The sequence below is a fragment of the Pseudomonas sp. NFX15 genome (genome assembly GCF_049132105.1).
Lineage (GTDB): Bacteria > Pseudomonadota > Gammaproteobacteria > Pseudomonadales > Pseudomonadaceae > Aquipseudomonas.
Genome location: NZ_JAFMPV010000001.1, coordinates 1 through 230,686 on the forward strand (window position 1 = coordinate 1; position 230,686 = coordinate 230,686).

At 58.2% G+C, this 230,686-nt stretch carries 177 protein-coding genes and 15 pseudogenes; 103 read left to right on the forward strand and 89 right to left on the reverse strand.

Annotated elements, in window-relative coordinates; translation table 11 throughout:
• A pseudogene (locus tag J1D76_RS00005) lies at window positions 1–344 on the forward strand (aldehyde dehydrogenase (NADP(+))); the annotation flags it as partial.
• Window positions 345–465: 121 nt separating this feature from the next.
• On the opposite strand, the gene J1D76_RS00010 reads toward J1D76_RS00005, so the two are convergent.
• Window positions 466–882 (reverse strand): winged helix-turn-helix transcriptional regulator, encoded by a 417-nt coding sequence (locus tag J1D76_RS00010; RefSeq protein ID WP_421136423.1) that lies wholly within the window; start codon window positions 880–882, stop codon window positions 466–468.
• Between the two features lie 185 nt (window positions 883–1,067).
• Here J1D76_RS00010 and J1D76_RS00015 point away from each other — a divergent pair, with 185 nt between their 5' ends.
• A complete protein-coding gene (locus J1D76_RS00015; protein ID WP_421136424.1) occupies window positions 1,068–2,075 on the forward strand; it encodes a zinc-dependent alcohol dehydrogenase family protein in 1,008 nt (335 codons plus the stop codon).
• Window positions 2,076–2,421: 346 nt separating this feature from the next.
• On the opposite strand, the gene lpdA is transcribed toward J1D76_RS00015, so the two are convergent.
• The 5 genes from lpdA to J1D76_RS00040 form a co-directional block, all read right to left on the reverse strand.
• Window positions 2,422–4,218 (reverse strand): dihydrolipoyl dehydrogenase, encoded by a 1,797-nt coding sequence (gene lpdA, locus J1D76_RS00020; RefSeq protein WP_421136425.1) that lies wholly within the window; start codon window positions 4,216–4,218, stop codon window positions 2,422–2,424.
• 11 nt (window positions 4,219–4,229) lie between these two features.
• The gene (aceF, locus tag J1D76_RS00025; RefSeq protein WP_421136426.1) at window positions 4,230–5,543 is read right to left on the reverse strand and encodes a dihydrolipoyllysine-residue acetyltransferase; all 1,314 of its coding nucleotides are present in this window, start codon (window positions 5,541–5,543) and stop codon (window positions 4,230–4,232) included.
• A gap of 85 nt (window positions 5,544–5,628) precedes the next feature.
• Window positions 5,629–8,319 (reverse strand): alpha-ketoglutarate dehydrogenase, encoded by a 2,691-nt coding sequence (gene mdeB, locus J1D76_RS00030; protein WP_421136427.1) that lies wholly within the window; start codon window positions 8,317–8,319, stop codon window positions 5,629–5,631.
• 705 nt (window positions 8,320–9,024) lie between these two features.
• The gene (locus J1D76_RS00035) at window positions 9,025–10,065 is read right to left on the reverse strand and encodes a D-cysteine desulfhydrase family protein (protein ID WP_421136428.1); all 1,041 of its coding nucleotides are present in this window, start codon (window positions 10,063–10,065) and stop codon (window positions 9,025–9,027) included.
• 146 nt (window positions 10,066–10,211) lie between these two features.
• The gene (locus tag J1D76_RS00040; protein ID WP_421136786.1) at window positions 10,212–10,685 is read right to left on the reverse strand and encodes an Lrp/AsnC family transcriptional regulator; all 474 of its coding nucleotides are present in this window, start codon (window positions 10,683–10,685) and stop codon (window positions 10,212–10,214) included.
• A gap of 680 nt (window positions 10,686–11,365) precedes the next feature.
• Here J1D76_RS00040 and J1D76_RS00045 point away from each other — a divergent pair.
• A complete protein-coding gene (locus tag J1D76_RS00045; protein ID WP_421136429.1) occupies window positions 11,366–12,262 on the forward strand; it encodes a LysR substrate-binding domain-containing protein in 897 nt (298 codons plus the stop codon).
• A 217-nt stretch (window positions 12,263–12,479) separates the two neighbouring features.
• On the opposite strand, the gene J1D76_RS00050 is transcribed toward J1D76_RS00045, so the two are convergent.
• Window positions 12,480–13,391 (reverse strand): LysR family transcriptional regulator, encoded by a 912-nt coding sequence (locus J1D76_RS00050; RefSeq protein WP_421136430.1) that lies wholly within the window; start codon window positions 13,389–13,391, stop codon window positions 12,480–12,482.
• Window positions 13,392–13,516: 125 nt separating this feature from the next.
• Between J1D76_RS00050 and J1D76_RS00055 the strand changes: the two genes are divergently transcribed.
• Complete coding sequence (locus J1D76_RS00055; RefSeq protein WP_421136431.1) at window positions 13,517–14,824, forward strand: MFS transporter; 1,308 nt, start codon at window positions 13,517–13,519, stop codon at window positions 14,822–14,824.
• 27 nt (window positions 14,825–14,851) lie between these two features.
• Window positions 14,852–16,342: a M81 family metallopeptidase gene (locus tag J1D76_RS00060; RefSeq protein ID WP_421136432.1), complete on the forward strand. Its 1,491-nt coding sequence runs from the start codon at window positions 14,852–14,854 to the stop codon at window positions 16,340–16,342.
• A gap of 155 nt (window positions 16,343–16,497) precedes the next feature.
• On the opposite strand, the gene J1D76_RS00065 is transcribed toward J1D76_RS00060, so the two are convergent.
• The gene (locus J1D76_RS00065; protein ID WP_421136433.1) at window positions 16,498–17,553 is read right to left on the reverse strand and encodes an alpha/beta fold hydrolase; all 1,056 of its coding nucleotides are present in this window, start codon (window positions 17,551–17,553) and stop codon (window positions 16,498–16,500) included.
• 971 nt (window positions 17,554–18,524) lie between these two features.
• On the opposite strand from J1D76_RS00065, the pseudogene J1D76_RS00070 reads away from it, so the two are divergent.
• The 3 genes and pseudogenes from J1D76_RS00070 to J1D76_RS00080 form a co-directional block, all read left to right on the forward strand.
• Window positions 18,525–18,884 (forward strand): annotated as a pseudogene (locus tag J1D76_RS00070) (DNA/RNA non-specific endonuclease); the annotation flags it as partial.
• A 27-nt stretch (window positions 18,885–18,911) separates the two neighbouring features.
• Entirely contained in the window at window positions 18,912–19,934 is a 1,023-nt protein-coding gene (locus J1D76_RS00075) for a hypothetical protein (protein ID WP_421136434.1), read from the forward strand.
• Window positions 19,877–21,274 (forward strand): VPA1269 family protein, encoded by a 1,398-nt coding sequence (locus J1D76_RS00080; protein ID WP_421136435.1) that lies wholly within the window; start codon window positions 19,877–19,879, stop codon window positions 21,272–21,274. Before J1D76_RS00075 ends, J1D76_RS00080 begins: the two co-directional genes overlap by 58 nt.
• Here J1D76_RS00080 and J1D76_RS00085 read toward each other — a convergent pair.
• Complete coding sequence (locus J1D76_RS00085) at window positions 21,199–22,080, reverse strand: tyrosine-type recombinase/integrase (protein WP_421136436.1); 882 nt, start codon at window positions 22,078–22,080, stop codon at window positions 21,199–21,201. The two genes, J1D76_RS00080 and J1D76_RS00085, sit on opposite strands and share 76 nt — an antisense overlap.
• On the opposite strand from J1D76_RS00085, the gene J1D76_RS00090 reads away from it, so the two are divergent.
• The gene (locus J1D76_RS00090) at window positions 22,058–22,552 is read left to right on the forward strand and encodes a hypothetical protein (RefSeq protein WP_421136437.1); all 495 of its coding nucleotides are present in this window, start codon (window positions 22,058–22,060) and stop codon (window positions 22,550–22,552) included. The genes J1D76_RS00085 and J1D76_RS00090 overlap by 23 nt on opposite strands.
• A gap of 5 nt (window positions 22,553–22,557) precedes the next feature.
• The gene (gmtX, locus tag J1D76_RS00095) at window positions 22,558–23,241 is read left to right on the forward strand and encodes a gamma-mobile-trio protein GmtX (RefSeq protein WP_421136438.1); all 684 of its coding nucleotides are present in this window, start codon (window positions 22,558–22,560) and stop codon (window positions 23,239–23,241) included.
• A 337-nt stretch (window positions 23,242–23,578) separates the two neighbouring features.
• Here the strand turns inward: gmtX and J1D76_RS00100 are convergent, their stop codons facing one another.
• Window positions 23,579–24,049: a hypothetical protein gene (locus J1D76_RS00100; RefSeq protein ID WP_421136439.1), complete on the reverse strand. Its 471-nt coding sequence runs from the start codon at window positions 24,047–24,049 to the stop codon at window positions 23,579–23,581.
• Window positions 24,050–24,289: 240 nt separating this feature from the next.
• Window positions 24,290–25,387 (reverse strand): helix-turn-helix transcriptional regulator, encoded by a 1,098-nt coding sequence (locus J1D76_RS00105; protein ID WP_421136440.1) that lies wholly within the window; start codon window positions 25,385–25,387, stop codon window positions 24,290–24,292.
• Between the two features lie 131 nt (window positions 25,388–25,518).
• Between J1D76_RS00105 and J1D76_RS00110 the strand changes: the two genes are divergently transcribed.
• From J1D76_RS00110 to J1D76_RS00125, 4 genes are all read left to right on the forward strand, one after another.
• On the forward strand, window positions 25,519–25,884 hold the full coding sequence (locus tag J1D76_RS00110) for a hypothetical protein (protein ID WP_421136441.1): 366 nt from the start codon (window positions 25,519–25,521) through the stop codon (window positions 25,882–25,884).
• Between the two features lie 65 nt (window positions 25,885–25,949).
• Window positions 25,950–26,495, forward strand: coding sequence for a hypothetical protein (locus tag J1D76_RS00115; protein ID WP_421136442.1), 546 nt, complete (start codon window positions 25,950–25,952; stop codon window positions 26,493–26,495).
• A 186-nt stretch (window positions 26,496–26,681) separates the two neighbouring features.
• Entirely contained in the window at window positions 26,682–27,140 is a 459-nt protein-coding gene (locus tag J1D76_RS00120) for a hypothetical protein (RefSeq protein WP_421136443.1), read from the forward strand.
• A 470-nt stretch (window positions 27,141–27,610) separates the two neighbouring features.
• Window positions 27,611–28,462 (forward strand): hypothetical protein, encoded by an 852-nt coding sequence (locus tag J1D76_RS00125; protein WP_421136444.1) that lies wholly within the window; start codon window positions 27,611–27,613, stop codon window positions 28,460–28,462.
• A 225-nt stretch (window positions 28,463–28,687) separates the two neighbouring features.
• Here J1D76_RS00125 and J1D76_RS00130 read toward each other — a convergent pair whose 3' ends face one another.
• On the reverse strand, window positions 28,688–28,897 hold the full coding sequence (locus J1D76_RS00130) for a hypothetical protein (protein WP_421136445.1): 210 nt from the start codon (window positions 28,895–28,897) through the stop codon (window positions 28,688–28,690).
• A 1,293-nt stretch (window positions 28,898–30,190) separates the two neighbouring features.
• Here J1D76_RS00130 and J1D76_RS00135 point away from each other — a divergent pair.
• Window positions 30,191–31,195: a hypothetical protein gene (locus J1D76_RS00135; protein ID WP_421136446.1), complete on the forward strand. Its 1,005-nt coding sequence runs from the start codon at window positions 30,191–30,193 to the stop codon at window positions 31,193–31,195.
• Between the two features lie 246 nt (window positions 31,196–31,441).
• Here J1D76_RS00135 and J1D76_RS00140 read toward each other — a convergent pair whose 3' ends face one another.
• From J1D76_RS00140 to J1D76_RS00150, 3 genes are all read right to left on the reverse strand, one after another.
• Window positions 31,442–32,815, reverse strand: a complete 1,374-nt coding sequence (locus tag J1D76_RS00140) for a transposase (RefSeq protein WP_421136447.1) — start codon at window positions 32,813–32,815, stop codon at window positions 31,442–31,444.
• Window positions 32,816–33,041: 226 nt separating this feature from the next.
• Window positions 33,042–33,797 (reverse strand): hypothetical protein, encoded by a 756-nt coding sequence (locus tag J1D76_RS00145; RefSeq protein ID WP_421136448.1) that lies wholly within the window; start codon window positions 33,795–33,797, stop codon window positions 33,042–33,044.
• 577 nt (window positions 33,798–34,374) lie between these two features.
• Entirely contained in the window at window positions 34,375–38,421 is a 4,047-nt protein-coding gene (locus J1D76_RS00150; RefSeq protein ID WP_421136449.1) for an NACHT domain-containing protein, read from the reverse strand.
• A gap of 688 nt (window positions 38,422–39,109) precedes the next feature.
• Between J1D76_RS00150 and J1D76_RS00155 the strand changes: the two are divergent.
• Window positions 39,110–39,511, forward strand: a pseudogene (locus J1D76_RS00155) (DNA/RNA non-specific endonuclease); the annotation flags it as partial.
• 152 nt (window positions 39,512–39,663) lie between these two features.
• Here J1D76_RS00155 and J1D76_RS00160 read toward each other — a convergent pair.
• On the reverse strand, window positions 39,664–41,247 hold the full coding sequence (locus tag J1D76_RS00160; protein WP_421136450.1) for an ATP-binding protein: 1,584 nt from the start codon (window positions 41,245–41,247) through the stop codon (window positions 39,664–39,666).
• Between the two features lie 183 nt (window positions 41,248–41,430).
• Between J1D76_RS00160 and J1D76_RS00165 the strand changes: the two genes are divergently transcribed.
• From J1D76_RS00165 to J1D76_RS00175, 3 genes are all read left to right on the forward strand, one after another.
• A complete protein-coding gene (locus J1D76_RS00165) occupies window positions 41,431–42,084 on the forward strand; it encodes a response regulator (RefSeq protein WP_421136451.1) in 654 nt (217 codons plus the stop codon).
• 187 nt (window positions 42,085–42,271) lie between these two features.
• Window positions 42,272–42,898, forward strand: a complete 627-nt coding sequence (locus tag J1D76_RS00170) for a LysE family translocator (protein ID WP_421136452.1) — start codon at window positions 42,272–42,274, stop codon at window positions 42,896–42,898.
• A gap of 237 nt (window positions 42,899–43,135) precedes the next feature.
• On the forward strand, window positions 43,136–43,675 hold the full coding sequence (locus J1D76_RS00175; RefSeq protein WP_421136453.1) for a hypothetical protein: 540 nt from the start codon (window positions 43,136–43,138) through the stop codon (window positions 43,673–43,675).
• A 266-nt stretch (window positions 43,676–43,941) separates the two neighbouring features.
• Here J1D76_RS00175 and J1D76_RS00180 read toward each other — a convergent pair whose 3' ends face one another.
• The 4 genes from J1D76_RS00180 to J1D76_RS00195 form a co-directional block, all read right to left on the reverse strand.
• A complete protein-coding gene (locus J1D76_RS00180) occupies window positions 43,942–45,189 on the reverse strand; it encodes an OprD family porin (RefSeq protein WP_421136454.1) in 1,248 nt (415 codons plus the stop codon).
• 121 nt (window positions 45,190–45,310) lie between these two features.
• Entirely contained in the window at window positions 45,311–46,024 is a 714-nt protein-coding gene (locus tag J1D76_RS00185; RefSeq protein ID WP_421136455.1) for a sulfite exporter TauE/SafE family protein, read from the reverse strand.
• 23 nt (window positions 46,025–46,047) lie between these two features.
• Entirely contained in the window at window positions 46,048–47,445 is a 1,398-nt protein-coding gene (locus J1D76_RS00190) for an amidohydrolase family protein (RefSeq protein WP_421136456.1), read from the reverse strand.
• Window positions 47,446–47,454: 9 nt separating this feature from the next.
• A complete protein-coding gene (locus J1D76_RS00195) occupies window positions 47,455–48,816 on the reverse strand; it encodes a uracil-xanthine permease family protein (RefSeq protein WP_421136457.1) in 1,362 nt (453 codons plus the stop codon).
• A 191-nt stretch (window positions 48,817–49,007) separates the two neighbouring features.
• Here J1D76_RS00195 and J1D76_RS00200 point away from each other — a divergent pair, with 191 nt between their 5' ends.
• Together J1D76_RS00200 and J1D76_RS00205 are read left to right on the forward strand one after the other, a co-directional pair.
• The gene (locus J1D76_RS00200) at window positions 49,008–50,117 is read left to right on the forward strand and encodes a substrate-binding domain-containing protein (RefSeq protein WP_421136458.1); all 1,110 of its coding nucleotides are present in this window, start codon (window positions 49,008–49,010) and stop codon (window positions 50,115–50,117) included.
• Between the two features lie 569 nt (window positions 50,118–50,686).
• Window positions 50,687–51,104, forward strand: a pseudogene (locus J1D76_RS00205) (glycine zipper domain-containing protein).
• Between the two features lie 174 nt (window positions 51,105–51,278).
• On the opposite strand, the pseudogene J1D76_RS00210 reads toward J1D76_RS00205, so the two are convergent.
• The 3 genes and pseudogenes from J1D76_RS00210 to J1D76_RS00220 form a co-directional block, all read right to left on the reverse strand.
• Window positions 51,279–52,253 (reverse strand): annotated as a pseudogene (locus J1D76_RS00210) (methyl-accepting chemotaxis protein); the annotation flags it as partial.
• Window positions 52,254–52,541: 288 nt separating this feature from the next.
• Window positions 52,542–52,844, reverse strand: a pseudogene (locus J1D76_RS00215) (PAS domain-containing protein); the annotation flags it as partial.
• Between the two features lie 176 nt (window positions 52,845–53,020).
• Window positions 53,021–54,364 (reverse strand): MFS transporter, encoded by a 1,344-nt coding sequence (locus tag J1D76_RS00220; protein ID WP_421136459.1) that lies wholly within the window; start codon window positions 54,362–54,364, stop codon window positions 53,021–53,023.
• A gap of 196 nt (window positions 54,365–54,560) precedes the next feature.
• On the opposite strand from J1D76_RS00220, the gene J1D76_RS00225 reads away from it, so the two are divergent.
• Both J1D76_RS00225 and J1D76_RS00230 read left to right on the forward strand, forming a co-directional pair.
• On the forward strand, window positions 54,561–54,722 hold the full coding sequence (locus tag J1D76_RS00225; protein ID WP_421136460.1) for a DUF2986 domain-containing protein: 162 nt from the start codon (window positions 54,561–54,563) through the stop codon (window positions 54,720–54,722).
• A 172-nt stretch (window positions 54,723–54,894) separates the two neighbouring features.
• A complete protein-coding gene (locus tag J1D76_RS00230; RefSeq protein ID WP_421136461.1) occupies window positions 54,895–55,830 on the forward strand; it encodes a LysR family transcriptional regulator in 936 nt (311 codons plus the stop codon).
• On the opposite strand, the gene J1D76_RS00235 is transcribed toward J1D76_RS00230, so the two are convergent.
• Window positions 55,815–56,261 (reverse strand): GlcG/HbpS family heme-binding protein, encoded by a 447-nt coding sequence (locus J1D76_RS00235; RefSeq protein WP_421136462.1) that lies wholly within the window; start codon window positions 56,259–56,261, stop codon window positions 55,815–55,817. The two genes, J1D76_RS00230 and J1D76_RS00235, sit on opposite strands and share 16 nt — an antisense overlap.
• Before the next feature lie 11 nt (window positions 56,262–56,272).
• Window positions 56,273–57,622, reverse strand: coding sequence for an amidohydrolase family protein (locus tag J1D76_RS00240; protein ID WP_421136463.1), 1,350 nt, complete (start codon window positions 57,620–57,622; stop codon window positions 56,273–56,275).
• A gap of 260 nt (window positions 57,623–57,882) precedes the next feature.
• Here J1D76_RS00240 and J1D76_RS00245 point away from each other — a divergent pair, with 260 nt between their 5' ends.
• Entirely contained in the window at window positions 57,883–58,269 is a 387-nt protein-coding gene (locus J1D76_RS00245) for a nuclear transport factor 2 family protein (protein ID WP_421136464.1), read from the forward strand.
• Between the two features lie 275 nt (window positions 58,270–58,544).
• Here J1D76_RS00245 and J1D76_RS00250 read toward each other — a convergent pair whose 3' ends face one another.
• Window positions 58,545–59,702, reverse strand: a complete 1,158-nt coding sequence (locus J1D76_RS00250) for an alpha/beta hydrolase family protein (protein ID WP_421136465.1) — start codon at window positions 59,700–59,702, stop codon at window positions 58,545–58,547.
• 59 nt (window positions 59,703–59,761) lie between these two features.
• Window positions 59,762–60,724 carry a LysR family transcriptional regulator gene (locus tag J1D76_RS00255; protein ID WP_421136466.1) on the reverse strand — a complete coding sequence of 321 codons (963 nt, stop codon included), beginning with the start codon at window positions 60,722–60,724 and terminating at the stop codon, window positions 59,762–59,764.
• A gap of 301 nt (window positions 60,725–61,025) precedes the next feature.
• Here J1D76_RS00255 and J1D76_RS00260 point away from each other — a divergent pair, with 301 nt between their 5' ends.
• The 17 genes from J1D76_RS00260 (at window position 61,026) to J1D76_RS00340 (ending at window position 79,567) form a co-directional block, all read left to right on the forward strand.
• Window positions 61,026–61,967 (forward strand): VOC family protein, encoded by a 942-nt coding sequence (locus J1D76_RS00260; RefSeq protein WP_421136467.1) that lies wholly within the window; start codon window positions 61,026–61,028, stop codon window positions 61,965–61,967.
• Window positions 61,964–62,365, forward strand: a complete 402-nt coding sequence (locus tag J1D76_RS00265; RefSeq protein WP_421136468.1) for a Rieske (2Fe-2S) protein — start codon at window positions 61,964–61,966, stop codon at window positions 62,363–62,365. Before J1D76_RS00260 ends, J1D76_RS00265 begins: the two co-directional genes overlap by 4 nt.
• Before the next feature lie 87 nt (window positions 62,366–62,452).
• Window positions 62,453–63,577: an FAD-dependent oxidoreductase gene (locus tag J1D76_RS00270; RefSeq protein WP_421136469.1), complete on the forward strand. Its 1,125-nt coding sequence runs from the start codon at window positions 62,453–62,455 to the stop codon at window positions 63,575–63,577.
• A 57-nt stretch (window positions 63,578–63,634) separates the two neighbouring features.
• On the forward strand, window positions 63,635–65,332 hold the full coding sequence (locus tag J1D76_RS00275) for a DUF1302 domain-containing protein (RefSeq protein ID WP_421136470.1): 1,698 nt from the start codon (window positions 63,635–63,637) through the stop codon (window positions 65,330–65,332).
• Window positions 65,333–65,344: 12 nt separating this feature from the next.
• Entirely contained in the window at window positions 65,345–66,733 is a 1,389-nt protein-coding gene (locus J1D76_RS00280; protein ID WP_421136471.1) for a DUF1329 domain-containing protein, read from the forward strand.
• Between the two features lie 61 nt (window positions 66,734–66,794).
• On the forward strand, window positions 66,795–67,901 hold the full coding sequence (locus tag J1D76_RS00285) for a WD40/YVTN/BNR-like repeat-containing protein (protein ID WP_421136472.1): 1,107 nt from the start codon (window positions 66,795–66,797) through the stop codon (window positions 67,899–67,901).
• A 4-nt stretch (window positions 67,902–67,905) separates the two neighbouring features.
• Entirely contained in the window at window positions 67,906–70,377 is a 2,472-nt protein-coding gene (locus tag J1D76_RS00290) for an efflux RND transporter permease subunit (RefSeq protein WP_421136473.1), read from the forward strand.
• A complete protein-coding gene (locus tag J1D76_RS00295) occupies window positions 70,367–71,614 on the forward strand; it encodes an MFS transporter (protein WP_421136474.1) in 1,248 nt (415 codons plus the stop codon). Before J1D76_RS00290 ends, J1D76_RS00295 begins: the two co-directional genes overlap by 11 nt.
• Window positions 71,615–72,196 (forward strand): cupin domain-containing protein, encoded by a 582-nt coding sequence (locus J1D76_RS00300; protein WP_421136475.1) that lies wholly within the window; start codon window positions 71,615–71,617, stop codon window positions 72,194–72,196.
• Entirely contained in the window at window positions 72,193–73,176 is a 984-nt protein-coding gene (locus J1D76_RS00305; RefSeq protein WP_421136476.1) for a fumarylacetoacetate hydrolase family protein, read from the forward strand. The genes J1D76_RS00300 and J1D76_RS00305 overlap by 4 nt, the downstream gene beginning before the upstream one ends.
• Before the next feature lie 10 nt (window positions 73,177–73,186).
• Window positions 73,187–74,191 carry an NAD-dependent epimerase/dehydratase family protein gene (locus J1D76_RS00310; RefSeq protein WP_421136477.1) on the forward strand — a complete coding sequence of 335 codons (1,005 nt, stop codon included), beginning with the start codon at window positions 73,187–73,189 and terminating at the stop codon, window positions 74,189–74,191.
• A complete protein-coding gene (locus tag J1D76_RS00315; protein WP_421136478.1) occupies window positions 74,169–74,963 on the forward strand; it encodes a cyclase family protein in 795 nt (264 codons plus the stop codon). The genes J1D76_RS00310 and J1D76_RS00315 overlap by 23 nt, the downstream gene beginning before the upstream one ends.
• 59 nt (window positions 74,964–75,022) lie before the next feature.
• Entirely contained in the window at window positions 75,023–76,666 is a 1,644-nt protein-coding gene (locus tag J1D76_RS00320) for an arylsulfatase (protein ID WP_421136479.1), read from the forward strand.
• 107 nt (window positions 76,667–76,773) lie between these two features.
• Window positions 76,774–76,989 (forward strand): hypothetical protein, encoded by a 216-nt coding sequence (locus J1D76_RS00325; RefSeq protein ID WP_421136480.1) that lies wholly within the window; start codon window positions 76,774–76,776, stop codon window positions 76,987–76,989.
• A gap of 171 nt (window positions 76,990–77,160) precedes the next feature.
• A complete protein-coding gene (locus J1D76_RS00330; RefSeq protein WP_421136481.1) occupies window positions 77,161–78,189 on the forward strand; it encodes an acyl-CoA dehydrogenase in 1,029 nt (342 codons plus the stop codon).
• A gap of 8 nt (window positions 78,190–78,197) precedes the next feature.
• Entirely contained in the window at window positions 78,198–78,959 is a 762-nt protein-coding gene (locus J1D76_RS00335) for a PIG-L deacetylase family protein (protein WP_421136482.1), read from the forward strand.
• A complete protein-coding gene (locus J1D76_RS00340; protein WP_421136483.1) occupies window positions 78,956–79,567 on the forward strand; it encodes an SAM-dependent methyltransferase in 612 nt (203 codons plus the stop codon). Before J1D76_RS00335 ends, J1D76_RS00340 begins: the two co-directional genes overlap by 4 nt.
• On the opposite strand, the gene J1D76_RS00345 is transcribed toward J1D76_RS00340, so the two are convergent.
• The 4 genes from J1D76_RS00345 to J1D76_RS00360 form a co-directional block, all read right to left on the reverse strand.
• Window positions 79,556–80,206, reverse strand: a complete 651-nt coding sequence (locus J1D76_RS00345) for a glycosyltransferase (protein WP_421136484.1) — start codon at window positions 80,204–80,206, stop codon at window positions 79,556–79,558. The two genes, J1D76_RS00340 and J1D76_RS00345, sit on opposite strands and share 12 nt — an antisense overlap.
• 84 nt (window positions 80,207–80,290) lie before the next feature.
• Entirely contained in the window at window positions 80,291–81,370 is a 1,080-nt protein-coding gene (locus J1D76_RS00350; RefSeq protein WP_421136485.1) for an AraC family transcriptional regulator, read from the reverse strand.
• Window positions 81,371–81,713: 343 nt separating this feature from the next.
• Window positions 81,714–82,751: an AraC family transcriptional regulator gene (locus J1D76_RS00355; RefSeq protein ID WP_421136486.1), complete on the reverse strand. Its 1,038-nt coding sequence runs from the start codon at window positions 82,749–82,751 to the stop codon at window positions 81,714–81,716.
• Window positions 82,752–82,858: 107 nt separating this feature from the next.
• Window positions 82,859–84,181: a DUF1329 domain-containing protein gene (locus J1D76_RS00360; RefSeq protein WP_421136487.1), complete on the reverse strand. Its 1,323-nt coding sequence runs from the start codon at window positions 84,179–84,181 to the stop codon at window positions 82,859–82,861.
• Between the two features lie 467 nt (window positions 84,182–84,648).
• On the opposite strand from J1D76_RS00360, the gene J1D76_RS00365 reads away from it, so the two are divergent.
• Window positions 84,649–87,546, forward strand: coding sequence for an EAL domain-containing protein (locus J1D76_RS00365; protein WP_421136488.1), 2,898 nt, complete (start codon window positions 84,649–84,651; stop codon window positions 87,544–87,546).
• Between the two features lie 337 nt (window positions 87,547–87,883).
• Complete coding sequence (locus J1D76_RS00370) at window positions 87,884–88,792, forward strand: LysR substrate-binding domain-containing protein (protein ID WP_421136489.1); 909 nt, start codon at window positions 87,884–87,886, stop codon at window positions 88,790–88,792.
• Between the two features lie 99 nt (window positions 88,793–88,891).
• Here J1D76_RS00370 and J1D76_RS00375 read toward each other — a convergent pair whose 3' ends face one another.
• Window positions 88,892–90,586 (reverse strand): BCCT family transporter, encoded by a 1,695-nt coding sequence (locus tag J1D76_RS00375; protein WP_421136490.1) that lies wholly within the window; start codon window positions 90,584–90,586, stop codon window positions 88,892–88,894.
• A 406-nt stretch (window positions 90,587–90,992) separates the two neighbouring features.
• Here J1D76_RS00375 and J1D76_RS00380 point away from each other — a divergent pair, with 406 nt between their 5' ends.
• From J1D76_RS00380 to J1D76_RS00410, 7 genes and pseudogenes are all read left to right on the forward strand, one after another.
• A complete protein-coding gene (locus tag J1D76_RS00380; protein WP_421136491.1) occupies window positions 90,993–92,183 on the forward strand; it encodes an aromatic ring-hydroxylating oxygenase subunit alpha in 1,191 nt (396 codons plus the stop codon).
• A gap of 10 nt (window positions 92,184–92,193) precedes the next feature.
• The gene (locus J1D76_RS00385) at window positions 92,194–93,639 is read left to right on the forward strand and encodes an aldehyde dehydrogenase family protein (RefSeq protein WP_421136492.1); all 1,446 of its coding nucleotides are present in this window, start codon (window positions 92,194–92,196) and stop codon (window positions 93,637–93,639) included.
• 12 nt (window positions 93,640–93,651) lie between these two features.
• A pseudogene (locus tag J1D76_RS00390) lies at window positions 93,652–93,813 on the forward strand (rubredoxin); the annotation flags it as partial.
• Entirely contained in the window at window positions 93,802–95,037 is a 1,236-nt protein-coding gene (locus J1D76_RS00395) for an FAD-dependent oxidoreductase (protein WP_421136787.1), read from the forward strand. The pseudogene J1D76_RS00390 and the gene J1D76_RS00395, both read left to right, overlap by 12 nt.
• A gap of 10 nt (window positions 95,038–95,047) precedes the next feature.
• Entirely contained in the window at window positions 95,048–96,376 is a 1,329-nt protein-coding gene (locus tag J1D76_RS00400) for an NAD(P)/FAD-dependent oxidoreductase (protein ID WP_421136493.1), read from the forward strand.
• Complete coding sequence (locus J1D76_RS00405; protein WP_421136494.1) at window positions 96,373–96,744, forward strand: ethanolamine utilization protein EutQ; 372 nt, start codon at window positions 96,373–96,375, stop codon at window positions 96,742–96,744. Before J1D76_RS00400 ends, J1D76_RS00405 begins: the two co-directional genes overlap by 4 nt.
• A gap of 15 nt (window positions 96,745–96,759) precedes the next feature.
• Window positions 96,760–97,917, forward strand: coding sequence for an MFS transporter (locus J1D76_RS00410; RefSeq protein WP_421136495.1), 1,158 nt, complete (start codon window positions 96,760–96,762; stop codon window positions 97,915–97,917).
• Between the two features lie 40 nt (window positions 97,918–97,957).
• On the opposite strand, the gene J1D76_RS00415 is transcribed toward J1D76_RS00410, so the two are convergent.
• Window positions 97,958–98,851, reverse strand: coding sequence for a LysR substrate-binding domain-containing protein (locus J1D76_RS00415; RefSeq protein ID WP_421136496.1), 894 nt, complete (start codon window positions 98,849–98,851; stop codon window positions 97,958–97,960).
• A gap of 94 nt (window positions 98,852–98,945) precedes the next feature.
• Here J1D76_RS00415 and J1D76_RS00420 point away from each other — a divergent pair, with 94 nt between their 5' ends.
• Window positions 98,946–100,121: an MFS transporter gene (locus J1D76_RS00420; protein WP_421136497.1), complete on the forward strand. Its 1,176-nt coding sequence runs from the start codon at window positions 98,946–98,948 to the stop codon at window positions 100,119–100,121.
• A gap of 114 nt (window positions 100,122–100,235) precedes the next feature.
• Here the strand turns inward: J1D76_RS00420 and J1D76_RS00425 are convergent, their stop codons facing one another.
• Window positions 100,236–100,643 carry a hypothetical protein gene (locus J1D76_RS00425; RefSeq protein WP_421136498.1) on the reverse strand — a complete coding sequence of 136 codons (408 nt, stop codon included), beginning with the start codon at window positions 100,641–100,643 and terminating at the stop codon, window positions 100,236–100,238.
• A 121-nt stretch (window positions 100,644–100,764) separates the two neighbouring features.
• Complete coding sequence (locus tag J1D76_RS00430; RefSeq protein ID WP_421136499.1) at window positions 100,765–101,676, reverse strand: LysR family transcriptional regulator; 912 nt, start codon at window positions 101,674–101,676, stop codon at window positions 100,765–100,767.
• Between the two features lie 124 nt (window positions 101,677–101,800).
• On the opposite strand from J1D76_RS00430, the gene J1D76_RS00435 reads away from it, so the two are divergent.
• Window positions 101,801–103,231 (forward strand): aldehyde dehydrogenase family protein, encoded by a 1,431-nt coding sequence (locus J1D76_RS00435; protein ID WP_421136500.1) that lies wholly within the window; start codon window positions 101,801–101,803, stop codon window positions 103,229–103,231.
• A 51-nt stretch (window positions 103,232–103,282) separates the two neighbouring features.
• Here the strand turns inward: J1D76_RS00435 and J1D76_RS00440 are convergent, their stop codons facing one another.
• Window positions 103,283–104,941: an arylsulfatase gene (locus J1D76_RS00440; protein WP_421136501.1), complete on the reverse strand. Its 1,659-nt coding sequence runs from the start codon at window positions 104,939–104,941 to the stop codon at window positions 103,283–103,285.
• Between the two features lie 334 nt (window positions 104,942–105,275).
• Here J1D76_RS00440 and J1D76_RS00445 point away from each other — a divergent pair, with 334 nt between their 5' ends.
• Complete coding sequence (locus tag J1D76_RS00445; protein ID WP_421136502.1) at window positions 105,276–105,509, forward strand: hypothetical protein; 234 nt, start codon at window positions 105,276–105,278, stop codon at window positions 105,507–105,509.
• Between the two features lie 5 nt (window positions 105,510–105,514).
• Here J1D76_RS00445 and J1D76_RS00450 read toward each other — a convergent pair whose 3' ends face one another.
• On the reverse strand, window positions 105,515–105,859 hold the full coding sequence (locus J1D76_RS00450) for a hypothetical protein (protein WP_421136503.1): 345 nt from the start codon (window positions 105,857–105,859) through the stop codon (window positions 105,515–105,517).
• 232 nt (window positions 105,860–106,091) lie between these two features.
• On the opposite strand from J1D76_RS00450, the gene J1D76_RS00455 reads away from it, so the two are divergent.
• Window positions 106,092–106,673, forward strand: a complete 582-nt coding sequence (locus tag J1D76_RS00455) for an eCIS core domain-containing protein (protein ID WP_421136504.1) — start codon at window positions 106,092–106,094, stop codon at window positions 106,671–106,673.
• On the opposite strand, the gene J1D76_RS00460 is transcribed toward J1D76_RS00455, so the two are convergent.
• The 3 genes from J1D76_RS00460 to J1D76_RS00470 all read right to left on the reverse strand — a co-directional run bounded on the left by J1D76_RS00460 (window position 106,663) and on the right by J1D76_RS00470 (window position 111,946).
• Window positions 106,663–107,445: an autotransporter domain-containing protein gene (locus J1D76_RS00460; RefSeq protein WP_421136505.1), complete on the reverse strand. Its 783-nt coding sequence runs from the start codon at window positions 107,443–107,445 to the stop codon at window positions 106,663–106,665. The two genes, J1D76_RS00455 and J1D76_RS00460, sit on opposite strands and share 11 nt — an antisense overlap.
• Complete coding sequence (locus J1D76_RS00465; RefSeq protein ID WP_421136506.1) at window positions 107,417–110,518, reverse strand: autotransporter outer membrane beta-barrel domain-containing protein; 3,102 nt, start codon at window positions 110,516–110,518, stop codon at window positions 107,417–107,419. Before J1D76_RS00465 ends, J1D76_RS00460 begins: the two co-directional genes overlap by 29 nt.
• Window positions 110,519–110,689: 171 nt before the next feature.
• On the reverse strand, window positions 110,690–111,946 hold the full coding sequence (locus tag J1D76_RS00470) for an MFS transporter (protein WP_421136507.1): 1,257 nt from the start codon (window positions 111,944–111,946) through the stop codon (window positions 110,690–110,692).
• A 109-nt stretch (window positions 111,947–112,055) separates the two neighbouring features.
• On the opposite strand from J1D76_RS00470, the gene J1D76_RS00475 reads away from it, so the two are divergent.
• On the forward strand, window positions 112,056–112,514 hold the full coding sequence (locus J1D76_RS00475) for a winged helix-turn-helix transcriptional regulator (protein WP_421136508.1): 459 nt from the start codon (window positions 112,056–112,058) through the stop codon (window positions 112,512–112,514).
• A gap of 176 nt (window positions 112,515–112,690) precedes the next feature.
• Here the strand turns inward: J1D76_RS00475 and J1D76_RS00480 are convergent, their stop codons facing one another.
• Window positions 112,691–113,146: a glycine zipper 2TM domain-containing protein gene (locus J1D76_RS00480; protein ID WP_421136509.1), complete on the reverse strand. Its 456-nt coding sequence runs from the start codon at window positions 113,144–113,146 to the stop codon at window positions 112,691–112,693.
• A gap of 191 nt (window positions 113,147–113,337) precedes the next feature.
• Between J1D76_RS00480 and J1D76_RS00485 the strand changes: the two genes are divergently transcribed.
• Window positions 113,338–113,490 (forward strand): hypothetical protein, encoded by a 153-nt coding sequence (locus J1D76_RS00485; RefSeq protein WP_421136510.1) that lies wholly within the window; start codon window positions 113,338–113,340, stop codon window positions 113,488–113,490.
• 11 nt (window positions 113,491–113,501) lie between these two features.
• Here J1D76_RS00485 and tspO read toward each other — a convergent pair whose 3' ends face one another.
• Window positions 113,502–113,942 (reverse strand): tryptophan-rich sensory protein TspO, encoded by a 441-nt coding sequence (gene tspO / locus J1D76_RS00490; protein WP_421136511.1) that lies wholly within the window; start codon window positions 113,940–113,942, stop codon window positions 113,502–113,504.
• A gap of 123 nt (window positions 113,943–114,065) precedes the next feature.
• Here tspO and J1D76_RS00495 point away from each other — a divergent pair, with 123 nt between their 5' ends.
• On the forward strand, window positions 114,066–114,689 hold the full coding sequence (locus J1D76_RS00495) for a dTMP kinase (RefSeq protein ID WP_421136512.1): 624 nt from the start codon (window positions 114,066–114,068) through the stop codon (window positions 114,687–114,689).
• Here the strand turns inward: J1D76_RS00495 and J1D76_RS00500 are convergent.
• The 3 genes and pseudogenes from J1D76_RS00500 to J1D76_RS00510 all read right to left on the reverse strand — a co-directional run.
• Window positions 114,659–114,775 (reverse strand): annotated as a pseudogene (locus tag J1D76_RS00500) (NAD(P)H:quinone oxidoreductase); the annotation flags it as partial. The gene J1D76_RS00495 and the pseudogene J1D76_RS00500 sit on opposite strands and share 31 nt — an antisense overlap.
• A 126-nt stretch (window positions 114,776–114,901) precedes the next feature.
• Window positions 114,902–115,804: a LysR family transcriptional regulator gene (locus J1D76_RS00505; protein WP_421136788.1), complete on the reverse strand. Its 903-nt coding sequence runs from the start codon at window positions 115,802–115,804 to the stop codon at window positions 114,902–114,904.
• Window positions 115,805–115,863: 59 nt separating this feature from the next.
• Window positions 115,864–115,971: pseudogene (locus J1D76_RS00510) on the reverse strand (AraC family transcriptional regulator CmrA); the annotation flags it as partial.
• 286 nt (window positions 115,972–116,257) lie between these two features.
• Between J1D76_RS00510 and J1D76_RS00515 the strand changes: the two are divergent.
• From J1D76_RS00515 to J1D76_RS00525, 3 genes are all read left to right on the forward strand, one after another.
• A complete protein-coding gene (locus J1D76_RS00515) occupies window positions 116,258–116,578 on the forward strand; it encodes an ester cyclase (protein ID WP_421136513.1) in 321 nt (106 codons plus the stop codon).
• Between the two features lie 255 nt (window positions 116,579–116,833).
• Window positions 116,834–117,265 carry a DoxX family protein gene (locus tag J1D76_RS00520; RefSeq protein ID WP_421136514.1) on the forward strand — a complete coding sequence of 144 codons (432 nt, stop codon included), beginning with the start codon at window positions 116,834–116,836 and terminating at the stop codon, window positions 117,263–117,265.
• Between the two features lie 74 nt (window positions 117,266–117,339).
• On the forward strand, window positions 117,340–118,263 hold the full coding sequence (locus tag J1D76_RS00525) for an NADP-dependent oxidoreductase (RefSeq protein ID WP_421136789.1): 924 nt from the start codon (window positions 117,340–117,342) through the stop codon (window positions 118,261–118,263).
• Between the two features lie 373 nt (window positions 118,264–118,636).
• On the opposite strand, the gene J1D76_RS00530 is transcribed toward J1D76_RS00525, so the two are convergent.
• The 9 genes from J1D76_RS00530 to J1D76_RS00570 all read right to left on the reverse strand — a co-directional run bounded on the left by J1D76_RS00530 (window position 118,637) and on the right by J1D76_RS00570 (window position 129,097).
• The gene (locus J1D76_RS00530) at window positions 118,637–120,223 is read right to left on the reverse strand and encodes an arylsulfatase (RefSeq protein WP_421136515.1); all 1,587 of its coding nucleotides are present in this window, start codon (window positions 120,221–120,223) and stop codon (window positions 118,637–118,639) included.
• A 260-nt stretch (window positions 120,224–120,483) separates the two neighbouring features.
• Window positions 120,484–121,116, reverse strand: coding sequence for an SDR family NAD(P)-dependent oxidoreductase (locus J1D76_RS00535; protein WP_419710470.1), 633 nt, complete (start codon window positions 121,114–121,116; stop codon window positions 120,484–120,486).
• On the reverse strand, window positions 121,113–121,760 hold the full coding sequence (locus J1D76_RS00540; RefSeq protein ID WP_419710471.1) for a TetR/AcrR family transcriptional regulator: 648 nt from the start codon (window positions 121,758–121,760) through the stop codon (window positions 121,113–121,115). Before J1D76_RS00540 ends, J1D76_RS00535 begins: the two co-directional genes overlap by 4 nt.
• Window positions 121,761–121,878: 118 nt before the next feature.
• Complete coding sequence (locus tag J1D76_RS00545; RefSeq protein WP_419710472.1) at window positions 121,879–122,703, reverse strand: SDR family NAD(P)-dependent oxidoreductase; 825 nt, start codon at window positions 122,701–122,703, stop codon at window positions 121,879–121,881.
• Window positions 122,704–122,733: 30 nt separating this feature from the next.
• Complete coding sequence (locus tag J1D76_RS00550; RefSeq protein ID WP_419710473.1) at window positions 122,734–123,150, reverse strand: MaoC family dehydratase; 417 nt, start codon at window positions 123,148–123,150, stop codon at window positions 122,734–122,736.
• 14 nt (window positions 123,151–123,164) lie between these two features.
• Window positions 123,165–123,605 carry a MaoC family dehydratase N-terminal domain-containing protein gene (locus tag J1D76_RS00555; RefSeq protein ID WP_421136516.1) on the reverse strand — a complete coding sequence of 147 codons (441 nt, stop codon included), beginning with the start codon at window positions 123,603–123,605 and terminating at the stop codon, window positions 123,165–123,167.
• A gap of 29 nt (window positions 123,606–123,634) precedes the next feature.
• A complete protein-coding gene (locus J1D76_RS00560) occupies window positions 123,635–124,819 on the reverse strand; it encodes a lipid-transfer protein (RefSeq protein WP_421136517.1) in 1,185 nt (394 codons plus the stop codon).
• Between the two features lie 28 nt (window positions 124,820–124,847).
• Window positions 124,848–125,948, reverse strand: coding sequence for an acyl-CoA dehydrogenase family protein (locus tag J1D76_RS00565; protein ID WP_421136790.1), 1,101 nt, complete (start codon window positions 125,946–125,948; stop codon window positions 124,848–124,850).
• Window positions 125,949–126,280: 332 nt separating this feature from the next.
• Window positions 126,281–129,097 carry a LuxR C-terminal-related transcriptional regulator gene (locus tag J1D76_RS00570; RefSeq protein ID WP_421136518.1) on the reverse strand — a complete coding sequence of 939 codons (2,817 nt, stop codon included), beginning with the start codon at window positions 129,095–129,097 and terminating at the stop codon, window positions 126,281–126,283.
• Between the two features lie 196 nt (window positions 129,098–129,293).
• On the opposite strand from J1D76_RS00570, the gene J1D76_RS00575 reads away from it, so the two are divergent.
• The 19 genes from J1D76_RS00575 (at window position 129,294) to J1D76_RS00665 (ending at window position 155,482) form a co-directional block, all read left to right on the forward strand.
• Complete coding sequence (locus J1D76_RS00575; RefSeq protein WP_421136519.1) at window positions 129,294–130,448, forward strand: CaiB/BaiF CoA transferase family protein; 1,155 nt, start codon at window positions 129,294–129,296, stop codon at window positions 130,446–130,448.
• Window positions 130,449–130,481: 33 nt separating this feature from the next.
• Window positions 130,482–131,285, forward strand: coding sequence for an enoyl-CoA hydratase/isomerase family protein (locus tag J1D76_RS00580; RefSeq protein WP_421136520.1), 804 nt, complete (start codon window positions 130,482–130,484; stop codon window positions 131,283–131,285).
• A 60-nt stretch (window positions 131,286–131,345) separates the two neighbouring features.
• Window positions 131,346–132,902 (forward strand): acyl-CoA synthetase, encoded by a 1,557-nt coding sequence (locus J1D76_RS00585; RefSeq protein ID WP_421136521.1) that lies wholly within the window; start codon window positions 131,346–131,348, stop codon window positions 132,900–132,902.
• On the forward strand, window positions 132,902–133,336 hold the full coding sequence (locus J1D76_RS00590) for a PaaI family thioesterase (protein ID WP_421136522.1): 435 nt from the start codon (window positions 132,902–132,904) through the stop codon (window positions 133,334–133,336). Before J1D76_RS00585 ends, J1D76_RS00590 begins: the two co-directional genes overlap by 1 nt.
• Window positions 133,327–134,850, forward strand: a complete 1,524-nt coding sequence (locus J1D76_RS00595; RefSeq protein ID WP_419710481.1) for an acyl-CoA synthetase — start codon at window positions 133,327–133,329, stop codon at window positions 134,848–134,850. Before J1D76_RS00590 ends, J1D76_RS00595 begins: the two co-directional genes overlap by 10 nt.
• A gap of 232 nt (window positions 134,851–135,082) precedes the next feature.
• Window positions 135,083–136,222 carry an acyl-CoA dehydrogenase family protein gene (locus tag J1D76_RS00600; protein ID WP_419713041.1) on the forward strand — a complete coding sequence of 380 codons (1,140 nt, stop codon included), beginning with the start codon at window positions 135,083–135,085 and terminating at the stop codon, window positions 136,220–136,222.
• A 30-nt stretch (window positions 136,223–136,252) separates the two neighbouring features.
• The gene (locus J1D76_RS00605) at window positions 136,253–137,461 is read left to right on the forward strand and encodes a lipid-transfer protein (RefSeq protein WP_421136523.1); all 1,209 of its coding nucleotides are present in this window, start codon (window positions 136,253–136,255) and stop codon (window positions 137,459–137,461) included.
• On the forward strand, window positions 137,458–138,615 hold the full coding sequence (locus J1D76_RS00610; protein ID WP_421136524.1) for an acyl-CoA dehydrogenase family protein: 1,158 nt from the start codon (window positions 137,458–137,460) through the stop codon (window positions 138,613–138,615). Before J1D76_RS00605 ends, J1D76_RS00610 begins: the two co-directional genes overlap by 4 nt.
• Window positions 138,616–138,637: 22 nt before the next feature.
• Entirely contained in the window at window positions 138,638–139,639 is a 1,002-nt protein-coding gene (locus J1D76_RS00615; protein WP_421136525.1) for an acyl-CoA dehydrogenase family protein, read from the forward strand.
• Window positions 139,640–139,650: 11 nt separating this feature from the next.
• Entirely contained in the window at window positions 139,651–140,439 is a 789-nt protein-coding gene (locus tag J1D76_RS00620; protein ID WP_421136526.1) for a crotonase/enoyl-CoA hydratase family protein, read from the forward strand.
• A gap of 168 nt (window positions 140,440–140,607) precedes the next feature.
• The gene (locus J1D76_RS00625) at window positions 140,608–142,440 is read left to right on the forward strand and encodes a DUF1302 domain-containing protein (RefSeq protein WP_419710486.1); all 1,833 of its coding nucleotides are present in this window, start codon (window positions 140,608–140,610) and stop codon (window positions 142,438–142,440) included.
• Between the two features lie 26 nt (window positions 142,441–142,466).
• Entirely contained in the window at window positions 142,467–143,834 is a 1,368-nt protein-coding gene (locus J1D76_RS00630; RefSeq protein WP_421136527.1) for a DUF1329 domain-containing protein, read from the forward strand.
• A gap of 135 nt (window positions 143,835–143,969) precedes the next feature.
• Window positions 143,970–146,126, forward strand: a complete 2,157-nt coding sequence (locus tag J1D76_RS00635; protein ID WP_421136528.1) for a LuxR C-terminal-related transcriptional regulator — start codon at window positions 143,970–143,972, stop codon at window positions 146,124–146,126.
• A gap of 133 nt (window positions 146,127–146,259) precedes the next feature.
• Window positions 146,260–147,612, forward strand: a complete 1,353-nt coding sequence (locus tag J1D76_RS00640) for a coniferyl aldehyde dehydrogenase (RefSeq protein WP_419710489.1) — start codon at window positions 146,260–146,262, stop codon at window positions 147,610–147,612.
• Window positions 147,613–147,640: 28 nt separating this feature from the next.
• A complete protein-coding gene (locus tag J1D76_RS00645) occupies window positions 147,641–148,726 on the forward strand; it encodes a Zn-dependent alcohol dehydrogenase (RefSeq protein WP_247254938.1) in 1,086 nt (361 codons plus the stop codon).
• A gap of 103 nt (window positions 148,727–148,829) precedes the next feature.
• On the forward strand, window positions 148,830–150,023 hold the full coding sequence (locus J1D76_RS00650; protein ID WP_421136529.1) for an acyl-CoA dehydrogenase family protein: 1,194 nt from the start codon (window positions 148,830–148,832) through the stop codon (window positions 150,021–150,023).
• A gap of 10 nt (window positions 150,024–150,033) precedes the next feature.
• Window positions 150,034–151,176 (forward strand): acyl-CoA dehydrogenase family protein, encoded by a 1,143-nt coding sequence (locus J1D76_RS00655; RefSeq protein WP_421136530.1) that lies wholly within the window; start codon window positions 150,034–150,036, stop codon window positions 151,174–151,176.
• 2,508 nt (window positions 151,177–153,684) lie between these two features.
• Complete coding sequence (locus tag J1D76_RS00660; protein WP_421136531.1) at window positions 153,685–154,017, forward strand: hypothetical protein; 333 nt, start codon at window positions 153,685–153,687, stop codon at window positions 154,015–154,017.
• A gap of 166 nt (window positions 154,018–154,183) precedes the next feature.
• A complete protein-coding gene (locus J1D76_RS00665; RefSeq protein WP_421136532.1) occupies window positions 154,184–155,482 on the forward strand; it encodes a tyrosine-type recombinase/integrase in 1,299 nt (432 codons plus the stop codon).
• 218 nt (window positions 155,483–155,700) lie between these two features.
• On the opposite strand, the pseudogene J1D76_RS00670 reads toward J1D76_RS00665, so the two are convergent.
• The 5 genes and pseudogenes from J1D76_RS00670 to J1D76_RS00690 all read right to left on the reverse strand — a co-directional run bounded on the left by J1D76_RS00670 (window position 155,701) and on the right by J1D76_RS00690 (window position 159,788).
• A pseudogene (locus J1D76_RS00670) lies at window positions 155,701–156,906 on the reverse strand (ISL3 family transposase).
• 15 nt (window positions 156,907–156,921) lie between these two features.
• Entirely contained in the window at window positions 156,922–157,161 is a 240-nt protein-coding gene (locus tag J1D76_RS00675) for a hypothetical protein (RefSeq protein ID WP_421136533.1), read from the reverse strand.
• 130 nt (window positions 157,162–157,291) lie between these two features.
• Window positions 157,292–158,257 (reverse strand): inositol monophosphatase family protein, encoded by a 966-nt coding sequence (locus tag J1D76_RS00680; RefSeq protein WP_421136534.1) that lies wholly within the window; start codon window positions 158,255–158,257, stop codon window positions 157,292–157,294.
• Window positions 158,258–158,473: 216 nt separating this feature from the next.
• A pseudogene (locus J1D76_RS00685) lies at window positions 158,474–158,731 on the reverse strand (inositol monophosphatase); the annotation flags it as partial.
• 529 nt (window positions 158,732–159,260) lie between these two features.
• Window positions 159,261–159,788: a hypothetical protein gene (locus J1D76_RS00690; protein WP_421136535.1), complete on the reverse strand. Its 528-nt coding sequence runs from the start codon at window positions 159,786–159,788 to the stop codon at window positions 159,261–159,263.
• Window positions 159,789–159,872: 84 nt separating this feature from the next.
• On the opposite strand from J1D76_RS00690, the gene J1D76_RS00695 reads away from it, so the two are divergent.
• On the forward strand, window positions 159,873–160,157 hold the full coding sequence (locus tag J1D76_RS00695) for a helix-turn-helix domain-containing protein (protein ID WP_421136536.1): 285 nt from the start codon (window positions 159,873–159,875) through the stop codon (window positions 160,155–160,157).
• Window positions 160,158–160,424: 267 nt separating this feature from the next.
• On the opposite strand, the gene J1D76_RS00700 is transcribed toward J1D76_RS00695, so the two are convergent.
• Complete coding sequence (locus J1D76_RS00700; RefSeq protein WP_421136537.1) at window positions 160,425–160,874, reverse strand: antitoxin Xre/MbcA/ParS toxin-binding domain-containing protein; 450 nt, start codon at window positions 160,872–160,874, stop codon at window positions 160,425–160,427.
• A 1,213-nt stretch (window positions 160,875–162,087) separates the two neighbouring features.
• Window positions 162,088–163,375: pseudogene (locus tag J1D76_RS00705) on the reverse strand (IS1182 family transposase); the annotation flags it as partial.
• A gap of 851 nt (window positions 163,376–164,226) precedes the next feature.
• Between J1D76_RS00705 and J1D76_RS00710 the strand changes: the two are divergent.
• The gene (locus J1D76_RS00710; protein WP_421136538.1) at window positions 164,227–168,369 is read left to right on the forward strand and encodes an autotransporter outer membrane beta-barrel domain-containing protein; all 4,143 of its coding nucleotides are present in this window, start codon (window positions 164,227–164,229) and stop codon (window positions 168,367–168,369) included.
• Window positions 168,370–168,529: 160 nt separating this feature from the next.
• Here J1D76_RS00710 and J1D76_RS00715 read toward each other — a convergent pair.
• Window positions 168,530–169,393 (reverse strand): annotated as a pseudogene (locus J1D76_RS00715) (MBL fold metallo-hydrolase).
• Between J1D76_RS00715 and J1D76_RS00720 the strand changes: the two are divergent.
• Window positions 169,380–170,042 carry a ShlB/FhaC/HecB family hemolysin secretion/activation protein gene (locus tag J1D76_RS00720; protein ID WP_421136539.1) on the forward strand — a complete coding sequence of 221 codons (663 nt, stop codon included), beginning with the start codon at window positions 169,380–169,382 and terminating at the stop codon, window positions 170,040–170,042. The pseudogene J1D76_RS00715 and the gene J1D76_RS00720 sit on opposite strands and share 14 nt — an antisense overlap.
• Before the next feature lie 607 nt (window positions 170,043–170,649).
• Here the strand turns inward: J1D76_RS00720 and J1D76_RS00725 are convergent.
• The 4 genes from J1D76_RS00725 to J1D76_RS00740 all read right to left on the reverse strand — a co-directional run bounded on the left by J1D76_RS00725 (window position 170,650) and on the right by J1D76_RS00740 (window position 175,289).
• Window positions 170,650–171,759 carry a CaiB/BaiF CoA transferase family protein gene (locus tag J1D76_RS00725; RefSeq protein WP_421136540.1) on the reverse strand — a complete coding sequence of 370 codons (1,110 nt, stop codon included), beginning with the start codon at window positions 171,757–171,759 and terminating at the stop codon, window positions 170,650–170,652.
• A gap of 98 nt (window positions 171,760–171,857) precedes the next feature.
• On the reverse strand, window positions 171,858–172,943 hold the full coding sequence (locus tag J1D76_RS00730; protein ID WP_421136541.1) for a Zn-dependent alcohol dehydrogenase: 1,086 nt from the start codon (window positions 172,941–172,943) through the stop codon (window positions 171,858–171,860).
• Window positions 172,944–173,028: 85 nt separating this feature from the next.
• Window positions 173,029–174,150, reverse strand: a complete 1,122-nt coding sequence (locus tag J1D76_RS00735) for an acyl-CoA dehydrogenase family protein (protein WP_421136542.1) — start codon at window positions 174,148–174,150, stop codon at window positions 173,029–173,031.
• Window positions 174,147–175,289, reverse strand: a complete 1,143-nt coding sequence (locus tag J1D76_RS00740) for an acyl-CoA dehydrogenase family protein (protein WP_421136543.1) — start codon at window positions 175,287–175,289, stop codon at window positions 174,147–174,149. The genes J1D76_RS00735 and J1D76_RS00740 overlap by 4 nt, the downstream gene beginning before the upstream one ends.
• Window positions 175,290–175,431: 142 nt before the next feature.
• Here J1D76_RS00740 and J1D76_RS00745 point away from each other — a divergent pair, with 142 nt between their 5' ends.
• Both J1D76_RS00745 and J1D76_RS00750 read left to right on the forward strand, forming a co-directional pair.
• A complete protein-coding gene (locus tag J1D76_RS00745) occupies window positions 175,432–176,220 on the forward strand; it encodes an enoyl-CoA hydratase/isomerase family protein (protein WP_421136544.1) in 789 nt (262 codons plus the stop codon).
• A 10-nt stretch (window positions 176,221–176,230) separates the two neighbouring features.
• Window positions 176,231–176,878 (forward strand): TetR/AcrR family transcriptional regulator, encoded by a 648-nt coding sequence (locus J1D76_RS00750; protein WP_421136545.1) that lies wholly within the window; start codon window positions 176,231–176,233, stop codon window positions 176,876–176,878.
• A gap of 57 nt (window positions 176,879–176,935) precedes the next feature.
• Here J1D76_RS00750 and J1D76_RS00755 read toward each other — a convergent pair whose 3' ends face one another.
• Entirely contained in the window at window positions 176,936–178,348 is a 1,413-nt protein-coding gene (locus J1D76_RS00755) for a coniferyl aldehyde dehydrogenase (RefSeq protein WP_421136546.1), read from the reverse strand.
• Window positions 178,349–178,425: 77 nt separating this feature from the next.
• The gene (locus tag J1D76_RS00760) at window positions 178,426–180,141 is read right to left on the reverse strand and encodes a hypothetical protein (RefSeq protein WP_421136547.1); all 1,716 of its coding nucleotides are present in this window, start codon (window positions 180,139–180,141) and stop codon (window positions 178,426–178,428) included.
• A 293-nt stretch (window positions 180,142–180,434) separates the two neighbouring features.
• Between J1D76_RS00760 and J1D76_RS00765 the strand changes: the two genes are divergently transcribed.
• From J1D76_RS00765 to J1D76_RS00790, 6 genes are all read left to right on the forward strand, one after another.
• A complete protein-coding gene (locus J1D76_RS00765; RefSeq protein WP_421136548.1) occupies window positions 180,435–181,574 on the forward strand; it encodes an acyl-CoA dehydrogenase family protein in 1,140 nt (379 codons plus the stop codon).
• Between the two features lie 30 nt (window positions 181,575–181,604).
• Window positions 181,605–182,792 carry a lipid-transfer protein gene (locus tag J1D76_RS00770; protein ID WP_421136549.1) on the forward strand — a complete coding sequence of 396 codons (1,188 nt, stop codon included), beginning with the start codon at window positions 181,605–181,607 and terminating at the stop codon, window positions 182,790–182,792.
• A 53-nt stretch (window positions 182,793–182,845) separates the two neighbouring features.
• Window positions 182,846–183,283 carry a MaoC family dehydratase N-terminal domain-containing protein gene (locus J1D76_RS00775; RefSeq protein ID WP_421136550.1) on the forward strand — a complete coding sequence of 146 codons (438 nt, stop codon included), beginning with the start codon at window positions 182,846–182,848 and terminating at the stop codon, window positions 183,281–183,283.
• Window positions 183,284–183,292: 9 nt separating this feature from the next.
• Window positions 183,293–183,709 carry a MaoC family dehydratase gene (locus tag J1D76_RS00780; protein ID WP_421136551.1) on the forward strand — a complete coding sequence of 139 codons (417 nt, stop codon included), beginning with the start codon at window positions 183,293–183,295 and terminating at the stop codon, window positions 183,707–183,709.
• 33 nt (window positions 183,710–183,742) lie between these two features.
• Window positions 183,743–184,573 carry an SDR family NAD(P)-dependent oxidoreductase gene (locus J1D76_RS00785; protein ID WP_421136552.1) on the forward strand — a complete coding sequence of 277 codons (831 nt, stop codon included), beginning with the start codon at window positions 183,743–183,745 and terminating at the stop codon, window positions 184,571–184,573.
• 183 nt (window positions 184,574–184,756) lie between these two features.
• Window positions 184,757–186,325, forward strand: coding sequence for a long-chain-fatty-acid--CoA ligase (locus tag J1D76_RS00790; RefSeq protein WP_421136553.1), 1,569 nt, complete (start codon window positions 184,757–184,759; stop codon window positions 186,323–186,325).
• 448 nt (window positions 186,326–186,773) lie between these two features.
• On the opposite strand, the gene J1D76_RS00795 is transcribed toward J1D76_RS00790, so the two are convergent.
• From J1D76_RS00795 to J1D76_RS00820, 6 genes are all read right to left on the reverse strand, one after another.
• Window positions 186,774–189,203, reverse strand: coding sequence for an efflux RND transporter permease subunit (locus tag J1D76_RS00795; RefSeq protein ID WP_421136791.1), 2,430 nt, complete (start codon window positions 189,201–189,203; stop codon window positions 186,774–186,776).
• Window positions 189,204–189,221: 18 nt separating this feature from the next.
• Window positions 189,222–190,307, reverse strand: coding sequence for a WD40/YVTN/BNR-like repeat-containing protein (locus J1D76_RS00800; RefSeq protein WP_421136554.1), 1,086 nt, complete (start codon window positions 190,305–190,307; stop codon window positions 189,222–189,224).
• A gap of 72 nt (window positions 190,308–190,379) precedes the next feature.
• Window positions 190,380–191,744: a DUF1329 domain-containing protein gene (locus J1D76_RS00805; protein WP_421136555.1), complete on the reverse strand. Its 1,365-nt coding sequence runs from the start codon at window positions 191,742–191,744 to the stop codon at window positions 190,380–190,382.
• Window positions 191,745–191,775: 31 nt separating this feature from the next.
• Window positions 191,776–193,605 (reverse strand): DUF1302 domain-containing protein, encoded by a 1,830-nt coding sequence (locus J1D76_RS00810; protein WP_421136556.1) that lies wholly within the window; start codon window positions 193,603–193,605, stop codon window positions 191,776–191,778.
• A gap of 222 nt (window positions 193,606–193,827) precedes the next feature.
• Window positions 193,828–196,560: a LuxR C-terminal-related transcriptional regulator gene (locus tag J1D76_RS00815; protein ID WP_421136557.1), complete on the reverse strand. Its 2,733-nt coding sequence runs from the start codon at window positions 196,558–196,560 to the stop codon at window positions 193,828–193,830.
• 126 nt (window positions 196,561–196,686) lie between these two features.
• On the reverse strand, window positions 196,687–197,880 hold the full coding sequence (locus tag J1D76_RS00820) for a lipid-transfer protein (protein ID WP_421136558.1): 1,194 nt from the start codon (window positions 197,878–197,880) through the stop codon (window positions 196,687–196,689).
• A gap of 680 nt (window positions 197,881–198,560) precedes the next feature.
• Between J1D76_RS00820 and J1D76_RS00825 the strand changes: the two genes are divergently transcribed.
• Complete coding sequence (locus J1D76_RS00825; RefSeq protein ID WP_421136559.1) at window positions 198,561–200,948, forward strand: LuxR C-terminal-related transcriptional regulator; 2,388 nt, start codon at window positions 198,561–198,563, stop codon at window positions 200,946–200,948.
• A gap of 71 nt (window positions 200,949–201,019) precedes the next feature.
• On the opposite strand, the gene J1D76_RS00830 is transcribed toward J1D76_RS00825, so the two are convergent.
• The 5 genes and pseudogenes from J1D76_RS00830 to J1D76_RS00850 all read right to left on the reverse strand — a co-directional run.
• Window positions 201,020–201,883 (reverse strand): MBL fold metallo-hydrolase, encoded by an 864-nt coding sequence (locus J1D76_RS00830; protein ID WP_421136560.1) that lies wholly within the window; start codon window positions 201,881–201,883, stop codon window positions 201,020–201,022.
• A gap of 90 nt (window positions 201,884–201,973) precedes the next feature.
• Window positions 201,974–203,116, reverse strand: coding sequence for an acyl-CoA dehydrogenase family protein (locus J1D76_RS00835; RefSeq protein ID WP_421136561.1), 1,143 nt, complete (start codon window positions 203,114–203,116; stop codon window positions 201,974–201,976).
• 12 nt (window positions 203,117–203,128) lie between these two features.
• Window positions 203,129–204,322 carry an acyl-CoA dehydrogenase family protein gene (locus J1D76_RS00840; protein WP_421136562.1) on the reverse strand — a complete coding sequence of 398 codons (1,194 nt, stop codon included), beginning with the start codon at window positions 204,320–204,322 and terminating at the stop codon, window positions 203,129–203,131.
• A gap of 123 nt (window positions 204,323–204,445) precedes the next feature.
• A complete protein-coding gene (locus J1D76_RS00845) occupies window positions 204,446–205,576 on the reverse strand; it encodes a CaiB/BaiF CoA transferase family protein (RefSeq protein ID WP_421136563.1) in 1,131 nt (376 codons plus the stop codon).
• A 359-nt stretch (window positions 205,577–205,935) separates the two neighbouring features.
• Window positions 205,936–206,277, reverse strand: a pseudogene (locus J1D76_RS00850) (IS66 family transposase zinc-finger binding domain-containing protein); the annotation flags it as partial.
• Window positions 206,278–206,529: 252 nt separating this feature from the next.
• Between J1D76_RS00850 and J1D76_RS00855 the strand changes: the two are divergent.
• Together J1D76_RS00855 and J1D76_RS00860 are read left to right on the forward strand one after the other, a co-directional pair.
• Window positions 206,530–206,739 (forward strand): hypothetical protein, encoded by a 210-nt coding sequence (locus J1D76_RS00855; RefSeq protein WP_421136564.1) that lies wholly within the window; start codon window positions 206,530–206,532, stop codon window positions 206,737–206,739.
• A 423-nt stretch (window positions 206,740–207,162) separates the two neighbouring features.
• Window positions 207,163–210,768: an autotransporter outer membrane beta-barrel domain-containing protein gene (locus J1D76_RS00860; protein WP_421136565.1), complete on the forward strand. Its 3,606-nt coding sequence runs from the start codon at window positions 207,163–207,165 to the stop codon at window positions 210,766–210,768.
• A 259-nt stretch (window positions 210,769–211,027) separates the two neighbouring features.
• Here J1D76_RS00860 and J1D76_RS00865 read toward each other — a convergent pair whose 3' ends face one another.
• From J1D76_RS00865 to J1D76_RS00875, 3 genes are read right to left on the reverse strand one after another with little or no spacing between them, the layout of a single operon-like run.
• Window positions 211,028–211,933: a plasmid partitioning protein RepB C-terminal domain-containing protein gene (locus tag J1D76_RS00865; RefSeq protein ID WP_421136566.1), complete on the reverse strand. Its 906-nt coding sequence runs from the start codon at window positions 211,931–211,933 to the stop codon at window positions 211,028–211,030.
• Complete coding sequence (locus tag J1D76_RS00870) at window positions 211,933–212,844, reverse strand: ParB/RepB/Spo0J family partition protein (protein WP_421136567.1); 912 nt, start codon at window positions 212,842–212,844, stop codon at window positions 211,933–211,935. The genes J1D76_RS00865 and J1D76_RS00870 overlap by 1 nt, the downstream gene beginning before the upstream one ends.
• A complete protein-coding gene (locus J1D76_RS00875; RefSeq protein ID WP_421136568.1) occupies window positions 212,841–214,406 on the reverse strand; it encodes a recombinase family protein in 1,566 nt (521 codons plus the stop codon). The genes J1D76_RS00870 and J1D76_RS00875 overlap by 4 nt, the downstream gene beginning before the upstream one ends.
• Before the next feature lie 111 nt (window positions 214,407–214,517).
• Here J1D76_RS00875 and J1D76_RS00880 point away from each other — a divergent pair, with 111 nt between their 5' ends.
• Window positions 214,518–214,862 (forward strand): hypothetical protein, encoded by a 345-nt coding sequence (locus tag J1D76_RS00880; RefSeq protein ID WP_421136569.1) that lies wholly within the window; start codon window positions 214,518–214,520, stop codon window positions 214,860–214,862.
• Between the two features lie 377 nt (window positions 214,863–215,239).
• On the opposite strand, the gene J1D76_RS00885 is transcribed toward J1D76_RS00880, so the two are convergent.
• Window positions 215,240–215,602, reverse strand: a complete 363-nt coding sequence (locus tag J1D76_RS00885) for an AbrB/MazE/SpoVT family DNA-binding domain-containing protein (protein ID WP_421136570.1) — start codon at window positions 215,600–215,602, stop codon at window positions 215,240–215,242.
• Window positions 215,603–215,682: 80 nt separating this feature from the next.
• Between J1D76_RS00885 and J1D76_RS00890 the strand changes: the two genes are divergently transcribed.
• Both J1D76_RS00890 and J1D76_RS00895 read left to right on the forward strand, forming a co-directional pair.
• Complete coding sequence (locus tag J1D76_RS00890; RefSeq protein ID WP_421136571.1) at window positions 215,683–215,922, forward strand: DUF1652 domain-containing protein; 240 nt, start codon at window positions 215,683–215,685, stop codon at window positions 215,920–215,922.
• A 427-nt stretch (window positions 215,923–216,349) separates the two neighbouring features.
• A complete protein-coding gene (locus tag J1D76_RS00895; protein ID WP_421136572.1) occupies window positions 216,350–216,595 on the forward strand; it encodes a hypothetical protein in 246 nt (81 codons plus the stop codon).
• A 100-nt stretch (window positions 216,596–216,695) separates the two neighbouring features.
• Here J1D76_RS00895 and J1D76_RS00900 read toward each other — a convergent pair whose 3' ends face one another.
• Together J1D76_RS00900 and J1D76_RS00905 are read right to left on the reverse strand one after the other, a co-directional pair.
• On the reverse strand, window positions 216,696–217,559 hold the full coding sequence (locus tag J1D76_RS00900) for a TauD/TfdA dioxygenase family protein (RefSeq protein WP_421136573.1): 864 nt from the start codon (window positions 217,557–217,559) through the stop codon (window positions 216,696–216,698).
• A gap of 249 nt (window positions 217,560–217,808) precedes the next feature.
• Window positions 217,809–218,027 (reverse strand): annotated as a pseudogene (locus J1D76_RS00905) (AraC family transcriptional regulator ligand-binding domain-containing protein); the annotation flags it as partial.
• A gap of 360 nt (window positions 218,028–218,387) precedes the next feature.
• On the opposite strand from J1D76_RS00905, the gene J1D76_RS00910 reads away from it, so the two are divergent.
• Window positions 218,388–219,431, forward strand: a complete 1,044-nt coding sequence (locus J1D76_RS00910) for an alpha/beta hydrolase (protein WP_421136574.1) — start codon at window positions 218,388–218,390, stop codon at window positions 219,429–219,431.
• Between the two features lie 200 nt (window positions 219,432–219,631).
• Here J1D76_RS00910 and J1D76_RS00915 read toward each other — a convergent pair whose 3' ends face one another.
• The 4 genes from J1D76_RS00915 to J1D76_RS00930 form a co-directional block, all read right to left on the reverse strand.
• Window positions 219,632–221,161 (reverse strand): 3-(methylthio)propionyl-CoA ligase, encoded by a 1,530-nt coding sequence (locus tag J1D76_RS00915; protein ID WP_421136575.1) that lies wholly within the window; start codon window positions 221,159–221,161, stop codon window positions 219,632–219,634.
• A 182-nt stretch (window positions 221,162–221,343) separates the two neighbouring features.
• Window positions 221,344–221,823 carry a 2,4'-dihydroxyacetophenone dioxygenase family protein gene (locus J1D76_RS00920; protein WP_421136576.1) on the reverse strand — a complete coding sequence of 160 codons (480 nt, stop codon included), beginning with the start codon at window positions 221,821–221,823 and terminating at the stop codon, window positions 221,344–221,346.
• 106 nt (window positions 221,824–221,929) lie between these two features.
• Window positions 221,930–222,802 (reverse strand): TauD/TfdA dioxygenase family protein, encoded by an 873-nt coding sequence (locus J1D76_RS00925; protein ID WP_421136792.1) that lies wholly within the window; start codon window positions 222,800–222,802, stop codon window positions 221,930–221,932.
• Between the two features lie 623 nt (window positions 222,803–223,425).
• Window positions 223,426–224,202: a DNA-binding transcriptional regulator gene (locus J1D76_RS00930; RefSeq protein WP_421136577.1), complete on the reverse strand. Its 777-nt coding sequence runs from the start codon at window positions 224,200–224,202 to the stop codon at window positions 223,426–223,428.
• 134 nt (window positions 224,203–224,336) lie between these two features.
• Here J1D76_RS00930 and J1D76_RS00935 point away from each other — a divergent pair, with 134 nt between their 5' ends.
• Genes J1D76_RS00935 through dmpG form a run of 6 tightly spaced genes read left to right on the forward strand, consistent with a single transcriptional unit; the run spans window position 224,337 to window position 230,644 of the window.
• Window positions 224,337–225,995: a bifunctional 3-(3-hydroxy-phenyl)propionate/3-hydroxycinnamic acid hydroxylase gene (locus J1D76_RS00935; protein WP_421136578.1), complete on the forward strand. Its 1,659-nt coding sequence runs from the start codon at window positions 224,337–224,339 to the stop codon at window positions 225,993–225,995.
• A gap of 1 nt (window position 225,996) precedes the next feature.
• Window positions 225,997–226,950, forward strand: a complete 954-nt coding sequence (mhpB, locus tag J1D76_RS00940; RefSeq protein ID WP_421136579.1) for a 3-carboxyethylcatechol 2,3-dioxygenase — start codon at window positions 225,997–225,999, stop codon at window positions 226,948–226,950.
• 17 nt (window positions 226,951–226,967) lie between these two features.
• Window positions 226,968–227,837 carry an alpha/beta fold hydrolase gene (locus J1D76_RS00945; protein ID WP_421136580.1) on the forward strand — a complete coding sequence of 290 codons (870 nt, stop codon included), beginning with the start codon at window positions 226,968–226,970 and terminating at the stop codon, window positions 227,835–227,837.
• 14 nt (window positions 227,838–227,851) lie between these two features.
• On the forward strand, window positions 227,852–228,646 hold the full coding sequence (gene mhpD, locus J1D76_RS00950; protein ID WP_223506446.1) for a 2-keto-4-pentenoate hydratase: 795 nt from the start codon (window positions 227,852–227,854) through the stop codon (window positions 228,644–228,646).
• Between the two features lie 32 nt (window positions 228,647–228,678).
• Window positions 228,679–229,614, forward strand: a complete 936-nt coding sequence (locus J1D76_RS00955) for an acetaldehyde dehydrogenase (acetylating) (protein ID WP_077431641.1) — start codon at window positions 228,679–228,681, stop codon at window positions 229,612–229,614.
• A gap of 10 nt (window positions 229,615–229,624) precedes the next feature.
• Window positions 229,625–230,644, forward strand: a complete 1,020-nt coding sequence (gene dmpG, locus J1D76_RS00960) for a 4-hydroxy-2-oxovalerate aldolase (protein ID WP_077431640.1) — start codon at window positions 229,625–229,627, stop codon at window positions 230,642–230,644.
• Window positions 230,645–230,686 lie beyond the last annotated feature (42 nt).

Below are 230,686 nucleotides of genomic sequence, written 5' to 3' on the forward strand. Positions count from 1 at the left end.
TCGCCAAGCAGTTTCGTGGGCAGCTTTCCGCGACGATGCAGATCGATCAACCCGATCACGCACTTGCTGCGCGACTGTTGCCCATTCTGGAGCGTCGCACGGGCCGCATCGTCGTCAATGCGTTCGCGCATCCGCAAGAAGTGTCGTATGCGTCGATTCATGGCGGACCGTTTCCTGCGACGTCTGATAGCCGCTTCACGTCAGTTGGCATGACGGCAATCGAGCGATTCCTGCGGCCTGTTTGCTACCAGGGCTTTCCGGACGACCTGCTACCCGAAGCGTTGAAGCATGACAATCCGGCGGGCATTTGGCGTCTGACTGATGGCGAGTTATCGAGCGTTTGAGGCAAGCGAGCAATCACTTCGCGACGCGCGTGACTCAAGTGCGCGCGTCGTATCGCTTGCAATGAAGGTGGGAAAGAGGCCGCTGTCCTGAATCTGCATCGAAGCTTTATCGGGGGCTTTCTCAAACGGTTGGCTCGCTGACGTTTGTACGACGCCGGCGTGTCGCGGTTATTTTCGACACTGCCTCCTCGGCCGGTGGGATGTCTTTTACTTGGCGCGCCTGGTATGTCTCGCCCCATTCTCTGAGATTAATCAGCAGCGGCGCGAGCGAGGTGCCGAACGGCGTAAGTTCGTACTCTACCTTCGGTGGGACTTGAGGATAGACATGGCGCGCAATGATTCCATCCGCCTCCAGTTCACGCAGCTGCAGCGTCAACATGCGCTGCGTTGCATTCGGGACGAGTCGTGAGAGTTCCATGAACCGCTTTTTCTCACGCAGCAGATGAAAGAGGATTACCGCCTTCCACAAGCCTCCGATAACGGAGAGCGTAACTTCGACAGCGCACCCGCTCTTGCTGTCCAGACGTTTCGGTCGCATTGCACTTATACCTACATTATTGATAGTACCGGTGATAATTGTACCTTCTTGTGATAATCGATGCATATCCGGAAAATCACGCCGTGCTCGCTGACCTTCCGCGACCACGCGCGCGATCGTCTTCTCGACGCCGAAGCCACATCACGCATCGTGCGTCCATCAATTGACTAGCAGGAGTTGTTTCGATGAAAGCCATTACCTTGCGCCAGCCCGCCGGACTGGCAAACCTCGTACTCGCGGATCTTGCCGATCCTGGTGTGCCAGCGGCAGGCGAAATTCGCGTGCGCATCCACGCGAGTTCGCTCAACGCCCATGACCTGGGTGTCGTCATTGGACGCTTGCGCACCGACGACGGTCGCATTCCGATGTCGGATGGCGCGGGTATCGTCGAGGCGATCGGCGACGGCGTGACCGAATTCGCGGTTGGCGACGCAGTCGTATCGACGTTCTTTCCATATTGGCTCGACGGTGGCCCGACACTCGCCGATTTTTCGACGACACCGGGTGACGGCATCGATGGATACGCTCGCGAATCCGTCGTTCGTCCCGCGCAATGGTTCACGCATGCTCCGCGAGGCTTCAGCCATGCAGAAGCAGCGACGTTGACAACTGCTGGGCTGACTGCGTGGCGTGGGTTAGTTGTCGACTACGCGCTGAAGGCAGGTGACACCGTGCTCGTTCAAGGCACGGGTGGTGTCTCGATCTTCGCGCTGCAGTTCGCGAAGCAGATGGGGGCAACGGTGATCGCGACGTCGTCGTCTGACGAGAAACTGGAAAAGGCCCTCGCGCTCGGTGCCGATCACCTGATCAACTACAAACGCGATACTGACTGGGCTTCTAAGGTACTCGAGATCACGAACGGTCGCGGTGTCGATAACATTATCGAAGTGGGCGGTCCGGACACACTTGGCCAGTCGATCCGTGCTTGCCGCATCGGTGGCCACATCGCACTGATCGGCGTATTGACCGGGATTGCTGGGCAGGTGCCGACGGGTGAATTGATGCGTCGTCAGCAGCGGCTGCAAGGGCTGATTGTAGGCAGCCGCAGGAACCAGATCGACATGATCCGCGCCATCGAAGCAAACGGCATCAAGCCTGTAATCGACTCTACGTTTGCACTTGAGGAAATTGCTGACGCGTTCCGTCACCAAGCAGCAGGCAAGCATTTCGGCAAGGTTTGTTTGTCGGTCTGAAGGGAAAGGCGTAACCCGCTTTTTTAAAGCGAACTCAATCAGTGCTGAAGCCATCCATCAGTCAACCATGGTGGGAGCCATAGTTCCACTCCAGGTCACAGTCCTGCCCAGAGCCAGGCTTCTGCAAGCCTCTGAGCAGGCGCGACCTTCGTCCACCGCGAGAGTGCGCTGAAGAATGACTTATGAGGCTCGTTGATCGAAGGCGAGAGATGTTGCTCAGAATGTGCATTGGACACCTGTGCCTAAGCGGGAAAATGAAAGCCGCGCGGTCCCACCGAGCGGCTGATAAAACATTCAATGGAAGAGGTTCGATGATCTGTCTCCCACTCTGGCAGCAGGAGGCAGGTCAAAGGATCCTTACCTGATGTCTTCGTGTAGTCGTAGGCAAGTCGGTGCAACTGCCTTGGGCGACTTCCGCCGCCATCCCCACGGTCTCACCCAGTGTTGGATGGGGGTGGATGGTCTTGCCGATATCCACGGCATCGGCGCCCATTTCGATGGCCAGGCAAACCTCACTGATCAGATCGCCGGCACCGGTGCCAACGATGCCGCCGCCGACCACCCGGTGGGTGTCCGCATCGAACAACAGCTTGGTGAAGCCCTCATCGCGCCCGTTGGCAATCGCACGACCTGAAGCGGCCCACGGAAACACTGCCGATTCGACTTTGATGCCTTTGTCTTTTGCTTCTTGCTGAGTCAGACCCGCCCAGGCCACTTCCGGATTGGTGTAGGCAACCCCCGGAATCTGCAAGGCATCAAAACGACTGCGTGCCAGTTCAGGATTATCAAACGCCTCGCCTGCCGCCACTTCAGCGGCGACGTGCCCTTCGTGGACGGCCTTGTGCGCGAGCATGGGCTGGCCAACGATGTCGCCGATCGCGAAAATGTGCGGCACGTTGGTGCGCATCTGCTTGTCCACGGAGATGAATCCGCGCTCACTCACCTCGATACCCGCATTGTCGGCATCGATTTGGTCGCCATTGGGTTTGCGGCCGACAGCGACCAATACCAGGTCATAGCATTGCGGCTCGGTGGGTGCCTTTTCACCCTCGAATGTCATCCAGATACCTTGCTCGCTGGCCTCGGCTTTCACCGTGCGAGTGTTCAACATCACCTGGTCGAACCGGTGGCTGTTGTGCTTTTCCCAGACCTTTACCAGGTCGCGATCGGGCCCTTGCATCAAGCCGTCCTGCATCTCGACCACATCGATGCGCGCGCCGAGGGCCGAATAGACCGTGGCCATTTCCAGCCCAATGATTCCGCCGCCCACCACCAGCATGCGTTTGGGTACAGCCTTTAGTTCCAGGGCCCCGGTGGAGTCGACGATGCGCGGGTCCTTCGGCATGAACGGCAGCTTGACCGCCTGGCTGCCGGCGGCGATCACGCATTGCTTGAAGCGAATGACCTGTTTTTCGCCTGTCGGTTGTCGGCCTGAACCCGAGCAGTGTGCGACTTCGATATGGTGCGCATCAAGGAAGCGACCGACGCCACGCACGACCTCTACTTTGCGACTCTTGGCCATCCCGGCGAGACCGGTCGTCAGTTTGTTGACCACCGATTTCTTGTGCCCGCGCAGCTTGTCGATGTCCACATGGCCGGCACCGAAGTCGACCCCCAGTGCCGCCAGATGCGGGACTTGCTCCATCACCGAGGCGATATGCAACAACGCTTTGGAGGGGATGCAGCCAACGTTCAGGCACACGCCGCCAAGGGACGCATAGCGCTCTACCACGATGGTTTTCTGGCCCAGATCGGCCGAGCGAAAGGCGGCGGAGTAACCGCCAGGGCCACCTCCCAACACCAGAACGTCGCACTCAAGGTCAGCGCTGCGAGCACCGGTTGAAGACACTGCTGACCCAGGTGTTGGAACAGGGGCAGATGACAAAGGCCGGGGCGCCGTGTCATTGGACTCCAGCGTCAACAGTACCGCGCCTTCACCGACTTTCTCGCCGACCTTGACCCGCACTTCCTTGACCACGCCCGCCGCTGAAGAAGGCACATCCATCGTCGCCTTGTCCGATTCCAGCGTGCAGATGGCGTCATCGACCGCCACCACATCACCCACCTTGACCAGTATTTCAATCACCGGCATGGCAGCAGCATCGCCGATGCCTGGCATCTTCACTTCAATAACCTGACTCATGGGCTGCCCCCTCAAAGAGTGATCCGACGGAAATCAGCCAACAGAGCCGCCAGATGCTGGAGGAAACGGGCGGCCGCCGCACCATCCACGACGCGGTGATCCCATGACAGGGCCAGGGGCAGAATCAGTCGTGGAGCAAATCCTTTGCCATCCCACACCGGCCGGGTTTGCGCACGGGTAACGCCGAGGATCGCCACCTCCGGCGCATTGATGATCGGGGTAAAACCGGTCCCGCCTATGCCGCCCAGGCTTGAAACGGTGAAGGTGCCACCGGTCATGTCGGCGGGGCCCAACTTGCCGTCCCGGGCCTTGCGCGCCAACTCACCACATTCCGTGGCGATCTGGCCGATGCCTTTTTGATCGGCATCGCGAATGACGGGAACCACTAATCCATTCGGTGTGTCAGCCGCAAAACCGATGTGGTAGTACTGCTTAAGGATCAAGATCGGCTCGCCGTCTTCGTTGCCCAACGAACTGTTGAACTGCGGGAAGGCCTTCAGGGTCGCGACCGCGGCCTTGATCAAGAACGCCAGCATCGTGTACTTGGTCGCGTCCTTGCCGCCTTCTGTGTTGAGCTGCACGCGAAACGCTTCAAGCCCGGTGATGTCGGCTTCTTCGTTGTTGGTGACGTGGGGAATCATCACCCAGTTGCGAGAGAGGTTGGCGCCGGAAATTTTCTTGATACGCGACAGTGCGACCTTCTCGACATTGCCGAACTTGCTGAAATCAACGTCCGGCCAAGGCAGCAAATTAAGCCCGCCTACCTGGTCGGCGTGAGGCGCGGATCTGTTAAGACGAACCAGGGCGTCCTTAACGAAGCGTTCGACATCTTCACGAAGAATGCGCCCACCTTTACCAGTAGCCGCCACTTTCGTGACGTCCACACCCAATTTTCGGGCATAACTGCGAATTGAAGGACTGGCGTGTGGTTTCGCGTCGGGTGTATTCACCGTTGGCGCTGGTGCAATAGCTGGCACAGGTACAACTGGCGTCGATACTAAGGGTGCAGGCGCAGGTGAACTCTTTACCGCATCAGCCACCGAGGTCCCATTCACTGCGCTGACAGCGGCAGGCGCTTGATCGACGGCCATCTGCAACGTGAGGATGGAGCTGCCTCTGGAAACTCGATCCCCTTCCTTGATGGTCACCGACACAACAACACCTGCGCCAGGGCTCGGGACATCCATCGATGCCTTATCCGACTCCAAGGTCAGCAAGGGGTCATCAAACGCCACTTTATCGCCCGGCTTGACCAACACTTCGATCACCGGGAGGTCTTTGAAGTCCCCGATGTCAGGGACATGAATCTCTCTGATTTCACTCATGACTTACCGTCGCCCAGAAATAGATCCATTGCGGGTTCACGCAACGGAGGGGGCGCTCATCGAGCGCCTGCGAAGAGAAAACCGGTCAGCACGTCCACGGCGCCGGGCGATCACCTTTCAGGTCGTAGCGCTCGATGGCTTCGGCCAACACTTGACGCGGCAGCTTGCCGTCACGCACCAAACCGTCCAGTGCGGCCAGCACCACCTGGTGACGATCCACTTCAAAGAAGCTGCGCAAGGCGGCGCGGGTGTCGCTGCGGCCAAAGCCGTCGGTACCCAGTGCAATGAAGCGGGCATCCACGTAGCTAGCGATGAGTTGCGGCCAGGCGCGAACGTAGTCGGAGGCGACAATCACCGGTGCATCGCCGGCAAGGGAGGCGCACAGATGGCTGACTTGCTCAGGCTGGGTAGGGTTCAGACGATTGCGTCGCTCCACTTCCCGCGCTTCGCGAGCGAGTTCACTGAAACTGGTGATGCTCCACACCTCGCTCGATACCTGCCAGTCAGCCGCCAGCAACTCGGACGCCGCGATCACTTCGCGCAGGATGGTGCCGGAACCCAGCAACCTCACCGAGCCACGCGACGGCGGTGCATCCGTCACGGCATAGCGATACATGCCGCGAATGATTTGGTCTTCAACGCCGGACGGCAACGAGGGCTGGGCGTAGTTCTCGTTCATAACCGTGATGTAGTAGAACTCATCGACATCGCGCTCCATCATCTGGCGCATGCCATGGTCGACGATCACCGCGAGTTCGCCCGCGAAAGCAGGGTCATAGGCACGGCAGTTGGGAACGGTGGCCGCCACCACATGGCTGCTGCCATCCTGGTGCTGCAGCCCTTCACCACCCAAGGTCGTACGCCCGGCGGTGGCGCCCAGCAAGAAGCCACGGGCACGCTGGTCTGCCGAGGCCCAAATCAGATCGCCGACACGCTGAAAACCGAACATCGAGTAATAGATGTAGAACGGCAGCATCGGTTTACCGTGGGCGCTGTAAGAGGTGGCAGCAGCCACCCACGAAGACAATGCACCTGCTTCCGTGATGCCTTCTTCCAGCAGCTGGCCGTCACGGGCTTCGCGGTAATACAGCATGGAACCGGCATCTTCCGGTTCGTAAAGCTGCCCCAGCGGCGAGTAGATACCGATCTGACGGAACAGGTTGGCCATACCGAATGTGCGCGCTTCGTCCGCGACGATAGGTACGACGCGAGGCCCCAGTTCCTTATCCTTGAGCAAACCGCCGAGCATCCGCACCACCGCCATGGTGGTGGACATTTCTTTGCCGTCGGCCTCGAAGGCGAAACGCGCGTAATCCGCCAGGGCGGGTATGGCAACGTGTTCCTTACCCTTCTGCCGCGCCGGCATGTAGCCACCCAACGCAGTCCTGCGTTCGCGCAGATAACGCATTTCCTGGCTGTCTTCGGCCGGGCGATAGAAGCGCAATTGCGCCACATCGTCGTCCGACAGCGGCAGTGCAAAGCGATCGCGGAACGCCTTGAGTGCGTCGATATCCAGCTTCTTGGCCTGGTGCGAGGTCATGCGCGACTCGCCGGCACCGCCCATGCCGTAGCCTTTCTTGGTTTTGGCCAGGATGACGGTCGGCCGCCCCTTGTGCGCCTTGGCAGCGGCAAACGCGGCATGCAGCTTGCGGAAATCGTGGCCGCCGCGCTTCAGGGCATCGATCTCGGCATCGGACATGTGCGAGACCAGTTCCTTGACCTCTGGATCCTGCTGGAAGAAGTGCAGCAAGTTGTAGGCGCCGTCCTTCGAGCCGAGGGTCTGGTACTGGCCATCGACGGTCTGGGCGAAGCGTTGCAATAGAGCGTTGTTGGTGTCACGTGAAAACAGCGGGTCCCAGTCCGATCCCCAGATAACCTTGATCACATTCCAGCCGGCACCGGTAAACAGTGCCTCCAGCTCTTGAATGACCTGGCCGTTGCCACGTACCGGCCCGTCCAGACGCTGCAAGTTGCAATTGACGATAAAGGTCAGATTGTCGAGCTTTTCCCGTGCTGCGAGGGTCAGGCCTGCAATCGATTCAGGCTCATCCATCTCACCGTCACCGAATACCCCCCAAACATGACGGTCGGCGGTTTCGGCCAGATTTCGATGTTCGAGGTAGCGCATGTAACGCGCTTGATAGACTGCACTGATCGGGCCAATGCCCATCGAGCCGGTGGGGAACTGCCAGAAGTCCGGCATCAACCACGGGTGCGGGTAGGAACTCAGCCCATTGCCCGCGACTTCCTGGCGGTAGTTGGCCAGTTGCTCTTCGGACAGCCGTCCCTCAAGGAACGCACGGGCGTAGACGCCCGGTGCCGAATGCGGCTGGTAAAACACCAGGTCGCCGCCGTGATGTTCATCACGGGCACGGAAGAAATGGTTAAAACCGACTTCGAAGATTTCGGCGGCAGAGGCATAACTGGCGATATGTCCGCCCAGATCCCCGTACGCCTGGTTTGCGCGCACCACCATGGCCAATGCATTCCAGCGAATGATCGACGAGATCCGTTCCTCGACAGCAAGGTTCCCTGGGTAGGGACCCTGCCGTTCAATCGCAATTGTGTTGCGATAAGCCGAGTAAGGGTGCACATGCGAGGTGATGCCAAGTGCTCTTGCGTGCTGCTCTAACTGTTTGAGCAGGAACTGGCCGCGCTCGGAACCGCCATCGCGCACGACAGCCTCCAGCGACTCCAGCCACTCCTGCGTTTCATCTCGGTCAATATCCATCGACGCCATTGAACCGGCTATAGAATATTCGTTAGTCGAACCCATATATGCCTCCTCACTTATAGTAATAGCTTAGCGATTAACTAACAGAGTTTGATTTCGTACTAAGCAGCATTTATTGGGTAATTTGGGTGTGTCGTGCGTGGTAATAAAAAACAACATTATAAAAATACTGCGAATTAATCATTGGCCAATAGATTTGGTATTCAAGGAGAGCTCTAGATTAATGCTCGACAGCACCTAAGGTTGAGCTCGTATCCAGCGTCCATTTATCACCAACTCTTTGCTCTAAAAAGTGAGAGCAATACAAAAAAACAGGCCTCATCAGTCGTGCTTAGCTCTGCTCGATACTTGTTGCACTTGCAGCGTACCGGGACGGACCTCAGTTCGAGTGGCTGGTGACCCGACTTGGCCATCGACCACTCGCAGCTTGGAGTTGAAACTCAACAGGCCGTTATCACCTGCATTGAAAGACAAAGCCACCGGGTCAATCCCCAGCAAATATCATGGTGCCGAACAGGAAAGATCTCCGGCCTCATAATGTTTTTCGTTACGTCGAATTACTTTTTTATGAGGCAATCAAAAGTAACGGATGAGAGATGGCTGGAACATGCATCTAGCGTTGGTGCATTCCTTGAAGGTGATGCCGGAATGATGATAGAGCGCAGCCAATGGCACCGAATTTCGAGGTGATGCCTTGCCCGCAAAGCCACCGGGCTAAATTCTCACTCGCAGGTCAATGGCATCTGCTCAATGAGAAATCTCTGCGAAGGTTTCCCTATAGGCGTAAAGGCCGGGTACACCGCCCGTCATGATGAAGAGCACGTTATCGCCGGAGCTATAGCGTCCTTGTCGAAGATCGGCCAGCAGCCCGGCGAAGGCTTTGCCCGAGTACACCGGATCGAGAAGCAATCCTTCACAGCGGGCCATCAGCCGCACCGCTTCAAGCATGGCTTGCGTAGGCAGTCCGTAACCTTTGCCCAATTGGCTGCCATCGACATTGATTGCATCTGCTTGGAGCTTGATCGAACTGCCCAACAGTGCCAGCGTGTCCTGCGTCAACTGCAGAGTCCTGGCTGCGGAGGATTCCTGATCGGCCAAGACAGACCAAGACTTGACGGTCGAAGCGCTACGTCCTAGCACTTCAAACCCGGCGGCGAGCCCGGCATGAGTACCGGCACTGCCGTTTGGGACAACGACCTGGGAGAATTGCACGCCAAGTTCTGCCTCTTGATGCACGATTTCTGTTGCACAACTCGTGTAACCAAGGCTTCCAAACGGTGTAGACCCTCCCGTCGGTATGACCATTACCTTGTGCCCAGTCGCGCGCAGTTGCGTTGCCCGAATCTCGGCCATCGCTAGGGAATCAGCGCCCTTGTCCAGTATTTTCGGTTTGGCACCAAAGAGTTGATCCAGCAGCACATTACCGTTGAGTTCGTAATCCATGTCCGCCTTTGGCACAGATCGGGTCAGAAACAATTCGCAGGTTAAGCCGAGTCGAGCACAGACCGCAGCGGTCAATCGAGCGTGGTTGGATTGAATACCACCTACAGTAATGATGGTGTCGATGCCGTTTTTCAGGGCTGCGCCAATGTGAAATTCAAGCTTGCGTAGCTTGTTCCCACCACCTCCGATGAGCATGTGATCATCGCGTTTGAGATAGATATTAACGCCTAGGTCTGGCAAACCCAATTGCTGCTCAACACGTTCGGCGCGTTGGATTTGGGTGGTGCCTTGTAACAGCTCGGCTCGACCGAAGGCATTCAGCGTCTTGTCCAGTTCGGTATGCATGTGATGAGATCTCGTCGCTAACATTTATTCAAAATTAATATATGGATAACGTCGCGGGCGATAAACGCACTAAAAGTTAGTACTTGTGGAACCTGAGGTTAGTAATCAGTGTTATGTGTGTAATTTCATGATGAATACGGAGTCCGTCAGTTGTCTTTTCTCAAAGGCAGGGCTGTTTTGTAACGCACCTGTTTTAAACAAAGGCTAGAACGAATTTTCTCCACTTCCGGCATCGGTGACAGGCGTTCGATGATGAAATTTTCGAGTGCTTGCATGTCGGGCATGACCACTCGAATCAAGTAGTCGGCATCACCTGTCATCAAATAGCACTCCATTACCTCGTCACACTCGCAGACCTTTCGCTCAAAATTCTGCAGTGATTCACGTCCTTGCTGCTTCAAACTGATGGAAATAAAAACGTTGAGGCGTAGTCCCAGATGCTCTGGTTCCAGTAGCGCCACGTACTCGCGGATGCATCCCGAGGCTTCTAGCGCCTTGACGCGGGTAAGGCAGGGGGATGGCGAGAGATTAACGCGTTTGGCCAACTCAACATTAGACAAGCTGCTATCCCTTTGCAGTTCTCTGAGGATCTTCAAGTCGGTGCTGTCGAAGTTCATTATTCTTTTACTTTAATGGTCTGAGGAATTTTATGCCGCCGTGTGCGGAATTTAGTGTGAAAATCAGTCAAAAAAACTGCTTTTCTAGGCATAGACTAATAAAAAAGCTTGGGGGTGCCAATGAGCTCTTCTGGTGATTCTAATCCCGTGGCTAAAACCATTTCGCATCGCCTAGTAGATAACGGTGAGTTACAGGCGGCGTGGAATACAGGTCACTTGTCGCCGATAAGAGCCCGCGAAGGGCCAGCTTGCTGATCGACATGTTGGCCGATATACCCCGTGCGCCAGCGATTGCCTGGCCGCTTTGGCGTAAAACCAGCATCTCGGTCTAACATCCGACGCGGCTCCCGGATGACCTTGCCACCAAAAAGCGCCTGGCTTTGATGATGCGCTCTGGCCATAGTGGTGCGAGTCAATCGGGCTTATGGCAAATTCGGTGGTTATATCTCCATGTACTGAAGTGCGACGGCCCCATCCGAAATGGGTTTCAATTACGTCTTCCGCGCTCGCGGTGATAATTTCGACAGTGATCTGGTGTCTAATCGCTCAAAATGACACTGGTATGAATCATCTTTCTGCATATGGCATCGTGAGCTAGATACAAAGCGAATTTCCTTGTGTCGGGTCAGGGGCAGGGTTTTTGCGTTTTTCAGCATGGTTTACAAGGCGAGAAGGCATTTTTAATGAGCAAGCTAAGGCAAATGGAAGTATTTGTAGCCGTTGTGGAGGCCGGCAGTTTCGCCGATGCGGCTGTACAGTTGGACATGTCAGCGGTGATGGTGGGGCGGCACATTCAAAGCCTTGAAACGGCGTTAAATACCAAGCTGATTCAAAGGACCACTCGCCGACATTCTGTTACGGGTGAGGGCCGACTTTTTTACGAAGAGTCAAAAATAGCACTTGAGCAGGTTGAGTACGCCTACAGAAGGGTAGAAGCATCCACTGGCAAACCAAGCGGGCTGCTGCGTGTGACGGCGCCGATGACATTGGGGGGATCGTTGGTAGGCCCACTAGTCGCCGAGTTCATGCTGCTTTACCCGGATGTGCAGATAGAGTTGATCTTGAGTAACGAGGTGGTGGATCTGTACGAAAGCACCTTTGATCTGGGTTTTAGGATATCAGAGCTTATTGAAGTCAATCTTGTTTCAAAACCGTTGCCGCCGTATCGGATGGTGATATGTGCGGCGCCAAAATATCTGGAAGTGTGGCAGGAACCGCAAACTCCGGAAGAACTTTATAAACACAGAATTTTGACTCATACATCTTGGAATAATCGATTTGCCTGGCCCTTAAAGCACGGTAATAAAGAAGTGCCATGGCCGGAGAGAGCGGTACTGAAAAGCAATGACGGCCAGGTTCTTCTTGAAGCCGCTATTGCCGGCGGTGGGATATTGATGCAACCGGATTTTCTGGTGGCCGCGGCACTGTCAAAAGGTGAGCTGGTGGCGATTATGAGCTCTTATGTGCCGGCACCAAAGCCTGTTCAGATGGTATATCTTCGGTCAAAGAAGTCATTGCCAAAGTTGAACGATTTTGTCACGTTTATAATGGAGCGACTTGGCATGACTGGGGTTGACTGAGGCCGTTTACAATCGGCCCTAGTCTCAAGTGCTCAAATCTTGTTAGACGTAATGCTGGGAGGAATCGGTGCTTCGAACATAACTTTTTTGAAAATTTGAACTGATACTATCCATCGAAACAACCACCTTGCTGCGGTTTGCTAGTAGCTATAGGGGCGACGGCAAAGCTAGCTTCCAAACCGTTCAAAGAAGAAACGGTCGAATCGATGAGCGATTCTTATTTATTAAATATAAATATTCGATTTTCGATCCACTTTAATAGTTCTTCAGTACCAGCAGATTGGGGTTTTTTAAGTTTAACCAAAAGTCGAGCATACACATTCTGGAATAGTGGGTGATCGATTGACCGAGTCACCATGTCTCCGCCGACCATATCGTTAAATGCAGAGAATTCGCTCATCATCGTTACCGCGTCGCCGCCCATTACGAAGCGTCGGAGGGCTGTGAGGGAGTTCGTTACCATGGCCGGCCGAATGGATAGGTTTTCTGTATGTAATACGAGCTGAATAATTTTCCCTAACCCGTATTCAGTCGGCATCACAGCTAATGGATGACGCAGTATCTCCTGGAGAGTCAAAGGCTCACTTAGCCGCGTAAGAGGATGGTCGGATCGCATCAGTAAGCGAACAGGTTGCAGCGATGATGCGCGGTATGTGACTTCAGGATGTGCGGGCGGATTGTACGCCAGGCCAAAACTGGCGGCGCTCTGAGCAACCTCTTCCAGTACGCTGTTGACGGGAAGCACGTCCAGGCTAATACGAATGCCAGGATATGTACCAGTGAATTCCCTCAGAACATTGTGGATCAGCAAGTCGATAAATCCCTCGCTGGTAACTATACGGATTTCGCCCTCCCTTAACCCTTTTAGTCCTCGCAAGCGGTCTTCAAGGTGCTCTTGTTGGGCTTGGCACCCACGCCAGAACTCCAAAAGAAGGTGGGCTGCTTCGGTAGGAACTACGCCACGTGCTTGCCTTTCGAACAATACAGCTTCTACTTCTTCTTCCAGCAGTTGAATTTGTCGGGTGATGACCGAAGGTGCGGTGTTCAAATTCTCGGCTGCCCCGCGAATGGATCCGCTGGTAAGCACCTCATAAAAATATCTCATGCGGCGTTGATTTAGATCTCTCACAAAAACCTACCCATGTAACCATCGTTGCTCTCAGGGCAACGATACCATGGAAAAGTTGCTCTTGCTCGCTTGGTGTTTCCGCAAGAGTATCCATCGGAAAATAAAAATGTATAGCGGAGGGCAGTATGCGTAGGAGCATCGATCCATCGAGCGAGCTTTCAGTCATTTATCGGAAGATAAACTGGCGGTTATTACCTTTTTTGATTTTGTGTTACTTCGTGGCGTACTTGGATCGAGTAAATGTGGGTTTTGCCAAGCTTCAGATGCAAAGAGATCTGAATTTATCTGATGCTGCTTATGGACTTGGTGCAGGAATTTTTTTCGTAGGCTACGCCTTGTTCGAAACGCCGAGTAATTTACTACTACCCAAGATCGGAGCGCGGAAGACGCTCAGCCGGGTAATGATCTTATGGGGCATTACATCTGCATGCATGGTGTTCGTCGAAAACGAGAGATCATTTTACGTACTGCGGTTCTTCCTCGGAGTCTTTGAGGCCGGTTTCGCTCCGGGAATGGTTTTTTACCTTACCTATTGGTACGGGAGCGAACGATTGGGTCAAGTGATGGCAGTAGTTATGCTTGCGGCCCCACTGGGTGGAATGTTCGGGGCACCTTTGTCTGCGTGGCTAATGACAACTTTCGCAGGAGTTAATGGCTTAACGGGTTGGCAGTGGATGTTTTTTCTTGAGGCAATACCTGCAATACTGTTGGGTTTTATAGCGCTAAAAATTATAAATGATAAGCCCGCAACGGCGCCTTGGCTGAGTGCGAGGGAAAAACATGTACTGGACTTGCATATTGGTGTTGGACGAGGAAAGCACCATTCGTTTAAACACGTATTAAAGGACCCACGTGTTTATCTAATGGCTGCTGGATATTTTTGTTTGATCTGCGGCATATATTCAGTGAGCTTTTGGCTGCCTTCCATTCTTCAAGATGCTGGAGTTCAAGGCACCATGCAGATCGGCTGGTACTCAGCAATCCCATACATTGGTGCGATGGCGGGGATGCTGATCTTTGGGCGTACGTCCGATCGTTTCTATGAGCGGCGTTGGCACACAGCCGTTCCAGCATTATTAGGGGCGATTTGTTTAATTGGGTCAGTGATCTACAAGGGGGACTTTGCTTTATCGCTAGCTTTGTTAACTCTTTCAACGACCATGATGTGGGCCGCATATTCAGTGTTCTGGGCAATCCCTTCGCAATATTTGAAAGGTGACGCTGCCGCTGGTGGGATTGCGATTATTAACACGATAGGACTGACGGGCGGATTTATCAGTCCTACGTTGATTGGTTGCGCTAAAGCAGCCACCGGCAATTCTGATTCAGGTCTTCTGTTCATAGCTGCAACTCTTTTGGTTGGTGCTTTTACACTTGCTGCCAATAGACCTGAACCTGCTCAGCAAAGAGAAAACACCACGCAACCTATCTAATAATATCTACGAGGCGTCTTTACTTTCATGAAATACCGAATTTTAATCGCTGGTTTTCAGCATGAGACAAACACATTTGCGCCCTCCAAGGCTGAATACGAAAACTTCGTCAGAGGTGAAGGTTTTCCTCAAATGGTAAGAGGCATTGACATATTGAAACTACGGGATATTAATATCCCGGCGGGAGGATTTCTAATTGAGGCCGACCGGCTGGGTTATGAAGTTGTTCCGGTAATTTGGGCTGGGGCCAGCCCATCTGCTCATGTGACTCAAGAAACATACGATCGCATTACCGATGAAATTATAAATGCAGCGGCATGCGAAAAGATAGACGGCATATATCTAGACCTACATGGCGCGATGGTTGCCGAGCATACGGACGACGGTGAGGGTACGCTCTTGGATCGGCTACGTGCTGTTGTAGGCCAAGATATTCCGATAGTCGCTTCTTTAGATTTGCATGCCAATGTCACAGAGTTGATGCTGAAGCATGCGGATGCGATGGTTGCATTTCGGACTTATCCCCACGTGGATATGGCTGATACTGGAGCGCGAGCTGCGAAATTGCTTGATTTGCGACTGCGGTCGGGAAGGCTGCATTGCGAAAGTCTACGGCTCCCTTTCCTCATTCCTGTAAATGGGATGTGTACGCTTTTGGATCCGGCACGAAGACTCTACGATCATTTAGAACATCTTGAGTCCGAAGGCGTTTCGTTGTCGTTTACTCCAGGCTTTCCAGCAGCTGATTTCGAGGAATGTGGGCCAGTCATCTGGGGCTATGGACTGGATAGGCAAGTTTTGAAGCAAGCAGTATCAGTCCTTTATAAAAAGGTAGTTAGCGAGGAAGAACAGTGGGAGGTGCCTCTTCTACCCCCGGACGAAGCAGTGCTCCGAGCTATGGCATTAGCAGAGTCCGCTCTGCGTCCAATCATCATTGCAGATACCCAAGATAACCCCGGGGCGGGCGGGGACTCGAACACTACTGGAATGCTGAAAGCACTTTTAAGGCACGGTGCTCATAACGCCGCAATGGGATTGCTTTACGATCCAGCTGCAGTTCAGTCAGCCATTGCAGCAGGATTGGGCAGCTTCATCGAGATATCTCTAGGAGGGCAGTCAGGTGTGCCGGGCGATAGCCCCTTGCATGGTCGCTTTGAAGTTATGCACCTATCCAATGGGCGTTGTCGTTTCGCAGGTCCCATGATGAATGGCATGGAGGTTGATGTGGGGGCTGTTGCATGCTTAAAAATTGGGGATGTAAAGATTGCAGTAAGTTCTAGTAAATGCCAGATGTTGGACAGAAATTTGTATCGGATGGCAGGTATAGAGCCTGAGCAAATGAGTGTGTTGGTTAACAAAAGCTCCGTTCATTTTCGGGCTGATTTCGAGCCGATTGCCGAGCACATACTTGTTGCCAAAGCGCCTGGACCCATGACCGCAGATCCGGCAGACATCCCGTGGAAAAGGCTTCGTGAGGGTATCAGATTAAAACCCAACGGCCCTTCATTCCGTAGCTGAATAGGGCGAGCTGGCGGAGAGCTGGTCGCTGGAATGGCGCTATCCACCCGAGTAATCACGTGCACCTTGGATAGGAGCGGGCTCCATTCGACTGAATAGCCGTTATAAAACCATTGGCGAAGCAGCCTGCTGACTCGCCAATGGTGTTCCGGCACTCAAAGCTGATCTGCATCAATCACAGCCTGGGCGAACGCTTGCGGAGCTTCCTGTGGCAGGTTATGGCCGACGCCGCCACTGATAAGCCGGTACTGGTATTTGCCAGTGAAACGCTTGGCGTAATCCTCAGAGGCAGGGTGCGGTGCGCCGTTGGCATCACCTTCAAGGGTGATAGTTGGCACGCTAATGGAAGGTGCCGTGGCCAACTTCTGCTCCAGCGCTTCGTATCGGCTCTCTCCTTGCACCAAGCCCAGGCGCCAGCGATAGTTGAACACGGTAATGTCGACATGGTCAGGGTTGTCCAGAGCCTTGGCGCTGCGGTCGAATGTGGCGTCATCGAACGCCCATTTCGGTGAGGCCGATTGCCAGATCAACTTGGCGAAGTCATGGGTGTTTTTCTCGTACCCGGCGCGGCCACGGTCAGTGGCGAAGTAAAACTGATACCACCATTGCAGTTCAGCATTGGGTGGCAGCGGATTTTTACCGGCCGCTTGGTTCCCGATCAGGTAGCCGCTGACTGAGACCAATGCCTTGACCCTCTCAGGCCACAGTGCTGAAACGATGTCGGCCGAACGTGCGCCCCAGTCATAGCCACCGAGCACCGCTTGTTTGATGTTCAACGCATCCATGAAGTCGATGACATCACTGGCTAGCGCAGCAGGTTGGCCATTGCGAACGGTCTTCTCGGAAAGAAAATGGGTATCGCCATAGCCGCGCGCATAAGGCATCAGCACCCGATAGCCTTTGGCGGCAAGCAATGGCGCGACTTCATCATAGCTATGAATGTCGTACGGCCAGCCGTGCAGAAGAATCACCACCGGCCCGTTGGTCGGCCCGGTTTCAGCGTACGCCACATCCAGCAGCCCGGCGTTGACATGCTTCAGAGGGCCGAACGCGGAGGGTGCCGCATAAGTGGGGCCAGGCCTGCTCGTGGCTGGCTGCGCGGTTGTGGTCGTTTGCGCATGGGCTGCGCCAAGTAAGCCAAACAGCGTAACCGCGAGGATCGACGAACCGGCCAAGTGGCGGGCTTTGTTGTGCTGCAGTGCCATCTTCATGGTGATGTCTCCGTTGCAAGACATTGGCCAAGGCTTTAGCGATCCCTTCAAATGTTGCATGCTTTAGAACGCGACAACGTATCTGGCCTGTCGAAGGGAAGAACGGGTTCAGCCAATGTTCGGGGCTTTTAGACACACTGGAATACATAATGGATCAAAGGGATCACAGCGGGAAGACGTTGAGCTTCTTTATGAGACGGGTCAACGAGTAGAGACAGCTTTTTGGCAAAAAACAGTCAGTCACGACTGCCGTGGAGAGTTCCCGCTACCTGCGGTAGCAAGACAGTGCAAGCTCTCGATCGAATCTTAATCGCGAGTAGGTTGAGGCTGTTGAAGAACCGTCGAGCGTCTTCCTCATTGCGTGTCCCTGCAGTGAGAAAGCGTGCAGCCTCACCTACAAAATTGCCTACGAGCTATTTCGCCGCACCGACAAAGGTAATGTTGAAGCTATTACCGATGCGCATCGGGCGGCTGATGAGCTCTGGGAGCTTGTAGAGGCAAAGCAACAATGGCGGCAACTTCAAACAGTCTTGAGAGCCAGCATCGATCAGGTTGTTGACGCCGGCGCCGAATTGACCCAGTGGCCGAGATGTCACTGACCCAGTCTGCTTCCTTGAAAAACACTGCCTGTAAAGAGTTGTGTCGATTTAAAGGTGGGGCAGTCTTGCGTTGGCACGGGGTCAATTCGGCGTCAGCGCCAACAGGTTGGCGACCCATACCGGCCGGTCGTAGTTATTTCGAAATGAGCTGGTAGGACGCTTCGGACAGTAAGCAGGCTTGTGTGTGGGATCGGTCAGTTGACCCCAGTAGGCTGCTGCCTTCTGGCAGGCGCGTATTTGGTCGCGGTAGACATCGTCTTGTCGTGGAACGGCGAGGGGATGTCCAGTTAGAAGCGAAATTAATGGACACGGTACTGATGGGCTGTAACCCCTGATTTACCTGGGTTTAACGTGTCCATTTGTCCATTGATGTCACTACTACAATCATTCGCGCTCTCCAATATGGTGCCGCAGGACCCTTCGTCCAACAGAAAAACGTGGAATAAGGCTGAGCAGGACACTCGCAAGTACGCGCTCCGCGCTTCGGGCAATGTGTTCGTGTTCTCCGGTCCCATTTTTGACGAAGGTCACGAGACCGTTGGGAAGAACAACGTCTGGAAGCCCACACGCCTCTTCAAGCTTGTTTATGACGAAGCGACGGGGCGCGCCTGGGCTTTCGTGTTGCCTAACGCAGAATCCCCCCTGACTCGCCCCATGGATTACGCCACCTTCGTTAAGATGACTGGCATGCGGCTACTTGAGGGCCAACGCGTTACCGGCTCAATTTCATAGCAGGTCAAAGAGGATGTTGTCTCCCTGATGATTTATACGGAAACGGTCCTGGTTCAAGACAAGATTCGTGCTTTCGCGCCCACGGTGCTTCTTATCGTGGGCGTTTCTCCGCTTGAGCATCTGCTTGAGTTCTTCCGGGAGAAGCTAGTTTCCCTGTCCATGGAACGCACCTACGCCCAAGCGACGGGGCGGTTCATTGAATGGCTGTCCGTGCGCGCCCATGAGTTCACGGACGCCCCCAAGCGCAGCCTGTTGTACACGGCGTTTCTCCATGACCTGCGGTTCGGCACCTACCAAACGGGCGTCGGTGCCTACGGGCTTAACTGGACAGCGACTTCACAGCAAAATGCCAAGCGCCTTACCCGAGCCTTGTTGGAGTTCAGTGATTGGCTGAATCAGCGCCATGGGGCCACGATGCTGAATCCGATTCATCACCAAGCCTCCCCGGCGGACCAGCTTATTTTCTGGCGCAAGTGGAACAAGCAGAAGGCGGCCTCGCTCCTCGCGCATACGAAGCGTCGTACTCGGGCGGAGGAATCTTCTCTCCGGGGGCGACAAGTGCGATTGCCCCGAGACCGCAATGGCTTTTTGGCAGAAGCCAAGGCCTTCCCGGCGGAGCGTCTCGATGACTTGATATGGCAAGGGTTTATCAACCCAGGTCGGAAAGCGGAAACGCGCCCCTGGGTGAAGTACAACCTACGCGACATACTGATTACGCTTCTCTGTACGTATGGAGGTTGTCGGCCTTCGGAGCCTCTGCACCTATGGGTTGATGACGTATACATCGATCCGGATGACCCCTCGATTGCGCTTGTGCTGGTCCATGAGCCCACGGATGGGCTAGTGGATTATATCGACCCGATAACCGGCAGTAAGCGCAAGACCAATCGAGCCGATTTTCTTCAGCGTTTTTGTGGCGGCAGAAAGCCCCTCACGCAGGAAACAGGCCGCCGCCATTCCGGGTGGAAAGGGTGCTTGCTGAGCCGTTCAACATGCCTACCATCCAAATATCAAATGCTGGATTCGGCAGCGCACCCCCGGCGTATCTGACAACAGTTCATTCATATTTAAGCCGCGACCTTGAAAGCAAAGGCGCCAATTTTGGGGACATTACAAAGTTTCGGTTCCTGTTGGACAACCTGCTTAGCCGGTGTGGAGTCGAAGATATTGGCGACATTACCCCCGAAACCTTTCAGCTTACGGTTGAGCGCAGTCGATTGGGTAAGCTGCACTCCGTAGCGATACAGCCTGTCCTGGGCATGCTGCGTGAGCAATATCCTGATGTGGCCATCAACTGGACTCCCGACGATTTTGGCTTCTTCAAGAACAAGATGGGCCATCTGGCTCGGGACGACAACTTCAACTGGCTGCTTGCCAAAGAGCCTGAAATGGCCGATTGGGTCCGGCTGGCCATTGAGCACCTAGAAGCGAACCCGACCAACTTCAAGAAGCGCAAGTCGTCGGTCAACAACTTCTTGAAGCATCACCACGAACATCCGGATTTGCCTCGAAACCCCGCCGCTTACTTTGACATCCGCCGTAGGCCCACTGAGCTTTATGTGGTGCCTGGCAAGAAGGGCCGGCAAACCATGGCGGTCCTTCATGAATTTCACAATGAGGTGCTGTTTAAGGTCTGTGCCCAGCCCAATGATAATGAGGACCCTATCCTGAGGCCGGGCTTTGCGAGCCCCTTGCCCAAAGGCACCTATAAGAACGTGAATCAAGGGGAGACTCATCGGGAAGCCATGCCTACGCGGCTCATTAGTCTTGCCAAGCATATCTTGACCGAAAACGACTTTGCCTGGGCGAAGGAGGCTGGACGAATCAAGGATACTTTCCGGTGGCTTAACCCGGTAACGGGGCAATACGAGACCGTCTGGAGCCCGGTTCGCGCATACACGCTTCTTATCAAGCTTCTGCTGCCGGCACGGACTTATCAGGTGCGCATGCTGGACAGTGGAGAGGGCGATACCTATCGCTACGGCAAGGATGGCCTTTGGGACACGAACCTAGGGCTTCACCATCCCAAAGCCGGTGGCGAGCCCGTAGAGCGCGGGGTATTCAGAAAATACAAGCGAAAAGATGGAACCGATGGCTCCGTCTTTTACTTCAACACGAACAAGACCGGTGATGCCGACAAGGAGGTCAAGGGCTACGTGATGCCCTGGGAGAAGCATGATGCGCTGACCCTTTTGTCTGAGTTTCGGGACTGGCAGGAAAAATACAATCCCGTAAAGGGACCCACCCCTTGGACCGACATCCTCGAGCTCAAAAAGGTCAAGCACGTGGAGGACCTGGAGAAGATGGGCGCGAATTACTTCCTGTTCCGGGACCCTGCGAACCAAAGCGCATACGCGGCTTGTAGGCTTAAGGCGATTTCGTCCACCTGAGCCGTAGAGGACTCAAAGGCGGTCTCTGCAATCTCCAGCTCGCGTTGTTTATGGAAGGGGGCGCCACCACTCAAGGCGTCAGCGTGAGCATCCGATAAGGAATCAAACCGTTCCTGGGCTTTCTCGAAGGTGAGCGATGCCTTCTTCAGCCGATACGACAAGTCATTGACGTGGGCCTCCAGTCCAAATAGGAAGGCCGGGCCTGTCATGAAAAACCGGCACCGTGCACAATTAGACGCACCCCCAGGCACCGCCTGAAAGCGGGTGACATTGCTGGTGAGGTCTTGGACCACCAAACCTTCGTGGCAGCGCTTGGCCGCGACAGGGCAAATGCCATGGTCCATCACCAATAGGCCTACCCCTGTGCCGCTGCTTGCCGCATCGAGCGCGGAGGGATGCCGGTAGACCACCGCCTGCTCCAGTTCCTGACGGCTAGCAGACTTGATGAAGCCCGCCATTTCAGCTTGGGATTTGCGTTGCCGCTCCAGGAGCGCCTCGTCCATGCGAAGCGTCAAAGTTTCCACGTGGAGCTTGGTGTAGTAGAGGGTCATGAGCACCGTCGCATGTCCCACAATCTTCATCAGGTACTCGGGCGGCACGCCCTCCTCGTACATGGCCGTAATAAGGGAGACCCGAAGGCTATGGAGGTCAAAGGTGGCTGTGGAGGGTTGGCCCGTTTTCTTATCCCGGGTCAGCACCAAGCGTATGGGGTCGCCGTTGCTCAAAGTTTCCCCGACATCGGCCAGCCGGCGTTCCATCTCGTCCATCAGCTTGAGCCACAGATTGCGGATACGCACGTCGGTCACGGGCAAGTCGGGCCGGGTTACCGAGCAGTGCATCCGCATTGCAGCCCAAGATAAGGGTGATGGTTTGGCCCTGGTCGCGGCGGGTGGCACTGGTCAGCTTGAAGGGGTCTTGTCGGAAGGCCATGAGTTCGAGCAACTGAATCGAATCTGCGTTAATGCCACCCTTTACGACGGGCTGAACATAGATTGGCGGCAACCCAACCTGGAGCGCGCTCGCCTGTTTGACCGAATGCTGCGAAATTCTGGCCATGAGCCCCGGTTTTCCTTGCTGGATGATGAAGACGCCTTGCACGCGGCCAATGCCATGGGGCAATTCCTCTATGCTCGGCTGGAGGCCAACACAGTGCATGCCTTGGTAGATGGGCGAACGACTTTGCGCGCCGTGGGGCTGGACAAGGCATTCGCTACCCAATTGGACTTCATGAAGCCCAAGACCTTGGGCTTTGCGCAATCGGCAAATTTGTTGGAGTAAATATGATGAGCAACGGCCTCCCTCTCACTGCCCCGGATATTCTGAAGGACGCGCGACAGCTATATCAGGCCCATCGGGCTGCCGCCATCAAGTCCTCGAAGGTTGAGAACCTTGATAAAGTCTGGGAGGCGCTGAACGCGATACTGGACGATGGCGACCGCGACTATTCGCTGGCCGAAGTGGGTCGGCGCCTGGAGTCCATCGGCGGGCCCAAGACGCAAAGCCTGCGCAATACCCAAGGCGCGTACTACCGGGAAATCATCACGGCCTTTGCCAGTGCCGTCAGCGGCTCCACCCGATATGTGGCCAAGAGCAAGTCAAACGTCGAACAGGCCCTGGAGCTGATAACCGACCCCAGCATCCGAGCAACCCTCCGGGTCGCACTGGACGAGGCCAAGCGGCTCAAGGTGACCAACGACAACCTTCACGCGGCCTTTAAGGGGCTTCAGGTCGGAGCTTCTATTACGCCGACATCGCCCGAGGCCCCCGCTGCCTTACCCGCTCCAGTCGCGGCATCTCCCGAATTGTCTCCCCGCCTGCGAAATGCGCTTAGCAAAGGTATTGACCCTTCCCGCTTGGCACAACAAGGCCTCAGCATCACGGATGATGGTGGTATTCAAAATGAACATGGAGACAAGGTGTTCCCGCCTGCCTTTGTGCTTGCCATTCAAGCAATTCTGCAAAGCTAGGTGCGTAATTGCACTGACTTGACCACTCATTTGCATTGCCACTGACAAGCCAATTGCATCCGTGCTGAGCAACCGTTTGCATTCGACTTGATCAGCACTCACCGTACTGACGACGGGCAGAGAACTGCGGGTTTCAGCCCTTCGCGACAGGCAGAAATCGGCCACTTGCAGACCTCCTCGAAGGACGGATTTTGGAGGACGGCGAAACCAGGGGCGATCAGTAGTGGTGATTCTACACCCTTCAGTATCGCCACTTTCCGAACGAAAACGCCCTGTTTTGTTTGTACGGGCGTTTATTTCCGTTTCTGGAAGCTATCGAAACGCTTAGAGAGCGGGATCAAGAATGCTGACGTGCTCGACCTTCAAGCAAGCTTCGCCCTAGAGAAAAGAACCAGCACTGTATCAACAACAAGAATCCCCCGAAGATAAAAACGCTCACCTTCGATAACTCAAATGTTTCCGGTTCATACCACCGCCAAAGTACCGGGATAGCAAGTAAAACCCCGGTCAACACACGCCACAGAGCGTGGAGTGCTGTCCCGGCTTCTGTGCAGGTGGTGCGCCAGAAAGCAGAACGAGCTTTCATCCGATCGGTTTTCTTCCAAACAAAGCGGTCAAAGAGAACTGCTATGGGATAAGACAAGGTTAAATAGAACAGATACCAGAGTACATTATCAGGCGGCAACTGAGCCTTAACTGAAGTGTCTAGCATCTCAACTCCACCTGACCAGAAGGCGATGAAGGTAGGAATGCTTCCCAATGCAAAAGCAATGCAAAGCTCTTGAAACAGCCTCTTGCGCTTATTCATATATTCATAGCCACCTTAAAGTCGTTTTACAGCGTCATAATAGCGTCATTAGGCCACTATCGACCAGCGACCTGAGTCTGATTGCCCCCGCTCATGATGCAGCTGCAGTGCTCTAATCGGCGTCTATAAATAATGGCATCTGTGATGCTTTGAGCATTTGTGTCCAGCGTTTCCAAGGCCGTCATTGACCGAATTTTGCCCGTCACGATTGGTAGAAATCGACTAGTGCTGGTCCCGTTTTTAGCTTCGAGACACTGCTTCTCCTTTTTTGTACGTCTCCAGCGCAGCGATTAGCATCTCGTGGATATGCTCCCTGAGAGTAATGGGCTCCAATACTTCAATATCTGCAGCGTTCGCCAAAAGAAAGAGTCGCAGACCCTGTGTGTCGCGTGTTGTACAAGTCAGCAACCACTTGTTTCCGAATGGCTCCAGCTTTTGGTCTTTTTCGAGCGGGTTTTCAGTAAGCCGGGTGTGCAGGTTGGGGCTTAAACAAAGACGCGTTAACTGGGGAGGCGTGTACACACTCACAAGGTCTCTCTGCGCTTCATCTGAGTGAACATCGTAGCCCTCAGGATCATTGATATCCCTCTTGCCAGGCTCGACCTTTGTGATTCGATGAAGCATGAGTGCACAGAGTTTATTGGGCCCATTGCTGCTGTATTTACCTCGAGGCAATTCAGCGTCGGGCTCTTTACCCAGCCATTTCTCTTCAACGACATAGGCGGAGAGGTAAATATTGGAATCTTGATGGGACAATCCCAGAGGCTTGAGTTGGTAGATGCACTCCACTCCGTCGGCATCGCGAGGAAGGTACCCAACCTCCAGGGGTGAATCCTGCCTGATAGCCGTCTGCAGGCGCTTGAGATGTTCGGGGTTGTGCTTTCCAGGCAGCAGTACCGTAAATCGAGTCCCGGAGGTAATACGCTTATTGTAATCGAGCTTTCGAATACAGCCGTCTTGCATGACCAGTTCAGCGTAGTCCCGCAGGCCCTTTAGCTGAGCAGTCGCTGACTGCAGGCCAAAACGCTCTGCGTGCTGGAAGATCGCAGTGAGGGACATTGCGTCTTCAGGTGATAGGACTAGCGAGTGGCTTCGACCAACCGCTTTCCAGGTCAACTCTCTCCTGTCCTCCTCCGATTCTTGAGATACGACGTAGTCAAGCTCTTCTAGAACCTTCAAGTCCCTGAGGGTGGTTTTTTCGTGATGGTTAACACCACCATAACTGTTATCTGAAACCCAGCTTGCCAGGATCGCGTGAACATCTGCGGTTTTGATGGGTTTACCTTCTGCGTGAAGGATTTGTCGCAAGTAATCACGGCGGTGAGCACGATTTATCATCTTTTTTCACTGGTTGGGCGATTAGGGACAAGAAGTGTCCCTATTTGACTGCATGATGTTTCACATTGGCAAGGCAATCACGTTGATCACGGCTAACCCCAAGCGCGGGGCAGGCGGATGAAGGAGGCCTCATGAGCGACATCGAGATGTTGGAAGCGCTAGTGTTTCAGGCTGCGGCCGGGGGAATCAGCGCTGTTGATCTGCGCCGTCGGGTAATGCAGGAAGGGGAACAACTAAGTGAGGTCGAATTTCAGTCGATCATTCTGGGGTTACAGGAGGAAGACCGCCTGTGTGGCCAAGAGGTCGACGGTCAGTGGATTTACACCTCGATCGACAAGAACGATCCTACCTACACCCCTCTAGAGTACAGCCTACAGTTTGCCGAACAGATTATCGCGGCGTCGTGTGGGGAGTTCAGAGAGATCGACGTGGATGAAATGATCAGCCAGCTTGATGAAATGATTGCGCAAGCGCGATCGCGCAAAGACAAAAAATAAAAGCCTACGACTGGGCAATGTAACCAACCTCAGCACTCGCTACTCAACTTTAAGGAAGTAAATCCATGATTACCGATGTGACTTCGGCCATTTTCAAAGCCAAGCCAGGCCTACAAAAATATTTGGCACTGATGGATCAGGTGGAAAAGGTGAATGTCTCCACCGATGTGGCGTTTCAGCGAGCCTATAACGGGTTTTATCGAGTCCAGCGTCGGACGGCATCCTGGTATTCCACTTATTACAACCTCATGGAGGAATTGAAAGGTTCGAAGCCCACCTTTGGCAACGTACTAGACCGAGTGTACGAAGTCACTGGGCGTTACGAACCATCGTTTTCCAGTAAACTGGTCGCCACGCTATGTGCTGACAAACCTGTGTGGGACCAGCATGTCCTTAAAAACATCGGTGAGAAGGCACCAAGCTACACCTCTAAAAACAAGATTAGCGAAGCCAAACTCCGCTATGCGGACATCGAAAATTGGTACAATAAATATCTCACGTCCGATAAAGGGGTCAATTGGATCGAGCAATTTAACAAGCTGATTCCCGAGCACGACAAGCTTACCGATCTGAAAAAAGTGGATTTGATACTCTGGCAGACGCGCGATTAACGGTTTGATTGTTGACGTAGCAAGAAGGGTTGCGTCTGAACTGCAATTGGTCGAACTTCCTGCCCCCTAAATTCCGGTGTGGCACCAGGGGCAGGATCGATGCTGAGTAATGGACGTGACTGTAGAATTACCGCCTGAGGCTTGGCGTCTACAGATGAAGCGGGCTTAGTCGGGATGATTAGGGAGGTGGCAGAAGACTACGCCTTTAGTTATCTCGACCTGCAGATGAGTAAGCAAAAGCTAAATTTCACGTCAGAATCCGCTACCCGAAAAGTGTTGCGATCGCTGATCGAGGTCTTGTCTCTGGCGGATGTATGCGCTATCGGCAGGCAGGCGGCCAGAGACTGCGGAAAGGCTTACGAAGAAAAAATTGCGACCAGCCGCAAACATGCGGCGAATATGTTACCCGGCAAGATAACTAGGATCGCTGAATTGCGATCAAGTAAAGCCGATCTTTGGAAAGTTGAAAGGGCACTTAATCGGGTCTCACGCATTGAGCGAGTCTTGCACGATCTGCTCTTCGGCGGCCACGACACTATTTTCAACTGGCCGCAGGATCACTACTACGCGGAAGTCATCCTGCCGCGACTTCAAGGTGGCCGCGTCGTATCCCCGAGCAAGGTTCCGTACAAATCACCGAGGTAAATCGTCTGCGCTAAAAGTTGAGACCGTTGATCTTGAAGGTTCAGAACAAGGCTAGGTAGGCACACCTGTCGAGCGGATTACTGAATTACCTCCGCTTTTGAAGACTCTTCGAATGACCGCTTGTGGCCGATTCTGTTGAAAAAGTCGGCCATGGTTTCCTCGGCAGAAAAATACGCGTGCGATATTGAAATCTTTACTTTGAGCAGAGGAGTCGGTGCTCAGATTTCGCGTAACGACGTGCAAAAAAGACGTTTTCAACGTTCAGTACGGGGGCAGCCTGGAAAAACCGACTTTTTCAACAGAATCGGCCGATTTCTGCCTGTCGCGATGGGCTGAACACGACCTAAAGCAGCCGGTCAGCACCGGCAAAAAACGGCCTAAAGCTGCCGTCAGCCCCGCTGAAATCTAAAAGTAGCTCTAAATTTGCGGGACTAAACAAGCCTGCTCCCCGCTTTCTGAAGGAATAAAAATTGTTACGATTAAAATACAAAGCTAAATATTCTACAAATTACATTTTAATTATCGACGCTTTGTCCGATGGCGAGTTGCAAAATGGAAAAAGACTTGACGAAGATCTGCATGACCTTTTTGTAGCCAGAAACGAACAGTTTCCACGCCGTTGTATAAAAGTTTCAGATATCTCTGCCTTTAGAACTATCTTTGAAGGTCTGGAGAAAATGTGCCAATACGGCACCCAGCCCTTGATACATGTTGAAGCTCATGGAGACAAAATTAAAGGATTGAAGATAGGGAGAGACTACCTGCCATGGAGCGAGCTTATCAAGCTTGTCACTCCGCTTAATATACTGACAAAAAACAACTGTGGACTTGTACTGGCAAGTTGCTTTGGGGCTGAAATATCTAAATTTTTGCAAATAAATAAACCATGCCCATTTAATTTTGTTATTGCTCCGAGCACGAAGAAAGAAGCTGGGGAGCTTAGAGATAAAATGACCCTATTCTACAAAGAGCTTCTGTCTTCCGGAAGTTTTAATTTAGCGCTCGTACACATTGGAGAGAACTTTGTTTTTTTTGATTCGAGCAAATATTTCATTGAGGACGCCTTGATTTACTTTGCTGGTCAGTTAGTGTTAGTGGGGAAGCCTGCAAAAGCGTTAAGAGAGAAAATACTTAGCGATGTAAAACGCGAGATTGGCAATGCCGAAATTGATATAAAGTTATTGCGAGATGAAGTCAAAAAATTAATCGCCAGTCCTGAAGATATATACACCTACCACGCGGAAATTTTCTTACATGGAAATATTCCTATGCCGTATAGGGATTTTGAAAGTCTTTTGAGTGCAGCCAAACCACTGAAATAGCTTTCCGGGCGAGATCTACACCCCGCTAAAAACTTGGGCTGAGCAGGCTTTCAGTAACGTGAATTACTGGAGCCGAGCAGAATAAGGGGGGGGTCTTGCTGGATTCGAACACTTGTAAATCTCATGACTGGATTGCGAAAGGCTTTTTTCAGCATTCGATAAAAGCGAATTCGCGGCTTTAGCACTCGAGCCTTGGGCGGACATTCAGATGTCCGCTTTTGGCTGTCATTCCGGCGTCATCATCACCGCGAGCGTCAATTTGATGAACTCTTCGTTTTTGTCGATCGCTTCCAGGGCGCCGCGAACGTTGCCGGCGACGTCGGATGAGCCACGCTGCTCAACCCAGAGAGCCAGCTCCATGATGGCTGCTTCCAGGGCAATCTGATTTTCATTGAGCCTGTACAGCAATGAAGGGAGCAGGTCTGAGTTTGGCATGGCGTATCCTCCTTTGAGGAGGCAAGCGTATCAGCGGTCCATCATGAGGGGAATGGCGCTGCGATCGGCAGGACGCCTGGAAGGGCTGTCCCATCCTTCGTGGAAAAGTTACTCCAGTAATGGGTAATGTTTTACTCATCCCGGCCCGTTCAAATCCCATATCTATTAGCCAGAGCAAGACTCGGCCGAAGCCCTCGCCGCTTTCAATCAACCCTCGAGCGCTGGCCATCCTAAACGGCTCCCACCAACTTTATTCGTTATCGACACCTGGGCGTGTTTGACTTGGCGCGCGCAGTCGTCCCCCCGCCACGCCTGCGGGCCAAATGTGTCGTTTTTTCTGCACCCCTGCACCCAGTTCAAGCCGGTCCAGCCTGGGGCTGTGTGCGCGAATGTGGGGCGGAAAAAGCCTGCGAATCCCTGCGAGGGTGGGGCAATTCTGAGAGGTGGCTCGGGAAAAGGGTTAGTTTTTGAAAATGGGGGGAGAGGTGCTCTGCAGGTCCTGTGTTTGCTGGGCTTGAGTCCTAACTTTTGGGGGGTTAGTTATGGTTAGATTTAAGGTTGGCAGTTCGTAAGCTGATGATTTATAAGGTTATTATTTACTGATTTTTAACAGGTTAGGAAATTACCTCTCATAACCCTAAAGCTAACCACCTTGATCTGGTCAGTCGTCCATCCCATTGCTTCTGGCCGGAAAGCCGCCGGCCTTAAGTCGCTCTACCGGAAACATGCCTGAAATTGAGAAGGGGACTTCGCCGGACGATTGAGGGGCGCGCCGTACTACCAACAAAACGCCGTAGCGAACCAATGTGGAGGTGGAGCTTCCTAAGCAGTGATGGCAAAATGAAACCATATGCTCATCACCATGAATCGATTGGATTGTTGCATCGTTACACGGCAATGCCGAATGCTGGCAAAACGAATGTTGGAAGAGAGAGTTGGATGGGATTCTTAATGTTTTGCTGGTTAATGCTCGGAGTTGTGTGTGCTCTGATTGCTGCTGCAAAAGGACGTAGCGGATTGGGTTGGTTCATCCTCGGGTGCCTTTTTGGACCCTTGGCCTTGCTGTTCGCAGCGGTTATGTCACCAGATAAAACCCGAGAAGAAAGCTTCTTGAGGGCCTGTCCATATTGTGCGGAGAAGGTGCAGATGGAAGCCGTCTTATGCAAGCATTGCCAGCAATCATTAGAGAAAGCTAAACCCCGCAATGCAGATGCGTGGAGACAAAACTAGATCGGTAAGCGGCGCAAAGGACCCATTACTATTCGCCATTGCCAATACTCAAGGAATGCAAGGATGAAGGCTGCTCTCTGGTACTACATGCGGGGTCTCGCCTCTGGCATGGTTATCGCTGGCGTGCTGGCGGGGTGTAGCACTGGTGGTGCTCGCGATGAAAGCGGCCAACCTTTCGAGGATGTTTTCGGGGCTTTCACGAAGGGCGAGATCCGCTTGCATTGCGAACTTAGTTGCTCCGGATCGAAAGGAACGAAAAGTAAGCGATGGACCGCGCTATACAAACAACAGGCTTGGCGCGAGCTCGCCATTGAAGTGGCAGAACTTAATTTCGCAAGCGATCATGAGTACTTTTATCTGGCACGCTCAGCCGAGGGCCTGGGTTTTAACCAAGCGGCGCAGACCTATTACCTACTCGCAAAAAACGCCGCTCACAAATGTGAGAGCTACACCTGTAAGGATGTAGACGTGGCAGAGGAGGTCGATCGTGGCCTGGACCGCGTCGACGCCGCTATTGAATCGCATACCTTGATTGCTTTGCCTGCGATTGAACCGACCAGCACAACATCGCCTTCGACTACTCCCACAAGCAGCGCATTACCGTCGCCCAACTCCGGTCTTGGTGGCCGCACTGAGGAACAAGTGACCGTTACTTACATGAATGACACGGGTGATACGGTCTACAACCTTGATTATCACTTCAAGTCGGATCACAAAGGTGATGCGGGCGGCGGCGTACTGTCGCTCGCTGCGGCGGGTCAGCCGGGCAACATGGGGTATGGTTTGTTGGTGCAGATAGGTTATGTCTCAAGCCAAAGCTACAAGTACAGCACCGCGCGGGATGATTCGGGCAAGTTGCTGGAATATTCGCCATTTGTTGACGAGGTAATTTCCTGCAAAGGCTCTAAGTGCGTGCGAAACGAAACAGCGCGAATCCCATTGCCGCGCTCTTACCTCGAAGCGCGTGCGACGACGGGCCTGAAGATTCATTTGAAGGGCAAGGGCGGGGCGCAAGCCATCGAAGTCCCAGCGTCAGTTGTCACTCAATTCCTAGGCTCGGTACCGTAATAGCGCCAATCGCACGGTGGGAGGCTTCCACCCCCTTCGAGGCTGCTGTTGCCGTGAACTGCATTCCGCTAAGGGCAGCTAATGGCCGATTCTGTTGAAAAAGTCGGATTTTCAGATCGCCTGAACTCAGGCACGACTACCACTGGAGAACCTACTCACCACATTGAGTGGTTTTTCGGCCCTTCATTGAGCTTTGCAGCTCGGTTATTGGGTTGGATTGAGGGTTTTTGCTTCGTGCAGGCGCACCTATCCCGTGGCAGGTGGCCCTTGAGATGTAAATTTGGCCAGTCGTCGCAGGTTCTGCACCGCAGCGGCCAGCGTGAATTCATCGGTTGCGCCGCTCATGCCGCGTAGTCGCAAGCGATCCAGTTTCAGGATGCGCTTGAGGTGGGCAAACAACATTTCGACCTTCTTGCGTTCGTGGCGAGAGCGCATGTACGCAGGTGTCGCTGCGATTCGCCGAGCCACATCACGAGCGGCTTCATGAACGCTGCGGACGATCTTGCGAATCGAAGTGTTCGGGCAGCACTTGGCTTTCAGCGGACAGGCTACGCAGTCGGTCTGCCGGGATCGGAAGATGATGGTGTTGGCTTTAGTAACGTGCGAACGCTCGTTTTTGAAGGCTCGCCATTCGCTGCGTAATACGTTGCCGGCCGGACAGCGGTATTCCTCGGCCTCTTCATCCCAGTGGAAATCGTTACTCGAAAAGCTGTCGTTCTTGCGCTCGGTTTTGTCCCACACCGGCACATGCGGCTCGATGTTTTTTTCCTCTACCATCCAGGCCAGCATCGACGCGGTACCGTAAGCGGTGTCGCCAATGAGGCGTTCCGGCTTGATGTCGAACTGCGCTTCGACCCGGTCGATCATCGTCTTGGTGCTCTCGACTTCGGCCGTGCGATGAGCAGGTGTGGGTTCCACATCCATGATCACGCCGTGCTCGGTATCGATCAGATAATTCGTGGAGTAAGCGTAGAACGCTGGGCCACCTGGAGCTGCGGTCCAGCGGGCTTGAGGATCAGTCAGCGATAGGCGCTTCGGTAGCATTTCGGCCAGAGCCTCTTCATCGAGTGCCTCAAGATACTCACGCACGGCGCGGGTGCTCAGGGCCGGATCGCTCCAGTTGACCTGTTCATCACCCGGTACACCGCGCTGCCGGCTGGCATCCGCTTTGATGATGCTGGCGTCCACGGCAAAGCCTTCACCTTTGACCAAGCCTGCGTCCATGCAACGACGCAGCACTTCATTGAACAGCCAGCGAAAGAGATCGCTGTCCCGAAATCGGCCGTGTCGATTTTTGGAAAAGGTCGAGTGATTGGGGACTTCATCTTCAAGACTTAACCGGCAGAACCAGCGATACGCCAGGTTCAAATGGGTCTCTTCGCACAGCCGCCGCTCGGAGCGAATACCGTAGCAATAGCCCACGATCAGCATGCGGATCATAAGCTCAGGGTCAATCGAAGGACGCCCAATTGGACTGTAAAAATCGGCGAGGTGATGGCGCAGGTCGCTCAGATCGAGACACTGATCAATGCTGCGCAGAAGGTGATTGGAGGGGATGTGATCTTCAAGGTTGAACGAGTAAAACAGTCGCTCTTGCCCACTCAATAACTGTCCCATCATGCTGTGTGCTTCCCTGCTGGCCGATGCGAGAATTTTGCCGCAGGCCACACGGGGGAGCTACTTTTTCAACAGAATCGGCCAATAGCAACCCTTCGGGAAAATGGTTGATGCCTCACCACCAGGAGTGGCAACCGCCCCGAAGCAAACCTGCCAACAGTCTGTTATACGTACAAGCAAAGCGTATCTCGTTTGCGCCTGCCCACCTTGTAAAAATAAACTCCTATAATCAGAGAGGGCTAATTTTTTCCTGTCCGTTTTCAATCCCTAAGCGGGACATACTTGAATAGTGAGCGACCAGCAGATCTTTATGTGATCGGCGGTAGTCATAGATCACTATTCGCTTTTCCTGTTGAGCGGCTTTCGTCAAAACATCTGCCAGAAGACCTGTTATGGTTCCCGGCAGACCTGTAAGCACCTTGTCTGCCAGATTTTTGGTTATAGGCATCAGCGCAAGGGTTAGACTCTTAAGATCAACGGTGTTAGAAAAACGGTGCCAAACAGATTTAGCTTTTAACGATATGTTGTCCAATACAGCCACGTCCGACTCTCGATTATTCTCCAGACTGCTATGCGCATCGGAATATGCAGAAAAAATTTGGCTTCCCAGAAGCTCTTCAAATATTCCCACTTCGCTAGCCTTCACGCTTAGTTGTGGAATAGGTGTTAGCACTTCTATGGGAGTGACGCCGGGCAATAGATTTCCAACAGCTGAAAGTATATGAGGCGAAATTATTCCATAGTAGTCTTCGAGTTTAGGGAAAGGCAGAACAACCAGCATCGCCGAATCAGTTTTCAGCGCGAAAATAAGGTCAGTCAGGAAAAGGCTTAACGAGACATATCTACTCTGATTTTTTTCTTGAATCCCGCCAATAGCGTGCTTTTGTAGCATTTCTTGGATGGAATGAAGGATATTGTAATACTCAGTGCCGTCATAAGCAGTAATGCGCTCCTTACCAACCAAGCCCGGCAGATCTGAACTCATGCTATCTATTCTTCTGATGGAGTGCACACCTGCCTGAATCAGAGCATGGTATACGACCTTGTCATGATACTGGCCACCCCCTATACCGAAGCTATCCTTTATCCCACTTTCCAAGCCTGCCAAAGCAGCTAGGTGGACCATACTGACGTTCGCGGTTCGCTTTAGCACAGACATCCTCCCACAACTGAAGCAACAGAAATTAATTGTCGCAGGCAGAATACTCGATCCATGCGCTCAGCTCTGCCGATAATCATTTTAGCCAAATCGCGCGAGGGGCGAGAGGCTGTTGCCGCTGACGCAATTTTGACCCAGGCCGCCAGAACTCATTGACCTACCCAAATCTTCAGCGAATGATGTCTTTACGTGGGGTTTCACAGGTCGCATATAGGTCAGGCAAAATCAACATCCTGGTTCAAGTCCTATCAGCGCCAACAGGTCAATACCTTCGAGCGTGTGCTTTTGGCCGTTCTCCGCCGGTCGCGAAAGGCAGAAAGCGACCCAAAGCGGTCATTCCGCCTGTCTTCGAAATTAGGCGCATTCAGAGTGCGGTGTTTGGTGCCTTCTAGGCCCGCTGCGTTCAGCCTTCGGTTCGATCTTTCATTGCTGTATTTAAGGGCTTAGAAACGTCCAGAACGAACACATCAATTAGTCCAGCTAGCTCTGGCGGCATCGTTTTCTCTATGCTGCTTTTCAGCTCTTGAGCGGAGTTGATATTTCGGTTTTTAGTTCCTGCGACGTTCACATCACGGCCAAACCAGATCACAAGATAAATGCCTTGGTATTCAGCGTCTGGGTGGATGGAGTAGCGCGCATATAATTGCGCCGCCGCGGCAGTGTATAGCTCTCTATGCCACTGACCTTTTACCTCTGTCACAAGTAGCCGTCTTTTACCGCCAATCAATTTGGTCGCCGTGAAATCGCTGCGGTTAGCACTCTTCAACTGGTGCTCCGGCGTAATCGCGATACCCTGCGGTTCGAGTATTAGGTTGAGACGTTCAGCAATGATCTCGGTAGCTTGTACTTCGTTCAAGTGCTTACCATTGTCGTAAAATCGATCCGCGGAGTTAAATTCACCACCATTTATTGCTTTCTGAAAATCTTGAAGTTCTTGGAGGACGAGTTGGCGCAAGCCCTCAACATTCACCACAATGTCGCGATCCAGGCGATCGACGATTTCCTTTGGCGTCGGTGGTTCGAAATCCCTCAGCGCTTTCTGAGCGATTTTGCCGGCACGTATGCTCTTCAGATCGTTGTACATGTCTGTAAACTTTAGATCAGCAAGAAGGAGATCAAGGACACGGACGGCGTCATCGGAGTCATCTAAATCTATTAACCAAACGACTTCCGTCAAAAAGCGGTATGCATTTTCTTCGCTGGGGCTTCCCGTACCCCAATGGCTCGGTAGGTCAACCTTCGGCCATTTGTCAATAAAGGCCTCTAGAACAGCTTGCACTTTTCTTAATGTAAGCTTGGGCCAATGGGAGTGTTCACCATGGTTAAATCGCCCAGAGCGGTCACTAAGCAAAAATATAGTGTCCTTGTCGGCTTTCAGCCAACTCCAGTATGTTTCAGGTGTGTCCTCTACAAAATAAAATGCTCGCACGAACCAAAAAGCACGCCTTTTTTCGAGGTCTTCATCGCCTGTCGGGCTGGGCCATGCGGACATGAAAGTTGAGCAACGCTCTGAGACGATTTTTTGCAGGGCATCGCGATCACCGAACTCGGCCGCAATTTCAAAAAGTGTATCAAGCGATCCGAGCGCCAAATCAGGAAATCGGTTAAGCCATTCTATTGAGATTGCCGCCCGTAGGTGGCTGAAAGCCTCATCACCGCGTAACAACCAAATATCGGGATGTTGGCAACCCTTTTGTGCGAGTTGGGGCTCGACGTACCGCCGGAGAAAGGTTTCGGCACTTCCCGCGGCTGCGAAAATCAATCGGTTGACTTCATCTTTCAGCGCATGGCGTTCTTCGTCGGACACGGCACTGTAGCCCATGTCGAGATTAGTTCGCAGTGCATTCAGTAACGGCAGATCGACATTTTCCAGGTTTCCGTCGCTGCGCATGATTTCCAAGCAAGCTGCAAAAAGAACAGGTTCAGTGTATGCGCTCTGCGATGCACACTGTAATTCCGCAAGCCTGAGCAGATTAGGGACATCGGGAGCAATGAAATCTAGGCAGTTTCTGAGAGCCTTTCGAACAAGCGCTTCATCACCGAACTCATACTCAATTTTATCTGGGTCGGTAAGAACCAAATTAGCAAAGCGCGCAAGACAAGGCCAATGCCGACCACTTTGAACAAGCTCTCGGTTGTCCCGTAAATACTGGATGTTTAACTTATTGATGTCGTTTTGTTCTCGTCGGCGGCGATTCATCCTCCGCCTGTGGGCAAACATGCTTTTTTGTTGGGCTTGTGCAGATTGCGCAGCTGCCCTATTGAATTTTGCCCACTCGCGCATCAAAGGAGATTTCTCCAATGCCTGTTCACGCATGTGCCGTCGCAATCTATTTGGGCCTCGCTGTGCTTGACTTTGATGAAAGTGATGCATTGCGATGTAACTCGCCCACAGTGCCGGGTTATTAATTTCAAATGCCAGATCAACTATAAAGTAGTAATCGCTGGATTGAAAACGAAGGCCGGAGTGAGAGTGGAAATCAAATTTCTGTATTCTAGTTTCGAAAATATCGTCGCTGCTGGTGAGTTTTCCAAATGCATGAGCCATTATTCCTTGCCGCAAGCCATCGTCATCTTGAAGCACTTTAACGGCCTTGCTCTGATCTGCTGATTTTTGCTCATGAAAAATCAGATTTTCGATCCAATGCCAAACCCTTTTCGGGTCAAAAGGAGGTGTTGCCAATTCAAAGTATCGATCCAGCATCATGCCTACAATCTTGCTGATCCCAATTCTACAATCACATTCGTAATATTTTTTTTTGCATGTGCAAACAAGGTCTTTAGTTAAGTCATCTAGTAGCCACTCGATTGGTATCAAACCAAGTCCGCCAACGAAGCGCCTTATGAAATAACGCGTACCGATTGTGGATTTGTAAGGTTCTCGATGACTCGGGTAAAGGTTTGAGCAGACTCGAAAAAAGCCAGCGAGGTAAGCTAAACCAAATGCTTCGGCGCCGATAGCTGTTAGGATGGTTACCGCAATTTTCAGAGATGTATGACTGGCTTCAGAGACCAGGACTGCTAAATCGGTGTGATGGTCATAGTCCGGCAGGTCGATCAGACATTTGCTGGCCAACAAGCGACTGTGTTCGCTTTCGTCTGGATTCAACACGAGTTGACGCAACTCTTGTGTCAGATGCGCAATCGCTGGTGACCCCGTCAACAACTCAAGAATTAGATCACGCAAATGCCCATCACTGCCGCTCGCTAGAAGGGGTTTAATCTCTGTCATGACCTCTTGGGTGAAGAAACCTGAAGCACTGAACCGGCGCCAAGCATCTCCTCGCCGGAAATAGGGATCCTTCGTTTCGACAGCTTTCAGGCCTTGTATAAGTAGGCGCTTTGAGGAGTGTTCAAGTTGAGAGGGATCACCATTCGCAAGCACCGCGTAGGGATCAAGCTCAATAGCAGTCTCTTGAATAGATCTGTTGCCTAGCGCCGCGAGCCAACCCAGTAATCCCCGGAGTTCATCTCGAACTACGTTGTTCGGAGCGATGATGGGCAGGCATTTATGTAATGTCAGAGGATCAACCGGATCAGCGATCCGCTTGGCAAGGTAGTCCGCCGCACAGTATTCAGCAACGATCTTGTGAACAGGCCGATGTTGATCCGCACTGTCTCCAGGTTTAAAAAGTCGAGTTGCCAGGATGCCTTCAGCTGCTGTGTGTTTGTCAAAGAGTGATGCCAGCAGTGGATAGATCCGATTTGCGGTTGCCTCGCTCGTCCCTATGCCCTCTGCTCCGGACAGCAAAAGCTTGGCGAATACTTCCGACGACAGAGCAACCCTTTGTGTGCTGGATAGCGTCTGCACTACATTGACGTTAGCTTCCTTCGCCAGCCGTTCGACCGCTTGTGAAAATATACTTCGCTTATCTGTGAAGTATCTGCCGCTTTCCATATAGGCATCTGCAAACATCTTCAGAAATTGGGGATTAGGGAGTAATGCTCCTAAGCCGAATCGAGCTACTTCCGCTTGGAACTTTGAAAATTCTTCACCCCGAACATGATGATGAAAAATTTTCTGCTGTTCTCCCTCTTCAAACTCGCAAAGCCTAACCACCAACGGTGAGCATCCTAGATAGTCTTCGAATGCGTTTGTGGCAGCTGTGCCCCACTCGCTGGATCGGCTCGAAATTATGACATGTGTTGGCTTTGCTTTTCTGGCGTTAGCAAGAAGGCTGTGAATACCCGTTTGATCGAGTTTGGCCAACTCATCAAACGCATCGATCACGAGTGGGTAATTCTCTGCATCGGCCCCCAAGTGTTTGAACTTGTTTGCGGTAACGGTGGAGGTTCCCAGCTGTCGGGCTAGGCTTCCCATAAGTTCAGTTTTTCCGCCTCCGGGTTCTGCTAAAACAACAACGTAATTTGAAGCTGCTAGCAACGCTTCTTCAGCGTAAATACTGTCTTTGCTGGAGAGCATGCGCGGAAGGTAGAAAGTTGAATTCATAGGTTAAATTCTGCGTTTAAACTGCACCTTATTTTCGGCGCTATGTTATTTCAGCCAGGTCGTTTCACTGACTGTTGTTGCTGATGATAGTACGCCATTTCAATCTCACATTGGGCTTTGCAAAGGTTCTGGCGCTCGGTTTTTTCGGTACGGTGCCAATCTCAGCAAGAGTAATCTGCCTGACCATAGGTTTGTGGTGCTGGTTGCGTTTACACTCTGATCGCCCCCAATTTAGTAGACACGTCTGAATGACCGCTTTTGGCCGATTCTGTTGAAAAAGTCGGCTATGGTTTTTTCGGCAGAAAAGTACGCGCGTGAGATTGAAATTTTTACTTTGAGCAGAGGAGTCGGGGCTCAGATTTCGCGTAGCGACGTGCATAAAAGGCGTTTCCAGCGGTCAGCAGGGGACCAGTCTGGAAAATCCGACTTTTTCAACAGAATCGGCCGGTTGTTGCCCGTCGCCACCGGCAGCAAGCGAGAGCTCTCTGCCGATCATAGTTACTAGTGTGCTGGTCAAATCTGATGCAATCGGTGGTCAGATCGAATGCAAACTCCTGGTCAAGTGCAATGCAAACGAGTGGTCAGCGCCGACGCAATCAGGTGTTCAGTGGAGTGCAATTTCGCAGCTAGGCTCATGAATAGGTAAGAACAACAGCAAACATTGAGTATGAACTCCTGCCGGGTATTTCACCAATCGCCGGCCGCCGATGCACCGACCCCCAATGCCATGGCGCAATCTTTCGCGCTGTCGAACATGGTCCCTCAAGACCCGACCAACAACCGCAAGATCTGGAGCAAGGTCGAGTCTGACGTCAGGAAGTTCGCCCAGCGCGCCGATGGCAACGTGTATGTGTTTACCGGCCCGCTGTTTGACCCAGGTTACTCGACCATCGGCGACAACCAGGTCTGGGTGCCGACCCGCTTGTTCAAACTGGTTTATGACGCGTCCTCAAAACGTGCCTGGGCGTATGTGTTACCCAACGCTGAAACCCGTATCCAGAAGCCGATGGACTACGACACGTTCATGAAGAGCACCGGCCTCAAGCTGCTTGGAAATCTGCCCGTTACCGGTACGGCGGGACGCACTTGATAGGCTGAATGAACAACACCCCAAAAGATGAATGCAACTGATGGGGTGTTGCATTAACCGTCGACCAGAGTGGCGTGATTGCTGGGTATTAATGCCCTTGGATCGATGCGGGGATATCTCTTTCCTCGATATTCCCGTGTATGAAAAGACGATCATGTCAGGCAGGTCTTGAGGCTCTCTTGCAGCAGCGTGGCATCCAGCGGTTTTTGTAATACGCGGAATTCACCGGCGGCAGTGGCTTCAAGGCAGGCGCTGGAGGTGTCGGCGGTGATAATGATTGCCGGTACATCGGTATCGAGGTACTGACGCACCTGAGCGATCGCTTGCAGGCCATTCATGCCGTGCAAGCGAAAGTCGCTGAGGATCAGGTGAACCGGTGCGATGCCCATTGCCTGCGCTTCGCCATGGCGGCCGCAGGCCGCTTGAACCGAGGTGCCGGCATACACCCGGTGGCCCCAAACCTCAAGCAACTCGCTCAAGGCTTCCAGCACCGTGATTTCGTCATCAATAACCAGAATGCCCAAGGCATTGCTTGGCAATACAGACTGAAAAGCACGCAGCTTTGTCGGAGGCGCGGTGAGTGGCACCTTGATTGCAAAGCATGAGCCACGGCCCGGCACCGATGCCAGATGAAGTTCATGCCCCAGTAACCGCGCGGTATGGCGCACGATCGCAAGCCCAAGGCCGAGCCCTTGGCTGCGGTCGCGTTCAAGGTTATGTAACTGCACAAATTCATCGAAAATCTGCTCACGAAACGCCTCGGCAATACCAGGGCCGCTATCGACTACCTGGATTTCAAGGTATTGGCCGCGTCGACGACAGCCGAGCAACACTGCGCCGTTCTCGGTATAGCGAAAGGCATTGGCCAACAGGTTGTCGAGCACCCGCTTGAGCAGCACCGGGTCGGTTTCGAGCCACAATCTGCTGGAACGGACACGCCAGTGCAGACCGTGCGCTGCGGCGGTGGCAGCGAACTCATCGGCCAGATCCGTGAACAGCCGCTGCACCGATACGATCTCACGGTTGACCGTGACCACCCCAGCGTCCAGGCGTGAGATGTCCAGCAGGCCATTGAGCAGTCCACCGAGATTACCAATGACTGCTCCCAGGCGGGCGGCTACATCGCGGGCCTTGTCCGCCACCACGTCGCCGCGATCGGCCAATGCGGCAAGCCCTGCGACGAACAAACTCAGCGCGTGGATAGGTTGGCGGAGGTCGTGGCTGGCCGCGGCGAGAAAACGCGATTTGGCCTGGTCGGCAGCCTGGGCACGATCGCGCTCCTGCTCCAAGCGGCCGACTAAGTCGACATTTTCCAGGCGCAACCTGATGGTCTCGTACAGCGTCCGGTAGGTGACACGGCTGTAGTACAGATTGACCCCGGCCAGGCAGGCGAGGAAGAACAAATAGGTTGTGTAGGTCTCCCCGGAACGCAGCAGACACTGTAGAGTCACCGGCGCCAGCATAGCCAATAGAGAACCTGCATAGGCCGCGGGGAATGCCGACAGCGAAGGCACGGCGCCGCATGCCAGGCCTGTTAGCACTACGCAGGTAAACGCCTGCAGTTGCGGATCGCCAGTGGCAAAACCGACCCAACCAACCAGCCCCCAGAGTAGGCTTGACAGCCACGACAGCACTGAAGCGTGCCAGCCCCAGGTCTGCGACCGAGCAGGTAGGGTACGGGTTTTAGCGAAGTAACGCTTTGCATACAACACGCGGTATAGCGTCAGCGCATACATGGCCAGGATCCAGATACCGATCCAGGCCAATGGCAGCGCAGGGCGCAAGATGTAGGCGACGGGCAAGGGGATGGCAAAGTTGGCGAACAACACTCCGTAAGATTGGCGAAACAACAAATCGACAAAGTAATTGCGCTGGATAACCTCAGGCATGGCGAAATCTCAAATTAAGAGCAACTGAAAATGGACGTTAAGCGCCTCAAGGTATTGATCGCTGATGATCATGGTATCGTTCGTGATGGCCTGAAGTTTCTGCTCTCGACCCGTGACGACCTGCAGGTGATTGGAGAAGCAGCCCATAGCGAAGAGATTCTCAGTGTACTGACGCACCATTCAGTCGACCTGTTGCTGCTGGACCTGGGCATGCCGGGCGTCAACCGGCTGGCGTTCATTCGCGAACTGCGCCGGGACTTTCCCGCCCTGAAAATTTTGGTACTGACCGCCAATATCGACCTGAGCACCATCCGTGGTGTACTCGATGCAGGTGTCCACGCCTATATCTCCAAAGCCGACGATAGCCAGGAGATGTTCACCGCCCTTGATGCAGTTCGCCAAAACCTTCTCTACTTGGCCGTTGCCGTGCGCTTCGTGGTCGATGGTCATGGGGTTAGCGCCGCCGATGCTCATCTGATTGCCAATACCGAACTCACCGCGCGCGAGCGCCAGATCCTGGCTCTAATTGCTCAAGGCGCCAGCAGCACGCAGATTGCCGAACGCTTTTGCATCAGCGCGTTGACCGTGCGCAAACACCGGGAGAATCTGATGCGCAAACTCGACCTGCACAATACCGCGGAACTGGCGGCTTACGTCGTCCGGCTCGGCTTGCCCAGCGCCTGATCTTTGTTGGCCAGCATCCTGCTTTAGGTGCCTCGATAAAATACGGCAACTGCCGTATTTCTTCGCTCCGGTACCGGCCTTAACCTGCAGCCCTGGTATCACGCTGCTCGCACAACTTAGCTGACGACTCCCTTCAGCGTCTTCCAGAACCGGACCCGTACGATCCCCTCACTGGAAGAGCACTTTCATGTCTGCCCATCTCTGGATTCCGTTTGCCATCGCGACACTGGCGTTTGCCTGCATGCCCGGCCCTGCAATTTTGTACATGACCAGCCAGACCCTCGTCTACGGCCGTAGCGCGGGCTTGAAAGCCGCGCTAGGTATTCACCTAGGCTGCTACGTCCATATCGCGGCCGCAACGTGTGGCTTGTCCGTGCTGCTGCAGGCAGCACCAATGGCGTTCGACGTGATTCGCTTGGCCGGTGCCGGTTACCTGGTCTGGCTAGGGGGAAGGATGATCATCAACAGTCGCCAGTCGGTGAGCCCAGGACCGCTACGCGAACCTGGGGTATTGCGCGACAGCGTGGTGGTGGAGGTGCTCAACCCGAAAACGGCATTGTTCTTTTTAACCTTTCTGCCGCAGTTCGTCGACGCCACCAGCACCGCGCCGGTATGGCTACAATTTTTGCTGCTCGGCAGCTTCGTCAACTTAGTGTTTTCTATGGCTGACGTAACCGCAGTCTTAGGCGCTTCGCTGCTTCGCGGTCCATTTTCGGCACCGGGCTTCCAGCGTTTGGTCCCATGCGTGAGCGGGGTCATACTAATTGGGCTGGGTTGCGTGCTGGTGCTGCAAAGCGGCATACCTACGCAATAGATGTGCGAGCTTTGCGTCCATTGAACCGTTCCAGAATTAAAAACCCTTGATCATGAATGCTCGAATGGCAGCAACGATATGCAAAATGATGATAAAGAATAGGGTAGTGGAAGTGCCTTATTGATTAGATTGAGGATCATTTGTTGCTTTGACCTTCGCAGTCGCCAGATGAACAAGACGGCCATTTAAGTCTTGTCTGTCGGTAGCCGTGAACAACAGGTTAAGGGAGTACCCTGAATGCGTCGTAGAGGCCCGCAGTTCTGGCTTTGGGTTAACAACCGCTTGCCTACCAGAATCCATGATGAAAGGCTCAAGGATGGCCGGCAAGTGGAGGTGCAGGTACGCGTTACGTTTAGCGGAGAAGTCCAAACATTTATAGGGATTTATGCCAATAACGGCGCTCTGATGCACGAGGAGTTCCACGACCGCCGATTTTTTGAGCGACTGGGCACCGCTTTGAATTGGGGTGTTCAGCGTGCACGTAGCATTCTGTTGGAGAGCCAACCCTTTTGTGCACCTCATCATGCGCAGTTAACGCTTGGCCCAGTAATTTCGGATGCCACTGTGTTGGCGCTTAGACGCATGGAAATGACGGCCCATGAAGAGCGACAGCTCAAGATGCAAGACGCCAACGTGGAGTATGTTGCTGCAAAATCGGCGATGCTGGCGCTGATGCGCACTTGCTCAGTCGAAATTGGCGTTTGGGAGGCGCATCGCGCTCGTTTACAGCAGGCGATAGACCGCAGGGTTAACGTGCTACGAACGTATTTGCCTTAGAAGGCCTCAATTGATACGCCGGTAAATGTCGAAAGCAATACTGGGCAGTTCACGGAAGCTAAAGATAAAGATCGAGTGGTCGTTTGTTGGCCTATTGCCGGTGCTGTGAATCATGCGATAGGAAGATTCAGGAGCAGTATTCAAGGAATGCCCTATGCACTCGACCATTTCGTTTTGAGGTGCGGCCACTACAAAATTACCGGTGCATAGAAAGAAATCGGCCGATAGCGACAGTCGAACATGTCGCACTAGCGAGCACGTTTATCTCAAAAAAGACTGAACGGATAGTTGACGATCACCCGATTGTCATCAAACTCGTTGCTGCTGTAATCGCGTCGGATACTGGCGTTGCGCAAGCGCACGCTGAGGTTCTTCAATGAACCGCTTTGCACTGTATAGGCCAGCTCGATTTCGCGCCCCCATTCCTCGCCGTCGGTAACCGCGCCGATATGCACATTGCTGCCACGGACATAACGATTCATCAACACCAGGCCAGGTATGCCGAGCGCGACGAAGTTGTAGTCGTGGCGCAGCTGCCATGACTTTTCCCTGGCGTTGTCGTAGCTATTGTTGAAGCTGTCATTAGCCAGTGAAATTCCCGCGGTGCCATTGACTCGCATCCAGGGATCATCCCCGGTGAGCTTCTGCAAACCGACATAGAAGGTATTGCCGCCATATCGAGCGGACAGCAAAACAGAAATCGTGCGGTTGTCCAGCTCGCCCGCTCGGGCGCTGCCGTTCTCCCGCCCCTGGAAATAGCCCAGATTGGCGCCCAGCACCCAGTCTCCCAGCGGTTGGTTATGGATGACTTGCAGATACTGCTGCTGGTAGATGTCTCTGAGTTCGGCATTCCATATGCCCACCAGCGTGCGCTTGTCGTTGAAGCTGTATTCACCGCCGACGAAGTTAAAACGGTCGGAGACGAACGCCGTCTTGCTCAGCATGAACATGTCCTGTTGGCTGGAGTCGTTACGCGGGCTGTTCTGTCGAAATTGACCACCGTACAAGGTCAGGCCCTCGATCTCCTGCGAGGTGATTTGCCCGCCTTCGAACGTCTGCGGCAGCGAACGACCATCGTCGGAACGCAGGATCGGCAGTATTGGCATCCACTCGCCGACTTTAAATTCGGTCTTGCTGATTTTCATTTTTCCGGCCAGCGCCAGGCGCCCGAAGTTGTCGGCGGGGCGCCCGTCGCGGTCGATCGGCAACAGCTGCGTGCCGCCGCTGCCCTTGCCGCCATCCAGCTTGATCGAGTAGAACCCCAGTACGTCCAAGCCGAAGCCCACCGGGCTTTGAGTGAACCCGGAGCGGGCATCGAGGATGAAACTCTGGGTCCACTCTTCGGCCTTGCCGTGGGGCGATGCCGGGTTGGAAAAGTTGCGGTTGATGTAGAAGTTTCTCAGGTTGAGGGTCGCGTTGGCGTCGTCGAGCACCCCGGCTGCAAGCGCCTTGAATGGAAGCGTGCCGACGATGGAAAGCGTGAGGGCGATTCGAAGATTGGCGATTATTTTCATTATTGTTTTTATCCAATTTCTGGCTGTAGAAATCCGCTGCATCCGGCAGCGCGAATGCAGTGAGTTCAATCGAATGGCTTGCGGCAGCGGCCCTGAACGAGCCGCTAGAACGACTCGGTGGTTATTGCAGCAGTAACAGTGATCCGGAAACGAAGGCGAAGATCAGGACAAATCGGCGCAAGCGGGCTTCGTTAATAAAGCGTCGGGCCCAATGGCTGGCGAGCACGCCGAGCGCCAAGGGCAGGCACAGGCTCAATACCGGTGATGCCTGCGTCGCATGCAAATGCCCACCCAGTGCGAGCACCACCAGGGAAATCACTTCGCCCACCAGGAAGCACAAGGCGACCGACCCTCTCAAGGTGGCCACCGGCGAATGCTGGTACACCAGGGCCAACGGCGGGCCGCCGACGCCGGTGGCCGTTTCGGTGATGCCGGTGATCAGTCCGGTGGAAATCAGCGCACGCCGTCCCGGTACAAAGGATGGCGCCATCCAGGTCGCCAGGCACGCGGCGATCGTCGAAAGGCCAATCAACACGTTTAGCTGTGAGAGCGGGAGCCAGAACAGTATCCAGACTCCGCCGAACGTACCGACAAAACGTCCAGCGGTAATCCACGAACTGCCCCGCAAATCAATTGCCTCACGCTCGCGCCAGGCGATCGCCGCATTCAAGGGCAACATCAGAATCAACAGGCTGACCGGCAGGGATTCTGGAGCTAGCAAGCCCATTACCGGCGCAACGATGAGGGCGAAGCCCATGCCCGTTGTCCCTTGGATAAGCGCACCGCAAGCAACGGCGACTGCGATGAGGTAGAGCGGGTCGAATGGTAATGTCATTTTTTACCCAATAACAAAGAGTGTTAAGCCACGGGAGGCAGTGGATGGATTTTATGGATCGGCGCCTGGCCGACGATGTCCCGCGCCAGCGCATCTACCTGACGCATTAGTTGGCGGGCGTCCCAGTCGGTCGGCCAGCCTTGCCACAGACGAACGTTTCCCTGCACTACGACGGCGTGGATCTGATCCCTGTTCGCCAGCCGCACCAGGTCCCAGGTCAGGTTCCATGACGGCAGCAGTTCCGGCACCGCAAGGTCCACCAGCAGGAAATCAGCGGCGTGGCCTGGCGTAATTTGTCCGGTTAACTGGCCGAGGTGGAGCGCCTGCGCAGCGTTTTTGGTGCTCATGTCGAGCCATAGTTGCCCACCGCCGCAAACCGAATCCCCGACAGATATCCCGTGGGCGAAACGCTGGGCGGCTTCGGCATAGTCCAGCAGGCGGAAACCGTCGCCGCGCGTGCCATCAGTCCCCAGGGCCACCGGAATGCCCAGACAGTGCATCAGGTGCGCTTGGGCTACGGCGTTGCCTTTCCAGGCACTGGCCACCGGGTTGTAGCTCACTGCTGCACCGCTATCACGCAACAGGCAGATCTCGTTCGGCGTCAGTAATGTCGCGTGGGCCAGCAACGCCGCAGGGCCGAGAGCGCCGGCACGGTGCAGTTGCTCCAAAGGTCTGACGCCGTAGAGTTCCAGTGAGCGTTCAACGGCAACAAGGTGCTCGTTGACGTGGCTCTGGAACACCCGCCCGGCCTCTTCGCATAAGCAGTAGACCGCCTTCAGGGTCGGGTCAGTGGCGATTTCGGGAATGGGCACCGCCAGCGAAGGTGTGATCAGTGTGTCGTTATCCCAATGCGACAAATGCCGTTCCGCTACCGCGAGAATCTGACGCGCATCAAGCACCTGCTTGCCCTGAAGGTCGTTGCAGGTCTTCGCCAGTACGCAGCGGATGCCGACTTCATGAACAGCCTTGGCGATGGCTTCGACACTTTCCGTCGAGCGCGTGCCGGCATCGCACACGGTGGTAAAGCCGCCGCGCAGCGATTCAAAAGCGGCCAGTTTGCTGGTCAGATAAAGCAACTCCGAATCGAGCGAGCCTTCGAGGGGAATCCATACCCGACGGAAAATTTCCGAAGGTTCGCCGAAGACCAGGCCTTTGCCGAAACTCTGGCTTAGATGGTGATGGGTATCGATGAAACCTGGCATCAACAACTGTTGTTCAAGGCGCAGCACCTGGTGAGCAGGATAACGTGCCTGCAAAAGTGACAGAGGCCCGACGTCCGCAAATGTGCCATCGACCACCAGCACGGCCTGACCGCGCTTTGGGCCTTCCGGTAGCATCAGCCAGTCCGGCGCCAACAGCTGTTGTGGTGCAATAAGTTGTTCAGGAGAAGAGAGCAGGTGAGTAGTAACTGTGCGATCCATGGAGCAACCTTAGTGGGCGTGTGGAGAGTGAGTCAGATCGGACTTGGTGTCCGTAGCGTTGTCCTGGCGACCCACACAATGGAAGAAGAAGTTCATGACGGCGGCGGTGACGGCGCCCATGGCGACGCCATTGCCGAGCAGTCCGGCCAGGCCGTTTGGGAAATGGCTGTAAACCCCTGGTACCAAAATCGGCAATAGACCGACCGCCAGGGCAACGGACACCACGTACATGTTGCCGTGGTGCCGCAGGTCAACTTTTCGCAGCATGTCGATGCCCATGGTGCCGACGATGGCGAACACGATTAGACTGGTGCCGCCGACCACCGCTTCGGGTACTCCGCCGATCAACCGCGCCAGGGGGGCCAGTAGGGCAAACAGCAAGAGCAGCCCTCCGGACACCGCGGTGACATAACGCGAGCGAACGTGCGTGGCGCGGATGACGCCGATGTTTTCGCCGCTGGTGATGATCAGCGAGGTGCCCATGAACCCGCCGAGGATCGACGCCAGTGCGTCGCCGCGAATGGTGCGGGTGACGTCCCTGTTGATATCCAGTGGCTTGTCCACCGCTTCGCTGATCGCCACGGTCTGGCCCGTCGCTTCAACCATGGAAACCAGACAAAAAAGCATCAACGGAATCGACGCAAACAGATCGAATTGAGGAACGCCGAACGGCATGAGTGCCGGCAGGCTCAGCAATGGCCACCAGCTCAACTGCGAGCTGTCAAAAGCCCCCAGGGCGAGCGCCAGCAGACTGCCGCCGACCAGGCCGAGCAAGATGGATAACTGACCGAGAGTGCCACGCAACAACCGTGAACACAGCACCGTTATGAGGATTGTGGAGAACGCCAGCAGCAGTTGCTGCGGGGCGGCGAAGTCGGCGCTGCCAGGTCGGCCGACGATCAGCTCGCCCGACAGCTTGACCAGGTTGACGGACACCAGCAGCAGCATCGTGCCAACCACCACCTGGGGGAAGAAACGCAGGAGCCGGCGAAAGATCGGCAGTACCACGAAGTAGAAGACACCCGTCAGAATGACCGCGCCGGAGGCCGTCGCCACGCTGTTCTGCTGAGCGATCAGAATGAACAACATGATCGGCGCTCCACCGGGGAGCATGATGAAGGGCAAGCGCGCGCCACAACCGCGCAATCCTAAAGACTGGATAAGGGTGCCCAGCCCGCAGACCAAAAAGGTCGCGCTCAGTAACTGCATCGTCAGCTCACTGGAAAAGCCCAATACCGTGGCCATCAGAAAGACCGATGCAACAGGCGACGCCGCCATCACCAACACATGCTGCGCGCCAAAAATCAATAGCTGGCGCCAGGGAAGTCGCTCATCAACAGCGGAAACTGGGTTTTTCTTGTTATCCGGCATATCCCACCTCTACGTAAAGCCAGCATCCACGGCTTATTGATTATTGTTTTAAACGTCACGTAGTTTCGGTTGGGATCGTGTAGGTAAATCCCAAACCAAATCGATTTTGCTATAGGCCCAAATCGATTTGGGTGAAATGTATTCCCGTTCTTTAAAGGTGTCAACGATCTATGTGTCGTCGATGCCTCTCAGTGGCCGAGAACCTTCAGTGCGCGTATAACTCGGCAGCATTGCTGACCGAGTTGCCCCAACCGATGCCAAATAACGACAACCACCGCCCTACCATTGCCGACGTTGCGGACGCTGCCGGCGTGTCGCGCACCACCGTTTCCCACGCGCTAAATGACCGCGGCCAGGTCGATCCGGTGACCCGCGCCCGAGTCAAAGAAGTCGCCGCCAGTCTTGGCTATACCCCCAATCTGCGTGCCCAGCGCCTGCGCACCGGGAGGGCCAATGCCATTGCGTTGCTGTCCTCGATGCCCTTTGCCGTAGCAGGCGGATCGTCGCGCCTGGGCTTTTTGATGGAGATCGCGGCTACCGCGACGGAAGCTGCCCTGCGTCGGGGAGTGGCGCTGGTGCTGGTGCCGCCCATGGACGAGGCCAAGGCTTTGCTGGATACCCTGGATATCGACGGCGCTGTCATCATCGAGCCGGTCGCCAACGACCCGCACATCGCGCGACTGCGTAAAAGAGGTGTGAAACTGGTATCGATCGGACGCCAACCCGAGGCCGGTTTCACCTTGCCGTATATCGACATGCATGGCGAAGTGGCGGGCGCCTTGCTGCTCGATCATCTGCACGAGCAGGGGGCGCGACGGATCGGCTTAGTGATCGGGATTCAATCCCGGCATTCCTACCTGGACATGGAGCAAGCGTATCGCGCTTACTGCTCTACCCAAGGGCTGACCCCAGCGATAGTTCGCGCCGACGAAGCGGGTGGCGAAGCGGCCGGAGTTGCGGCGTGTGTGCAATTGCTGGACGAGCATCCGGACCTGGATGGTCTATGCGTGCCGGTCGATGCTTTCGCGATTGGCGCCGTGCAGGCGTTGAGCGAAAAAGGTTTGAAGGTGCCGCAGGATGTGAAGGTGGTCACCCGTTATGACGGCTTTCGCGCGCGGGAATGTAAACCGCCCCTGACGGCCTTGAACATGCACCTGGAGGAGGTGGCTGCGCTGGCGATCGAGTTGCTGTTCGAACAGATCAATGGTTCCGGCGCCGTCCAACGTCAGCGCATTGATGCGCCTGTGGCCACGCTTTTGGTTCGTGAATCGAGCGCGGGTTTGCACAAGAAAAATGCTTGAGCCGAATCAAGCCCTGGCAGACAGTCGGGGTTTGTGTGGCTCATGCAGCAGCATACATTGCGACCAGACGCCCGATTGGGCTATAAAAGTCGGCCAGGTAATGGCGTAGATCGCTTAGATCGAGGCATCGATCTACGTTGCGCAGGAGGTGATTGGCTGGGATGTGATTGCAAGTACACCGCCAGCATTGGCTGTGCCTCGCTAGCGTCGGTCTCCATCGTAAAGGGTACTGGTGCCGACATCGCGGCTCTGCCTTCTGAAGTGAAAGGGGGGACTGATCAACTGAAGACTCTGATTCAGACTCATCCGGCGCTACGCGCACGCAAGACGATTGAGTTCCCTTATCAGACCTACCCATATTTATGTCGCCGTCTGGATTGAGCTGGCCAGACTCAGGCAGCGTGCTTCCATGTCGAAACGGCAGCTGTAACGAGCGTAATTGCTCGATAGACGGTAATCCTACTCGGCGGTTGATTGATCCAGATTAAAGCGCGGCCAGATACGCGTTGACCTGACGCTTTCGGTCCAACAGACTTTCCTGCTCTTGTGAATGTCTGCAGGTCTGTTAGATGCGTAAATCATGGTCAGTCGTTGCGTTCAGCCTGCTTGTCTCTCATTACGCCTTCGCCGGTGAAACCACCAACACAGCTGTCGGTGGAGGTCTCGGTGGTGCCTTGGGCAGTGTTGTCGGTCAGGCTGTCGGCGGGAGCGCTGACGCAGCGATCGGAGCGGGTGTTGGCGGCGCGGCGGGGCGGCGCAATGACGGCCAAGAGCGGCAAGAAAACTGAATCTGCCATTGGTGGCGGTCTCGGGGCAGCAGGTGGTCAGGTGATCGGTAACAGCCTTGGTGGTTCCACTGGCGGCCTTATCGGCGCAGGGCTCGGCGGCGCGGCGGGCGGTGCGGTCGGCAATAATCTGGCCGACGATAACGACCATCACGCCGACTACAAGCATAAGAATAAATACAAACACAAACATGGCGGCTAGTTCGTCGATTGTACTCGAGCATGCAGTTGGCCTTTAACTGTTCGCATGGCCGGTTGACCACACAGTGAAAGACCTCTCGAGCAGGCGTCAGTCGGCCGTGAAAATGGCTCGGTTGACCGTAGAGACGCTTCGCGGCCTGTTGTCCCGATGCCTGGGGTCAACAGGCGCTCATGCCTATCGGTTAAAACGTTCGGCCAGGCTGTGCAGGTACTCGGCCATTTCTTCCAGGTCCTGGCTGATGGCTGCGCCTTGCTTGGCCTGGCCGGCGCTGTGATCGCACAGTTGGGCAATGCGCGTGATCTGCTGATTGATGTCTTCGGCGACGTGGCTTTGCTCTTCAGATGCAGAGGCCATTTGTTGGCTCATGCCGGTAATCCGGGTCACGGCCTGGCTGATGCCGACCAGGGCCGACTGCACCGCCTCGACGCTTTGCATGCTTTCGCGGGAAATTTGTTCGCCACGGCTGGCCGTTGACACGGCGCGGTCGGCGCCGACATACAGGGACGCAATGATGCCGTGGATCTGTTCGGTGGAGGTGCGCGTGCGTTGGGCAAGGGAGCGCACCTCGTCGGCCACCACGGCAAAACCGCGTCCTTGCTCACCCGCCCGGGCCGCCTCGATGGCTGCATTGAGCGCCAGCAGGTTGGTCTGTTCGGCAATGGAGGTGATGACATCGACGACACTGCCGATCGATTGCGTTTCGCTGGCCAACGCATTCACCGCCTGGCCAATTTCGTTGACCGCCTCGTGCATGCCCTTCATCGCGTTGAGGCTTTGCTGGGCCAGTTCACTGCCTTCGCGGGTCAACTGGTCGGCCTCGGACGCGGCATGGGCGGTGCTGATGACGTTCTGGGTGACTTCCTGGATGGTCGCGGCCATTTGTGAAATGGCGGCGGCCGACTGATCGGTTTCACTGCGCTGACGGTCCAGCGATTGCGCCTGGGCACCGGAGAGCTCGGATGACTGAGCGGCCTTGGACTTGACGTTCACACCGGCATCGACCAACCGGCTCAGGGCAGTCTGCAAACGAGCCTCCTCACTGAGCATGGCCATATCGAGCCGACCTTGTGGGCCGTGGTTGTCGCTGTAGGTGAGCGCGACCAATGGATCGGAAAACGCCTTTGGATGCTCGGCCAGGGTGCGCTCGATGGCCCTGCGCTGGCGGGATTCGATCAGGTACCAGGCAATGCCCAGACTGGCGACGAGCAATCCTTGCGACGCCGTCTTTGGCAACCACTGGTCTGCGATCAGGGACACCGCGCCGGCGATCAGCAAGGGCCAGCCATGTTGCAGCGGACGAATCAACCGGGCACTGTGCGAAACAATCGGTTTGCCCGCACGCATCCGGGCATAGAGCGCCGAAGCCCGACGCACCTGGTCGCGGCTGGGGACGGAGCGCACCGACTCGTAGCCACTCATGCGGCCGTTTTCATAGATGGGCGTGACGTAGGCGCTGACCCAATAGCAATCACCGTTTTTCGCCCGGTTTTTCACAATCCCCATCCAGGCTTTGCCTTGCTTGATCGTGTGCCACATGTGAATGAACACCCCGGGTGGCATGTCGGGGTGGCGAACCAGGTTATGCGGCTGGCCGACCAACTCGCCCTCGGTAAAACCACTGATGGCGATGAAGGCATCATTGCAATAGGTGATTCGGCTGTCCAGGTCAGTGGTGGATATCAAGCGTTGATCGGCGGGAAAGGTTCTCTCATGCTCGGTTACGGGTAAATTCACGCGCATACACTGCGACCCCTCGGATTATTATTATGATGTTGAGCAGATAAATCGGCACCTCAAAGGCCCTGGCTTTGCGCCGGACGGGCCCACGATTGGATCTCGCGATTCAACGCGTGGGTGTGAGGTGGAATTTATGGGGGAGGGAGGTCAGCGGGGATTCATTCGACGACAATTTCTTTTCATCTGGTGACACATTCGCCCGGACTTGCGCCTTTTTGCGGTGTCACCGCGTCATGCAGGGAAATCCTTGAGGTCTCCGGCAAGGCCATTCCACCCGCCAGCGCGAGCAATGCAACCGCGATCAGGTAGAACGCGGGCGACAGGTTGCTTCCGGTGGTGCTGATCAACCACGTCGCCACCAGCGGCGCGGTGCCGCCGAACAGGGTGTACGCCATGTTGTAGGTGATCGCGGAGGCGGTGTAGCGCGTACGCGTCGGGAAGGTTTCCGAGAGCAGGGCCGCGGTCACCACGCCACACAACACCGCGCCAATCGCCAATAGCATGACGCCCAGAATGGAGGCAGCAAACGAGCCGGAGCTGGCCATCAGGAACGACGGATACACAACCACGATTAACAACGCGCAAGCGCTCATCACCGTCATCCGCCGCCCGACCCGGTCCGAATACAGCCCGGCCAGCGGGCAGATCGCCGCGGCGAAGACCAGGGCAATCAGTGACACCAGCAGCGCAGTGGCACGACTCAGGCCACCGGCGACTTGCAGGTAAGTGGCGAAGTAGGTGGTGAACATATAGAACGACAATGCCGTGAGTGACACGAAGGCCCCCAGGCAGCAGATGGCTGCGCCGTGGTTGCGCAGAGTTTCCTTGAGCGGGGAGTGGGCGACCGCATGTTCCTTGGCCACTGCCTGGAAGGCAGGTGTCTCGTCGAGTTTCCAGCGCAGGTACAGGCCGACCAGGCCCAGCGGCGCGGCAATCAGGAACGGCAGGCGCCAGCCCCAACTCGCCATCGCCTCGGCCGACAAGGACGCCTCCAGTGCATACGCCACCACCGCGGCCGCGGCGAAGGCGGAAAAGGTCGACACCGGAATGAAGCTGCCGTACCAGGCGCGTTTATCGTTCGGTGCATGTTCCATCAGGTAGGCGCAGGCACCGGCGTATTCACCGCCGGCGGAAAAGCCCTGGGCGCAACGGATAACTGACAACAGAATCGGCGCCATCACGCCGATCGCCGCGTAAGTGGGCAACACGCCGATCAGGGTGGTCGCGCCGGCCATCAACAGAATGGTTATCGCCAGGGTGCGCTTGCGGCCGATACGGTCACCCAGCATGCCGAAGAAAATCCCGCCCAGGGGCCGAAACGCAAACGCCACGGCGAACACCGCAAACGTCTTGAGCAGTGCGGCGCTGGCATCGCCACTGGGGAAAAATTGCTGGGCGATGGTGGTTGCCAAAAAACCGTAGACGGCAAAGTCGAACCACTCGACGAAATTGCCGATGCCGGCGGCCACAATCACTCTTCGCAGGGTTTGCGGGCTGACTGGCTCTGTCGTTGCATTCGTCATCCTGGACCTCGATCGTTCGTCAGTAAGCTAACGATTATCCGGGCAGGCGCCGAGGCGGCTTGCTTCAAAAGTGTCATCCATATAGTCAGGACCGACGTCATGCCTGGTATTGCCGGCCGCGTCGGCTCGCATAGGGCAGGCGTGGACTCACTTTCAAGCTGGTATCATTCGCGCCATTACACACCGAGTGAACACCATGAATCGTCGTAAAAAGCTGAACCAGATATTGAAGGCCAACGCCAAGAAGGCCAGCGCCAAACTGGCGCCGAAAAACAAGAACACCTACATCAGCAAGGCAGACCGGTTGAAGCTCGAAGCTGAAACCGCTCAGGAGGTCACGAGCGCCTCCGAGGGTTGAGCAAGACGCTAGCGCTTGCCCGACCGCTCCCCGAGCCTGGTATCTGCAATTGCGATACTACGTAGCGGGGTAAGTGATTGGTGTTCGCGGATTCCTGGTCGTTATTGTCGATGTCGATGCTTGCGCAAAAGTAAAGACAAGCACGTACCGATCAATCTGCCACGGACACCCCATGCGGTATCGACGTCTCGATTTGAACCTGTTGGTTGCCCTTGATGCCTTGCTCAGCGAATGCAGTGTCAGCCGCGCGGCAGAGCGACTGTGCCTGGGGCAGTCGGCGACCAGTTCGGCGCTCGGGCGCCTGCGTGAGCATTTCAACGATCCGTTGCTGGCCCAGGTCGGGCGCGGCCTTGAGCCCACGGCCCTGGGCCTGCAATTACTGCCCAAGGTGCGCGAAGCCCTGGCACTGACGCGGGACATTGTCGACGCGCCGGTGAGTTTCGATCCGGCCACGTGCACACGCAAATTCACCTTGGTGGCCTCGGATTATGTAGCAGGGGTCCTGCTGCCAGCGGTCAGTCAGCAATTGGCGCGCATTGCGCCTGGCGTGCGCTTGAGCCTGCGGGACATGCCGGTACCGCGTGACGGTGATGTGGTCAGTGAAGCACTCGACTATCGCCGCAGTGACTGTGTGATTGTGCCGCAACGTCGGTTGAATCCTGCATACCCACACGTGCCATTGATGCACGACCAGCTGTGCTGCATCGTTTGCGAACGACAGTTGCAGTATGCTCACGGGCTGAGCCTGGCCATGTATTGCGCTGCCGAACATGTGGTGCGCGAGTTCGCCGATGGTCGAAACCTGGCGATGGATGCCGCGCACCTGCATGAGTTGGGCCTGCAACGGCACGTGGCGGTGGCACTCGAAAGCTTCGTGTTGATGCCGGAATTCATCGTCGATACGGCGCGCATTGCAACCGTGTTCCTCCGGCAGGCGGAGCGTTTTGCCCAGCGCTATCGGCTGCGCATTCTGCCCACGCCCTTGGCATTCCCCGAAGCGGTTCAAGTGCTGCAATGGCATCCCTACCAGGACCAGGATCCCGCCATGCAATGGTTTCGTGGCCTCTTGCTGGAGCAGGCCACGCTGCTCGATCAGCCCGCGGGTTGATCGCCGGTATCGGCCACCAGGCCGGCCAGCTCGATGGCTTGCACGGCGCATCGTTCGTCGTTGTCCGAGGTGTCACCGCTCAGGCCGATGGCACCGAGGATCCGCCCCTCACCATTACGAACGAGCACACCGCCCGCCACCGGGATCACTTCACCCGCGGTCAGGCTGTTGATCGCATCAAAAAAGGCCGGCATCGCTTGCGCGCGCCGCGCCAGTTCACGTCCACCGAAGCCCATTCCCAGGCAGCCACGCGCCTTGCCCGTGGCGATTTGTGGGCGAAGGAAACTGGCGTGTTCGTCGCGCAGGATCACCAGCGGGTGACCTGCGGCGTCCAGCACGGCGGCGGCCATGGGTTTGCAAGACGATTGCCGGGCAATGCGGATCGCATCACTGGCAATGGCCGTGGCGATGATCAGGTCGAGTGACCGCATGCTGTCGTTCCTCATACGGCCCACTTGCCCAGTTTGGCAACGCGGTCACGGGTGTAGAGATCGGTCCATTTCAGTGAGTTGAAATCGGACACCTGTTTGGGGTTGTAGGGGCTGCGGTCCATGCGCACGGGCTGCCCGGCCTTGTATACCGCCTTGATACGCGTGCGGTCCTGCAGGATGCGGATATCGTGCAGCGGTGAGCCGTCGAGCAAGAGGAAGTCCGCTTGCTTGCCCACTTCCAGGGAACCGATGGTTTCACCCCGTGGCATGCAGCGTGCGCCGACGGCCGTTGCCGCATACAACGCTTCGGCTGGGGTGAAGCCCAGCCGGGTGACCAACAGTTCGAGCTCACGAGCGTGCCATTCGCCATAAGGCGTCACCGCAAAACCGCTGTCGCTGCCACAGGCGAACGGTATCCCGGCGGCCTTGGCACGCTTGAGCACGGCCGAACCAATGTCCAGGGTGCGTGCGCAGTAGCCGGCGTAACCGGTACTGATGGCCGGATCGTGAGGCTGGCAAAAGTCTACGGTGTTCTGCGGAAAGGTCATGGTCGGCGCGAGGATACTGCCGGCCTCGAGCAGCGCTTCTATACAGTCGTCATCCATGTAGAAGGCGTGGAACACCAGGTCGACACCGGCGCGGGCGGCGTACATCACTGCCTCGCGACCATAGGCATGGGTCGCCACCTTGCAGCCCAGGCGATGGGCTTCTTCAACCATCTCGCGGGTTTCATCCGCGGTGAACGCGGCGATGATCTCGCCATTGGGACGGCGGTGGGTGCCGTCCATGGCGATCTTGATCAGGTCCACGCCGTCCTTGGCCTGCTTGCGAATCTCAGCGAGGGCGTCACTGCGGCTGGTGACCAGTTGCGCGGTGAAATATTCCGGGGCACCGACCCGGCTCGGAAACCAGTCGTTGAGGCTTTGCCGATTGGTGATGACCCGGCTGCTGGCAGCAATGCGCGGACCTTCGAACAGGCCGGCAGCCACGGCATTGCGCACGGCGATGCTGAGCTGGCCACTGTCGCCGGGGCAGACCATGCTGGTGACGCCGGCGGCCAGGACGTGCTGGGCGAAGAACATGCCGCGCAGGGCGCGGAATTCGTCGCTGGTCCACAAATCAATGTCTTCTTCGCTTTGCGCATTGCCGAACGCCAAGTGGGTGTGCACATCCACCAGCCCCGGCATTACAAATTGATCACCGGCATCCAGAAGGGTGTCCCCCGGCTGCATATTGGGCGCTGACATTGTCGGGCCGACATAAGTGAGCAGGCCGTTCTCAACGATGAGAGTTTGCTGCTGACGGGTTTGCAGGCCGGTGCCGTCGTACAGGGTCTGGCATTTCAGGTGCAGGGCATTCATGGCAGGTTCGCTTTGGCTGATTGTTATGCCAAGCGAGGCTAGGGCGCGGCCCGCAGAGCGACCAGCAGATTGCATCGTTGCCTGGCTATTGATGGCATCAATAGCTGATGCCGTCACATGATTTCGGTGCCTTCGAGCATATTGAGAATGCGCGCCCCGGGTATCGCAAGTGCAGATGGCAGGCATCGTGAACGGCGATTTTTAACGAAGATATCGGGCGTCTAAGGTGCGCCTTGGTTATTCCACTGAGAGCAAACAAGATGTCGAACGCAACCGTAGAACAGCAACTGCTGGACCTGGAACACGCCCGTGGCCGGGCGCTGGTCGAAGAGGATTACCCGCGCGTCACCGAGCTGTTTGCCGATGATCTGGTGTATGTGCACACCACGGGGCTGGTGCAAGGCAAGGCAGATTATCTCGACTACGCGCAAAGCGCCGTGCAGTACCTGGCGATTGAGCGTGGCGATCTCCAAGTCCGCTTTTATGGTGACGACCTGGCGATCATGACCGGGCCGCAGTGCAATACCCTGCAAAAGCGCGGCGGAGATCAGCCGATTCGAGGTGAGGGTTTTGCCACGCAGGTTTGGGTACACGGTGCGCAGGGTTGGCAGATCAGCTCGTTCCATGCGACCCGTTCGCCAAGCTGATCTTGCGAACCCCTTAACGCAAAACGCCTGACAACCCCAAGTTGTCAGGCGTTTTTTTGCATCTTTCACCGGCGTGGGGGGCACTTCATGTTCGACTCGGGCCCAGCCTCCTAACGCGGTCTCCTGTAGGAGCTGGCTTGCCAGCGATGGTCGTTAACGATATCGCGTGTGGACTGGATAAATGCGGCGCACTTGAGTCCATCGCCAGCAAGCCGGCTCCTACAGTTTCCCGGGATTGCGTGAAGAACCTTTTTTATTGCCTGGATCAGTATGAATCAGGCGACGCGGCCACCCAGCGTTTCAGCAATCCAGTCGGCAATGTACTGCCCGGCGTTGATGCTGTTATCGAAGCTGGAATGCTGCACGCCACCTTCGCGTTCGGTGAAAATCTTCAACTCGCGTTTAGGGCTGTTGACCAGTTGTTCGTAAGTGCGGTGTGCCCATTTCAGGGGAATCTGCGAATCCTTTTCCCCGTGGGTCACCAGGAACGGCACCTTGATGCGATCCAGCACGCCGTCCAGGTGCACGTTTTCGGCGATGGTCATGAACTCCTCGACATCTTTCGCGCCCCACACCCAGCACACGTGGGACCAGTAATGCGGCACCGGGAAGCTGCCTTCTTTTTCCAGCCGACGCTTTTGCACATCGCGCCAGTCGTGGTTCGCGCCCCACACCACACCGCAGGCAAAACGCGGTTCGAAGGCCACGGCCCGTGGGCAGTAGTAACCCCCAAGCGAGACGCCCTCGAGGCCGATACGCTTGGCATCGACATCGCTTCGGGTTTGCAGCCAGTCGACCACGCGGCTGGCCCAGTGCTCGCTGTCGAAGCGGGCGATCAGGTTGTGCAAGCGCAACGCTTCGCCGGTACCCGGTTGGTCGATGATCAACGAGGACACGCCGCGCTTTGCCAGCCAGGCTGGCAGGCCGACGCGGTATTTCATTTCTTTGGTCGAGTCCAGACCATTGACCTGTACCAATAGCGGCGCCGGGCCGCTGACGCCCTCTGCGCGTACCAACAGGCCGGAAATATGTTTGCCCTCATAGGGGATTTCGACGCGCTCGCAATTCTCTTGCGACAACTCGATGCCCCGCTTGAACGTCTGCAGGAAACGCTGGTAAAGCTCGGTTCGACCCGGTGCACCATGGGCCTGCAAGCGTTCGCAGGTGAGGTAATAGGTCGCGGCGCGGTTGTACTTTTCACCGGCAGACAGCAGTCGGCCATGGCTTTCGTCTTCTTCGGCCAGGCCGCACAATTTGTCGGCCATCTTCGACCAGGTTTCACGAAAGGCCTGGGTGCCGGCGGCGTCCGGTTGTTTGGCGGCCTCTTGCAAAGGGGCGCACATTGCTTCGATTTCACCCATGCGGGCGCCCATCTCGATGGCCAGGTCGACGGAAAGATTCCACACGTAGTTGGTCGGGAAATAGCGGAACATGATTGTTATTGTCCTTGTGGTTGCCTTGGCGTTTGCAAGGCACGTTAAGGACGCCCCGACTATTTGACCAATCGTGACTCGGCATGGGAGGTATCGCGAGCGGCGATAGGACGTTGCTCCAGGTACTGGATGAATTCGCTGATGCGTTCGCGCAGCCAGCGGTGCATGGGGTCGCCATCGACGCTGCGGTGCCAGAGCAAGTATTCGCGCATGACCGGAATCTTCACCGGCGGCGGCAGGATGCGCAGCGGCAAGTACTCGGCATACAGGTAGGCCAGGCGCTTGTGCATGGTGGCGATGCGTTGGGTGCCGACAATCAACTGGGGTAGGGTATTGAAGTCGTTGGTGATGACTTCGAGGCGGCGGTTGAAACCGTACTGGTTCATGAACCACTCTTCGATGCTCATGTGCCGGCTGCGTCCGAAACCCACCGAAACGTGGCCCATGTCCATGTACTGCTCAAGGGTCAGGCTGTCGCCGACCTGGGTATTGCCTTGCCACACCACGCAGACATGGTCTTCTTCGAACAGCAGCTTGGAGGGGTGACCTTCGATGATGTAGCGCTCTGGCACGATCATCAGGTCGACTTCGCCACGCACCAGCAACTCACCGGAATTGTCGCCGGGGCCAAGCATTTCGAAGGTGATGTTCGGTGCTTCCTGGTGAATCTTCTGAATCACCTGGGCGAACAGCACGCTGATCAGGTAGTCCGAGGTCACCAGGCGAAAGTGCCGCTTGCTGGTGGTGGGGTCGAATACCGGTTTGGCAGTGATCGAGGACTGGATCGTCAACAGCACTTCACGCACCGGCTTGGCCAATTCCAGTGCGTAAGGCGTGGGCTGCATCTTGCGCCCGACCTGCACCAGCAGTTCGTCTTCGAAATAGGTGCGCAGGCGTCCCAGCACGCCACTGGTGGCGGACTGCGTCATGTGCATGCGTTCGGCGGCACGGGTAATGTTCTGCTCTTCAAGCAGTACATCGAGTGCCACCAGCAGATTCAGATCGAGGTGGTTAAAGCGCATCAGGCAGTTCCGCTTTTTGTATTTATTTTCGCGATACATTCGGATGAATACATCGCCGCGTCAACCCTCCCGCATAGTGCGTTTGCCCCTGCGAAACACTCCCCGCTCGATCACCACAGGTATCGCGATTGACGATAGGTCGCATCCCGACACGCGATTAGTCAGCTGGCAAAACGCAGGTCAATCTTCGCCGCAGTCGGACCTCTGGCCGACACCACCACCGGATTCCATGCCTGGTCAGGCGGCGCTATCAAACCGTCGGCAGCAGTCTCCGGATCATAATTTCAATGGAGTGGTAGTCATGAACATCATTGGCCTTGACGCCCTGATCTTTGGCGTCGATGACATCCAGGCGTGTACCGATTGCCTGCGCGATTACGGCCTTGCCCCGGTTGCAGTCGATAGCAATGGCGGGCGCTTTGAAGCGCTGGACGGCACGGCGGTCATCATTCGTCGTGCGGACGATCCTGATTTGCCTGCCGCCATCGGCCCGGCGCCGTCGATTCGTGAAACCGTCTATGGCGTCGCCGGCGCAGCCGACCTCGATGCTATCGAGGACGAATTGGCGCGAGACCGTCAGGTTGTCCGCGACGCAAACGGGGTTTTGCACAGCGTTGATGACATGGGATTTGCGATTGCTTTCCAGGTCACCGTTCGCAAGGCCTACACCGCCCCGGATGACCTGACCAATGCGGCGGGCAATGCGCCCCAGCGTCCGCTGAACCAGCCAGGCATCACGCTCGACATGCAGGCGGTGCCACGCACCTTGTCCCATGTGGTGTATTTCGTCCCGGATGCAGCGAAGGCCGAAGCCTTCTACGCCCAGCGCCTTGGTTTTCGAACCACTGACACCTTTGTCGGTGCCGGGCCTTTCATGCGCCCGGCGGGCTCGGATGATCACCATTGCCTGTTCATGATCCAGACCCCACCGCACATGAGAGGCTGCGAGCACTTCACCTTCCATATGGGCAGTGGCACCGAAGTGCTGCTGGCCGGGACACGTTTCGAGCAAAAAGGCTGGACCAGTTTCTGGGGCCCGGGCCGTCATCTGTTTGGCTCCAACTGGTTCTGGTACTTCAACAGCCCGTTGGGTTGTCACATTGAATACGACGCCGACATGGACAAGCACGATGACGCCTGGGAGGCACGCCGCGCGCCGCTGTCGGCGGATAACTCGCAGTTGTTCCTGTTCATTTCGAAAGAAAAATGGGCACCGGGTGGTCCTCCGCCGAAACAGCCATGAGTTTTTTCCTGTGCCGGCTGGATGAACTGGTGGAGGGGAAGGCGCGTGGGTTCGACCCGAAGCAGCAAGGCAAAGACAGTGTGTTTGTGTTGCTGCACCAAGGTCAGGTGCGGGTTTATCGCAACAGCTGTCCGCATCTGGATGTGCGCTTGGAGTACCGCAAAGACCGGTTTCTCTCGGCCGACGGTCAACGGATCGTCTGTTACGCCCATGGTGCGCAGTTTCTGCCGGACACCGGTGAATGCGTCTACGGCCCGTGCCTCGGGCAAAGGCTGGAGGCGTTGCCGTGGCGATTTGAGGAGGGCGGGCTGGTGCTGGAAATGCCCGGTGGTGATGACAGGCAGGAGCAGGTCGAGGTATCGCGTACGGCGATACATCGCATCCCTACTCTCGATTAGTCAAATCCCTGCCGGGCCGCGAAGCTGAACCCAACGACGCAGTGCCCGACGCTGCATCGAATCATAAAAACAAGAAGTGAGTGAGCCATGAAAGCAGTGAACAACGTTCTGATTGTGGGCGGTGGAATTGGCGGCTTGTGCGCAGCCATCGCGCTGCGCCGCAAAGGCATTGAGGTCGATCTGGTCGAACTCAAGTCAGAGTGGACGGTTTACGGTGTCGGGATTATCCAGCAGAGCAACGTGGTCCGTGAGATGGCCAAGCTGGGCGTACTCGATGGTTATCTGGATGCGGCGTACGCCTTTGAAGACGTCGCGATCTACGGTATGGCCGGGCAGCAACTGGCACGCATTCCGGGCCAGCGCCTGGCGGGGCCTGATTATCCTGCCAACGTCGGTATTTCGCGTCTGGCCCTTCATAACGTCCTCAGCCAAACTGCCCTCGGGCTCGGCGCCAGGGTTCGTCTCGAGCTGAGCGTTGAGTCCTTGAACGATACGGGTGGCAGCGTTGCTGTGTCGTTCACCGATGGCAGCCATGGTGAATACGACCTGGTGGTGGGCGCCGATGGTCTGTTCTCCAAAGTCCGCCACCTGCTGTTTGGCGACACCTACAAACCGCGCTTCACTGGCCAATCGGTTTGGCGCTACAACTTCCCCCGTGCGCCGCAGATCGATCACCTCGCCAACTACCAGGGCGCCAACGGCAATGCCGGGCTGGTGCCGCTGGCCGGCGACTTGATGTACCTGTTCCTGACTTCCCACGAGCCGGGCAATCCGTGGATGGCCCCTGAGTCCCTGGCCGAACAGATGCGCCAGCGCTTGCAGGGTTTCACCGGTCTGATCGGTGACCTGCGCGAGCAAATCACCGACAGCAGCCAGGTGGTCTACAAGCCCATGGAAGTGATCTTCGTCGATGAGCCTTGGTATCGCGGGCGGGTCATGCTGATCGGCGATGCCGCCCACGCGACCACGCCACACCTGGGGCAGGGCGCGGGCATGGCGATTGAAGATGCGATTGTGCTCAGTGAAGAACTGACCGCTGACGGCGACGTCGAGCAACAGCTGCAGCGCTTTATGGCGCGCCGCTTCGAACGTTGCAAATACATCAGCGAAAGTTCGGTGCTGGCCGGTGACAAGGAAATGCAGCACGACCGCGACTTCGATCGGATCGGGCTGGTCAAGCAAATGCTCGCACGAACGGCGGAGCCTATCTGACTCGAAACGGCCGTTCACCCACAGCAGTTACCACTATAAAAACAAGAGGTTAACGCGATGGTTAGCTCCTCGACTGCGACGCTTGCGCGCCGCCAGGTCAGCACTTGTGCACCCTTTGGTTTCACCTTGGCCGCAGCGCTGGTGCTGTGCAGCCAGGCGGCCCATGCCTTCCAGATTGATACCGGCAACCCGGATTTCAGCCTGCGCTGGGACAATACGGTGAAGTACAGCGCCGCTTGGCGCACCCAGGATCCGAGCAGCAAGCTGACTGAAGGCCAGGTCGCGTTGAACCAGGACGATGGTGATCGGGCCTTCAAGAAAGGGCTGATTTCCAACCGCATGGACATCCTCTCCGAACTGGATATGTCCTTCAAGGACGTCGGTGCGCGTGTCAGCGGTGCGGCCTGGTACGACACCGAATACCAGCACGACAACGATAACGACGACCCGACACGCGCCAACCAGCGTTCGGTGGCCTACGACGAATTCACCGACGACACCCGTCAGTTGCATGGCGGCAATGGCGAGCTGCTCGACGCATTCGTGTACTGGAACGGTGAGCTGGCTGATCGGGCTACGTCCATCCGCGCCGGCCGTCACGGGTTGATCTGGGGTGAGAGCCTGTTCTTCGGTGCCAACGGCATTGCCGGTGGCATGGCGCCGGTCGACGTGGTCAAAGCCCAGTCCGTACCCAACACCCAGTTCAAGGAAATCACCCGACCGGTCGATCAGCTGTCCGGTACTTTCCAATTGACTGATGACGTATCGCTTGGCGCGTTCTATCAGTTCGAATGGGAAGAGACCCGTCTGCCGGGCGCGGGCAGTTACTTTTCCGTCAGCGACACCATCGGCGAAGGCAACGAACGCCTGATCGTCGGCGCGCCATTTCCTTCGTTCCTGGGCGGCAACCCGAGCAGCCCGGCAGCGTTTTTCCATGGCAAGGACGAGGACGCCAGAAACACCGGGCAGGGCGGTTTGCAGTTGAAGTACAACGCAGAAACCGTTGAATACGGCCTGTATGCGATCCAGTACCACGACAAGACGCCGAAGCTGTATCTGCGGCCCTCGACCGGGGCGCCAAACTTCAGTACCGGTCAAATCGGCGATTACTACTGGGTCTATCCGGAAGACATCCGCGCCTTTGGCAGCAGTTTTTCGACCACGGTCGACGAATACAGCTTTGCCGGTGAGGCGTCGATGCGCTGGAACATGCCGCTGGTGTCCAACGGTGTAACCGTCTTGCCGGGTGTGGAGGCTGACAACGATAGCCATCCGTTGTACGCCGTCGGCCGCACCGCCCACGTCAACCTCAACGTGCTGGCTTCTTTCGGGCCTAACTTCCTGGCCCAGGAATCGGCCTTTGTCGGTGAAGTCGCCTGGAACCGACTGCTCAGCGTCACCAAAAACCACGACGCCCTGGACCCCAATGCCACTCGCGATGGCGTGGGTATGAAGATGGTCTACACGCCGACCTATCGCCAGTTTTTCCCCGGTATCGACATCAGCATTCCGGTGGGCCTGAGCTACTTCCCGATGGGCGCATCGGCCGTGGTCAGTTCTTTCGGCCCGGACAACGGTGGCGACATGAACATCGGTATCACTGCCACCTACCTGGATCGCGTGACGGCCGGCCTGACCTACACGCACTACTACGGCCCCGAGGGCACCAACCTCGACGCGGCCAGCCAGTTCAATTACCTGCAATCGCTGAAAGACCGGGACTACCTGGCTTTCTCCGTCAAGACCACGTTTTAAGAGGACTTGCGCATGACTCACAACAAAAAAAGTGCAGCATTCAAGCTCAAGGCCCTGTGCTTTGCGGTGCTCGGTAGCCTGGCCCTTTGCAGCCAGATGTCGATGGCCGGCACCGCTGAAGATGCGGCAAAACTGTCGAAAAACCTGACACCATTCGGGGCTGAGCGCGCCGGGAATGCCGACGGCTCGATTCCCGCCTGGGACGGTGGCTACACCAAGGTCGATCCTTCGTTCAAGGAAGGTGGAAAACGTAGCGATCCTTTCGCCGCCGACAAACCGCTGTTCAGCATCACCTCGAAAAACCTGGCGCAGTACGCCGGCAAGCTCAGCGATGGCACCAAGGAAATGTTCAAGCGTTTCCCTGAGACCTATCGCATCGATGTGTATCCGACACGCCGCACCGCCGCCGCACCGCAGTGGGTGTATGACAACACGCTGAAGAATGCCACCCGCGCCAAACTGGTCGACAGCAGCGCCGGGCCTGTGCCGCAGGGGGCGTATGGCGGTATCCCGTTCCCGGTGCCGCAAAACGGCGCGGAAGCCATGTGGAACCACCTGCTCAATTGGCGCGGCACCTCGGTGGCGATGCATTTTCGTCATTACCTGATGACCGCCGACGGCAAGCAAGTGATGACCACCGACGGCCAGGCCATCCAGGAAATGCCTTACTACTACCAGGAAGGTTCGCCGGAATCCTTCGCCGGTGACTATTGGCTGTTCCGCTTGCTCAACATCGGGCCACCGCTGCGCGCCGGCGAGCAAATCATGGGCCGCACCAACATCAATGGCGACCTGTCCCAGGCGCACGTGTACCTGACGGGTCAACGCCGGGTGCGCAAATTGCCGAATGCCTGCTGCGATACCCCGACACCGGCGACTGCCGGGGTCATGTCGTTCGACGAGTTGAGCGTGTTTCAAGGCCGCATGGATCGCTTCAACTGGAAACTGGTGGGCAAGCAGGAGATGTACATCCCCTACAACACCAACAAGGTGCAAACCGCTGGCAAACCCGAAGACCTGTTCTTGGCCCACCACATGAACCCCGACTACGTGCGCTGGGAATTGCACCGGGTCTGGGTCGTCGAGGCCGACTTGGCACCGGGTAAACGTCACCAGTTGCCGAAGGGCCGCTACTACCTCGACGAAGACACCTGGCAAGCGATGCTGGGTGATCGCTGGGACGCCAATGGCCAGTTGGCCAAAACCTTGTGGTCGTTGCCGGCGGTCATGCCGGACCTGCCCGCACAGGCGCAATTGTCTTCGGGATTCTACGACCTGACCTCCGGCGCCTGGTTTATCCAGAACGTCTACACCGGCCTGCCAGAGCAGTACGGCATGGTCGATCGCTACAAGGCTTCCGAGTTTTCGCCGGCGGCCATGGCGGGTGCCGGGGTTCGTTGAGTCGAGCGCGATCACGATCTACGGATCGTGATCCGGTTCCACAGGGTTTTCGAGGTGGGTCATGTACAAAATCTGTCAGTCGGTTGGACGGCTCGTCTGTTGTATAGCGCTGCCGTTGATGCTGCCGTTGAGCCTGGCGCATGCCGCAGCGGTGGGGGACGCACTCAACACCCCGGCGATGATTGCACCCCAGGCACAACACGCGGTGCTGTTGGACCTGGCGCGGGCCGGCACTCGGTTAGTCGCGGTCGGGGAGCGGGGTATCGTCCTGCTCTCTGACGATAACGGCGCCACCTGGCGGCAAGCCGAGGTGCCGGTCTCGGTCAGCCTGACGGCGGTGCAGTTTGTCGATGCCAATGTGGGTTGGGCGGTAGGGCATGTCGGCGTTGTGCTGAAGACTCAGGACGGCGGTGAACACTGGGCCGTGCAATTGGATGGCCGTCGCGCAGCGCAACTTGAGTTGCAGGCTGCTACCGAGCAACGGACTGTCGCGACGGATCAGGATGGCGCCGCGATGCGGGTGCAAACCGCAGAACGACTGGTCAGCGATGGTCCTGACAAACCCTTCCTCGCACTCAAGTTCGTCGATGGCCAGCATGGGTTGATTGTGGGGGCCTACGGGTTGGCCTTCACGACAGACGACGGTGGCCAGACCTGGCGGTCCTTGATGGGGCAGATCGACAACCCGGCGGGCTCGCACCTTTACGCGGTTGCCCGCCAGGGCGAGCACTGGTTTATCGCCGGCGAGCAAGGTTACCTCGCACGCTCGGATGATGGGGCCAAGTCATTTTCAGCGCTCGGCAGCCCCTATGCCGGGAGCTTCTTTGCCCTGCAAATTCGCGACGATGGAACGTTGCTGGCGGCCGGTTTGAAAGGTAACGCCTTCATCTCCGACGACCTGGGCGAAAGCTTTCAACCTGCGCCCGTACCAATGCCCATTTCTTTCAGCGACGCGATTCGCACCGATGACGGCCAACTGCTGCTGGTCAATCAGGGCGGCGCTTTGTTCCGTACCAGTAGCCAGCCCGGTGCACTGCTCAAGCCTTACGGCAAACCGTTGGGTGCGCCCGTCGCCAGTGTGGTCCAGGCCGCTGACGGCGGTTTGGTATTGGCTGGATTCACCGGTTTGACGCGCCTTGCGCCGTCTACCGTCAACGCTGCGGAGTGAGGTTATGAAGTCTTTCGACAACGCCAGGGAAAACCTCGCGAAATTCGATCCGCGCTCCGGTTCGGTGGTGGAGCGTGCACTGTTCAACCATCGTCTGTGGGTGCTGTGGGTGTGTGTGCTGACGACGTTGGTGTTGGGGTATCAGGCGACCCGGATCGAGCTCAATGCCAGCTTCGAAAAGATGATCCCGACCCAACAGCCCTACATCGCCAATTACCTCGAGCACCAGAAGCAGCTCACGGGGTTGGGCAATGCCCTGCGCATTGTCGTGGCCAACCGGCAAGGCGATATCTATGACGTCGAGTACCTGAAAACCCTGCAAGCCTTGAGTGATCAACTCTATCTGTTGCCGGGTGTTGACCGTGCCTACATGAAGTCTTTGTGGACGCCGGCCACCCGCTGGGTCGCAGTGACCGAGGACGGCCTGGATGGCGGCCCGGTGATACCCGATGATTACAACGGCAGCAAGGCCAGCCTCGAAGAGCTGCGGCGCAATGTGCAGCGCTCCAATGAACTAGGGCAACTGGTCGCCCTGGACCAGACGTCGAGCATCATTTATGTACCGCTGCTGGCCAACACGGCTGACGGCAAACCGCTGAATTACTCGACCTTGTCCGATCAGCTGGAGGCGCTGCGCAGCACCTACCAAAACGACAAGATCGATATTCACATCACAGGTTTCGCGAAAAAGGTCGGCGACCTGATCGCTGGTTTGAAACAGATCCTGCTGTTCTTTGCCGTGGCGATCCTGATCACCACAGCCGTGCTGTACGGCTACACCCGTTGCTTGCGCAGTACTTTGCTGGTGGTGTTTTGCTCACTGGTGGCGGTGGTCTGGCAACTCGGTTTGCTGCCGTTGCTGAACTACCAGTTGGACCCGTATTCGGTACTGGTGCCGTTTCTGGTGTTCGCCATCGGCATGAGCCATGGCGCGCAAAAGATGAACGGGATCATGCAGGACATCGGCCGTGGGATGCACCGGGTGGTGGCGGCACGGTTCACCTTTCGACGCTTGTTTCTCGCCGGGCTGACGGCGCTGCTGTGTGATGCCGTGGGTTTTGCGGTGCTGATGCTGATCAAGATCCAGGTCATCCAGGACCTCGCGGTGATCGCCAGTATCGGTGTGGCCGTGCTGATTTTCACCAACCTGATTTTGCTGCCGGTGCTGCTGTCGTATGTAGGCGTAACGCCGAGTGCCGCACTGTTAAGCCTCAAAAGCGAGCGTGCCGAGCAGGACGGCTTGCGCCGCCATGTGTTCTGGCGCTTCCTGGATCTGTTCACCCAGCGTCGTTGGGCCGGCCTGTGCATCGTCCTCAGTATCGCGTTGGCCGCGATCGGTTTTGTTGTCAGCCTGCACCTGAAAATTGGCGACCTCGACGCCGGTGCGCCGGAATTGCGAGCGGACTCACGTTACAACCAGGACGACGCGTTTCTCACCCGGCACTACGGCGCCAGCAGCGACCTGTTTGCGGTCATGGTGAAAACCCCGGCGGGCCAGTGCGCGCGCTACGACATCCTGGCCAAAGTCGACACCCTGGACTGGCAACTGCGTGCATTGCCGGGGGTGGACTCGACCAACTCACTGGCATTGCTCAACCGGCGCATGCTGGTCGGGCTCAGTGAAGGCAGCCCCAAGTGGTACGAACTGCAGAACAACCAGGCGATGCTCAACATGATCACCGCCAGTGCACCGCGTGGCTTGTACAACGAAGACTGCAGCCTGCTGACGCTGTATGCCTATCTCACGGACCATAAAGCCGAGACGCTCAGCCGCCTGGTCGAGCACGTGGAGACCTTTGCCGCCGCGAACAACACCGACGACGTGCAGTTTTTGCTGGCCGCTGGCAACGCTGGCATCGAGGCGGCGACCAATATCGTGGTGAAGCAGGCCAACCGCGAAATGCTGTTCTGGGTCTATGGCGCGGTGATTGTGCTGTGCCTGATCACCTTCCGTTCCTGGCGTGCAACGCTGTGCGCCGTGATACCGCTGATGCTCACCTCGATCCTGTGTGAAGCGCTGATGGTTTGGCTGAACATAGGCGTGAAGGTTGCGACCTTGCCGGTGATCGCCTTGGGCGTGGGCATCGGTGTCGACTATGCGCTGTACGTGATGAGCATTCTGCTCGGCCATTTGCGCCAGGGTGCGAGCCTGTCCGAAGCCTATTACCGGGCACTGGTGTCCACCGGAAAAGTGGTGATGTTGACGGGCATTACCCTGGCGATTGGCGTGGCCACCTGGATTTTTTCGCCGATCAAATTTCAGGCCGACATGGGCGTGCTCCTGGCCTTCATGTTCGTCTGGAACATGGTCGGCGCCTTGCTGTTGCTGCCGGCGCTGGCGTACTTCCTGCTGCCCGCTCGCCGTGCAGCGCTCGATAACGCTCACGCGATGAGTGCGGTCAAGGGGGTGTTGCCTGCCGTTGCCCAGGCAGACGTCAATCAATTGCGTACCAAGGAGAGCTGCCATGGTTTCTGAGCCTTGTGTTCAAAACGAGGCGTCTTCGGAGCGTCGTCAAGCAGGGTTGGCGCAGTCATTGCTCTTGTTGCTCGGCAGCTGCTTGCCCGTTCTGGGCGCTGTTTTGCTGGCGCCGGTCTTGCCCCGTATGCAGGCGCATTTCGCCGATGTTGCTGGCAGCGCCGTGCTAGTCCCGATCGTGCTGACCTTGCCGGCATTGGTGATTGCCCTGTTGGCACCTTTCGCCGGGATGATCGCTGATCGCCTGGGACGTAAACCGCTATTGCTGGCAAGCATGGGCTTGTACGTGCTCTGCGGTGTGCTGCCGCTGTGGCTCGAATCGCTTCAGGCGATTGTCCTCAGTCGCGCCGGCATTGGCCTGGCCGAGGCGGGCATCATGACCTGCTGCACCACTCTGATGGGCGACTACTACAGCGGTGCCCGACGTGAGCGCTTGTTCGCCTTGCAGATGGTGGCGACCTCGCTCTCTGCGGCGGTGTTTATCGCGGTGGGTGGGTTTCTGGGGCAAAACGATTGGCGCACACCCTTTGCGTTGTATGCGGTGGGGTTGATCTTCCTGCCGCTGATGGCCTGGAAACTGTGGGAACCGCAAGCCCGAGCCCAGGCCGAGTCGCCAATAGCGTCTGCTTCCAACGGCGTATTTCCCTGGCGCGCACTGACGCCCATGTATGTGCTGGCGCTGCTGGCAGGCTTGAGTCTATTCATTGTGCCGGTGCAGGCAGGCTATCTGCTCAATCTGCTGCAGGTCGACGCCCCGCAGCAAATCGGCATGACCATGGGCGCCAATCAATTGGGGGTCCTGGTCGGTGCGCTGAGTTTTCGTCTGTTGAGCGCATTGCGCGCACAACACCTGCTGCTGATCGCCTATGTGATGGCGGGCATCGGCACTTTACTGATGTCCACCGCCGGGAGTCATGCTCAGGTGGTGATGGCCGTGATGATCAATGGGCTGGGCATCGGCTTGATGCTGCCCACGTTGATCACCTGGATCATGGCGCAAGTCAATTTCCATCAACGCGGGCGGGCGGCAGGGTGTTTTACCGCCGCCATCTTCGCCGGCGAATTCATCAGCCCCCTGGTCGTCCTCGGTATGACCCACGGTGTCGTCTCGGCGCTGCCCACGGCATTGGCCGTACTCGGTGGCCTGCAATGCCTGGTGGCGATGTTTTGCCTGTCGGTGCCCAGGCTTGGGGGCCTTGTGGCCCAGTCGCCAATGACCATCAAGCGAGAACTTTAAATGCACGCACTCCCTGAATTCAAAAGAGTGGTCACCGGCCACGACGCCCAAGGCCAGGCCGTCATCGCCAGTTGCGGGCCGACCCCCAACGTGTTTCCCCTGTTGGCGGTGCCGGGCACGGTGTTTTATGAACTGTGGAACAGCAGCGCCAGTCCTGCGCCGCTGGACAACGGTGCTGACCCGAGTGATCAGCCGCTGCAATTGAGTCCCAAGCCGCAAGGCAGCGTGATCCGCGTGGTGGATATCCCACCGGACAGCGTCCAGAACACCGTCAGCGATGAAAACGCCGCAGCGGTGTTTGCCGAGATCGGCGAGTCTCACGCCGGAACGGGCCAGGCCAACGCCAGGCACAAGCTGATGCATCGAACCGAAACCCTCGATTACGGGATCGTCACCGAGGGCGAAGTGTGGCTGGTACTGGACGAAGAGGAAGTCCATTTGCGTCGCGGCGATGTGGTGGTGCAACGCGGCACCAACCACGCCTGGAGCAACCGTACCGAAGCCATGGCACGCATGGTGTTTATCCTGCTCGACGGGCGCTTCGCCGACGAACTGAACAATGGTCAAGGAGTGCCCGCATGAAACTCGCCACACTGAAAAACGCTCGCCGCGACGGCCAGCTCGTCATCCTCTCTCGGGATTTGAAGTGGGCGCTGGATGCCAGCAGCGTTGCGCTCACGCTGCAAGAGGCCGTTGAAAACTGGTGCCGCGTCGAACCGGAACTTCAGGCGCTGTCGAAGTCGCTGAATGCGGGCGAGGCGAACGATGCTTTTGTCTTTGATCCCGCGCAGGCGATGGCGCCGCTACCGCGTGCTTACCAGTGGTGCGATGGCTCGGCGTTCCTGAGCCATGGCGCGCTGATGCAAAAAGCCTTCAACCTGGACCCGATAGAAGGCGTGGATCACACCCCCCTGATGTACCAAGGGGCGGGCGACGACTTCCTTGGCGCACACGACGACATCCCGCTGCCCAGCGAACACCAGGGCATCGACTTTGAAGGGGAGTTCGTTGTACTGGTCGACGATGTGCCGATGGGATGTAGCGCCGATCAGGCGTTGCAGCACATCAAGCTGATTCTGCAAATCAACGACGTCAGCCTTCGCGCCCTGGCCCCGCGGGAGATGAAGACCGGGTTCGGCTTTTTGCAAGCCAAGCCTTCATCCAGCTTCGCTCCGGCAGCGATTACCCCCGATGAACTGGGCGATGCCTGGCTCGACGGTCGCGTCCACCTGCCGTTGCAGGTGCATTGGAATGGCCAATGGTTTGGCCATCCACACGGCTCGCAAATGAGCTTCGGATTTGGCCAGCTGATTGCCCACGCCGCGCTGACTCGCAGGCTGCGTGCCGGCACGCTGATCGGTTCCGGTACGGTCTCGAACGCCGAGCGTAGCGCCGGGTCAGCCTGCATTGCGGAGCGTCGGGCCATCGAGATGATTGAGCAGGGTGCCGCGAAAACCGACTACATGCGCTTTGGCGATCAGGTGCACATGGACGTTTTCGGCCATGACGGCCAGTCGTTGTTCGGTGCGATCGACCAACGTGTGGTTCAGGCCCAGGGCTAAGGAGCGGCATATGCGTGTGCTGATTACCGGCGCCAACGGGTTTGTGGGGCGTGACCTGGTGCGCAGCTTGCTCGCACGTGGCAGCGTGCGCGGCCAGCCGATCACTTCCATGCTCGTACTCGACAGAGAGCTGCATGACTTGCCCGATGATCCACGACTTCGTCGCCATGCTGGCAGCGTGACCGATATCGCCCTTATGCGCCGGGTCCTGGCTGACGGGATCGACGTGGTGTTCCATTTGGTTAGCGTCCCGGGCGGCGCCGCAGAAGACAATTACGAGCTGGGCTATCAGGTCAACTTGCTGGCAGGCTTGGAGCTGCTTAACCAGCTGCGCAACAAGGCCCGTCCACCTGTGCTGGTGTACGCCAGCAGTGTGGCGGTCTACGGCAGCCACCTGCCGGCGCGCATGAAGGAATGTGCCGAGGTTCGCCCCGAGCTGTCGTATGGAACCCACAAGGCAATGCTGGAAAACGCGGTCAACGACTTGGTCCGGCGCGGTGAGGTCGACGGTCGTGTGGTGCGGTTGCCCGGCATTGTCGCCCGACCACGGGAACCGAACGGCCTGCGGTCGGCTTTCATGAGTGATCTGCTGCGGGCCTATGCGGCTGGAGAGGCCTACTGCTGCCCGGTTTCTCCCGACGCGACGGCCTGGTGGATGTCGGCACGTTGCTGCGTGAACAACCTGATTCACGCGGCCGAACTCGTTTGCGATGAGACCGGGCACCCACGCGTGTGGCAATTACCGGTATTGCACCTGTCCATTGCGCAGGTGGTCGATGCGCTGGCGGCGAGCTATGGACAGGAGCGACGCAGCCTCATCACGTATGCCGCAGACGCCGAACTGGAAGCGTTGTTCGGGCGACTGCCCCCCTTGAAAACCCCCCAGGCTCGTGCGGCCGGTTTCAGTCATGACGGCAATGCCGGCGCAATGATCCGCAATGCGCTGAATCCAACCGTGTCCAGGCCTTTGTCGTTATCCGGAGAAACAGCTCATGTCGCAACCCATCAAGCGTAAACGTCGCCTGGTCGACCTCTCAGTGACCCTCGAAAACAACCCCTACACGGACCCACCGCCGTTGTTGCCGAAGATCGATTACATGGACCATCAACAGGGATGGCCGGAAATGGCCGCGATGTTTCCCGGGTTGCAGCTCGACCAGTTGCCCGGCAACGAATCCTGGGCCGCCGAGCGCTTGCAAATCACCACGCACAGCGGCACGCACATGGATGCGCCCTGGCATTACGCCTCCACCACGGATGGCGGAAAACCCGCCTTCGGCATCGACGAATTGCCACTCGATTGGTGTTTGCAGCCGGGGGTGAAGCTTGATTTTCGTCACCTTGCCGATGGCCATGTCGTCACCGCGGACGAGATCGAGGCGCAACTGGCGCGTATCGATCATGTGCTGCAACCGCTGGATATCGTGCTGATCAATACCCGGGCGGGAGCGCTGTTTGGCCAGCCGGGCTATCTGGAGGCGGGCGTCGGCATCGGTCGCGAGGCCACGCTTTATCTGCTGGAGCGTGGCGTACGGGTCGTGGGCACCGATGCCTGGAGCTGGGACGCACCGTTCAAATACACCCGTGAACGTTTTGCGGCGGACGGCGACGCCTCGATCATTTGGGAGGGCCACAAGGCCGGACGCGACATCGGTTACGGGCAGATGGAGAAACTCGCCAACCTGGACAGTCTGCCGGCCAATGGTTTCGTGGTGTCTTGCTTCCCCTACAAGATCAAGCACGCGTCGGCGGGGTTCGTCCGCGCGGTGGCGATATTCGAAGAATGAGCCGACAGGCCCAGTCTCAACACTGAGGGTGTTCGATGAAACACTACAAGAGAAAAAACATGCCTGCCTTGCGGACGCCACGCCTGCTGCTGATGGGGGCCCTGACGCTGGTCAGTGGCCTGGCCATGGCGGCCGATACACAGCCGACACCGCCCAATATCCTGTTGATTCTGGCCGATGACCTGGGCTATTCCGACCTGGGAGCCTTTGGTGGCGAAATCGATACGCCAACCCTGGACCAACTGGCCCACGAGGGTTTGCAGTTCACCAGCATGTACGCCGCGCCTACCTGTTCGATCACGCGCTCGATGCTGATGTCGGGCACCGATAACCACCTCGCCGGCCTTGGCACCATGGCCGAGGCCTTGCAGCCGTTCCAGCGTGGCAAGCCGGGTTACGAGGGCTACCTCAACCCGCATGCCTATTCGATCGCCGAGCTGCTCAAAGCGGGCGGCTACACCACGTCGATGGTCGGCAAGTGGCATCTGGGGCTGGAGGCGGACCAGGGGCCTGACCAGCGGGGGTTCGAACAGTCCTTCACGCTACTGGAAGGTGGCGCTTCACACTTCAAGCCGTCGATGGTCGACCCGGCGAAAATCGAACAAGTGCATTACCGTGAGAACGGCGAGGCCGTGACGTTGCCGGACGATTTCTACTCCACGGATTTTTACACCGACAAGCTGATCAGCTATCTGCAAAACAGCAAGAAGGACGGTAAACCGTTTTTCGCCTACGCCGCCTACACCTCACCGCACTGGCCGTTGCAAGCGCCGCAGGCTTATCTGGACAAATACCGCGGGCGTTTTGATCAAGGCTACGACAGCGTTCGCCTGGCGCGTATCGACCGGATGAAAAAACTCGGCCTGATGGCCGATGATGCGCCACCGGCAGAACCTCTGCCGGTCAACCCAAAGTTGCCTGGCTGGCAACAGTTGAGCCCCGAACAGCAGCGCGTCGAAGCGCGGAAAATGGAAATTTATGCGGCGATGGTCGATAACCTCGACCACAACATCGGTCGGTTGCTCGATTACTTGCGCAAGAGTGGCCAGTACGACAACACCTTGATCGTGTTCATGTCGGACAACGGCGCTGCGGGCGAAAACCACACCCAGTTCTATCCGCCAGGCGCGCAGACCGACAACAGCTTCGCCAACCTCGGTCAACGTGGATCACAGATCGATTATGGCCTGCGCTGGGCCGAGGTCAGTGCCGCGCCGTTTCACTTGTTCAAGGGCACCACGGCCGAAGGCGGCATCAGCGTGCCGGCGGTCTTCAAAATGCCAAAAGCATTGGGGCGTCAGGGAGTGGAGCGGGGTGTAGCGCGAGTGGATGACCTGGCGCCTACTTTCCTGGCATTGGCGGGTCTTGCGATGCCGAACACGGTGAACAAACACCCGATCACCGGTCAATCGATGTTGCCAATGCTGGCAGGCAAGGGCAGCCCCCACAGCAAAGACAGCCTGGGTGGGGAGTTGTTTGGCAATGCCTATTACCGCGAGGGCAACCTGAAACTGCTGGGAATGCGTGCGCAAGCAGGCTTTGGCGATGCGAGCCAGCCACCGAAGTGGCAGTTGTTCGACCTGGCAAAAGACCGTGGCGAAACCAATGACCTGGCAGCCGCCCAGCCTGAAACGGTCAAACGGCTCAAGGACGCGTGGCTTAAATACGCCGGGCAGGTTGGCGTGGTATTCGCTAATCAATAGGCCATTGGACATGGGGACTGTTCGGCAATCGCCAGCCTGCCGCTGAAATAACGGCGCAACATTGCGGCTTTAGCATTCGCCTCACTGAAAAAACGAGAGTGACTGGAATGAATCGCCCATCAAGAAGCCTGCGCAAATTGCTCGACTCGGTTGCCGCCAACAACGAGGCCGCCGCGCTGGATGTAATGCGGGCAACGGAAAAGCTTGAAGACGAGGTGTTGCGTCAACGCTTGCTCAACCTGATTCATCGGCTTAACCAGGACGCCCACGATTTGCGCATGGCCCGCGACGATATCCAGAGCAACGCCATCAAGCTTGCGTGAGCGAGCGCATTGCGCGTCTGCGCCGATAATTGCCCCCGCTCGAATCTATGAACTCCTGTCAGCGAGGTGCCTCTGAACATCAGGGGCATCTCGTCGCACGTTGAAAACTCCCTTCTGCGGCAGATGCTCATGAATGCTCTGTAACTTCCATGTTATCGGGGAGAGTGATCCATGGGCCGTTCAGTACCATTGGAAAACCTGCTGGAGACGTTTTCTTCCCGACCCGTGGCGCGCGCAGCGGAAACGGATTTGCAGCCAGTGATGCAGGCGCTCGCCCGCAACGGCTGGGCAAACCTGCCAATGCCGGGGCAGGGGCGAACCCTGGAGCGTTGGCGGGCTTTGGCGAAAATCGCCGGCTGTGATCTTGCGTTGGTCAAGTTGTTCGAGGGCCATACCGACGCGCTGGCCATCCTCGCAGAACTTGAGCCTGGTCAAGCCTCGCCGTCTGGTTGCTGGGGCGTCTGGGCGGCTGAACCGCCGTTCGCCCGGGTCACCATTAGCGATCGCCAACAAGACCAGGTGTACCTGCAAGGACGCAAGGCCTGGTGCTCTGGTGCCGCGCTGCTCGATGGCGCGTTGGTGACGGCGTGGGACGAACAGCAACGACCACAAATGGTGGCGGTGCAGCTGCAACAGCCCGCCATCCGGATCAGTGACGAGGGTTGGCAAGCGGTCGGCATGGGCAGTTCGGCCAGCCTCGACGTGATGTTTGACGGTGCAGTGGGACGTTGTATCGGGGCGCCGGGCGAGTATTTGTCTCGGCCGGGTTTTTGGCAGGGTGGAGGGGGCATTGCTGCCTGTTGGTACGGTGCAGCCTGTGGGCTTGCGCACTACCTGCGTGAGCACTGCACCAAGCCCCATCACGACGTCCATGCCGATGTCCATCTCGGCGCTGTCGAGGTCGCCTTGGGCGCTGCGGCGGCCAGCCTTAGGGAAACGGCGAACTGGATCGACTGCAACCCAGGCCAGTCGGCCGAGATTGCGGTGCGGCGTGTTCGTGCCCAAGTGGAAGTCGCGGTACACGAGGTGTTGGCGCATGTCGGGCGTGCCCTGGGCGCCACACCGTTTTGCCGCAACAGTCATTTCGCCAGGCTCGCCGCCGACCTGCCGGTGTTCTTGCGGCAAAGCCACGCCGAGAAGGATCTCGCGGCGCTGGGGGAACTCATCGCCACGCAACCCTCAAGTGGGTGGCTGTTGTGAGCGGGCGCTTGAATGCTCAAGCCGAGAACCCGATCCAGGGCCCAGGCACTGCGCTGGCCGACTGGCAGGCCAGCACCTCGTTGGCTGGCGTGATGCCCATCACCCATTCAGAACTGGTTCCGGCAGGGCAACGGTTGGTGATCGTCGCGCCTCACCCGGATGATGAAGTCCTCGGTTGCGCAGGCATTCTGGCAGGCATGAAAGGTAGGGAGGCGGACGTGTTGATGATTGCCGTTACCGACGGTGAAGCCAGTCATCCGGGGTCGCGCATCTGGACACGCTCACGTCTTCGTCAGCAGCGTCCCGAGGAAAGCGCGCGTGCGCTCGCTCTGTTGGGGCTGGCGGTCGACGAGACCCACTGGCGGCGCCTGAGGTTGCCTGACACCGCCGTCGCAGGGCGGGAAGATGAGCTGGTGGGGCGGCTGTTGGAATTGATACGCCCTGGCGATCGCGTCGTGTCGACCTGGCAACTGGACGGGCATTGCGATCATGAAGCCACTGGCCGGGCGGTGGTGTTTGCCGCTGCACAGAAAAAGGCTTGTCTTGTCGAGGTGCCGGTCTGGGCCTGGCATTGGGCGCAACCCAATGACCTGAGAATACCCTGGCATCGAGCGCGCAAGTTGCTGCTCGGGGATCAGCTCTTGGCACTCAAGCGCGTCGCGGTAAATGCGCATGTCTCGCAGGTCACAGCGGATGACCAGAGCCCGGCAGTGTTGACCCGAGAAAACCTCGATCGCCTGCTCCAGCCGTTTGAATTGGTGTTTGTATGAGCCTGTCGTCTGATTACTTCGAGCGGATGTTCGACGCCAGCGACGATCCCTGGTCGTTTCGAACGCGCTGGTACGAAAAGCGCAAACGCGACCTGACACTGGCCTGCCTGCCCAAACAACGCTACCAACGGATATTCGAACCGGCGTGCGCCAACGGTGAACTGAGCGCCTTGCTGGCGCAGCGCTGTGATGCCCTGCTGTGTCAGGACATCAACCACAAAGCAGTCGACCTGGCGCGTCGTCGACTGGCTGGGCTGGCGCATGTTCGCATCGAGCAGGCACGCATGCCCGCGGATTGGCCCGAGGGCACATTTGACCTCATCGTCCTGAGCGAGGTGGGGTACTTTCTGGATGCGCGCGAATGGCACCTGGTCATCGAGCAGGCATTACGCAGCTTGAGCAACGACGGAGCGGTCCTGGCTTGCCATTGGCGTCATCCGGTTGAAGGGTGCGCGCAGAACGGTGATGACGTGCACGCAGCCCTCGCCGATCGGCTGCCTATGCATCGCCTGGTGCGCCATGAAGAACCGGATTTCTTGCTCGACTACTGGTGCCGTAGCCCGACCACCATCGACCTTGGCGAAACCTTCGAATCGTCACGGGTCTAGCGACGCCAGGTAATCGCCAAAACCTTCACGGCAACGGCTGTCCTTGCGTGCGCTGGTCGTCACCCGGTTGGCGGCGGTCCACATGATGCTCGCACCACTGCGTTCCAGGTCCGAGACCAATTGCACATCCTCGTGAGCGGGCAAACCCTTGAACCCACCCGCCTTGCGGTAGGCCGTCGAGGACACACCCAGGTTGGCGCCATGGATATGCCGGTGACCGTCGACCGTGCGGTAATGGGCGTGATAGCGCTCGCGCACCTTGATCGAGTGTTCTGACCAGTCGTTGACCTCGACCAACCCGCAGACGGCATCAACGTTGAAGCTGATCTGATCGACCAGCCATGAGTCCGGAACCACGCTGTCGGCATCGGTGAACGCCAGCCAGCGCGCATCTGCCGCCAGCAACTGTTCGGCGCCTTGTGCCCGGGCTTTACCGACGTTGCGATGGGTGCAGGTCAAAGTCATCACCCCGTAGGTCTGGGCGATGTGCGCAGACTTGTCGGTGCAGGCATCCAGAACGATCAGTATCCTGACGGGTTCATTGCCCAGGGCGTGGTGGAAGGCTGCCACCAGCAGTGACTCGATGCAGTGCTTCAGCCTTTGTTCTTCATTGTGTACCGGGACAATGACGCCGATCATTTGCCGAACTCCATCGAGAGGTACCCACTACAGGGCTTATCGATGTCGACCGGAGCGCTGGAAGTTTGGTTGCAACTATTTGCATCAGCCAAGGCGCTGGGGTTTTTTTGGCCGTGTGCGCGAAAAAGTCTGGGGCCGGTGGCGGCCGGTGACGGGCAAACCGGACTGTTTCTGCGCGCTACGCCACACCGCTGGCGGCATGCCGAACTGGTTGATGAACCAGCGGGTAAATGAACTCGCCATAGAGAAGCCAAACATATCGGCAATCTCGCTCAATGAGCTGTTGGGGTTTTCCAGATAACGCAATACCAGTGCGCGGCGCACATCGTTGACCAGGTCGTTGAAGGCGCACCCGTCTTCCTTGAGTCGACGTTGCAGGGTGCGCACGGTCATGCCCTGGGATTGGGCGATCTGTTCGAGGGTGGCGCGGCCCATGGGCAGCAACAGGTAGATGGCCTTGCGCACTTCGAACAGCATCGAGGTCGCCGTAGGGTTTTGCAGCGAGTCAAGGTAGCGCTGAGCATAACCGGCCATGATCGGGTCTGCGTTGGGGTTGATCATATCGAGACTGGTGTCAGGGCAAACGATGCCGTTGAACTCGCTGCCGAACTCCAGGTTGCAACCGAACACACGACGGTGTACCTGCAGGTTATCGGGCGGCTGATGCATGAAGTTGATGCTGTAGGGGCGCCAGTTCGAGCCCAGCAAGGTCGAGCACAGGCCGAAAATAACCCCGATGGCCAGTTCCGTCGCCTGGCGGCCGGGTATCGGTGATTCGGTGACCATCTCGGTACGAATGATCACCATCCTGGCGGCCTCCTCAGCGAAGATCGCCAGCGAATTATTCATCAGGTGACGGTAGCGACTCATCATCTGCATCGCGTCTCGCAGCGTGCGTTGCTGGCTTAGCAGCAGACTGACCACGCCGAAGTCTGAAAGCTGACGCGCTTCGGCCATGTTCAGGCCCACGGTCGGGCAACCACTGGCAGCGGCCGTCTCCTCAAGCAGGCGCACGGCGGCATCAATCGGAATGAGGCATTCGTGGGCTTGCAACTGAGCCTTGCTCAGGCCGGCAGCGGCCATGACATCGTGTGGATTGAACCCCAAGTGTTGGGTGACTTCCAGGTAGCGGGTTAAAACAGTGGCACGAACAAGCGTAGCCATACGTAGGATTTCCCTCGGCCGATGGTGACGTTTGATGGTTCAGCGAAGACGTGTTGTGCGAGGCGGATGTTGCGGGCCCTATCGACCGGACAGGGGCCTCAGACCCATAGTAGGTTGCGCCGGGGCGTGGCTAATCGCATTGCGGGACAAAATCTTCGCGTATTGGGACACGCCCACCTGTGTGCGAGCCAGCTCGCGAAGAGGACGGCACCTCCAACATTGAGGCTGGCTGATGCGCCGCCTTCGCCGGCAAGCCAGCTCCTACAAGGAGTCGGCGTGATGTCCAACTGCAGGAGCTGGCTTGCCAGCGAAAGCGGCCTGTCAGTCAACAAAGCTGTTGAGGCTATGGGTGCAAGCTCGGTTCAGCGACCGTTTTGCTCGCTCGATAGTCGGCGGCCCACGCCGAGGGTGTCTTGCCAAAACGACTGCGGAACCAGCGTGAAAAATCCCCCGCAGAAGAAAACCCCAGCAGCTCGGCGACCTCGTACAGTCGGCGCCTGCTGTTGGCCATGTATTCTTCGGCGAGCTCGGCACGTACGGCATTGATGATTGTAGTGACACTCTCACCCTCGGCCGCCAAATGACGGTTGAGCGTGCGCCGATGCACGCCTAGATGCTGGGCCACGCCATCGACCGAACACAGGCCGCCAGGCAACAGCATCTTCACAACCTGGCGCACCCGTTGCGTCGGCTCGTCGCGCAGGTTGGCCAGCAGCATGTCCAGCGATCGCTTCACCTCGCGATGCAGCGCCGGGTCCGCCTCCGGGATGGCCATGTCAAGGTCGCGGTCGCGGCAAACGATGGCATTGAATTCCTGCGAAAACTCGATGGCGCTTCCCAACACGCGGTGATGAACTTCCAGGCTGTCGGGGCGCGCATGTGTGAAACAAACCCTGACCGGGCGGAAGGTGTAACCACTCAGAATGCTCAACGTACGCAGGATGATGCCGGTGGCTTGCTCAATCGCCTGGCGCCAGACGTTATGTTCGCCGCGCATATTGACCCCCACGTGCAACAGGGTGAGGTCGCCGACATCCTCAAGCCACAGCTCCACGCCGGCGTTTTGCAGTCGCGTATAGCGAAAGCATGAGCGTAAGGCTGCCCGCAGCGTTGGCTCTTCGCGGATCAGCAGCGCCAGCATGCCGAAGTTGGACAGGTGACGCTTTTCGGCGAGCAGCAATCCGAAGGCCTCCTGGCCGGACAGGCGGGCCGATTCCTCCAGCAACCATCCCACCGAATCGCTGCTGATCATGATGTTCGGGTCGTCGAGCACATTGGCCGGCAGCTTGGCCAGTCGCAGCATACGAAACGGGTCGAGTCCCGCTGAACGGGCAATCTGCTCGAAGTTGGTCAGGCTGGCGCTTCGCGTCAAGGTATACATGCGGTCCCCCAAAATGCCGGCTTGACCAGATTGTGTCCCAATAAGCTTAGTGCAGGCACAGGCTCCGAGGCTCAGCAAAACGCAAGGATCAGCGGCGAGAGGCAGACCTAACGAACCCCCGTCCCGGCCATGGCCTCCGGCACCCATTGCGCCGTCGACAGTGGCTCGATGTAGCGGATACCGCCATGGGGGCCGACCACGCCATTGATGTTGTAGGTGCCCCGTGACAGGTCGTAGGTCATGAACGGCGTGGCGTCCGGCACTTGCTGGTCATAGCTCTGGCTGAAGAACGCGAAGGAACCGCGATAGAGCTGGCCGCTGGTGTCGTACTGGTCGGAGGCGACAGCGGCCCAGGTGTCTTCATCCAGGTAAAAACGGCGTTTCTGGTAAATGTGCTTGGCGCCGGCCTTGAGGTTGCCCTCGACCACATACACCCGGTGCTTTTCCCAGCGCACGAAGTCCGGTGAAATGAAGTTAGGCGTGGTCAGCGATTTGGCATCGCGCGCATAGGTGAGCTTGTAGGTGTTGTAGGGCACGATCATTTCTTTCTTGCCCACCAGCGTCCAGTCGTACAACTCCAGCGCACGGGCGGTGCCAGGGTTGGGCGTGTCGTAGGCCAGGATCGAGATCTGTTTCACCCGGCGCTGGGCCGGCAGGTATTGCCAGGCCCGGCCGGGAAACTCTGCCGGGTTGGTGGCGTTCTTGAGCATGATTGACTCACCGGCCCGGCGCGCAGGCCCGGTGTAGGAGAGTTTGAGCTGGTAGTAAATGTCGGAGCTGCTGAATGGCTTCGACATATTTTCGTAGATCGGGAAGGACACGAACGCCTCGCCGGTGACCGCCAGGCTCGGTACGCCTGCCGTGTCGACATTCCAGGAGTCGTACTTGGAATGGATGTTCACGCCCTGGTAGCGCAGCAGGAAATTCCACATCGCTTCGGCGCCCGATTGCGGAATCGGAAACGGCACGCCGGGCATCACGTTATCGATGGCGATGCCACCCTTGAGCGACTTGGCATCGGTGGCATTCTTGCGGCTATTGTCCAGCACCGCCTGAGGCAGCGAGGCCGTGCGGTGGGTCGGGTACACGTCCAGGCGAAAGCCTGGGTAGCGCTTGACCAATTCGGCGGTGGTGGCGGTCAGCATGTCTTTGTACGCATCGACGTTCTTGCCGTTGATCACCAGCAGCGGCTTTTCGTTTGCAAAGGGGTCAGGGCGCATGCTGTCGCCGGTCTTGAAGCTGGAGGGCGCGGTGGTCAGGCCACCGTTGTAAGGCGGGATGGAACCGTCGGCATTGCCGGCTTTTTCGGCGCCTACCGAGGTCAGGCTGGTGCCCAGGCGTGCGGCTTCCTGGCTCGATACGGCGGCGTGGGCATCGATGGCCAACGCCATCAGGGGTAAAGCGGCCAACAGGCTTTTCACGAATTTCATATTGTTATTCTCCTGCCTGGCGAACCAGGCACTCGCGACTCGGGCGGTGCAGTCGCAGGCGTCGGCTTGCGCGGCGGTGCGTTAAAACAGCGGGGGCACCCTTCATCGCGTTACGCCGGCGACCAGTGTGCCCGCCTGTTTTTATTCGCCGTGCCGACGACCAGAGCAGCTCGATCGCCAGAGGCTTTTCAATGTTTCCATTAAAAAGGCGTGGAACCGGAGGCGCTTTACATTTGACGACACGCCCTTGGCTATTGATGACAGCGGCCGATCACCTGTGTAAGCAAGTGTGTAAATGCGGCCATCGAGCGGGGCACAAGCGTCGAATAACTTGTTGTCCGTCTCAAAGTCGGCTTTAAAGTGACAAAATTATTGAAAAAAACTGCCATACCCTTTAAACCGAAGGATCAATGGCACATTGCTAGCAATCAGTAAGTACGTCGGAAGTTTTAGCCCAGGGAGCGCTGATGAGTTTTCGTACACTGACCGGCTCCCCGCGGCAACCGAGCGACTGCGACGTTGTCGTAGTTCCATCTCCAGGGAATCCGGATACAGTCGGCATGGCTTACGCTGGCAACGACGACACCATCGAACACTTGCTCGACTCAGCACGTCATTGGGCCCATACCACTGCGTGGGTGTTTTACCGCGCCGGTGAACAGATGCATCGAGTCGGGCAGGGCGATCCAGGCCAAGAGTGGCCTTCGAACGTGGGCAATGACGCGTTTGATGCCTTCTGCCTGGCGCGCGGCGTGCACCGCTGGCCGACCGGCCGAGGCGAAAGTGAGCTGGGTTGGCTGCTTGCACCCGTGCGTGACGTCGCCAATCCGGCACTGGCCGAATTTGCCCGGCAACTGGGCATTGAACTGCAGACCAACACCCTGGCCCGCGCACAGATTACCCAGCGCGTGCTGTACGAAATCACTTACCTGGCCAGTTCGACGCGGGACCGTTCGGTGTTCCTGGTCGGCGTGCACCGCCTGCTGGCCAGCCTGATCGATGCCGAAAACTTCTACCTCGCCCTGTACAACCCGCACACCGGCAAGATCGACTACCCGTATTACGTCGACATCATTGACCCCGAAGCCCTTGAGGCCGAGAACTACGAATACCTCGACCCGACGCACCTGTCGCTGACCGGGCAGGTGTTGACCTCTGGCCAGCCGTTGCTGATCGATTCTGCCGGTATTCTCGCGGCCCAAGCCGAGGCGCGCTTTTACTGCGTCGGCGAGCGTCCCGAGTACTGGATGGGCGCACCGTTGAAAAACGCCTCCGACGACGTGTTCGGCATGCTGGCGATGCAGGTCTACGACGTTTCGCGGACCTACAGCGCCGAAGACCGTGCGCTGTTCCTGGTAGTGGCCCGTCACGTGGCCATGGCGCTGGACCGCATCCTGCACCGCGAGGACCTGGAAGAAACGGTGATGCGCCGCACCCTGGAGCTTTCGGCACTCAACGACGCCTTGCGTCAGGAAGTCACTGACCGCGAGCGCGCCGAGCATTTGCAGAGTGCGCTGTTCCAGATTGCCGAACTGTCGAGTCAGCCGGGTGACATGGCCGAACTGTTCCAGACGCTGCACGGCATCGTCGGTGATCTGCTGTTCGCGCAGAACTTCTACATCGCCCTGTTCGACGACACGACTGGCGAAGTGACCTTTCCCTATTACGTGGATGAGCGGCAGACGACTCATCCCGCGGCCCGTCGAGGGCGTCGCGGCCTGACCGAGTACGTAATCCGCCAGCGTCGGCCTTGCCTGATTGACGTCGGCGAAGCAGAGCGATTGTCTGCCCAGGGCGAAATTGAAATCGCCCACGAGTCGGTACGCTCCTATTCCTGGTTGGGCATTCCCTTGTTCGAAGACGACAGGGTCCGGGGCGTGCTGGCGGTGCAAAGCTATACCTCGCAGGTCAGCTATAGCCAGCGCGACCAGGAACTGCTGACGTTCGTGTCACGGCACATCGACACGGCCCTGTCGCGACGCACCGCCGCCGAAGCGATTCATGCCGCCAACCTGCAACTGGAAGCCCGGGTGCAGAGCCGCACCCGCGAACTCGATCACGCCAATGCCAAGTTGCAGCACGAAAACTCCCACGATGCGCTGACCGGCCTGCCCAATCGCACCTACCTGCAACAACGCCTCAATCTGGCCTGGTCGCGGTTTGGCAGCGAAGGCGGGCACCTGGCGGTGATGTTCATCGACCTCGACCGCTTCAAGATGGTCAACGACAGCCTCGGTCACCATTTTGGCGACTTATTGCTGATGCAGGCCGCCCACCGTTTGCGCGGTTGCCTGCGTGAAACCGACATGCTCGCGCGCCTGGGCGGCGATGAGTTTTCGGTGCTCGCGCCCGAGGCGTCGCTGGAGGTGGTGACTGAAATTGCCGAGCGGATCCTGGTGGCGTTTGACCTGCCGTTTTTCATCAACGGCTATGAAGTGTTCTCGTCGTGCAGCATCGGCATCGTCAGCGCCGACAGCCAGTTTCATCACGAACCTGCTGACTTGCTGCGCGACGCCGACGCGGCGATGTACCGGGTCAAGAGCGCCGGTCGCGACAGCTATGCGGTGTTTAACCAGGAAGTGCGCCGTGAGGTCTCCGACCAGGTCGAGCGGGAAGGGGCATTGCGCAATGCGCTCAAGCGCAGCGATGAACTGCTGCCGTACTTCCAGCCGATTGTGAGCGTTGAAACCGGCGAACTGCTGGCCCTTGAAGCATTGGTCCGCTGGCATCCACTGGGCGGCCGGGTGATCGCGCCGGGCGAGTTCCTGCCGGATGTCGAGGGTTTGCGCCTGATCGGCCGCCTGGACCTGTACATGCTCACCAGCATTGCCGCGATCCTCGCCCAACCCGAACACAGCCATTGGCCACCGGTGCACGTCAACTGCTCCAGCTACAGCATGACGCGCCCGGACTTCGCCAGTGACGTGCTGGCGCTGTTGGCACAGCATGGAGTTTCGCCGTCGCGAATTTGCCTGGAGCTGACCGAAGGCGCCTTGGTCGCAGAACCGGCGATTGCCCGCCAGACCATGCAGCAACTGGCCGACAACGGCATGTCGGTGGTACTCGATGACTTTGGCGCCGGGTTCTCATCCCTAAGCTATGTGCATCAGTACCGCTTCAGCGGTTTGAAGATCGACAAGTCGTTCATCCTCGAACTGACCACCAGCGCCCGCAGCCGCGCCATCGTCCGGGCGATTGTGCGCATGGCCGAATCGCTGGACTTGAGTGTGGTGGCCGAAGGCGTCGAGGATGAAGCGACCCTGGACCTGCTGCGCGAAATGGGCGCAGGGCAGGCCCAGGGTTATCACTTCGCCAAGCCGATGGGGTTGCAGGCATTGCTTGCCAGTTCGTTGCTTGGCCGCTAGGCGACATTTCTACAGGTTGCGATTTCAGCGCAAACGCCGCCATCAATACTTCAAATGATTCAGCTGAGAAAACCCATTTCTGGAGAGGGGGCGGAACGTTGGTTGCCGCCCCTGAAGCCTGAATCGCTACTCTTCATAAAGCCGCAACGAATGGAGTCATTGCCCATTTAAGGGAAACCTCTGCGTGCCCGCTTCAGGCTGTCGATCGCTTGACCCGAGAAAGAAAGAAACAAGGGGAAAATGATAGCGGTCTACGCATAAAACCTGCGCCTGAGCGCGTGCGAATCACTAGAATGGCGCGATTCGGTAACAACAATAATATGTGGATGTACACGCCTTGAAAATTCAGCCGCTTCCGCCCCTCAACAGCTTGATTGCTTTTGAGGCCGCAGCCCGTCTCTTGAGTTTTACTTTCGCTGCCAAAGAGCTGAACGTCACGCAGGGCGCGATCAGTCGACAGGTGCGTTTGCTGGAGGATTATCTGGGCAAGACCTTGTTCGAAAGAACAACCCGCACCATCAACCTGACGCCAACCGGCGCCCAGTACCACGAGACAGTGCGCGACTGTCTGCAAAGTCTGGCGCGCTCCACAGGGGAGATACGGCAATGGCGCGGGGATCAGCAAGTGACCGTGGCCACCAGCACCGCGATGGCATCGCTCTGGCTGTTGCCCAAGGTCGCCGAGTTTCAACGCCAGCATGAAGAGATCGATCTGCGGATCATTGCGATCGATCATGTGAAGGACTACTCAAGGCTCGATTGTGACCTGGCGCTGTATTACTGCGGTGCATCGCCGAAGGGGCTGGACGTCACACCGCTGTTCTGCGAAGAGATCTTCATGGTGTGCAGTCCCTCCTACCTGGCCACGCATCCGCAACTGGCCTCGATCGACGGGTTGTCTTCCTGCACCTGGCTCTGGCTTGAGGATTCCCAGCGCGACTGGATCGGCTGGCCGGAGTGGTTCAAGCGTCTGGAGCATGCGCCCGTTGCCCCGAAGCACCGGATCAATATCAATAGCTACAGCATGCTGATCCAGTCGGCTATCAGTGGCCAGGGGGTTGCGCTCGCCTGGAACAACCTGGTCGACGAGTCTCTGAGTACCGGTGGGTTGGTACGCCCCAACGATATTGTGTTACAGACCAACGCCAAGTTCTGTTTGCTCGAACCACTCAGTACCCGTGGTCCACGGCAAAGCGTGAAGTTGTTTCGCGACTGGCTGATGGGGCTGCCTTCAGTCCAGGGGTAACGCCAGGACCCGAAACGAAAAACGCCGTCAGCTTATGGCTGACGGCGTTTGTCATTCAGGGGCCAGGGGCTTGTTGCCAGAGGCGTTGCAGGCTCGACCTCAGCCGGCTTTTCTGGCGGTCAGCAAGGCATCTGCCGCGCCACCCAGCAAAGGGCCGCCGAGTGGCGCGAACTGATCCTGGGTGTGTTCCTGAAGAGGCAAGCGGGCCGGGGGCAAGTGGGGCAGGTCGTTGAAGGTTTCTGCCCGCAGGCTGCGAATCAGCGTGTAGCTCATGACCATCATCAAGATGGCGATCGGCAGGCCTGCGGCGATACTCGCCATCTGGATGGCCTTGAGTCCTCCCGCCAGCAACAGCCCCGCGGCGACACCCCCTTCGAGCACACACCAGAGCAACCTGATCCAGTTGGGCGGATTGGTGCTGCCCATTGCGTTCAAGGTGCACAGCACCTGCGTTCCGGCGTCGGCGGTTGTCACGAAGTGCACGGCGAGCAGCAGGCAAACGAAGATGGAGAGCGCACCACCGATCACCGGCCCGTCCAGTTTTCCGAGCAGGGTGAACATGGCCGCCGTGGGTTCTTTCTTGGTTGCCAGGAGAATGGTGCCGCCTTCGAAAGTGGCTTGTTCCTGAACCTGCTCAGTGGCCGCTTTCTGGTACTGCTGGCGTTCGGTTTGTTCGCTCTTCAATGCCGCGCCGCCGAACACAGACATCCACAGGATGGTGACCAGGGTCGGCACTACCAGGGCACCGACGATGAGCTCACGAATGGTCCGCCCTTTGGAGATCCGCGCGATGAACAACCCAACGAACGGACCCCAGGTCATCCACCACGGCCAGTAGAACGCGGTCCACCAGTTTTGCCATTGCGTGTCTTTCTGGGTGTCCATCCAGAGACTCAAGCCCACCAGGTTTTGCACGTAATCGCCGGTCGACTCGAACATCAGGTTGAGAATGTAGCGCGTAGGACCCACCACCAGAACAATCAGCATCAACAGGATCGACATGTACATGTTGAGTGTCGAAATCCGCTTCATGCCCTTGGACAGTCCTGCCAGGAGCGAGATGGACGCAATGACCGTGACCACCAGGATGATCGACAGCTGCAGACCGATACTGACAGGCACGCCAAACACCTGGTGCAACCCGGTGTTGATTTGCGCAACGCCAAGGCCCAGGGATTGCGACACACCGAATGCGGTGATCGCCACGCCCATGATGTCCACGACGTGGCCGATCCAGCCGTAGATACGGTCGCCAATCAGTGGGTAGAGCAGGGAGCGAAGCGCCAACGGCAGGCCCTTGCGATAGGCAAAGTACGCCAGGCTCAAGCCGATCAAGGTAAAGATTGCCCACGGGTGCAGGCCCCAATGGAACAGGGTGATGCGCATGGCCATGCTCGCGGCCTCGTCCGTCAGCCCCTTGGAGAACGGGTTGTCGGCGTAGTGCAGCATGGGTTCGGCAACCGACCAGAAAATCAGGCCAATGCCCATGCCCGCACTGAACAGCATGGCAATCCAGGAGGCAAAGCTGAATTCCGGCTGGTCGTCGTGGGCGCCCAGTTTCAGGGTGCCGAAGCGGCTGACGCAAATGTACAGCAGCAGGCACAGCACAGCGCTGAGCAGTGCCAGGTAATACCACTTGAAGTTGGTCAGGATGAAGGTCGACGCGGTTTCAAACGCTTTGGCGGCCTGCTCGTTCATGAACGCACAGAACAGCACAAACAGGACCACGGTCGTGATCGAAGCCAACGTTACATTCGGGTTGAGACCTTTAAGAAGGCCCGATTCTGCACGCATTTTTTTCCCCTTTTATTATTGTTCAAGGGTTGAGGGTTTTGCCGGGGCGAGGGGAAGGGCGGTCACTGGCAGGTGCCAACGGCCGATCATGAACTCCTCAGGGTGATCTCGAGGCAGGCTCGGGATGTGGCAACAAAATGGTGGAGACGCGGGCGGCCGACAACTCATTTATCCTCATCAAGGCATGACTTTTTATCATTAATTCAAAAGCCATGAAAAATGCTCGCATTCGCAATTTTTACTGAACCGTATCAGCAAAAACGCCAGGCTTATTGATGAGTAATGATCATTAATAGCTGCACAAAAAATCGTTTGTCGACGCTTGCTCTTCTTGCCGAAACTCGCCGCCATGCAGCAGGCCAGACCTGCCGTGCATTTCCTTTCGTGCCAGCAAGAGAAAACAATAATGACGTCCACGACCGCGACCCGCCTGATTCCGACCCATTCCCTGGAAACTGTCCTGGCTCCAATTCACGAGGCCCATGGACTGACCAACGAATTTTATACCGAGCAACGTTTTTTCGACCTTGAGCGCGATCACGTGCTCGGTCGTAATTGGGCGTGCGTCGGTTTCGCCAGCGACCTGCTGAGCACCAGCTACGTCAAGCCGGTGGACTTCATGGGCCTGCCGTTGTTGTTGATGCGCAACCGCGAAGGCCTGGTCCAGGTGTTCCACAACGTGTGCAGCCACCGGGGTGTGAAGCTCGTGCAGCAGGCGGGCGAAGTGCAGGGCGTGATTCGCTGCCCTTACCATTCCTGGACCTACGACTTGAACGGTGGCCTCAAGGGCACCCCGCACGTGGGCGGCATCAATCAGCACAAGGACGAGCGTTTCGCTTGCGAGAAACATGGCCTGAAAGCGTTGCGCAGCGCGATCTGGATGGACATGGTGTTCATCAACCTGTCGAATGACGCACCGGACTTGCAAGAGCAGCTCGCGCCGTTGACCGAACGCTGGACCCAGTTCCTCGGCACCGACGGCATGGACCAACTGCGCCGCGAACCCAACAGTGGCGCGGTCAGTATCGAGGTCAACTGCAACTGGAAACTGGCCGTGGAAAACTACTGCGAGGCTTACCACCTGCCCTGGGTGCACCCGAGCCTGAACAGCTATTCGCGCCTGGAAGACCACTACAACATCATCTTCGATCAGTTCGCCGGCCAGGGCAGCCATGCCTATAACCTGTCCGACGTCGCCGGCACTCACTTGCCGATGTTCCCGTCCTGGCCGCAGGACCGCGTGCGCACCGCCGAATACGTGGCGTTCTTCCCTAACGTCCTGCTCGGCATTCAGGCCGACCACGCCTTCGCTATGATGCTGGAGCCGATTGCCCCCGGAAAAACCGTCGAACACCTGCGTCTTTTCTACGTCGGCGACGAAGCCCTCGATGACCGTTTCGAAGCGGCCCGCGACGCCGTCATGCAGTCCTGGCGCGTAGTGTTTGCCGAGGACATCGCGTCCGTCGAAGGCATGCAAAAAGGTCGTCATTCGCCTGGCTACGGCGGCGGTGCGTTTTCTCCGGAAATGGACTTGCCGACGCATTTCTTCCACCAGTGGGCGGCGCGCCAGCTGCTCGACTGCGCCGAGAGCGTGTGAGGAGATGAGCATGCATTCGATCCAAGCGCACTGGCTGAATTTCATCGACGGCACGTGGACCGACAGTGAACAGCACATTACCGTCAACAACCCCGGCACCGCTGAGCCTGTTGCCACCATCGCCCAGGCGGGCGTCGATGACGCAGAGCGTGCACTGCAAGCGGCGCGGCGCTGCGCCGACAGCGGCGAGCTGACCCGCGCCCGACCTGCGCAAAGGGTGACCTGGCTGCTGGAGATCGCCGCGCAGATTCGCGCAGTGACCGAGGAAGGCGCGTGGGTGCTGTGCCAGGAAAACGGCAAGAGCCTGCGCGATGCCCGTGACGAGTTCGTCGAGGCGGCGCGTTACTTCGAGTATTACGCCGGCATGGCCGACAAGATCGAAGGCACCTCCATTCCGCTGGGCAACGGCTACATGGACTTCACCGTCTACGACCCCATGGGCGTGTCGCTGCAAATCGTGCCGTGGAATTTTCCAGTGTCCATTTGCGCCCGCTCGCTGGCACCGGCCCTGGCGGCCGGCAATGCGGTGGTGATCAAGTCGCCGGAGATTTCGCCGCTGGGGCTCTGCGTGCTGCTGCAAGCGATCGAACGCGCCGGTTTGCCACGGGGCGCGGTCAACCTGATCTGCGGCCGGGGCCGGGAAGTCGGGGCCTACATGGCCGGGCATCGCGAGGTCGACCAGATCGTCTTCACCGGTTCCGTGCCCACGGGGCAGAGCATCCTGCGGGCTGCCGCCGAACATGCGATCCCCAGTGTCATGGAGCTGGGTGGCAAGTCCGCCGCACTGGTGTTCCCCGATGCCGATCGCGAGCAACTGCTGGCGAGCGTGCGCAACGGCATCTTCTTCAATGCCGGTCAGGTGTGCTCGGCGATGTCGCGTCTGCTGGTGCATCGTTCGCTGTACGAGGAAGTGGTCGCCGATGTCGTGGCGATGGCCGAGAGCCTGAGCATCGGTCTTGGCCAGGACAATCCGGACCTGACGCCGGTGATATCCGCCAGTCAGCTTCAGGGCATCCAGGCCATCTGCCGACGTGCCGAGGAGGAGGGCGCCGTGATTGCAACGGGCGGTGAGGCGGTCAGCGGGCTGCGCGGGCATTTCATGGCACCGACGGTGTTTCGCGACGTCACCGCGCACATGGACATTGCCCAGACCGAAGTCTTCGGCCCGGTGCTGGCAGTCATTGCCTTCGATACCGAGGAAGAGGCGATTCGCATCGCCAATGGCACCGAATTCGGCCTGGTCGCGGGCGTGTTCACTCAAGACCTCAATCGTGCCCTGCGCTGTGCGCGGCGCTTGTGTGCGGGCCAGGTGTTCATCAACGAGTGGTACGCCGGCGGCATCGAAACGCCTTTTGGTGGCGTGGGTCTCTCTGGTTTTGGTCGGGAAAAAGGCCAGGAAGCACTCTACAGCTACGTGCGGACCAAGAACCTGGCCGTGCGCATCTCGGGCGAATGAGGAGACACCCGCATGAAAAAGTGGCTCTGCATTATCTGTGGCCTGATTTATGACGAAGCCCTGGGTTGGCCCGACGACGGCATCGCTGCCGGGACCCGCTGGGAAGATGTCCCGCAAGACTGGCTGTGCCCCGAGTGCAAGGTGGGCAAGTCGGATTTCGAAATGATCGAGATCAGCGAACCGGTCAAGGTCGCGACGGTTGCCCCGGTGGTTGTGAAGCCGGTCGTGGCTGACGTCTCAGCGGCCCAGCCTGTCGTCATCATTGGGAGCGGACACGCCGGCTATGGCCTGGCCCAGGCGCTGCGCAAAGCCAATCCGCAACTGGATGTCCGGGTGTTGACGCAAGACTGTGGTCATCTTTATTCCAAGCCGGCGCTGTCCATCGCGCTGGCCCAGGGGCGCAGTGCCGCTGCCCTGGCGACGGAAAGCCCGATGGCGCTGGAACAGCGACTGGGCATCCGGATCTACAGCCACTGCCGGGTCGAGCGCATCGATGTGGCATCGCGGCGACTGCACACCAGTCTCGGCGAAATGCCGTACGGCCAGTTGGTATTGGCCAGCGGCGCCTCGCCGCTGCGCCTGCCCATCGAGGGGTGTGCCGATGCCTTGCTGAGCGTCAACAACCTGCAGGATTACCGCGCATTCCGTAAGCGCCTCGAAGGGGTGCGCCATGTTGCGGTGCTGGGGGATGGGTTGATCGGCTGTGAGTTCGCCAATGACCTGGCAAGCAGTGGTTATCAGGTTCGGGTCATCGGACTGGGCCAGTGGCCGATGGAGCGCCTGCTGCCAGAACCCGCAGGCTGGCAACTGCAACAGGCGTTGTCCGCACTGGGCGTGCAATGGCATTTGCGCACAACCTTGCAGCGCATCGAGCAGAGTACGAACGGCTATCGGCTGGAACTGGCCGACGGTCAGAACGTCGAGGCGGACCTGGTGGTCTCGGCCGTCGGCCTGCGGCCCAACCTTGAGCTGGCACACGCCGCGGGCGTTGAGTGCGGCCGTGGCATCAAGGTGGATGCGCACTTGCAAACCTCGCAACGCGGTATCTATGCCCTGGGCGATTGCATCGAGGTCGATGGGCAGTTGTTGCCTTACCTGGCGCCAATCAATGAGGGCATTCGCGCCCTGGCCAAAACGCTGTCCGGGGTGCCGACGCCCGTGAGCTATCCACTGGCTCCCGTCACGGTGAAAACCCCGGCGGCACCTTTGTGCCTGCTGCCACCTCCCGTCGATTGCGAGGGGCAATGGCAGTGCGATGCGACCGGGGACGGGCTGAGCGCCAGTTTCCGTGACAGCGTCGGTGCCTTGCGCGGTTTTGTCCTTCTCGGACGGCAGGCCCAACAACAACGCAATGCCTGGTTGCAGCACTGCCAGACCACCCTACAGCCTGTGGCTTGAGAATTGACCCATGAACAGTATTGTTAACTTGCCTCATGATGACCGCAGTTGTGGCTGGTACGCGGCATTGCCTGAACCGCGGCCGGCCAAGCGCCTGATCGGTGAGCAAAAGGCTGACTATGTGGTGATTGGCGCCGGTTTTGCCGGCCTCGCCGCGGCGCGCCGGTTGGCCGAGCACAAGCCGCAGTCGCGCATTTTGCTGGTCGATGCCCAGCGCGTCGGTTATGGCGCGTCGGGCCGCAACTCCGGTTTCGTCATCGATCTGCCGCACAAGTTTGCCCTGGAGCACCCCGATCCGCAGCACAAGCAGCGTTTGCTCGGCCTCAACCGCGCAGCCATTGACCAGTTGCAAACCCTGATCGGTCGCCACGACATCGATTGCCAGTGGTCCCATGCCGGCAAGTATCAGGGCGCCGTGGGCGAGCGTGGCCTGGCCTACCTCGAGCATTTCGAGAAGCTGATGGCCGATCTCGGCGAGCCTTATCGACGGGTGGAGCGCCAGGAACTGGCTGGCGTACTCGGCAGCGACTACTACAGCCGCGCCATCTTCACCCCCGGTTGCTACCTCATGCAGCCGGCGGCACTGGTGCGAGGCCTGGGCGCGTCACTGCCGGAAAACGTCGAAGTCCTCGAGGAGTCACCTATCCAGCGCCTGGAGAAGGATGCCGCAGGCAACTGGCTACTGGATGGCAAGGAGGGGTTGATCCGCACGCCACAAGTGTTGCTGGGCACCAGTATCTTTACCCAGGAGTTTGGCTACTTGCGCAACCGGTTGCTGCCGGTGATGACCTTTGCCAGTTGGACGCGTCCGCTCACCGACGCCGAGATGGCCAGCGTTGGCGCCCAGGCCGACTGGGGCTTGACCCCGGCCGACCATGCCGGCACCACCGTAAGGATGACCCGGGATCGCCGCTTGATCATCCGCAATACCTACAAGCATGTACCGCGCTACGGGCGCAGCATCAATGACGCCACGCGCCTGAAAGTCCGTGAGGACCATTGCGCCGCGTTCCTCGCCCGCTATCCGCAACTGGCTCATGTCCCCTTCACGCACACCTGGGGCGGGGTCTACGCGATCTCGCGCAACTTCACCAACTTCTTCGGCAAGCTCGACGAGGGCGTTTTCGCCACGGCGTGCGACAACGGCGTCGGGGCGGCATGGGGCACCATCTCCGGGACTTTGCTGGCGGATAAAGTGGTGGGCGCCGACTCGCAACGTCTGGATGACATCCAGACCGTTACCGGTATGCCGTCGCGCAATCCACCGGAACCGTTCTTGGGACTGGGCGTGCGTTCACGCATCCGCTGGGCGGCCTGGAACAGCAGGAGCGAGCTATGACACTTGCATCTGCTGAGCGAAAGCCGGTGATGCTGGTCGATCACCGCGACCTGGACTTTGTGCATCGCGGCGGTCCCCCGGGGGGCGCCAGCGTTGCCCGGGCCCTGAGCAACGAGGTGTCGCCCCACCTGGGGATCGGTTTTGCGCGATGGGAGGGCGCGCAGGTCGCTTGGACGTTGCTTTACGACGAAGTGATTTTCGTCATAGAGGGCTGCTTCGAACTCGAGGCGAACGGCGAACAGTACCGGGTGGAACCGGGGCAAATGCTCTGGATTCCCGAAGGCACCGAACTGGTCTATGGCGGGCACGCGCTGTTTGGCTATGTCGTTCACCCCGGCGACTGGAAGCAACGTCACGGGCTCATCTGACTCGGGAAACTGAACATGTTTGCGCTCACCAAGGTGTTTGCAACGATTTATGCTGCTGCGCTGCTCATGCAGCTCGGCTCCAGTTTGCTGATGACGTACCTGGCCTTGCGCCTGAACGCCGCTAGTATCGCCGAGTTCTGGGGCGGTGCGCTGATGGCGGCCAACGCGCTGGGCATGGTGCTGGGAGGACGCATCGGTTACTGGCTGATTGGCCGGATCTCGCATGTGCGGGCATTCGTGGTCAGTGCCGGGGTGATTGTCACGGCGGTGCTCAGCCATCAATTGAGTGACTGGTTGCCGCTGTGGCTGGCGCTGCGGTTTGTGGTTGGCGTGGCGATGATGTGCCAACTGATGGTCATCGAAAGCTGGCTCAACGACTGTGCGCCGGGTGGTCGTCGCGGCGGTGCCATGTCGCTCTACATGGTGGCCAGCTATGTGGGCATGATGTCGGGTCAACTGCTGCTCAGCCTGGGCAATGGCCTCGATGCGCTGGTGTTGTCCGGCGTGGCCATCGCGTTTGCCATGGGGCTTGTGCCCATGGCGATGCACCGGGGCATGCAGCCCAGCCCCATCCAACAGGCGCGGGTCAGCTACCTGCGGTATGTGCGTCGGCTGCCGCAATCTTTGGGCACCATTCTCGCCTCGGGATTACTCAATGGCTGTTTCTATGGACTGACACCGATCTTCGCCGCGCAATCAGGTTTCACACCGGCGCAGGTTGGCCAGTTCATGGCCTTGAGCATTGCGGCCGGACTGTTTGCACAACTGCCGCTTGGCAGGCTGTCGGACCGGTTCTCCCGTGTAACGCTGATCCGCTTGACCGCGGGCTTGCTGTGCGTCGCTTATCTGCCGCTGGCCTTCTTTCAGCAGCCGGGGGCGGGCTGGGTCATGCTGGCGGGTGCCGTCATCGGCTTCTTGCAGTTTTGCCTGTATCCCTTGGGCGTGGTGCACGCCAACGACAATCTGGAGCCGGAGTTGCGGGTGTCGGTGGCCGGTGTGTTGTTGGTCACGTTCGGCATCGGTGCGACCATCGGCCCACTGGTGGCCGGGGCGATGATGGAGCATTGGGGGCGGCAGGCCCTTTATCTGTTCGGCATCGGCGTGGCTGCGCTGGTGGTCTGTCTGGTCAGTGAGCGGCAAAGTGTGCGGGCTGCCGTCGTTCAAGTTCCGTGAGGAGGGGCGTGAAGTGGCGTAGCTGGTTACGGCTACCCCATCACGTCTGATGATGTGCTACCAGGAAGTCAACAAATGCCCGCACCCGTGCGGGCATCGCCGCGCCACCGACGAACACCGCGTGAATCGGCTCCCGATCGCCCGGGTTGTAGGCTTCAAGCAGGGAGACCAGGCGAGCGCTTTTCAAGTCGTCTGCCACGCTGAATGCGCCAATGCGGGCGATGCCCGCGCCCAACCTGGCCAACTGGCACAACGCCTCTCCGCTGTTGCCCTCGATCGTACCGGCTACCTTCAGCGAAACATCGCGCCCGTCGATGCGAAAGGGCCAATCGGACGCAGCCCGACGGAAGTTGAAACGCAGGCAGTTGTGGGTGAGTAAATCCTGCGGAACAAGCGGAGTGCCATGTCGGGCCAGGTAGTCCGGTGAGGCGACGATGACCTGGCCGGTGGAGCCGAGATGGCGAGCGGTCAAGGGGCTGTCGGGCAAATCGCCAAAGCGAATCGCAACGTCTGCTTGCCCGCCCAGGATATCCACCAGCTCATCCCCCAGCAGCACATCAACCACAATGGCAGGGTAGCGGGCACTGAACTGGGCAATCAGCGGCACGATCACCAGCCGCCCGTGTGCAAGCGAAGCGCTGACCCTCAACCGCCCCCGTGGCACACCCTGATCGGTGATCGCATCCTCGACTTCCGCCATGTCCGCGAGAATGCGTCGTGCGCCGCGCAGGTACGCTTCGCCTTCAGCGGTGAAGGTGATGGCCCGGGTGGTGCGAAGCAGCAACCGGGTGCCTATGCGCTGCTCGATGCGCGTGATGATGCGGCTGACGGACGACGGCGTAAGACCCAGCACGCGAGCTGCGCCCGACAGGCTGCCTTGTTCGGCAACCATCGCGAATACTTCCATCTCCCCCGAGCGCCCGCCGATGTCCATTTGTGTACTCCACGCAAAGCTGTAGTGCCGTACAGAGGGCTACTGCCGGAAAAGTCAGGATTGTAGCATTTGGCACACAGATGAGGAGTCAACCATGCATATCAATCCACCCCTTGTAGCACTGTCCATTGGTGCCTTCGGCATCGGAGTCACCGAGTTTGCGCCCATGGGCATGTTGCCCGGTATTGCCGCCGATCTTGGCGTATCCATTCCCGCCGCCGGGCTGTTGGTCAGTGCCTACGCCATGGGCGTATTGATCGGCGCCCCGATCATGACCCTCGCCACGGGGCGGGTCCCGCGTCGCTATCTGTTGGTCGGGCTGATGGCGATTTTCACCCTGGGTAACCTGCTGTCGGCATTGGCCACCGACTACCAGACCTTGATGATTGCCAGGCTGGTGACGTCGCTGAACCACGGCGCATTCTTCGGCATTGGCTCGATCGTGGCCGCCAGTGTGGTAGCGCCCGACAAGCGCGCAGGTGCCGTCGCGGCCATGTTTCTAGGACTGACCCTGGCGACCATTGGTGGCGTGCCGCTCGCGACCTGGTTCGGCGACCACTTCGGTTGGCGTACCGCGTTCTGGGGCATCAGCGGGCTCGGTGCCATGGTCATGGTCGCGCTTTGGTGCGCTCTGCCGAATTCGCCAGCCCCCAAGGGTGGAAACCTGATGGCCGAAATTCGCGTACTGGGCCGTGGCCCGGTGCTGGCCGCACTGGCGCTGACGGTCGTCGGGTCCAGTGCCATGTTCACGGTGTTCACCTACATCGCACCGATTCTGCGGGACGTCACCCACGCCTCGAGCAACTTCGTCACCGGCATGCTCGTGCTGTTCGGTGTCGGCTTGACCCTCGGCAATGTCTGGGGTGGCAAGTCTGCGGACCGTTCGGTGGACCGCACCTTGAAACTGTCGCTCGTGGTGCTGATTGCCGTGCTGCTGGCGTTCTCGGTGTTCATGCAATGGCCGCTTCCCGCAGCGTTGTCGATCCTGTTGTGGGGCGCCGCCAGTTTTGCCTTGGTGCCACCGTTGCAGATGCGTGTGATGGAAGCCGCCAAGGAAGCGCCTAACCTGGCCTCTGCGATGAACATCGGTGCGTTCAATTTCGGCAATGCGATTGGCGCGGCACTCGGGGGCGCGGTCATCAACGCCGGCCTGGGCTACCCGGCCATTTCGCTGGCAGGGGCGGTGATGGCGGGTCTGGGCTTGCTGATGGTGCTGGGGTTGGGCTGGCGATCCGTTCGGACAGTTCCTGTCACTATCGAGGTGAAATAAACCTCATGATTGAAATGAGCGGCCCCTTCGCCTGTGAACTGGATAAACGCGGCGTACTTGAGTCCATCGCCAGCAGGCCGGCGCCTACAGTTTTTCGGAATTGCGTGAGGAACTTTAAAACAGCCGGGTGATTTCATTCAGGACCCGATCCTGCAATTGAGTACTGGGCCTGTGGCGATAAGCCACTGAGAAAAAAGCAACGCCTTCGTAGTCGCAGCGAATCGAAAAAGTCATACCTTCACGCATCCCAAAGACTGATCTGTCTCCGGCTTCAACAAAATATCTGGCTTTTGTAAGTGCCTGTTTGGCGTGCTCGATGCAGCCCGTTTGGCTAAGTGAGTGTTGGAGCCAACTCGTCGTGATACGCACAGACGAGGTCTCGCTGTCATCGACAGGGGGTGAAGCTACTTCTTTATTCGTTGCGTGGGTGTTCCCGCCGCTGCTGCACGCGGTCAGCCCCATTGAGAGCGCACCCAGCAAAAAACCGATACGAACGCTCGAATGCATAAGTGGATTTCGCATCTAGGGGCGGTCCCGTGAAGGTTTGCAATGAATGAAGTGCAACTACTAACGTAATAGCGGATTTCTGATCTTTTGCTACCTGTGCTGAGTCATTGCGACGAGAACCGGCGAGATAAACCGGCTACTTATTGGAGGCGCCAGGGGGCCGCAACTCGTGCACCAGCTCAACCAATGCGCGCAATCGCGCCGGCACAAATCGATGGCCCGAGTAGTAAAGTCGCAACCCCCCAAACGACGGGCACCACGGCATCAGCACCGGCACCAGCGCGCCGCTGGCCAGTTCTTCCTGGATGAACCACTCGGAAATGAAGCCGATGCCAAGGCCCAACAACACAGCCTGTTTGATGGCCAACAGTTCGTTGCAGGCCAAGCGCACCGGCAGGTCCATCTGCAGCTTCTGGCCCTCGCGTTCCAGTTCCCAATGGTAGAGGCCACCGTGGGCCATGCGCATGCCGATGCTTTGGTGGGTCAGCAGGTCTCGCGGATGTTCGGGCACGCCATGGCGTTCGAAGTACTCGGGCGTTGCCACCACGAGCATCTGGATGTCACCCGACAGCGCCACGGCAATCATGTCTTGCGGTACCGATTCTGCCAGGCGAATCCCGGCGTCGAAGCCCTCGGCGACGATGTCGACCATGTTTGCTTCGCTGACGATGTCGATGGGCACCTCGGGATAGCGCTCGGCGTATTGCTTGAACAGCGGGTCCAATAGCAGGTACGCCGCGCCATACGGTGCATTGATGCGTAGCGTGCCACTGGGCGAGTCTGGCCCAACGCTGGCTTCTTCGCCGGCACTCTTGATCTGCGCCAGGGCAGGGGCGATGCGTTCGACATAGCGTTGCCCGATATCGGTGAGGGCCACACTGCGCGTGGAGCGATTGAACAGGCGCACCTTCAAGCGCGCTTCCAGCCCGGCCACCGCGCTGCTGACGGCAGTGGTGGACATGCCCAACTCCTGTGCCGCGCCCCGAAAGCTGCTGCGACGCGCAACCGCCAGCACCACTTCCAGCTCGGTCATTCCTGTTCTGTGCATGGATAGTCCTGAATATACGGATACTTCATGCGCCAAAGGATAGCTTATCGGAACAATAACTCCCTCGTAGACTGCGCATCACAGAGGCTCGATACAGGCGAGCCCTTTTCAGCGAGGAGTCGCCATGCAACGCATTGAACACATCTACATCAACGGCGAATTCGTCATCCCCCACGGTCAGGAATGGTTCGACCTGCATAACCCGAGCACTGAGAAGGTCATCGGTCAGGTTCGGCTGGGCGATGCACAGGACGCACAGCGTGCCATCGCCGCCGCCAAGGCAGCGTTCCCGGCCTGGTCTCGTACCACTCGGGAGGAACGCATAACGGCGCTGCAACGCCTGCATCGGGCCGTGGCGGCCAGGGAGAAAGAACTGCTGGAAGCGATCCTCATCGAATACGGCGCACCGGCAGTTCGCGGGCGCTGGATGGCGACTTATCCGGCGGACGTGATTGCACAAGCGATCGATGCACTGGAGGCATTCGAATTCGAGGAGCAGGTCGGCATGGCCCGGGTGATTCTGACGCCCGTGGGCGTGGCCGGACTGATCACACCCTGGAACAGCAACGCGGGCTTCATTTGCAACAAGCTGGCCACTGCGCTGGCCGCAGGTTGCACCGCCGTCATCAAGCCCAGCGAGATGAGCGCGTTGCAGACGCAAGTCGTGCTCCAGGCATTGCACGAAGCGCAGCTGCCGCCGGGGGTTTTCAATATCGTCAATGGACGGGGTGATGGGGTCGGTGAGGAAATCGCCCGCCATCCCGATGTGGCCAAGATCTCGTTTACCGGGTCGTCCGCGGTCGGCCAACACCTGGTCAGAACCGGCGCCGACACCCTCAAGCGCGTGACGCTCGAACTGGGCGGCAAGTCGCCTACCGTGGTGCTGGACGATGCGGACTTCCAGGCGGTCATGCCGTTGGTGCTGCAAGCCGGATTTCTCAACAGCGGCCAGGCCTGCATCGCCGGCACGCGCATTCTTGTACCGCGCAGCCGCTTGGCGGAATTCGAGCAGGTGGCGAAGGAGGGCGTCTCACAGATTAAGTCGGGTGACCCGCGCAGCGCCGACACCGACATTGGCCCGATGGTGAGCCAGAAGCAATGGCAGCGTGTGCAAGGCTACATTCGTCTCGGCCAGGAAGAAGGCGCAAGGCTGCTGGCGGGTGGCGAAGGTCGGCCGCAAGGTTTGCACGCCGGATGGTTCGTCAAACCGACGATCTTCACCGATGCCAACAACCGGATGCGCATCGCACGGGAGGAAATCTTCGGCCCGGTGCTGACGATCATCCCGTACGAGGACGACGCCGAGGCGATCGGCATTGCCAACGATACAGACTATGGGCTCAGTGCTCTGGTGCTGGGCAAGAGCACCGAGCGCTGTGTGAACATTGCCCGTCAAATCGACTCGGGACGGGTGCTGATCAACACCCTGGCCCACGAACCGCGTGCGCCCTTCGGTGGGTTCAAGCGTTCAGGCCTTGGACGCGAAATGGGCAAGTGGGGGATGAGCGCGTTTCTAGAACCGAAGACATTGATTGCGCATGACCCGTTAAAATGACCGGCAATGGCGACCTTCCCTCGAAGGCCGCCATTTCTTCAGCAGGCCTGATCAGTTGCCATTCGGCATCGACAGGTTGATACCTTCTTTTTTCAGCGCATCACGTACGTATTGGAATTTCTGGTACTGCGACAACTCGATCGGCCCGTCATAACCCATGCTTTGCAGTTTGCGCGGAGGATAATCGACGTAGGTTTTCATCAACTTCATGATCGCAGCCGAAATCGGCACCATGGTCCAGGTGCGCTCAGTGAAGTTGTTCATGAACAGGTCGTAGCGTTCTTGCGGGTCTTGCCACAGGTCAAAAACCTGAGGCACTACCGCCACGTATTTTTCGGCGCCTTTCCAGCCCAGGTTGGAGTCGACGGCCAGGCCGCCGGTGGTCGCGCCGTCGTCACCGCGCAGGTTGAACACCGCCTTGTAGTTTCCGACACGCGCAGCACCCGGCGACAGTTCGTTCTCGGTGAAGTAGAACCATTCCTTGCGCGGTGAAGGGCCACTGCCGGTGAGTACCGGGGTCATGTCGTAGCTGTCGAAGATGATCGGCTGGCCTTCACGATCCTTTTCCGGCAGCTTCACACCGGCAACCGAGGCAAACGTCGCCATCAGGTCCAGGCCGCCGATGATCTCGTGGTTTTTCGTGTCGGGCTTGATCTTGTCGGGCCAGACGGCAATGGCCGGTACCCGGTTGCCACCTTCACGCACCGTGCCCTTGGTCCCGCGGAACGGCGTGTAGCCGGCGTCCGGATAAACATCCTGCCAGGCACCGTTGTCGGTGGTGTAGACCACCAGGGTGTTCTTATCCAGGCCAAGCGCCTTGAGCTTGTCCATGATCCGGCCGATGTGAGTGTCGAGTTCGACGATGGAATCGGCGTACTTGGACTTGGACATGGATTTATGAATGAACTCCGGTGCCGGCAAGTTCGGTTGGTGCACCTTCATGAAGTTGACGTTGATGAAAAACGGCTTGTCTGATTTGGCCGCGGTGTCGAGAAACTCCAGCGTGGCTTTCTCCACGTAGTTATCAAAGAACGGAATACCGACGACGCCCGGTTTGCCGTCCACGACAGGGGTGTCGACGTACTGACCATTGATCTTGAACTCTTCGACCGGTTTTTCACCGGCTTTGCCGGACAATGCACCTTTGGTCACTTTTTCGAACATGGCACGGGTTTCCGGATCCATGTCCGGGAACCAGGTCGGGTCCGCGTAGGTGTAGGCATTGAGGTGATACAGGCCGACGTACTTCATCACGTCATAACCTTGTGCATTGGGTAATGCATAGTCGGCTTCACCCAAATGCCATTTGCCGGTGAAGTAGGTCTCGTAGCCGCCTGTTTTGAGCACAGACGCCAGCGTCCATTCGGCGGCGGGTAAACCACCGCCTTGCCCCTGGAAGGCCACGGTGGTCATGCCGCTGCGGTTGGGGATTCGCCCGGTCTGCATGGCCGCCCGGCCAGGTGTGCAGCTGGGTTGAGCATAGAACGAGTAGAACGTGACGCCTTCTGCCGCCAATTGATCGATGCTTGGCGTGGGCATGCCGCGCCCGACGCCACCGCCGTACGGGCCCAGGTCGCCATAACCGGTGTCGTCGGAGACGATGAACAGGATGTTGGGTTTTTCCGTTTGAGCGGCGTGGGCCAGCCCGTTAAAAGACAACAGTGCAGCAAACACGACAGACAGCTTGAAACGATCCGATAGCTTGTGCATATCAGCGATCCTCATTGTTTCAGGGTGGCAATCGGTGATGCGTGCACAACGACAACGTTCTTGGGTGCGTTGATCACCGAACAGTTAGCCTAGGCAGGGCACACAGGTTCATGACTGCCTTACATGAACCTGTACGGGTTAAGGCACCCGAAGGAGTTTAGTGGGTTTTTTCCAGAAGACCGGGGGTAATTGCCTTGGCGCAGTTGCGTTGGATACGACCTGTTTGCATTGAAAGCGTCAACGCTGCGAACTATGTCGCAGTTTCTTCGGTCGACCATTCTCAAGCCGTCCCGGCGGGCTGAAGATATCTGCACAATAAAAAAGGGTGAGCGCAATGAATTGTCTGATCTGCGTCAACGTCGCAGAGCGTATCGAGTGTCACGGCCCATGGGAGGAGCGCGATTGTCCGGAGTGTGGTCGCTACCGGGTGGCGGACGCGCTGATTCTGACGCTGATGGAGCAGGGCCAGATCTTTGATGTCGACAAGACCCGCCGCTGGCTGGACAGCCGGCGCAAGCATGGCGCCGTGCCGACCATTGAGATTCATCAAGCGCTGCTGTTGCCCTGAACGATTCAGGCACTCGCTTCGCCGGCGGCGGCCCAATCGGCGCGTGCCCGGGCAGCGGGCGGGGTGAAGGCCATCAGCGTCTCAAGGGATCGGGGCACTGTCCGTACAGGAACCGGGGGGAACTGTTCATTGACAATCGACAGATGCTCCAGCGCTTCACGAAACATCGCTTCGGCCTTGCCCCGAAGCTGCAAATAGTGAAGGAACAGGTCGCTGTCGAGGTCGGGGCGGTCCAGCAAATCGTGCGCCGAGCGATTGAGCGCATTGGCCTCTTCGAACAGTTTTTCGTTCTGTGCCATGGCCAGGCGGCGGCAGGCGAGGAGTTGGGCGGTGGCGAGTGGAACGGTCATGGTCACGTCCTGTCAATAGTTCCGGCCGGTTAGCCACGCCTGAGTGCGAGGCGAGGCAACGCAACGGGAAGGCTTGTTGGTTGGCGTTAGAGGTATGACCGGGCGGTGACAGACAGGTATCAAAGGAAATCGGTTTAAAAAATTGATTATTTACGCGGTCGTAAACGTCAAAAAAATCCATTTTCCTGAACGGTTGTAGCAAGCCCCTTAATCGCTTTCGCTGGAGCACTCCATGTCGCCCATCACCTTGCGTCTGGTGGCGCTGTTCATCGTTTGCCTGGCGTTTGCACTGCCGGCCCAGGCCAGCGACTGCCCGGCGGACGAGAGACGCGTGTGCCTGGACGAATGCATCTGTCTGCCCGACGTGATGACCGATGGCGTCTACCAACTCGCCGCCCCGGCGCTGGCGCTGTGGCTGACCCAGGCCCACATCGAAGCCGCCAACGCTGGCGTCCAGCCCATTCCCGCCCACATTCGCGAACAACTGCTGCGCTGGTACGCCCCCGACGAGCTCGATGCCGTGCGCTACAAAGTCAGTGACAGCGGCCAACTCGACGCGGCCTCGGCGATGCTGCAAAACCCCGATGTCGGTGCCGTGACGCTGATCGACATCATCCTCTTTCGTGACCCGCTAGCCGCCGAGCAGGACGTGGCGCTCTGGGCCCACGAACTCAAGCATGTTCAGCAATACCGGGAATGGGGCGTTACGGGCTTTGCCCAGCGTTACACGCAGGATTTCAATGCCGTGGAGGCCCCGGCCTACACCATTCAGGCTGAGGTGCGGCGTTCGCTGCGCCAAGCGGCTAAAAATTGATCTTGAAGCCCAGCATCGCGTCGTAGCCATGGCTGTCGCCGTCGAATCCCTGCCGGTAACCGGTCGAGACCGTAAATGTCGTGCGCTGGTTGGCCTGGTAGTCCACGCCCAGATTGATTTCCCCCCAGGTGCCCTGAATATCCGATTCAAACGGAATGTACCCGGTCTCGGAAGAGAACTCGGTTTTTGGCTGGCCCTTGAACTCATGCCAGATGCTGGGCCGAATCCAGCCGTTGGTGCGCCGCGCGGTTTTGTCGGTGCCCTCGGTATCCCAGTCCCTGGCGATTCTCACCCCCAGGCGACCGATCAAGGAGTCCACGTCCTTGAAGCGCACGTTGGCGCCGACGTCATTGCTGTTGTCCAGGTCGACGTAGCTGTAGATAGCCTGCAACTGGGGCTCGACGTACCAGTTGTTATCGACTTGGTACGGATAGCCGTTCTCCAGTGACGCGGTGTAGCCCCAGCCCTTGGTTTCAAGTTTCGCCAGATCGCTGGGCTTGGCCTCGATGTCGAAATGATTGAGTTGCAATACGCCGTCCAGATACCAGCCAGAAGGACCGAAATGGGTCCAGTAGGTGCCCACCCCGTAGGCGCGCAGCGTGTCCTCCCCGGCGGCGCGGCCGGTGTAGTGGCTGACGCCTGCATCGATGGTCCCGGCCGACAAGGAAATCCCGGCCTGCTCATGGCTGCCGTCGGTGCGCACCTTGCGATAGAGATCGGCGCCGATCTGGAAGGCTGTCAGGTCATAGTTGTATTGCGGAGTATTGCCCAATACGCCTTTTCGGTCGGCATCCTGTTTTCCGCTGCGGTAGATCGCACGCCCCCCACCCCATCGACGGGCTGTCGGCGGTCTGGTCTTGCGCCGGTAGTGGATCGCCGGGGTTGAGGCGTTCTTCGCCGACGCGCTCATGCAGGGTGTCGACCATCGTGCGCCCGTACACCAGAGCCAGGGCCGGCAGTGCGCCGTAAAGAGACACTTCAGGACGATAGTTGGGAACCGCCGCGGGGGTAGGCGCGGGAGACGGCTCGGGATCAGGATCAGGATCTGGCCCGGGGCCAGGAGGACCAACCGGCGTCGTCTGGTCCGAACGCAAGTACCAGGTGTCTTTCGCCGTGCCATCCCTGGTGCCTTGTTGCAGGCGGTATTCGTAAGGGCCTGCGACCACACGATTGGCCAGTTGGAAGGCATTGGGATCACTGGCCGCAGGCGACTTGTTGGCCAGCTCGACCACGGCAATGCCGTTGCCTTGGGTCAGGGCACCCAAGCCGTCCACATGCGTGACGTTCAGGCCGGTGGTGCCACGGCTGCCGGTCGACGTCGAGTCCACCACCAGCAAGTCGGAGCGACTGTTCGCGCCGCCTTCATTCAACGTGGTGTTGAGCCGCACGCTGCCGCCATTGGACACGAACACGCCACCGCCATCGGTGCCTGCCGTGGTTGCACCACTGATGACCAGCACGTTACCCACCGTGTGACTGCCGCCCGCGAGGTCAAGGGTGCCGCTGTTTGTGAAACGGCTGACACCGAGTATTTGCCCTTGCACCGCACCACCTGGCGTGGGTTGGTTGGCCGTTTGGCCCAGTGGCAGGTAGGCACCGTTGGTGTTGAAGTTAGCGATGCCGGAAGTTGGCTGGGCCGCCAGGCGAATCAGCCCGGTATTGTCGATGCTGTTGCCCGCCGCCGATCCAAGATTGCTGACCGCTACACCCCAGGTGTCGCGGGTGCCGCTGCCGGTGCTGTCGGCAAAATTGCGCAGGGTCCAGGTGCCTGGGTTGGCCAGCGTGCTGACCGCGCCGGTGGCCGTGACCGACCCCGTCATTTGCCCGGCGTTATCGAGGCTGAACGTGTTGCCCGGTCCATTCGCGTCTGCGCGCACGGCAGCGTCACTGAGGGCGCCGAGGGTGCCGGTGTTGGTCAACGCTTGTGTCGCGCCGGCGAGCGTGACAGCGCTGCTGTCACTCCATCCCGCTTGCACCGCAGCGCTGTTGTTGACACTGGTCGAGCCGCCGAGGGTTTGCGCATCGATGCCGGATGAGCCAGCACCCCGGGTCGTGATCGCCCCCGAGTTGTTGACCTGCAGGTTGGCGGCACCTGACGCCTCGGCACGAATGCCCTGGCTGCCACTGGCGCCGAGGGTCTGGATGGCACCGGTGTTGGTAACGGTTTGCTCCCCGGTGCTGGAAAATGTGCGGATGCCTTGTTGCTGATTGCCCCGAGCAATGAGCTCTCCGGAATTGTTGACGCTGAGGCCGCCCAAGCCGCTACCGGCGTCAAATGCATTACCGGCAAGCAGGGCGGCACCGCTGCCATTGACATCGATGCGCGGGCCATTGAACGTCACATTGATATTGCCGCCCTGGCTCAAAGCCTGTATCCCGAACGAACCAATGCCGGTGCCATCGCCACCCCCGGTGTTGGAGTGGGTGGTGATCGTCCCGCGGGCGTTCACGTCCAGCGTGCCGGTGGGCGATTTGGTCGAGACGAAAATGCCATTGGCATTGCCATTGAACGTTTCGATGCGATTGCCGGTGTAATCGACACGCACACTGCCCGAGGTTGAGTCAGCCCGGATGCCTCCCGCTCCGGCGCCGCTGGCGGAAATGTCACCGCCGTAGTTGACGAGGGTGTTGCCCTCGGCGCTGATGATGATGCCGTAGGCGCGGGCGGTCGTGAGGCCGCCGAGGACATTGATGTTGCCGTTACCAGTGACGGTGGTGTCGCCGGTACCACGCTTGATGATGTAGATGGCTCGTGAGCCAACCGTATCGGAAGTGCTGCCGACGGTGAGCGGCGCATTGTTTTCAATGCTGATATTGCCGGTGGCCCCGACATTGTCATTGGCATAGATGCCGTGGCCGCCGCCCCCGGTGGTGGTGATCGCGCCGTCGTTGACCACGCTGATACTGCCGGTGGTCGAGACTGCCCGGATACCAAAACCATTCAAGCCATCGGTGCTGATCGCTCCGCTATTGTGCAGACGGGTGTTACCAGTGCCGCCTTCGGTGAACACACCAAAGGCGTTCATGCCCCGGCCGGTGATGGCCGCGGCGTTGTCGACGGTGGTGTTGCCATTGATCGCCCGGGTGTGGACCCCCGCGTGGTTGCCGACGCCCGCCGTGGGCAGGGTATCGTCACCAATGGGAGGACCGGCGGAGAGTGCATTGGTGTTGTCGACGAGAAAACTGACGCCGCTGCCCACGCTGACATTGACGTTGCTGCCGCCCGTGCCTTTGGCCCAGATGCCATTGCCGCCGGAGGTGGTAATCGTGCCGCTGCCGCTGTGGATCACGTTGATCGCACCGCCGCCAGTGGCCGTGACATCGATGCCGTCGTGTTCGTCACCGGGCACCGCATTGAGGATGTTCAGCGTGGTGCCCGAAGTGACCGTGAACGCGGTCAAACCGGAGTTGGCGTTGGTGATGGCGAGCGCATCCAGGCCCGATCCCACCGAATTGACGTTGCTGGTGCCGCCGTCCACGATCAGGCTGGCATTGCCCGCGCCACCCGCACCGGTCACGTTGGAGAACACGGCGTTGGCCGCGGTCGGCGGGCTGCTGTTGATCGTAGTGCCGCTGAGTGTCAGCGTAGAATTGGCGTTGGAGGCGCGGCTCAATACCGCAGAGCCGGCAGCGGTGGTGATAGTGGTGCCGGGTTGCGTGGACAATGACGCGTCGAGCCCTGCGCCGGGTATGCAGGTCTGCGACACGTTGTAGGTGCCCGCGGCCAAGGGGCCGCAGGCTGCCTGTGCGTCCATCATCACCAACGCATTGGCAATCGCAACAGTGAGCGCGCAGCGCGTGCGCAAGGTGTATTCAGTGGGTAACGGAGCGTGTGCGACGCGCATATTGACCTCCCAGTCATCCAACCCCGTAGGCTCGGCTCCGAAGGGCAACTCAACGGCACTGAATACTGCTGCATACGCAACACAGAAATGAGCTCAGCCTACTCGCCATGCATCTGGGCATAAACCATAGTTGATTTTCAGCAGGACGATGAAACCTGACTGCGCAGGTGTTCAGGCGCTTGCTTGATGGGTCGCTGAAGCAGGTAACGTGAACCACCACAGCACCAGCGCCGCCGCGCTTATCAGAGCACCCAGAAGGCTGACGGCCGGCCAGCCCCAGTGCGCATACACTTGGGTCGCGGCGGCGGCGCCCAACGCGCTGCCCACCGAGTAAAAACACATGTAGGCGCCCACCATGCGGCTTTGGGCGTCGGGGCGCGCGGCAAACACCAGGCTCTGGTTGGTGACGTGCACGGCTTGCACGGCGAAATCGAGCAAGATCACGCCAACGATCAACGCGAGCAGTGACGTCTGAGCCATGGCGATGGGCAGCCAGGACAACGTCAGGATCGCCAGCGCGATGCCGGTCACCCGTTGTGCGAAACCCCGGTCGGCCCAGCGACCGGAGCGTCTGGCCGCCAAGGCCCCGGCGACACCGGCGAGGCCAAACAGGCCGATGGCCGTGTGGGAAAGCGACAGTGGCGGGGCGCTCAGCGGCAGCACCATGGCGGTCCAGAGCACGGAAAAAGCCGCAAAGATCAGCATGGTCAGCAGGCCTCTGGTCCGTAGCACCGGTTCGGTCAAGTACAGCGTGAACAGCGAGCGGACGAGGGCAGGGTAGGAAAGCCGATTGGATGGCGACTTGTCGGGCGGTAGGACTTTCCAGAACACCGCCGCGATGCTCAGCATCAATGCGCTGGACACGAAATACACGGCGCGCCAGCCCGCCTGGTCGGCTATCAGTCCCGAGGTAAACCGCGCCAGTAGAATGCCCAGCACAATGCCGCTGGTGACTGTTCCCACGGCTTGCCCCCGTTGAAGCGGCGTTGCGAGCACGGCGGCATAGGCCACCAGCACCTGAACCACCACGGCCAGCAAACCGACAACCAGCATGCCAGCCAACAGGGCCAGCCAATGCTGCGCCGCACCGACGGCCATCAGCGCAACGGCAGACAGCAGCACTTGGAACAGCACCAGCCGTTTGCGGTTGATCAAGTCGCCCAGCGGCACGATGAACAGCAACCCCAACGCGTAGCCGGCCTGGGTCGCCGTCACCACAAAACCGATAACTGAATCGTTCACACCCAGGCTGCCGGCCATTGAATCGAGCAAGGGTTGGGCAAAGTAAACATTGGCGACGGCCAGCGCGCAGGTAACGGAAAACAACAACGTGAGCGCCGGGGAAAGCCCCGTAACCTGGCCGCTTTGCGCTGGTTTCGTTGCCGGCTTGAGGAGCGTTTGTGTGGCCGAGTCGGTCTGTGCTGTCATGTGAGCCTCCGAGGCGATAAACTGGTTTCAAATTAAAACCTGATTCGATTGTTGCCCAATCAGGTTTTAAAATGCAACCACGTTAACCGAATCTCAAAAGGTCACTTCAATGATCGACAGCACCACCACTCAAAACAATGAATGCCCGGTAGCAAGAACGCTGGAGGCCATCGGTGATCGCTGGTCACTGATGATCGTCCGCGACGCGTTCGATGGCATTCGCCGCTTCAGTGAATTTCAAAAGAGCCTGGGCGTGGCCAAGAACATTCTGTCGACGCGTTTGAAATCGCTGGTCGAGTTGGGTGTGTTCGAGGTGCAACCGGCGTCGGATGGCAGTGCCTACAAGGAGTACGTCCTGACAGACAAGGGGCATGAATTGTTTGCCGTGGTGGTCAGCCTGCGTCAGTGGGGCGAACGGTTCCTGTTCCAGGCGCAAGAGACGCGTTCTGCGCTAGTGGACAACGAACACGTCCAAACCCTGATGCCGATTGAAGTGCGCTCGGCGAGCGGCCAGGCGCTCGGGCCGTTCGACTGCCATCGGGTGAGGGTGGTTGTCGGCGAGTCGTGAGGGGGGCATGGCGTCGGCGATGTCATGCACCAAATACCCTCCAGCCGTTGAGTTCCAACCTCAGGTAATCGGGAAGGTCGTGCGCCCAAGGCGCATCGAGGTCATTGTTGCCCCGCATCGCAACCACCGGATGGTCCTTCAGCCGTTTGACGGTGTTGCGCGCATGGGTTGGCAGCCTAGCTTTGTGGCACCACCCGTGCGTCGTTGCCAGTCCCTTCGACATACACGTTCATGCCTTTTCGCAGCGCCGGGTTGATCGGCTGGGTCACCTGAACCAGTACGCCGCTGTGGGTGCGGACGATGATCTGTTGGGCATCCACGGGCTGGTCATACTTTTTCTTCTCGACGTAGTTGCCGCCCGCTGCACCCGCGAGAGCGCCGGCGACCATCGCCACATCCCGGCCGGTACCGCCACCGATCAGGCTGCCCAGGCCCAGGCCGCCAATACCGCCGAGGATGGCGCCGACGCCACTGTCGTGGTTGGTCTGCATCTGGGTCTGGGTAATCTGCTCGATTTTCCCCGAACGAATTTCCATTTCGCCAGCGCCGCCACTCCCGGCGCCGACCGCCGCGCAACCGCCCAGCACCAGCCCAAGAAGCGTCATCGTCAGCCAGGAAGCGAAAGTTTTCATCGTTGAACTCCTTTCCAGAGGAAGTGGCTCGTGCAAGCCGCACCCATTGACGTTAGACGAAAAAGCCCGGCGCATATGGCTGATTCGTGCGTCGGGCAGGGTGGTCCAACGCTGCCTCTGATCCGGTAACCCGGCAGGCCGTGGATTTCGTGCTGAACTTAAATCCCGTCACCGACCCAGGAGGGACCACCATGGCACTCATGAAAGCGGCTGTTTTCGTCGAAAAAGGATTCGCCGAGCACAACCCGAAGATGCCGAGCGCATTGCCGCGCTCGTCGCCGAGGCCTACTAAGCGCTTGCAAGGCGAATTGCTGGCGTTTATCGAGCATGCGTTGGCCGCCTGAAACGACTGCCATCAACGGTTATTGCGCCAGATGGATAAATTCAGCGCGCCGGCGACACAAAGCCAAATAAGGTATGGAAACAGGATCAGCCCAGTCATCACATCAAGCTGCAATGCCATTACCACCATTGCAGCGACGACAAGCCAGAGCAGGGCAAGTATCAGCATGCCGGCGAAAACACGATTGGCGCCAAAAAAAACCGGCGTCCACAGCGTATTGAGGGCAATCTGCGCCGCCCATAAAGCCAGGACATCCTGGCTACCCGGCATCACACTCAACCGGTACCCAGCCCAGGCCAGCAACACATAGATAATTAACCAAGCGACCGGGAACACCCAATTGGGTGGCGTGAAGCTGGGCTTGGCGAGTGTTGCGTACCACGGGCCCGGTTTGAAGAAAAAGCCTGTGCTGGCGGCAGCGCAGCAGGCCAGAAGAAAAATATAAAAGGTCATCACCACTCCTTAGCGGCAGCTTTTTCAAAATGCGATGCTATTGCTACAACCGCTTAAGAGCGGACACCCACGACAATGAAAAGTTTGGAGAGATGGGGCTGAATGACTCAACCAAGGCCTGGAATGAATCGCCCGTTATTTGTTTCCCTGGATGGGCCGAAGGGGACCGGAAAAACCACATTGTTGGAAGCCGTGACGAAAGCACTGAGGATGGAAAACAAGAAGGTAGTCCGGCTGTGCGAGAAAAAAAGCGATCCCTACAGGGGAATCACCATGGCGCTCGTTAACGAATTCGTCAGAAATCCCGGCAGGGATTTGGAGTTGAGGGTGTGTGAGCGCTTTGCTGATAGCCGTCGTTGGATATCCCGGCACGTACTGCCTAAACAGCCATTGGGCAGCATTATCCTGATGGATCGCTGGTACCCATCAGAGGCTGCGTTCCGCCGGATGGTCCCGTTTGCAGACATTCTACAAATGAACACTGATCGAAACGTGCAAGTGCCAGACCTGCATGTCGGCGTTGTCACCGATCCCGATATTTCATGGGCGAGGGCCGCGTCACGATCCCGTGGGCTGGGCAGTACCGTGATCCATAGCCTGCAAGAGCAGATCGCTTGTACCCAGGCATTCGAACGCGCGATGGCCGATCACGATTGGTTTTTATGCCGTAACGAAGGCACGATCGAGGAGGCCACGCTGCAGATCGTTGCCGAGATTTATAAAGTGCAGTTGATCAATTCGCCCTGATGGCGAGCGCCCGCGAGTTCGATTTCGCTTGGCTGACGTGAACCGTCTCCGCCTGTGATCGTTGTTGCACCATAAGACGCGCCGCCTACTTTTCCGTGCAAAGCGCCCCTGAAAAACCCGCTTAATTTCCACCAGAGACTCGAATAAAGAGAACAGTGGAAAACTCACAATCTATGAAACGGTGCTGCATCGTTCAGCGTAGCTGCTGTTTCTCATTCCGAGCTTTGATTGACGAACCGCTCAATCAGCCAACGTGCAGCAGGCCCGGGTGGCAAATCTGTGCGGTAGATGGCGTCGAAAGTATAAATCCCGCTGTTGAGTTCCGGTAAATTCAAGCTTACAAGCCGTCCGCTTTCCAAGTCCTCACGGATCATTGAAACCGGCATATTCCCCCAGCCAATGCCTTCGCGTAGCAACATGTGCTTGGCACCCAGGTCTGCCAGTCGCCAGGTTCGGTTGCTGAGGACGGCGAAATCCGTGTCCTTGGTCAGGACTGAGCGGTCAGACAGCACCAGCTGGGTGAATTCACGCCCGGCACCCGGCGTATTGGAAGCACTGGAAGCCAGCGGATGATTGGGTGCGGCAACCGGAATCAACTCGACGCTGCCGACCCCAATTCGTTCGATGCCGTCGATGCCTTCATTCATTGGCCCACTGATGCCAATGATCGCGCCGCGGTTGATCACCAGTTCAGTGACGGCACCGAGCGCCTCCATGTGCAGGTGCAGAGCCACTGTAGGAAACTCTTCGCGAAAAGACTTGAGTGCATCGACCACGCGCTCGGCGGGAAGCATCACGTCCAGGACCAAATGCACCTCCGCTTCCAGTCCTTGGAGCAGGCCTTTGACTTTGGCACGCAACCCATGAATTCCGTTGGCGATCGTCCTTGCTTCGGCCAGAACAGTGCGCCCCGCGTCGGTGAGCTGGGGTTTTCGAGTCGTCTGGCGATCAAACAGCGAGACGCCGAGCTGCATTTCAAGGTTGGCGATTGAATAGCTGATGACGGAAGTAGCCCGGTGCAGTTTTCTAGCCGCCGCCGCAAAGCTTCCAACTTCCACGACGGTTAAAAACACGCGCAGCTGGTCCAGTGTCGGTGTGCCGGGGTCGGAGATCATGCCGAATTCCTCGAACGTATTGCTCAATACTAACCTGGCTCTACGAAACTCTTCACCCATCAGGCAAAACTGCGGAGTTTGGCCAGGTCGCGTGTCGGTGGTGGTCCGAATTGACGGCTGTATTCACGACTGGATTGCGAAGCGCTTTCATACCCCACTTGGAACCCCCGCCGCTCAGCCATTCTATTTATTAGATCGTTAGCATCGATTTTATTCGACTGTCCAACGATGCCGCGTTAAGCCAGATTGCCGAGCAACATGGTGCCGTTGCCATGGCTAATCAGGAGAACGCAATGACTGGCATAATATTTTGGAGGGTCGCACTCTGTCTTGTGGCGCTTTGCGCCAGCACTTTCGTGAATGCCGGAGACGCCAGCCACTACAAGCAGGATGTAGAACTTTGGTATGCGGCTTTCGATAAGAACGACCCAAGCCTGATCGATCGTATTTTGAGTGACGACTGGACGGATATACGGAGCCAACCAGGCGCCGGGCCCTGCCGGCGCCAAAGAGGTGTTGCATCATTTGCACGGCACCTTCTCGAATTTCAGCATAAAGATTGAGGAAGTGTTGCAGGATGGCAACAAGGTCATTGTGCGCTCACGGATTTGCGGCGTTCAAAGTGGGACTTTCGCAGGCGTTACGCCCACTGGCAAAAGAATCAATATCACCGCCACCGATATCCATGAGTTCAAGGACGGCAAGATTGTCCGTACCTGGCATATGGAGGACTGGCTGACGGGCTTACATCAGCTTGGCATATTGAAAAAGTGAAGGTCTGGCAAAGACCATCGAGCGGTAAAATCGAGCCCTGAGAAGGCAAGCAAGTCACCTAAGGGAGGGTTGTTGAGATGGGCGACCGTCAATTCGCCAAAAAACGCCCCCATACGCGCATGCTGATGAGCGCTATTCTATTTTATCGAACCTAATGATCTAAATTAGTCAGCTACACAGGTTAGTCACCGAGGCGCACTATTTCTTCACTGCAGCGATTCATGGGAGTCGCGCAAACCTTGAAGGAAATTGCTCATGACGACTTCAGCCAACATCGCTCAAACCAACACTGTTGAACAAAACGACGTCACCCAGGCTTCGGCCTCATTGATCGGCCGCATCCTGCTCAGCGCCATTTTCATTCTCTCCGGTTTTTCCAAACTGGCCGCGCCGGCGATGATGATCGGCTACATCGGTTCGGTCGGTCTACCGCTGCCACAACTGGCCCTGGCGGTGGCAATCATCGTTGAAATCGGTGGTGGCCTGGCGCTGATCGCCGGTTACCGCACCCGCACCGTTGCCGCAGTGCTGGCGGTGTTCAGCGTGTTCACCGCACTGGCGTTCCACAATGCGCTGGGCGATCAAAATCAGTTTATCCACTTCTTCAAGAACATCGCCATGGCCGGTGGCTTGCTGCAAGTCGTCGCCTTCGGCGCCGGTCGCTTTAGCCTCGACGCTCGCCGTTGATTCCCCTCGCGCTGCTAAGGCCAAGCCTGCGTAGCGCTTTTTTCCGCCCTTCTTTTTCATTCTTCGAGACCTCCATGAAAGCCATACGTGTATACGAATACGGCAACTCTGAAGTTTTACGCCTGGAGGACGTTGCAGACCCGGTCGCCGGTGCAGGTGAAGTGCTGATCGATGTGGCTAGCGCCGGCGTCAATCCGATTGACTGGAAGATCCTGTCCGGGGCTATGAAAGCGTTTATCCCATTGCCGCTGCCATTTACCCCCGGAGTTGAAGTGGCCGGTACGGTGATTGCAGTGGGGCAGGGCGTCACTGAGTTCAATATTGGCGATGAAGTGTTTGGCTTCATCAACATTATTGGTGGCTACGCCACTAAAGCCGTTTCACCTATTTCAAAGTTGGCGATCAAACCAAAATCGTTGAGCATGTTGCAGGCAGGTGCTGTACCTGCTGCCGCACTGACCGCCTGGCAGGCATTGACCGAACACGCTGGCGTGCAGCGCCGCCAGAAGGTATTGATCCACGCAGCGGCCGGTGGTGTCGGCAGCATGGCCGTGCAGATTGCCAAGTACCTGGGCGCTGAAGTCTACGCCACGGCCTCTGCGCACAATCATGCTTACCTCAAAAACCTCGGCGCCGATTACGTCGTTGACTACACGACTCAGGCGTTCGAAGAGCTGGTATCTGACGTTGATGTAGTGCTGGATCTGGTCGGCGGCGATACGCAAACCCGATCGTTCAAAGTCTTGAAAAGAAACGGCGTGCTGGTATCACCGGTGAGCCTGCCGAACATGTCGCTGGCCAATGATTACGGCGTGACTCCCGCCAACTTTGCCACTCGCTCGGATGGCCGTCAGCTCTCGCTGATTGCCGAACTGTTCGACAAGGGCCATTTCACGGTCGACGTTGAAGCCTATGCCTTGAGTGACGCGAAAGTAGCGGTCAAGAAGAGCCAGGGTCGCCATCTGCGGGGCCGGCTGGTCCTGGATGCGACCAAGTAACTTCGTGCTGCAGCGTGCGCGTCCATCGTCGGGTTGGACGTTCGCGCCCTTTGCCGTTGGCAGCGTGCAGGGGTCTCCCCGCAGAATCAGGCAAATTGTCGGAAGGATCCGACTAACTGCCTACCAGCCTTTATTCCTGATCTGAACCTGTCGCGTTCATCTTCTGGATCACCAATGCGATGAACGCCGACACCGCACCGAATGCCGACACCCCCTACTCACTTTTTCCTGTACTAAAAAGTTAATATGATTCAGTAGATTGGACGTGAGGGCAGACGCCTGAACAACGAATTCCGATGTTCTAGAACTCTTTAGGTGGGTCTCTGTGCCATAAAATGCCGCCGCCTACTCGAAAGTCGGCGGCGGCCTCATCTCATTGCTTGGTCTGCGCCTTGTTTTTCTCTTCGATCTTCGCGTCTACCGCCGCGCGGATCTGGTCGATGCTGAAACTGGCCGGTTTCTGGCTCGGTGGATACTCGACAAAGGTTTGCAGGAACCTAGCCGCCTTGGCCACACCCGCTGCCAGCAGGTAAGAGTTCTTCACTGTCCAGTCGTAATACTGATCCGAGACCATGTCGGCCCGTTCATAGGGGTCCATCCGCACGTTGAACAGCTTGGGCACGCGCAACGGCACGAACGGGCTGCTCCATACTGTGAAGCCCCCGGGCTCGCGTTGCTCGGCGAACACCACTTTCCAGTTGTCGTAGCGCATCGACACCAGCACGCCGTCATCGTTGAAGTAGTAGAACTCCTTGCGCTCGCCTTTGGGTTGTTGGCCAGTCAGGTAGGGTAGTTGGTTGTAGCCGTCTAGGTGCACCTTGAAGCTGGTTCCGCCAGACGTCGGTGCCCATCCTTTGAGCAGCTTGTCCTTCACATCGGTTTCGCCAGCCGCGGCGAGCAGGGTAGGGAACCAGTCCATGCCCGAGAACAGCTCGTTGGACACTTCCCCCGGTTTGATCTTGCCTGGCCAGCGCACCATGGCCGGTACGCGGTAGGCGCCTTCCCAATTGGAGTTCTTCTCGTTGCGGAACGGTGTGGTCGCCGCGTCCGGCCAGGAGAACTGGTTCGGGCCGTTGTCGGTGGTGTAGACGACGATGGTGTTGTCGGCGATTTTCAGGTCATCGAGGGTTTTCAGAAGTTTGCCGACGTCGCCGTCGTGCTCGAGCATGCCATCGGCATAGTCGTTGCCGGGCATGCCGCTCTGGCCCTTCATCGAATCGCGTACGTGGGTGAACAGGTGCATGCGCGTGGTGTTCATCCAGACGAAAAATGGCTTGTCGGCCTTGGCCTGTTTCTCCATGAACGCCTGGGCCGCTGCAGTGGTTTCGTCGTCGATGGTTTCCATGCGCTTGGTGGTCAGCGCACCGGTGTCTTCGATTTTGCCGTCGGCGAAGCTGTGGATCACCCCGCGTGGGGTGCGGGATTTGGCGAAGTCCGGGTCATCCTTGGGCCAGTACGGGCGCTCGGGTTCTTCCTCGGCGTTGAGGTGATAGAGATTGCCGAAGAACTCGTCGAAGCCATGGTTGGTCGGCAGGAACTCGTCCTTGTCGCCCAGGTGGTTCTTGCCGAACTGGCCGGTAGCGTAGCCTTGTGACTTGAGCGCCTGGGCGATGGTGATGTCGCGCTTCTGAATACCGATCGGCGCGCCCGGTACACCGACTTTGGTCAGACCGGTGCGCAGCGGTGACTGCCCGGTGATGAACGACGAGCGCCCGGCGGTGCAGCTGTTCTCCGCGTAATAGTCGGTGAACAGCATACCTTCGTGGGCAATGCGGTCGATGTTAGGCGTCTTGTAGCCGACCACACCCATGGAATAGGCGCTGATGTTGGTCTGGCCGATGTCGTCGCCGAAAATCACCAGAATGTTGGGTCTTTCCGCAGCGCCGGCCGTTGCCGACAGCGCCATGACCGTAGTCGCCATCAGGGCGAGTTTCGGCAGCCACTTTTTTATGCGAGTCATCTGACTGGCTCCTTGTTGACGGGCGTCGCGCAGGGCGACCAGCAGCCATGTTCAAGCGTCATCCGGGACGATACGCCACCCGAATCAGGTGGTCGCAGGCGCTGGCCAGCGAAGGCGTCAGCCCATCCAGCATCAATGTCGGTAGAGCCGACGCCATCGCGAGCAAGCTCGCTCCTAGTGTGGCCATTGGTCGAACCGGAACTCCGGATACACACCTGATCCCCTGTAGGCGCGGGTGTTACTGGAAACCGGGCAGGCCGTCAGAGGCCTGCATTGTCGATGTGCAGCACGGCACCGGTGACGCTGGCGCCGGCGCCACTGGCCAGCAACAGCAGCGGACCATTCAGTTCTTGCAGGCCGGCACTCTTGCTTCGACCGGCAGCGATGACGTTGACGCGAATGCGGTGTGGCGTCAGCGACTGGGCCATGGCGCGGCTCATCCGAATGAGGCTGCTATGGGTGCGCAGGCAGGGGTTCGGCTCGCTGATGGGACGCGGGGGCGGCTCGATATTGACGATGCTGCCACCGCGTTCGGCCCTGATCATATGCAGGCTGGTGCAATGAACGACGTGATTGTTCAGGGCTATGTGCTCGCGTTCGGCGCTGTTGTTGATCAGCACATCGACGCTGCCGAAACGCTCCTGCACGGCATCCAGCGCGGCTTCGATACTGGGTCGGCGGGCGCTGTCGAGGCTGACGATCAACACTTCGCCACCTTCCCAGCGCAGGTCGGCCGCCAATTGCTCCAGTTGCGACGGATGCTGTGCGCCGAGGGCCACCCGAGCACCGGCAAGGCTGATCAGACGGGAGAAATGCGCACCCAGTCGGGTGGTGGCATCGGCCACCAGAACGGTCTTTCCAGCCATGGAAAATGGTTGCATGAGATCGCTCATGGGCGTACCTCCATCGGCACGGCGCGCCGGGTCAATACGGCGCGTGGCACAGAGAACCGCGGTGATGGAATGGGCGTGGCACCGAGCATTTTCAGCACCAGTTCCGAGTAATGTCGGATAACGTCATCGATGCCCCAGCGACCGTTGTCCTGGTACCAGACGCAGGCGTGGGTGAGCATGTTGAACAGGGTGCGCGCCATCAGTTTCGGTTCGGCGCAACTGAGCGAACCTTCCTTGACGCCTTGTTCCAGCAGTTCCTGCAACGCTTTCAGGTACAGGCGTCGGGCCTGGCGGACCTGCTCCAGATCCTCTTCGGCGAGGCTTCTGAATTCCAGGTTGCCGAGCATGGCCTCGTCCTGGTGTTCGAGGTGATAGCGCACGTGGCAGGCGATAAAGGCGAGCAGTTTTACATCGGCGGTCACAGCCTTTTTCGGCCGGCGACGCGTCCACTCCCGGGACAATCCCTGGAAGTACTCGAGGATCAGCTCCAGCAGCAGTTCGTTTTTGCCTTTGTAGTACAGATACAGCGTCGAGGCGTTGATGCCTGCTTCAGTGGCGAGCTGACGCAGGCTCATCGAGCCGTAGCCGTTACGCGAGATCAGTTTGATGGCGGCCAGGCGGATGTTGTTTTCAGTCATGTTCATGGTGTGATCCTGCGGCCTGTAGGAGCGAGCTTGCTTATGAAAAACGTCCGCACAATGCGGTCAGACGGCCTGCGTCATCGTTGGCGTCCATCGCGAGCAAGCTCGCTCCCACGGTTTGTTATTGCAGATTGCCGGCGACAGCGATGGTCTGGGCGGTGATGTAGTTCGACTCCGGCGAGCAGAACAGATACACCGCGTCCGCCGCTTCCTGCACGGTGCCCGGACGACCCAGCGGGTTGCGCTGGGCGAACGACTTGGCTGCTTCCGGGCTGATGCCGACACGAATGTCACGGCCTTCGATGTTCACCGTGGCGCCTGCGTGGGCGTCGGCCTTGGTCATGCGGGTTTCGATGAAACCGAAGGCCACGGCGTTGACGTTGACCTTGAAACGACCCCATTCACGTGCCAGCGCACGGGTCATGCCGATCACACCGGCCTTGGCCGACGAGTAGTTCATTTGCCCGGCGTTGCCGTTCAGGGCCGAAACCGAAGAAATGTTCACCACTTTGCGGAACACCTCGCGCTCTGCCGCCGCATCGGCCAGGGCCTGGGCCTTGATGATCGGGTAGGCGGCACGCAGGATGCGGAAGGGTGCCGTCATGTGGCAGTCGAGAATCGCGTACCACTGCTCGTCGCTCATCTTCTGGATCACGTCGTCCCAGGTGTAGCCGGCGTTGTTGACGATGACGTCAATGCTGCCGAAGTTGTCCATCGCGGTCTTGATGTAGCGGTCGCCGAAATCCGGAGCGCTGACGTTGCCGTGGCAGACAGCGGCTTCGCCACCCAGCTTGCGGATCATTTCAGCGGTCTCGTGGGCCGGGTCGGCGTCCAGGTCGTTGATCACGATGCGTGCGCCTTCGCTCGCCAGTTTCAGGGCGATCTGCTGACCGATGCCACGACCGGAACCGGTGACCAGTGCGACTTTGCCTTCGAGTTTTGCCATGGGGTGTTACTCCTCAGTTATCAGTTTTGTTTACAGAGCGATCACGGCGTCACCAATGATCTTGGTCTCGCCGTATTGATTGGTGGTACGCACTTCGACCTTGATGCGTTGCTCGCCGTCGACTTCGTAACGATCGACGACAGCGCCGGTGCAGGTGATCTGATGGCCCAGGTGGGTGATGCCGAGAAAGCGCACGCCGAACTCGCGCAATTGGCGTTGATCGACCCACTGGGTCAGCAAGCGGCCGAGGTAGGCCATCGAGAGCATGCCGTGGGCAAACACGTCGGGCATGCCCGCCCGGCGGGCGTAATCGGTGTCGATGTGGATGGCGTTGTGATCACCCGAAGCACCGGCGAACAGGGCCAGGGTGGTGCGGTTGATCGGCGGCAGGGCCAAGGGTGGCAGGGTGTCGCCGATGTTGATTTTTTCCAGGCTTATCGCGTTCATCTGTGTTCTCCGCTTCAGCTGTTGCGCTGCACGAGCACGCTGCGCAGGTCCGCTACGTGCTCACCGTGCTGATTGGTGACTCGGGTTTCGCGCACCACGAATTCCAGGGCGCCGCCTTTCTTGTCGTAGATGTCGGCGATGCGCACATCGAAGCGCAACGTGTCGCCGGCATAGGCCATGCGGTGATAACGGAAGGATTCTTCTCCGTGCAAAATGCGCGCGGTGACGATGCCCAGTTCGTCGCGCCAGGCGTTCGAAGGAATCTGGAATTCCAGCGAGAACAGAAAGGTCGGCGGCAGTGGCAGGTTCGGATGTCCAGCATCGCGTGCGGCCTGCTCGTCAAAGTAAATCGGGTTGGTTTCCCCGGAGGCCTTGGCGAAGAAGCGCAGTTGCCCGGCTTCGGCGGTAGCGAGGAAAGTGGGCAGTTGTCTGCCGATGTGTTTCTTGTCGATCATCGAAATGGCTCCTTTGCTGGGCGGGCGCGTCAGTTTTTCTGGTACACGGTGACCACGCAGGCGCCGCCCAGGCCGAGGTTGTGCTGCACCGCGATGCGCGCGTTCTGCACCTGGCGCTGTTCGGCGGTGCCGCGCAATTGGTGGGTCAGCTCATAGCACTGGGCCAGGCCGGTGGCGCCCAGAGGGTGGCCCTTGGAGAGCAGGCCGCCGGACGGGTTGGTCACCCATTGGCCGCCATAGGTGTTGTCGCCGTCGTTGACCAATTGCTCGCCACCGCCCTCGGCGCACAGGCCCAGGCCTTCGTAGGTCAGCAGTTCGTTCTGCGCGAAGCAGTCGTGCAGCTCGATGACGTCGATGTCCCGGGGCCCGATGCCGGCCTGGTTGTAGGCGATATCCGCGGCCATGCGCGTCATGTCGAAACCGACCACGCGGATCATGTCCTTGGCGTCATAGGTACTTGGCAGGTCTGTGGTCAGCGCCTGGCCGGCCATCAGCACGTCGGTGCGCAGGCCATGCTTCTTCGCGAACGCTTCGGAGACCACGATGGTGGCGGCCGCGCCGCAGGTCGGCGGGCAGGCCATCAGGCGGGTCAGCACGCCTTCCCAGAGCATCGGCGCAGCCAACACTTCTTCGGTACTGACCACATTGCGGAACACGGCCAACGGGTTATTGGCCGCGTGACGACTGGCCTTGGCGCGGATCTTGGCGAAGGTCTCAAGCTTTGTGCCGTACTTTTGCATGTGCGCGTAACCGGCACCGGCAAACTGGCGGATGGCGGTTGGCAGGTCCGGCATGCCGACCAGTTCGTTGGTCAGCTTGAGCGCCCGCTCCGTGGCAGGGGCACGGTCGGTCCAGGCGGACTTCAGCGCGCCCGGGTTCATTTGTTCGAAACCAAAGGCCAGCGCGCAATCCACGGCGCCGCTTTGTACGGCCTGGCGCGCCAGGAACAGGGCGCTGGAACCGGTGGCGCAGTTGTTGTTGACGTTGATCAGCGGGATGCCAGTCATGCCCACGCGATACAGGGCTTTCTGGCCACAGGTGGAATCGCCGTAGACATACCCGGCATAGGCTTGCTGGATGTGGCTGAAGTCCAGGCCGCAATCGGCCAGGGCCTGGCGAATCGCCTGTTCGCCCATGACGTCGTAGGGTTCGTTGGTCCCCGGTTTCTTGAACTGGATCATGCCGACGCCAGCAACGAATACCTTTTGGCTCATCGTGTGTTTCCTTTTTTGTTTTTGAGGGTCAGAGCTTGCGCGCGATCATTTCGCGCATGACTTCACTGGTGCCGCCGTAGATGCGATTGACGCGCGAGTCGACGAAAGCGCGGGCGATCGGGTACTCCATCATGTAGCCGTAGCCACCGTGCAGCTGGACCATGTCGTCGATGCATTTCCACAGGGTTTCGGTGGTGTAGAGCTTGGCGATCGCCGCTTCTTCCAGGGTCAGGCGGCGGCGCATGTGCTCGCCTAGGTAGTAGTCGACCATCACCCGCATGGCGGTGGCCTGGGCCTTGATGTCGGCGAGCTTGAATTTGCTGTTCTGGAAGTCCCAGATGGTTTGGTTGAAGGCCTTGCGGTCCTTCACGTATTCAAGGGTCTGTTCCAGCAGGCGCTCCAGCTTGGCGGCGGCGGACACCGCGATCGAGAAGCGCTCCTGGGGCAGTTCGCCCATCAGGTAGGTAAAGCCCAGGCCTTCTTCGCCAAGGCGGTTACCGACTGGCACGCGGACGTTGTCGAAGAACAGCTCGGCCGTGTCCTGCGCATGCTGGCCCACCTTGTCCAGCTTGCGACCATGTTTGAAACCGGCGCGACTGGCTTCCACGGCGATCAGGCTGATGCCCTTGGCGCCGGCGGCCGGATCGGTCTTGCACACGACGATGACCAGATCGGCGGTCAGACCGTTGCTGATGAAGGTCTTGCTGCCGTTGATCACATATTCGTCGCCATCACGCACGGCGGTGGTGCGCACGGCCTTGAGGTCGCTGCCGGTGCCGGGTTCGGTCATGGCGATGGCCAGGATGATCTCGCCAGAGCAGATGCCCGGCAGCCACTTCTGTTTCTGTTCTTCGTTGCCGCAGCGATTGATGTACGGCGCAATGACGTCGGAGTGCATGCCGAAGTAGGCGCCACTCACGCCAGCCCGGGCGAACTCCTCGTTGAACACCGCGCTGTGACCGAAGTCGCCGCCGCCACCACCGTATTCAGTGGGCAGGGTGATGCCGAGCAAGCCTTCACGACCGGCCTTGAGCCAGGTCTCGCGGTCGACCTGGCCGGCTTTGTCCCAGGCTGCCTGGCGCGGCACGCATTCGCGCTCGAAAAAACGGCGCACGGTGGTGCGAAACATTTCATGGTCGTCGCGGAAAACGGTTCGGGCGATATGCACGCAAGACTCCTCAATGATCGCGGGCCGGCTTGCTTGGGCCAGGCGCTGATGCAAGGCGCGACGTGCGCCTTTGAACTGAGGGTTACGATAGGGTGGGGGGGCTGGTGTGAACGCCACCCGAGGCGGGTGGCGAGGAGAGAATTTGCCGGCGGGAGAGGCACACCACAGCCCCTGTGGGAGCGGGCTTGCCCGCGAAAGCGGTGGTTCATTCGACATCAATGTTGGATGTATTGGCCGCTTCGTCGGATCGCCGCCCGGAGCAAGCCCGCTCGCACAGGGTCTTTACAGGTCTGTTATTGCGGGGCGGGATCACCCTGCGATTCCAGGTCACGCACCCGCGCCACCGCTTCGTCGCGACTGTTGACCCCGAGCTTGCTGTAGATATGACTCAGGTGCCATTTAACGGTTTCCGGGGACAGTCCCAGGGCGCGGGCGATTTTCTTGTTGGGCAGGGCCTGGGCCAGCAGGCGCACGACTTCGATTTCCCGCTCACTCAACGGCTCCATGCCGGCGGCGAGCGGTTTGCCTGCCGAGACCGGGGAGGGTTTGCCGGTCGGCGCGGTGGGCACCGTCACCTGGGCCGCTTGCAGGCGCTCGACGTAGAACGCTAGCACCGGGTCCAGGGTTTCTTGGCTCGTGATCTCCGAGATCAGTTTCAGTGCGTCCGGGTGGGCGTCGAGCAGGCTGCGCAACAAGCCGAAGCGTTGCCCGCGGCGCAGCGCCTCCATGACGTGATCGCGCGCGGCATCAGCATTGCCGCGCTGGGACTCGATCACGGCACTGAGCACCAGCAGCCGTACCGAGCCGAGCTGGCGGCGATGCAACTCACAAGTTTCGATCAGCTGTTCGATACGCTTCAAGGCGCCGTCCAGGTCGCCTTGTTCAATCTGCCAGCGTGCCCGCGCGTTCTCGGCCAGGATATGGATTTCCTTGAGGGCGCTTTGTCCTGCATCGGGATGGCGCGCATCGATCGCTTCCAGGCGCGCCAGTTTGGCGTGGGCCTGCCCATGCTCACCGAGAATCATCAGCCAGCGCACCTGCCAGGTCAGGCAGTAGGCTTGCAGGCGCTCCAGGCCGAGTTTGACGGCGTACTCGTCGAGCCGCTCGACATAGGCCAGGGCTTCCTGATGATTGCCCGCCAGCCATTGCACATTCCACAGCACCTGCATCACGCGCAGTACCGAGTCGGGAATCGAGATGCGCTCCAGGATATCGATCCAGCCCGAAAGCAGTTTGAATGCCGCATCGACGTCATTGGTTTCGTACAGCACCTCGCCCAGCAGCGCGGCGGAGAGGTAAGTCGCGTCGGCACCGGCCTTACCGCACTGGGCGGCTTCATGCATCACATCCCGATAGACCCGTTCCGCCTGCTTCATTTGGCCTTCCAGGGCGTGGCTCAAGCCAATCATGCAGCGACCTTGCAGACTGCCGGCGGTGGTTCCCAGAAGGGGTTCGCCATTGATCAGCAGCAGGGGCCGGTCGAGTTGTATCTGGCGCGCCTTTTCGTATTCGCCCCGGTGCATGTAGAGCCAGGAAAGGATGTTGGCGCACGAGCCGATGGCGACACTGTTGCTGCCTTGGGGTGGATTGAGCAATTGCGGCAGTACTGTCATCGCCGCGTCGGTGTCATCGCGCTGCAGCGCCAGGGAGGCACGCAGTATCGCGATCATGAAACGATCATGGACGTCACTCTCGGGCACGTCGTTGAACAGTTGATCGAGGCTGTTGGCGCACGCTGTGAAATCCCGGGCATAAAGTTGCATCCGCGCCTTGAGGATGCGCAGCTTCACCCGCGCCTGCACTTGTTCGACCGGCAGCAGTCGAACCAACTCGATCAACATGCGCAAGTCGCCGTGGGCATACAGCGCTTCGGCGTTTTGTTGCACCAGGTCGGCAGCAGCATCAGGGTCGCCCGACATCACGGCATGGTGCACGGCTTCATCCAGATGCTGGTGGTCACGGAACCAGGCCCATGCCCGCGCGTGCACGGCCTGTTGTTCGGCCTTGCTGCGCGAATCGAAGTACTTGAGCAATGTTTCACGCAGCAACGGATGCAGGCGGTACCAGGTTTCGCGCTGGGCGCTGTCCACGGGGATCAGGAACAGGTTGTCCCGTTCCAGGCGGGCAAGCAGGGCATTGGCTTGGCGAACCGCTTCCGGGTTGCCGCTGAGGGCGGCGCATAACGAGGCGCAGAAGCGGTTGCAGACGGCCATGAGCAACATCAAGTCCAGATCCGTCGGCGACAGATGGCACAGCACTTCGATTTCGAAAAACTTCGCGAAGGCCTGATCGTCCCGCACCTGTGTCTGGTCGGATGCGGCGACGAACGGGCGATTTTTCTTGCGGCTGACCGCCAGCAATTGCAAGCCGGCAACCCAGCCGTCGGTCAGCTCATGCATCAGCTTGGCGTCGCGGGCGCTGATGTCGCCCAGTTGAGCCTTGAGAAAGCGTTCGGACTCGCTGGGCGTGAAGCGCAAGTCGCGCAGATTCAGTTCCAGCACCAGTTCCTGGCTGCGCAACCGCGCCAGGGACAAAGGCACGACACTGCGTGACACCAGTGCCAGGTGCAGATTGGCCGGTGCGTAGTCGATCAGCCATTGCAGGGCCTGATGAATCCCGACGTCGGTCAGATGGTGCAGGTCGTCGAGCACCAGCACCAGTTCGCGGCCACGGTTGGCAATGCTGCGCACCAATGTGATGACGGTACGTTCTACCGCCTCGCTGTCGATACCACGACCTTCCAGCTGGGCGGCTTCGTGTACCAGATCCGGGTCGACCTGACCGAGGCTGGCCAGCAAGTAGTCCAGGAAGCGAGTCAGTTCGTTGTCATCGGCAGACAGCGTCAGCCAGGCCACGTCGAAGCCCAGCGGCAACAGCGCCTGGCGCCAGGCAATCAGGCTCGAAGTCTTGCCGCAACCCGCCGGCCCCTTGAGCACGATGCAGCGATGGCGACGCGCCTTGAGCATTTGCTCCTGCAGCGATTCGCGGGAAATCAGGCGCCCGGCGCTGCGTGGCGGGATCAGTTTGGTACTGACGATCGGCGACTGAGTCGGATTCAAGACCAGGCTGGAAGGCGTGTCCGAGGCGGTGGACTTGCGGGGTTTATCCATGGGGCTGTCCGAATCTTTTTTGTTTTGGGAAGGCACTGAACCCAGAGGAGTGTAACGCACCGCCAGCCAGTCATGGCCCTGTGTTTGGCATTCGCCACCCGATGCGGGTGGTGGTCGGCGAACAGGGGATTGATTAACTGGACATCACAAAATGGGGTGCTGCAAGGCGCTCCGTCAGAATAATGGAGCGACGGCAATGGGTGTACTGAGCGGCATTCGAGTGGTGGAATTTGCGGCAATCGGTCCGGCACCTTTTGGCACGATGCTGCTGGCGGACATGGGGGCCGACGTGGTGCGGATCGACCGTCCGGTGGCAACGAGCGACCTGGGTCCGAAGCTTGAAGGCAAGCGCGCCGACATTACAGGGCGCAATCGGCGTTCGGTCACTCTGGACCTGAAATGTCTGCAAAGCGTCGCCGCAGCACTGGAATTGATCGAACGAGCCGATGTGCTGATCGAAGGCTTTCGCCCCGGCACCATGGAACGTCTGGGTCTGGGCCCGGAAGTGGCGCTGGCGCGCAATCCGCGACTGGTTTATGCGCGCATGACCGGTTGGGGCCAGACCGGGCCGATGGCTGACCGTGCCGGCCATGACCTGAACTACATCGCCTTGTCTGGCGTGCTATCGGCCATTGGCCCGGCCGGTGGTCGGCCGGTGCCGCCACTGAACTTGGTGGGCGACTACGGCGGTGGCGGCATGCTGATGGCGATGGGCGTGCTGGCGGCGCTTGTGAATGTGCAACGCGGCGGGGCCGGGCAAGTGGTCGACGCGGCCATGACCGAGGGCGCGGCGCAGTTGGGTTCGGTGGTCTGGGGCCTGTTGGCCGGTGGTCACTGGACCGAACAGCGCGGCAGCAACCTGCTCGATGGCGGTGCGCCGTGGTACGACACCTATGAAACCCGCGACGGCCAGCACATGTCGATCGGTCCGATCGAATCGCGTTTCTACGCCCAAATGCTGGAAATCCTCGGGCTGGCAGGCGCCGACCTGCCGCGTCAGCACGACCGGGCTGGCTGGCCGCGCTTGCGTGAGGCCTTTACGGCGGCCTTCCTCAGCCGCACCCGGGTAGAGTGGGCAGAAGCGTTTATCGACAGCGATGCCTGCGTAGTGCCGGTATTGGGCCTTGTTGAAGCTGCGCAACATCCCCATAGCGTGGCTCGCGGCAGTTTTATCGAGGTCGATGGCGTCGTCCAGCCAGTCCCGGCCCCGCGTTTTCTCGGCACGCCCTCGGCGCAGCCGCGAACGGCGCCGCAACGTGGCGAGCACGGTCACGAGGCGCTGCGCGACTGGGGTTTCGACAGCGTCGCCATCGAGCGTCTGCATTCGCTGGGCCTGGGCTTCAAGGCCTGACCTCCCTCCCATAAAAAACATAGAGGTTAGTCCATGGCCATTCAGTTCAAGATCATCGATCACGTGGCAGTCATTACCCTCGATGCGCAAGCGTCGAACAATGCACTGTCCATCAGCGACCTGATGCACCTGCGCAAGACGCTGGTGGCTTGCCAGGATGACGAGCAGGTGCGGGTCATCGTGCTGACGGGCGCCGGTGAACGAGCGTTCTGCTGTGGTGCGAGCCCGCGCGAGCCGTCGCGCGGGTTGTCCGGTTTCATTGTCGGAGCGCTGAAAAGCCGCGAAACCGAGGCTGAGGAGGGCGGCTATGCGCGGCTGTTCGACCTCAGCGACCTGGAGATCTGGAAGCCGGTCATCGCCGCCATCAATGGTGTTTGTCTGGCCGGCGGTTTTGAACTGGCGCTGCAATGTGACCTGCGCATTGCCGCCGAAAGCGCCGCGTTCGGCTTGCCCGAAGTACGCGACGCGACCATTCCGGCGGCGGGTGGCGTGCAATACCTGCTGCGCGCGGTGTCCGCCGCCCACGCCATGAAAATGGCACTGACCGGTGAGCCGATCAATGCCCAGGAAGCCTTACGTATCGGGCTGATCATCGACCTCCTGCCACCGGAACGGTTGATGTCCGCCGCCCTGAGCCTGGCCGAACGAATCGCCGCCAATGGCCCCCTGGCGGTGCAGTCGATCAAGCAGTTGGCGGTGCAGACCGCACACCTGACGCCCCGTGATTTCGTGATTCAAACCCACTTGCACTGGGGGTTGCTGCGCGACAGCCAGGACCACGCCGAAGGGCGCGTGGCCATGGCCGAGCAACGCACGCCCAACTACATCGGTGCGTGACGCACCGCCCAGTGACTGAATGCGTTCTGACCTGACAACAATAATTCACAGGAAACCATCATGTATCTGACCCAAGGACTGCACCGTGTTTTACAGCAGCGCCCACATGCCCTGGCGACGGTCTTCCGCGACCGGCGCCACACCTATGCGCAACTGGCCGACCGCGTAGCCCGACTGGCCGGCGCCCTGCAGCAACTGGGCATGCAGACCGGCGACCGCGTGGGCCTGCTCGGTCTGAACTCCGATCGTTTTCTCGAGTACTTCCTGGCCACCTGGTGGGGCGGTGGCGTGGTCAACCCGGTCAATATTCGCTGGAGCGTGGCGGAAATCGTCTATTCGCTGGACGACTGCGACACACGTATCCTGATGATCGACGACACCTTCCTGCCAATGGCCGAAACCATTGCCGGCACCGCCAGGGTGCGGCCACTGTTGATCCACATCGGCGAAGGCCCGACGCCCGAGGGCATGCTGTCCTACGAGCAACTGATTCGTGAAACCGAACCTGTCGATGATGCCTTTCGTGGCGGTGAGGACCTGGCCAGCATCCTGTACACCGGTGGCACCACGGGCCGGCCAAAAGGCGTGATGCAGTCGCACATGAACCTGTGGTCCGCCGCCGTGGCCCGTGCCGCCGATGTCCCGGTGCCAACCGATGCGCTGACCTTGCACATCGCTCCGATGTTCCACCTGGCCGCGCTGTCGCGGGTGATCCTGATCTCGTTGCTGGGCTTGCCGAGCATCTTCGTCCCGTCGTTCGACCCGCTGAACGTGATGCAAACCATCGAACGCGAGCGCATTACCGACATCCTGATCGTTCCGACCATGATCCAGGCCTTGATCATGCATCCGGAGTTCGCCAACTACGACCTCAGCAGCCTGTGCAGCCTGACCTATGGCGCCTCGCCGATTGCCGTGCCCCTGCTGGAACTTGCCCTGAAAGCCCTGCCGAATGTCGAGTTCACCCAAGGCTATGGCATGACCGAGGCCGCGCCGCCCATCTCCGCCAACGGCCCGGAAAACCATGGCCCCGAAGGCATCGCCAATGGCCGGTTGCGCTCGGCCGGGCGCCCAGGACTGGGTGTGACGGTGCGCATCGTCGATGAAAACGACAACGAAGTCCCACGCGGTACGGTTGGTGAAGTGGTGGTGCGTGGCCCGAACATCATGCTCGGCTACTGGAACAAACCCGAAGAAACGGCCCAAGCCCTGCGCGGCGGCTGGATGCACACGGGCGACGGCGCCTACATGGACGACGACGGTTACATCTACATTGTCGACCGCTTCAAGGACATGATCGTCAGCGGTGGCGAAAACATTTATTCGGGAGAAGTCGAAAGTGCGATTTCCAGTCACCCGGCCGTCGCTTCGTGCGCGGTGATCGGCATTCCCTGCGCGCATTGGGGTGAGGCGGTACACGCGGTGATCGTGCTCAAACCTGATCGCCAAGCGGCTGGCGCCGAGATCATCGAGCATTGCCGTCGGCAGATCGCCGGCTACAAGACACCGAAGTCGGTCGAGTTCCGCGCCGCGCTGCCGCTGTCCGGTGCCGGCAAGGTGCTCAAACGCGACCTGCGCGAACCGTTTTGGGCCGGCAAGGACCGGAGTGTCAGCTGATGGCGCTGGACAATGGAGGGGCAACGATTCCTGAGGGGTTCACAGCGCTGGAAGGCCTCTCGGGCTTCCTGCGCAATTGCGGTGACTTCTTCCTACATGATGAACGGCCGATCATGGCCGTGCGTCTGCAGCCGCATCATCTCAACTACGTGCGCATCGCCCATGGCGGTTTCCTCGCCACGGTTGCGGACAGCGCCTTCGGCGTCGTTTTACGGCGCCATGTGCGGCCGCCATCGGTTGCACTGACAGTCAACCTGAACGTCGATTACATCGGACCAGTGCGCGAAGGCGAATGGCTGGAGGCGCATGTGGAAGTGCTCAAGACCGGTGGCACCTTCATCAACGCCAGCTGCCTGCTGAAGGTCGGCGAGCGCCTGGTGTTGCGGGCCAACGGTGTCTTCACCACCTGGAAAGGCAAGACACCATGTACATGACCCAGTGTCTGCAACGCACCCTGCAGCAAAACCCGGAGCACCTAGCGACGATTTTCGGCGATCGCCGCCAGACCTATCGACAGTTTGGTGAACGTGTCGCTCGCCTGGCGGGCGCCTTGCAGAACCTCGGCATGGCGGCGGGTGACCGGGTCGGCATGCTGGCGCTCAACTCCGACCGTTATCTTGAGTACATCATGGGCGTGTGGTGGGGCGGCGGGGTGCTCAACCCGGTCAACATTCGCTGGAGCGTGGCGGAGATTGTCTATTCGCTGGACGATTGCGCCACCGGCTTCCTGATTGTCGACGAGCACTTCGCGGCGATGGCCGAAGGTATCCGCAAGAGCGCCCGTCAGGCGCCACGGTTTATCTACGCCGGGGACGGTGAAGTGCCGCCGGGCATGCTCGGTTATGAGCAGTTGCTAGCCCAGGCAACGCCGGTCGAAGATGCCGGGCGCGGCGGGGAAGACCTCGCCTGCATCATGTACACCGGCGGCACCACCGGGTTTCCCAAGGGGGTCATGCAGTCCCATCTGAACCTGTGGTCGGCGTGCATGCCACGCATGGTCGACATGCCGCCGATACGCGGTGGCCGGTTGTTGCACGTCGCACCGTTGTTCCACGTCGCCGGCATGGCCCGCGCGTTGATCCAGTTCATGGCCGGTGAAACCCATGTGCTGCTGTCGGGTTTCGACGCGGCTGAGGTGCTGCAAGTGATCGAGCGGGAGCGGATCACCGAGACGCTGCTGGTGCCGACCATGATCCTCGCGCTGCTGGCCCTTCCGGACTTCGATCGCCATGACCTGGGTAGCCTGAAACGCTTGACCTACGGCGCGTCGCCCAGCGCTGGCGAAATGGTGGAACAGGTGTTGGCCCGGCTTCCGGATCTCGAGCTTTCTCATTCCTACGGACTGACCGAAGCTTGCCCGGTGGTGTCGAGCAATCTGCCGTGCAATCACACGCCGCAAGCGCGCCAGAGCGGTTTGTCCCGTTCCGTCGGGCGGGGCGGCTTGGGGGTCAACGTGAGGATTGTCGACCCGCAAGGCCAGGAAGTTCCGCGAGGCACCGTGGGCGAGATCATCGTGCGCGGGCCGAACATCATGCAGGGCTATTGGAACAAGCCTGAAGAAACCGCCCGGGCATTGCGTGATGGCTGGTTGTACACCGGTGATGCCGCGTACATGGACGAGCAGGGGTACCTGTTCATCGTCGACCGCCTCAAGGACATGATCGTCAGCGGTGGCGAGAATGTTTACTCGGCGGAAGTCGAAAATGTCCTCGCCCGACACCCGGCCGTGGCGCAGGCGGCGGTGATCGGAGTTCTCCATGAGCAATGGGGCGAGGCGGTGCACGCGGTGGTGGTGCGCAAGCCCGGCGCCCAGGTCGATGCCGAGCAATTGCGCTTATATTGCCGGGAGTTCATCGCCGGCTACAAATGCCCGAAATCCATCGAGTTCCGCGAAGCGTTACCGCTGTCAGCTGCCGGCAAAGTCCTCAAGCGCGAACTGCGCAAATAACCCATTCCACACCACTTCCCCCCGGTAGGAGCTGGCTTGCCAGCGAAGGCGTCCTCACATTCACCGCTGCACTCAAGGGCATCTTCGCCGGCAAGCCGGCTCCTACAAGGGCTGTGTTTCAAACCATCTATTTTCGCTACCCGATCCGGGTGGCTTCACCACCCGCCCGCGTCAATACAGTGGACTCACGAACCAGGCGCAAGCCATGCCTGGCCACCCACTGGAGATCCCGATGCACATCAACCGTACTGTCTACCGTGAAGACCACGAAATGCTGCGTGAATCCGCGCGGCGTTTCTTCGAGCGTGAATGCCTGCCCAAGCAGGCGCAGTGGGACGCCGCTGGCCAGGTTGACCGGGAAACCTGGCTCAAGGCCGGTCGCCATAACCTGCTGTGCCTCACCGTACCGACCGAGTATGGCGGCGGTGGCGGTGACTTCGGGCATTCGGCGGTGTTGATCGAAGAGCTGTACCGCGCCGGCGTTTCGGGCTGGAGCCTAGGCGTGCACTCCGACATCGTCGCGCCGTACATCGTGCGTCTGGGCACCGAAGAGCAAAAGCACAAATGGTTGCCGAAAATCTGCACCGGCGAAACCGTACTGGCCGTCGCGATGACCGAGCCTGGCACCGGTTCGGACCTCAAGGCGATCCGCACCACGGCTGTGCGTGACGGTGACGAGTGGGTGATCAACGGCAGCAAGACCTTCATCAGCAACGGCCTGACCTGCGACATGGTGGTGGTTGTCTGCAAGACCGACCCGAGTGCCGGTGCCAAGGGCTGCAGCCTGATCATGGTCGAGTGCGACCGTGAGGGTTTCCGCCGCGGACGCAAGTTGGAAAAGGTCGGCCAGCACGCCGCCGACACCGCCGAGCTGTTCTTCGACGATGTGCGCGTGCCGGTGGGCAACCTGCTCGGTGAAGAAAACAAAGGCTTCATGCACCTGATGGAAGAGCTGCCGCAGGAGCGCCTGGTGATCGCGCTGTACTGCGCCGCCAAACTCGAACGCCTGCTGGAGCAGACCGTCGAGTACGTGAAAGACCGCAAGGCGTTCAACCAGACCGTCTGGGACTTCCAGAATACCAAATTCAAGCTGGCCGACATCAAGGCCCAGGCCACGGCCGTGCGCCTGACCATCGACCACTACATCGGCGAGCACATGCGTCGTCGCCTGACGGTTCAGGAGTCGGCCATCGCCAAGCTCTACGCCACCGAAACCCTGTGCAAGTGCATCGACGACATGGTCCAGCTGCACGGCGGCTACGGCTACATGATGGAGTACCCGATCGCCCGCGCCTTCGTCGACATGCGCGTGACCCGCGTCTTCGGTGGCACCAGCGAAGTGCTGCGCGAACTGATCGCGCGCCAGTTGTGATCCTTTCCCCCTCATTTTTCAGGTGACAGCATGAGCGAAAAAGTACTGGTAGCCGGTGTCGGCATGATCCCGTTCCGCAAGCCGAGCGAGAGCCCGACCTACGTGCAGATGGGCGCCGAAGCGGTGCGTCGCGCCCTGGCCGATGCGGGTATCGATTACAAGCTGGTGCAAGAGGCGTACGCCGGTTATGTCTATGGCGATTCCACGTGCGGCCAGACCGTGTTGTACGAAGTGGGCATGACCGGGATTCCGGTGGTCAACGTCAACAACAACTGCTCCACCGGTTCCACCGCGCTGTACCTGGCGCGCAAGGCCATCGAATCCGGTTCGGTCGACTGCGTCCTGGCGGTGGGTTTTGAACAAATGCAGGCCGGTGCGCTGAAATCCCATTGGGATGACCGTCCACCTACCCGCGAGCGTTTCCTGCCGATCCTGCGTGGGCTCACCGCCGATATGGACGGCATGGCCCAGGCTATCCGTACCTTTGGTGGTGCCGGGCGCGAGTACATCCAGAAATACGGCATGAAAATGGAAACCTTCGCCGCCGTGCGCGCCAAGGCCAGCCGTCATGCAGCTAACAACCCACTCGCCTTGTTTCGCAAGGTGCTCAGCGTCGAAGACGTGATGAACGACCCGGTGATTCTGCCGGGCGTCATGACCCGCCTGATGGCTTGCCCGCCAACCTGCGGTGGTGCCGCGGCGATCCTGGTTTCCGAGCGTTTTGCCAAAAAGCATGGCCTGCGCCGTGACGTGGAAATCGTTGCCCAGGCAATGACCACCGACACCCCTGAGTCCTTCAACTTCGAAAAGCCATCGATGCTCGATTGGGTCGGCACGCACATGACCCACGCGGCCGTCGGCCAGGTCTACGAGAAGGCCGGTGTCGGCCCGCAAGACATTGACGTCTGCGAACTGCACGACTGTTTCGCCCAGAACGAAGTGATCTGCTACGAGTCGCTGGGCTTCTGCCCTGAAGGCGGCGCGGAAAAATTCGTCATGGACGGTGACAACACCTACGGCGGGCAAATCGTCATCAACCCGTCCGGTGGCCTGCTGTCGAAGGGGCATCCGCTGGGTGCTACCGGTCTGGCGCAGTGCTATGAGCTGACCCAGCAACTGCGGGGCAACGCCGATCAGCGCCAGGTCGAAGGCGCACGCCTGGCGATAGCGCACAATCTGGGCCTGGGCGGCGCGTGTGTGGTGACGCTCTACGGCAAAGTCGACGGAGGTGGCCAGTGAGCAACCTGCTCGACGCCTTTCGTTTGACCACGCTACCGGAATACGCGGAAGCCTTTCGCAGCGAGGTCAAAACCTTTCTGGCAGCGCATCTGCCACGGGTTGCGGCCGATGTGCGGGCGCGCAGCTGGACCGGATTCGACGCCGCATTCAGCCGCGAACTGGCCCGGCGTGGCTGGGTCGGCCTGACCTTGCCGCAAGCCTATGGCGGTGCCGGGCTGGATGTGTTCAGCCGCTTTGTACTGGTCGAGGAATTGCTCTCGGCCGGTGCCCCGGTCGCCGCGCACTGGATCGCGGATCGCCAGAGCGGGCCGCTGATCCTGAAATTTGGCAGCGATGCACAGAAAGATTTCTACCTGCCGCGTATCTGCGCAGGCCAGGCGTTCTTCTGTATTGGCATGAGCGAGCCCAATTCGGGCTCCGACCTGGCCAGCGTGCGCAGTCGTGCCACCCGTTGCGAAGGTGGATGGCGCCTGAGCGGGCGCAAGATCTGGACCACCAACGCACACCATGCCAACTACATGATCGCCCTGGTGCGTACCAGCGGTGCGCCCGAAGACCGCCAGAACGGACTGTCGCAATTCATCATCGATCTCAAGCAGCCAGGTATCAGCATTCGCCCGATTGTTGACCTCGCCGGTGATGCGCATTTCTCCGAGGTGGCATTCGACGATGTGCTGCTCAGCGAAGACGCCTTGGTGGGCGACGAGGGCAGCGGCTGGAAACAAGTCAACGCCGAACTGGCCTTCGAGCGCAGCGGGCCTGAGCGCTTCTACTCCAGTGTGGTGCTGCTTGATCTGTGGGCTGACACCCTGCGTCGCAACGGTGCAAGCGCCACCGAAACGGTATTGCTTGGCAGTTTCATCACGCAACTGACCAGCCTGCGCAACCTGTCGCTGGCGCTGACAGCCTTGCTCGCCCAGGGCGAAAGCCCGGTGGTGGAAGCAGCGTTGGTCAAGGACATCGGCACTGAATTCGAACAAGCGATTCCGGCGGCGATTGCCGCATCGATCAGCGCTGATCCGGAGGCGCCTATCGACGAGGAGTTGTACCGCACCGTCGCCTACCTGAATCAGGTCGCACCGACCTTCTCGTTGCGCGGCGGCACCCGGGAAATCCTGCGCGGCATGATCGCCCGTGGCCTGGGCCTGCGTTGATATCGAATAGGAAAACATCGTCATGTTCACTGAAGCCATAGAGAAAATATTGACCGACTTGTGCACACCGGCACAGGTCCGCGCGGTTGAAAACGGTGACCGCGCCACCGCCATGTGGCGTGAGCTGGAGGACGGAGGTTTTCTGGAGCTGCTGACGCCGGAAGTGGCCGGCGGAGCGGGGCTGTCGCTGGCAGCGGTGTTCCCGATTTTCCTCGCCTTTGGACGTTATGCCCTGCCGCTTCCGGTCGCCCAGAGCATTGCCGCCCGGGCGTTGATGCGTGACTGCCCGCAGGCGCCACCGAGCGGCATGCTGACCCTGGCCGGCACCGCTCATCGCGAGGCCGATGGCAGTGTGTCCGCCCCGCGCATGGCTTATGGCGCACTGGCCGAATTCGCGCTGGTGAATCTGGGCGGCGAACTGCGGTTGCTCGATTGCAGTCAGGCGCGACGCGTTTGTAGCGGCGTTCATGGCAGCCAGTGCGCCACGCTGTATTGGCCGCAGATTGCCGACGGTATCTCGCTGGGCGGCAACGGTGCCGAGGTTCGTCAGTTCAGCGCTGCCATTCATGCCGCGGCCATTGCCGGGGCGATGGAGAGGGTGCTCGACATGACGCTCGCGTACTGCAATGACCGGGTTCAGTTCGGCAAGGCCATCGGCAAGTTTCAGGCGGTGCAGCATCAGCTCAGCGTGATGGCCGAGCAGGTGGCGGCTTCCCGTATCGCTGCCGAGCTGGCTTTCACCGGCAATCGTTCGGTTCCCAATGCAATTGCCACAGCCATCGCCAAGGCCCGCACCAGCATGGCGGTGCCGCCAGTCACCGCCACGGCTCACGCACTGTTCGGCGCCATCGGCGTGACCGAGGAACTGGATCTGCAGCTGTTCACCCGCCGCTTGCACGAGTGGCGCGTCAGCGAAGGTTCGGAAGCTCACTGGAACGGTCTTGTCGGCCAGGCGCTGTTGGCGCAGCCACAGGTCGGCGCCAGTCAATTCGTGCGCAACGTCATCCAGTCACAACCCGCTTGAGGACTCCACCCATGAGCCATTTTTTGAAGTATGAACAAGAGGGGCATGTCGTCACGCTGACGATGAACGATCCCGAGCGGCGCAACCCGTTGACCGGTAACAGCGCCGTTCCCGAGTTCCTCGAAGCCATCGAGCGGATCGAGCGCGACAGCAGTGTTCGCGCCGTCATCATCACCGGTGCCGGCAGCGCCTTCTGTTCCGGTGGCAACGTGCGCGACATGGACCGCTACGCGCAAATGTCGGGCATGGAGTTGCGTCAGGAATACCGCACCGGCATCCAGCGGTTGCCACTGGCGCTGTTCAACCTGGAAGTGCCGGTTATCGCGGCGGTCAATGGCGCCGCCATCGGCGCAGGTCTCGATCTGGCCTGCATGTGCGATATCCGTGTGGCGTCCGAGCAGGCGAAGTTTGCCGAAAGCTTTGTCAAGTTGGGGATCATTCCCGGCGACGGTGGGGCGTGGTTGTTACCGCGCATCATCGGTTTGTCGCGAGCAACCGAATTGACCCTGACCGGACAAATGATCGACGCCCGCCAGGCCGAACAATGGAACCTGGTGTCCCGCGTCGTACCGGCCGAACAGTTGCTGGACAGTACCCGGGAAATCGCCGCGGCCATTGCTGCCAATCCGCCCCATGCCGTGCGCCTGGCCAAGCGCCTGTTGCGCGAAGCCTTGCACACACGCCTCGACACGCTGCTGGAAATGTCCGCGACCTTCCAGGTGCTGTCGCACCAAACCTCGGATCACCGTGAAGCCGTGGCGGCGTTCATCGAGAAGCGACCCGCGACTTTCACAGGGTAAGTGTCACCGCGCGTAACGCTCGCTGAGCGCCTCTCGAACAGGGTCGTTACGCCGCTAGAAAAACCGCAAAAAACGCGCCCTGCAAATCACCCATTCGGGTGTGAGGGCATCCCGGGAGCCTCGCTAGCATGGGGCTCTCAACACATCATCCTTAACCGGGGAAACCGCATGACAAAAACAACAATGCGCGGAGTCTTCCAGCCAAGTCTGCTGGCCGTAGCTGTAGTCGTTGCCACTTGCGCGAGCCATCAAGCTCACGCTGTCGATTTCAATATCGGGGAAATTGAAGGGAAGTTTGATTCGTCGCTGTCGATCGGTGCCAGTTGGTCCGCGGCAAACCCGGACAAACAGTTCATTTCCAACTTCAACTCCCAGGGCGTAACCGGTGGCGAGTCCGCCTCGCGCACCACCGATGACAACCGTTTGAACTTCAAGAAAGGTGAAACCTTCTCGAAGATCTTCAAGGGTGTGCATGACCTGGAGCTCAAATACGGCGACAGTGGTGCCTTCGTGCGCGGCAAGTATTGGTATGACTTCGAGTTGATGGACGAGAGCCGTCCGTTCTACGACATCAATGACAGCGGTCGTGATCGCGCGGCGAGATCGTCCGGGGCGATGTTCCTCGATAGCTTCGTGTACCACAACTACACCATCGGCGATCAGGTCGGCAACGTGCGCCTAGGCAAGCAAGTGGTGAGCTGGGGCGAGAGTACGTTCATCGGCAACTCGATCAACAGCATCAACCCGGTCGACGTCGCCGCCTTACGTCGTCCTGGCGCGGAAGTGAAGGAAGGCCTGATTCCGGTCAACTTGCTCTATGTGTCCCAGGGCCTGGCGGACAACATCACGGCGGAAGGTTTTTATCAGCTGCAGTGGGATAAATCGGTCGTCGACAACTGTGGCACGTTCTTCGGCAGCGATGGTGTGGCACAAGGTTGTGATGACCGTCTGGTGATCGCCGGTCAGGACCTGCCGCCCGGTGCAGCGAAAAACACAGGCAGTCTGGCCGCCATCGCAGCCGGTACCGATGACGCATTCATCCCGCGCCTGAACGACAACGATGCACGCAACAGCGGACAATATGGCCTGGCTTTGCGCTGGTATGTGCCGGAGGCCAACGACACTGAGTTCGGCGCCTACGCGATGAACTATCACAGCCGCAACCCCTACCTGAGCATCACCCAGATGAGCAACCCGGCCGGTGGCTTGGCCTCGGCGCGAAGTGCCCGTTACTTCATCGATTATCCGGAAGACATTCGCCTGTACGGCCTGAGCTTCCAGACCAACGTCGAAGGCGTGGCACTGGGTGGCGAAGTCAGTTACCGACCGAACATGCCGCTGCAGTTGAACACGGCTGACCTGTTGTCCGCCGCGACCTTCGGCGCGACCTCACCGCTGATCACCACCGGCTTCGCCGGGCGCAACCTGGGCGCCGAGGTCAATGGCTACAAACGTATGCCGGTGACCCAGGCGCAAGTGACCGCCACCCAGTTCTTCGATCAGGTGCTCGGCGCCAGCCGCCTGACGCTGGTGGGCGAAGTCGGTTACAACCACATCAGTGGCCTGGGCAAGACAGATGGCTCGGACCTGCGCTTCGGTCGCAGCCCTGCGTTTGGCTCCGGTGAATTGCCGGGTGTTGCCGGTGCAGCCACCTGTCGCGGTACCGCCCCGGGCACGCCGACGGCGAGCAACCCGGCGCAGGAATGCAACGACGATGGTTTCTACACCAGTAACAGCTGGGGCTATCGCCTGCGCGGCAAGCTGGATTACCAGAACGTGTTCGCCGGCATCAACCTGTCGCCCAACATCGCCTGGTCCCATGACGTCGAGGGTTATGGCCCGAACTTCGATGAAGGCTCAAAAGCCGTCAGCCTGGGTGTCGACGCCGATTACCAGAATACCTACACCGCCAGCCTGAGTTACACCAATTACTTCGGTGGCGATTTCAACACCAACGTCGACCGCGACTACGTCGCGCTCAGCTTCGGCGTGAATTTCTGATGCAACGTTGCCAGAGGATCCTGAACATGAACGCACGTATTATTCTGCGCGCTGGCGCACTGAGCCTGTCGTTGCTGGCCAGTAGCGTCATGGCCGCCGTCACTCCCCAGGAGGCTGCTCAGTTGGGCACTACGCTGACGCCCCTGGGCGCTCAGAAAGAAGGCAATGCCAACGGCAGCATTCCCGCCTGGACCGGTGGTCTGAAGCCCGGTGCGGCACCGCTCGACAATGGCTTCCTGGGCGATCCGTTCGCCGGCGAGAAGCCACAGGTCGTGATCACCGCGGCCAATGCCGAACAGTACAAGGACAAGCTGACACCGGGCCAGCTGGCGATGTTCAAACGCTACCCGGACAGCTACAAGATCCCGGTGTACAAGACCCAGCGCACGGCGGCTTCGCCACAGAATATCTATGACATCGCCAAGAAAAGTGCGGTGACCACCGAACTGACCCCTGACGGCAATGGCCTGCTGAACTTCGCGCAAACACGCTACTACCCGTTCCCGATTCCGAAGAACGGCGTCGAGGTTTACTGGAACCACACCAACCGTTATCGCGGCGGCAACATGGAGCGCCAGGCCGCCCAGGCTGCACCGCAGACCAACGGTTCGTACTCCATCGTCGAGTACGACGACAAGCTGGCGTTCCCGCAACTGATGGAAGGCGTCGAGGCCGGGCAGGGCGACAACGTTCTGTACTACTACAAACAGGAAATCACCGCGCCTTCGCGCATGGCCGGCAGTGTGATCCTGATCCACGAGACCATCGATCAGGTCAAGGAGCCGCGCCTGGCGTGGGTCTACAACGCCGGTCAACGCCGCGTACGCCGTGCACCGCAAGTGGCCTACGACGGCCCGGGCAACGGTTCCGACGGCATGCGGACCGCCGACAACACCGACATGATGAACGGCGCGCCAGATCGCTATGACTGGAAACTGGTCGGCAAAAAGGAGCTGTTGATCCCGTACAACAACTATCGGTTGCAATCGCCGAAGCTCAAGTACGACGACATCATCAAGCCGGGGCATATCAACCAGGACCTGACCCGTTATGAATTGCACCGCGTGTGGCACGTGGAGGCAACCTTGAAGCCGGGCGAGCGTCATGTGTATGCCAAGCGTGACATGTACTTCGACGAAGACACCTGGCAGCTGGCCGAAGTCGATCACTACGATGGCCGTGGCCAGCTGTGGCGGGTCGCGGAAGGTTATGCGCTCAACGACTACGAGCGCGGCGCCTCCAACTTCGCCATGCTCGGCATCTACGACTTGATCGCCGGTCGCTACAACGTGCTGGCGATGACCAACCAGTCCAAGCATGCGACCACCTATGGCATGACTGCGAAGATGACCGACTTCACGCCATCGGCGCTGCGTAACGCCGGCATCCGCTGAGTCTATGTCCTCGCTTGACCCAACGCCCTGTTCGCAGGGCGTTGTGCGTTCCGTCGGCTACCACCTGATGCGGGTGGCGCGCTTGCGACGGTCTTGCCCAATGATGGCATCCACACACCATCAGCGAGGTCCGCCATGTTTGTGCCACGGCCGCATTTGTGCGACGTACTCAAGCGCGAGCAGCGCCGCTTGCAACTGCTTTGCGCCCCTGCCGGTTATGGAAAAACAGCGTTGTTGCGCGAGTATTTGCGCGACGTGGCTGCGCCCGGGCGGGTGGTCTGGTTGAGTCTTGGCGGACAAGCGCAGACGTTGGAATCCTTGGGCTTGAAGCTCGCTGATGCTCTGGGGTGGGTGGCGACTGATCCATCGCCTTCGCTGGCAAGCCAGCTCCTACAAGGCCTCGCGGACACCTGTAGGAGCTGCCTTGCCAGCGAAGAGTCCCTTTCAGGCAATAGATTATCAGCGATCTCGCCACTTCGATTGGTCTTCGATGATCTGCCGTCGCAAATGCCAACGGATCTGAACCACTGGTTCGACCAGCTCCTGTCCCTCGACAACCCGCAATTGCAAGTTCTGGTCACCTGCCGCCAGCGCCCCGAATGGAACCTGCCGCAGCTGATGCTCAGAGGCGAATTGCTGGAGCTCGATGCCAGTCAACTGGCCCTGCGCCCTGATGAATTCGAGTCGCTGCTCAATCGGCTAGCGCCGACCGCCGATACCGCCTCGCGGGAAACCCTGTGGCATCAAACGGCCGGCTGGTGCGCCGGGGTTCGTCTGCTGCCCACGGCATTGCTCGGCCCCTACCTTGAGCGTGAGCTGCTGTCGCGCCTGAGCGAAGAACAGTGTGAGGTCCTCTTCGGCCTGGCCCATTTGTCCAAGACCAGCGTCGACCTCTGCGAACAGCTCTGGGAAGAGCAGCAGGGCGCCCGGGTGTTTAAGAGCCTGCTCGACGCCCAGGCGTTTCTCGTTCCGATCGACCATCAGCCCGGCTGGTTTCGCTTGTTGCCCGCCGTGGCGCAGTCGCTGCAACAGCGGTTGAGTGGCGCGCCGTTGAATCGCCTGCGCTTGCGCGCCTGCCAGTTGCTCAGTGTTCTGGGACAAGTCGACGATGCGGTCGAGCAGGCACTCAGTGCCGATCAGCCAGAGGTGGCCGCAAACTACATGGAGCGGTTGTGGCTGAGCTGGATCCTGAGTGAGCGCCATCTGGACCGCTTCATGGACTGGCGCCAACGCATCGAACCGCAATTGCTCCAGAGCAGTTCGCGGTTGATCTATTTGTGCGCCAAGGCGTTGCTGTTCAGTGGCCGCCTGGATGAAGCCGAGGAATGCCTGCAACGCCTCGGGCATTTCCTGCCACTGCCCGATCCCCACCGCAGTCAGCGTTTGTTGGCGAACTGGCAGGCGTTGTATGGGACTTTGCAGGCGTTGCGCGGCCACGCCGAACAGGCGCGCCTGCATTGCCATGCCGCCCTGCGTTACCTCACCGCACAAGACTGGCTGTCGGTGCTGCTGTGCCACTGCACCCTGGCGCGCATCGCCATGAACACCGGCGAGCTGAACGAAGCCCAGGTGTTACTGGAGCATTCCCTGGAGCTGGCGCGGCGCCAGGGCAGTCGGGAGGCCGAGGTGCTGGTGAACACTGATCGGGTGCGTTTGATGCTGCTTCAAGGACAGTCGGGATTGGCCCAATCGCTGTTGCGCACCGAACTTGCGCAACTGACGGGCAGCCGGACCCAACCTTATCCACTGCTCGGTCGCCTGATGTTCCTGCAAGGCGAGTTGCTGTTGCAGCAAGGTCACCTCGAAGAAGCCCGGCAAGTGGTGCAAGACGGGCTTTTCCAAGTACGCGACTGCTGTGCGCCGTTCGTGCTCAACGCCTATTTGCTGTTGTCCGAGATGGCTTCGCGCAAGGATGAGGTTGAGCAGGCGCATCTGCTGCTGCACGAAGCCGAGCGGCGCATGCACTGGGGCAAGATCGACCGAGCGTGTTACCAGCGTCCGATCGCCCTGCAAAAAGCCCGCAACCTGTCCCGGGAATTCGAGGCCGACAGCGACAAATCCCCGGTGACGCATGTCAGCGGCGTGCCGGATTACCAGGACGGCCTGACGCCCCGCGAAGTGTCGGTACTCAAGTTGCTGGCCGAAGGCCTGTCGGTGCGCGAAGTCGGCCATCGCCTGTTCATTTCGGTCAATACCGTCAAGACCCACGCCAAGAATATCAACGTCAAGCTCGGCGCCTGCCGTCGAACCCAGGCCATCAACAGTGCCAAGGCGATGGGCATCCTGGCGTGAACCGATCGGCTGAAAACGCCACCCACCTGATCCGGGTGGCGGCGCGGCGCGACCGATGATCAACCATGCAGACAACCCCGACGCAAAGCTGCGCAATCGCGGTGGCGTCCAGATAACAACAAGAGAGGTATAGATGAGCGCCATCGAGAGTTGGACGAGCACGGACATCCGCACGGTTCTGGAAAAACAGCGGGCGGCCTTCCTGGCCAATGAGCCCTGGACCGCCGAGCAACGCGGTGAGCTGCTCGATCGGGCGATCAGCCTGCTGGTCAACCACGAACAGGAAATCATCGACGCCCTGACGGCGGACTTCGGCCATCGCAGCCCGGGGTTCTCCAAGGGCAGTGAAGTGCTCTCGCCACTGGCCACCCTCAAGCAGACCAAGGCCGAACTGGTCGAGTGGATGCGCCCGGAAAAACGTCAGGCCAGGGCTGGTGAAGCCTGGGTTCAGTACCAGCCGCTCGGTGTGGTCGGTATCGTGACGGCCTGGAACGTCCCCGGCTACATGGTGTTCAGCGGCCTCGCCGGCGCCTTGGCCGCCGGCAACCGGGTGATGATTAAACCCTCGGAATTCACCCCGCATACCTCGGCCCTGATCGCGCGGCTGATCCGCTCGGTCTACGCCGAAGACGAAGTGGCGGTGGTGCTGGGCGGTGCGGACGTCGGGCAGGCGTTTTGCGGCCAGCCGTTCGATCATCTGCTGTTCACGGGCGCTACCAGCATCGGCAAGCACGTGTTGCGCGCGGCGGCGGAAAACCTGGTGCCGGTGACCCTGGAACTGGGCGGCAAGTCGCCGACCATCATTTCCCGCACCGCGGACTTCAAGGATGCGGTGGCGAAGACCGTCGTCGGCAAGCTGCTCAACGCCGGCCAACTGTGCGTCGCGCCGGACTACGTGTTCGTGCCGCGGGAGTCGGTCGATACCTTCATCGCCATCGCCAAAGCGGTGGTCGCCGGCTTCCTGCCGACCCTCAAGGACAATCCTGACTACACCTCGATCATTAACAGCCGTCATTACGAACGCTTGCTGGGCTACCTGAGCGAAGCACGCGAGGCCGGAGTCGAGCTGATCGAATTGAACGCGGCCGCAGAAGATTTCAGCGACAGCAAGCTCAACAAGATCGTGCCGACCCTGCTGCGCGACCCTGGCAACGAACTGCAAGTGATGCAGAACGAGATTTTCGGCCCGCTGCTGCCGATCAAACCTTACGACACCATCGCCGAGGTGATTGCCCAAATCAACGCGCGGCCGCGTCCGCTGGCCCTGTATTACTTCGGCAAAGACGCAGCGGAAGAAGCCCAGGTGCTGACCCGCACCTGTTCTGGCGGCGTAACCCTCAACGGTGTGTTGAGCCATGCCAGCACCGAAGGCCTGCCGTTCGGCGGCGTCGGCCAGAGCGGCATGGGTGCCTATCACGGCATCGATGGCTTCCGCACCTTCAGCCACGCCAAAGCTGTGCTGCGCAACGAGCCCAATCCGGCCTGAACCCCCATTCATTCTTGAGAGAACTGCCATGAAAGCTGCTGTATTCCACCAGGTTGGAGCCCCGCTGGTCATTGAAGAAGTGGGCATCAGCAAACCCGGCCCCCGTGAAGTGCTGATCCGCACCAAAGCGGTCGGTGTCTGCCATTCGGACCTGCATGTCATCGATGGTTCGTTCCCGTATCCAGGGCCGTTGGTACTGGGCCATGAAGCGGCCGGTGTGGTCGAGCAGGTCGGTTCCGAAGTGCGATCGGTCAAGCCGGGCGATCATGTGGTCACCTGCCTGACGGTGTTCTGCGGCCACTGCGATCACTGCGTGACCGGCCATCTGGCGCGCTGCGTGTCGCCGGAAACCAAGCGAGGCAAGGACGAAGAATCGCGCCTGACCTACGTGCAAAAGCCGATCCCTCAGTTCGTCAACCTGTCGGGCTTTGCCGAACAGATGCTGGTGCACGAAAACGCCTGTGTCGCGATTCGTCGCGATATGCCGCTGGACCGCGCGGCGCTGCTCGGTTGCGCTGTGACGACCGGCACCGGTGCGGTATTCAACACCGCCAAGGTGCGTCCGGGCGAAACCGTGGCGGTGATTGGCTGCGGCGGTATCGGACTGGCGGCCATCAACGGCGCAGCACTGGCCGGGGCAGGGCGGATCATCGCCATCGACATGCTCGATTCCAAACTGGAATTGGCCAGGCAGTTCGGCGCCACCGACCTGATCAATGGCAAGGATGGCGATGCCGCCAAACAAGTGATGGAACTGACCCGTGGCGGTGTGCACCACGCCTTCGAATGCATCGGCCTCAAGCAGACCGCCGAGCAAGCGTTCGCCATGTTGGCGCGCGGCGGCACCGCCACCGTGATCGGCATGCTCAAGCCCGGCCTGAAAATCGAGCTGGACCCGCTGCAACTGCTGCACGAACGCCGTATCCAGGGCTCGTTGATGGGCTCCAACCGCTTCCCGGTGGACATGCCGCGCCTGGTGGACTTCTACATGGCCGGCAAGCTCAAGCTCGACGAAATGATTTCCCAGCGCATCAAGCTGGAACAGATCAACGATGCGTTCGATGAGCTGCGTCGTGGCGAGCTGGCGCGCTCGGTGATCATTTTCGACGAATGAAACCTTTGAATTGCCTCTGACCCCTGTGGGAGCCATCACGCTCCTGCGGGGTTTTTCGCAGCATTCGAATAAGTGCCTGACCAAGGGTTTTTGGAGTTCATTGATGGATATTGATTTCACAGCGGACGAGCGCGCTTATCGCGAAGACGTCCGAGCCTGGTTGCGCGACCACCTGCCAACCGAATTCGCCAAGCGCATTTCCCAGGGCAAACGCTTGAGTAAAGAGCATCAAGTGCAATGGATGCAGACACTCAACCGCCAAGGCTGGCTGGCCCCTGGCTGGCCGGTGGAATACGGTGGCACGGGCTGGAGCGACGTGCAAAAGCACATTTTCGATGAAGAGTGCTTCGCCGCCGGAGCGCCGAAGGTGGTGTCGTTTGGGCTGAAGATGGTCGCCCCGGTCATCATCAAGTTCGGCACGGCCGAGCAGAAAGCAAGATTTCTACCGCGCATCCTCACCTGCGAAGACTGGTGGTGCCAGGGTTACTCCGAACCGGGCGCGGGCTCCGATTTGTCGTCATTGAAAACCCGCGCCGTACGCGAGGGCGATCACTATGTGGTCAACGGACAGAAGACCTGGACCACCTACGCGCACTATGCCGACTGGATGTTCTGTCTGGTACGTACCGACCCGGATGCCCGGCAGCAGCGCGGTATTTCCTTTCTGCTGCTGGACATGAAGACCCCAGGCATCACCGTGCGCCCGATCATCACCCTCGACGGCGAGCATGAAGTCAACGAAGTGTTCTTCGACAACGTGCGGGTGCCGGTGGCCAACCTGGTCGGCGAGGAAAACAAGGGGTGGACCTGCGCCAAGTATTTGCTGACTCACGAGCGCACCAGCATCGGTGGGATCGCACAGAACAAGGCGCTGCTCGGTCGTCTCAAACGCATCGCCAGTCAGGAAGTTCGCGACGGTCGGCCATTGATCGACGATCCGCTGTTCCGGGCACAGATCGCCGAAGTCGAGATGCAGTTGATGGCCGCTGAAATGAGCAGCCTGCGTACCCTGGCGGCGGTTCGCGATGGCGGCGTACCGGGCGCGGAGAGCTCGTTCCTGAAGATCAAGGGCACCGAAATTCGTCAGGCGATCACCTGGTTGATCAGCAAAGCCGTGGGCCCGTACGCCTTGCCGTTCATCGAGGACGAGCTGGGTTACGGCAACGAGGCGTTGCTATACACCGACTACAGCAGCGCGGCCACCTATCAGTATCTGGATGCGCGCAAGGCCTCGATCTACGGCGGGGCCAACGAGATCCAGAAGAACATCATCGCCAAAATGATTCTTGAACTGTAAGGGGTCGACCATGGATTTCAAACTGACAGAAGAGCAGCTGATGCTGCAAGACACTGCCGCCAGGTTGGTGCGTGATATCTACGGTTTCGAACAGCGCGAAGCATTCAGCCAGAGCGAGCCCGGTTTCAGCCGCGAGTTCATGCAGCAACTGGGAGACCTGGGCCTTTGCGCCGTGCCCTTCGCCGAGGCGTACGGCGGGTTTGGTGGCAGTGGCGTGGAGAACATGCTGGTCATGACCGAACTGGGCCGTGGCCTGTGCCTGGAACCCTATCTGCATTCGGTGATTTTCGCCGGTGGCCTGATCAGTCAATTGGGCACCGAAGCACAGAAGCAAACCCTGCTTGCGCAACTGGGCAGCGCCCGTTTGCAGATGGCGGTCGCCGTGGATGAGCCTCAGAGTCATTACCAGTTGCACGACGTGCAGACCACTGCCATAGCGGTAGCGGGAGGCTGGAAGCTCAACGGTCGCAAGTCGGTGGTCGTCGGTGGCCAGAGCGCCGGGCTGATTCTGGTCTCGGCGCGTACTGGTTATGGCTCGCGTGACGAGCAGGGCATCAGCCTGTTTCTGGTCGATCCACAGCACAGCGGCGTGCGCCGCCGTACGTTCGCAACCATGGACGGACGCAAGGCCTGTGAGCTGTACCTCGATGAAGTGTTCGTCAAGTGCGACGCGGTCCTGGGCTCAGTGGGGCAGGCCCTGCCAGCGCTTCGTTACCAGCAGGGCCGCTGCATCGCGGCGCAATGCGCTGAAGCCGTGGGCAGCATGGAAGCCGTGTGCGCCTTGACCCTCGACTACCTGAAAACCCGCCAGCAATTTGGCCAGCCCATCGGCAAGTTCCAGGTGTTGCAACACCGCATAGTGGACATGCGCATGGAACTGGACCAGGCCACCTCCATGACACTGCTCGCGGCCTGTGTGGCCGATCAGGAAGGCAGTCACGAGCGCAGCCGCATCCTCGCGGCCGCCAAGTTCATTGTCTGCCGCGCCGCCCGCTTTGTCGCCGACCAAGGTATTCAGTTGCACGGTGGAATCGGCCTGACTTGGGAATACGTGCTGTCGCACCATGCCAAGCATCTGTTAATGATGGGCCGTCAGTTTGGCGATGACGACCACCATTTGCAGGCGTTTGCGAAGTTAATGCAGGTGACGTGACTCGTTGTGTACCGCTTGAGCATACTATGGGCGAGACTGCTTGCGATGAGTTAAGCGGCTACAACTGCCCATTGCATTCTCCACCAAGCTCGCCCAACAGTTCTTGTGAAGAGCGGTATTAAGAGAGCTTATGCAGGGTCCACAGTTGTTAGGCTTGAAGTGTGAATTGGAATCCATTACTTCCTTTATGATCAGCCGTTACTTGTGGCCAATGCTCTGGAGCAGTTGATACCATTCGTCAAATAAGCATCTTTGACGAACTTCGACTCAATGTCCACGCTTCGTGTGGCTCTTGCCACACGAAGCACCTAACCTTTCCCAAGGTAAGGGTAGGGGAGACATTACTAGGTGTTTGGATTAGCGAAAAAGATCGGGTCGGCTTACAGAGGATCATCATAATGAAATCAGAGTACGCCTTATCAAAAAACATACAGCGCACGATCACGCGAATCCAAGACAATTTCATGCGATTTCTTCCGAGATCTGCGAGCTCCGACGGCAGGCATGCTCACGCGAGGCCGCGAAGAGCTAAAATGTCAAATGGAACTCATCGATGGAGTGCATGAGTTAAGTCCAATGTACTGAGTGGGGCAGCCCCGATTACTTCATGTGCTAAAGCCACGAAGAATCATTTTCGTGACTTTCTAGGTCCATGAACTCTCGAGAATATTTTTTAAGATGAATTTTTTGATTTTTAAGTGACGACACCCAGTAAGAAAGTTTTCAACGTGCGCCATGAAAGAATTCAAGGTTGACTGATTTCCGGCATTCCAGTTTATGTCAACCACACCAGTGGGCGTTTACCGCTCGGTGCTCAAAGTATTGGAAGGAGGGTGCTTTACCGACATAATCGGCGAAGCGCGAAGCGCGTGTTAAAATCGTAACCCTCAAAACAGTAGCATTGTGCGTAAAGCGGCCCACGTAGTGGACGCTATTACAAGGAAAAAGAAGAGGGCACTGCTGTTTCATCTAACCAACAGTCAAGTACGGTTAATATCACACTGAACTTAACTCAACTAAATAGCCGTTTAGTTGAGCTAGTAAATGATGTCACGTAAAGGTCGTTACGTTGCCATAGGCGATAGACCACTTTCAATAGCACATATCTCTCGTCAGACAGTGGTGTCAGGGCGCTTTGATGTAGTCCCCTTATCTCGCGGGTTGCCAAAAACTGGAAGTTACGACTGACGATAAGTGTATCCGTACCAAGCGGCAAATCCCGGAGTTCGAACAGTATTACAGAGCGTTGGAACACCAGGCGCGCCAGGCAAATCAAGGCGAACACGCAGGGTCAGAATTACTCTGTTAACTTGTTTTTTGACTTGTTAACCACCGTAGTTAACAAGTCAAAATTGTGGTTAACAACGGTACCGGATTGGCATTTTACTGAGCTTTTAATCTGCCAGATTCAGGAGAGTTTCCAGAGTGTTTGGCGGGAGGAAAGCTAGAAAGCCTTCAAACGCAAGGTGTTCACCGCCAAACCGTCAGTATTTGCAAGTAAATCCGGCGGCGCTTTTGCATGTGTGGCAGCCCTTGAAATCTGCGCACCAACCCACGCTGAACGCTTCAGATTTCACACAGCGACGTGTTTTCGGATGGGCTTGCCGCGTAAGTAATGCCGTAAACGAGCGAACTCGTCCCCAAAAAGCTCCTTTAATCAAACGAATAGGCGAATCCGCATACGGTGCGCAATCACGTTCATCAAGGGCGACATTTCTGGATTCGCCGCTCATGACGTAAAATCACGGACAATGACGGTCACAAAGGCTGCGCCAGAGCCTTCAGCGCGCTGATGATTGCCGGACAAGTGGCCTGTAAGCAAATCCGTGAACGTGAGGCGAAAGGCTCGATTTACACGATTACTTCCCATTTTTTTACATGATTACTTCTGAGAACTTTTACCTAGGCCTGACACAGTACCGTCGACCAGCTTGGTAACATCTAGTTACGTGTAATGTATATTATGTTAAATCATGTGTTATGTCAGACGTATTCATTGTTTGAGCTAGATGATCAACGCTTGTCAGTGTCGTTAATTAACCGGAAAGCCCCTCCCTCATCTATGTGGTTGAATTTGTTCAAAAATATCTTTTCTCATATAAAGCACGTTCCACGTTGTCGTGAATTAACCGGAAACGAGGGCTGTAAATTGTGAGATTCACAACGCTGTTAACGTAATTCCGGTTAATTCCGGTCGATTTTTCCGGTTAATTAATGGTTTTTTTCGGTTGTCTAGATGCACATTTCTGAACACTAATTTCTCTCTAGCCCTTACGCGGACGGCTTTACAGCCAATTTCACAGGTGAAATATTCGATAAGAAAAATGACGATGGTTTGCGCGTTTTTTCCGGTGAATTACTGCACGCCCCCTCAACACACAGCTTTAAAGGGAGATGCCTTGAGAGCTGGGAATTACGGTCCGACGTCCAATGGTGGATCATGACTCTGTTTTTAAACAGGAGCCTACTATGCCAGCGCATCGGAACACCGCCTTTCGGGAGCAGTAAATGCTCGATCTCGCGAAGAATGCCATCCTTGATAGTGGTGACTTTCTCTCTCTGGAGCAAGCGGCTCAGCGGCTTGGTCTGCCCCCTGTGAATCTGGATGATTGGGAAACGGAGGGAAAGATTTTTTCAATTCAGCATTGCGGCTGTTCACGGTTTCCGATGTACGCCTTCCTGGCCGGCGAGAGTCACGGGCCGGTGCCTGGACTGAAGATGATACTCGGATGTTTTGAGAACGAAAAAAGGAGGATGGGGAATCGCATTTTGGTTTGCTTCTCCCAGCAGTTACCTCGGAGGCAGTCGACCCCAAAATGTGATTTTTCCCGATGCAGATGAAGTGTTGCTTGCGGCCCAAGATGAGGTGGCAGGTATCACCCACGGATAGATAGGAAGGGTTCTACGTATGTGTAATAACCGATAACGCGCAGACTCGGTTATTGCAGGTCTGCCGAACGTTGCCTATCATCGAGGCACGTAGTTCAGTCTCTTGTCCGGTGTTTACATGGCCACAACTCCAGTTCCTTTATTTGAAGCGTACAACCGTTTTCGAAACCTGAATTTTAGTCGCGTGACTGATGAACTGCCTCTTGTCACTCAGTTCCTGTCCTCCTTTCCGTCAGAGTTGAAGGCTCAAGATGGTTACCTGGCGGTTCGCGGATTTCTAAAATCCTACTCAAACAATGAAGCCACGTTCAATTCATACCGCACCCATGTTGAACGTCTTCTGCTGTGGTCTCTTCTGATCGCCAAAAAGCCGCTGCTCGAACTCAAACGCCATGATTGTGAGAGTTTCCTGGAATTTTGCTTACAGCCTCGTCCTGAGTGGATTGGTCCTATCGTCAAATCGAGATTTACCCGGGTGGGAGGTCGTAAGGCTGCTGAAACTGACACCTACATCATCAACGTCAAATGGCGACCCTTTAACGTCAAAATCGATAAGCAAATTCGCAAGGTCGCTGCGGAGAACAGTAAAGGTTTAGAAGAGACAGCCTACAAAATGTCTGCTGGTTCGATGGGCCAGGTGTTTGCTGTTTGTGGCAGTTTTTTTCAGTGCGCCATCGACGAAGGCCTGACCGCTGACGCCAATCCCATCCGGTCAGTCAAACAAAAATCCAACTTTAAGCAGCGCAACACTGTGATCAGCTCGGGTAAGGCGCTGACTCCACTCCAGTGGAATTACGTAATCGAGACCGCAGAAGTCATGGCCGCCGAGGATCATAGGCACGAGCGAACGTTATTCATTGTGGCCACCCTCTTCTCCCTTTATCTCCGAATCTCTGATCTCGTCGGTCGGGACAACTGGCAACCGACGATGGGTTCGTTCGAGTTTGACGCTGAAAATTGGTGGTTCAACGTCGTGGGTAAAGGCAATAAGGCCGCAAAAGTCAGTGTGCGGGACGAATACATCGAAGATTACTTGAAGAGGTACAGGATCACCCTCTCGCTCCCCCCATTGCCGTCTCACAAAGAAAGTACGCCGCTTGTTAGAACGATCAGAGGCCGCGCCGGTCTCTCGGATCGGCACATTCGTGCACTGATTCAGTTGGTGTTCGACAGATCACTTCAACGCATGAAGGATGAAGGCCAAAGTGACCTGGACATGGACAAACTTCGTTCGGCATCCCTGCACTGGCTTCGCCACACGGCGGCTACCTTTGACGCGCCGTTTCGCGATATCAAAGATCTGCAAGCCGACTTGCGCCACGAAAGTATGTCGACAACGCAGAACACGTATTACAACTCCCTCGATCAGAAACGTGCGAAGTCTGTTAAGGGGCTAGGAATCAAAGACAGAGGTTAAAGCTAATCAGCTCACTGGCGCTCGCCACGTAAGCGCAGGCAGGCTGAGACTTTGCGACCCAGCACACAACGGAATGGACAGCCATGTCGCGCAAAGACCTCGAAGCCAAGAAGCGGCACCATTACGTTGGGGCGAGGAGCTTATTGACGAATTCTATGGTGGCCTCCATATTGGGTCCTTGCCAACATATAAAGGTATCACCCCTTTTCTTTGGTTCTTCACGGATTACCGGGAAAGACGCTCTTGATCTTCATGAAAAAGAATTCGCTATCCCGGTAACCGTACGCCATCCGCTTGATGACCTTTATTCGATTGTTTATCCCTTCCAGCTGACCCGTATGCATCGGCCAGCGAACCCGGCTTACGATGCCCCGCCAGTAACCCTTCAATCGTTTGGCAAACAGGATTTAGGCCGGTATTTCGCTTTCATGCGCATGGCGCAGCCATTGCTTCCAGGCTGATCGCCAGCCCCAGGCCGTGCTCGGCGCCCAAAGCGTTTTGAGCTCAGCCTTCATCAAGTAGACCGTCATCAACGCTCGGTTGGCCGCCAGCAGATCCTCCAAACGGACCTGTTGCTCAGGCGTTTTCAGATTCTGCGGATTGCGCAGCAACAGCCATCGCGCCTGCTTGACGACCTTGCGAGCCGGCTTGTCATGACGTAGCCGGTTAGCTTCGTCGACGCGGACCCGATCAATGACCTCTCGGCCATATTTGGCCACCACATGGAAGAGGTCATAGACCACGCGCGCTTTTGGGCAGTGCTGACGCACCTCCAGGTCAAACGCCGTGTTCATGTCCATCGCCACCGCTTCGATTCGTGCGCAACCCTCTGGCCCAAGCTCTTCAAAAAAGGGCCTGACCGCCGCTCGGCTGCGGCCTTCGCCGATCCAAAGCACTCGACGCGTATCGGCATCCAACACAACACTGACGTAGCGATGTCCCTTGAATAGCGCGAATTCATCCATCACCAGGCGTCGTGGTTGCGCCTTTGGCAACTCGCTCAACGCCGCTTGCAAGGCTCGACGCTCCAACAGTCGAACGGTGTCCCAATGCAGTCCGAACATCTGAGCCACGTGCAGCGTGGGAAGGCGCTCGCAGGCTTGAATGACGGCATCGGCCAGGCGGCGCGTCATGCGCGCATAACGATCCAGCCAGCTGACGGCTTCCATACGTTTGCCACAGTCGCGGCAGCCAACCCGCCTGAGCAACACACTGAGGCGCACCGCGCGACCGAGAATCAGCAAGTCACGAACTGTACGCTCGCAATACTCATGAGTGGTTGAACAGGGCTTTTGGCAGCCACCGCAGGACGGGAATCGGGTGGCGTGGGGTGTCAGATCGATCTGAAGGGTGTCACCATCAGGTTTGATCGTGACGACAGAAAAGCCCTCCCAAAAAGGAAGGAAAGTATTAATATCGCGCATAAGAACGCCGGTTTGTTAGATGTGTTTGCTCGCACGAACATCATCAACCAAATCGGCGTTCTTGTTTCTGTGTTTCCCGGGATTCCGTGAAGAACCTTTTCTTTTGCGGTCCCCCCCCTCATCTGCTTTGGTCTTTACGAGCAAACAAGCCGCTTTGCCATTCTTGGTGATGACAAAAATGTGTCCTTTTCCGGCCAGCGCAAGGAGTCGGCGTAAGCGACGACGAGCCTGACTCTTGCTGACGGTTGTACTCATTGCCGGTGCACCTCTTAAATGCGCGAAGCGATTAACGATATCCATGCGAGCCGGATAGTTTTTGGGCAGCTTGTAGTCGTTCTCGCAACAGACTTGGTTTTCTCTGGAGGAGAGCGTCCCAGGCAAAAAATTAATCAGCGGTGAAAATGCGATCCCAATCTCGGTTAAGCAATGTACGGCAGGCTGACTCGGAACCACCAAAGCAACGCTGCGAGACTGTCTTCATACTAGCTTCAGTGGAATAGCGAATGGATTCACCGCGTTCATCAAGCAAAACCCCTCCAGCACCTCTTAACAGGGCATGGCCGGCCACCACGTCATGTGCAGAGACAGGGTAAAGTGAAACTCCACAAACCCCCTCGCCAGCGGCGACTTTCGCAAGCCTGTATGCAATCGAAGGCATCGCCACAAAGCGGCTGGGGGCACACAGTTCCTCATTGAGTTCTGGCTTGTAGACCGCGGAGGAACTAACCATCACTTGGGCCTCCCGTGACAACGCCTTGGTGGTAAGCGTTGCATTGGTTGCTTGTCCATTACGTATTAATGCACTCCTCCCTTCTGCCCAGGCAATGCAATCTGTGGAGCCCTCGATGGTGACTGGCGCGTAGACCACGCCCAACACGGGCACATGGTCACGCAACAAGCCAACCGATATAGCAGAGCCTTTAAGTCCCTTGAGAAAGTCACTTGTACCGTCATTTGGATCAACTACCCAGCACCATGGATGCCCGGTGAGGCTATATCCAGTTTCTTCCCCCCAGAAATCACAGGAAAAAAGCTTGAGTAGGCGCTGACGTAGAACCTGTTCAATTTCGACATCGACTACCGCCTTGTCCCCCTGCCCCCTTGGCCCCTCTGCTCGTTCCCATTCTGTTACAAGAAGTTGCCCAGCTTTGCAAACTACGTTGATGACTAGGGAAAGCAGCGCTGGTAGGTCAGGATTTCTCGGTTGGGAATTTCCCGACGCCCCAGCGAGCCTGACTATCGGCTCGTGCGATGAACCCAATTGCAGGGCGACATCAAGAAAACGATTCGTCGCTTTTTCGGACCTAGCGGTCATTAACCGCTGTGCCTCCGTCTCGAATTGAAACTTCATAGCCCATTTCGTTGTTTTCGCTTTGCGCCTACCCTTCATTGTCGATCCCACGCACGCGTGATGAGAAAAAACTTTGCTGTCGTGCCGATCATAACCATCTACCCCTTCCGCCATCTGTGTAAAAGAAAGGCGGCAGTTGGCTGAATTCAGCGGAACGGTGGATCACAGTGTTCCAACACAAGCGGTCATTTTGGTCACTTGGCCAAGACCGATATGGCCGTCATTAGGATCGACGACCCAACACCTGGGATGTCCCGTGAGACTGTGTCCGGTTTCCTCACCTCAGAAGTCACAAGCAAAAAGTCCTAGAAGTTGCTGGCGTAAAACGCGTTCGATTTCTATGTCTACTATGGCCTTATCGCCCTTCCCTCGTGGTCCATTCACCCTCGCCCATTCTGCAATAAGTAGCTGCCCTGCGCGGATAACGGCCTCGATAGTCTGAGTGAGTAGCATCGGAAGATCTGATTTGTACATGGGGCTCTCAATATCGGAAGAAATACTGGGATGCTTGATGAGGGCCTAGCTGTCAGCTGGGCTATTCAGATTTGTCTATGCATCCAGGGGGCATTACCTGACCACTTGTAACGGGCCGAAAATAGGCGTGTGGTGCTTCGGTCACCTTGAGGATTACGGTAATGCTAGCCGCCCGCAAGACGCCCAGTAGGTTCATGTTCTATTCCGAATTGCGAGGCGCATCAAGAAATCTATGTGCTACTTCATTAGATCTATTTGCCATCATGTGCTGAGCTTCGGCCTCAAATTGAGCCTTTAAAAACCACTTAGACGTTTTGACTTTACGTCTTCCATTCATGGCCGCCTCTCGTGAACACTGTTGGGTAAGGGGGCTTCGTCGTCGCGCTCGTCATGGCCTATCGCTGGCAGCGATGATTAGCGTGGAGGTCGATAAGTTTGAAAGCCAGAAGTATCCGTGCCCTCCTCCCGGTTTGATCTGCAAAAAGGTCTCCGTTGGGATTGAGCTACGGTACCAAAAGAGATTCGACAACTACTCAAGGGCATCCTCCTCATCAGGTAGATTTACTGCGTTAACCATTCGAGTGATGACGATAGACAACCAGGTTTGATGGGCGACAAGCTCTGGGTCAACGTCACCATCCGCATTGGACGTTTCATAGAGTGATCTCCAGCCCAGGATTTCTGCTGGGTCGACCTTAGCGTTGTCTCTGAATACAGCTTTTGAAGCAAGCCGGTAGGCGTATGTATCCAAGCAAGCGTCATCCGCCAACCTTAGCTCGACTCGGCCAACATTAAGCACATTCTCAGCGACCCAACGCGGGGAACCGTTAAGTTTTGGAGGAATTGCCAGCAGGACACCAACGATGGCCTTATCTGAATCAGGCCGATCCATTTCGTTGAACAGATCGAGCAGCTGTTGGCCGGTGAAGCATTTGACTATCTCTATGCCCTGCTCCGGCCGCGCAACGTTCGCCACCGCGACCATCAGCATGGTTGAAGGGCTGCGCTCATTACTCGTCGCAGATAACTGACGGGCGCTAATCTGAAGTGCGGGCATAAATATCTCTCAAAATGAACACTATAGATTGTAGCTCTATAGAGCTCAAAAAGGCTTCATCATTCCTTTTGTGGATTATGCAAAATGGAACTGAAGGAAGCGTTCGCCATTGCGTTACGTAACACACGGCTTCGCCGGGGCTTGACCCAAGAAGACTTTGGAATCGTCAGTAGCAGGACATATCTCAGTACGCTTGAGCGCGGCCTTAAGAACGTTACATTGGAAAAGGCATCGGAGCTGGCCGACAGAATGGGGGTGCATCCACTCACTCTCCTCCTTGAGAGCTTTTTGCTCCTCGATCCGGATACAGATTTAGACTCGCTGTTTGAACGAATTCGGCGTGAGGTCAATAAGGACCGAAACCCTTAGCTAAGCTCCAATGAAGTCAACTGCTGCTGAGCGTTATCTGGCGTCTTGTGCTGCGTCAAGTAACCTCGAGCTCCCTGAGTAAATTGAGTGTTTTGGGGGAAGTGCCCTATTCAGTACTCGGGGTATACGGAAATCTCTAGCATGGTCCCGATCGCATACAGGCTCGGTAAACGAGTGGTTTTCCGGTGACATACCCCGATTGTGGGTGTGGACCAGCCCTTCCCCCGCGGCCTGTGATATCTACAAAAGTACCGATGCGGCACAGAATCAAAATGCAAACCCTTCTGCTGTCTGAATCAGCATCTCCTCAATCAGGCGGGTGCCCTGGGTGGTGGAAAGCATCTCAATAGGGCTTTTGCCCGAAAAGCGATATTTGGACTTGGTGAGCCAGTGCTTGGCCTTTTCGTCGTCCTCGAAGAGCGTCTGGGCCATAGCCATGATGTGTGCAACACGGAACAGGCGATCGCTCTCCTCCACCGTCAATCGTTGGCCGCGCGCCAACTTCGTTTTGAGAGCCTTAAACGGAATGATTTGGTCGCGCTCTAACGGGCTTATTGCGCCAAGTTCGCAAAGGGCTTTGACACTGTCAGCCGAGAAACCCGCCTCGATCAGTTCGTGGATGGCTTGATCTGAAGCGTCCGTGGGGATGTGGAGAAGTGCTTCCAGCCGCACCCGGTAGGCACAATAGGCATTCTCGCGCAGAACTTCAGCAAACATAGGGCACCCTCTTGATTCGGCATTTGCTTTGGCCCTTTCGCGACAGGCAGCGACCGTCGATGACCAGCGGGTAATATTCGTCCAAGTACAACTCAGCACGAGCATAATGAAACGTCTCCAACGATGGAATGAGAGTCAAACGTTTATGAGCGAAAGCGAACGCTGGACAGTCAAATGCCACGAAGCCGCGGATGGAACTGGCGACGTCATCGTAGATCTGCCGCCAGAACTGCTTGCGAAATTAGGTTTAGCCCTTGGGGACAAGTAGACCATTGAGGTGGTAGATGGCGCGATTGTCCTGGAGCCGAAGCGCAATACATCGCCATTTCCATGAACTCTGCCCTACCCCGGTGCACAGCCTAAATCCCCAGCTGGTTTACTCAGAGTCCAGCGTCTTGAAAGCAGCCCGCGCGTCTGGATTTGCGGCCGATTTTAAAGGTGCAAGTTCTGCGCAACTGAATATGGCGGTTCCACCTTTTTCCGACGTATGCCTTCCAGACTAACGTTGGGCACAGGCCGGTTCCTGAGTTAAAGGTGATACTCGATGTGTTGAAGTCGTCAAAAGCGCACTTTGGTTTGCATCTATTCAGGGAGAAAGCTGCGAGTTATCTGAAGTGCTGGCCATGGCTGAGACCCTTAGCTTGTTGGCGCTGATGCGATTTTGAACCAGGCTACCGGAATTCATTGACCCACCCGAATACTCAACAAATGATGGCCTATCGGGTGGGTTTGGAGGCAGCATATGGGTCAGTCAAAATCAGTAGCTTGGGTTAAAATCGCATCAGCGCCAACAAACCTGGCCCACAGGGCTCGGCTCCAGAATTGCCTAAATGACATTGCAGCCACACGGCCGATTAGCGTGCTGGCTGGCCAACTGACTCGGACTTACATCAGCGAGGCTCTGGCGGGACGCATGAACGAGGAGCTCACTAGGCTGGAACTTAGGCACGTTGAAGCCGGAGTCAGCTCAGCCGGTGAGGTCGGGGCAGTTCGCCTGGGAATTCAGCTGTTGGAATGCCAGCTTGCCCCACACCAAGTGCTGAGCGAGGCAGAGCAGCGTATGTGTGCGCTCGCCTACTTCTTCGCTGAGCTTCACCAGTCGGGATCGACTTCCGGAATCGTTTTCGACGATCCGGTCTCAAGCCTCGACCACAGCCACCGGACGGCCGTCGCGCGACCAAATAGCCACTCACGGGCGAGCAAGCGGCTGGATTTACGCCCTGATCGCCTCAAACAGTCCTGCTATGCCGAAGATGCTCATCATTCGTTTGAGGTTGTAGGCGAGCACATGAAGGTTCATTTCGGTGCTTACCCGCGGAAGTATTTTGGTCAGGAAATGGGTGGCTCCCATCTAATATATGAGCGTTCCAAAAGGATGTTCGACGGTCTGCCGGCGGACTCTCATTTTCCCGGGATCATGTTCCAGCCGAAGCTGCATGGCATCGAGTACAGCCTCATGTTCCCAGCGCTTCACACGGCGCTCCTTACCCGTCGTACATTGCTTGTGCATTGCGCAGGACTGGCAGCCCGAGTAGTAGTAACAATGCAATAACATGCCGTCTTCCACCGACGAATGCCGCCTGGTCAGTAACTGCCCCGCAGGGCATCGATACTCTTCCGACGCAATAAGATAGATGAAATACTGCTTACCAAATCGGCCTTCGGCTTTGCTACCAGACGTGAGAGGTTTCGGTACGAAGGTGGTGATGCCAGCCTGCTCGCAGGCATGGATTTCCAGACCTTTGTAGTAGCCTCGGTCGGCCACCACCATCAGCGATTCAGCCTCGATCTCTTCACGCGCCTGGTTCGCCATATTGCTCAGTTGCCCACGGTCATTGCCAACGTTGGTCACCTCATGGGCAATGATCAGATGGTGTTTGTCGTCGACAGCTGTTTGGACGTTGTAGCCAACCGTGCCGGTGCCTCGGCCGCTCGTGGCCATTGAGCGTACATCTGGATCGGTAAGCGAGATCTGCTGGTCTGGACTGTCGTGGAGCTGCGCCTCGATGTCCTCGAGTTTCTGCATCTGTTGTTTCAGCGTTTCGATTTTTTCTTTCAGTTGCCCGATTCGCCGAATCCATCGCCGCAAGATAACGGTCAATGCTCTGCTCGATCTGTTGGATGCGCGCCTTCACTTTGCCCGTGAAGTTACGGTCGCGGTTGTTGACGGCTTTGAATTTGCTGCCGTCGATGGCTATGATCGATTGAGAGAAGAGATTGAGGTTCCGGCAAAGCACTACGAACTGGCGGCAGACGCTGCGAATGGCTTTGCCGTTGTCCTTGCGAAAGTCGGCAATGGTTTTGAAGTCCGGGGCCAAACGCCCCGTCAGCCACATCAACTCGACGTTGCGCTCGGCCTCGCGCTCTAGCCGGCGGCTGGACTGAATCCGCTTGAGATAGCCGTAAATATAGATCTTCAGCAAGACCGCGGGATGCTAGGCCGGACGCCCCGTTGCAGCAGGATCGACACCCTCAAACCCAAGTGCACCCAGGTCGAGTTCGCAATTTCCGGCAACAGTTGCCCCGGTGTGTAGCCATCACTGAAATGAAAATGCCAACCATCGCCTAGTAGCTCACAACTATTGCTGTCTATAAGACACAGGCGACCGCTGTGCTCCAGACGGCGAATGAGTGGCGAAATGAACAAGTCGCGATCACGTGGATGGGGCTGACGCGCGCGGATCCTATGACGTTCGCCGGTGATGTAGTGAGCGTTTGGGAAGAGCAAACGAGGCAGCTCCCCTTCCCTCACCCGCTCCAACAACTCCCTGGAAAACCGTGCATGCAGATGGGGCAGCACCATCGCGTGAATATCTGCTTCGCCCAAGCCCTGTTGCGCGAGAATGTTCAGTAACCCGGAGGTCGCTGGTTGACAGCGACACGTTCGAGGTGGCGGTGCCACCAGCGCGTCGCAGCCCGACAATACGAGGATATTCATTCCGCCCTGCTGCACCAGCAACCCACGATCAATGATCTAACCTATTGTTTTAGCGCTGATATTTTACTTTTTGAAGGTGGCAAAATATCCGCGTTATTGTGGATATACAAACCAAAGCACGCGGCCTCCAGTGGAGGTTTTGCGCAAGACTGCTGTGCGCGCTCGCCTTTCAACCGTAAGCACAGAAATGTCGTCGAAGAACAGGACCAAAGGGTTCGAACGCTTTGGTCTCCAATTGGAGAAAAACAGACGCAAAAGTCTCAATTCGGACTACACCTAATACCAGGCTTATCCCATGCAGTCTCAAGCGTGTGACCTGTACGCCATCCGACTCGCGCGTAAATCCCGGGTGAAAGGACGCTTCTGAGGGGAATCTCGTCAGTTTTTTCGAGGATTCGCAGCGGGAGTGATGTTATGACACAGCACCTGAGCACGTCCGGTTCGTTCACCAAATCCCCAAAGGCAATGCCCGGTAGCGCCTTACATTCCCACACTTTACTGTCGAAAGTCGCGGAACTGGGGGGGAGTCCCGAGTGGCGCTTGCGGCTGCAGATCGCAGCCACGGTGGCGCTGCTTACCGGGATGGAGTCGCCGGTGTGGGCCGTGGATTGCCCTTCGCCGGCAGTGGCCACCAATACAAACTGCACGGTGCCGGCCGGCACCACCGTGACGGCTAACGCCGTCAACCCGATCGGCCTGAACGGTAGCGGCGCCTCGGGGCAGATTATTGGTGATGGCATCACGGTCAACCTGGCAGCCGCTAACACAATAGGCGCCCTGGCACTGCAAGGGGCCGCCATTAGTTTCAATGCGAGCACAGCCACGAACACCGCCGTGGGTGCCGTCGCCAATGGACAAATCGGATTACGTGCCTCGGGCAGCGGTAGCAATATTTCGGCGACCGGCGCCACACTCGACCTGACACCCAACACCGGAACGTCCCTGAATATGCGCGGCGCGACCGCTGACAACGGCGGCGCGCTGACGCTGACGGGTAGCACGGTAGTGATCACCGGAGGCGCCAATGGCACTGGCAACTATGGCCTGGTCGCGACGGGACCGGGCAGCCAGATCAGCTTCTCCGGTGGATCGGTCAGCACCAGTTCTCGCGGGGCCTTTGGCGTGATGGCCGAGACTGGCGGCGTGGTCAATTTATCCGGTGGCGCGCAGATCAACAGCGCCGGAGCACAAAATGCCACGACACTGGCCGGCAGCCATTCACTGTATGCAACCGGCACCGGCAGCCAGATCAATGCCACTGGCATCACGGCGAGCACCTCCGGCACCAATGCCTCCGCGGCGCTGGCTGAAGCCGGTGGCAGCCTGACCTTGACCGGCAGTTCGTTTGTGAACTCGGGGGCGAGTAACAACGACAGTTTTCCAAACGCCGGTGTGCGGGCAATCAACGGTGGCAAGATCGTGATGAGCGGCAGCGGCAGCACGATAACGACCACCGGCTTGCGTGGTTTCGGGCTGTCGGTAGAAGGTGCAGGCTCGCAAGCCCAAGTGGCGGACACCACCATACGAGTCGGAGGCAGTCGTACCTTTGGGATTTCCATCAAGGCTGGCGGTGTGGCGCAAGTCAGTGATAGCAACGTCGCGCTCAACGGTGCCACCGGGCCTTTTGCGCCGGCCGTGCAGGTCGAAGGCGCAGGCTCGTCGCTGACCCTGAGCAACACCACCCTTTCCACCACGACACCCACCGTCGCCGTAGGTGTAACGGCCCGTGACGGTGCCAGCATCATTCTCAATGACAGTTCTATCACCACCACGGGACCCAACTCTGCGGCCCTGTCTGCCAGCAGCGCGACCGCGACCCCGGGTTCGGTCACGGCGAACAACGTGTCCATCGTTACTCGCGGCGATGATAACGCGATGGGCGCGATTGCCGACCTCAATGGTACCGTCACGCTCAATGGCGGCACAGTCACCACCTTTGGCAATCAGGTCCGGCAATCGTCCTTCGCCCATGGCCTTGGCGCACGCAATCCAGGCGGCACACTGATTGCCAATAGCACGGTGGTCAATACTTCCGGGCTTTCTGCCATGGGCGCCTGGTCGGACGATGGCGGTAACACCACGCTCAATGACGTGCGGATCAGTACTTCCGGCGAATTGGGTGTGGGTGTGTACGCCGTCGCCGAACAGGTCGGCTCCCGGTTCAATGCCATTACCACGACCCATCGCACCACCGTGGAAACCACCGGCCTGAACGCCTTTGGCGCCGAGGCGCAATCGCGCAACGACCAACCGGTGGATGTCGCAACGGTAACCTTGAACGATACATCGATTACCACGCGAGGCAACGGTGCCGAGGGCCTGCGGGCGGTACTGGAAAACTACGGCTCGACGCCAACCGGTCGCGGGCAAGCCGATGTGGTGGCCAACCGCACCACGGTGCTCACGCAGGGCGACAGCGCACATGGTGCCTTTTCCCGTGACAATCCCACTTCGGTGACGCTTAACCAGAGCTCGATCCAGACTACGGGCGCGGGCGCCCACGGTGCGGTGGCGGTTATCGGTGGGCGAATCATCGGTACCGACGCCACGGTGACGGCCAGCGGCGCAAACGCCATGGCGCTCTACACCCTGGGCGTCCCCGGCGCGGTTTCTACGGCCGACTTCACCCGTAGCACCCTGAACAACAGCAGTGGCCCGATCATAGGGGTGGCCGGCGATGGCAACATCAACCTGACTCATTCGACCGTCACCGGTGCCAGCGAGTGGTTGCGCGTGGGCACGCTCAGTGACTTTCCCCTGCTGGCCTCTTCGCCACCGCCTCTCACCGGACCGGCGGACTTCCCGGATGAAATTACGGGCGACTTGCCGCCCTTGCAGTCGCCCCCCATCGTAGCGCCCGCGCCACCCGTTTCGCCTGGCCTGGCCAACATCAACCTCTCCGGATCGACCGTGGTTGGCTCAGCCTTTACCGCACCGGGCAGCGTTTCCAACCTGACGCTGAGCAACAACAGCGTCTGGCGCATGACCGGCGATTCAAATGTGACGAACCTGATCAATGACCCGAGTCTGATCGATTTTTCGCCGCCGGTGGGTGGGGTGTTCAAGACCCTGACCGTCAACACCTACAGTGGCGACGGCACAATCGGGCTTCATACGTTCCTGGGAGGTGACAACTCGCCGTCCGATAAACTGGTGATCGACGGTGGTACCGCGACTGCACTGGCCGCCGGCAACACCGCGTTGCTCATTCGCAATGCCCGGGATGCCAGTGGGGTGCTCGGGCAAGGCGCCCTGACCACCGGCAACGGCATTCTGGTGGTGGATGCGCTCAATGGTGGCACCACCGCAGCCAATGCCTTCCGTCTCGGCAACCGGGCGATTGCGGGCCCCTATGAGTACACGTTGCAACGCTCGAGCGTCGATGGCTCCAACGGGGAAGCCTGGTACTTGCGTTCTACCACCGAGCCCACACCTCCACCTAATCCACCAGTTCCACCCAATCCACCAGTTCCACCCGATACCCCGCCAGGCCCTCCCTCTCCGCCTGCTCCACCGACGCCGGCGGTGCCCAACTTCCGCCCGGAAACCTCTCTCTATGGCGCGATTCCGGCCATGGCCCTGGTCTACAGCCGCGGTTTGATCGACACTTTGCATGAGCGCGTAGCCGAAGAGCGCCGCATGCCCACCGATCCTCTGCCCAAAGAACATGAAGAAACCTACGGCCCTTCGCTCGGCTGGGGGCGGATGATCTTTCGCAATGGCGAGCGCGAGAGCGGACATAACGGCCCCTTTGGCAACTCACCGGCCTACAACTACGACATGCAGGCGTTTCAGGTCGGCCTGGACCTGTATCGCGGCGAAGACACCGATGGCAGCCACGATCAGGCAGGCCTGTCCCTGGCCGTCGGCAATATTGAGGGCGGCGTTGAGCACTACACCGGATTGGGCGCTGGCAATGATGTGTTGCGCGCCTACAGCCTCGGCGGATACTGGACACACTTCGGCCCCGACGGCGGCTATTTGGACGGCGTGCTGCAAGTGCACCGCTTCGACATCGAGGCCAAGCCGGGCGATCTCGGTGAACTCGACACTCAGGGCTGGGGCTACACCGCCTCGCTGGAGACCGGTTATCCGTTCCTGATCGACGAGGGCAAGGACGAAGACAAGTTCGAAAATCTCTACCTCGAACCTCAAGCTCAGTTGATTTACTCGCGCATCAACCTCGGCAACAGCGATGACATCGCCGCCGACGTGCGCTTCAAGGATGTCGACTCGCTGATCGGTCGTCTCGGCGTGCGCCTGGCCAAAGACTGGTTTCGCGAAAACGACAAGGGCCAGACATTGCGCACCAACGGCTGGCTACGCCCCAGCGTTTGGCACGAGTTCAAGGGCCAACCAAAGACCGAGTTCTCTTCGGCCAACGGCTTCGTACCCTTCGAAGCCGATATCGGCGGGAGCTGGTGGGAGGCCAACCTGGGCGTGGATTACCAGGCAGACAAGAAAGTGACGTTTTTCATCTCTGCCGGCTATCAGAAGGCGTTCGATGGCGACAGCCACAGTTACGAGGGAATGCTGGGGGTGAAGTATGACTTCTGATTCTGCCAACGGCAGCAATGGGTCCAGGCTGTGTGAAAACGCGCTGGATACGTCGAAAACTGAGAGTCGCGAGGCTTGTCGAAGCACTGGAAAAACAAGACGAGATTTGCCCCGCTTAGGACACGCAGATGCATTCAAGCCGCGAGCGGTGATAAGAGCCTCAATTATCGAAGCGATCGAAAGACGTGTACGGATCGAAGGGTATGTAATGTGACTGGCGGTCGCGCATGACCTTGACCAGGGCGATGTCAGGGTCTAGGGAAAAAAACAACCGTCCGCGCATGGCCACCAAATGGTCCAGCAAAACTCTTTATCACCCACCACGCATTCGGGGTTACGGTCGTAGGCACTGTTGACGTTCAGACTCAGCCATTGTGTCCCCGGGATCAGATCGCCCACAAACACGACCGGCCCTCCTGGCAGCAGGATTCTCCGGCAACAGTTGCCCGGGCGTGTAGCCGTCGCTGAAATGAAAATGCCAGCCATTGCCAAGCTGTTCGCAGGCATGGCCGTCGATCAGGACCAGGCGTCCGCTATTTTCCAGACGATGCATCAGTGGCGAGATGAACAGATCCCGGTCACGAGGATGCGGTGGCCGTGCGCGCATCCAGTGACGGCGTCCGGTCACGTAGTGCGCATTGCGAAACAACAATCGCGGCATCTCCCCTTCCATGAACCGCTCACGCAACTCATCGGAAACTGGCGCATGCAGATGGGTCAACACTACCGCGTGGATATCATCTTCGCTCAAACCGTGGTGTGCCAAGCTTTCCAGCAATCCCGTCATGGCTGGCTGGCAGCGACACATTCGCGGCGAAGGGACCAGCAGCGCGCCGGCTCCAGCCAATGCCAGGATGTTTTTCCCGTCTTGCTGCACCAGCATTGCACGTGAAGCAATGTCGACCCTGTTGTCTGGGTCCGGCGTCATCCACGGTGTCCATTTCAGCCTTGGTGTATGACCGAACAGGACCCCGCCGTCCAGTTTGCGACGGGTTCCTGCCAGGGTGGAAATGGTCCGACTCACAACATGCGCTCCCGTAATACCGGCCCATCCCGCAAGGGATTGCGATCTGCCGCCTTCGAGCGACGACCGCATTCGTGCCTTGCGTCTGGGCGCCAGCTGGGACTTCATCGACAACCATGGCGGCTGCAACCTGCTCAAAGGCGAAGTTAGCCGTGGCTTGAACGTGATGGGCGCTAGCTCGGAAAGCCGCGTCAAACCTTCATGCGAAGGGGGCGAAACCGACTTCACCAAGCTGCAAGTCGATGCCCAACGTATCCAGGATCTCAGCGCCATTACCCCCGGCCTTGACCTGTACCTGGCCGTGACCGGCCAGACCAACTTCGGCAACCGCCTGCTCACCCCTGAACAGTTCGGTGTCGGTGGCAGTCAGTTCGGCCGCGGTTATGACCCATCGGAAATTACCGGCGACAAAGGCGCCGCCGGCAAAGTCGAGTTGCCGTACAACAGGCAGCACCAGGTCAAGGATTTCGTCGTACCAACCCAGTACTACGGCTATTGGGACATCGGTAAGGTCTGGAGCGAACGTCCGGCCTATACAGGCTCGGAAAGTATGTCTTTCGCTGGTGTGGATGCCCACGTGCAAGTGGCCAAGGATCTGTTCATCTCACCGGAGATAGCCTTCCCGCTGACCCGTTCGGTCAGTGCCTAAGAGCTGGAAGGCAACAACGGCAAGGAGCCTCGCCTGTACATCAACTTCCTCAAATTGTTCTAGCAACGACGTTCATCGGTCATGTGTCGCGAGGCCCATGACCGTTCGACCAGGTCTCTAGAGAGACCCTCATGAACAGTCATTTTCGTGTGGTCTGGAACAAAGCCCGGGCGCTGGTTAGAAGCCCAGCCCACAGTAGCGCTTGTCGAAGCACTGGAAGCGCAAGAAGAGAGAAACCTCATTTGGGTTATGCAGATACACAACCAGCACCTAAATAACCGCCGCACACAGTGCCGCACGACTGAAAGGGACAGCTGATCGCCAGTGGCTGCGTTCTCCCCTTTGTATTTTCGAGATAGTGATCGATGGATACCCTGCACGAAGTGCAGCAGCTTCAGTTAAACCTCGTTAAGTCGGCTTCAGTGAACGAAGACTGTGCATCGGAGTTGATGGCCATACTTTTCAAACTGCCAGCCGCCCAGGCCGAAGATGTGCTGGAAATCATCATAGGCTGTGGAACGAGGCGCAGTTATTGCGGGCGTTTTCCAGGGCCGTTACGGCCAGTCATTCCATTGTATAATTGCGCGGGTTGCTGCACCTGGATGCTTCAAAGCCAAAGGCCCTGGCTATTGGCGTCAAGCGCTGCCCTGACTTGCTCGGTATGTTCTCCACGCGCCGGTAGGCTTCCGGGCATGACCACATGACCATCAAAACGCGGTGCAGGCCGGGCCTGCAGCATGCCGTCACGCTCGAAGTAGACATCCCTGTCGACCATGTGCGGATGCCTGGAAGACTCTTGCGGACTAAGGACAGGCGCAAAGCAGACGTCTGTTCCTTCGAGCAGCTCGCACCATTGCTCACGCGTACGACCGCTGAAGATTGTCTCGAACGCTGAACGCATCTCGCCCCAAGCACTCATGTCCCATTGCCGGGCGAAGCGCGGGTCTTTGTCCAACTCCAGCTTTTGCAACAGGAGCGCGTAGAACTGCGGCTCCATCGCCCCCAGAGAAATATAGTGGCCATCGGCGCAACGGTAAGTGCCGTAGAAATGGGAACCATCATGCATGCTCTTACCCCGCTGCTCTTGTATCCCGCCGCGGGGCACCATCGACATCAATAGCTGCATCATGTGCGCCGATCCATCGACGATGGCCGCATCGACCACGGCCCCTTGGCCCGTTGTGCGCGCATTGAGGATGCCCGCCAGCAGACCGATTGCCAAATACAGTGCCCCGCCACCGATGTCGCCGATCAGCGTGATGGGCGAAGACGGCGCTTCACCTTCGGTCCCGCAGTAATACATCGCCCCCGACAGCGAGATGTAGTTGTTGTCATGACCGGCCGCCTGGGCAATCGGGCCATCTTGGCCCCAACCGGTCATGCGCCCATAGACCAGCCTGGGATTGCGCGCCAGCAGAACCTTTGGACCCAGCCCAAGGCGTTCCATTACGCCTGGCCGCATGCCCTCGATCAAGGCGTCCGCACTATCGATCAGCTTCAGAACTGTCTCGCGCCCCTCGTGCGTCTTCAGGTCGGCGACGACGGAGCGCTTGCCACGGTTCATCGCGTTTTTCGACGCGCTCTTCTCACCTGTAACAGAGGACGCTTCGACACGCTCAACGGCAATGACTTGCGCCCCCAGATCGGCCAGGTGCATGGCACAAAACGGCCCGGGACCGATGCCGCAGATTTCTACAATTTTGATATCGCCAAGCATGGCACTTTCCTTTTCTCGACTAGCTATATGGGGCCAGTCGGGGCCGGGACATTCCCGCATCCGCGCCCCCAACCCCGCCCGACCAAGTCACCCGACATTCACTGATCGAAGACAATCACCGAACGCGCCAACTCACCGCGACGCATCTCGTCGAACGCGATATTGATGTCTTCGAGTTTGATGCGCTGCGAAATCATCTCGTCGAGTTTGAGTCGACCCTGCATATAGAAGTCGGTCAGGCTCGGCAGATCGACCGGGAAACGGTTCGACCCCATGATCGACCCTTGGATGCGACGCGCTTGCAGCAGTTGGAAGGGATCGAGTTCAAGCTTGGTGCCTGGTTTCATCATGCCGATGATAGTGGCGCAACCGCCTCGTTTAAGCATGCCGAAGGCCTGCTCGGCCGTTTGCTTGAGGCCGATGCATTCGAACGAGTGATCCACGCCGCCGCGCGTCAGCTCGATGACCTGTTGGACCGTCTCGCCATGCTTTGCATTGATGACATCGGTGGCGCCAAACTGCCGGGCCAGCTCCAGCTTCGAATCGAGCATGTCGATTGCAATGATGCGACCGGCACCGGCCAGAGCTGCACCGTTGATCGCAGCTAGGCCGATGCCGCCACAACCCAGTACAGCCACGGTTTCCCCCGGACGCACTTTGGCGGTGTTGAACACGGCGCCGGTGCCCGTGGTGACGGCGCAACCGAGCAGCGCAGCACGGTCAAGTGGCATGTCACGGCGGATGGCGACCAGCGCATGTTCATGAACCAGCATCTGTTCGGCGTAGGCAGACAGGTTGGCAAATTGTGGCATGGGCTTTTGCACGTACGTCAGGCGTGGTTCGTCGCCCTTGCTGCGTCGGGTTTCCGGCGAAACGCAGAGCGACAAGTGGCCGGTGACGCAATGGGCGCAATGGCCGCAGTAGACCGACAGGCACGTGACCACATGATCACCTGGTTTGACCGTGCGTACATCCGAACCCACTTGCTCGACGATACCGGCGGCCTCGTGTCCGAGCACCACAGGAGCCGGATGCGGATACATCCCGTCGACAACATGTAGGTCAGAGTGACAAACACCCACCGCGACCGTGCGCACCAGGACCTCACGCGGACCCGGTTTGCTGATCCCGACGTTCTCAATGGTCAAAGGAGCACCCGGTGTATGGAATACGGCAGCCTTCATGATTTACCTCGATAAAAGTTATTGTTTTTGTCTTCGCTACGTAAGCGCTGTGTCTGCTTTCGCTGTGATTGAACGAGCAAATTGTTCACAAACTCCGATCGGTCAGCCCTGCCCAGAAGCCTTCGGAACCGGCGGCAATAGCCGCCTGCCCCAGCACCGAGGCCCAATGTGCATCGCTGCCAAACTCATCTCGCCAGGACCAGAGGCGTCGCGTGGCGAAATGCAGCGTGTGTTCATGGGTAAAGCCGATAGCGCCATGCACCTGATGTGCCACCGATGCGGCCAGCGTCGCAGCTTCACCGCAACACACCTTGGCCACGGCGATGTCGAACGCCAGGGTGCCGCGACTCTCCGCTGTCCCGAGAAACCATTCGCTCGCGCTGCGCAAGGCGACTTGCACGGCCATTCGCGCAGCGCCTGTAGCACCGGCCATCTGTGCCAGGTATTGCTGCAATACCTGTTGCTTGCCGATGGGCTTGCCGAACTGCGCGCGCTCGTTGGCGTACAGCACAGTTTTGTCGACGACCGCTTCAAGCGTGCCCACCAGCGTACAGGCACGCACTAGAGCACCGAGGTGCCATACCGGTTCTTGCAACCCCGCCAGCTGCAGTTGACCGATGGCCTGACTGCTGGCGTTGGCGAAAACCAGCGTATCACGCTCTTCTTCGGCCAAATTGCTGCCCGCTGTCAGGGTAATCGCCCCCTGGCGCAAATCGACCAGTGCCAGATGTGAACCATCGGCGACGACGGCCCAGCGAGAACTGCGCGCCCACGGCACATTGACGGCTCGCCCCTCAAGGCGCGCGCACTCTTCAACCAGTCGTAGATCGCCTCGGTGGCCGGTCTGAATCAGGGTAATCGGGCCTTGCGGGACTTCCATCCCGGCGTGTGCCAGTAGTGCTGCGGCGAGCATGGTTTCTGCCAGGGGCAGCGGTGCCTGCCAATAACCAATGGCGTGCAGAACCGGACTCGCGTCGAGCCAGTTGGCACCACTGCCGCCTGCGGCTTCCGGAACCAGCGCGCCGGGCAAACCATTGTCGACGACCATTTGCCACAGCGAATCGGCACGGTGACCGTCATCGAAGCGTTCGAGTAATTCACGGGTGACCTGTTTGGCGAACAGTCGCTCCACACTGTCGGCAATCATGGTTTGCATGTCTGAAGGGAGGCCATCGTCCAGCCCCTGGTGATTGATTGCTGTATTCATCGCAGTCCAAGGCCTCCGGCAATAATGCCGCGCAGAATTTCACGGGTGCCGCCACGCAGCGAAAAGGACGGCGCACTTTGAGTCAGAAAGCGCATCACCTGATCAAGGTCGGAACCGGGTTCACGCTGATCGCCGAACAGATCGTGAGCGACTTCCGGAATGGCCTGTTCGAGCAAGGCGCCCTGGTCCTTGACCACGGTTGCCGGAATGGCTGGGTTCTCTCCACGGGCGAGCATGCCGGCAACGCCCAGCGACATTTGGCGCAACGCCGCATAACGTGCCGCCAGACGACCGAGGCTTACCGTGTGCCGAGTGTCCTGCGGGTCGGCCTCATCCAGCATGGCCAGGTACAGTTGGGTGCTACTCAGGTAGCGCTCAGGACCACTGCGCTCCAACGCCAATTCTGCTGTGACCTGCTGCCAGCCATTACCCAATTGGCCAATGACAAAATCATCGGGAACGAAGACGTTTTCCAGGAACACTTCATTGAAGTCATGCTCGCCGAGCATGTTGTAGACCGGACGCACCGTTACACCAGGAGACTTGAGGTCGATCAGCAGTTGCGACAGCCCTGCACGACGATCACCCTCCTCCTTCGGACCGGTCCGCAGCAGCGTGATCATGTAATGGGCCAGGTGGGCGCCGGACGTCCAAACCTTGCTGCCGTTGACGATCCAGCCACCATCGGTTTTTTCCGCACGGGTGCGCACAGCCGCCAGGTCGGAACCAACGTCGGGTTCACTCATGCCGATCGCCAGAAGCGTTTCGCCGCGGGTGATGCCCGGAACGATCTGCGGTGCCAATACTTCGGCAGAGAATTTGATCAACAACGGGCCGCTTTGGCGTTCGGCGACCCAGTGCGCGCCCACCGGGGCACCCGCCGCCAGCAGTTCTTCCAGAACCACATAGCGCTCCAGCGCACTGCGCTCGTGTCCGCCGTAACGCTTGGGCCAGGTCATGCCCAACCAACCGCGCTCGCCCAGTTTGCGGGAGAACTCCGGAACGAGCCCGACGAGCCCCTTGGCACGCTCAGCCGGCGAATATTGCTTCAGCTCTTCGGCAAGAAAAGCGCGGACTTCAGCGCGCAGCACTTGTGTCTTGGCGTCCAGCCTACAAGGCCTGATATCGAGTGCCTGCATGGTTTCTGCTCATTAGATTTTTAGGGACAGCGACGCATGTCGCTTGTTGGCTGACCAACAAGCGAATAAGCTATCAGCATTCTTGCAAAGGGATCAAGCGCCATCGATCCCGTTCGTTTTCCCGTCCCATTCGGAGCCACTGATGACTACCCTCACCTCCTTCACACCCGGCCGCGGCTTGACCCTTGAGCTGCAAGGACACGTCGCTACACTCGAATTCAGCCGTCCACCATCAAACTTTTTCGATCAGGAACTGATCATGGATCTGCTGGCGGCATTGGCGTATCTGGACCAGTTGCCGGCATGCCGCGTCGTTATCCTGCAGGCAGAAGGCAAAACGTTCTGCGCCGGGGCTGACTTCAGTGGATTGGCTGAGAGCGGAGAAAAAATTCTCCCTCGACAGTTGTACAAGCACGCCGTACAGCTGTTCCGTACGGCCAAGCCGCTGATCGTCGTGGTAGAAGGTGCCGCCATCGGTGGAGGCCTTGGCCTGGCCTTGGTCGGTGACTACCGTGTCACCAGCGAAAAAGCCCGTTTTTCTGCCAATTTCAATCGGCTGGGCATGCACCAGGGGTTCGGCATTTCTGTTACGCTGCCGCGCGTCGTCGGCCTTCAGATGGCCTCACTGTTGATCGCCACCGGTCGTCGTATCGATGGCGCACAAGCGGTTCACATCGGCCTGGCGGATGTGCTGGCCGAGCCCGGCGAAGAGCGTCAGGCTGCTCGAGCCCTGGCTGAAGAAATCGCCATGAGTGCACCGCTTGCGGTCATGTCGAGCCGCCAGACGCTGCGTGCCGGCCTCGCCGATGCAGTGGAGGCGATCCTCGACCGCGAGGCCACCGAGCAAGAGTGGCAGGTCCTCACCAGCGATTTTGCTGAGGGCAACAAGGCGATGCGCGAGCGTCGCGTTCCTCAATTCACCGGTAATTGATCATTCGTTTATGGACACTTCCGACCAAAGCACTCCCAGCACTACCCGTAGATCCAAAGTGGAAATGCGCACCCACGCCGAACAATGCATGCTGGAGGCTGCTCGCCAGATCGTTGCGCGAAAAGGCTGGATTGGAATCACTCTGGCAGAGGTCGGTCTACAGGCCGGTTACAGCCGTGGCCTGGCAGCGCATCACTTCGGTACCAAATCGGGCCTGCTACGTGCTTTGGCCGGGTTCGTGAATACCAGGTTCATGGACGTCGTCGAGGACAAGGCGCCCAAGCGCCAGCCCGGAATGGACACTTTGCTTGGATACATCGATTCGTACTTCCTGCGCGACGATGGCGAGTGGACCAACGCCCGTGCCCTGCTGGCATTGATGGCTGAGGGCGTGACGGTTAAGTCGGAATCCGGAGCGATACTTGCCGAGTACAATCATTCGGTTCGAATGACCTTGGCCAGGCAGGTGGAAATCGGCATCGCCAACGGCGAGATCCCTGCCGATACCGACCCGCTGGCAGCCGCTACCATGATGATTGGGACGATGCGGGGCATGATGTTGCAGCTGCTGCTTGATCCATCGACAGTTGAGCCTGCGCTGTTTCACAAACAAGTGCGTCGCCAGATCAAGGTCTTGCTGACCTTGCCCGGCGACTGACTCTCGGTCATCGAAAGCGCCCACCCGCTTTCGAGGTGAGCGCTCGATCTGCAAGCCTTAGCGTTTGATCATCGCATCAATCATTTGCCGAACCTGTTCGGTGAAGGGCGGACGGGTGATGTCCGGCCCTTCCGCCGCGCGCAGAACCGGTTTCGGATGGCTGAACGTCACAAAGCCCTGACGACCGAGATAACTGCCCATGCCACTGTTGCCTACCCCGCCGAACGGCAGGCTGTCCACACTGGCGTGGAGCGCCACGTTGTTGATCGTCACCCCACCCGAGACCGTTCGCTCGAGGACAAACTGCTCCTCGGCGACATCGCTGCCAAAGTAGTACAGGCCTAGCGGCCGCGGATGAGCGTTGATGTAGGCCACCACTTCGCGCATGTGGCTGTAAGGCTTGATCGGCAGCAGCGGGCCGAAGATCTCGTCCTGCATGATCTTCAGTTCATCACCCGGATCGCACAGCAACGTCGGGATCATCTTGTGGTGAAGCTGATCACAGAAGTCTTCCTGCGCCGGATTCACCTCGATCAACTCCACGCCAGCGGCACGGGCCTCATCGAGATACCCTTGCAGGCGCTGGAAGTGGCGGTTGTTGATCACCGATGTGTAGTCGGGATTGTCCTTGAGGGTCGGATAAAGTTTGGCGACAGCCGCTTTGGCGTGGACGATGAACGCCTCCATTGACTCCTCTGGCACGAACACATGGTCCGGTGCCAGGCAGACCTGACCGGCATTGAGTAGCTTGCCGGCCATGATCTTGCTCGCAGCCGACTTGAGGTCGGCGGACCGCGACACAATGGTCGGGGACTTCCCACCCAATTCCAGTGTGACCGGCACCAGGTTCTCGGCCGCCGCACGCATCACATGCTTGCCAACGCTGCTGGCCCCCGTGAACAGCAGATGATCGAACGGCAGGCTGCAAAACGCCTGGCCGACTTCGGCGTCACCGGTGACGATGGCGATCTCATCCTCGGCAAACGTCGCGCTGAACATCCGCTGCATCAGTTCGGCACACTTGGGATTCAACTCAGATACCTTGACCATCGCCCGATTGCCGGCCGACAGCGCACTGGCAAGGCCCTGGATCACCATGCCCACCGGGAAATTCCAGGCAGTCACAATGCCCACCACCCCTAGCGGCTGGTACTGGATCCAGGCCTCGCCTCGGTCGGCGGCACGCTGTTCTGGCTGCATCCACTCGGCGATTCTGGCCCTGGTTTTCTTCAGCGACGAGAGCGGGCCCAACACGTCAATAATGCGTGTCAGGTCATGGCTGCGATGGCCGAAGTCGGCCGCCGTCGCATCAACGATTTCCTGCTGGTATTCAACCAGCATGCCGATCAGGCGATTGAACAGCTCGACGCGTTGCTCGGCGGTCCAGATATCCTTCGACAGATAGGCCGTGCGCTGCAAGGCGAGCAGCCCACGCATGCGCACCACTTCAGGTAGTTCGGTCTTGCTCATTGGAGGATGTACCTTCTCATTGTGGGTCATTGCGACCCTTCAGAGCGGCGCGAGACACTGCCCCTCGCCGCCACCGGTCAATCGACTTTTTTCATCTTGGTGGTGTCCAGGCGAACCAGGCCGAATGCCATGCCGTACTCAATGGCGCCGTCTTCGTTGACCTTGACGGACGAATACATGCCATTGAAACGTGGGTCACTGCCGGTGTGGATCTTCAGCACGGTTTTGCCCGTGTCGAGGTCCATTCCGATGTGGTAGCGATCGTTCCACTTGCTGGCGAAGTAGCCGTCAATGATCGCCATCCGGCCGCCACCGCTGATCATCGGCACGGACGAGATCGACGAGACGTCGCCGCGCATCCACAGCTGTTTCCACGAGTCGGTCTGGTGATCCCACTTCAGCATGGCGACGCCTTTGGGCCCTGGACGGGTGGCGCCGTTGAGAATGCTCACGTAGAAATGGTCACGCGCCAGGTACGGAGCATCTTTGCTGACCAGGTTGTTCACCACGAAGGCATAGTCGCCGTACGTGGACACCGATTGCTCGGACTGCACGATCTTTTTGTCCGCGCCCATGTTCACTTCCCGTTGGTCAGCGATGCGTGCCGACAACGTTCCGGGCTTCTGCTTCCAGCCAACCGGAATCGCGTCGCGCCAAAAAGCGACCATGCGCATTTTTTGCGCGCCGTCGGTAATCACCACCAACTTGTCATCATCCGGCCCGAAGCCCATCAACGTCGGCGTGGAGCCTGTGCCGTCAGCGATTTTAGGGGCCGACACGCGAATGCCGCGGTCGTAGGCGGCTTTCCAGGCACCACTGGCTTCATCGCTGTGAATTTTGCCGTTGGCGTCCACTACCAAGCGGTACATGTTCTGGTTCGACGCGACATAGACCGCACCGCCACTCACCTCATCACCATTGGCAAAAGCGTTCAGGAACAACTCGTCCTGGCCCTCGACGGTGAAGACGTCGAGCACCTCCAAGGTTTTCGGATTGAGGGTGATCACCCGGCCGCCAACGGTGTTGAGTACCAGATAGCCGTTAAAGGTCATGCCCATGCCGAAATTGAAGTCAGCCGGGAAGTCTGTCCCACGTTTAACTTTTTCGTTGTCGTACAGCGTTTCCGGCAGCACTTTGACCAGCGGAGCGGCCATGGCCGAGTCCGGGTTTTTTGCGTCGACTTGATCAACGCGGAAGATCTGCCGACCACCCGCACCAATGAACGCGTCCTCACGGGTCAACACCGAATACAGGGCACCACCGCGAAGTTGATCAGTGATGCTGGTCAGCATGCGGTTTGGCTGTACGCGCATATAGTCGAGCAGGCCCTTCTCATCCCTGGCATCAAGGAACCGCTTGACGTCCTGGGTCTGCTTCAAGCGTTCATCATCGCTGAGCTTTTGAAAACCGGGCAAATTAAGTGGCATGTCGACCCGCGCCACTTCAACCAGTTTGCCATCGACTTTCTTGTACTTGCGCAGCCCCTGGCCGGACCACCACCACGTCATGTCAACCTCACCCACCTTGTCATCGAAGTGCGGCATACCGCCGGCTTCACTCGCAAAGTAGGTCACCGATTCCGGCGTCAATTCGTACGAACCATGCGGCACCGCAATCTCGGTGCTGTCCGTCTGCGCGCTGTTCCAATGCGCCTGGTTGTTATAGGAGTTGGCCAGATAAGGGTTCATGGGCGGCGGTGCGGCCTGGGCAACCGCCGCAACGGACATGGCCGCCAAAGTCAGGCCTGCGCCCAACTTCACGAAGCTACGTGTTGTGATTGTTATGCTTCTCATTGTGGAACTCCATGGGGAATGAACACGGTGCCAGGACGCTGATTGCGCTGGAGCAACACCAACCACGCAGAGCCTACGAAGCGCCTCACGCTCCCTCCCCCCCCCATGATGAGTAGGTCCCCTGCCTTGACCTGGCTTCAAGGCAGGGCCTGGCCTGCCAGGCAAAATCCTCCCCCCCCACCGTGGGGAGGGATGCTTTGACGAGCGCCCCGGCAGCATTCCTCCAGTCCCTCGGACACATGGCTATTCCCCCTGAGCCGTTTGCCGATCTTTTACAGACACTGGAGTCCGTAATGCACATTCAACGATCCATTTTTCGCGAAGACCATGAAATGCTCCGCGAAACCGCCCGCCGCTTCTTTGAGCGTGAATGCGTTCCACGTCAGGCCCAATGGGATGAATCCGGTAAAGTCGACCGCGAGACCTGGCTGAAAGCCGGTCGCGAAGGTTTGTTGTGCACCATGATTCCCGAAGAGTACGGCGGTGGCGGCGGCGACTTCGGTCACTCGACAGTCATCAACGAGGAAATGCACCGCGCCGGAGTTTCCGGCGTCAGTTTCGGTCTGCACTCGGACATCATCGCGATGTACATCGAGCGTTTCGGCAGCGAGGAGCAAAAGCATCGCTGGCTGCCGAGTATTTGCAGGGGCGAAACCATTCTCGCCCTCGGCATGACCGAGCCGGGCAGCGGCAGCGACCTGAAAGCGGCGCGCACAACAGCGATCCGCGATGGCGATGAATACGTCATCAACGGCAGCAAGACCTTCATCAGCAATGGCCTGAACTGCGACATGGTCTTGGTCGCCTGCCGGACCGACCTGAAGGCCGGCGCCAAGGGCATCAGCCTGATCATGGTGGAAACCAGCCGCGAAGGTTTCCGTCGTGGCCGCAAACTCGACAAGGTCGGCCAACGCGCCTCCGACACCGCGGAAATGTTCTTCGACGAGGTGCGCGTGCCCGTCGGCAACCTGCTTGGCGAGGAAGGCAAAGGCTTCATCTACATGATGCAGGAGCTGCCACAGGAGCGGCTGGGTATTGCCATTTATGCCGCCATTCACTTGGAGCGTTTGCTCGACCTGACGCTGGAGTACGTCAAGGAACGCAAGGCGTTCGGCCACACGGTGTGGGACTTCCAGAACACCAAATTCAAGCTCGCCGATGCCAAGGCCGCAGCGGTCGCGGTGCGCACCATGATCGACTACTACATCAGCGAGCACATGCGTCGCAAGCTGACCGTGGAAGAAGCGGCCATCGCCAAGCTGTTCGCCACCGAGACCCTGTGGAAGCACCTGGATGACATGGTCCAGTTGCACGGCGGCTACGGCTACATGCTCGAGTATCCGATTGCCCGCGCCTTTGTCGACCTGCGCATATCACGCGTCTTCGGCGGCAGCAACGAAACCCAGCGCGATTTGATCGCTCGCAAACTGTAATCCCCCTCCTCTTTTTCCGAGACCCATGACATGAGCGATAAAGTTATTGTTGCCGGCGTCGGCATGATTCCGTTCAGCAAACCCGGCGCAAGCCCGACCTACACCGAGATGGGCGCCGAGGCCCTGCGCCGTGCCTTGAAAGATGCCGGCATTGGCTACGACAAAATTCAGATGGCCTTTACCGGTTACGTGTTTGGCGATTCCACCAGCGGCCAGACTGCCCTATACGAAGTCGGCCTGACCGGTATTCCAGTGGTCAACGTCAACAACAACTGTTCCACCGGCTCTACCGCGCTGTATCTGGCCCGTGCCGCCGTGGCCAGCGGCCAGGTCGAGTGCGCTCTGGCGCTGGGCTTCGAACAGATGCAGGCCGGCGCGCTGAGATCGCATTGGGATGACCGTCCCCGCCCTCGTGCGCGTTTCCTGCACGTACTCGAAACGCTTACTGCCGATGCGGCAGACATACCGCAGGCCCTGCGCGGCTTCGGCGGCGCTGGCCGCGAGCACATGCAACGCTACGGCACCTCAATGCAAGCCTTTGCCGCGATCCGCGCCAAGGCCAGCCGCCATGCAGCCAACAACCCGATGGCACTGTTCAAGAATGTGGTAACGACCGAAGAAGTGATGAACGACAAGGTCATCTGGCCTGGCGTCATGACCCGCCTGATGGCATGCCCGCCGACCTGCGGCGGCGCTGCAGCGATTGTTTGCAGTGAAGCCTTTGCCAAAAAGCACGGCCTGCGCACCGATGTGGCGATCCTCGCCCAGTCGATGACCACCGATTCGGTGGTGTCTTTCGATCCACCGTCGATGATCAGCTTCGCCGGTTTTCACATGGCCCAGGCGGCCGCCAATCAGGTCTACGAACAAGCCGGCATCGGCCCCGAAGACATCCGTGTGGTCGAGTTGCATGACTGCTTCGCCCACAACGAACTGCTGACCTATGAAGCCCTGGGTTTCTGCCCAATCGGCGGCGCCGAGCGGTTCATCCTCGATGGCGACAACACCTATGGCGGCCAGGTCGTGACCAACCCCTCCGGCGGCCTGCTTTCCAAGGGCCACCCACTGGGGGCGACCGGCCTGGCGCAATGCTATGAGCTGACCCATCAGCTACGCGGAACCGCCGACAAGCGCCAGGTAGACGGTGTGCAGATCGCTCTGCAACACAACCTGGGCTTAGGCGGCGCTTGCGTCGTCACGCTGTTTGGCAAGAACTGATCGCACTGCTCGCGCGTCTGCACGAGTGCGTTATTGACTAGGAGCCGAATGAAATGGCAGACAAAAACCTGATCGGGCACAGGACTGGCGTATTCAGTGTCGACGTGGAAAAAGGCCGCCTGCGTTTCTTCGCCAAGGCCATTGGCGAAACCGACCCGATCTATACCGACGAAACCGCCGCGAAGGCCGCCGGCCATAAATCGTTGCCGGTACCTCCAACCTTCTTCAAATGCCTGGAAAGCGAAGGCCGGGACGTAGTGGAACTCCTCAACCTGGTCGGGTTCGACCTGGGCCGGGTCCTTCACGCCGAGCAGTCCTTCGTCTACCACAAGATGGCCTACGCCGGTGATGTGCTGACGTTCGATGGCTGTATCTGCGACATCTATGAAAAGAAAGGTGGTGCCCTCCAGTTCGTGGTCATGGAAGCCCGGGTGACCAACCAGGATGGCGAGCACATCGCCGATATCCGTTCCTCCCTTGTGCAGCGCTAAGGAATCGTCATGACCGTTCAATTTTCCGATATCCAGATCGGTGACGAGATCCCGCTGCTCAAGTTGCAGCCGGTCAACCGCACCACACTGGCCCTCTATTGCGGTGCGTCGGGTGACCACAACCCGATCCACGTCGATCTCGACTTCGCGCGCAAATCGCGGATGGACGATGTGTTCGCCCACGGCATGTTGTCTGCGGCGTACCTCGGTCGCCTGCTGACCAACTGGGTTGCGCAGCGCCAGGTGCGCAGCCTGTCGGTGCGATTCACCGGCATCACCCAGCTTGGCCATATTCCGACTTGCACAGGCAAGGTCATCGACAAGTTCCTCGATGGCGGTGAGCAGCGTGTTCGTCTGTCACTTCACTGCACCAACCAGTACGGCGAAGAGAAACTGGCCGGCGAGGCTGTCGTTGCCCTCGATTGATGTTTAAACCCCCACACTCTCAGGAATAACCCAATGAAAAAGCTTGAAGGTAAAGTCGCTCTGGTCACCGGTTCCGGTCGTGGCATCGGTCGCAGCGTCGCGCTGCAATTGGCCGCCTACGGCGCCAAGGTCGTGGTCAACGATCTGGACCAGGCGCCCGCTGAAGAAGTCGTTGCCGAGATTCGTGAGGCGGGTGGCGAAGCCGTGGCCTGCGTAGGTAGCGTCACCGCTGCCGACTTCGCTGAGCGTTTTGTGCAGACTGCGGTGCAGAACTACGGGGCCATTGACATCATCATCAACAACGCCGGCTACACTTGGGACAATGTCATCCAGAAGATGAACGATGAGCAATGGTACGCGATCATCGATTGCCATCTGACGGCACCTTTCCGCATCCTGCGTGCGGCTCAGCCGATCCTAAGCGCCCAGGCCAAGAAAGACGCCGCCGAAGGCCGCGAAGTGTTCCGTAAAATCGTCAACATCTCCTCGGTCGCTGCCGGTGGCAACGCCGGTCAGTCCAACTATTCCGCCGCCAAGGCTGGCATCATCGGCATGACCAAGACCTTGGCCAAGGAATGGGGGCGCTTGAAAGTCAACGTCAATGCCGTGGCTTTTGGTTTCATTGAAACCCGCCTGACCCAGGCGCTGGCCGGCAACGAGAGCAAGACCGTCAATATCGAAGGTCGTGAAATCAAGGTCGGTGTGCAGCAAGAACGTCTCGACAACGCCAGTACTGCCATTCCATTGGGCCGCCCGGGCACGGCTGAAGAAGCCGCCGGTTCGGTGGTGATGCTGTGCCTGCCGGAAGCCAACTACGTGACCGGCCAGGCGCTGGTGTGTGGCGGCGGCTACGGGAACCTCTAAGCCTCCGTTCGTCTCCCCGGGCACTCTTTCCTCCCAAGGCTGGAAGAATGTCCGGACAATCAAAAAGCGGCATCCAGGACACCTTGCCAATCCACTGCGATGACATCGACGTTCCGCCCGGCTGCCTGGCCGGCGACAGCGAGAAAGCAAGGAGTCCTTACAAAAATAAGATTGGAGGTTTCGATGTACATGACTCAAGGGCTGCAACGCCATCGACAGCAGCGCCCCAATGCCACGGCAATCCGTTATCAAGGCCGCAGTGTGACTTTCGCTCAGTTGGCTGATCGCGTTGCCCGGCTCGCTGGCGCGCTCAAACGCCTCGGCGTGGCCAGTGGTGAGCGTGTGGCAATGCTCTCACTCAATTCCCAACGCTACATCGAGTATTACCAGGCAGTGCCATGGGCCGATGCCGTGCTCAACCCGGTGAACATCCGCTGGAGCGCGGCAGAAATCGTCTATTCCCTGAACGACTCGCAGACCTGCGTGTTGATCGTCGATGATGCCTTTCAGAAACTCGGCACTCAGGTGGCCGTCGAGGCGCAGAGCATCCGGTTGATGATCTACGCCGGTGACGGCGAGACACCTGAAGGCATGCTCAATTACGAAACCCTGATCGCTGAACATGAACCAGTGGAGGATGCACACCGAAGTGGAGACGCCCTGTTGGGGATTTTCTACACCGGAGGAACCACCGGTTTCCCCAAAGGCGTCATGCTCAGTCACAACAACATCGGCATTTCCGCCCTCGCCAACCAGGATCGCGTGGGCTATGGTCCCCATACTCGCTACCTGCATGCCATGCCGATGTTCCATCTGGCCGACCTGGCCGCGATGGTCGTGCTGTTCCTCAGCGGTGGTATGCATATCGTGCTGCCGGCCTTCAAAACCCAAGAGGTGCTCGAGCAGATCAGCCAGGAGCAAGCCACCGACACCTTCCTGGCGCCGACCATGCTGCAGATGCTCCTCGACTGGCACCAGGCAAATCCACCCCAAACAGCACTGGACCTGGGCTCGCTTCGGGAAATCACCTACGGCGCCTCGCCCATCACCCCCGTCTTGCTCAATCGCGCCCGTCAGACCTTCCCGGCGGCCCAGTTCGCCCAAGGCTATGGCATGACCGAAATGGCGCCCGGGATCACTATGCTGGGCGCCGAATACCACTGTGAGGAACATCAGCGCAGCGGCAAGATGTATTCGGCCGGGCTGCCCATCAGCTGTGTGGAAGTGCGCATCGCCGATGCCGAGGACCGTGAGGTACCCCGTGGCACAGTCGGCGAAATTCTCGTACGCGGGCCTAACGTCATGCTCGGTTACTGGAACAAACCCGAGGCCACCGCTGAAGCGTTGCGCGGCGGCTGGATGCACACCGGTGACGGTGGCTACATGGACGCCGATGGCTTTATTTTCATCTGCGATCGCCTGAAAGACATGGTCGTCAGTGGCGGCGAAAACATCTTCACCGCCGAAGTCGAGAACGCCATTGTCAGCCATCCGGCCATTGCCCAGGCGGCAGTGATCGGCATCCCCTGCAACAAATGGGGAGAAACGGTGCATGCCGTCATCATCCTTAAACCAGGCGCCAGCGTGACTGAAAAGGAAGTCGTCACGCACTGCCGTGGTCTGATTGCCGGCTACAAATTGCCACGCAGCATCGAGTTTCGCGATGCGCTGCCAATGTCCAGCGTGGGCAAGGTACTGAAAAACGAGCTGCGCAAACCGTTCTGGGAAAACCGTCTCAGCAACGTTCATTGACGTAACGGCAACCGGTGAACACCTCTAATGACGATCACCTGGTAGCCAAACTAGCAACGCTTGCCCGGCTCAACGCCGGGCTTTTTTTTGGAAAGAAGAAAAAGGGTCAGCCACGTCATCAGCTCAACGCCGGACTCATCCCTCACAGAAGTAGACAATCCACTGTAGAAGTCCGGCTTGCCGGCGAAGGCGATGTTAAGGACGCCTTCGCCGGCAAGCCAGGCTCCTACAGGTGCGCTGGTGCTGGCAATGAGGGTGAATGACTCAGGAGATAAGGTACCGGGCAGCCGCTATCGCAAGCAGGCTGGGCCCCCAAGATTTGATCGGGCTTGGCCCAGGAGTCACTGGTTACACAAAACCACTAGGAGCCGGCCCGCCGGCGATGGCGTTCTTCAACAACGCTTTCTCCGGCAAACTTGGCTCCTGCTGTGGTTTTGTACGAATCGCCTTAGCGCACTTTACGCAACAGAAAATGCGACAGCGCCGGAATCAGCACCAGTGCGCCGACCATGTTCCAGATAAACATGAAGGTGAGCAAAATGCCCATGTCCGCCTGGAACTTGATCGGTGACCAAGCCCAGGTGATCACGCCCGCCGCCAGGGTAATGCCGACCAACGCCACCACCTTGCCAGTAAATGCCACGGCATTCTTGTAGGCCGCGGTCAACGACAAGCCAGCACGCTGCTGTGCCAGCTGCACGCTCAGCAGGTACAGGGCGTAATCCACACCAATGCCCACACCCAGGGCGATCACCGGCAACGTCGCCACCTTCACGCCCATGCCCAGCCACACCATCAACGCTTCACACAGGATCGAGGTCAGCATCAGCGGCACGACGGCAACCACTACGGCGCGCCAACTGCGGAAGGTGATGAAACAAAGAATAATCACCGCGCCATACACGTACAGCAACATGGTGTGGTTGGCCTCGCGCACCACGATATTGGTCGCGGCCTCGATCCCGGCACTGCCGGCGGCGAGCATGAACTGACGGTCAGCGGTGCTGTGCTCACGGGCGAAGGTTTCGGCCACCTGTACCACACGGTCCAGGGTATCTGCCTTGTGATCCGACAGATAGGCGACGATGGGCATCATCGAGCAATCGTTGTTAAACAAATCGGCGCTGCTGACCGAGGCTTGCTGTGCGCCGTAGTTCAGCACGTTCTGGTTGCGGGCGATGGTCTGCCATTTCGGATTGCCCTCGTAGGAGCCCGCCGTAATTTGCTGGACCGCGTTCACCAGCGACACCGTGGTTTGTACGCCCGGTTGCTGCTGCAGTAACCAGCCCAGGCGATCGGCTTCCACCAGGGTTTGGTATTTCAGGCAGCCTTCGGTGGGGGTCTTGAGCATGATCGCGAACTGATCGCTGGACAGCGAATAATTGGCGGTGATGTAGGCGTTGTCGCGGTTGTAGCGTGAATCAGCACGCAGCTCCGGCGCCCCAGGATCGAGATCACCAATCTTCAGATGACTGCTGACGACAAGCCCACCGATGGCCAGCAACCCTGCAATGCTCACGGCAACTGTTGCCCAGCGGCGTTCAGTAAAGCGGTCCAGAAAACTCCAGACCGCGCCCATGCCCTTGCCGCTCAGCTCTTTGTTCTGCGCTCGCAGGCTGCGCTCGGCGGCTTTGCGACTGACACCCCAATAAGACAACAACACCGGCAGCAACACCAGGTTGGTAAAGATCAGTACCGCCACCCCGAGGCTGGCGGTGATCGCCAGGTCCTGGATCACCGGGATATCGATCAGCATCAGCACCGCAAAACCCACGGCATCGGCCAGCAGCGCGGTCAGGCCGGCGAGGAAAAGCCGGCGGAAGGTATAACGCGCAGCCACCAGTTGGTGCGTGCCACGCCCGACGTCCTGCATGATCCCGTTCATCTTCTGCGCACCATGCGATACGCCGATGGCAAACACCAGAAACGGTACGAGGATCGAAAACGGATCGAGCGCAAAACCGAACAGCGCCACCAGACCCAATTGCCACACGACTGCAATCACCGAACACAAAATAACCAGCGCCGTGCTGCGCACACAGCGGGTGAAGTAGAAGATGATCGCTGTGGCGATAACTGCAGCGGCGCCGAAATACAGCATGACTTGCATCAGGCCATCGAGTAGATCGCCGACCAGTTTGGCGAAACCGATCACACGAATCTTGATCGGGCCCTTGCCCTCCTCCCCATCGACAGGCGCGCGACCTTCAAACTCATATTTATTGCGTAGCTTCTCTTCCAGGGTTTTCGAAAACTGGTGGTAGTCGATGCCCTCGCCCGAGACTGGGTCTTTCTCCAACAACGGCACAAAGATCATGCTCGATTTGAAGTTGTTGCCGATGAGGCTGCCGACGATGCCCGAGCGGGCGATATTCTGTCGCAACTGCTGCACGCTTTGCGCTGAGCCGTCATAGGAATCAGGCATCACAGGGCCACCCTGAAACCCCTCTTCGGTGACTTCGGTCCAGCGTACCGCCGGAGTCCACAGGGATTTCATCCACGCCCGGTCGACGCCAGGCGTGACGAACAGTTCGTCGTTGATGTCCTTCAAGGCGTCGAGGTAGTGCGGGTCGACAATATCGCCGTTGCTACTCTCCACCACCACCCGCACAGCGTTGCCCAGGCCGCGCAGGGACTGGCGGTTTTCGAGGTAGTTTTTGATGAACGGCTGACTTTGCGGGATCATTTTTTCGAAGCTGGCATTGAGCGTCAGTCGCGTGGTTGCGAAATAGCTCAGTGACAGTGTGACCAGCAGGCACGCCAGAACCACCCACAGCCGGTTGTTGAATATCAGCCGTTCGAGGGCGTTACCGGAGCGGACATCAAAGCCCTTGAGCTCACGGACAACCGGCATTGTGTTGCGTTCGTAATGACCCATCATGGAGTTCTCTTTGTTCTACCGAGCATGTTCGAGGGGTAACAGGCGCAAACCACGGGCGCCCGCGAGTACCAGTGAGTTATCACCGGTGACTTGCACCGCGGCGACAGGAGCCAGTGCGGTGTTCGGTTGAAGGTGGAAACTGGCACCTTCGTCAGTGCTGACCAGCACGTGGCCAGCCTGGCTGACCAGGACAATCCGACCATCGGAGGTGACGCAGCCGGTGGTAATGCTCAGCGGCAGGCCCAGATCGACTTTGCTCCAGCTCACTGCGCTGTCGGTACTGCGATAGACATTGCCGCGCAAGCCGAAGACCAGCGCGACGCCGGGTTTTCCGGTAATGCCGAAGAAGCTGCCGTTGTACGGCGTCGGCGTAGCGATGAAACGGCCTTGGGCGCGGTCCAGTTTCAGCACCAGGCCTTGCTCACCGGCGATGAACAGATCCTCCCCCACTGGACGTATCGCGTAGAGATTCAGCGCCGTCGGGTTATCGGTACGGTCCAGCCACGGTGTCCAGTGATTGCCACCGTCCTGCGTGCGGAAAATCAGGTTGAAGGCGCCAATGATGTAACCCACCCGGTCATTCTCGAACCAGACATCCAGAAAGGGTTTGTCCGCACCCTCTTGCGTCATCCGTTGCGCATCGGCCACACGGGCTTGCAGATCCGGATTATCCGGCTGCCTGGCGAGTTGCTCCTGGTAGTAAGCGAGCATGAGTGGTCCGATCTGGCGGCCGTCGAGTTGGCGGGTCCAAGTTGACCCGGCATCCGCAGTATGCAGGACCACACCGTCGTGCCCCACGACCCATCCCTGTTGCGCGGTAGGAAAATGTGCTGCAACCAGATGCGAACTAACCGGCACCTGTGCCTGCTGCCAGACCTGGCCGTTGTCATCGGAGTAGAGAATATGGCCGCGCTGGCCCACGGCGATCATCCGCGAGCCAGCGTGCGTGATGCCCGTCAGCATGCCGTGACTGGCTAGCGCACTGGGCAGTGCCGGCGTATCCAGTACATCGACAAATTCACCGGCAAACGAAGTCCGGGGGAATGGCGCCGCCAACGCAGCCGTCAGCGAAGCGAGCAGCACCCACTTGATGATTGTCATGATTATCTCGACTAAAAAACCACCGGGGACTGAATGAACAGCCCCGACGGTGTGCGACTGCTTCAAGCCCGGTTAGCGAATACCTGTGCCCGCCAGCGATTCTGGAGACCACTGGGCTTTGGACAATGGTTCGATGTAGCTCATGCCGCCGTACGCTCCATACAAACCCGTCACGCTGTAAGTGCCCGCCGCGAAGTCGTAGATCATGTGGTTAAGGGTGTCCGGCGCCTGGGCGTCATAGCTATAAGTTAGGTGGGCGAACCCCCCGCGATACAGTTGCCCACGGGTGTCGTACTCGTCGGACGCCAGAATGGTCCAGCTGTCCTCGTCAATGTAGAAGGTGCGCTTGCTGTAGATATGGCGCTTGCCCGGTTTCAGCGTGGCATCGACGACCCACACGCGATGCTGTTCCCAGCGCACCAGGTCAGGGTTCAAGTGCTTGGGCGTGACGATGTCAGCCGGATTCTTGTGATAGTTCAGTTTGTAGGTGTTGTACGGGACGAGCATTTCTTTCTTGCCGACCAGCTTGAAGTCGTACCGATCCATCGCGCCATTGAACAGGAAGGTGTCATCGTAGGTCATGACGCCAGAGGTGCCAGGGTTCGGTGTGTCATAGGCCAGGTCCGGCGCCAGCTTGACCCGACGTTGCCCCGGCAGGTACTGCCATGCCCGGCGTGGCTGTTTCAGCGAATTGACCGCATCGAGAACCAGGATCGATTCCCCGACACGTCGCGCCGGCCCGGTGTAGGCCAGTTTGAGTTTGTAGTAAGTCTCCTCCGGGGTGACAGGGCCTGCCGGGCGCTTTGGATCGTAGACCGGACATTCGATCGCAGCGACCCCCGAAGAAGCCAGCGAAGAAGAGCCGGTCGCATCATTGACCCACGTATCATATTTGTTGGTCATGGCCGCCCCTTGATAACGCAAGAGGTGGTTCCACATCGCTTCATTGCCCGTGGCAGGAATCGGGAACGGTACACCCGGCAGGGCATTTTCCAGTGCCAGACCGTCGTCGCTGGTCTTGGCCGCCAACGCATTGGCCGCTGTGTTGTCCAACACTCGCTTGGGCAGGGCAACGGTGCGGTGAGTCGGGTACACGTCTACCCGAAAGCTTGGATAACGCTTTAGCAATTCCTGGGTCGTGGCGGTCAGCTTGTCCGCGTATTCGGCAGCATTTTTGCCGGTGATCACCGCGCGGGGTTTTTCGCTTTCGAACGGGTCCGGGCGAAACGAATCACCTGCCTTGTATCCTGCAGGAATAGTGGTCAGGCCACCGGTATACGCCGGGATGTTGCCGTCGGCACTCGCCGATTTATCGGCGCCCACAGCGGTCAGGCTGGTTCCGAGCTTCGCGGCCTGTTCCGGGGATACCGCAGCATGGGCAGCACCACCAATGACCAGCGCCAATGTAACGGTTAGCAGATTTTTTGCGAACTTCATGGGTTGTCTCCTGTTTCAGGCAACACTGCGATCAGAATGTGGTTTTGAATGTCGCGGTGACCATGCCACGGTCACTGATCTGCGCACTTGAGCCAGCAAACGTGGTGGGCTGACCGACGACACAGCTGTAGGTGCCTGCGACGCCCGGCGTTGGACCATCGCCCGGCCGGCCTGCGGCACCCGGGGCATGACACATATCGAAATCGCCAAAGTTGGCCACATACTTCAAGTCGAAGCGGTATTGATCGTGAACGTCCATACCGACGCCAACCGAGTAGCTGCCGGTGCCCGTGTTACCGCCCATCTGGACAGAAGAATCACCGGCGAGCCCGACGGTGTAAGACACCGGCATGTACATGTTGATGCCGGGGAATACCTGGTACCAGGTGGGGTTGAAGTTGACGCCCAGCACGTAGTTATCCTTGGAGACCTTGTCGATGCCGTGGTACCAATCCTCGCCTTTGAACAGTTGTTCGTTATCCGTGACAGACAGCCAGCGACTGTAGGCAAGTTCGACCAGCAACGAAGAGCTGTCCCACACCGGCGTGGTGCCAAAGGTCGTCAAGCCGTTGAGCACTGCATGCACGGTATTACCGCGTGCGACAGCATTTTCGCCATTAAAGCTCGAGATGAATCCGGGTGTACCGGCGGCGGCCGCAGCCGGGCTGACGGTCGCGGCGACGCTGGACAGCGGCATGTTGTGGCGGTAGTTCACGTCCAGCCCGACGCTGACCCCCTCGATGCTTTTCGACAGGCTAATACCGTAGATATCAATGTCGTCGGCATAAAACTGGTTGTAAGTGCCCACTACGCCCGAGATCAACTGCGCGGGGCCGACTGCGGTCGGGTGCAACACCACGTTTGGCAGGATGTCGGACGTTTTGCGGTAGTAGAAACCCAAGGTGCCGTCCAGCCACTCGGGACTCCACTTGGCCATAAGGCCGAAGTCGCCGGTGTTGTCCGGTGTATAGGTATGACCGTTCTGAAGTCGCAGGAACTGATTGGCGCCTAACGGCCCTGCCTCACCGAAAAGCGGATTGGCAGCCCCGATTATCGACAGGTTGTGCCCGCCACTCTGGATGCCATCGTTAAAGCCCAGATACGTACCGGACTCGGGGATACGCGCGGCGTTCCAATCCAGAAAATACTGCGCCCCGATCGACCACTGCGGGTTGATTGTAAGGTTTGTGGACAGCTGAGCACGCGGGATAAACAACTCTTTCGCCTCGGTGCCAGGCACGGCGAGTGCCTTGCTGATATCCAACCCGGACTGACCGTAGCTGATACCGTGCGTGAAGGACAAAGCGCTTTCACCCCAGTACTGAGTGGTTTTACCCAGTCGGCCGCTTAGCAGCGACTCATCACCGATTTCCGTATTACCAAATACGAAGGCATCGAGAATTTCGGAAGAAGGACCGTTGTTGTAACGCTCGGCATAACCGCTCAAGTGGTGGGAGTCCGGCTTTCCATCGTTGAGCTGGTTGGTCGACGGATTGAAGCTGCCCACATCGTCATAGGCATGGTCGTACCAACTGTTGGCACTGACCCTGAACCCTACCTTTTTCTGGAAAGCCACATCCAGTTCAGAAAGTACGTCCACGCGCTGGGCGACAGGACTGCCGGACGAGAAGTTGCGATCGCCGTCGTTATTGTTCCAGGCATTGGCCAGTTTGGAGTCGGCACTTTGCACGCGCTGTGCGTAGTTCAGTTTGACGGTGTTATCAAAACGGACCGAAACGTCCTGATTACCGGTGTCGATCTCGAACGCCTGCACGGGCGCTATCCCCAGCCCTGTGATAATTGCCGAAGCAAGAAGACTTCGATGGATGCTGGCATGACAGATCTTATTATTTTTATTCATCTAACTTGCTCACCTTCTCTGTGGTTTTACGAAAAAGCCAGACCTCAGGCTATTGCGCCACGCACAGGCGGCCACCCCCGTCGGAGGGGGGGAATAAGGGGGGGCTGAATGTTTAGGGCACAAAAACGATGAGAAACAACAGGCCATCACCTTTGACATGACCTGGAATAACAAAGGCCAGCATCGCTGCTGGCCTTTGTTTACTTTTTTGCGGGTTCGTGACTAGTCGATATTCAGGTCGCGCCATTTGGCAATCGCTTCCACCCTGCCGGTCACGTCCAGCTTGGCGAACAGGTTCTTGACGTGCCATTTCACCGTTTCGGGCGACACGCCCAGAGTGCGGGCAATTTTTTTGTTGGTCATGGCTTGCGCCATCAACTGCACGACCTCGGTCTCTCGTTCACTCAAGGATGCGATTGGCAAACCTGCCTTACGCCCGGCGCTCTCTGTCGGTGTGGCGGCTGCAACGAGCCGTTGTGCATAGAAGGCGAGCACAGGATCGAGCGCCTTGGCTTGCAGCAGGTCGTTGAGCATTTCCGGTAACTGCGGCGCCACGTCCAGCAGGCTGCGCACCAGGCCCAACCGGTGCCCTGCGTGCAGGACCTCCATCAGGTGCAAGTGGGCCTGTTCACCTTGTCCCCGACCTTTCTCGGCAAGACAGAGTTGCAGTCGCACAATGGTCGCCAGTTGCCAATGTTTTGCCGCTTCGCACAGATCGATCAACGGTGCGGTCTGCCGGGCTGCCTGAGCGAATTCGCGCTGATACAAACTCATCTCGATCGTGGCCCGCATGGCCAACAACTGAATAATCAGGGGCGTGCCGCGCAGGATACCAGCCTGTTGGTCGGCCAGCCCCCGGAGTTGCGACAAGAGCGCTTCGGCCTGTGAGGTCTGGTATTTTTCAAGGTGCCAACGCATGCGCACATACAACTGCGAAGCAAGCAGGCGACCCAGATCGTAGCGCTGCGCATAGTCTTTGAGGCGGTCCAGATAGATCAGCGCCTGGGTTGGTTCGCCCTTGAGCCAGTAAGCCCGGCTGAGCGCCAACAGACTGTGAAGCACAATGTTGGGCAGGGATATTCGTTCCAGGATGTCGAGGCGAGGCTCCAACAGTTGGCAAACATCGGCCAGGTTGTTCTGTTCGTACAATAGACTGGCCAGGAAAGCAGCGGCAGCATGGCCGGCGACCGCCGCACTGCTACCGTGCGGTTTCACCTCTTCCAGCGTGTTGCGAAAGATATTCTCAGCCTCACTGATGCGCCCTTGGTGAACCAGGCTCACGCCATGAATACAGCGGCCGATCAGGGTTCTGCGCGGCGATGTGTTCGGGCGATCGCTGTGCTCGATGATCGCCCGCACCTGTTTGTGGTCGGCGTTGAACAGATACAGCCAGGCAAGAACGGAAGCGCGCCCGGTCAGTATCAAATCGTCGGCATCCTCAGGAATTGCTTCCAGCTCAGCCGCAAGGGACCACGCCTCCTCGGTAAGGTCGCGCTGCATGGCCAGCGTGCCACGGGTGACCAGCAGCCCCTGGCGTTGCTGGGTACTGAGCCGATCCTGATGTGCCTCCAAGTGGTCGAGTATCAGTTGCCCTTCTGCGAAGTTATGCGCGTGAAGCTGCAACTGGGCCATTACCAATTGCAAACTGTAACGTTCGCGCATCTGCTCCATGGGTAGTTTGCGCAGCAGGTTGGGCAACTGGCTCAAGGAACCACGCGCCATCAATTCGTGCGCACACGCCTCGACGATCTCGGCGGCGATCTGAAAATCGCCAGCCATGACCGCGTGTCGAACCGCCTCGTCGACATGACCTTGTTCGAAGAGCCAGTCGCGGGCGATGCCATGGAGTTTTTTCTGCTCGGTTTCGGGCTGGCGACTCAAGTGGTCACGCAGAACCTCGCGCAGCAGCGGATGGAGGCGGTACCAGGTTTCCCGGTCGTGACTCTTGATCTGGGTGATGAACAGGTTATCGCTGTCCAGTCGAGTCAACTGGCTCATCATCCCGGCGATCGCCTGCGGCTTGCCGACGAGCCTGGCACACAGCGGCGCGGTGAAACGGTTGCAGATTGAAGAACGGGTCAGCAATTGCCGGTCTGCGAGCGGCAGGTGCACCAGCACCTCTTGCTCGAAATACTGCGCAAAAGCCCCCGCACTACGGACCTGCATGCGACTGAACCCGCTGCCTTGCTTGGATTTCAAGTCAATCGCAAAAAGTTGCAGACCGGCGGCCCAGCCATCGGTCAAGTCGTGCACGACCTCGGCATCATGGGTGCTGATGTCGCCAAACTGGCGCAGGTAGCGCTCTGACTCTTCGACAGTAAAACGCAAGTCACGCAGGTCATATTCGGTCAGATGCCCTTGCGTGCGCAGGCGGGTCAGCGGAAGCGTGGTGGGTAAAACGCTGCGTGTGCCCAGCACCAGGTGTAGGTTCGGCGGGGCATAGTCGAGCAGCCAGCCCAGGACTTTGAAAATGTCGGGGTCATTGAGGTGATGCACGTCATCGATCATCAACACCAGTTCGTCGCCATGCCCTGCAATGGCCTGGAGCAAGACGATGATCCAGTGTTCGAGCGCCAACTCGCCGCCGCCTTCTCCAAGCAACTGAGCTGCCTCCCTGGCAAGCGCGGCGTCGACTTCGGCAACGCTGGCCAACAAACAATTGGCCAGTCGCGCGGGCTCGTTGTCCTCGCCCGTCAGCGACAGCCAGGCCACGTCGAAATCAATCGCTATCAGCTCCCGGCGCCAGGCGAGCAAAGTGCTGGTCTTGCCACACCCTGCCGGCCCCTGAATGATCACGCAGCGCTGCCGGCGCGCCTCCATCAAGCGGCTCATCAACGACGCGCGGGGCATCAGTTGACGGGCGCCGCGAGGCGGAATGACCTTGGTATCCGGAATGAGTTGCAGCGCTCGGTCGGCCGGCAGGTGCAACGTTTGGCCTGAGGGTGGAATGGGCATTGACTGAATTCCAGAGACAATCTTCTTCAAGTACAGACCAGCAGTCTAATACAGCGGGTATAACAGGTTGATTCGCGATGCTTAGTACAGGAATGCGTGCGCCGGCGGCAACGCACGCGAGCGACATCAGGCCCGGCCGTACAACGTGACGACGCAAGCGCCGCCCAGGCCGAGGTTGTGCTGCAGGGCGAGACTCACACCATGTACCTGACGCTTGTCGGCAGTGCCGCGCAATTGATGGGTCAGCTCATAGCACTGGGCCAAACCCGTGGCGCCTAGCGGGTGGCCCTTGGAGAGCAGGCCACCGGACGGATTGGTCACCACGCGTCCACCGTAAGTGTTATCACCGTCGAGCACGAACTTCTCGGCGCCACCGACTGGACACAGGCCCAGGGACTCGTAGGTCAATAGCTCATTTTGGGCAAAGCAGTCATGCAACTCGGCGACCAGGATATCTTGTGGGCCGACACCGGCCCTCTCGTACACCTCGCGAGCGGCACGCTGAGTCATGTCGAAGCCGACGGTCTGGATCATCGAGGCTGGCTCAAAGGAAACCCCACGGTCAGTGGTCATCGACTGCGCCAGGATCACCACGTCGGTTCGCAGGCCGTGCTTTTTGGCAAATGCTTCGCTGCAGATGATCGCGGCAGCTGCACCGCAGGTCGGCGGGCAAGCCATCAGGCGCGTCATCACGCCTGGCCACAGCACCTGATCGTTCATCACGTCTTCGGTCGTGACGATCTTGCGGAATAGGGCCAGTGGGTTGTTGGCGGCATGACGACTGGCCTTGGCGCGGATCGCGGCGAAGGTGCTGAGCTCGGTGCCATACCGTTGCATGTGTTCACGTCCGGCGCCGCCGAACTGACGCAGTGTCATCGGCACGCCGATGGCAGCAGCGTCGGCGGTCAACTGGTCCGACACCTCCAAGTGTTTGCCCATGCAGGCCGGACGATCGGTAAACACCGCCCCCAGAGCCCCGGGCTGCATCTGTTCGAAGCCCAGCGCCAAGGCGCACTCAACCGCCCCGCTTTCTACGGCCTGGCGAGCCAGATACAGGGCGGTAGAACCAGTGGAACAGTTGTTGTTGACGTTCACCACCGGCACACCACTCATGCCGATTGCGTAGAGCGCCGATTGGCCACAGGTGGAGTCACCATAGACATAACCGACATAGGCCTGCTGAACCAGGTCGTAATCCAGGCCGGCGTCCTGCAATGCCTGGCGAGTCGCTTGCGCACCCATCTCGATATAAGACCCACTGGCACCAGGCTTCAAGAATGGGATCATGCCAACCCCGGCTACATACGGCTTGTGTGACATCACATTCTCCCCAGGATATTAAGTTCGATTGGCCAGGGCTGGTGCTATCCGATAGCCCTGACCCAATGAACTGCCATCCTTGCCAAGCATCTGCTGGCTGTACCCGCTCCCTGCGGGGGGTATAAGGGGTGGCCCCCCCCTTTCCACAATCGATGTGTGATCCAACGAGAAAATTTGTCATTGCAAAAACGTGCGGTAATCAGCCTAAAATCCTGCAAACCATAACAACGCCTTCGCTCTGACAGGATCGGTACGTTGATTCGATTACTTATGCCCTGGCGAAGGATCGATGCCACTAGATGCTCCGTGTAAAGCGTATCTCCCTCACGCGGGATCGCCCCCATAGCCCCTCAGATCCGCTGCAGACTGGATTAGCCATGCCCCCGACCACCCCGCCGATTACCACTCGTTTTTCGCCGCCTCGCATCAGCAGCCATGCGGTGCTGCGGGAAATGTTGCTGATCCGACTTCAGGCTGCCCGGGGTTGCCGCCTGACCCTGATCAATGGCAGTGCAGGGTTTGGCAAGACCACGCTGATGGCGCAATGGCGCCAAACCCTGATCAAGGACGCAAACAGCGTCGTTTGGTTGTCGCTGGGCCAGGAGGATGCCGCCCTCGACTCTTTCTGCGCCAACCTCATTTGCACCCTCCAGCAGGCTGGCGTGCCCCTTGAGAATGACTTGCTGCTCTTGATCGACCGTGAGTCACTGGACGGGTTGCTGGCCTTGGCGTCAGTGATGATCAACACGCTGGCGCGAGTCAGCACATCGCTGTATTTAATGATCGATGACTTCCATTTCGCCAGCGATCAACGCATTTCACGTCTGGTTCAGATGCTGGTAGATGGCGCCCCGACCCAGCTTCACATCGTGCTCGCGTCGCGCGTCAATCCCAATCTGAAACTCGGCCGGTTGCGAGCGATGGCTGAACTCTGCGAGATCAATGCCACCGATCTGGGCTTCAATTTCAGCGAGTCCCTGGCCTTCCTCAAAACCTATCTGGACGACGCCATTGACCTGGATCTGGCGCACACCATCCACGACAGCACCGACGGCTGGCCCATTGGGCTGCAATTGATGTCCATCTCACTGAAGGCCAACCCCCGCAAACACGCGAAGATCCATCAACTGCTGCCGGGTAATACCGACCTGCGAGATTATCTCACCGAAGACGTGGTAGACGGTTTACCGACAGAGATCATCCGGTTTCTGGAGCACATCTCGATTCTGCGACGCTTCAATGTGCAAGTCGCAGCGCATGTCAGCCAGTCGCAGGCAGCGGCCGACCTGATTGCCGGCATCGAAGCCCATAACTTGTTCATCCTGCCTGTGGACATGGAGAGCGAACAGCAATGGTATCGATTGCATCCCTTGTTCGCCGAGTTCCTGCAACAACGGTTGATTGCATCGGGCACCGACTTGCCCCGGCTACACCTGCGCGCCGCGCAGTGGTTCGAACAGGCCGGGCTGGTGAACGAGGCGACCCGTCACGCGGTGCTCAGTGAAAACCTCGAAGAGCTGGTACGCCTGCTCGAACGAAAACAGCCGTCCTACCATGGCCTCAGCCATCTTGGCCAGTTCATGCGCTGGCTTGATTGTGTACCGTTGGAGCAGCTGACACAGCACCCCAATGTGCTGCTGCAGGGCGCCTGGGGTTGCTTGTTGACAATGCTGACCAGCAAGGCGGAAAACTGGATCGAGGTCCTGGAAAAAATCCCGGAGGCCCGAACCACCTGGGGGGCGCATATCGACCTGGTCAGGGCGGCCATCGCACTGCAAAAGGACGACCTTGCAGGCTGCAACCAGCTCATCGAGGGCTTGCTCGATCGGGCCTTTGCGCATCCGTTCAATGAGCGAATGCGCGTTTGCCTGTACATCAATTGCCTGGTTTACCTCGGCCAGCAGCAACAGGCCTGGGCGTTTCTCAACAGCCCAGAATGCGCAACGCTTCGCGCCAGCCATGACGAACTGGCGCTGATGATCATCGCCACGACCGCCCATGGCATTTTGATTAGCGGCAGCGTTGTCGAGGCTTCACGGCATCTCATCGATGTCCTACTCCAGGCCGAGAGCGTCCACGGGCGCCGCTCGGTCAGCGCATGCACCTGCGCGGTAGCGGTTGCCGAAGCCCACTATGAGATGGACCGTGTTGATGATGTGCGAGAGGTTTTGAGCAACCGGCTCGATCTTCTGCGCTTCGCCCCACCGTCAGTCACCATCTCGGCAATGATCAGCGTCGCACGCGCCAATTGCCTCCAGGAGTCGCCGGCCAGTGCGCTGACGTATCTGTCCAAGATGGCCATGGAATTGCGCGCCAGAGGTTTTGATCGCGCGCTCGCCCACAATCTGGCAGAACAAGTACGCATTCTTCTTGGCAATGGCGACTGGCGGCAGTGCGAAAGCCAACGAGCGAGCCTTGATGCGCTGACCCATCGCCACTCAGGCGATGCCCCTGTAGCCCATGAAGTCAGTGCCCTGGCGGCCTTGTCGCGCGCCCGCATTTGCCTGGCCCGGCGAGAGCCGGACCGGACGCTCCTCGCCCTGGATATCGTAGAGCAATTCGCCAAGCGCTACGGCCGAGAACTATGGCGTATCCAAGCCAGCCTGCTACGGTCCATTGCCCTGAATGATCTGGAGCGACAGGCACAATCGCGGACCTTGTTGCGCGAGGTTCTCGGCGAGAGTTATCGATGGGGTCTGGTGCGAACCCTGTTGGATGAGGGCCCTGCCCTGCTGGCCCTGCTGGCCGACCTGGATTGCCACGACGACCCGGTTCTGGACAGCTACCGGAGCCGGTTGGCCGCCGTACCATTGGACTGCTTGAACAAGGGGGCGACATCGACACGCGGGGCGAAAGACACAGAGACGGCTGAAACACCGCTGTTTACCAAACGCGAGCTGGACATCATTTCCCTGATCGAGCAGTCGATGCCCAACAAACGCATCGCCCAAACCCTGAATCTCAGCCAGGAAACCATCAAGTGGAACTTCAAGAATATCTACACCAAGCTGGGTGTCTCTTCCCGCTATGAGGCGCTCATCGTGCTGAGAAAACGCGCCGAGCAATAGAACCCTTGAACAAGCGCCCCGCCAGACTGGCGGGGGCCAGTAGGCCTCCTGGATCGCCCTGACGGGGCGCTTCACCCTTCAAACCTGTTCAACGTGCGGTAATGATCAAACGGTACATAGCGTGATTTTCGGTCGCGCATTATCTTGACCATCGCCACCTCGGGATCACGGGCAAAGAACAGCCGCCCCCCAATCGCCACGAGATGATCGAGCAGGTGTTCCTTTTCATCAATCACGCGCTCCGCATTACGATCCCGGCCGCTGACCACCTCAAGGTCCAACCAGTGTGTTCCGGGAATCAGATCACCACAAAACAGCAAGGGGCCGCCAGGCAGTTCGATTTGCGGCAGCAATTGGCCCGGCGTGAATCCATCACTTGTGTGAAAGCACCAGCCATCACCGAGTAACTCACAGTGGCCGGTATTGATCAGGCTCAACCGTCCGCTGCGCTCAAGCCTGTTCACGAGCGACGAGAGAAATACATGGCGATCCCGTGGGTGCGGGTGGCGTGCGCGGTGCCAGTGACTTTCACCGCAAATAAAACGTGCCCTGGGGAACAACAGGCGCGGCATCTCGCCCTCCCTGATACGCTCGCTCATTTCATCGCACAGAGGCGCTTGTACGTGCGTCAGCACCACCACATCGATGTCATTTTCATCCAGTGCGCGTAACGCCAGACTGTCGAGTAGACCCGGCACCCGCGGCTGGCACCGGCATGTACGGGGTGGCGACGCCAACAGGCTATCGGCACCGGCCATGACCAGGATGTTTTTGCCCTGCTCTTGCACCAGTAACACGCGTGCGGCGATCTCTACGGTGTTGTCGAGGTCGGGCGCTATCCAGTGGGCCCATTGCATGCGCGGCGTAGGACCGAACAACAGGCCGCCATCGAGCCTGCGCCGCCTGCCCGCTAGCGTGGAAATTCTACGGTTCAATGTCTTCCCCCCTTGTAACGAACGGTTTTCCTGAAAAAAGGGCCCGAAGGCCCTGAAAGGGGAAAATCAACTCCAATGGTGCGCTCGCGCTCAGTCGACCTTGAGCAATCGGCTGTACGTCTTGAGATGGTGGTCGTCATTGCCGAGCTGATGACTGAGCATCAGCAAGTGCTTGGCGTGATGGGACAGCACGTATTCCCAGGTCAATCCGATACCACCGTGCAATTGAATACATTGCTCTGCGATAAACCGCGCAGCGCGCACGATCAATACCTTGGCGGCGGCCAGCGTACGGCTGCGCTCGTCGCTGTCAGGCGCATCGGCTGCACACGCGGCGAGAATGGCCATGGAGGTGGCCTGATCCAGTTCGATGCGCATGTCCACCATGCGGTGTTGCAGGACCTGGAACCGGCCGATCGCCTGACCGAACTGCTGGCGCGTCTTGAGATAATCCAGGGTCAGTGCGCAAGCCGCTTCCATGCTACCCACCGCTTCGGCACATTGCGCTGCCAAGGCGCGGCCTTGTTGGTAACGCAGCGCCACCAGGGCTTGACCTGGATCACCGAGCATACTGGCGGCACTGACAAAGACGTCCTCCAGGTGGAGCTCGCAAGCCTTGCGGCCATCCATGGTCGGATAGGTGCGCCGTTTGACGCCCGGTGCCCGCGGATCGAGCATAAACAGACTGATGCCGGTTTCATCACGATCACTACCGGCGGTCCGAGCCGACACGAGGATCAACCCCGCACTGTGCCCGGCAACCACCACGGATTTGCTTCCATTGAGCGTCCAGCCTCCGTCGACAGCCTCAGCGCGAGTGCGCACATCGTGCAGTTGGTAATGACTGGTCGGCTCGTCGACGGCCACTGCCATTTGCAATTGTCCGGCGGCAACAGCAGGCAGCAAGTCGGCGCGTTGCTCGTTACTGCCCAACTGACTCAACAAGCCACCGGCAAAGATCACCGAATGCAGATAGGGCTCCAGGCACAGGCCACGCCCCAGTTCGGTCATGATCAGCTGGGTCTCTACTCCGCTGCCGCCAAAGCCACCGAACGCCTCGGCGAAGGGTACGGCGGTCAACCCCAATTCGCCCAGTTGCTGCCAAAACGCAACACTGTAGCCAAGCTCGCTCTCGGCGAACTTTTCACGCGCTTCGAACGCATAGTTGTCACGCACCAGGCGGGCGGCGGTGTCCTGCAGCATGTGCTGCTCTTCGGAAAGTTTGAAGTCCATTCGGTATACCCCTTACAGCTCTAGAATCATCTTGGCGATGATGTTTTTCTGAATTTCATTCGAACCGCCATAGACCGAAGTCTTGCGCATATCGAGGTACTGACTGAACGGCGTGGTGCTGTGCTCGCGGTACAAGACCGGTTGCTGGACATAGCCGAGTTCCTCTTCAAGAAAGGGCATGGCATACGGCCCCAGCACTTTGCTCATCAGGTAGGTAATGGCCTGGCGAATTTCACTGCCCTTGATCTTCAGGAACGAACTTTCGGCACCTGGCACCTCGCCGTCGCGGGCCGCCGCGACAATGCGCAGGTTGCTCATTTCAATGGCCATCAGCTGAATTTCCAACTCGACGATTTGCATGCGCAACTGGATGTCGTCGATCAACGGCTGGCCGTCTCGCTGTTCCTCGCTGGCGATGCGCTTGAGCCGGCCCAGCATTTGCTTGGCCTGGCCGATGCCAGCAATGCTGGTGCGCTCGTGGGTGAGCAGGTACTTGGCGCACGTCCAACCCTTGTTTTCTTCTCCGACCAGGTTTTCGACCGGCACGCGCACATTGTCGAAGAACACTTCGTTGACTTCGTGTTCACCGTCGAGCGTGATGATCGGGCGTACGGTAATGCCCGGGGATTTCATGTCAATCAACAGGAAGCTGATGCCCCGCTGCTGTTGCGCTTCGGGGTCGGTGCGCACCAGGCAGAAGATCCAGTCGGCATAATGGGCCAGGGTGGTCCAGGTCTTCTGGCCGTTGACCACGTAGTGGTCACCATCACGTATAGCACGTGTTTTTACAGCGGCCAGGTCAGAGCCGGCACCCGGCTCGGAATAGCCTTGGCACCACCAGTCTTCCGTGGTGAGAATGCGGGGCAAGAAGCGCGCCTGCTGTTGCGGCGTACCGAACTTGATGATGACCGGGGCAACCATGTTGACGCCAAACGGCATGACCCACGGAGCGCCGAAAGCGGAACATTCTTCATCGAAAATATGTTTCTCCACCGCGCCCCAACCGGTGCCGCCAAACTCCACAGGCCAACTGGCAGCCAGCCATCCCCGCTCATTGAGCAAACGCATCCAGGTGACCTGATCCTCTTTATTGAAACGCTTGCCCAGGCGACCGCGAGCGGCGATGTCGGCCGGTAGTTTTTCACGCAAAAACGCACGAACTTCCTCACGGAAAGACTGTTCGGCAGGGGTGAATTGGATGTCCACTGATGTACTCCTCACATTCGACTGAAAGTGGGCAAGGACAGCTCGACCAACCCACTGGCAGTAACGGTAGAAGATTGATCAGAGCGACCTCCCCCCCCATGGAAGGGGGGGAGGCAAATGTATTCAAACAATGGCACCCACATTGCGCAGGTCGCCGATCTGCCCAGCGTCGAGGCCCAATTGCTGAAGAATTTCCAGGGTGTGCTCACCGTTTTTCACCACCCCTCCTGCCTGCACCGGCGTGCGACTCAAGCGAGGTGCTGGCGCCGGGTGCAGCACGCCGTCGGTTTCAATGAACAGGCCGCGAGCACGATTGTGCGGGTGGGTAAAGGCTTCGCTGAAATCCAGCACGGGGGCGAAACAGGCATCGGTACCTTCAAGTAACCGGGTCCAGTCATCGCGGGTACGCTCCACGAACAGTGTTTCCAGCTTGCGGCGCAGCAGCGGCCAGTCCTGCTTATGCCATTGCTGCTTGAAGTCCGGATCTTCGATATCGCATAACTCCAGCAACAATTGATAGAACTGCGGTTCGATGGCGCCAATGGACACGAATTTGCCGTCGGCGCAGGTATAGCAGCCATAAAAGGGTGCGCCGCCATCAAGCATATTGTTCTGGCGCTGGTCGTCCCATTGGCCTTGATGGCGCCAGTCGTAATACATGCTTGCGAGTAACGTCGCACCGTCGCAGATGGCGGCATCCACGATCTGCCCCAATCCAGACTTCTGTGCCTCGAACAGTCCCGCCAGAATCCCCGTCACCAGAAACATCGCCCCACCGCCCATGTCTCCGACCAGATGTAGAGGTGGCGTCGGTGGCCGGTCGGCATGGCCCATGGCGTTAAGCACGCCGGACAGGGCGATGTAATTCAGGTCATGCCCTGCCGTGTGGGCCAGCGGACCACTCTGGCCCCAACCGGTCATGCGCCCGTAGATCAACTTGGGATTGCGTTCAAGGCAGACCTCCGGGCCCAGGCCAAGGCGCTCCATAACACCGGGCCGGAAGCCTTCGATCAGCACGTCGGCGCCGTCAATGAGTTTCAACAGAACCTCAGTAGCGCCAGGCTTTCGCGGGTCTATTGCAATGCTGCGACGCCCGCGTCCAAGCAGACTGCCATCGGCATTGAGAAAACCGGCCGCATGACGATCAACGCGAATCACCTCGGCGCCCATGTCCGCCAGCATCATCGCGGCGAACGGCGCGGGGCCGATCGCATTCATTTCCACTACTTTCACACCAGCCAAAGGTCCGGGCATTTAGGGTCTCTTTTTTCAGGGAGGTTGTTCGCTACGGTCCAAGACACTAAATGCTTGGCACCCTGGGCGATACCCCACCCCAAGGGGGGGATTTACCCCCCTCAAAAAACACTGAACTACGAAACGCGCGCTGAACGATTTAGCCAAACTGTTGAATCGACCGGTTGAACCCACAGCCAAAAGCGGACACCCAGCTTTGTCTTACTTGCCTGAAACAAGTGGGCATCTTCCCTATTTTCGGGCTGCCAGCCCTGCGCAAGACAAAGCCAATGCACCACGGCTAAAGAGCGCCGTGTGAAGCGCTGGGAGCATGAAGCGATAAGTAAGGGGGCTGCTGCCTGCTCCAGCAATTCAATGATTGCTTGGATCAGTATTTCGCACTGACGGCAGGCCCATATTCCACGCCCATGGTGCTCGACAGTGAACACTCCAGGCGTGTAATCGAGCTTCTCGCTGACGTCTTCGCCGATGCGTTGAAGTCGGCAGCCGCAGGCGCACTGGGTGTTTTCTAGCTCGTGATGGATCACGGTGCGCGGAAACTGCGGCGGCAGCGGCGGCAGCGGCGCACGCTTGGGCTTCTGACGTGGCTCGGCCGGAACGGGTGGCGGATTGACCGCCTTCAGCTCTGCTTCGATGGCCGCGATATCAGTGTCGAGCAGCTCGTCGAGCAAGCTGCCTTGGTCAGGGCTCAGCTGGACGCTTACGAACCTTCGGTACTGAGCGTTTCTGAATTGGAACAGAATTACACGGCGATTCTATAGGGGTAAGGCAAAGTACTCAGGGCCAATCAAACCGGGCACTTCCTCACGTTGGAATACCCGGTTTTAACCTGCTTTACACGGTCACTGGTACAAAAATTGGTACGAGCTTTCATTCCCTCCCAAGACGTCCTGCCTACCGTTCGTCACTTCTTAATACTGGTGCTACGCTGAAGCCTCCATGGAGGAATCGCGATGCCAAACTCAGACCTGCTCCCTTCTCTGCTGTGCAAGCTCAACGAAAACCAACTCGCCCTGGAAGCAGCCATCATGGAACTGTCGAACTGGGTCGAGCAACGCGGATCAGCCGATGTCGCCGACAACGTTCGCGGTGCCCTGGAAGCCATCGACAAGAATGAAGAGTTCATCAACATGACGCTTGCGGTGATGATGACACCCGAGTGACGGCAAGCGAGTGCCAAGCTAGGCTCCTAGCACCCCATCCTTGAAAAAGGGTGTAATCCCCAGCATTTGTTGTGTCTTCTATTGGCGCTCGCTGTAAACGGTGCCCTCCAGTGCTCAACCGAAAATAGCGAATCCCCGAAAAAGTCCCGACACCTTTTCGGCCACAGATATTATTGAGCAACAGGCTTCGAGACGGTGCATCCGTTTCATGCTGCCGAGGCAAAAGGCGGTGGGCTAAATCTCAACCTCGCCTTCAAGCAACTCTTTTATCAATTGATCAGTATCAAGCTGGACATAACCGCATCAATGGTCTGGACTGTAAGACTACAAACTACGCGCCATGGATGCAGTCCGGCATTGCAAACTTAGCTAATGCAGTGTCGAGAACACATTATGCAGCTATAGGACACGGAGTGTTCTGGTATGAAGTCATCCAATGAAGACTGCCAGTTTCTACCGGTTTTATTTCACGGCGATCCACACACGACTGCCTCAAAGTCCTGGCTCGCCCTCGCCCCTTGCTCATTAATCGTTTTGATATGGGGTAGTCCTGCGGCTTTTGCAGCCTGTCCAGCGACCGGGAGCGGTATTGCCGCAGGTAGTGGTGTGAACGTCAATGAATCGGATTGCACTATTAGCACGACGAGCACAGGAATTAATGTCGGTGCCAACGGCACAGTCAATCTGTCCAACAGTACAGTCACCATACCCAGTGGTGCTGGAATCGGTGTAGCGTCCCAAGGCGCCAATGCAAAGTTGACGCTCAACAATGTCGTCATTCGTGACGAAACCGGAACCGGGGTTTTGGTAAGTAACACCGGCAATCTGACGGCGAATAATTTGACGGTGGTGACCAATAACTCACAACAGAGTTTAGTACCGTTGTTTGTCGCATTGCCCAGTTATCCCAATCTGGGCGGTGTTGATCCCATCGATTTGGATCACGCCAGTGACCCTTTTGATTTACCTGTGTATCAGATCGCATCACCGGCCACAGGGATATCGTTGAGCAACAGCACTGCAACGCTCAACGGCAATACCACCATTAACAGTGGTGGCGCAGGCATACTGTCGACGAACTCCAATGCCTCGATCAATGGACAACTGGTAGTTAACGCAGGACCCGGTGGGACAGCGAACACCTGGATGGATGGCGTTAAAACAACGGGTGGTGCGCTCACAGTAACAACGCCTGCGGGGACCACTTCAACGATTAACGTGGACAGTATTGCCGGCTCGGGTGTTTTTGCCAACGCCAGCTCAACTATCACCCTTAATGGTTCAGGACTCTATAAAATAAGTTTGCTCAACTCGCAGAACGCCGGAATCAACAACGTCAATGAGGCCTCCGGGTTGAGAGCTGATGCCTCCACAATTTCCGTCATTGGCGATCTTCAACTGTCGGCCAACCAAGGTCGAGGTTATGGGCTATGGACAGGTACGGCCCCGACGTCCACGATCAATATTGTGGGTGATACCGCTATTGCCACTCATGGCCGGGAAGCTTTCGGGATTCGACTCGACGACGGTACGATGAATCTTCAGGGCAAACTGGCCATCGTCACCGGTGTTGATCCTTCCTCCATAGATGCACTGGCGGGAGCGGCATCACCAGGTCTGCGTGCCACCCACGGTTCGTTGTCTGTTTCCGGGCCCACCACCGTCACTACGGTCGGAGGCATTGCCGCAGTTGGAAGTTCGGGCCAAACCCGTGAGTCAGCTTATGGCTTATGGAACACCAGCTACAGCCGGCTTCAGGGGGATGGCGCAATACTGAATTTCGCGGGGCCGACGTCGATTGAAACCAGTGGGGCTGCCGCCCATGGTGTCTATAACGACAGTCGCACGGGCACCTTTACCTTTGGCGATTCGGTCAATATCACAACCCATGGCGGCCAAGGCAGCGTGACGTGGTTCCGCAACTTCAACGGCATTTTATCTTCCATCGTTAATGAAACCGTTGGAGCCTGGGGCGTCAATAACGCGATTACGGGCACCACGACGTTTCGTGGGCCGCTGTCCATCACGACCGATCAGGATGGCGCCGGCGGCGTACGTGCTACAGGTGGACTTGTCGATGTACAGGCCGCGCTGAATGTCATCACGGTCGGTGCCAATGCGTACGGGATTCAGGCAAGCAGCGCCACGGCGGGCGGTACGACCTACAACGGGACCGTCAACGTAGGAGGTCTAGCAACCATTCAAACTTCCGGCGCCGGTGCGCACGATGTTTTCGCCGATCAGAACGGCGTGATTAATTTGACTGGTGGAGCCAAGCTGCGAGTCGTCGACCCCGCTGCCAAAGGCATTTTGGCTAGTGGCAATTCTCGGGTGACCGGTAGCGGTCCTTTCGATGTCGCTGCCGATTTGCAATCGCAAAACACGGCACAACTCAACCTGAACATGGCCGCCGGTTCGGTCTTCACGGGCACCACCACCCGCACCGACACCTCGGTGTTCAATTTGACGTTGCAAAACGCTCGATGGAATCTGACCGGCGACTCGAACCTCTCGAACCTGGTCAACGATCCAAGCCTGATTGATTTTGCCCCGCCCAATGGTGGCGCCTTCAAGACATTGACCGTCAACAACTACAGTGGTAACGGCACCCTGGCGCTCAATACCTTGTTGGGCGACGACAGTTCACCGTCTGACAAACTGGTGATCGATGGTGGCACCGCGACCGGCAACAGCGCCCTCAGTATCAAGAACACCGCGGGTCGAGGCGCATTGACCACTGGTAACGGTATTCTGGTCGTGGATGCCGTCAACAGCGGCACCACAGCCGCAACTGCATTCGCCCTCGCGGCCCCCGTTTACGCCGGCCCCTATGAGTATACCTTGCATCGTTCCAGCGCTGATGGCAGCAATGGACAAGCCTTCTATCTGCGCTCGGATCTGCAACCGGAGCCACCTGCACCTCCGGTACCACCTACTCCGCCCGTGCCACCTACGCCTCCGGGGCCACCTGCGCCGGTACCTCCTGAGCCGACCCCGCCAGTACCACCCGAGCCGACGCCGCGCATTCCGAACTTCCGACCACAAACGTCTTTGTATGGCGCGATACCTGCGTTGGCCCTGGTGTACACCCGCAATATTGTCGACACGTTGCACGAGCGGGTTGGCGAGGAGCGCCTCAATAACGACGAACCACTGCCTACCGATGACGACAAGACCTACGGCCCGTCCATGGGGTGGGGCCGCGTGATTTATCGCAGCGGCGAACAGGATGGCGATCAGGGTTTGTTTCCCGGGAAAACCCCTGAATACAACTACGATATGACGGCATTTCAAGTTGGCACGGACCTGTATCGAAATGTCGAAGTGGATGGCAGCCATGATCAGGCGGGCGTTTCGCTGGCCATTGGCACTATCGACGGCGGCGTCAAACATTCCAATGTGAGCGCCGGGGATGACACCCTGCGCGCTTACAGCCTGGGTGGTTACTGGACGCATTTCGAGCCGTCCGGTTGGTACGTGGATGGGGTGGTCCAACTTCATCGCTTCGATATCGAAGCCAAACCGAACGAACTGAAAAAGCTGGAAACCCGAGGCTGGGGCTATACCGCCTCCGTGGAAAGCGGCTACCCGATCAAGGCGGACAAGGACTTCTACATCGAGCCTCAGGCGCAAGTCATCTACAGTCGGATCGACCTCGATAGCAGCGACGACCTGGCCGCCGACGTCCGCTTCGACGACATCGACTCGCTCATCGGCAGGCTCGGTGTACGCTTTGCCAAAGACTGGGAAACGCAAGGTTCCGACAATACTGCTCGGCGTACCAATGGCTGGATCCGTCCAAGCGTCTGGCACGAGTTTAAAGGGCAACCGAAAACCGAGTTTTCGTCACAGAACGGCTTCGTGCCATTCGAGTCGGATTTGAACGGTACTTGGGGCGAAGTGAACATGGGCGTCGACTACCAGGCCAATGCACGAACCACCTTCACCGTATCGACGGGCTATCGCCAGGCATTTGACAACAGCAGCCGAGGCTATGACGGCATGGTGGGTTTCAAGATCAAGTTTTAAATAGGGCGCTCTTCAAAAGAAGGCGTGATAGGCCAAAAGCAGACGTTCAAATCGGCTGAGTCAGAGAGCGTGCGGGGAGTACGCCCGACGGCTGAATGAATCGCCCCTTGTTTTGTACGCACTCGATGACCGCTTTGGGCCGATTCTGTTGAAAAAGTCGGTCATCCAAAACTGCCTAATCGGTGAAGGGAGCAGGTCTGCATTGGACATCTCAATTCCTCCTTGGAAAAGAACAGCGTAGTTCTTTAATGCCGTAGTGCTATTCCCGCTCTAGCTGGCGGGCATCTGATGTCACCGCCTCCATTATTGAGACCAGCTCCTCAAGCAGTTCTGCATAGTGGTGTGTCAGGTAGAGAGCAATGGCTTGATTTCGAAGAAGACGCATCAGATAACCTTTGGCCACAACCAAGATCAGCATCGTTTCACCCAAGGTATCTTCGACTTGTTTGTAGTCGTGCTGCAGGTTTTCCATTTCCCGCTCCATGCGTGCAATGTCTACTGCACTGACTTCATTGGTTGGCTTTTTCTTTTGCTCAATTAGCATCTCGGGACGAGACGCAGCCAACACCATTTGGGCGTAATTCCTGGTGAAGCAATTGGCCGAGATCATCATTTCAACCGTTTCGATCTGCCGGATTGGTTTCATCTGACGAAGGCAGCGAAATACATCCTGCGACACCATGCGTACCTTAAGCATTTCCGCTGCCTCTGGTGCGATGCCTCGCAGTAGATTTTCTCGTGCGTGGACTCGATCCACATTGGTCCCTAACACTGATGCAATACGAGTGGCTTCGATACCCTTTCTCAACGCAGAGACGATCATTTTATGTTCTTGGATCGGCGTTAGCCGGTTGATTTGGCGGTTGTAGGTAAAGCCTTCGTCATCCGTAGAAATCAGGCAAAGGGCCTCAGTCGCACCGAGTGACTTGAGGGCTTCTAGCCGAAGGTGTCCATCCAACAACATGAACGAAGATATCCCACCAGCGATGACCTGCTTGGGATGAACCACCAATGGTTCAATCACGCCTAGTTCTTTTATCGAACTCAATATACTGGCGTATTTTTTACTACCTGGCATCAGGTGATCGACCTTCCGTGATGGAAGAATCTGTTCCACTGGAATCGCAATGACACGTTGCTCAAAAGCCTGCTTGATCTCTGCCATTACTGCTTCTCCCCAAATATCCGGTCTGCGAGCGGCTTGGGTAAATCAGGGATTTCTTCGTTGCGAAGCAGGGTGCTGAAGTAGTCATCGGCCATCAGTTTGCGCATGGCCGTAACGATGATCAGCAGCCGTTGCTCGTTGATGTCCGATTTCTTGATCATGACTTTCTGACGCCGTACTTCCTTTTGATAGGTGTTAAGGAGCTTCTGAGGTGTCGTCTTCTCCGTGCTCGCGGGCATTTGTCCATACTGCTTGCCGAAGATTTTCCGTCTATCAATCAAACGGCGTACCTTCATCAGCTGCTCGCCTTTCAGTAGACCGCTTTCGTAGGCGTCAATCATGGCTTGTTGGACTTCACTGTCCTTAGAACGGGCGATGTCTATGGCTAGCTTTATGGACAGCCATCCTTTCTCGACGGCAGCAATTAGTCGCTCTTCTCCTTGGCGTAACAACAATAGAATTCCTTGGATGTAGCCACTATCGAGGCAGGTTTTTCCGGCTATCTGCTGGCAGGTGTAGCCGCGTTCTGAAAGAATTTGGATCGCAGTCAAAAGCTCGCGATTGGAATGTTTCCTGCGCGCCAGGTTCTCCACCAGTCCGATCAGGTATCGATCCGCCTCGCTAGCACTCACAACGATGCACGGTATTTTTTGCTCACCTAATGCTTGAAATGCCTCAAAGCGACCTTGGCCACAAACTATCTCAAACGCTTCGTTGCCATTGGTTGTGGGTGCAACCGTTATAGGACGCTTAAGGCCTAAGGCTGAGATGTTCTCGACCAATTTGGCGAAGACTTGTTTGTTGCGTGCCCGGGGATTGAGTACACGGATGTCTTCCAGTGGAATGAGGCGAATCGTCGACTCCTCCGCGACATGCATCCGGGCTCTGCGAGGCGTTTGAATTACTGTCATGCCACTCTCCTGTAATCAGCGCGGCGCGTCAGTTCCGAGAGGATGTCCAATGTCTCGAACCGGTAAATCTCGAGGCAGGCCTGATTGCTTTCCGTCAGACGTAATTGAGGGGATGCCATGTCGATGGCGGGTAGGACGTAGTAGTCCTGAGCTGCTTCTTCGAGCTCTTTCATTCGTACGGCGACGGTCAGGTCAGGGTTCAGGCCTAAGTCGAAACGAATGTTCCAGCGCTTATAGCCAGCGTTTGAAACCTGGCAGCGACATAGCACGAGAGAAATGGACAACTCCTGGTTAACCAGCATGAGGTCGGTGTTCGGATCAACCGTAACATCGCCACCTACCTCTGCTATTTTCAAAATGGTTTGCTGAAGCAGCAAAGGATGCATCTCGCGAAGTCTTTTGTTGGCTTCGATGTATTGGTAGTCGCGCGCAGGTGTGTAACCGATTAGGGAATAACAGCGAAGCAAGCTTCCAAATCGATGCTGGTAGGCACTGCTTGAAGGGCAACCCTCTGCCTCATCAATAACAAGACCCGACAAAAAACCGCGACGTTCATAGATGGCCTTCAATACGTGCAGCATCTCCTCATCGGGCATTCGATACGAGCGCGTTTGAATGATCGACTGGGCGGCTTGAAATAGGATCGAGTTGACGATAGGGCTGAAGGCACCATTCGCCCGAACCCACTCTTCAGGCGGGTTTTGGATTCGTGTCTGTTTAAGTTTGAACGAGCTATGGTTCCACACGTTATTGCCGACGTACTTCTCGTTGATCAGTACTTGGTGCACGGTGCCCCTAGACCATTTTCTAGAACGGTCATTGAGCACGCCTTGAGCATTTAACCAATCGGCGATCTCACGCTCGCTTCTGCCTTCCTCCACGAACAATCGGTAGATGTGCAACACCATTTCGACTTCGCCCGGTGGGCCAGGTACTAGAATTACGCGGTCTGTTTGAATGCTTTTATGTTCACCTAGGCTCAGTTCGTTTTTGGGTGAACCGGTGCTGTCGATTAATTGCCGCCTGAGTCCAAATCCCGCTGGCCCACCTTGACGATAACCAAGCTCGATGAGCCGAGACTGTCCTGCGAAAACCTTCACCGAGAGTTCCCGGCTGTATTCACCCGCCATCATCCGCTTCACGCTTTTGACGATGTTGGATACCGGCGAACCATCGTTGGTGAATTGCTCCGCACAGTATTGAACCGAGACGCCTGCTTGTCTGCATCGCACTTCATAGCTGGCGCTTACGTCTGGGTCTTGGAAGCGGCCCCAGCGGCTGACGTCGTAGACCAGAACTGTTGAATAGTCGGCACGACCACTCTCCACGTCGAAGAACAGTTGCTTCAGCGCATCCCGACCCTCCAGGCGCAGGCCACTTTTACCCATATCCGTGTAGACCTTAACGATCTCAAGGGCGTGGGTGGCCGCGTAAATACGAATGACGTCGAGCTGATTTTCGGTCGAGTACTGCTGGTGCTCGGTGGACATGCGGACATACGCGGCTGCCAAGGTCGCGCTTGATCCATTGTGAGCATCACCCGCGCCAATGAGCGTGTGCATCGACAACATCCTCAATCTAACCCATGGCTACTAGGGCGATTTCAAAGCCGCGATTAGTCGCCACGTTTTTCGAAATAGCTCTATTGAAGGTAGAAGACCGAGGAGAGAAAAATGTTCACGAAAACGGGCAAATCTTTTCTGGCTCCAGAGAAGTATGCAGCGGAGATTGCTAAAGCACTTCATGCGGAGCTTGGTGAAACGCATCAGGCGACAAAAACATTGATGCGTTGGACGAGCGCGAACGAGCGGACAGTTAAGAATTGGCTGGCCGGTAGTAATGGCCCGAGAGGCGAGCATTTGGTGGCACTGGTGAAGCACTCTGACCACGCCTTAGCCGCGTTTCTCGGAATGGCAGGAAGACCGCATGCATTGACTGCATCGGAGCTCCCGTTGCTCAGGCAGAAGCTTCAGATGGCGTTAGAGAGGATTGATTCGTGCCTAACGCTCAAAGATTGATCGTTGCAACCTGACGTAAAAGAAAAAGTTTTCACTTGTTGGAGTGGCTGCTTTTGGCCGATTCTGTTGAAAAAGTTGGTTTTTCCAGACTGGTCCCCTGCTGACCGCTGGAAACGCCCTTTATGCACGTCGCTACGCGAAATCTGAGCCCCGACTCCTCTGCTCAAAGTAAAAATTTCAATCTCACGCGCGTACTTTTCTGCCGAGAAAACCATGGCCGACTTTTCCAACAGAATCGGTCGATTGCTGCCCTCGCGAACGGTTGAGTCCACATCCCATACGGACTTTCGCCGCCGGATCAGTGCCCAAACGCCGCCGCTCAGATGTGCCGTTCGCATTTGCCCGTTTGAAGATTAGGTAAAGCGCGCCGGCACGATTCAGGGGGTAGCTAAGTCGCTCGACTTCGGCGTCAGAACTATCGCGCCGCCGATCACTTCAATGGTCAGTACGTCGCCGATGCTCAGTCCTAAACTGGCCAGTAGGTCCGGCGGCAAGTCAATGATGACGTCGCCACTTCCATCCGCAGGGTCTTGGCATTTCACTGTCCAGCGCTGGGCTTCGGTCATGACGTTACTCACACTTTGGTCTTGGCGGGCATGATTCATTATGCTCGCAATGTCTTCGCCAGTTGAAGCGTGATGCTGACTGCTGATGGCCGCTTCGTGCCGGTCGTGACAGACAGAAATCGACCCATAGCGGACTTCGATGAAAAGAAGCTGCTCGTCTGGTGCAAGTAGCAACTTTTCCTCAGGCGGGATGCCGGTAACACTACTATTATTTCAGGGTTATCCAATCCATTTTGACTCCGGGGACGTAAGTCATGATCTCAATCCTCGAACTACGTAGCATCATTGAGCGCGGTTTTTTACCGCTTTCATGTACCTGCACCGCAAATCCCGATGGGTCATTGATGATCAGGGTGTTTGATCCGTCGTCTGGCAAGGTTGAGTTACTGGTTACAGCCGTCACCACAGAGAAACTGACATCGAGTCAAGCGATCGCGAATCTCATCGGTGAGTTACGTAGTGAGATGGCCATTAAAAACACGAATTTTACCTAAGGCCGCTTAGAACCTCTCCCGAGAGCCAAAATGTCGAATGAAAAATTTCAAGAAGACTTGGCACGGGCCGGTGCGGAACTGGGGGCTGCGACCGAGGACGTCATGGCGTTGGTTAGATCGGGGAAGGCATTCGGGGAGCGATGGGACGCTGCAGTTGATCGTGAGTCCAAGGCGCATAAGAAAATGAAGTGGGTGCTCAGCAATCCATTGGCGTCATCCGTGACTGGGAAGCAGGAACCCTAAGCCTTTTAAAAAGCCACTCGCCGCGGCACCAGCCACTTGGTTGTTTAGCTACTTGAATGAGAATCATAGGCAGTAAGTGCTTGGTTACGTTACGGGCTTTCTAAATTCAGGATCTTGACCACACTTGAACCAGAGGAATAACGGTTCGAAGTACCGAACCAGTCCCGTCCGAACGTGTGACTTCATGGTCGACATCGATGATTTTCGATTCAAATCTCACCAGCTCTTGCTGGACCTCGATGCAGCGACCAACCACTTGATGATGCTAGTGGTAGCTGCGGAGGTATCAGGCCCTAGATGGAATGAAGCGGCGATGCGCCAGAAGGTTGCATATGACGCGTGGGCCGCGCTGCTTTATGCGGTGGAAACAGATCCTATGCCGTGCCTCGATGGCCGTCCGCCCGGCGGTCTTATACCACCCGCAGAATAACCGGCAAGGAGCAGCGGCTTTCGGCCGATTACAGCCAGTCTTGAAGGCTGGACTCGACCCAAAGGAGACGCTCGCAAGCGTCTCCGGGCTCTGGATCGTTTTACTGATAGTAGGGTTTGTCGCCGATGATGGCCGCGCGCTCCATCTTGCGATGGCAGGGTGGATAATCCATGACCGCATAGTGTTGGGTGCAGCGGTTATCCCATATTGCCACGCTGTTTTTCTTCCACCGCCAGCGCACTTGGTACTCGGGGTTGTAGGCTTGGCTAATCAGGTACTTCAGCAGGTCGACGCCTTTCTGGTTGTAGTCCTGGCCGACACGGACACGTCCTTGGGCGTGGTAATTGACGAAATGCGTAGCGTAGGCATTGACGAATAGTACTTTCTCGCCAGTTTCGGGATGGGTACGAACGACCGGATGCTCGGCATCCGGGTATTGCGCCTTCATCGCCAAGCGCTTTTCCTTTGGCATGGCGGCAGCGAAGGAAGCATTAAAGCTGTGACTGGCGATCAAACTCTCGATTTCCTCCTTCACATCTGTGGGCAGCTTGTCATAGGCCAGTACCATGTTGGCCCACATGGTGTCGCCCCCTGTCGGTGGACATTCGATGCAGCGCAGCACGGCCCCCATCGGAGGCGATTCACGCCAGGTGGCATCGCAGTGCCATGCATTCTCGTAGCGATCCGCCGGGTTTTCCGGGGTCTTGTAGATCTGCACAAGACCCGGGGCCTCTGGGTGGCTGGGGAGCATCGGGTGGGTTTCAAGCTGGCCAAGGCGCATGGCGAACGCTTCGTGATCGCGGCGTGAAAGCTTGTCCAGATCCTGGTCACGCAGAAACAGCACCTTGTATTTCAATAATGCTGCGTAAATTTCGCTAAACAATCCGTCATCACGCACTGCGTCGCCTAGGTTCACGTCGTGCAGTTCCGCGCCGATGGCACAGGTCAATTGTTCGACTCGCATTGCGTCTCCATTCGATGGTTCTTGGCCGGGCCGTGGACGTGGCAAGTGAAGTCGTGCCTCGATGTAGGGCGGCGCTTTTTTATTGTTGATCCAGAGTGTTCGGACACGCGGGGTGGGATTAGCGATCCGCTGGCGATACTAAAGGGGAGCGAGATCGAGATACTGTGCATTGCGGGACAATATCTTCGCGTGCTGGGACAGTGCGGGAAGGGTGACCTTAGGCAAGTCGACGATGTGCTCTTACGGTTAACGCGACTCGGCCATGCTCAGGCCGACGGTCTGGCAACCGCTGGCGGTGGCCGAATCTTCCAGCAGGCGCACGGCGGCATCAATCGGAATGCGGTACTCGGGGGCTTGCAGCTGAGCCCTGTTCAGGCCGGCAACTGCCAGCACGTCACGCGGGTTGAATCCTAGGCCCTGGGGACTTCCAGGTATTTGGCCAAGACGGCGGCGAACAAGCTTGGGCATGACTAGGAGACCTTCCTCTGCCGATGGCGGCGCTTCTTTTTCATCGAGCGTGATGAGCGAGAAAACGGCGCGTGTGGACGTACTGACTGCGCTAGCGATCTTCAACCCTGGTCTGGCGTAGGGGCAGACCAGGAAGCGCGGTCACATTCTAGGGAGTACGAGCGCGACTTTATGGGCAGGGTGGAACAGTTTTTTCGCGTATTGGGACACTGCGGGCGAGCCAGGGCTGGCGGCGGAAGAGGCAGATCCACAGACGTTCGCGCTGTCCCAATTTCACAAGATTGTGTCCTGCGAAGCTCAGTGAGCGACCCGCTCTGAGAGCTACCTTCAGCCACACAACTAATAAGATCGAGGTAGAGAATGAATACGCGCACTTCAATGCGTGTCGGTCAGCCGCTCGCTGCACTGGCGCAGGTGGATGCCGATGATCCTGATGCATTCAATCACTGCTTTGCCGAACTCAATGGCATCCGCATGCATTACATCGACGAGGGGAAGGGCCCGCTCGTCATCCTGCTGCACGGTTTCCCCTACCTGTGGTACATGTGGCGGCGCCAGATCGTGGCATTGGCCGAGGCCGGCTATCGAGTGGTCGTGCCCGATCAAAGAGGGTTCGGGCAATCGGACCGACCCGATGCCATCGAAGCCTATGACATGAGCCAGGCCGTCGGTGACATGGTGGGTTTGATGGCGGCCTTGGGCGAAACGTCCGCGGCCATCATCGGCCATGACCTGGGTGCCTGGGTGGCCCAGGCGGCGGCCCTGTTACGACCGGATCTGTTCCGTGGCCTGGTGATGCTCAATACACCGATACCGCCGCGCGGCAAGGTCAAACCGACCGTAGGTTTGCAGGCCATGGCGAAAGGAAGGGTCTACCACCACCTGTATTTCCAGCAGCTCGACAAGCCGGATCGCGAACTGGCCCATGATCCGCGCAAGACCTTGAGCAGCGTCTTTTACTCGATCTCAGGCAGCGCCGTCGGTGCCGAACGCTGGCGTCTGTTCGTCGAGGCCGGTGAACCCATTCTCAATGCCTTCACCGAGCCAAAGGGGGATTTTCCGTCCTGGTTGAGCCCGCAGTCGCTCGACTTCTACATCGCCGAGTACACGCGCACGGGGTTTACCGGTGCCCTGAACTATTACCGCTGTCGCGACCGAAATTGGGAAATCACCGCGTTTCTCGACGGCGCGAAGGTAAGCCAGCCGAGCCTGTTCATCGGTGGTGCTGCCGACCCTTCCCTGGAGCCGGTCGAAATCCGTGGTCTCTACGACCAGATGGATGCCTATCTGCCCGCATTACGCAAAAAGGTTCTGCTAGCGGGTGTGGGGCATAGCGCCGCAGAAGAAAGCCCCGCGCAGGTCAATGATTTGCTTCTGGAGTTTCTTGAGCAGTTGGAGCGGTAGGCGCGAGGATTTTGCACTGTGTGTGGCCGCGATCACTCGCGGCCACACATGAATTGCTCTGGACGGATCCCCTGCAACGCTCAGCCGACAGCCTTGACCAGCAGATGATCGCCGAACTGCTCGCGCAGACGGTTCTTCAGGATCTTGCCCGTAGCACTCAGTGGAATCGTGTCGACGAAGACCACATCATCCGGCGTCCACTACTTGGCAATCTTGCCTTCGTAAAAGGTCAGCAGTTCTTCCCGCGTCAGCGCTGCATGCGCGTTCCTGACGACGATCAGCAACGGGCGTTCGTTCCACTTCAAGTGTTTGGCTGCAATGCAGGCAGCCTGGGAGACTGAGGGATGGGTCATCGCAATGTTCTCCAGGTCGATGGAGCCGATCCATTCGCCACCCGACTTGATCACATCCTTGCTGCGGTCGGTAATCTGCATGAAGCCATCGGCATCGATAGTCGCTACATCGCCGGTCGGGAACCATGTCTGGCCTGCGTGTTCGAGCAGTGGCGAGCAGTCACCTTCGTTTCGGAAATAGTCGCGTAGCACCCAAGGGCCACGCACCATCAGGTCTCCTGACGTCGCGCCGTCCCAAGGCAACTCCAGTCCATCCGCACCGACGATCTTCATGTCGACGCCAAACACCGCCCGGCCTTGTTTGGATTGCACGGCATTACGCGCTGCCGGGGCCATATCAAGGTGCCTGGCCTTCAGCATGCCAATGGTTCCAATCGGGCTCAGTTCAGTCATCCCCCAGACGTGCAGCACTGCTACGCCGAAGATCTCCTGAAACCTGTGCAGCATTGCCGTGGGGCAGGCTGCGCCGCCAATGATGGTGCGCTTCATGCTGGTGAACCGCTGTCCTGTGACCTCAAGATGCCCAAGGAGGCCTTGCCAGACCGTCGGTACGCCGGCAGACAGCGTCACCTGCTCGGCTTCGAGCAGCTCAAACAGCGATTTGCCGTCCAGCGCAGGTCCCGGAAATACAAGCTTTGCGCCGACCATACAGGCGATATACGGAAGGCCCCAAGCGTTGACATGGAACATCGGCACAACCGGCAGGATGACGTCGCGCGCCGAACAATTCAGGGCATCAGGTAGCGCCGCCGCATAAGTGTGCAGCAGCGATGAGCGATGACTGTACAAGACACCTTTTGGGTTGCCCGTGGTGCCGGAGGTGTAGCAGAGCGTACACGCGGCATCCTCATCGAGATCCGGCCAGGCGTAGTCGCAGGAATCTTGTTGAAGCAGATCTTCATAGCACAGCAGGTTGTCGATACCGGCATCTGTGGGCATGTGCGTCTGATCGGTCATGGCGATGAACGCCTTGACCGTCGTACAGCGGTCAGCGATGAGTTTGATCAACGGCAGAAAGGTCAGGTCGAAGAAGATGTATTGGTCTTCGGCATGATTGGCGATGTAGGCCACCTGGTCTTCATGCAGGCGCGGGTTGATGGTATGCACGATGGCGCCCATACCGGAAATGCCGTAGTACAACTCAAGGTGACGATAGCCGTTCCAGGCCAGCGTACCGATTCGGTCGGCCGGCTGGACGCCCAGATGGGTGAGTGCGCTGGCCATCTGGCGCGCGCGACTGTGGCAATCACGGAAGGTGTAGCGATGGATATCACCTTCCACCCTTTGGGACACGATCTGCGTATCGCCGTGATGGCGATCGGCGTGCTCAATGAGCGAGGAGATCAATAGCTGCTTGTGCATCATCAAACCGTTCAAGGCATCGCTCCGTTTTTATTTTGTGATCCGGGGGGCGAGCAGGCGGCCAAGTCCTTGTCAGATTCCACATCAGGAGCGCTAACCGTGACAGCCTGTTTTCCTCCCCTGGATTTTTGCGATCAGGTGACTGTCCCGGATCCCCCTTGAATCGAGGGATGCCGGGAGTTCTCCTGGAACTCAGATTAATTGAATGCTGTGAGATCTTTTGGCGCGATGTCATGCTCCTCGCAATAGGCGAGATAACGCTTGAGCCCGGACTTCCAGTTTTCGAGCGCGACGATGTTGTCGTTGTCGTCAAGAAACGCCAGATCGCCATTGACCTGAACCAGCGTGAGCACATAGCCGTCGCCATTGCCGGTGCTGACGACTTCCGGGGTATGAGTCGACCCGGCTGTCTCGTAGACGATGCTCCCCGGGCCGGCGACCCAGTCATGTTCCTTGTACTTCCACTGACCTTCGAAGGTATAGACCATCACCGTCCCCGTGTGGTGGTGCTTGGGCAGCTGCATGTCGATCGGCGCCTTCATCATGACGATCCATTCGCCGCGAATCGGGTCTAGCTTGAAGTACTTGAGCAGCACGTTTTCCGCATAAGGGGTAAACGGAATCCAAGGCAGGGATTCGCCATCGATTACGGCGGTGTCGACGTGTTCGTAGAGCATAGGTAACTCCGTTGATTATTGTTGTGATCGGACATTTTTCGGCGGCCGGGCTCGCCCGACCATCATTGATGGTCGGGGCGGCGGGCTGTCGGTCAGGCAGTCTGGGTCAGGTAAGCGAGGTGCCCGAGAGTGTGGCGCGCAGCATCTTTCTTGGCGCATTGCCGTAATCAGCCACCGCGTAATGCTGGACTTGTAGGTTGTCCCACATGGCAATGGTATTGGTGCGCCACTTCAGGCGTACCTGGTATTCCGGGATGGCGGCCTGGGAGGTCAGGTAGTTCATCAGGTGATGAGCTTCGGGCATGAAATCCTGGCCGTAGCGGATGTCCTCGAAGTTGAAGAAGTTCGAGAAATGGGTGGTGAATGCCGAGTTGACGAAGAGCACTTTTTCACCGGTTTCAGGGTGGATAAGCACCACCGGATGTTCAGCAGAAGGGTTTTTAACGGCCATGGCGTGACGTTCTTCGCGGGGCAATTGGGCGCCAAAGGTCTGCTCGGAACCGTGCTTGGCGTACAGACCCTCGATCCGTTGCTTAATGGCGTTTGGCAGGTTTTCGTAAGCCAACACCATGTTGGAAAAAAGGGTGTCTCCGCCGGTGTCAGGACCCATTTCGCAGCGCAATACCGCTCCGCGCGGCGGTGCTTTTTTATAGGTAACATCGGCATGCCAGAGATTTTCGCGGCTGGCCTTTTCAACATAACTCTTGGGCTTGCTCGGGTCTAGATTGCGGTACAGCATCAGCAGCTTGTCCGCATCCGGGTGGCTCGGCGCCAAGGGATGGGCTTCCAGTTCAGCGAATTGCGCGGCGAAGTGCTGTTGCTCGAGGGGAGTAATGTTCTGGTCGCGAAAGAACAGCACTTTGTGCTTTAGCCACAGAGCGCGGATCTGCGCGATCATCTCCGGATCATGGGTCGCGTCCACCAGATTGATGTTGCTCAATTCGGCGCCGATGGCGGGCGTGCACAGCTCCACCTTGATCGAATGCTGGCGCACCGACGACCGAATGATAGCCGGCGCCGAGGGCGATACTAGTGAAGGGTTGTTTGGGATGTCGGCGATTTTTGTCATTGTTGTCTCCAGTCCGTGCTTGTACGGCGGTGCGCAATATGTGCACCCGTATAGGTAACTGACTCTCGCTGAATGAGCAGAGGGTACTGGTCCTATAGTAGGTATCTTGGGCATGAGGCTATGGGCGCGGCGGGACAGTTTCTTAGCATAATGGGACATCGAGCAGACCAATTAGGACTGGCTGAATGATGTCGATGCTCCGGCGCAGTCTTCCTGCTGGGCCGATAACCCTGGTGGTTAACGGTATGCCTATCATCAGGAGTCGTAAGAGGCGCGTTTGCGGTAGCCGGATCTCTCGTTTTGCAGCTTCTTCTACACGCCGCTAAATAAATCCGATTGACTGCTTTTGGCCGATTTTTGCCTGTCGCCACCGTCAGCTTTGGATTGTTTTCTGCTTCTCATGATGGTCAGAAATCGGCCAAAAGTGGACGGTCCCCGACTGCCTACTTAATCAGAGGCGACTTAGTCGATGTTCTGCTACCCCAAAACCAATAAGCCTTACCCAGTAAGCTGGCTTTCAGACGCAGGCGACATCAGCCCAATTGAGCCTGGATCTGTTTCACCACGCCCTGCATCGCCGGCAAATAGCGGCGGGCGGCTTCCTCAATGGGCATCGCCTTAGCGATGTACACCAGATTCAGGCAGCCCATCACCCGATCCTCGTGCATGACCGGTATGGCAATGGCGGCGATCTTGCGTTCCAACCCCCAGTGCGAGTTGTTTTCGCCATACCCCTTGGTAAGAGTGTGCTCCACCAGCCGATCGACAAAACGACGATCCGCGGCCAGCGCCGATTGTTCATCTTCGCGGCTGATCATCAATTCGATCAGCTCTTCCCGCTCGGCGGGTGGACAGAATGCAAAGTACGCACGACCGGTCGCGGTCATTAGCAAGGGCAGACGCCGGCCGACCATGGAGCGGTGAAACGACAGGCGGCTGAAGCGATGAGTGGTCTCGCGAATCACCATGGCGTCACCGTCCAGTGTGCACAGGTCGGTGGGCCAGACGACTTTCTGCAGCAACTCACCGAGCAAGGGTGCGGCGAGTGAGGAGATCCATTGCTCATCGCGAAAACCTTCACTGAGTTCGCGTACCTTCAACGTCAGTCGATAGCTATCATCTGAATCACTGCGCCGCACATAACCTTCTGCCTGCAAGGTCTCCAGCAACCGTCGGACCGTGGTGCGATGCAGTCCGCTCTGCTCGGCCAGTTGCGCCGTGCTGGCCCCGCCATCGAAGCGGTTCAAGCTATTGATCAGAGCCAGGCCGCGCATCAGCCCACGGACGGACTTGTATTCTGTTTCGCTCATGAATTGCTCAATTATTGTTATAAATCAACGATGTGCACCTAGTGCACACTAACAGCTGTTGTCGTTGTCGACCAGCTTCGTGATTTCCATACTGCGCCCAACAAGAAATCCAAAAGCGCTGTACGGAGATATCCATGAGTCCTGCACCCACTCCATCCACATTGGACCTGACCACCGACGTTGCCATTGTCGGCGCCGGTCCTGTCGGCTTGATGATTGCCAATTACCTGGGCCAATGTGGTGTGAACGTCACCTTGGTGGAAAAGCTCGACAGCCTGATCAACTACCCCCGCGCCATCGGCCTGGACGACGAAAGCCTGCGCACCTTCCAGGCTGTTGGCTTGGCCGACGCCGTGCTGCCGCACACCACACCCTGGCACGCCATGCGATTCCTGACCCCCAAAGGTCGCTGCTTTGCCGATATACAGCCCAAGACGGATGAGTTCGGCTGGTCGCGCCGCAACGCCTTCATCCAGCCCTTGGCCGATCGCGTATTGTTCGAAGGCTTGCAGCGCTTTGATAACGTCAAGGTGTTGTTCGGCCGTGAGCTCGAAGGCTTCGAACAAAGTGACAGTGCCGTGGTGCTCAACTTCAAGGATCAGAACGGACGCGGCGAACGTCTTCAGGCCCGTTATCTGATTGGTTGCGACGGTGGCAACAGCCTGGTGCGACGCAGTCTGAACATCAGTTTCGAAGGCAAGACTGCGCCTAATCAGTGGATCGTCGTAGACATCGCCAACGACCCCTTGAGCACACCCCATGTTTACCTGTGCTGTGACCCGGTACGTCCGTACGTTTCCGCCGCCCTTCCCCATGGCGTGCGTCGTTTTGAATTCATGGTCATGCCTGGCGAGACCGAAGCCGAACTGAGCAAACCCGAGAACATGCGCAAGCTGCTGGCCAAGGTGCTGCCGAATCCGGATCGCATCGAATTGATCCGCAGCCGCGTCTATACCCACAACGCTCGCCTGGCCGGTCGGTTCCGTGAGGGCCGGGTGCTGCTGGCCGGCGATGCCGCGCACATCATGCCGGTATGGCAGGGTCAGGGTTACAACAGCGGTATGCGCGACGCCTCCAACCTGGCCTGGAAATTGTCACTGGTGATCAAAGGCCTGGCCGACGACAGCCTGCTCGACAGCTATGAACAAGAACGCCGCGACCACGCCAAGGCGATGATCGACCTTTCTGTGCTGGCCGGCCACGTGCTGGCACCGCCCAAGCGCTGGCAAGGCACTTTGCGTGACGGTGTGTCGTGGCTGCTCAACTATGTGCCGTCCGTCAAACGCTACTTCGTGGAAATGCGCTTCAAGCCAATGCCGAAATACGCTCAGGGCGCCTTGATCGTACCCAGCGAAAAAGGCTCACCGGTGGGCAAGATGTTCATTCAGCCCCAGGTACTGACCGAAGCTGGCAAAACCGTGTTGCTGGATGAGGTGATCGGCGAGAACTTCGCGATTATCGCCTGGGGCTGCGACCCGACTTGGGGCCTGACGCCAGCACAGATCGCTCAATGGCAAGCACTGGGCACGCGTTTTATCCAGGTGCTGCCGGACGTCCAGCTCAAAGCTGCCAGTGACGTAAGCCATGGTGTGATCCGCATTGGTGACAGCACCGGCCGCCTCAAGGAATGGTTCGCCCGCGGCTCGGCCTCCATCGCCCTGGTGCGTCCGGATCGCTTCCTCGCCGGCCTGGCCATTCCGCAAACCGTCGGCCAGGCCTGTGATGATTTGGCCCTGGCGCTCAAGGCGCTGCCGCAACCCGAAGTGGCGATCCTCGCCAGCAAGGTGGCCTGACATGAGCGCCTATCTGCACTGCTTGTCTCACACGCCATTGGTGGGCTACGTCGACCCGACGCCTGAGGTGTTGGCCGAGGTTGACGCCATGATCGCTGATGCCCGTGAGCGCATCGCGCGCTTCAACCCGGAGCTGATCGTCCTGTTCGGCCCCGACCACTACAATGGCTTTTTCTACGACGTGATGCCGGCCTTCTGCATCGGCATGGCCGCTCACGCCATCGGTGATTTCGACACCGCCGCCGGCCCTTTGGACGTACCCAAAGCGCTGGCCGAGTCCTGCGCCCAAGCGGTCCTGGATGCCGGTGTCGACGCTGCCGTTTCCTATCGCATGCAGGTCGATCACGCGTTCGCCCAACCGCTGGAGCTCTTACTTGGTGGTTTAAGGGAATGCCCAGTGATTCCGGTGTTCATCAATTCGGTCGCCGTGCCGTTGCCCGGCTTCAAGCGTTCCCGTCTGCTCGGTGAAGCGATCGGCCAGTGGGCGCAGTCGCTGAACAAGCGCGTGCTGTTCCTGGCTTCCGGGGGACTGTCCCATCAACCTCCGGTACCAGAACTGGCCAAAGTCGATGCACGTATGGCCGATCGACTGATGGGCAGCGGTCGCCAATTGCCGGCTGATGAGCGACAGGCGCGCCAAAAACGAGTAATCCAGGCCGCCCGGGATTTCGTTGAAGACCCACACAGTCTGCATCCGCTTAATCCCGCGTGGGATCAGCATTTTCTCGACACCCTCCAACAGGGCCGCCTGAGCGACCTCGATGACCTGGGCAATGACGAACTGTCGGAACTGGCCGGCAAGTCCACTCACGAAGTGAAAACCTGGGTCGCCGCCTTCGCTGCCCTTTGCGCCTTCGGCCCTTATCAGACCGAAGGGCGCTACTACCGCCCAATTCCCGAATGGATCGCAGGCTTCGCCGCCCTTGGCGCCCAGCCGCTGAACAACAACCACTGATTCCGAGGAACACTGCCATGACTGCCACTGCGCCAGCTTTCACCGAAGCCTCTACCAGCCGTTTTGTCGACATTAGCGAAGGCGAGTTGAAGCTGCAACTGCATTACAACGACGTGGGTCAGGGAGTCGAAACCGTGGTCATGCTCCACGGTTCCGGACCCGGCGCCAGCGGTTGGGCCAACTTCCATCGCAACATCGAACCGTTGGTGACCGCCGGTTACCGAGTGATTCTGATGGATTGCCCGGGCTGGAGCAAAAGTGACCCGATTGTTTGCGACAGCTCGCGCTCAGACCTCAACGCCCGTGCCCTCAAGGGGCTGGTTGATGCACTGGATCTGGACCGTGTGCACATCATCGGCAACTCCATGGGCGGTCACAGCACCGTAGCCTTCGCCCTCGCCTACCCTGAGCGCATCGGCAAACTGATACTGATGGGCGGCGGCACCGGCGGCCCAAGCGCCTTCGTGCCGCAACCTACCGAAGGCATCAAACTGATCGGCGCGCTGTACCGCGAACCGACCATTGAAAACCTGAAGAAGATGATGAACGTCTTCGTCTTCGACGCCAGCAGTCTGACCGACGAACTGTTCCAGACCCGCCTGGACAACATCCTGGCGCGCCGCGATCACCTGGAAAATTTCGTCAAGAGCAGCATTCTCAATCCCAAGCAATTTCCGGATTTCAGCCACCGCCTGCACGAAATCACCGCCCAGACGCTGCTCGTCTGGGGCCGCGAAGATCGCTTCGTGCCCATGGACACCGGCTTGCGCCTTCTGGCCGGCCTGCCCCATGCACAACTGCACGTGTTCAATCGCTGCGGCCACTGGGCCCAGTGGGAACACGCCGAAACCTTCAACCGCATGGTCCTGGATTTCCTGACCCACTGACCACCGAGGCTGACATGACCCTGACTCAACACACCCTGGAAAGACTGGCCGCTGACCTGCGCCATGCCGAGGCCGATGGCGAAGCCATCGCCCCTCTGCGCGAACAGATTGGTGAAGACAGCGCCGAGGCCGCTTACACCATCCAGCGACTCAACGTCACCCACGGCGTGGCCAACGGCCGTCGTGTGGTCGGGCGCAAGATCGGCCTGACCAACCCCAAGGTTCAACAGCAACTGGGCGTCGACCAGCCGGACTTCGGCACCCTGTTCGCCGACATGTGCTACGGCGACAACGAAAGCGTGAAAGTAGGTCGCGTGCTGCAACCGAAGATCGAGGCGGAAATAGCCTTGATCCTCGAACACGATCTGCCCCGCGCCGACACCACGTTTGCCGACGTGATGGCGGCCACCGGCTGGGTTGTCCCGGCACTGGAAATCGTTGGCAGCCGGGTCCAGGACTGGAACATCCGCTTCGTCGATACCGTGGCTGACAACGCCTCCAGTGGCTGCTTTGTATTGGGTGGCCCGGCTCGACGTATTGATGGGCTCGACCTGCGCCAGGCCAGCATGCGCATGACACGCAATGGTGAAGAAGTGTCCAGCGGCAGTGGCGCCGAATGCCTCGGTCATCCACTCAATGCGGCCGTCTGGCTGGCTTGCACCATGGCTCGCCTGGGCGATCCGCTGCGTGCGGGCGACATCATTCTCACCGGGGCACTAGGGCCGATGGTGCCGGTCGCCGCCGGTGATCGTTTCGAGGCCGAGATCGAAGGCATTGGTCGGGTTGGTATTGGGTTCACCGCCGAGTGATCGGTGACTTGCGTGCAAATGAGGCAACAACAATGAACAAACTCAAAGTCGCCATCATCGGTTCCGGAAACATCGGCACCGATCTGATGATCAAGATCCTGCGCAACGCCAGGCACCTGGAAATGGCGGTCATGGTCGGCATCGACCCGGCCTCCGACGGCCTGGCCCGCGCTCAGCGCATGGGGGTGGCCACCACCCACGAAGGCGTCGAAGGCTTGACCCGCATGGATGTGTTCAAGGACATCGACTTCGTCTTCGATGCCACCTCGGCCGGTGCCCACGTCAAGAACGATGCGTTCCTGCGCTCGATCAAACCCGACATTCGCCTGATCGACCTGACGCCGGCTGCCATCGGCCCGTATTGCGTGCCAGTGGTCAATCTGGAACAGAACTTGGACCAGCTCAACGTCAACATGGTCACCTGCGGCGGCCAGGCGACCATTCCGATGGTCGCGGCGGTGTCCCGCGTGGCCAAGGTGCATTACGCCGAAATCGTCGCTTCGATTGCCAGTAAATCCGCCGGTCCCGGCACCCGTGCCAACATCGACGAATTCACCGAAACCACCTCCAAGGCCATCGAAGTGATCGGCGGCGCCGCGAAGGGCAAGGCGATCATCGTGATGAACCCGGCCGAGCCACCACTGATGATGCGCGACACCGTGTTTGTATTGTCCGAAGCGGCTGACCAGGCGCTGGTCGAGGCCTCCATCGTCGAGATGGCGGCCGCCGTGCAGGCTTATGTGCCGGGCTATCGACTGAAGCAACACGTGCAGTTCGACGTCATTCATGAAGATGCGCCGCTGAACATTCCTGGTCATGGAAAATTCTCCGGGCTGAAGACTTCGGTGTTCCTCGAGGTTGAAGGCGCCGCCCATTACCTGCCTGCTTACGCCGGGAATCTCGACATCATGACCTCCGCTGCCTTGGCCACCGCCGAGCGGATGGCGCAGTCGATGCTGAACGCCTGAGGAGACCGAAATGACTTTCAATCCCGGTAAAAAACTCTACATCTCCGACGTGACCCTGCGCGACGGCAGCCATGCCGTTCGCCACCAGTATTCGATCCAGAATGTGCAGGACATTGCCCGCGCATTGGACAAGGCCAAGGTCGACAGTATCGAAGTCGCCCACGGCGATGGCCTACAAGGGTCGAGTTTCAACTACGGTTTTGCTGCGCACACTGATCTTGAATGGATCGAGGCCGCCGCCGATGTGATTAGCCACGCCAAAATCACCACGCTGTTGTTGCCCGGCATCGGCACGGTGCATGACCTGAAAGCGGCCTACAACGCCGGAGCCCGGGTGGTGCGCATAGCCACCCATTGCACCGAGGCCGACGTGTCGAAGCAGCACATCGAATACGCCCGCGAGTTGGGCATGGACACCGTCGGTTTCCTGATGATGAGCCACATGATCCCTGCCGAGCAGTTGGCCGCCCAGGCCAAGCTGATGGAGAGTTACGGCGCGACCTGCGTGTACATGGCCGACTCGGGCGGCGCGATGAACATGCAGGACATCCGTGATCGATTCCGCGCGTTCAAGGCTGTGCTGAAGCCGGACACCGAAACCGGCATGCACGCTCACCACAACCTGTCGCTCGGCGTGGCCAACTCGATCACCGCAGTGGAGGAAGGTTGCGACCGCATCGACGCCAGCCTCGCCGGCATGGGCGCCGGCGCCGGTAACGCACCGTTGGAGGTGTTCATCGCCGCGGCTGAGCGCCTGGGCTGGAACCACGGCACCGACCTTTACACACTGATGGACGCGGCCGATGACATCGTTCGGCCGTTGCAGGACCGTCCGGTGCGGGTCGACCGCGAAACCCTGGCACTGGGTTACGCCGGGGTCTATTCGAGCTTCTTGCGCCACGCCGAAATTGCCGCTGAAAAGTATGACCTCAAGACTCTCGACATCCTCGTCGAACTGGGCAAACGGCGGATGGTCGGCGGTCAGGAAGACATGATCGTCGACGTTGCGCTGGATCTGCTCAAGCGCTGACACCAAGCACCACACCGACTGACCGCCCACGCAGCGGTCGGG

Bases quoted from the DNA above. Each gene is read 5' to 3' on its own strand.
- J1D76_RS00010 (WP_421136423.1), bottom strand. From the start codon at position 882: ATGCGACCGAAACGTCTGGACAGCAAGAGCGGGTGCGCTGTCGAAGTT.
- J1D76_RS00015 (WP_421136424.1), top strand. From the start codon at position 1,068: ATGAAAGCCATTACCTTGCGCCAGCCCGCCGGACTGGCAAACCTCGTA.
- lpdA (WP_421136425.1), bottom strand. From the start codon at position 4,218: ATGAGTCAGGTTATTGAAGTGAAGATGCCAGGCATCGGCGATGCTGCT.
- aceF (WP_421136426.1), bottom strand. From the start codon at position 5,543: ATGAGTGAAATCAGAGAGATTCATGTCCCTGACATCGGGGACTTCAAA.
- mdeB (WP_421136427.1), bottom strand. From the start codon at position 8,319: ATGGGTTCGACTAACGAATATTCTATAGCCGGTTCAATGGCGTCGATG.
- J1D76_RS00035 (WP_421136428.1), bottom strand. From the start codon at position 10,065: ATGCATACCGAACTGGACAAGACGCTGAATGCCTTCGGTCGAGCCGAG.
- J1D76_RS00045 (WP_421136429.1), top strand. From the start codon at position 11,366: ATGAGCAAGCTAAGGCAAATGGAAGTATTTGTAGCCGTTGTGGAGGCC.
- J1D76_RS00055 (WP_421136431.1), top strand. From the start codon at position 13,517: ATGCGTAGGAGCATCGATCCATCGAGCGAGCTTTCAGTCATTTATCGG.
- J1D76_RS00060 (WP_421136432.1), top strand. From the start codon at position 14,852: ATGAAATACCGAATTTTAATCGCTGGTTTTCAGCATGAGACAAACACA.
- J1D76_RS00065 (WP_421136433.1), bottom strand. From the start codon at position 17,553: ATGAAGATGGCACTGCAGCACAACAAAGCCCGCCACTTGGCCGGTTCG.
- J1D76_RS00075 (WP_421136434.1), top strand. From the start codon at position 18,912: ATGATTTATACGGAAACGGTCCTGGTTCAAGACAAGATTCGTGCTTTC.
- J1D76_RS00080 (WP_421136435.1), top strand. From the start codon at position 19,877: ATGCCTACCATCCAAATATCAAATGCTGGATTCGGCAGCGCACCCCCG.
- gmtX (WP_421136438.1), top strand. From the start codon at position 22,558: ATGAGCAACGGCCTCCCTCTCACTGCCCCGGATATTCTGAAGGACGCG.
- J1D76_RS00100 (WP_421136439.1), bottom strand. From the start codon at position 24,049: ATGAATAAGCGCAAGAGGCTGTTTCAAGAGCTTTGCATTGCTTTTGCA.
- J1D76_RS00105 (WP_421136440.1), bottom strand. From the start codon at position 25,387: ATGATAAATCGTGCTCACCGCCGTGATTACTTGCGACAAATCCTTCAC.
- J1D76_RS00110 (WP_421136441.1), top strand. From the start codon at position 25,519: ATGAGCGACATCGAGATGTTGGAAGCGCTAGTGTTTCAGGCTGCGGCC.
- J1D76_RS00115 (WP_421136442.1), top strand. From the start codon at position 25,950: ATGATTACCGATGTGACTTCGGCCATTTTCAAAGCCAAGCCAGGCCTA.
- J1D76_RS00130 (WP_421136445.1), bottom strand. From the start codon at position 28,897: ATGCCAAACTCAGACCTGCTCCCTTCATTGCTGTACAGGCTCAATGAA.
- J1D76_RS00135 (WP_421136446.1), top strand. From the start codon at position 30,191: ATGAAGGCTGCTCTCTGGTACTACATGCGGGGTCTCGCCTCTGGCATG.
- J1D76_RS00140 (WP_421136447.1), bottom strand. From the start codon at position 32,815: ATGATGGGACAGTTATTGAGTGGGCAAGAGCGACTGTTTTACTCGTTC.
- J1D76_RS00145 (WP_421136448.1), bottom strand. From the start codon at position 33,797: ATGAGTTCAGATCTGCCGGGCTTGGTTGGTAAGGAGCGCATTACTGCT.
- J1D76_RS00150 (WP_421136449.1), bottom strand. From the start codon at position 38,421: ATGAATTCAACTTTCTACCTTCCGCGCATGCTCTCCAGCAAAGACAGT.
- J1D76_RS00160 (WP_421136450.1), bottom strand. From the start codon at position 41,247: ATGTATGCGCTGACGCTATACCGCGTGTTGTATGCAAAGCGTTACTTC.
- J1D76_RS00165 (WP_421136451.1), top strand. From the start codon at position 41,431: ATGGACGTTAAGCGCCTCAAGGTATTGATCGCTGATGATCATGGTATC.
- J1D76_RS00170 (WP_421136452.1), top strand. From the start codon at position 42,272: ATGTCTGCCCATCTCTGGATTCCGTTTGCCATCGCGACACTGGCGTTT.
- J1D76_RS00175 (WP_421136453.1), top strand. From the start codon at position 43,136: ATGCGTCGTAGAGGCCCGCAGTTCTGGCTTTGGGTTAACAACCGCTTG.
- J1D76_RS00180 (WP_421136454.1), bottom strand. From the start codon at position 45,189: ATGAAAATAATCGCCAATCTTCGAATCGCCCTCACGCTTTCCATCGTC.
- J1D76_RS00185 (WP_421136455.1), bottom strand. From the start codon at position 46,024: ATGACATTACCATTCGACCCGCTCTACCTCATCGCAGTCGCCGTTGCT.
- J1D76_RS00190 (WP_421136456.1), bottom strand. From the start codon at position 47,445: ATGGATCGCACAGTTACTACTCACCTGCTCTCTTCTCCTGAACAACTT.
- J1D76_RS00195 (WP_421136457.1), bottom strand. From the start codon at position 48,816: ATGCCGGATAACAAGAAAAACCCAGTTTCCGCTGTTGATGAGCGACTT.
- J1D76_RS00220 (WP_421136459.1), bottom strand. From the start codon at position 54,364: ATGACGAATGCAACGACAGAGCCAGTCAGCCCGCAAACCCTGCGAAGA.
- J1D76_RS00225 (WP_421136460.1), top strand. From the start codon at position 54,561: ATGAATCGTCGTAAAAAGCTGAACCAGATATTGAAGGCCAACGCCAAG.
- J1D76_RS00230 (WP_421136461.1), top strand. From the start codon at position 54,895: ATGCGGTATCGACGTCTCGATTTGAACCTGTTGGTTGCCCTTGATGCC.
- J1D76_RS00235 (WP_421136462.1), bottom strand. From the start codon at position 56,261: ATGCGGTCACTCGACCTGATCATCGCCACGGCCATTGCCAGTGATGCG.
- J1D76_RS00240 (WP_421136463.1), bottom strand. From the start codon at position 57,622: ATGAATGCCCTGCACCTGAAATGCCAGACCCTGTACGACGGCACCGGC.
- J1D76_RS00245 (WP_421136464.1), top strand. From the start codon at position 57,883: ATGTCGAACGCAACCGTAGAACAGCAACTGCTGGACCTGGAACACGCC.
- J1D76_RS00250 (WP_421136465.1), bottom strand. From the start codon at position 59,702: ATGTTCCGCTATTTCCCGACCAACTACGTGTGGAATCTTTCCGTCGAC.
- J1D76_RS00255 (WP_421136466.1), bottom strand. From the start codon at position 60,724: ATGCGCTTTAACCACCTCGATCTGAATCTGCTGGTGGCACTCGATGTA.
- J1D76_RS00260 (WP_421136467.1), top strand. From the start codon at position 61,026: ATGAACATCATTGGCCTTGACGCCCTGATCTTTGGCGTCGATGACATC.
- J1D76_RS00265 (WP_421136468.1), top strand. From the start codon at position 61,964: ATGAGTTTTTTCCTGTGCCGGCTGGATGAACTGGTGGAGGGGAAGGCG.
- J1D76_RS00270 (WP_421136469.1), top strand. From the start codon at position 62,453: ATGAAAGCAGTGAACAACGTTCTGATTGTGGGCGGTGGAATTGGCGGC.
- J1D76_RS00275 (WP_421136470.1), top strand. From the start codon at position 63,635: ATGGTTAGCTCCTCGACTGCGACGCTTGCGCGCCGCCAGGTCAGCACT.
- J1D76_RS00280 (WP_421136471.1), top strand. From the start codon at position 65,345: ATGACTCACAACAAAAAAAGTGCAGCATTCAAGCTCAAGGCCCTGTGC.
- J1D76_RS00285 (WP_421136472.1), top strand. From the start codon at position 66,795: ATGTACAAAATCTGTCAGTCGGTTGGACGGCTCGTCTGTTGTATAGCG.
- J1D76_RS00290 (WP_421136473.1), top strand. From the start codon at position 67,906: ATGAAGTCTTTCGACAACGCCAGGGAAAACCTCGCGAAATTCGATCCG.
- J1D76_RS00295 (WP_421136474.1), top strand. From the start codon at position 70,367: ATGGTTTCTGAGCCTTGTGTTCAAAACGAGGCGTCTTCGGAGCGTCGT.
- J1D76_RS00300 (WP_421136475.1), top strand. From the start codon at position 71,615: ATGCACGCACTCCCTGAATTCAAAAGAGTGGTCACCGGCCACGACGCC.
- J1D76_RS00305 (WP_421136476.1), top strand. From the start codon at position 72,193: ATGAAACTCGCCACACTGAAAAACGCTCGCCGCGACGGCCAGCTCGTC.
- J1D76_RS00310 (WP_421136477.1), top strand. From the start codon at position 73,187: ATGCGTGTGCTGATTACCGGCGCCAACGGGTTTGTGGGGCGTGACCTG.
- J1D76_RS00315 (WP_421136478.1), top strand. From the start codon at position 74,169: ATGTCGCAACCCATCAAGCGTAAACGTCGCCTGGTCGACCTCTCAGTG.
- J1D76_RS00320 (WP_421136479.1), top strand. From the start codon at position 75,023: ATGCCTGCCTTGCGGACGCCACGCCTGCTGCTGATGGGGGCCCTGACG.
- J1D76_RS00325 (WP_421136480.1), top strand. From the start codon at position 76,774: ATGAATCGCCCATCAAGAAGCCTGCGCAAATTGCTCGACTCGGTTGCC.
- J1D76_RS00330 (WP_421136481.1), top strand. From the start codon at position 77,161: ATGGGCCGTTCAGTACCATTGGAAAACCTGCTGGAGACGTTTTCTTCC.
- J1D76_RS00340 (WP_421136483.1), top strand. From the start codon at position 78,956: ATGAGCCTGTCGTCTGATTACTTCGAGCGGATGTTCGACGCCAGCGAC.
- J1D76_RS00345 (WP_421136484.1), bottom strand. From the start codon at position 80,206: ATGATCGGCGTCATTGTCCCGGTACACAATGAAGAACAAAGGCTGAAG.
- J1D76_RS00350 (WP_421136485.1), bottom strand. From the start codon at position 81,370: ATGGCTACGCTTGTTCGTGCCACTGTTTTAACCCGCTACCTGGAAGTC.
- J1D76_RS00355 (WP_421136486.1), bottom strand. From the start codon at position 82,751: ATGTATACCTTGACGCGAAGCGCCAGCCTGACCAACTTCGAGCAGATT.
- J1D76_RS00360 (WP_421136487.1), bottom strand. From the start codon at position 84,181: ATGAAATTCGTGAAAAGCCTGTTGGCCGCTTTACCCCTGATGGCGTTG.
- J1D76_RS00365 (WP_421136488.1), top strand. From the start codon at position 84,649: ATGAGTTTTCGTACACTGACCGGCTCCCCGCGGCAACCGAGCGACTGC.
- J1D76_RS00375 (WP_421136490.1), bottom strand. From the start codon at position 90,586: ATGCGTGCAGAATCGGGCCTTCTTAAAGGTCTCAACCCGAATGTAACG.
- J1D76_RS00380 (WP_421136491.1), top strand. From the start codon at position 90,993: ATGACGTCCACGACCGCGACCCGCCTGATTCCGACCCATTCCCTGGAA.
- J1D76_RS00385 (WP_421136492.1), top strand. From the start codon at position 92,194: ATGCATTCGATCCAAGCGCACTGGCTGAATTTCATCGACGGCACGTGG.
- J1D76_RS00395 (WP_421136787.1), top strand. From the start codon at position 93,802: ATGATCGAGATCAGCGAACCGGTCAAGGTCGCGACGGTTGCCCCGGTG.
- J1D76_RS00400 (WP_421136493.1), top strand. From the start codon at position 95,048: ATGAACAGTATTGTTAACTTGCCTCATGATGACCGCAGTTGTGGCTGG.
- J1D76_RS00405 (WP_421136494.1), top strand. From the start codon at position 96,373: ATGACACTTGCATCTGCTGAGCGAAAGCCGGTGATGCTGGTCGATCAC.
- J1D76_RS00410 (WP_421136495.1), top strand. From the start codon at position 96,760: ATGTTTGCGCTCACCAAGGTGTTTGCAACGATTTATGCTGCTGCGCTG.
- J1D76_RS00415 (WP_421136496.1), bottom strand. From the start codon at position 98,851: ATGGACATCGGCGGGCGCTCGGGGGAGATGGAAGTATTCGCGATGGTT.
- J1D76_RS00420 (WP_421136497.1), top strand. From the start codon at position 98,946: ATGCATATCAATCCACCCCTTGTAGCACTGTCCATTGGTGCCTTCGGC.
- J1D76_RS00425 (WP_421136498.1), bottom strand. From the start codon at position 100,643: ATGCGAAATCCACTTATGCATTCGAGCGTTCGTATCGGTTTTTTGCTG.
- J1D76_RS00430 (WP_421136499.1), bottom strand. From the start codon at position 101,676: ATGCACAGAACAGGAATGACCGAGCTGGAAGTGGTGCTGGCGGTTGCG.
- J1D76_RS00435 (WP_421136500.1), top strand. From the start codon at position 101,801: ATGCAACGCATTGAACACATCTACATCAACGGCGAATTCGTCATCCCC.
- J1D76_RS00440 (WP_421136501.1), bottom strand. From the start codon at position 104,941: ATGCACAAGCTATCGGATCGTTTCAAGCTGTCTGTCGTGTTTGCTGCA.
- J1D76_RS00445 (WP_421136502.1), top strand. From the start codon at position 105,276: ATGAATTGTCTGATCTGCGTCAACGTCGCAGAGCGTATCGAGTGTCAC.
- J1D76_RS00450 (WP_421136503.1), bottom strand. From the start codon at position 105,859: ATGACCGTTCCACTCGCCACCGCCCAACTCCTCGCCTGCCGCCGCCTG.
- J1D76_RS00455 (WP_421136504.1), top strand. From the start codon at position 106,092: ATGTCGCCCATCACCTTGCGTCTGGTGGCGCTGTTCATCGTTTGCCTG.
- J1D76_RS00465 (WP_421136506.1), bottom strand. From the start codon at position 110,518: ATGCGCGTCGCACACGCTCCGTTACCCACTGAATACACCTTGCGCACG.
- J1D76_RS00470 (WP_421136507.1), bottom strand. From the start codon at position 111,946: ATGACAGCACAGACCGACTCGGCCACACAAACGCTCCTCAAGCCGGCA.
- J1D76_RS00475 (WP_421136508.1), top strand. From the start codon at position 112,056: ATGATCGACAGCACCACCACTCAAAACAATGAATGCCCGGTAGCAAGA.
- J1D76_RS00480 (WP_421136509.1), bottom strand. From the start codon at position 113,146: ATGAAAACTTTCGCTTCCTGGCTGACGATGACGCTTCTTGGGCTGGTG.
- J1D76_RS00485 (WP_421136510.1), top strand. From the start codon at position 113,338: ATGGCACTCATGAAAGCGGCTGTTTTCGTCGAAAAAGGATTCGCCGAG.
- tspO (WP_421136511.1), bottom strand. From the start codon at position 113,942: ATGACCTTTTATATTTTTCTTCTGGCCTGCTGCGCTGCCGCCAGCACA.
- J1D76_RS00495 (WP_421136512.1), top strand. From the start codon at position 114,066: ATGAATCGCCCGTTATTTGTTTCCCTGGATGGGCCGAAGGGGACCGGA.
- J1D76_RS00505 (WP_421136788.1), bottom strand. From the start codon at position 115,804: ATGATCTCCGACCCCGGCACACCGACACTGGACCAGCTGCGCGTGTTT.
- J1D76_RS00520 (WP_421136514.1), top strand. From the start codon at position 116,834: ATGACGACTTCAGCCAACATCGCTCAAACCAACACTGTTGAACAAAAC.
- J1D76_RS00525 (WP_421136789.1), top strand. From the start codon at position 117,340: ATGAAAGCCATACGTGTATACGAATACGGCAACTCTGAAGTTTTACGC.
- J1D76_RS00530 (WP_421136515.1), bottom strand. From the start codon at position 120,223: ATGACTCGCATAAAAAAGTGGCTGCCGAAACTCGCCCTGATGGCGACT.
- J1D76_RS00535 (WP_419710470.1), bottom strand. From the start codon at position 121,116: ATGAGCGATCTCATGCAACCATTTTCCATGGCTGGAAAGACCGTTCTG.
- J1D76_RS00540 (WP_419710471.1), bottom strand. From the start codon at position 121,760: ATGAACATGACTGAAAACAACATCCGCCTGGCCGCCATCAAACTGATC.
- J1D76_RS00545 (WP_419710472.1), bottom strand. From the start codon at position 122,703: ATGGCAAAACTCGAAGGCAAAGTCGCACTGGTCACCGGTTCCGGTCGT.
- J1D76_RS00550 (WP_419710473.1), bottom strand. From the start codon at position 123,150: ATGAACGCGATAAGCCTGGAAAAAATCAACATCGGCGACACCCTGCCA.
- J1D76_RS00555 (WP_421136516.1), bottom strand. From the start codon at position 123,605: ATGATCGACAAGAAACACATCGGCAGACAACTGCCCACTTTCCTCGCT.
- J1D76_RS00560 (WP_421136517.1), bottom strand. From the start codon at position 124,819: ATGAGCCAAAAGGTATTCGTTGCTGGCGTCGGCATGATCCAGTTCAAG.
- J1D76_RS00565 (WP_421136790.1), bottom strand. From the start codon at position 125,948: ATGTTTCGCACCACCGTGCGCCGTTTTTTCGAGCGCGAATGCGTGCCG.
- J1D76_RS00570 (WP_421136518.1), bottom strand. From the start codon at position 129,097: ATGGATAAACCCCGCAAGTCCACCGCCTCGGACACGCCTTCCAGCCTG.
- J1D76_RS00575 (WP_421136519.1), top strand. From the start codon at position 129,294: ATGGGTGTACTGAGCGGCATTCGAGTGGTGGAATTTGCGGCAATCGGT.
- J1D76_RS00580 (WP_421136520.1), top strand. From the start codon at position 130,482: ATGGCCATTCAGTTCAAGATCATCGATCACGTGGCAGTCATTACCCTC.
- J1D76_RS00585 (WP_421136521.1), top strand. From the start codon at position 131,346: ATGTATCTGACCCAAGGACTGCACCGTGTTTTACAGCAGCGCCCACAT.
- J1D76_RS00590 (WP_421136522.1), top strand. From the start codon at position 132,902: ATGGCGCTGGACAATGGAGGGGCAACGATTCCTGAGGGGTTCACAGCG.
- J1D76_RS00595 (WP_419710481.1), top strand. From the start codon at position 133,327: ATGTACATGACCCAGTGTCTGCAACGCACCCTGCAGCAAAACCCGGAG.
- J1D76_RS00600 (WP_419713041.1), top strand. From the start codon at position 135,083: ATGCACATCAACCGTACTGTCTACCGTGAAGACCACGAAATGCTGCGT.
- J1D76_RS00605 (WP_421136523.1), top strand. From the start codon at position 136,253: ATGAGCGAAAAAGTACTGGTAGCCGGTGTCGGCATGATCCCGTTCCGC.
- J1D76_RS00615 (WP_421136525.1), top strand. From the start codon at position 138,638: ATGTTCACTGAAGCCATAGAGAAAATATTGACCGACTTGTGCACACCG.
- J1D76_RS00620 (WP_421136526.1), top strand. From the start codon at position 139,651: ATGAGCCATTTTTTGAAGTATGAACAAGAGGGGCATGTCGTCACGCTG.
- J1D76_RS00625 (WP_419710486.1), top strand. From the start codon at position 140,608: ATGACAAAAACAACAATGCGCGGAGTCTTCCAGCCAAGTCTGCTGGCC.
- J1D76_RS00630 (WP_421136527.1), top strand. From the start codon at position 142,467: ATGAACGCACGTATTATTCTGCGCGCTGGCGCACTGAGCCTGTCGTTG.
- J1D76_RS00635 (WP_421136528.1), top strand. From the start codon at position 143,970: ATGTTTGTGCCACGGCCGCATTTGTGCGACGTACTCAAGCGCGAGCAG.
- J1D76_RS00640 (WP_419710489.1), top strand. From the start codon at position 146,260: ATGAGCGCCATCGAGAGTTGGACGAGCACGGACATCCGCACGGTTCTG.
- J1D76_RS00645 (WP_247254938.1), top strand. From the start codon at position 147,641: ATGAAAGCTGCTGTATTCCACCAGGTTGGAGCCCCGCTGGTCATTGAA.
- J1D76_RS00650 (WP_421136529.1), top strand. From the start codon at position 148,830: ATGGATATTGATTTCACAGCGGACGAGCGCGCTTATCGCGAAGACGTC.
- J1D76_RS00655 (WP_421136530.1), top strand. From the start codon at position 150,034: ATGGATTTCAAACTGACAGAAGAGCAGCTGATGCTGCAAGACACTGCC.
- J1D76_RS00660 (WP_421136531.1), top strand. From the start codon at position 153,685: ATGCTCGATCTCGCGAAGAATGCCATCCTTGATAGTGGTGACTTTCTC.
- J1D76_RS00665 (WP_421136532.1), top strand. From the start codon at position 154,184: ATGGCCACAACTCCAGTTCCTTTATTTGAAGCGTACAACCGTTTTCGA.
- J1D76_RS00675 (WP_421136533.1), bottom strand. From the start codon at position 157,161: ATGAGTACAACCGTCAGCAAGAGTCAGGCTCGTCGTCGCTTACGCCGA.
- J1D76_RS00680 (WP_421136534.1), bottom strand. From the start codon at position 158,257: ATGAAGTTTCAATTCGAGACGGAGGCACAGCGGTTAATGACCGCTAGG.
- J1D76_RS00690 (WP_421136535.1), bottom strand. From the start codon at position 159,788: ATGCCCGCACTTCAGATTAGCGCCCGTCAGTTATCTGCGACGAGTAAT.
- J1D76_RS00695 (WP_421136536.1), top strand. From the start codon at position 159,873: ATGGAACTGAAGGAAGCGTTCGCCATTGCGTTACGTAACACACGGCTT.
- J1D76_RS00700 (WP_421136537.1), bottom strand. From the start codon at position 160,874: ATGTTTGCTGAAGTTCTGCGCGAGAATGCCTATTGTGCCTACCGGGTG.
- J1D76_RS00710 (WP_421136538.1), top strand. From the start codon at position 164,227: ATGACACAGCACCTGAGCACGTCCGGTTCGTTCACCAAATCCCCAAAG.
- J1D76_RS00720 (WP_421136539.1), top strand. From the start codon at position 169,380: ATGGTCCGACTCACAACATGCGCTCCCGTAATACCGGCCCATCCCGCA.
- J1D76_RS00725 (WP_421136540.1), bottom strand. From the start codon at position 171,759: ATGCTTGGCGATATCAAAATTGTAGAAATCTGCGGCATCGGTCCCGGG.
- J1D76_RS00730 (WP_421136541.1), bottom strand. From the start codon at position 172,943: ATGAAGGCTGCCGTATTCCATACACCGGGTGCTCCTTTGACCATTGAG.
- J1D76_RS00735 (WP_421136542.1), bottom strand. From the start codon at position 174,150: ATGAATACAGCAATCAATCACCAGGGGCTGGACGATGGCCTCCCTTCA.
- J1D76_RS00740 (WP_421136543.1), bottom strand. From the start codon at position 175,289: ATGCAGGCACTCGATATCAGGCCTTGTAGGCTGGACGCCAAGACACAA.
- J1D76_RS00745 (WP_421136544.1), top strand. From the start codon at position 175,432: ATGACTACCCTCACCTCCTTCACACCCGGCCGCGGCTTGACCCTTGAG.
- J1D76_RS00750 (WP_421136545.1), top strand. From the start codon at position 176,231: ATGGACACTTCCGACCAAAGCACTCCCAGCACTACCCGTAGATCCAAA.
- J1D76_RS00755 (WP_421136546.1), bottom strand. From the start codon at position 178,348: ATGAGCAAGACCGAACTACCTGAAGTGGTGCGCATGCGTGGGCTGCTC.
- J1D76_RS00760 (WP_421136547.1), bottom strand. From the start codon at position 180,141: ATGAGAAGCATAACAATCACAACACGTAGCTTCGTGAAGTTGGGCGCA.
- J1D76_RS00765 (WP_421136548.1), top strand. From the start codon at position 180,435: ATGCACATTCAACGATCCATTTTTCGCGAAGACCATGAAATGCTCCGC.
- J1D76_RS00770 (WP_421136549.1), top strand. From the start codon at position 181,605: ATGAGCGATAAAGTTATTGTTGCCGGCGTCGGCATGATTCCGTTCAGC.
- J1D76_RS00775 (WP_421136550.1), top strand. From the start codon at position 182,846: ATGGCAGACAAAAACCTGATCGGGCACAGGACTGGCGTATTCAGTGTC.
- J1D76_RS00780 (WP_421136551.1), top strand. From the start codon at position 183,293: ATGACCGTTCAATTTTCCGATATCCAGATCGGTGACGAGATCCCGCTG.
- J1D76_RS00785 (WP_421136552.1), top strand. From the start codon at position 183,743: ATGAAAAAGCTTGAAGGTAAAGTCGCTCTGGTCACCGGTTCCGGTCGT.
- J1D76_RS00790 (WP_421136553.1), top strand. From the start codon at position 184,757: ATGTACATGACTCAAGGGCTGCAACGCCATCGACAGCAGCGCCCCAAT.
- J1D76_RS00795 (WP_421136791.1), bottom strand. From the start codon at position 189,203: ATGGGTCATTACGAACGCAACACAATGCCGGTTGTCCGTGAGCTCAAG.
- J1D76_RS00800 (WP_421136554.1), bottom strand. From the start codon at position 190,307: ATGACAATCATCAAGTGGGTGCTGCTCGCTTCGCTGACGGCTGCGTTG.
- J1D76_RS00805 (WP_421136555.1), bottom strand. From the start codon at position 191,744: ATGAAGTTCGCAAAAAATCTGCTAACCGTTACATTGGCGCTGGTCATT.
- J1D76_RS00810 (WP_421136556.1), bottom strand. From the start codon at position 193,605: ATGAATAAAAATAATAAGATCTGTCATGCCAGCATCCATCGAAGTCTT.
- J1D76_RS00815 (WP_421136557.1), bottom strand. From the start codon at position 196,560: ATGCCCATTCCACCCTCAGGCCAAACGTTGCACCTGCCGGCCGACCGA.
- J1D76_RS00820 (WP_421136558.1), bottom strand. From the start codon at position 197,880: ATGTCACACAAGCCGTATGTAGCCGGGGTTGGCATGATCCCATTCTTG.
- J1D76_RS00835 (WP_421136561.1), bottom strand. From the start codon at position 203,116: ATGGACTTCAAACTTTCCGAAGAGCAGCACATGCTGCAGGACACCGCC.
- J1D76_RS00845 (WP_421136563.1), bottom strand. From the start codon at position 205,576: ATGCCCGGACCTTTGGCTGGTGTGAAAGTAGTGGAAATGAATGCGATC.
- J1D76_RS00855 (WP_421136564.1), top strand. From the start codon at position 206,530: ATGCCAAACTCAGACCTGCTCCCTTCTCTGCTGTGCAAGCTCAACGAA.
- J1D76_RS00860 (WP_421136565.1), top strand. From the start codon at position 207,163: ATGAAGTCATCCAATGAAGACTGCCAGTTTCTACCGGTTTTATTTCAC.
- J1D76_RS00865 (WP_421136566.1), bottom strand. From the start codon at position 211,933: ATGGCAGAGATCAAGCAGGCTTTTGAGCAACGTGTCATTGCGATTCCA.
- J1D76_RS00870 (WP_421136567.1), bottom strand. From the start codon at position 212,844: ATGACAGTAATTCAAACGCCTCGCAGAGCCCGGATGCATGTCGCGGAG.
- J1D76_RS00875 (WP_421136568.1), bottom strand. From the start codon at position 214,406: ATGCACACGCTCATTGGCGCGGGTGATGCTCACAATGGATCAAGCGCG.
- J1D76_RS00880 (WP_421136569.1), top strand. From the start codon at position 214,518: ATGTTCACGAAAACGGGCAAATCTTTTCTGGCTCCAGAGAAGTATGCA.
- J1D76_RS00890 (WP_421136571.1), top strand. From the start codon at position 215,683: ATGATCTCAATCCTCGAACTACGTAGCATCATTGAGCGCGGTTTTTTA.
- J1D76_RS00895 (WP_421136572.1), top strand. From the start codon at position 216,350: ATGGTCGACATCGATGATTTTCGATTCAAATCTCACCAGCTCTTGCTG.
- J1D76_RS00900 (WP_421136573.1), bottom strand. From the start codon at position 217,559: ATGCGAGTCGAACAATTGACCTGTGCCATCGGCGCGGAACTGCACGAC.
- J1D76_RS00910 (WP_421136574.1), top strand. From the start codon at position 218,388: ATGAATACGCGCACTTCAATGCGTGTCGGTCAGCCGCTCGCTGCACTG.
- J1D76_RS00920 (WP_421136576.1), bottom strand. From the start codon at position 221,823: ATGCTCTACGAACACGTCGACACCGCCGTAATCGATGGCGAATCCCTG.
- J1D76_RS00930 (WP_421136577.1), bottom strand. From the start codon at position 224,202: ATGAGCGAAACAGAATACAAGTCCGTCCGTGGGCTGATGCGCGGCCTG.
- J1D76_RS00935 (WP_421136578.1), top strand. From the start codon at position 224,337: ATGAGTCCTGCACCCACTCCATCCACATTGGACCTGACCACCGACGTT.
- mhpB (WP_421136579.1), top strand. From the start codon at position 225,997: ATGAGCGCCTATCTGCACTGCTTGTCTCACACGCCATTGGTGGGCTAC.
- J1D76_RS00945 (WP_421136580.1), top strand. From the start codon at position 226,968: ATGACTGCCACTGCGCCAGCTTTCACCGAAGCCTCTACCAGCCGTTTT.
- mhpD (WP_223506446.1), top strand. From the start codon at position 227,852: ATGACCCTGACTCAACACACCCTGGAAAGACTGGCCGCTGACCTGCGC.
- J1D76_RS00955 (WP_077431641.1), top strand. From the start codon at position 228,679: ATGAACAAACTCAAAGTCGCCATCATCGGTTCCGGAAACATCGGCACC.
- dmpG (WP_077431640.1), top strand. From the start codon at position 229,625: ATGACTTTCAATCCCGGTAAAAAACTCTACATCTCCGACGTGACCCTG.